Source organism: Bradyrhizobium sp. B120, from assembly GCF_049075665.1.
Taxonomy (GTDB): Bacteria; Pseudomonadota; Alphaproteobacteria; order Rhizobiales; family Xanthobacteraceae; genus Bradyrhizobium.
In genome coordinates, this window is the sequence record NZ_CP185242.1 from 2,555,064 (window position 1) to 2,785,749 (window position 230,686).

General features: G+C 65.1%; 191 protein-coding genes (1 of these 191 running past the window's edge). 104 read left to right on the plus strand and 87 right to left on the minus strand.

The window, feature by feature from the left end:
* The first annotated feature begins 93 nt into the window (after positions 1 to 93).
* The 3 genes from ACOIX3_RS11760 (at position 94) to ACOIX3_RS11770 (ending at position 3,849) form a co-directional block, all read left to right on the plus strand.
* A complete protein-coding gene (locus ACOIX3_RS11760) occupies positions 94 to 1,056 on the plus strand; it encodes a cupin domain-containing protein (RefSeq protein ID WP_420969962.1) in 963 nt (320 codons plus the stop codon).
* Between the two features lie 327 nt (positions 1,057 to 1,383).
* Positions 1,384 to 2,616, plus strand: a complete 1,233-nt coding sequence (locus ACOIX3_RS11765) for a peptidase M15 (protein WP_420969963.1) — start codon at positions 1,384 to 1,386, stop codon at positions 2,614 to 2,616.
* Positions 2,617 to 2,655: 39 nt separating this feature from the next.
* Positions 2,656 to 3,849, plus strand: coding sequence for an aspartate kinase (locus ACOIX3_RS11770; RefSeq protein ID WP_420969965.1), 1,194 nt, complete (start codon positions 2,656 to 2,658; stop codon positions 3,847 to 3,849).
* Positions 3,850 to 4,130: 281 nt separating this feature from the next.
* Here the strand turns inward: ACOIX3_RS11770 and ACOIX3_RS11775 are convergent, their stop codons facing one another.
* From ACOIX3_RS11775 to ACOIX3_RS11795, 5 genes are all read right to left on the minus strand, one after another.
* Entirely contained in the window at positions 4,131 to 4,985 is an 855-nt protein-coding gene (locus tag ACOIX3_RS11775; RefSeq protein WP_420969966.1) for a helix-turn-helix domain-containing protein, read from the minus strand.
* Positions 4,986 to 5,491: 506 nt separating this feature from the next.
* Positions 5,492 to 6,316 carry a carbohydrate ABC transporter permease gene (locus tag ACOIX3_RS11780; RefSeq protein WP_420969968.1) on the minus strand — a complete coding sequence of 275 codons (825 nt, stop codon included), beginning with the start codon at positions 6,314 to 6,316 and terminating at the stop codon, positions 5,492 to 5,494.
* Positions 6,313 to 7,254 (minus strand): carbohydrate ABC transporter permease, encoded by a 942-nt coding sequence (locus ACOIX3_RS11785; protein WP_420969970.1) that lies wholly within the window; start codon positions 7,252 to 7,254, stop codon positions 6,313 to 6,315. Before ACOIX3_RS11785 ends, ACOIX3_RS11780 begins: the two co-directional genes overlap by 4 nt.
* Positions 7,251 to 8,573 (minus strand): ABC transporter substrate-binding protein, encoded by a 1,323-nt coding sequence (locus tag ACOIX3_RS11790; RefSeq protein ID WP_420969972.1) that lies wholly within the window; start codon positions 8,571 to 8,573, stop codon positions 7,251 to 7,253. The genes ACOIX3_RS11785 and ACOIX3_RS11790 overlap by 4 nt, the downstream gene beginning before the upstream one ends.
* A gap of 117 nt (positions 8,574 to 8,690) precedes the next feature.
* Entirely contained in the window at positions 8,691 to 9,545 is an 855-nt protein-coding gene (locus ACOIX3_RS11795; RefSeq protein ID WP_420969974.1) for a VOC family protein, read from the minus strand.
* Between the two features lie 82 nt (positions 9,546 to 9,627).
* On the opposite strand from ACOIX3_RS11795, the gene ACOIX3_RS11800 reads away from it, so the two are divergent.
* The 3 genes from ACOIX3_RS11800 to ACOIX3_RS11810 all read left to right on the plus strand — a co-directional run bounded on the left by ACOIX3_RS11800 (position 9,628) and on the right by ACOIX3_RS11810 (position 13,767).
* Entirely contained in the window at positions 9,628 to 10,995 is a 1,368-nt protein-coding gene (locus ACOIX3_RS11800) for an NAD(P)/FAD-dependent oxidoreductase (RefSeq protein ID WP_420971716.1), read from the plus strand.
* Positions 10,996 to 11,220: 225 nt separating this feature from the next.
* Entirely contained in the window at positions 11,221 to 12,408 is a 1,188-nt protein-coding gene (locus ACOIX3_RS11805) for a 6-phosphofructokinase (RefSeq protein WP_420969976.1), read from the plus strand.
* 213 nt (positions 12,409 to 12,621) lie between these two features.
* Complete coding sequence (locus tag ACOIX3_RS11810; RefSeq protein WP_420969978.1) at positions 12,622 to 13,767, plus strand: fructose-1,6-bisphosphatase; 1,146 nt, start codon at positions 12,622 to 12,624, stop codon at positions 13,765 to 13,767.
* A 16-nt stretch (positions 13,768 to 13,783) separates the two neighbouring features.
* Here ACOIX3_RS11810 and ACOIX3_RS11815 read toward each other — a convergent pair whose 3' ends face one another.
* The 4 genes from ACOIX3_RS11815 to ACOIX3_RS11830 all read right to left on the minus strand — a co-directional run bounded on the left by ACOIX3_RS11815 (position 13,784) and on the right by ACOIX3_RS11830 (position 19,056).
* Positions 13,784 to 15,409: an ABC transporter ATP-binding protein gene (locus ACOIX3_RS11815; protein WP_420969980.1), complete on the minus strand. Its 1,626-nt coding sequence runs from the start codon at positions 15,407 to 15,409 to the stop codon at positions 13,784 to 13,786.
* The gene (locus tag ACOIX3_RS11820; protein ID WP_420969982.1) at positions 15,406 to 16,236 is read right to left on the minus strand and encodes an ABC transporter permease; all 831 of its coding nucleotides are present in this window, start codon (positions 16,234 to 16,236) and stop codon (positions 15,406 to 15,408) included. Before ACOIX3_RS11820 ends, ACOIX3_RS11815 begins: the two co-directional genes overlap by 4 nt.
* Before the next feature lie 2 nt (positions 16,237 to 16,238).
* The gene (locus ACOIX3_RS11825; RefSeq protein ID WP_375784384.1) at positions 16,239 to 17,216 is read right to left on the minus strand and encodes an ABC transporter permease; all 978 of its coding nucleotides are present in this window, start codon (positions 17,214 to 17,216) and stop codon (positions 16,239 to 16,241) included.
* 226 nt (positions 17,217 to 17,442) lie between these two features.
* Positions 17,443 to 19,056, minus strand: a complete 1,614-nt coding sequence (locus ACOIX3_RS11830; RefSeq protein WP_420969984.1) for an ABC transporter substrate-binding protein — start codon at positions 19,054 to 19,056, stop codon at positions 17,443 to 17,445.
* A 444-nt stretch (positions 19,057 to 19,500) separates the two neighbouring features.
* On the opposite strand from ACOIX3_RS11830, the gene ACOIX3_RS11835 reads away from it, so the two are divergent.
* On the plus strand, positions 19,501 to 19,800 hold the full coding sequence (locus ACOIX3_RS11835) for an HU family DNA-binding protein (RefSeq protein ID WP_021077434.1): 300 nt from the start codon (positions 19,501 to 19,503) through the stop codon (positions 19,798 to 19,800).
* A gap of 167 nt (positions 19,801 to 19,967) precedes the next feature.
* On the opposite strand, the gene ACOIX3_RS11840 is transcribed toward ACOIX3_RS11835, so the two are convergent.
* The 3 genes from ACOIX3_RS11840 to ACOIX3_RS11850 all read right to left on the minus strand — a co-directional run bounded on the left by ACOIX3_RS11840 (position 19,968) and on the right by ACOIX3_RS11850 (position 22,201).
* Positions 19,968 to 20,747 (minus strand): SDR family oxidoreductase, encoded by a 780-nt coding sequence (locus ACOIX3_RS11840; protein ID WP_420969987.1) that lies wholly within the window; start codon positions 20,745 to 20,747, stop codon positions 19,968 to 19,970.
* Positions 20,748 to 21,049: 302 nt separating this feature from the next.
* Positions 21,050 to 22,036: an ABC transporter substrate-binding protein gene (locus ACOIX3_RS11845; RefSeq protein ID WP_420969989.1), complete on the minus strand. Its 987-nt coding sequence runs from the start codon at positions 22,034 to 22,036 to the stop codon at positions 21,050 to 21,052.
* An 18-nt stretch (positions 22,037 to 22,054) separates the two neighbouring features.
* Positions 22,055 to 22,201, minus strand: a complete 147-nt coding sequence (locus ACOIX3_RS11850) for a hypothetical protein (RefSeq protein ID WP_420969991.1) — start codon at positions 22,199 to 22,201, stop codon at positions 22,055 to 22,057.
* Positions 22,202 to 22,506: 305 nt separating this feature from the next.
* Here ACOIX3_RS11850 and ACOIX3_RS11855 point away from each other — a divergent pair, with 305 nt between their 5' ends.
* The 8 genes from ACOIX3_RS11855 to ACOIX3_RS11890 all read left to right on the plus strand — a co-directional run bounded on the left by ACOIX3_RS11855 (position 22,507) and on the right by ACOIX3_RS11890 (position 31,319).
* Entirely contained in the window at positions 22,507 to 23,604 is a 1,098-nt protein-coding gene (locus ACOIX3_RS11855) for an ABC transporter substrate-binding protein (protein WP_420969993.1), read from the plus strand.
* A complete protein-coding gene (locus ACOIX3_RS11860; protein WP_420969995.1) occupies positions 23,582 to 24,598 on the plus strand; it encodes an ABC transporter permease in 1,017 nt (338 codons plus the stop codon). The genes ACOIX3_RS11855 and ACOIX3_RS11860 overlap by 23 nt, the downstream gene beginning before the upstream one ends.
* On the plus strand, positions 24,592 to 25,389 hold the full coding sequence (locus ACOIX3_RS11865) for an ABC transporter ATP-binding protein (RefSeq protein ID WP_420969996.1): 798 nt from the start codon (positions 24,592 to 24,594) through the stop codon (positions 25,387 to 25,389). The genes ACOIX3_RS11860 and ACOIX3_RS11865 overlap by 7 nt, the downstream gene beginning before the upstream one ends.
* Positions 25,383 to 26,555, plus strand: a complete 1,173-nt coding sequence (locus ACOIX3_RS11870) for an acyl-CoA dehydrogenase family protein (RefSeq protein WP_420969998.1) — start codon at positions 25,383 to 25,385, stop codon at positions 26,553 to 26,555. Before ACOIX3_RS11865 ends, ACOIX3_RS11870 begins: the two co-directional genes overlap by 7 nt.
* Positions 26,556 to 26,587: 32 nt before the next feature.
* On the plus strand, positions 26,588 to 27,682 hold the full coding sequence (locus tag ACOIX3_RS11875) for an LLM class flavin-dependent oxidoreductase (RefSeq protein ID WP_420970000.1): 1,095 nt from the start codon (positions 26,588 to 26,590) through the stop codon (positions 27,680 to 27,682).
* A complete protein-coding gene (locus ACOIX3_RS11880) occupies positions 27,679 to 28,620 on the plus strand; it encodes an ABC transporter substrate-binding protein (RefSeq protein ID WP_420970002.1) in 942 nt (313 codons plus the stop codon). Before ACOIX3_RS11875 ends, ACOIX3_RS11880 begins: the two co-directional genes overlap by 4 nt.
* 390 nt (positions 28,621 to 29,010) lie before the next feature.
* Positions 29,011 to 29,856 (plus strand): CmcJ/NvfI family oxidoreductase, encoded by an 846-nt coding sequence (locus ACOIX3_RS11885; protein WP_420970004.1) that lies wholly within the window; start codon positions 29,011 to 29,013, stop codon positions 29,854 to 29,856.
* 209 nt (positions 29,857 to 30,065) lie between these two features.
* The gene (locus tag ACOIX3_RS11890) at positions 30,066 to 31,319 is read left to right on the plus strand and encodes an MFS transporter (RefSeq protein WP_420970006.1); all 1,254 of its coding nucleotides are present in this window, start codon (positions 30,066 to 30,068) and stop codon (positions 31,317 to 31,319) included.
* Here ACOIX3_RS11890 and ACOIX3_RS11895 read toward each other — a convergent pair.
* Genes ACOIX3_RS11895 through ACOIX3_RS11915 form a run of 5 tightly spaced genes read right to left on the minus strand, consistent with a single transcriptional unit; the run spans position 31,316 to position 34,827 of the window.
* Positions 31,316 to 32,080, minus strand: coding sequence for an anti-sigma factor family protein (locus ACOIX3_RS11895; RefSeq protein WP_420970007.1), 765 nt, complete (start codon positions 32,078 to 32,080; stop codon positions 31,316 to 31,318). The genes ACOIX3_RS11890 and ACOIX3_RS11895 overlap by 4 nt on opposite strands.
* A complete protein-coding gene (locus tag ACOIX3_RS11900) occupies positions 32,077 to 32,604 on the minus strand; it encodes an RNA polymerase sigma factor (protein WP_420970009.1) in 528 nt (175 codons plus the stop codon). The genes ACOIX3_RS11895 and ACOIX3_RS11900 overlap by 4 nt, the downstream gene beginning before the upstream one ends.
* The gene (locus ACOIX3_RS11905) at positions 32,601 to 34,058 is read right to left on the minus strand and encodes a YncE family protein (protein WP_420970011.1); all 1,458 of its coding nucleotides are present in this window, start codon (positions 34,056 to 34,058) and stop codon (positions 32,601 to 32,603) included. Before ACOIX3_RS11905 ends, ACOIX3_RS11900 begins: the two co-directional genes overlap by 4 nt.
* Complete coding sequence (locus tag ACOIX3_RS11910; RefSeq protein ID WP_420971717.1) at positions 34,058 to 34,510, minus strand: DUF305 domain-containing protein; 453 nt, start codon at positions 34,508 to 34,510, stop codon at positions 34,058 to 34,060. The genes ACOIX3_RS11905 and ACOIX3_RS11910 overlap by 1 nt, the downstream gene beginning before the upstream one ends.
* Before the next feature lie 47 nt (positions 34,511 to 34,557).
* Complete coding sequence (locus ACOIX3_RS11915; protein ID WP_420970013.1) at positions 34,558 to 34,827, minus strand: hypothetical protein; 270 nt, start codon at positions 34,825 to 34,827, stop codon at positions 34,558 to 34,560.
* Between ACOIX3_RS11915 and ACOIX3_RS11920 the strand changes: the two genes are divergently transcribed.
* The 3 genes from ACOIX3_RS11920 to ACOIX3_RS11930 all read left to right on the plus strand — a co-directional run bounded on the left by ACOIX3_RS11920 (position 34,817) and on the right by ACOIX3_RS11930 (position 39,856).
* Entirely contained in the window at positions 34,817 to 36,469 is a 1,653-nt protein-coding gene (locus ACOIX3_RS11920; RefSeq protein ID WP_420970015.1) for a hydantoinase B/oxoprolinase family protein, read from the plus strand. The genes ACOIX3_RS11915 and ACOIX3_RS11920 overlap by 11 nt on opposite strands.
* 7 nt (positions 36,470 to 36,476) lie before the next feature.
* The gene (locus ACOIX3_RS11925; RefSeq protein ID WP_420970016.1) at positions 36,477 to 38,516 is read left to right on the plus strand and encodes a hydantoinase/oxoprolinase family protein; all 2,040 of its coding nucleotides are present in this window, start codon (positions 36,477 to 36,479) and stop codon (positions 38,514 to 38,516) included.
* A gap of 107 nt (positions 38,517 to 38,623) precedes the next feature.
* Positions 38,624 to 39,856 carry an ABC transporter substrate-binding protein gene (locus tag ACOIX3_RS11930; protein ID WP_420970017.1) on the plus strand — a complete coding sequence of 411 codons (1,233 nt, stop codon included), beginning with the start codon at positions 38,624 to 38,626 and terminating at the stop codon, positions 39,854 to 39,856.
* Between the two features lie 176 nt (positions 39,857 to 40,032).
* Here the strand turns inward: ACOIX3_RS11930 and ACOIX3_RS11935 are convergent, their stop codons facing one another.
* The gene (locus ACOIX3_RS11935) at positions 40,033 to 41,247 is read right to left on the minus strand and encodes a mandelate racemase/muconate lactonizing enzyme family protein (protein WP_420970018.1); all 1,215 of its coding nucleotides are present in this window, start codon (positions 41,245 to 41,247) and stop codon (positions 40,033 to 40,035) included.
* Between the two features lie 244 nt (positions 41,248 to 41,491).
* Between ACOIX3_RS11935 and ACOIX3_RS11940 the strand changes: the two genes are divergently transcribed.
* From ACOIX3_RS11940 to ACOIX3_RS11970, 7 genes are all read left to right on the plus strand, one after another.
* Positions 41,492 to 43,924 carry a CaiB/BaiF CoA transferase family protein gene (locus tag ACOIX3_RS11940; RefSeq protein ID WP_420970019.1) on the plus strand — a complete coding sequence of 811 codons (2,433 nt, stop codon included), beginning with the start codon at positions 41,492 to 41,494 and terminating at the stop codon, positions 43,922 to 43,924.
* Positions 43,924 to 45,000, plus strand: a complete 1,077-nt coding sequence (locus ACOIX3_RS11945) for an ABC transporter ATP-binding protein (RefSeq protein ID WP_420970021.1) — start codon at positions 43,924 to 43,926, stop codon at positions 44,998 to 45,000. Before ACOIX3_RS11940 ends, ACOIX3_RS11945 begins: the two co-directional genes overlap by 1 nt.
* Positions 44,997 to 46,019, plus strand: coding sequence for an ABC transporter ATP-binding protein (locus tag ACOIX3_RS11950; RefSeq protein WP_420970022.1), 1,023 nt, complete (start codon positions 44,997 to 44,999; stop codon positions 46,017 to 46,019). Before ACOIX3_RS11945 ends, ACOIX3_RS11950 begins: the two co-directional genes overlap by 4 nt.
* The gene (locus ACOIX3_RS11955; RefSeq protein ID WP_420970023.1) at positions 46,016 to 47,563 is read left to right on the plus strand and encodes an ABC transporter substrate-binding protein; all 1,548 of its coding nucleotides are present in this window, start codon (positions 46,016 to 46,018) and stop codon (positions 47,561 to 47,563) included. Before ACOIX3_RS11950 ends, ACOIX3_RS11955 begins: the two co-directional genes overlap by 4 nt.
* A gap of 3 nt (positions 47,564 to 47,566) precedes the next feature.
* Entirely contained in the window at positions 47,567 to 48,523 is a 957-nt protein-coding gene (locus tag ACOIX3_RS11960) for an ABC transporter permease (protein WP_420970024.1), read from the plus strand.
* The gene (locus tag ACOIX3_RS11965) at positions 48,520 to 49,404 is read left to right on the plus strand and encodes an ABC transporter permease (protein WP_420970025.1); all 885 of its coding nucleotides are present in this window, start codon (positions 48,520 to 48,522) and stop codon (positions 49,402 to 49,404) included. The genes ACOIX3_RS11960 and ACOIX3_RS11965 overlap by 4 nt, the downstream gene beginning before the upstream one ends.
* A gap of 211 nt (positions 49,405 to 49,615) precedes the next feature.
* Positions 49,616 to 52,924, plus strand: coding sequence for a carboxyl transferase domain-containing protein (locus ACOIX3_RS11970; RefSeq protein WP_420970027.1), 3,309 nt, complete (start codon positions 49,616 to 49,618; stop codon positions 52,922 to 52,924).
* A gap of 201 nt (positions 52,925 to 53,125) precedes the next feature.
* Here the strand turns inward: ACOIX3_RS11970 and ACOIX3_RS11975 are convergent, their stop codons facing one another.
* The gene (locus ACOIX3_RS11975) at positions 53,126 to 54,760 is read right to left on the minus strand and encodes a flavin-containing monooxygenase (protein WP_420970028.1); all 1,635 of its coding nucleotides are present in this window, start codon (positions 54,758 to 54,760) and stop codon (positions 53,126 to 53,128) included.
* 234 nt (positions 54,761 to 54,994) lie between these two features.
* Here ACOIX3_RS11975 and ACOIX3_RS11980 point away from each other — a divergent pair, with 234 nt between their 5' ends.
* The 4 genes from ACOIX3_RS11980 to ACOIX3_RS11995 all read left to right on the plus strand — a co-directional run bounded on the left by ACOIX3_RS11980 (position 54,995) and on the right by ACOIX3_RS11995 (position 59,496).
* Positions 54,995 to 56,218 carry a cytochrome P450 gene (locus ACOIX3_RS11980; protein WP_420970029.1) on the plus strand — a complete coding sequence of 408 codons (1,224 nt, stop codon included), beginning with the start codon at positions 54,995 to 54,997 and terminating at the stop codon, positions 56,216 to 56,218.
* Positions 56,219 to 56,335: 117 nt separating this feature from the next.
* Positions 56,336 to 57,937, plus strand: a complete 1,602-nt coding sequence (locus ACOIX3_RS11985; RefSeq protein WP_420970030.1) for a GMC family oxidoreductase — start codon at positions 56,336 to 56,338, stop codon at positions 57,935 to 57,937.
* Positions 57,938 to 57,944: 7 nt separating this feature from the next.
* Positions 57,945 to 58,394 carry a hypothetical protein gene (locus ACOIX3_RS11990; protein WP_420970031.1) on the plus strand — a complete coding sequence of 150 codons (450 nt, stop codon included), beginning with the start codon at positions 57,945 to 57,947 and terminating at the stop codon, positions 58,392 to 58,394.
* Between the two features lie 79 nt (positions 58,395 to 58,473).
* The gene (locus tag ACOIX3_RS11995) at positions 58,474 to 59,496 is read left to right on the plus strand and encodes a S1C family serine protease (protein ID WP_420970032.1); all 1,023 of its coding nucleotides are present in this window, start codon (positions 58,474 to 58,476) and stop codon (positions 59,494 to 59,496) included.
* A 421-nt stretch (positions 59,497 to 59,917) separates the two neighbouring features.
* Here ACOIX3_RS11995 and ACOIX3_RS12000 read toward each other — a convergent pair whose 3' ends face one another.
* Entirely contained in the window at positions 59,918 to 60,715 is a 798-nt protein-coding gene (locus ACOIX3_RS12000) for a helix-turn-helix transcriptional regulator (RefSeq protein ID WP_342723360.1), read from the minus strand.
* Positions 60,716 to 61,231: 516 nt separating this feature from the next.
* Here ACOIX3_RS12000 and ACOIX3_RS12005 point away from each other — a divergent pair.
* On the plus strand, positions 61,232 to 61,534 hold the full coding sequence (locus ACOIX3_RS12005) for a hypothetical protein (RefSeq protein WP_342723359.1): 303 nt from the start codon (positions 61,232 to 61,234) through the stop codon (positions 61,532 to 61,534).
* 808 nt (positions 61,535 to 62,342) lie between these two features.
* Here the strand turns inward: ACOIX3_RS12005 and ACOIX3_RS12010 are convergent.
* From ACOIX3_RS12010 to ACOIX3_RS12030, 5 genes are all read right to left on the minus strand, one after another.
* A complete protein-coding gene (locus ACOIX3_RS12010) occupies positions 62,343 to 63,122 on the minus strand; it encodes an alpha/beta fold hydrolase (RefSeq protein ID WP_420970033.1) in 780 nt (259 codons plus the stop codon).
* Positions 63,123 to 63,125: 3 nt separating this feature from the next.
* The gene (locus ACOIX3_RS12015) at positions 63,126 to 64,421 is read right to left on the minus strand and encodes an O-acetylhomoserine aminocarboxypropyltransferase (RefSeq protein ID WP_420970034.1); all 1,296 of its coding nucleotides are present in this window, start codon (positions 64,419 to 64,421) and stop codon (positions 63,126 to 63,128) included.
* A 47-nt stretch (positions 64,422 to 64,468) separates the two neighbouring features.
* Positions 64,469 to 65,773 (minus strand): nicotinate phosphoribosyltransferase, encoded by a 1,305-nt coding sequence (gene pncB / locus ACOIX3_RS12020; protein ID WP_092124890.1) that lies wholly within the window; start codon positions 65,771 to 65,773, stop codon positions 64,469 to 64,471.
* Between the two features lie 61 nt (positions 65,774 to 65,834).
* Positions 65,835 to 69,368, minus strand: a complete 3,534-nt coding sequence (locus tag ACOIX3_RS12025; protein ID WP_420970035.1) for a molybdopterin cofactor-binding domain-containing protein — start codon at positions 69,366 to 69,368, stop codon at positions 65,835 to 65,837.
* On the minus strand, positions 69,368 to 69,835 hold the full coding sequence (locus tag ACOIX3_RS12030; RefSeq protein WP_420970036.1) for a (2Fe-2S)-binding protein: 468 nt from the start codon (positions 69,833 to 69,835) through the stop codon (positions 69,368 to 69,370). Before ACOIX3_RS12030 ends, ACOIX3_RS12025 begins: the two co-directional genes overlap by 1 nt.
* A gap of 277 nt (positions 69,836 to 70,112) precedes the next feature.
* Here ACOIX3_RS12030 and ACOIX3_RS12035 point away from each other — a divergent pair, with 277 nt between their 5' ends.
* The 8 genes from ACOIX3_RS12035 (at position 70,113) to ACOIX3_RS12070 (ending at position 78,355) form a co-directional block, all read left to right on the plus strand.
* Entirely contained in the window at positions 70,113 to 71,561 is a 1,449-nt protein-coding gene (locus ACOIX3_RS12035) for a 6-hydroxynicotinate reductase (RefSeq protein WP_420970037.1), read from the plus strand.
* A complete protein-coding gene (locus ACOIX3_RS12040) occupies positions 71,558 to 72,466 on the plus strand; it encodes a UPF0280 family protein (protein ID WP_420970038.1) in 909 nt (302 codons plus the stop codon). Before ACOIX3_RS12035 ends, ACOIX3_RS12040 begins: the two co-directional genes overlap by 4 nt.
* Before the next feature lie 16 nt (positions 72,467 to 72,482).
* Positions 72,483 to 73,067 carry an amino acid synthesis family protein gene (locus ACOIX3_RS12045; protein ID WP_029078203.1) on the plus strand — a complete coding sequence of 195 codons (585 nt, stop codon included), beginning with the start codon at positions 72,483 to 72,485 and terminating at the stop codon, positions 73,065 to 73,067.
* A gap of 28 nt (positions 73,068 to 73,095) precedes the next feature.
* Entirely contained in the window at positions 73,096 to 74,310 is a 1,215-nt protein-coding gene (locus ACOIX3_RS12050) for an ABC transporter substrate-binding protein (protein WP_420970039.1), read from the plus strand.
* Positions 74,311 to 74,504: 194 nt separating this feature from the next.
* A complete protein-coding gene (locus tag ACOIX3_RS12055; protein ID WP_420970040.1) occupies positions 74,505 to 76,394 on the plus strand; it encodes an ABC transporter permease in 1,890 nt (629 codons plus the stop codon).
* Positions 76,391 to 77,182, plus strand: a complete 792-nt coding sequence (locus ACOIX3_RS12060; RefSeq protein WP_092124897.1) for an ABC transporter ATP-binding protein — start codon at positions 76,391 to 76,393, stop codon at positions 77,180 to 77,182. Before ACOIX3_RS12055 ends, ACOIX3_RS12060 begins: the two co-directional genes overlap by 4 nt.
* Complete coding sequence (locus tag ACOIX3_RS12065) at positions 77,179 to 77,883, plus strand: ABC transporter ATP-binding protein (RefSeq protein ID WP_420970041.1); 705 nt, start codon at positions 77,179 to 77,181, stop codon at positions 77,881 to 77,883. The genes ACOIX3_RS12060 and ACOIX3_RS12065 overlap by 4 nt, the downstream gene beginning before the upstream one ends.
* 16 nt (positions 77,884 to 77,899) lie before the next feature.
* Positions 77,900 to 78,355, plus strand: a complete 456-nt coding sequence (locus tag ACOIX3_RS12070) for a MarR family winged helix-turn-helix transcriptional regulator (protein ID WP_092124899.1) — start codon at positions 77,900 to 77,902, stop codon at positions 78,353 to 78,355.
* Between the two features lie 241 nt (positions 78,356 to 78,596).
* On the opposite strand, the gene ACOIX3_RS12075 is transcribed toward ACOIX3_RS12070, so the two are convergent.
* The 3 genes from ACOIX3_RS12075 to ACOIX3_RS12085 all read right to left on the minus strand — a co-directional run bounded on the left by ACOIX3_RS12075 (position 78,597) and on the right by ACOIX3_RS12085 (position 82,373).
* Complete coding sequence (locus ACOIX3_RS12075; RefSeq protein WP_420970042.1) at positions 78,597 to 79,265, minus strand: hypothetical protein; 669 nt, start codon at positions 79,263 to 79,265, stop codon at positions 78,597 to 78,599.
* A gap of 2 nt (positions 79,266 to 79,267) precedes the next feature.
* Positions 79,268 to 80,668 (minus strand): selenium-binding protein SBP56-related protein, encoded by a 1,401-nt coding sequence (locus ACOIX3_RS12080; RefSeq protein ID WP_420970043.1) that lies wholly within the window; start codon positions 80,666 to 80,668, stop codon positions 79,268 to 79,270.
* Between the two features lie 508 nt (positions 80,669 to 81,176).
* Positions 81,177 to 82,373, minus strand: coding sequence for an amidohydrolase family protein (locus ACOIX3_RS12085; protein WP_420970044.1), 1,197 nt, complete (start codon positions 82,371 to 82,373; stop codon positions 81,177 to 81,179).
* A 169-nt stretch (positions 82,374 to 82,542) separates the two neighbouring features.
* Here ACOIX3_RS12085 and ACOIX3_RS12090 point away from each other — a divergent pair, with 169 nt between their 5' ends.
* A complete protein-coding gene (locus tag ACOIX3_RS12090; protein WP_298364648.1) occupies positions 82,543 to 83,316 on the plus strand; it encodes a ferredoxin--NADP reductase in 774 nt (257 codons plus the stop codon).
* Between the two features lie 124 nt (positions 83,317 to 83,440).
* Here ACOIX3_RS12090 and soxA read toward each other — a convergent pair whose 3' ends face one another.
* From soxA to ACOIX3_RS12130, 8 genes are all read right to left on the minus strand, one after another.
* On the minus strand, positions 83,441 to 84,214 hold the full coding sequence (soxA, locus tag ACOIX3_RS12095) for a sulfur oxidation c-type cytochrome SoxA (protein ID WP_420970045.1): 774 nt from the start codon (positions 84,212 to 84,214) through the stop codon (positions 83,441 to 83,443).
* A complete protein-coding gene (gene soxZ, locus ACOIX3_RS12100) occupies positions 84,211 to 84,531 on the minus strand; it encodes a thiosulfate oxidation carrier complex protein SoxZ (protein ID WP_420970046.1) in 321 nt (106 codons plus the stop codon). Before soxZ ends, soxA begins: the two co-directional genes overlap by 4 nt.
* Complete coding sequence (locus ACOIX3_RS12105; RefSeq protein ID WP_420970047.1) at positions 84,531 to 84,995, minus strand: SoxY-related AACIE arm protein; 465 nt, start codon at positions 84,993 to 84,995, stop codon at positions 84,531 to 84,533. Before ACOIX3_RS12105 ends, soxZ begins: the two co-directional genes overlap by 1 nt.
* Positions 84,996 to 85,003: 8 nt before the next feature.
* Positions 85,004 to 85,453 carry a sulfur oxidation c-type cytochrome SoxX gene (gene soxX / locus ACOIX3_RS12110; RefSeq protein WP_420970048.1) on the minus strand — a complete coding sequence of 150 codons (450 nt, stop codon included), beginning with the start codon at positions 85,451 to 85,453 and terminating at the stop codon, positions 85,004 to 85,006.
* Positions 85,446 to 86,717, minus strand: a complete 1,272-nt coding sequence (locus ACOIX3_RS12115) for an FCSD flavin-binding domain-containing protein (RefSeq protein ID WP_420970049.1) — start codon at positions 86,715 to 86,717, stop codon at positions 85,446 to 85,448. The genes soxX and ACOIX3_RS12115 overlap by 8 nt, the downstream gene beginning before the upstream one ends.
* Positions 86,718 to 86,769: 52 nt before the next feature.
* Positions 86,770 to 88,968: a molybdopterin cofactor-binding domain-containing protein gene (locus tag ACOIX3_RS12120; protein WP_420970050.1), complete on the minus strand. Its 2,199-nt coding sequence runs from the start codon at positions 88,966 to 88,968 to the stop codon at positions 86,770 to 86,772.
* Positions 88,969 to 88,978: 10 nt separating this feature from the next.
* Positions 88,979 to 89,428, minus strand: a complete 450-nt coding sequence (locus tag ACOIX3_RS12125; RefSeq protein ID WP_420970051.1) for a (2Fe-2S)-binding protein — start codon at positions 89,426 to 89,428, stop codon at positions 88,979 to 88,981.
* Between the two features lie 153 nt (positions 89,429 to 89,581).
* Complete coding sequence (locus ACOIX3_RS12130; protein WP_420970052.1) at positions 89,582 to 90,982, minus strand: MFS transporter; 1,401 nt, start codon at positions 90,980 to 90,982, stop codon at positions 89,582 to 89,584.
* A 652-nt stretch (positions 90,983 to 91,634) separates the two neighbouring features.
* On the opposite strand from ACOIX3_RS12130, the gene ACOIX3_RS12135 reads away from it, so the two are divergent.
* The 3 genes from ACOIX3_RS12135 to ACOIX3_RS12145 are packed head-to-tail and all read left to right on the plus strand — an operon-like array spanning position 91,635 to position 95,587.
* Positions 91,635 to 93,410, plus strand: a complete 1,776-nt coding sequence (locus tag ACOIX3_RS12135) for an ABC transporter permease (protein ID WP_420970053.1) — start codon at positions 91,635 to 91,637, stop codon at positions 93,408 to 93,410.
* Positions 93,411 to 93,430: 20 nt separating this feature from the next.
* The gene (locus ACOIX3_RS12140; protein WP_420970054.1) at positions 93,431 to 94,468 is read left to right on the plus strand and encodes an ABC transporter substrate-binding protein; all 1,038 of its coding nucleotides are present in this window, start codon (positions 93,431 to 93,433) and stop codon (positions 94,466 to 94,468) included.
* A 15-nt stretch (positions 94,469 to 94,483) separates the two neighbouring features.
* Complete coding sequence (locus tag ACOIX3_RS12145) at positions 94,484 to 95,587, plus strand: ABC transporter ATP-binding protein (protein WP_420970055.1); 1,104 nt, start codon at positions 94,484 to 94,486, stop codon at positions 95,585 to 95,587.
* 6 nt (positions 95,588 to 95,593) lie between these two features.
* On the opposite strand, the gene ACOIX3_RS12150 is transcribed toward ACOIX3_RS12145, so the two are convergent.
* Together ACOIX3_RS12150 and ACOIX3_RS12155 are read right to left on the minus strand one after the other, a co-directional pair.
* Positions 95,594 to 96,574 carry a Bug family tripartite tricarboxylate transporter substrate binding protein gene (locus ACOIX3_RS12150; RefSeq protein ID WP_420970056.1) on the minus strand — a complete coding sequence of 327 codons (981 nt, stop codon included), beginning with the start codon at positions 96,572 to 96,574 and terminating at the stop codon, positions 95,594 to 95,596.
* Positions 96,575 to 96,670: 96 nt separating this feature from the next.
* On the minus strand, positions 96,671 to 97,450 hold the full coding sequence (locus ACOIX3_RS12155; protein ID WP_420970057.1) for an IclR family transcriptional regulator: 780 nt from the start codon (positions 97,448 to 97,450) through the stop codon (positions 96,671 to 96,673).
* A gap of 112 nt (positions 97,451 to 97,562) precedes the next feature.
* On the opposite strand from ACOIX3_RS12155, the gene ACOIX3_RS12160 reads away from it, so the two are divergent.
* Genes ACOIX3_RS12160 through ACOIX3_RS12170 form a run of 3 tightly spaced genes read left to right on the plus strand, consistent with a single transcriptional unit; the run spans position 97,563 to position 102,671 of the window.
* A complete protein-coding gene (locus tag ACOIX3_RS12160; protein ID WP_420970058.1) occupies positions 97,563 to 98,807 on the plus strand; it encodes an acyl-CoA dehydrogenase family protein in 1,245 nt (414 codons plus the stop codon).
* A 49-nt stretch (positions 98,808 to 98,856) separates the two neighbouring features.
* A complete protein-coding gene (locus ACOIX3_RS12165; RefSeq protein WP_420970059.1) occupies positions 98,857 to 100,677 on the plus strand; it encodes a flavin-containing monooxygenase in 1,821 nt (606 codons plus the stop codon).
* A 50-nt stretch (positions 100,678 to 100,727) separates the two neighbouring features.
* Complete coding sequence (locus ACOIX3_RS12170; protein ID WP_420970060.1) at positions 100,728 to 102,671, plus strand: alkyl/aryl-sulfatase; 1,944 nt, start codon at positions 100,728 to 100,730, stop codon at positions 102,669 to 102,671.
* 141 nt (positions 102,672 to 102,812) lie between these two features.
* Here ACOIX3_RS12170 and ACOIX3_RS12175 read toward each other — a convergent pair whose 3' ends face one another.
* The 6 genes from ACOIX3_RS12175 to ACOIX3_RS12200 form a co-directional block, all read right to left on the minus strand.
* Positions 102,813 to 103,517: an ABC transporter ATP-binding protein gene (locus ACOIX3_RS12175; protein ID WP_420970062.1), complete on the minus strand. Its 705-nt coding sequence runs from the start codon at positions 103,515 to 103,517 to the stop codon at positions 102,813 to 102,815.
* Positions 103,510 to 104,259 carry an ABC transporter ATP-binding protein gene (locus ACOIX3_RS12180; RefSeq protein WP_420970064.1) on the minus strand — a complete coding sequence of 250 codons (750 nt, stop codon included), beginning with the start codon at positions 104,257 to 104,259 and terminating at the stop codon, positions 103,510 to 103,512. The genes ACOIX3_RS12175 and ACOIX3_RS12180 overlap by 8 nt, the downstream gene beginning before the upstream one ends.
* Positions 104,260 to 104,269: 10 nt before the next feature.
* On the minus strand, positions 104,270 to 105,256 hold the full coding sequence (locus tag ACOIX3_RS12185) for a branched-chain amino acid ABC transporter permease (RefSeq protein WP_420970065.1): 987 nt from the start codon (positions 105,254 to 105,256) through the stop codon (positions 104,270 to 104,272).
* Entirely contained in the window at positions 105,256 to 106,125 is an 870-nt protein-coding gene (locus tag ACOIX3_RS12190; protein ID WP_097670375.1) for a branched-chain amino acid ABC transporter permease, read from the minus strand. Before ACOIX3_RS12190 ends, ACOIX3_RS12185 begins: the two co-directional genes overlap by 1 nt.
* Before the next feature lie 16 nt (positions 106,126 to 106,141).
* Positions 106,142 to 107,395: an ABC transporter substrate-binding protein gene (locus ACOIX3_RS12195; protein WP_420970066.1), complete on the minus strand. Its 1,254-nt coding sequence runs from the start codon at positions 107,393 to 107,395 to the stop codon at positions 106,142 to 106,144.
* Between the two features lie 303 nt (positions 107,396 to 107,698).
* Positions 107,699 to 108,766, minus strand: a complete 1,068-nt coding sequence (locus ACOIX3_RS12200) for a glycosyltransferase family 4 protein (protein WP_207836110.1) — start codon at positions 108,764 to 108,766, stop codon at positions 107,699 to 107,701.
* 311 nt (positions 108,767 to 109,077) lie between these two features.
* Between ACOIX3_RS12200 and ACOIX3_RS12205 the strand changes: the two genes are divergently transcribed.
* From ACOIX3_RS12205 to ACOIX3_RS12225, 5 genes are all read left to right on the plus strand, one after another.
* Positions 109,078 to 110,841, plus strand: a complete 1,764-nt coding sequence (locus tag ACOIX3_RS12205) for an ABC transporter ATP-binding protein (RefSeq protein WP_420970067.1) — start codon at positions 109,078 to 109,080, stop codon at positions 110,839 to 110,841.
* 108 nt (positions 110,842 to 110,949) lie between these two features.
* Positions 110,950 to 113,151 (plus strand): glycogen debranching N-terminal domain-containing protein, encoded by a 2,202-nt coding sequence (locus tag ACOIX3_RS12210; RefSeq protein ID WP_420970068.1) that lies wholly within the window; start codon positions 110,950 to 110,952, stop codon positions 113,149 to 113,151.
* Positions 113,152 to 113,195: 44 nt separating this feature from the next.
* Entirely contained in the window at positions 113,196 to 113,726 is a 531-nt protein-coding gene (locus ACOIX3_RS12215) for a PRC-barrel domain-containing protein (RefSeq protein WP_420971718.1), read from the plus strand.
* A gap of 88 nt (positions 113,727 to 113,814) precedes the next feature.
* Positions 113,815 to 115,053, plus strand: coding sequence for an MFS transporter (locus tag ACOIX3_RS12220; RefSeq protein ID WP_420970069.1), 1,239 nt, complete (start codon positions 113,815 to 113,817; stop codon positions 115,051 to 115,053).
* Positions 115,054 to 115,298: 245 nt separating this feature from the next.
* Complete coding sequence (locus ACOIX3_RS12225; RefSeq protein WP_420971719.1) at positions 115,299 to 116,843, plus strand: L,D-transpeptidase; 1,545 nt, start codon at positions 115,299 to 115,301, stop codon at positions 116,841 to 116,843.
* A gap of 80 nt (positions 116,844 to 116,923) precedes the next feature.
* Here the strand turns inward: ACOIX3_RS12225 and ACOIX3_RS12230 are convergent, their stop codons facing one another.
* Both ACOIX3_RS12230 and glgA read right to left on the minus strand, forming a co-directional pair.
* The gene (locus ACOIX3_RS12230; RefSeq protein WP_420970070.1) at positions 116,924 to 117,982 is read right to left on the minus strand and encodes a class I SAM-dependent methyltransferase; all 1,059 of its coding nucleotides are present in this window, start codon (positions 117,980 to 117,982) and stop codon (positions 116,924 to 116,926) included.
* A 192-nt stretch (positions 117,983 to 118,174) separates the two neighbouring features.
* Positions 118,175 to 119,602, minus strand: coding sequence for a glycogen synthase GlgA (gene glgA, locus ACOIX3_RS12235; protein WP_420970072.1), 1,428 nt, complete (start codon positions 119,600 to 119,602; stop codon positions 118,175 to 118,177).
* 176 nt (positions 119,603 to 119,778) lie between these two features.
* Between glgA and ACOIX3_RS12240 the strand changes: the two genes are divergently transcribed.
* The 8 genes from ACOIX3_RS12240 to ACOIX3_RS12275 all read left to right on the plus strand — a co-directional run bounded on the left by ACOIX3_RS12240 (position 119,779) and on the right by ACOIX3_RS12275 (position 128,932).
* Positions 119,779 to 120,990, plus strand: a complete 1,212-nt coding sequence (locus ACOIX3_RS12240) for a CaiB/BaiF CoA transferase family protein (protein ID WP_420970073.1) — start codon at positions 119,779 to 119,781, stop codon at positions 120,988 to 120,990.
* Between the two features lie 214 nt (positions 120,991 to 121,204).
* The gene (locus ACOIX3_RS12245; protein ID WP_420970074.1) at positions 121,205 to 122,746 is read left to right on the plus strand and encodes an ABC transporter substrate-binding protein; all 1,542 of its coding nucleotides are present in this window, start codon (positions 121,205 to 121,207) and stop codon (positions 122,744 to 122,746) included.
* A gap of 6 nt (positions 122,747 to 122,752) precedes the next feature.
* Positions 122,753 to 123,703 carry an ABC transporter permease gene (locus tag ACOIX3_RS12250; RefSeq protein ID WP_420970075.1) on the plus strand — a complete coding sequence of 317 codons (951 nt, stop codon included), beginning with the start codon at positions 122,753 to 122,755 and terminating at the stop codon, positions 123,701 to 123,703.
* The gene (locus ACOIX3_RS12255; protein ID WP_420970076.1) at positions 123,690 to 124,559 is read left to right on the plus strand and encodes an ABC transporter permease; all 870 of its coding nucleotides are present in this window, start codon (positions 123,690 to 123,692) and stop codon (positions 124,557 to 124,559) included. The genes ACOIX3_RS12250 and ACOIX3_RS12255 overlap by 14 nt, the downstream gene beginning before the upstream one ends.
* The gene (locus ACOIX3_RS12260; RefSeq protein WP_420970077.1) at positions 124,556 to 125,542 is read left to right on the plus strand and encodes an ABC transporter ATP-binding protein; all 987 of its coding nucleotides are present in this window, start codon (positions 124,556 to 124,558) and stop codon (positions 125,540 to 125,542) included. Before ACOIX3_RS12255 ends, ACOIX3_RS12260 begins: the two co-directional genes overlap by 4 nt.
* Complete coding sequence (locus tag ACOIX3_RS12265; RefSeq protein WP_420970078.1) at positions 125,539 to 126,507, plus strand: ABC transporter ATP-binding protein; 969 nt, start codon at positions 125,539 to 125,541, stop codon at positions 126,505 to 126,507. Before ACOIX3_RS12260 ends, ACOIX3_RS12265 begins: the two co-directional genes overlap by 4 nt.
* Positions 126,508 to 126,649: 142 nt before the next feature.
* Entirely contained in the window at positions 126,650 to 127,720 is a 1,071-nt protein-coding gene (locus tag ACOIX3_RS12270; RefSeq protein WP_092124932.1) for an alcohol dehydrogenase, read from the plus strand.
* Positions 127,721 to 127,849: 129 nt separating this feature from the next.
* On the plus strand, positions 127,850 to 128,932 hold the full coding sequence (locus ACOIX3_RS12275) for an isocitrate/isopropylmalate dehydrogenase family protein (RefSeq protein ID WP_420970079.1): 1,083 nt from the start codon (positions 127,850 to 127,852) through the stop codon (positions 128,930 to 128,932).
* A gap of 47 nt (positions 128,933 to 128,979) precedes the next feature.
* On the opposite strand, the gene ACOIX3_RS12280 is transcribed toward ACOIX3_RS12275, so the two are convergent.
* From ACOIX3_RS12280 to ACOIX3_RS12300, 5 genes are all read right to left on the minus strand, one after another.
* Positions 128,980 to 129,954, minus strand: a complete 975-nt coding sequence (locus ACOIX3_RS12280) for a class I SAM-dependent methyltransferase (RefSeq protein WP_420970080.1) — start codon at positions 129,952 to 129,954, stop codon at positions 128,980 to 128,982.
* 100 nt (positions 129,955 to 130,054) lie between these two features.
* Positions 130,055 to 131,287, minus strand: coding sequence for a hypothetical protein (locus tag ACOIX3_RS12285; protein WP_420970081.1), 1,233 nt, complete (start codon positions 131,285 to 131,287; stop codon positions 130,055 to 130,057).
* Entirely contained in the window at positions 131,284 to 131,565 is a 282-nt protein-coding gene (locus ACOIX3_RS12290) for an acyl carrier protein (protein WP_342723310.1), read from the minus strand. The genes ACOIX3_RS12285 and ACOIX3_RS12290 overlap by 4 nt, the downstream gene beginning before the upstream one ends.
* On the minus strand, positions 131,562 to 133,169 hold the full coding sequence (locus ACOIX3_RS12295; RefSeq protein ID WP_420970082.1) for an amino acid adenylation domain-containing protein: 1,608 nt from the start codon (positions 133,167 to 133,169) through the stop codon (positions 131,562 to 131,564). The genes ACOIX3_RS12290 and ACOIX3_RS12295 overlap by 4 nt, the downstream gene beginning before the upstream one ends.
* 16 nt (positions 133,170 to 133,185) lie before the next feature.
* On the minus strand, positions 133,186 to 134,253 hold the full coding sequence (locus tag ACOIX3_RS12300) for an LLM class flavin-dependent oxidoreductase (RefSeq protein WP_420970084.1): 1,068 nt from the start codon (positions 134,251 to 134,253) through the stop codon (positions 133,186 to 133,188).
* Positions 134,254 to 134,506: 253 nt separating this feature from the next.
* On the opposite strand from ACOIX3_RS12300, the gene ACOIX3_RS12305 reads away from it, so the two are divergent.
* On the plus strand, positions 134,507 to 136,273 hold the full coding sequence (locus ACOIX3_RS12305; protein ID WP_420970086.1) for a carbamoyltransferase: 1,767 nt from the start codon (positions 134,507 to 134,509) through the stop codon (positions 136,271 to 136,273).
* 49 nt (positions 136,274 to 136,322) lie between these two features.
* Here ACOIX3_RS12305 and ACOIX3_RS12310 read toward each other — a convergent pair whose 3' ends face one another.
* From ACOIX3_RS12310 to ACOIX3_RS12320, 3 genes are all read right to left on the minus strand, one after another.
* Complete coding sequence (locus tag ACOIX3_RS12310; RefSeq protein ID WP_342710363.1) at positions 136,323 to 136,649, minus strand: hypothetical protein; 327 nt, start codon at positions 136,647 to 136,649, stop codon at positions 136,323 to 136,325.
* Positions 136,650 to 136,871: 222 nt separating this feature from the next.
* The gene (locus ACOIX3_RS12315; RefSeq protein ID WP_420970087.1) at positions 136,872 to 138,203 is read right to left on the minus strand and encodes a L,D-transpeptidase family protein; all 1,332 of its coding nucleotides are present in this window, start codon (positions 138,201 to 138,203) and stop codon (positions 136,872 to 136,874) included.
* Positions 138,204 to 138,658: 455 nt separating this feature from the next.
* Positions 138,659 to 139,054 (minus strand): helix-turn-helix domain-containing protein, encoded by a 396-nt coding sequence (locus tag ACOIX3_RS12320; RefSeq protein WP_016844123.1) that lies wholly within the window; start codon positions 139,052 to 139,054, stop codon positions 138,659 to 138,661.
* Between the two features lie 626 nt (positions 139,055 to 139,680).
* Here ACOIX3_RS12320 and ACOIX3_RS12325 point away from each other — a divergent pair.
* The gene (locus ACOIX3_RS12325; RefSeq protein ID WP_050629647.1) at positions 139,681 to 139,935 is read left to right on the plus strand and encodes a hypothetical protein; all 255 of its coding nucleotides are present in this window, start codon (positions 139,681 to 139,683) and stop codon (positions 139,933 to 139,935) included.
* 50 nt (positions 139,936 to 139,985) lie between these two features.
* Here ACOIX3_RS12325 and ACOIX3_RS12330 read toward each other — a convergent pair whose 3' ends face one another.
* The 3 genes from ACOIX3_RS12330 to ACOIX3_RS12340 all read right to left on the minus strand — a co-directional run bounded on the left by ACOIX3_RS12330 (position 139,986) and on the right by ACOIX3_RS12340 (position 144,318).
* A complete protein-coding gene (locus ACOIX3_RS12330; RefSeq protein ID WP_176532765.1) occupies positions 139,986 to 141,305 on the minus strand; it encodes a dicarboxylate/amino acid:cation symporter in 1,320 nt (439 codons plus the stop codon).
* Positions 141,306 to 141,406: 101 nt separating this feature from the next.
* Positions 141,407 to 142,918 carry a sensor histidine kinase gene (locus ACOIX3_RS12335; protein ID WP_420970089.1) on the minus strand — a complete coding sequence of 504 codons (1,512 nt, stop codon included), beginning with the start codon at positions 142,916 to 142,918 and terminating at the stop codon, positions 141,407 to 141,409.
* A gap of 125 nt (positions 142,919 to 143,043) precedes the next feature.
* Positions 143,044 to 144,318, minus strand: coding sequence for a serine hydrolase domain-containing protein (locus tag ACOIX3_RS12340; RefSeq protein ID WP_420970090.1), 1,275 nt, complete (start codon positions 144,316 to 144,318; stop codon positions 143,044 to 143,046).
* A 148-nt stretch (positions 144,319 to 144,466) separates the two neighbouring features.
* On the opposite strand from ACOIX3_RS12340, the gene ACOIX3_RS12345 reads away from it, so the two are divergent.
* From ACOIX3_RS12345 to ACOIX3_RS12370, 6 genes are all read left to right on the plus strand, one after another.
* The gene (locus ACOIX3_RS12345; RefSeq protein WP_420970091.1) at positions 144,467 to 145,381 is read left to right on the plus strand and encodes an intradiol ring-cleavage dioxygenase; all 915 of its coding nucleotides are present in this window, start codon (positions 144,467 to 144,469) and stop codon (positions 145,379 to 145,381) included.
* A 342-nt stretch (positions 145,382 to 145,723) separates the two neighbouring features.
* A complete protein-coding gene (locus tag ACOIX3_RS12350; RefSeq protein WP_420970092.1) occupies positions 145,724 to 147,040 on the plus strand; it encodes a CmpA/NrtA family ABC transporter substrate-binding protein in 1,317 nt (438 codons plus the stop codon).
* A gap of 61 nt (positions 147,041 to 147,101) precedes the next feature.
* Positions 147,102 to 148,004 (plus strand): nitrate ABC transporter permease, encoded by a 903-nt coding sequence (gene ntrB / locus ACOIX3_RS12355; protein ID WP_420970093.1) that lies wholly within the window; start codon positions 147,102 to 147,104, stop codon positions 148,002 to 148,004.
* Positions 148,005 to 148,016: 12 nt separating this feature from the next.
* Positions 148,017 to 148,811 carry an ABC transporter ATP-binding protein gene (locus tag ACOIX3_RS12360; protein WP_420970094.1) on the plus strand — a complete coding sequence of 265 codons (795 nt, stop codon included), beginning with the start codon at positions 148,017 to 148,019 and terminating at the stop codon, positions 148,809 to 148,811.
* Positions 148,812 to 148,890: 79 nt separating this feature from the next.
* Positions 148,891 to 149,316: a globin family protein gene (locus ACOIX3_RS12365; RefSeq protein WP_420970096.1), complete on the plus strand. Its 426-nt coding sequence runs from the start codon at positions 148,891 to 148,893 to the stop codon at positions 149,314 to 149,316.
* Between the two features lie 188 nt (positions 149,317 to 149,504).
* Positions 149,505 to 150,407 (plus strand): SMP-30/gluconolactonase/LRE family protein, encoded by a 903-nt coding sequence (locus ACOIX3_RS12370; protein WP_420970097.1) that lies wholly within the window; start codon positions 149,505 to 149,507, stop codon positions 150,405 to 150,407.
* On the opposite strand, the gene ACOIX3_RS12375 is transcribed toward ACOIX3_RS12370, so the two are convergent.
* Together ACOIX3_RS12375 and ACOIX3_RS12380 are read right to left on the minus strand one after the other, a co-directional pair.
* Positions 150,408 to 151,145, minus strand: a complete 738-nt coding sequence (locus ACOIX3_RS12375; protein ID WP_420970098.1) for a glutamine amidotransferase — start codon at positions 151,143 to 151,145, stop codon at positions 150,408 to 150,410. It abuts the gene before it with no gap.
* An 85-nt stretch (positions 151,146 to 151,230) separates the two neighbouring features.
* On the minus strand, positions 151,231 to 152,316 hold the full coding sequence (locus tag ACOIX3_RS12380; protein ID WP_420970099.1) for a substrate-binding domain-containing protein: 1,086 nt from the start codon (positions 152,314 to 152,316) through the stop codon (positions 151,231 to 151,233).
* A gap of 117 nt (positions 152,317 to 152,433) precedes the next feature.
* Here ACOIX3_RS12380 and ACOIX3_RS12385 point away from each other — a divergent pair, with 117 nt between their 5' ends.
* The 8 genes from ACOIX3_RS12385 (at position 152,434) to ACOIX3_RS12420 (ending at position 164,292) form a co-directional block, all read left to right on the plus strand.
* Positions 152,434 to 153,915 carry an aldehyde dehydrogenase family protein gene (locus ACOIX3_RS12385; protein ID WP_420970100.1) on the plus strand — a complete coding sequence of 494 codons (1,482 nt, stop codon included), beginning with the start codon at positions 152,434 to 152,436 and terminating at the stop codon, positions 153,913 to 153,915.
* 223 nt (positions 153,916 to 154,138) lie between these two features.
* Positions 154,139 to 154,978: an aldo/keto reductase gene (locus ACOIX3_RS12390; RefSeq protein ID WP_420970101.1), complete on the plus strand. Its 840-nt coding sequence runs from the start codon at positions 154,139 to 154,141 to the stop codon at positions 154,976 to 154,978.
* Positions 154,979 to 155,173: 195 nt separating this feature from the next.
* Positions 155,174 to 156,163, plus strand: coding sequence for a DMT family transporter (locus ACOIX3_RS12395; RefSeq protein ID WP_420970102.1), 990 nt, complete (start codon positions 155,174 to 155,176; stop codon positions 156,161 to 156,163).
* Between the two features lie 238 nt (positions 156,164 to 156,401).
* Entirely contained in the window at positions 156,402 to 160,199 is a 3,798-nt protein-coding gene (locus tag ACOIX3_RS12400) for an autotransporter domain-containing protein (protein WP_420970103.1), read from the plus strand.
* Positions 160,200 to 160,318: 119 nt separating this feature from the next.
* The gene (locus tag ACOIX3_RS12405; protein WP_420970104.1) at positions 160,319 to 161,401 is read left to right on the plus strand and encodes a zinc-binding dehydrogenase; all 1,083 of its coding nucleotides are present in this window, start codon (positions 160,319 to 160,321) and stop codon (positions 161,399 to 161,401) included.
* 78 nt (positions 161,402 to 161,479) lie between these two features.
* Positions 161,480 to 162,238: an SDR family NAD(P)-dependent oxidoreductase gene (locus ACOIX3_RS12410; protein WP_420970105.1), complete on the plus strand. Its 759-nt coding sequence runs from the start codon at positions 161,480 to 161,482 to the stop codon at positions 162,236 to 162,238.
* A 4-nt stretch (positions 162,239 to 162,242) separates the two neighbouring features.
* Complete coding sequence (locus tag ACOIX3_RS12415; protein ID WP_420970106.1) at positions 162,243 to 163,502, plus strand: NAD(P)/FAD-dependent oxidoreductase; 1,260 nt, start codon at positions 162,243 to 162,245, stop codon at positions 163,500 to 163,502.
* A gap of 121 nt (positions 163,503 to 163,623) precedes the next feature.
* On the plus strand, positions 163,624 to 164,292 hold the full coding sequence (locus ACOIX3_RS12420) for an amino acid ABC transporter permease (protein WP_097670409.1): 669 nt from the start codon (positions 163,624 to 163,626) through the stop codon (positions 164,290 to 164,292).
* 128 nt (positions 164,293 to 164,420) lie between these two features.
* Here ACOIX3_RS12420 and ACOIX3_RS12425 read toward each other — a convergent pair whose 3' ends face one another.
* Positions 164,421 to 165,299 (minus strand): transporter substrate-binding domain-containing protein, encoded by an 879-nt coding sequence (locus ACOIX3_RS12425; protein ID WP_420970107.1) that lies wholly within the window; start codon positions 165,297 to 165,299, stop codon positions 164,421 to 164,423.
* A 275-nt stretch (positions 165,300 to 165,574) separates the two neighbouring features.
* A complete protein-coding gene (gene ppk2 / locus ACOIX3_RS12430; protein WP_420970108.1) occupies positions 165,575 to 166,522 on the minus strand; it encodes a polyphosphate kinase 2 in 948 nt (315 codons plus the stop codon).
* Positions 166,523 to 166,669: 147 nt separating this feature from the next.
* On the opposite strand from ppk2, the gene ACOIX3_RS12435 reads away from it, so the two are divergent.
* Positions 166,670 to 167,842: a fumarylacetoacetate hydrolase family protein gene (locus ACOIX3_RS12435; protein ID WP_420970109.1), complete on the plus strand. Its 1,173-nt coding sequence runs from the start codon at positions 166,670 to 166,672 to the stop codon at positions 167,840 to 167,842.
* Positions 167,843 to 168,086: 244 nt separating this feature from the next.
* Here the strand turns inward: ACOIX3_RS12435 and ACOIX3_RS12440 are convergent, their stop codons facing one another.
* The 4 genes from ACOIX3_RS12440 to ACOIX3_RS12455 all read right to left on the minus strand — a co-directional run bounded on the left by ACOIX3_RS12440 (position 168,087) and on the right by ACOIX3_RS12455 (position 171,201).
* Positions 168,087 to 168,374: a hypothetical protein gene (locus ACOIX3_RS12440; RefSeq protein WP_420970110.1), complete on the minus strand. Its 288-nt coding sequence runs from the start codon at positions 168,372 to 168,374 to the stop codon at positions 168,087 to 168,089.
* A gap of 212 nt (positions 168,375 to 168,586) precedes the next feature.
* Positions 168,587 to 169,756 carry a Spy/CpxP family protein refolding chaperone gene (locus tag ACOIX3_RS12445; protein ID WP_420970112.1) on the minus strand — a complete coding sequence of 390 codons (1,170 nt, stop codon included), beginning with the start codon at positions 169,754 to 169,756 and terminating at the stop codon, positions 168,587 to 168,589.
* 65 nt (positions 169,757 to 169,821) lie between these two features.
* Positions 169,822 to 170,121: a hypothetical protein gene (locus ACOIX3_RS12450; protein ID WP_420970113.1), complete on the minus strand. Its 300-nt coding sequence runs from the start codon at positions 170,119 to 170,121 to the stop codon at positions 169,822 to 169,824.
* A 618-nt stretch (positions 170,122 to 170,739) separates the two neighbouring features.
* Entirely contained in the window at positions 170,740 to 171,201 is a 462-nt protein-coding gene (locus tag ACOIX3_RS12455; RefSeq protein WP_024579268.1) for an Lrp/AsnC family transcriptional regulator, read from the minus strand.
* A 143-nt stretch (positions 171,202 to 171,344) separates the two neighbouring features.
* On the opposite strand from ACOIX3_RS12455, the gene ACOIX3_RS12460 reads away from it, so the two are divergent.
* Positions 171,345 to 173,711, plus strand: a complete 2,367-nt coding sequence (locus ACOIX3_RS12460; protein WP_420970115.1) for a transketolase — start codon at positions 171,345 to 171,347, stop codon at positions 173,709 to 173,711.
* 345 nt (positions 173,712 to 174,056) lie between these two features.
* Entirely contained in the window at positions 174,057 to 175,490 is a 1,434-nt protein-coding gene (locus ACOIX3_RS12465; protein ID WP_420970116.1) for an aldehyde dehydrogenase family protein, read from the plus strand.
* A 211-nt stretch (positions 175,491 to 175,701) separates the two neighbouring features.
* Here ACOIX3_RS12465 and ACOIX3_RS12470 read toward each other — a convergent pair whose 3' ends face one another.
* Positions 175,702 to 176,664 carry an SMP-30/gluconolactonase/LRE family protein gene (locus ACOIX3_RS12470; RefSeq protein ID WP_420970117.1) on the minus strand — a complete coding sequence of 321 codons (963 nt, stop codon included), beginning with the start codon at positions 176,662 to 176,664 and terminating at the stop codon, positions 175,702 to 175,704.
* Between the two features lie 113 nt (positions 176,665 to 176,777).
* On the opposite strand from ACOIX3_RS12470, the gene ACOIX3_RS12475 reads away from it, so the two are divergent.
* Entirely contained in the window at positions 176,778 to 177,599 is an 822-nt protein-coding gene (locus ACOIX3_RS12475; RefSeq protein WP_420970118.1) for an NAD-dependent epimerase/dehydratase family protein, read from the plus strand.
* Here ACOIX3_RS12475 and ACOIX3_RS12480 read toward each other — a convergent pair whose 3' ends face one another.
* Positions 177,600 to 178,169: an invasion associated locus B family protein gene (locus tag ACOIX3_RS12480; protein WP_420970119.1), complete on the minus strand. Its 570-nt coding sequence runs from the start codon at positions 178,167 to 178,169 to the stop codon at positions 177,600 to 177,602.
* A 34-nt stretch (positions 178,170 to 178,203) separates the two neighbouring features.
* Positions 178,204 to 178,896 carry a GntR family transcriptional regulator gene (locus ACOIX3_RS12485; RefSeq protein WP_420970120.1) on the minus strand — a complete coding sequence of 231 codons (693 nt, stop codon included), beginning with the start codon at positions 178,894 to 178,896 and terminating at the stop codon, positions 178,204 to 178,206.
* 172 nt (positions 178,897 to 179,068) lie between these two features.
* Between ACOIX3_RS12485 and ACOIX3_RS12490 the strand changes: the two genes are divergently transcribed.
* The 4 genes from ACOIX3_RS12490 (at position 179,069) to ACOIX3_RS12505 (ending at position 183,876) form a co-directional block, all read left to right on the plus strand.
* Positions 179,069 to 180,772, plus strand: coding sequence for an IlvD/Edd family dehydratase (locus ACOIX3_RS12490; protein ID WP_420970121.1), 1,704 nt, complete (start codon positions 179,069 to 179,071; stop codon positions 180,770 to 180,772).
* Positions 180,773 to 180,925: 153 nt separating this feature from the next.
* Complete coding sequence (locus tag ACOIX3_RS12495) at positions 180,926 to 181,927, plus strand: TRAP transporter substrate-binding protein (protein WP_420970122.1); 1,002 nt, start codon at positions 180,926 to 180,928, stop codon at positions 181,925 to 181,927.
* A 27-nt stretch (positions 181,928 to 181,954) separates the two neighbouring features.
* Positions 181,955 to 182,539, plus strand: coding sequence for a TRAP transporter small permease (locus ACOIX3_RS12500; protein WP_420970124.1), 585 nt, complete (start codon positions 181,955 to 181,957; stop codon positions 182,537 to 182,539).
* A complete protein-coding gene (locus tag ACOIX3_RS12505; RefSeq protein WP_420970125.1) occupies positions 182,536 to 183,876 on the plus strand; it encodes a TRAP transporter large permease in 1,341 nt (446 codons plus the stop codon). Before ACOIX3_RS12500 ends, ACOIX3_RS12505 begins: the two co-directional genes overlap by 4 nt.
* Before the next feature lie 179 nt (positions 183,877 to 184,055).
* On the opposite strand, the gene ACOIX3_RS12510 is transcribed toward ACOIX3_RS12505, so the two are convergent.
* Positions 184,056 to 184,847 (minus strand): enoyl-CoA hydratase/isomerase family protein, encoded by a 792-nt coding sequence (locus tag ACOIX3_RS12510; protein WP_420970126.1) that lies wholly within the window; start codon positions 184,845 to 184,847, stop codon positions 184,056 to 184,058.
* Between the two features lie 260 nt (positions 184,848 to 185,107).
* Here ACOIX3_RS12510 and ACOIX3_RS12515 point away from each other — a divergent pair, with 260 nt between their 5' ends.
* Positions 185,108 to 186,325 carry an NAD(P)/FAD-dependent oxidoreductase gene (locus tag ACOIX3_RS12515; RefSeq protein WP_420970127.1) on the plus strand — a complete coding sequence of 406 codons (1,218 nt, stop codon included), beginning with the start codon at positions 185,108 to 185,110 and terminating at the stop codon, positions 186,323 to 186,325.
* Between the two features lie 104 nt (positions 186,326 to 186,429).
* On the opposite strand, the gene ACOIX3_RS12520 is transcribed toward ACOIX3_RS12515, so the two are convergent.
* Positions 186,430 to 187,365 (minus strand): ribokinase, encoded by a 936-nt coding sequence (locus tag ACOIX3_RS12520; protein ID WP_420970128.1) that lies wholly within the window; start codon positions 187,363 to 187,365, stop codon positions 186,430 to 186,432.
* 21 nt (positions 187,366 to 187,386) lie between these two features.
* On the minus strand, positions 187,387 to 188,280 hold the full coding sequence (locus ACOIX3_RS12525; RefSeq protein WP_420970129.1) for a sugar kinase: 894 nt from the start codon (positions 188,278 to 188,280) through the stop codon (positions 187,387 to 187,389).
* A 222-nt stretch (positions 188,281 to 188,502) separates the two neighbouring features.
* On the opposite strand from ACOIX3_RS12525, the gene ACOIX3_RS12530 reads away from it, so the two are divergent.
* The 10 genes from ACOIX3_RS12530 to ACOIX3_RS12575 all read left to right on the plus strand — a co-directional run bounded on the left by ACOIX3_RS12530 (position 188,503) and on the right by ACOIX3_RS12575 (position 199,425).
* The gene (locus ACOIX3_RS12530) at positions 188,503 to 189,363 is read left to right on the plus strand and encodes a VOC family protein (protein ID WP_420970130.1); all 861 of its coding nucleotides are present in this window, start codon (positions 188,503 to 188,505) and stop codon (positions 189,361 to 189,363) included.
* A gap of 334 nt (positions 189,364 to 189,697) precedes the next feature.
* Positions 189,698 to 190,354, plus strand: coding sequence for a TetR/AcrR family transcriptional regulator (locus tag ACOIX3_RS12535; protein ID WP_298369603.1), 657 nt, complete (start codon positions 189,698 to 189,700; stop codon positions 190,352 to 190,354).
* 235 nt (positions 190,355 to 190,589) lie between these two features.
* Positions 190,590 to 191,399 carry an ABC transporter permease gene (locus ACOIX3_RS12540; RefSeq protein WP_342723264.1) on the plus strand — a complete coding sequence of 270 codons (810 nt, stop codon included), beginning with the start codon at positions 190,590 to 190,592 and terminating at the stop codon, positions 191,397 to 191,399.
* 137 nt (positions 191,400 to 191,536) lie between these two features.
* Positions 191,537 to 192,532 carry an ABC transporter substrate-binding protein gene (locus ACOIX3_RS12545; RefSeq protein WP_420970132.1) on the plus strand — a complete coding sequence of 332 codons (996 nt, stop codon included), beginning with the start codon at positions 191,537 to 191,539 and terminating at the stop codon, positions 192,530 to 192,532.
* Positions 192,533 to 192,677: 145 nt separating this feature from the next.
* A complete protein-coding gene (locus tag ACOIX3_RS12550) occupies positions 192,678 to 193,526 on the plus strand; it encodes an ABC transporter ATP-binding protein (protein ID WP_420970133.1) in 849 nt (282 codons plus the stop codon).
* Positions 193,527 to 193,540: 14 nt separating this feature from the next.
* Positions 193,541 to 194,947, plus strand: a complete 1,407-nt coding sequence (locus ACOIX3_RS12555; protein ID WP_420970135.1) for a hypothetical protein — start codon at positions 193,541 to 193,543, stop codon at positions 194,945 to 194,947.
* Positions 194,944 to 196,095: a Gfo/Idh/MocA family protein gene (locus tag ACOIX3_RS12560; protein ID WP_420970136.1), complete on the plus strand. Its 1,152-nt coding sequence runs from the start codon at positions 194,944 to 194,946 to the stop codon at positions 196,093 to 196,095. Before ACOIX3_RS12555 ends, ACOIX3_RS12560 begins: the two co-directional genes overlap by 4 nt.
* Before the next feature lie 14 nt (positions 196,096 to 196,109).
* Positions 196,110 to 197,303, plus strand: a complete 1,194-nt coding sequence (locus ACOIX3_RS12565) for a dihydrodipicolinate synthase family protein (protein WP_420970137.1) — start codon at positions 196,110 to 196,112, stop codon at positions 197,301 to 197,303.
* The gene (locus ACOIX3_RS12570; RefSeq protein WP_420970138.1) at positions 197,303 to 198,166 is read left to right on the plus strand and encodes a sugar phosphate isomerase/epimerase family protein; all 864 of its coding nucleotides are present in this window, start codon (positions 197,303 to 197,305) and stop codon (positions 198,164 to 198,166) included. The genes ACOIX3_RS12565 and ACOIX3_RS12570 overlap by 1 nt, the downstream gene beginning before the upstream one ends.
* 113 nt (positions 198,167 to 198,279) lie before the next feature.
* Complete coding sequence (locus ACOIX3_RS12575) at positions 198,280 to 199,425, plus strand: alpha-hydroxy acid oxidase (protein ID WP_420970139.1); 1,146 nt, start codon at positions 198,280 to 198,282, stop codon at positions 199,423 to 199,425.
* A gap of 86 nt (positions 199,426 to 199,511) precedes the next feature.
* Here ACOIX3_RS12575 and ACOIX3_RS12580 read toward each other — a convergent pair whose 3' ends face one another.
* The 4 genes from ACOIX3_RS12580 to ACOIX3_RS12595 form a co-directional block, all read right to left on the minus strand.
* Positions 199,512 to 200,189, minus strand: coding sequence for a potassium channel family protein (locus tag ACOIX3_RS12580; protein ID WP_249131235.1), 678 nt, complete (start codon positions 200,187 to 200,189; stop codon positions 199,512 to 199,514).
* A 141-nt stretch (positions 200,190 to 200,330) separates the two neighbouring features.
* Positions 200,331 to 201,698, minus strand: coding sequence for a Spy/CpxP family protein refolding chaperone (locus tag ACOIX3_RS12585; RefSeq protein WP_420970140.1), 1,368 nt, complete (start codon positions 201,696 to 201,698; stop codon positions 200,331 to 200,333).
* 590 nt (positions 201,699 to 202,288) lie between these two features.
* Entirely contained in the window at positions 202,289 to 203,503 is a 1,215-nt protein-coding gene (gene rocD / locus ACOIX3_RS12590) for an ornithine--oxo-acid transaminase (protein WP_420971720.1), read from the minus strand.
* A gap of 118 nt (positions 203,504 to 203,621) precedes the next feature.
* The gene (locus ACOIX3_RS12595; RefSeq protein WP_420970141.1) at positions 203,622 to 204,857 is read right to left on the minus strand and encodes a cytochrome P450; all 1,236 of its coding nucleotides are present in this window, start codon (positions 204,855 to 204,857) and stop codon (positions 203,622 to 203,624) included.
* Between the two features lie 205 nt (positions 204,858 to 205,062).
* Between ACOIX3_RS12595 and ACOIX3_RS12600 the strand changes: the two genes are divergently transcribed.
* The 6 genes from ACOIX3_RS12600 to ACOIX3_RS12625 all read left to right on the plus strand — a co-directional run bounded on the left by ACOIX3_RS12600 (position 205,063) and on the right by ACOIX3_RS12625 (position 212,263).
* Entirely contained in the window at positions 205,063 to 205,596 is a 534-nt protein-coding gene (locus ACOIX3_RS12600; protein ID WP_420970143.1) for a phosphonopyruvate decarboxylase, read from the plus strand.
* Positions 205,593 to 206,183, plus strand: a complete 591-nt coding sequence (locus tag ACOIX3_RS12605; RefSeq protein ID WP_420970144.1) for a thiamine pyrophosphate-dependent enzyme — start codon at positions 205,593 to 205,595, stop codon at positions 206,181 to 206,183. The genes ACOIX3_RS12600 and ACOIX3_RS12605 overlap by 4 nt, the downstream gene beginning before the upstream one ends.
* 64 nt (positions 206,184 to 206,247) lie before the next feature.
* Entirely contained in the window at positions 206,248 to 206,949 is a 702-nt protein-coding gene (locus tag ACOIX3_RS12610) for a TetR/AcrR family transcriptional regulator (RefSeq protein WP_092124985.1), read from the plus strand.
* Position 206,950: 1 nt separating this feature from the next.
* On the plus strand, positions 206,951 to 208,144 hold the full coding sequence (locus ACOIX3_RS12615) for an efflux RND transporter periplasmic adaptor subunit (RefSeq protein ID WP_420970145.1): 1,194 nt from the start codon (positions 206,951 to 206,953) through the stop codon (positions 208,142 to 208,144).
* Positions 208,145 to 208,226: 82 nt separating this feature from the next.
* The gene (locus ACOIX3_RS12620; RefSeq protein ID WP_420970146.1) at positions 208,227 to 211,328 is read left to right on the plus strand and encodes a multidrug efflux RND transporter permease subunit; all 3,102 of its coding nucleotides are present in this window, start codon (positions 208,227 to 208,229) and stop codon (positions 211,326 to 211,328) included.
* A gap of 191 nt (positions 211,329 to 211,519) precedes the next feature.
* Positions 211,520 to 212,263 (plus strand): hypothetical protein, encoded by a 744-nt coding sequence (locus tag ACOIX3_RS12625; protein WP_420970147.1) that lies wholly within the window; start codon positions 211,520 to 211,522, stop codon positions 212,261 to 212,263.
* A gap of 249 nt (positions 212,264 to 212,512) precedes the next feature.
* Here ACOIX3_RS12625 and ACOIX3_RS12630 read toward each other — a convergent pair whose 3' ends face one another.
* The 12 genes from ACOIX3_RS12630 to ACOIX3_RS12685 all read right to left on the minus strand — a co-directional run bounded on the left by ACOIX3_RS12630 (position 212,513) and on the right by ACOIX3_RS12685 (position 226,429).
* Positions 212,513 to 213,403 (minus strand): ABC transporter permease, encoded by an 891-nt coding sequence (locus tag ACOIX3_RS12630; RefSeq protein ID WP_420970149.1) that lies wholly within the window; start codon positions 213,401 to 213,403, stop codon positions 212,513 to 212,515.
* 4 nt (positions 213,404 to 213,407) lie between these two features.
* On the minus strand, positions 213,408 to 214,349 hold the full coding sequence (locus ACOIX3_RS12635) for an ABC transporter permease (protein WP_420970150.1): 942 nt from the start codon (positions 214,347 to 214,349) through the stop codon (positions 213,408 to 213,410).
* A gap of 31 nt (positions 214,350 to 214,380) precedes the next feature.
* Positions 214,381 to 215,892 carry an ABC transporter substrate-binding protein gene (locus tag ACOIX3_RS12640; protein WP_420970151.1) on the minus strand — a complete coding sequence of 504 codons (1,512 nt, stop codon included), beginning with the start codon at positions 215,890 to 215,892 and terminating at the stop codon, positions 214,381 to 214,383.
* Positions 215,893 to 215,925: 33 nt separating this feature from the next.
* Complete coding sequence (locus ACOIX3_RS12645; RefSeq protein WP_420970152.1) at positions 215,926 to 217,008, minus strand: ABC transporter ATP-binding protein; 1,083 nt, start codon at positions 217,006 to 217,008, stop codon at positions 215,926 to 215,928.
* A gap of 175 nt (positions 217,009 to 217,183) precedes the next feature.
* On the minus strand, positions 217,184 to 218,173 hold the full coding sequence (locus ACOIX3_RS12650; RefSeq protein WP_092124993.1) for an ABC transporter ATP-binding protein: 990 nt from the start codon (positions 218,171 to 218,173) through the stop codon (positions 217,184 to 217,186).
* Complete coding sequence (locus ACOIX3_RS12655; RefSeq protein WP_420970153.1) at positions 218,170 to 218,880, minus strand: DUF1028 domain-containing protein; 711 nt, start codon at positions 218,878 to 218,880, stop codon at positions 218,170 to 218,172. The genes ACOIX3_RS12650 and ACOIX3_RS12655 overlap by 4 nt, the downstream gene beginning before the upstream one ends.
* Before the next feature lie 9 nt (positions 218,881 to 218,889).
* Positions 218,890 to 220,695: a gamma-glutamyltransferase family protein gene (locus tag ACOIX3_RS12660; RefSeq protein WP_420970154.1), complete on the minus strand. Its 1,806-nt coding sequence runs from the start codon at positions 220,693 to 220,695 to the stop codon at positions 218,890 to 218,892.
* Positions 220,696 to 220,795: 100 nt separating this feature from the next.
* Complete coding sequence (locus ACOIX3_RS12665) at positions 220,796 to 221,791, minus strand: ABC transporter ATP-binding protein (protein WP_420970155.1); 996 nt, start codon at positions 221,789 to 221,791, stop codon at positions 220,796 to 220,798.
* Positions 221,788 to 222,771, minus strand: coding sequence for an ABC transporter ATP-binding protein (locus ACOIX3_RS12670; protein WP_420970157.1), 984 nt, complete (start codon positions 222,769 to 222,771; stop codon positions 221,788 to 221,790). The genes ACOIX3_RS12665 and ACOIX3_RS12670 overlap by 4 nt, the downstream gene beginning before the upstream one ends.
* Entirely contained in the window at positions 222,768 to 223,733 is a 966-nt protein-coding gene (locus tag ACOIX3_RS12675; protein WP_420970158.1) for an ABC transporter permease, read from the minus strand. The genes ACOIX3_RS12670 and ACOIX3_RS12675 overlap by 4 nt, the downstream gene beginning before the upstream one ends.
* 11 nt (positions 223,734 to 223,744) lie before the next feature.
* A complete protein-coding gene (locus ACOIX3_RS12680) occupies positions 223,745 to 224,725 on the minus strand; it encodes an ABC transporter permease (protein WP_420970159.1) in 981 nt (326 codons plus the stop codon).
* Between the two features lie 105 nt (positions 224,726 to 224,830).
* On the minus strand, positions 224,831 to 226,429 hold the full coding sequence (locus ACOIX3_RS12685; RefSeq protein ID WP_420970160.1) for an ABC transporter substrate-binding protein: 1,599 nt from the start codon (positions 226,427 to 226,429) through the stop codon (positions 224,831 to 224,833).
* A gap of 398 nt (positions 226,430 to 226,827) precedes the next feature.
* Between ACOIX3_RS12685 and ACOIX3_RS12690 the strand changes: the two genes are divergently transcribed.
* The 5 genes from ACOIX3_RS12690 to ACOIX3_RS12710 form a co-directional block, all read left to right on the plus strand.
* Positions 226,828 to 227,082, plus strand: coding sequence for a DUF6489 family protein (locus tag ACOIX3_RS12690; protein WP_038383850.1), 255 nt, complete (start codon positions 226,828 to 226,830; stop codon positions 227,080 to 227,082).
* Positions 227,083 to 227,147: 65 nt separating this feature from the next.
* Complete coding sequence (locus ACOIX3_RS12695) at positions 227,148 to 227,882, plus strand: esterase/lipase family protein (RefSeq protein ID WP_420971721.1); 735 nt, start codon at positions 227,148 to 227,150, stop codon at positions 227,880 to 227,882.
* A gap of 59 nt (positions 227,883 to 227,941) precedes the next feature.
* A complete protein-coding gene (locus tag ACOIX3_RS12700) occupies positions 227,942 to 229,492 on the plus strand; it encodes a WS/DGAT/MGAT family O-acyltransferase (RefSeq protein ID WP_092125003.1) in 1,551 nt (516 codons plus the stop codon).
* A gap of 11 nt (positions 229,493 to 229,503) precedes the next feature.
* Complete coding sequence (locus ACOIX3_RS12705) at positions 229,504 to 230,499, plus strand: alpha/beta fold hydrolase (protein WP_420970161.1); 996 nt, start codon at positions 229,504 to 229,506, stop codon at positions 230,497 to 230,499.
* Positions 230,500 to 230,666: 167 nt separating this feature from the next.
* Positions 230,667 to 230,686, plus strand: the 5' portion of a protein-coding gene (locus tag ACOIX3_RS12710) for a bifunctional cytochrome P450/NADPH--P450 reductase (protein WP_420970162.1). 3,214 nt of this gene lie beyond the right edge of the window; 20 of the gene's 3,234 nt are visible here — the first part of the coding sequence; the start codon lies at positions 230,667 to 230,669; its stop codon lies beyond the right edge, outside the window.

Sequence of the window (230,686 nt, forward strand, 5' to 3'; positions counted from 1 at the left end):
CCGCGACGTGACCTATTCCGCCGGTCTTTCGGACGATAGGGATCAATCGTCCGTATGTTGTGTCGGATCGTCCGCCGGTCTAATCTCGGCGGCATGGATATACTGGCCCAAGTGCTCGATCGCGTTCGTCTCGGCGGGACGCTGCTGTTTCACTTCGAGCTCGGCCATCCCTGGAATCTGGAGTTGCCGGCGCGCCCCTACGCCCTGTTTCACTATCTCAGCCGCGGCTCGGCGACCCTTGCGCTCGGACAGGGACAGGAAATCCAGATGACGGAGGGCGATTTTGTTGTGATCACCCGCGGCGAGCCGCATGTGTTCTATTCGGATCGCCGGGCCAAGCCTTTGCAGATCATCGATATCGATCGATCGTCGCCGCGTCTTGGCGTCGTTCGTCACGGCGGTCGTGCAAAGCCGCTCTCGACCATGATCTGCGGCAATTTCACCGTCTCACGGCCGCTGTTCGGTAGCGTGCTGGAGCTACTGCCACCCGTGCTCCTGCTGAAGCCAACGGCGGACAGTGAGTGGCTTGAGGCGATCCTGCGTCGCATGGTCAGCGAGTCCGCGCTCGAGCGTCCTGGCCAACGCGTCGCGCTCTCACGACTAACGGAAGTGCTCTTTGTTGAGGTATTGCGAAACTGGATCAAGTCCCTCGGTCCCGGAGAAGGCGGGTGGCTCGGGGCGATATCCGATCCGCACATCGGACCCGCACTCAAGCTGATCCACGAAAACCCGGAGCGGCCTTGGGCCCTGAGCGACCTCGGCCAGCGTGTGGGGCTCGGCCGCTCGGCTTTTTCGGCCCGTTTCACCAGGCTCGTCGGCCAATCCATGCATCGTTATGTCATCGAACGCCGGATGGCAGAGGCGGCGTTCCTGCTCGAAACCAGCGACGAGCCGATCGCACGAATTGCGAGCCGGGTCGGTTACGAGACCGCGGCGGCGTTTTCGAAGCTGTTCCACCGGCATCACGGCCTATCGCCTGGCCGGTACCGAGCAACTCGACGATCTGACGGCGGAGGAAGGCAAGGGGATGTTCAGGAAGCAGAAGTTGCCGAATGACCTTGGCCCAGATGTCCGCTCATAGCCCGGCTCGGACTTTCCGCGATGTGCGCTTTTGGGCAGCTGCTTGAGGATGAGCGGACATCATCCGCGCCCTTCTCGGCTTTCCATTTTATGGGTACGCGCCTGGGCTGCGGCGGCGGATAAGGCGCGTTCCCTTCGTGCCAGATTGCCAACGACGCGCGTTGCGGTCGAGCAACACTTTCTGGAAAAGCGTCGGCCCAGCGGCTTCCGCCCATTGCGCGTTTACATTTGATCCGAATGATTGACGCCGTCACGTGCTTGGCTGTGCAACAGGGCTCGGATCGAGCCTTTGGAGGCTTCGGGATGATGAACCCGCGGCGAATTGCGACGGTGACGCCGGAGTTGTGCGGGACGGTCGTTCTCGTAGTTTCGCTCATTGCCTGGCTTGCCGGCTCTGCCGACATCGGGAACACCGGAGCAGTGCCCGTCGAGGGACTCGCACCATCTCTCGCCGCCAATGCCGAACCGGCTGATACGCGACAGGCAGCTGCAGTCGCCAACGTGAACGCTGACGTGGCGATGGCTGCCGAACCCGTGACGCGGCCGGCCTCCGACGCGACGGTCACGCCGCAGGCAGGCGTCATGGGCAGCGCTGTCGCTGACGCCGATGCGGCGATGGCGGTTGAATCGATGCCGGCGCCGCCGGCCCCTGACGCGACAGCGACCTTGAGCGAACCGAAATCAATCGTCGTGGCTGCGTTGCCGGATTCGTCGCAGATGCTGCCGGTCGAAACATCGCCGGAGCAAACGGCGATAGCGAGCACGCCTCCAGTGTCGAGCGACACCAAGGAGGCCGCGAGACCCCTGGATATTTTCGAAGAGTGCCTCGTCGTTGATGTGTGCATCGACCGGTACCTGTGGGCCCTCTACGAGCGGACGCCCAAGGAAGACACCATCAGCGTACAAGAGCAGCGGAAAGTGACGGTCAAAAGGAAGCGCAAGACGGTGACCGTCACCAGGACGTTCACCAGGCGCGTCGATAACGATTTCACGTGGAAGGATCCGAAGGCGGCGGAAAGAATGGCCATGCCCTTGATCGACTACGTGATTGGAGGGGTGGATCGGAGCTTCAAGCTCAAGCTGTTTCACGCGCTTTACGCGGCCGAGCAGGCCGGGTTGTCGCCCGGGATAACCAGCGCGTTCCGCGATGACTACCGTCAATCGATCGCGAGCGGCCTGAAGGCGGCGTCCGACAAGTCGTACCACGGAGGGAGCTTCCGCGGCGGCTATGGCCACGGGCTTGCCGCTGATGTCGTGAGCGTCAAAGGCGCGACGCGGGCGGAGCGTTGGGTCTCCACCGAGGCCCTTTGGAAATGGATCGATGCGCGTGGACCGGATTTTGGAATCGGGCGACCGTATCTCGATCGAGATCCGCCGCATGTCGCGCCGATAGACGGCAAGGAATACGCCGCTCACCGCGGCGTGACGAAAGCTCAGCACGCGGAAGCGGATATCAAGAAGCGCAACCGGGGCGCTGTGCGGGTCGTGGCGAAACGATCAAAAACCGCAAAGGCGTCGAAGGGGAGAACGATCTGATCGGGTTCGGCTGCGCCTTTCAACACGACGCAGGCAAGAATGCCTAGCAATCCTATCATTGTGCAAAAATACGGCGGCGCCTGTCTCGAAACACCGGCAAAAATTCGCGCAGTCGCGAGCAGCGTCGCCGACTTGCATGGCCGTGGCCATCGTGTCGTGGCGATCGTTTCAGCGATGGGCAAGACCACCGACGAACTCGTCAGGATGGCCTATCAGATCAGCCCGCATCCCAATCGCCGCGAACTCGATATGTTATTGACCACCGGCGAGCGCATCAGCATGTCCTTGATGAGCATGGCGCTGTCTGATCTCGGCGTGCCGGCGATCAGCTTTACCGGCAGTCAGGCCGGCGTGATGACCGATGGATCCCATTCCTCCGCACGCATTCTGGATGTGCGACCGACTCGCGTGCGTGAAGAGCTCGATCGCGGACGTGTCGTGGTTCTGGCGGGCTTTCAGGGCGTGAATCCGCTCACCAAGGAAATCACGACGCTTGGCCGGGGTGGCAGCGATACCACCGCGGTCGCCATGGCTGCGGCACTCCAAGCGGAGTGCTGCGAGATTATCAAGGAGGTCGACGGAGTTTGCTCGGCTGATCCGCGCATCGTCGCAAATGCAAAAACCTTGCGTCAGCTGGATTTCGCATCCCTATCCGAAATGTGCTTCTGGGGCGCCAAGGTGCTGCATTTTCGCAGCGTGGAGCTGGCCCACAGCCGAAACGTGCCCCTGGTCTTGAGAAAGTGGGGCGGCGCTCGACACAGCACGCAAGTGATGAAGGAGGTCGCGGACATGGAGAACGGAAGAGTCCTGGCCGTCAACTCGATGGCTCGCATTGAGCATGTGGAGATCGATTCGGCGGACCTCAATCAAGGCTTTGAGAAGTTCGCGCAGCATCTCGAGCAAAACGGCTTGCCTTGGCCGCAACTCCTCGCCTCGGCTTTCGCCGCCGAAAAAACCCGCATCATGATGACTTCCGATTCGGAGACGCTCGACGCGTTGCTGCGTACGCTGGAGAGGAGCAAGGACCTGCGCAAACAGCGCGAGACTCTCAGTTCGGTGAGCCTCACTTGCTTCGGCGGTATTTCTTCGGACCTGCCATACAAGGCGGTTCAGATTCTGCAACGTCACGGGATCATCGCCGACAAGTATATCTTGTCATCGCATTCGGTAAGTTTCTTTGTTCCGACAGAGAGCCGCGAGGCTGCGGTCAGGGCCTTGCATTCGCTGATCTAGTTGAAACTTGGAAAAGGGCGATGTCGTCTATTGGCCCGACCCGGGCCTTCGGCCGCCGCAGGCAGGTTGTTTTCGATATTCTGGCGGCGCCCCTGCGACGGCCCCATGACTTCATATTGCCCTAGCCACCCTTCACCGCGCCCGCCGTGAGCCCGGCAACGATCTGCCGCTGCGCCAGCACGATGCCGCCGATCGCCGCGGTGCTGAGGGCGCTCGCTGGCTAGTTTGCGCTCTGTGATCCCCAAGTTCGCATAAGAGTGGGCCACATGTGCCTGGCGCGCTCAACGCCGCATCGAGGCGCGGATGTCGGCGGGCGTCGCGCCGTAGCGGCGGCGGAACGTGCGGTTGAAATAGGACAGATCGCCGAATCCGGCTTCGAACGCGATGCTGCTGATGTTGCGATCGCCCCAGCGCGGATCGGTCAGCAGCCGATGGCTCTGCGTCAGGCGGGCATTGAGGACGAATTCGGTGAAGGTCGTTCCCTCGTCGGCGAACAGGCGCTGAAGACTGCGCGGCGAGAGATTCTGGCGCGACGCGACGGTGATCAGCGTGAGGTCGGGATCAGAGAAATGCGCATGGACGTCGGCTTTGGCGGCGGCAAGCCGCGCGGCGCGCAAGCCCCGGTCCTTGGCCACAGCCGCCCCGTCGCGGGTGGCGCCGATCACCAACGCCGCGAGGTCGTAGATATGGGTGACGACGACTTGCCGTAGTTCGGGCGTCGACATCGGCTCCATGCGGATCAGCTTTTGGAGATAGAAGGTCAGCAGTTTTACGGCTTCGGTATCGCGCGGCACCGGGCGCATCAGCGCATCTTCGGGATACGACACGAGCGGCGTTAGCGCGTTGCGCCGCAGCCGCAGGCTGAGGAATCGCGTCAGCGACGGAGAGATGCTCACCCACGGCTCCGTGGTCGACATCAGGATGGCATCGCCGGCAGCGCCGATGACTTCGCGACCCCGGTGCGATAGGACGGGCGTGCCGCTCAGCGAGATGCGGAGCATGAGGTGGTCGGTGCCGTCGAGCAGGTCGTGCGTCACGGCAGTGCGTAGATTGCCGAGGGTCCAGGATCCAAAGCACAGCTCGGGCAGGGCCTGCGCCGTCGCCTCGGCATGGAACGGCCCGTCATGCAACGGCATCGTGTCGAACTGAAAGACGCGGCGTCCGATCGCTTCGCGCCATATCGCGAGCCGGTTCTGCGCCGGCCATTCGGCGGTCGAGAATCGGAGCGTCGTGGGTTCTGGGGACTCTGACATCATGGGCTCGCAGGCGTTGTGTCCTGATCCGTGTTGCCGCATTGTGGCACGAGTGTCCCGCTCCCGACGAACGTCAAATCCGCCACACTGGGTTCAAAAGGTCGGGGCTGGCGTCTCCGTCCCAGTCCGTGACGCGCCTAGCCAAGCAGGCTCAATCGGCCATCGCTGTACGGGGAGTCGACGAGGGAGTTTGTTCGGCGTGCGCGCGGGTTCCGTGACGCGCGTCACGCTCTCATTTGCGTAATTTCGGAATACTAGAAATATATCCCTGAGTTGCCCGACGTGTCAAGTTGCCTGGTCGAACGCCCGCCGCCGCCGGCTACTTTGCATGGGGTTGTTTTCGATATTTTGGCAGCGCCTCTGCGAGGGCTCCATGACGTCATATTGCTCTAGCCGCCTTTCACCGCGCCCGCCGTCAGCCCGGCGACGATCTGCCGCTGCGCCAGCACGGTGAGCAGCAGCACCGGCGCCGTCACGATCAATGCGGCGGCGGCGAGCGGGCCCCAGCTCAGCTGGTCGAACGAGATCATGTTATAGACCGCGACCGGCAGCGTGCGCGTCTCGCGCCCGGCCAGCACGATGCCGAACACGAAGTTGTTCCAGGAGAAGATCACCGCGAGGATGAAGGCGACCGCAAGTCCGGGCCTCGCGATCGGCAGCGCGACATGGCGGAACACCTGCCAGCGGGTGGCGCCGTCGATCAGCGCGGCTTCCTCCAGCTCCAGCGGCGTGGTCTCGAAGTAGCCGATCATGATCCAGATCACGATCGGCACCGTGACCACGAGGTGGATGATGATCTGCGGTACCAGCGTGCCGAGCAGGCCGAGCCACTGAAACAGCAGGAACAGCGGGATCAGGTACGACAGGCCCGGCGTGATGCGCGCGATCAGGATCACGATCGCCGATTTATGCGCGGCCATCCGCGCAATGCCGTAGCCGGCGGGCACGCCGACCAGCATCGCAAGCCCCGTGGCGCAGCCGGTGACGACAAGGCTGTTGCTGAAATAGGTCAGGAAGCGGTTGGAGGCGAATACGTCGGCATAGTTCTTCCAGGCAAAATGCTCCGGGATGAACACCGGCGGATAGGAGGCGTTGTCGATCTCGAACTTCAGCGACAGCGAGGCCATCCAGAGGAAGAACAGGATCGCCGGCGAGACGATGACGGACACCGACAGCCACAGCCCGATCCGGCCGAGGACGTAGCGCGGGTTCATGCTTCGCCTCCGAGTGCCGACGTCCACAGCAGGCGCTTGCGCAAGTAGAGCAACAGCGCCGCCAGCGCCACGATCAGGAGGAAGAACACCACCGCGATCGCCGAACCGTAGCCGAGGTCGTAATAGACGAAGGCGACGCTGTAGAGATAGACGTTGATGGTTTCCGACGCCGAGCCCGGCCCGCCTTGCGTGATCGCGAAGATGATGTCGAAACTCTTCACCGCGTCGATCATGCGGATCATGCCGGCGATGAACAGGAACGGCATGATCAGGGGTAGCGTGATGAAGCGGAACACCTGCCAGAAATTGGCGCCGTCGATCTGCGCGCTCTCATAGGGCTCGGTCGGGATCGCGGCGAGGCCGCCGAGCACGATCAGCATCACCAGCGGCGTCCATTGCCAGGTCTCGACCAGCACCAGCGACGGGATCACCGTCGTCGGGTTGAACACCCAGAGCTGCGGCGGCAGGCCGACCAGCGACAGCAGATAGTTCAGCACGCCAAGCTGCGGGTGGAACATCATGGTCCACACCAGCGCGATCGCCACCGGCGTCGCCATCATCGGCATGATGAAGATGCCGCGCAGAAAGCCGCGCGCGGCGAATTTCTGGTGGAACACCACCGCCGCCAGCGTACCGAACACCAGCGGCAGCACCACCGACAGCGCGGTGTAGGACAGCGTGTGCCCGACCGCCTCGACGAAGCGCGGATCGGTCGGCAGCCGCAAATAATTGGCGAGCCCGACGAAGACGGTCGGCGAGCCGACCTTCCATTCCTGCATGCTCATCCAGATCGTGAACACCCAGGGAAAGATGATCACCGCCAGCACCACGACGAGCGCCGGGATCACGAACGGCCAGTAGGATGGCGGCCGCCATTCACGCGCCCGCGCGGCGTTGTTCTCGGCCGCCGCCGGCGAAGCTTGTGTCACCACGCTCACGCTTTTTCACTACGCTCCAGGATGGGGCGGAATTGCTCGTGCGCCTTCTTCAGCTCGGTGGCGGGATCGGCGCCCGACAGCGTCGCGGTCAGCGCCGCACCGACGATGTCGCGGAATTCGGCGACCGGGATGATGACCGGCAGGCCGAGCTTCGAGATCTTGGCGGAGTCGACCACCGACTGCAGCCATTCCTTGGTCTTGACGCCCTTGGCGACCTCGGGGTCGTCGACGATGGAGTTGCGGAACGGCACGCCGCCGCCGGCCTGCAGCAGGCGGGCGCCCTGTCCCCGCGAGACCACCCATTGGCAGAGCAGGTAGGCGGCTTCCTTGTTCTTGCTCGCCGCGGGAATGCCGATGCCGTCGCCATAGGTCGACGAGAATTTGCCCTTGGGCCCGGCGGGCACCAGCGTGTAGCCGACCTTGCCGACCACGCGCGAGGCGGCGGGGTCTTCCAGCGGCGGCGCCCAGCCGTCGGCGTCGATCCACATCGCGGCGCGGCCTTGCGTGAACGAGGCCATCGATTCCATCCAGTTGAAGCCGGCGACGCCGGGAGGCGCGCATTTCGTCAGCAGCCGCTGATAGAGCTTGGTGGCTTCGACGGCCTCGGGGCCGTCGGTCAGGATGTTGCCCTTGGCATCGAGGAATTCGCCGCCATAGTTCAGATAGAAGTTGGTCCACATCGCCATGTTGGCGTTGCGCAGGCCGCGGCCGACGAAGCCGTAGATGCCTTCCTTCGGATCGGTCAGCTTCTCGGCGGCGACCGCCATCTCCTCCAGCGTCTTCGGGACCTCGACGCCCTTCTTCTGGAACAACTCCTTGTTGTAGTAGAGGATGAAATAGTCGACCGACCACGGCAGCGACAGCATCTGGCCCTTGTCGTTGCGCGCATATTGCAGACCGGCGGCCGAAAAATCGCTCTCGACGAGGTCGGGCGGCGTCAGGCTCGGGTCCTTGAGAAAGCCCGACATGTCGGCGAGCCAGCCGGCCTTCTCGAATTGCCGCTTCTGTACGTGATAGCTGAGATGCACGACGTCGAAGCTCGGCTTGCCCGAGGACAGCTCGATCACGCATTTCTGGCGCTGCTGCTGCTCGGGAATCTGCTCCGATTCGACTTTGATGCCGGAGAGCTCGGTGAATTCCTTGATGTACTTCTGCAGATTGTCGCCGCGCGGCCCCTTGGCGAGGATCACCTCGAGCGTGGTGCCGGAGTATTTCTTCCAGTTGACCTCGGCGCGGGCCGGAAATCCGGTCAATCCAACCGCGCCGGCGGCAGCGGTGCCGGCCAGCATCTGCCGGCGCGAGATCAGGTGATGCGACATGTTTCTCTCCCAGGGACGGCTCTTGTTTGGGAGGGATACTAGCGTCTCAACTTTCCGTGCCTAGCCCCCACATGCGCGACGCCGCCTCATAACGCTGCGCCGCGCATGGTATGGCAGTTATGCCTTGACGAAGGCGAGCAGGGTGCCGTTCGCAGCGGCCGGCGGGACGGTGATGCCGCTGCCGCTCTTGACGCCGGTCGCGCCGAGCGCCTTGTCGGTTGCGACGAGGTCGGCCGCGATCACGAGACCGGCGCCGCCGCGATCGGACAGGCCATCCAGCGATACGCCGGGATAGCGCTTGCCGAGCTGATCCCTGGTCAGGAACACGAAGTCGGCGCGGTCGCCGCCGGAGGGCACCGCAACCGCACCGTCGGGATCGTGTCTCGCGGCGATATCGATCATCTTGGAGAGATGCGCGGCATCGGCTGCGGGATCGGGCGAGACGATCATCGCCTGCTTGAGGCGTTTTGCCCCATTGGCGTGCGTCATCAATTCGGGGATCCACACCGTCTCGCGGGTCTTGTGCTGGCAGGCGAAGATGCGAACGCCGCCGGGCGCTTCAGCGGTCGGCCACTGGAAGGTGCGGAATTTCGCGGCTGAGACGGTGCCGTTCGGCAACGTCACCGGGCGTTCGAAATCGGTCGGCCCGACCGGCGGATAGCCGCGCGCGCGGATCTCCTCGGCACCGGCGGTGGAATCGACGGCGGTGAACGCGATGCGTTCGATACCTTCGCCGCGCTTCTCGAGGAAGGCGCGCGCCGGAGCATTGTGTTCCGTCGGCGTCAGCACGCCGAGCAATTCCATGTAGTCGGGGTCGAACATGATGGTGTAGTTGCCCGATCCCATATGCGCGCTGTGGGTGCCGCGCGGCGACACGGTGAAGCCGAGCCGCTTGTAATTCTCGGCCGCCTTGTCGAGGTCTTTCACCATGACCACGGCGTGATCGATTCCGATGACGTTCTTGAGTGCCACTTCTTGTCTTCCCGGCTGGAATGAGAGAGTAGAGTAAAGTAAAGCTAACCAGAACGCGAGGCCCCCGCAAGAAAGGATCATGATGAGCAGCAATGCCGTGCGCTGGCCCGATTCGCTCTGGGCAGCAGCGACGCCACCGGGCCCCGATTGCCCCGAATTGACGGGCGTGCAGCAGGCCGACGTCGTCATCATCGGCGGCGGCTTCACGGGTCTGTCGACCGCGCTGCATCTGCGCGAGGCCAATGTCGACGTCGCGATCGTCGAGGCCGCCGAGCCGGGCTGGGGCGCCTCGGGCCGCAACAACGGCCAGGTGATCCCGACGCTGTCGCGCCCCGATCCCGAGGACATCATCAAGAGGCACGGCGCGGCCGGCGAGCGCTTCGTCGCGATGCTGCGCGACAGCGCTGCCATGCTGTTCGACGTCGTCAAGCGCTACAATATCGAGGCCGAGCAGGAGCAGGCCGGCTGGGTGCAGCCGGTGCATTCGCCGGGCCGGATCAAGATCGCGGAGCGGCGGGTGCAGCAATGGTCGAAATTCGGCGCGCCGGTCGAATTGCTGTCGCGCGACCAGACCAGGGACATGCTCGGCTCGGATGCCTGGTACGGCGGCTTCTGGAACAGGACCGGCGGTCACGTCAATCCGCTGGCGCTGGCGCGGGGCCTCGCGCGCACCGTGCTCGGCCCCGGCGCGCGGATCTACGCCCGTTCGCCGGCGCTGAGCTTCGAGCGCCGCGGCGATCGCTGGGTGGTGAAGACCGAGAAGGGCGAAATCTCCGGCCGCGCGCTGGTGGTCGCGACCAATGCCTATAGCGGCGAGTTCGCGAAATCGCTGGTGCCTGAGATCGCGACCGAGGTGATGCCGGTGCTGTCGTGGCAGATGGCGACGCAGCCGCTGTCGGACAATGTGCGCAAGACCATCATTCCCGGCCGGCAGGCGATGTCGGACACCCATGGCGAACTGTATTTCGCGCGCTATGACGCCCGCAACCGCCTCGTCACCGGTGGCGCCGTGCTCGGCCCGGGCGACAAGACCGGGCGGCTCAAGGCGCGGGTGACCGAGCGGTTGCAACGACTATGGCCGCAGATCGGCGATGTCTCACTCGACTATGTCTGGAACGGCTATGTCGGGATGACCGCGGATTTCCTGCCGCGCATGCATCGCCTCGGACCGAACGCCTATGGCTGGACCGGCTGCAACGGCCGCGCCGTCGCGCTGACGATTCCGCTCGGCCGCGAGCTGGCAAAGGCGGTGCAGGGCGTGCCGGAAAGCGAGCTGGCGCTGCCGTTCACCGAGCCGGTGCAGTACATGGCGCACGGATTGCTGCGCAAGCTCGCGCCCTGGATGCTGGTGCTCTACAGGCGGCGCGATGCGCAGGAGCTGGTCAAGGGCGATCGCTTCGAGTTGCTGCGCTGGGCGGAGCATTTGCTCGCGTCGCGCCGCTCACGGTGAACGCGGCGCAACCTCGCGCCGCGCACGCGAGATATAGAGTGTGGAGGGGCCAGCCGCCCGAGATGAGGACTGGTCAGGCAACGTCGTGCTCCGAAGAGTGGGAGCCCAAACTGGTCCGGTGGAGCGCCGCGGTCACGAGGATGCCGCCGTTGGCGGATAGTGTTGTCGAGGAAACCCCGACGGGACGCAGGCGTTATTGCCACATAGCAATCCTGGGAGGTGGGCATGGCGAGGAAGCGCATTGGTATTCTCACGGGCGGCGGCGACGTCCCCGGCCTCAACGCGGTGATCAAGAGCGTGACTTATCGCGGCAGCGAGGACGACATCGAGGTTGTCGGTCTCCGCCGCGGCTGGGAGGCCCTCACACACCTGAACCTCGACGACCCGGCCAGCAAGTCCCATTACATCATCCCGCTGAACCGCGAAAACACGCGCGTCATCGATCGGCGCGGCGGCACCGTGCTGCACTCGAGCCGCACCAATCCCTCCAAAATGAAGAAGTTGCCTGATCATCTCGCCGGCCACGACTTTCCGGTTTCCCAGAGCACCAAGGGGGGCATCGCAACCACGACGTGGGACCTCACCAGCGAGGTGCTGGCGAACCTCGCAGGGCTCGGTATCGAACATCTGATCGCCATCGGCGGTGACGATACTCTCAGCTACGCGGACAAGCTCAACGGGCGAGGCGTCAAGATCATTGCCATCCCGAAGACGATGGACAACGACGTTCGCAACACCGAATACTGCATCGGCTTCTCGACCGCGATCACCCGTGCCAGCGATGCCATCCAGCGCCAGCGCACCACCGTCGGCTCGCACGAGCGAATTGGCATTTTCCGCGTCTTTGGTCGCGATGCCGGCTTTACGGCACTCTATACCGCATACGCAACCTCGATCCGATGCGCCATACCAGAGCACAAGGTCAATCTCGACAAGCTGATCCAGCTTCTCCTCGATGATAAGCACGGCAACCCAAGCAACTACGCGCTGATCGTGCTCAGCGAGGGCGCCGAGTGGGAGGGCTACAAGGTGCAGGAATTCGGCGAGCCTGACGCCTACGGTCACCGCAGGAAGGCGAGCGTGGCCGAAGCGTTCGCGGACGAGGTCAAGCGGCGCACCGGCGAGGAGACCATCGTCTCTGACCTCACCTACGACCTGCGGTCAGGCGATCCGGACTTCATCGACAAGCTTGTGGCGTTGACGTTCGGCAACTTGGCCTACGATGCAATCCTGGAAGGCAAAACCGGGCTAATGTCGGCGCTGGTCGAGGGCCGCTACGACCTCGTGCCGATCCCCGACGCCAAGCTCGGGCCGCGCAAGTTGGACGTCGCAAGCGCGTACAACAAGGAGCGCTACCGTCCTCTCTATTCCAACAAGCGGGGCTTGCCGATCTTTCTCAACCGCGCCTTCTAGCGCGGGAGGTGGTAACCCCATCGAGCTTGGCTGGCCATTCCGAATGTGTCGTTGGCGCGTATCGACACGAGCCGGTAGCGGGGCCATAATTCCGCGTGGATCCTACACAGGGAACCCGTCGTATCACACTCTTTTCGAGAATGAGCGCGCCGTCGCCCCTGGCGCAGCGAGCGCCGAGGCGAAGGCGCTGAGCTGTGGGTCGGAGGGATGCTTATGAAACTCACCATTTCGGTCATCAAGGCTGACATTGGCTCCGTTGGGGGCCATACGAAGCCATCTGCGCGCATGATGGCGGCTGTCGAAGGGGAGGTCGCGAAAGCGATCGACAACGGACTCCTGATCGACGGTTTCGTCCGCCATACGGGCGACGATATTGCGATCATCATGACGCACACGCGGGGCGAAGGGAGCTCCGAGGTCCACCAATTCGCCTGGAAGACGTTTCTGGCGGCCACCGCGGTTGCGAAGACCTCCGGGCTCTACGGCGCCGGCCAGGATCTTCTCGTCGACGCCCCCTCCGGAAACGTTCGCGGCGCGGGTCCGGCCGTCGCCGAGCTCAGTTTTGACCACAGCCTCTCGGGCGCGAGACCCGCGGAGTCCTTCATGGTGTTCGCCGCCGACAAATGCGGTCCCGGCGCCTACAATCTGCCGCTCTATCTGGCCTTTGCCGATCCCATGTATTGCGCCGGGCTGATGCTGCCCCCGATGATCAAGGGCTTCCGTTTCCATATCATCGATATGGACAACACGGCCGGCGACAGCGTGATCGAACTCGATGCGCCCGCGGACGGCTACCACATTGCGGCGCTGCTTCGCGACAACGAGCGCTTCGGCATTGATCGCATCGTCTCGAAAACCTATGGCGAGGTCGCCGTCGCCGTTTCGGCGCAGCGCCTTCACTCCATCGCAGGCAAGTACACCGGCAAGGATGATCCGGTCGCGATCGTCAGGAACCAGGGCATTTTCGCGGCGCCCGAAGAAATCATCTCGCCCTTCGTCAAGGCGCACTTCGTGGGCGGCGATGCGCGCGGCTCGCATGTGATGCCGCTCATGCCGGTGCCGCTCAACACCCCGGTGACGGGGATGTACTGCCTGCCGATCGTTTCCTGCGTCGGCTTCTCGATCGACCGGGACGGGAAGTTTTCGGAGTCCTATACCGATTTCTTTGACAACCTTGCGTGGGACGAGGTCCGCCAGCGCGCCCAGCGCAAGGCGATCGAGATGCGCAGCCAGGGGTGGTCCGGCGCTGCGATGCTACCCTATTCCGAGCTGGAATATGGCGGCTTCCGCGACACGGTATCCGGATTGCTGAAGCGCTTCCGGCTGCGCGAGGAATCCAAGCCACAAGCGGCGGAGTAGAGCCGCGCGTGCCCGGCTACACGGTTGCGGTGTCGTGCTCGCGCGCGAATGCGCCGCCGGGGATCGCTGCGAGCAGCGCCTGCGTATAGGGATGCTGCGGCCTGCCAAACACGTCGGCGGTCAGCCCTTGCTCGACCACGGCGCCATCCTTCATCACGGCGACGAGGTCGCAGATCTGCGCGGCGACCCGCAGATCGTGGGTGATGAAGATGATAGAGAGGCCGAGCTGCTGGCGCAGTCCGGCGAGCAGCTTCAAGACCTGCGCCTGCACCGAGACGTCGAGCGCCGAGACCGGTTCGTCCGCCACCAGCACGTCCGGCTTCAGCGCCAGCGCCCGCGCGAGGCCAATGCGCTGGCGTTGGCCGCCGGAGAATTCATGCGGAAAGCGATCGCCAGCGGACGGATCGAGCCCGACCAGTTCGAACAGTTTTCGCGCTTCCGCGATCGCGGTTGTGCGGTCGGTGCCGTGCACGATCGGTCCCTGCGCCACCAGCTCGGCCGCCTTGCGGCGCGGGTTGAGCGAGGCGAACGGATCCTGGAACACCATCTGGATATGGCGGGTCTCGCGCCTGATCTCCTCGCGGCCGAGCTTCGCCCAGTCCTTGCCGTCGAGCACGATCGATCCGCTGTTGGGATCAATCAGCCGGACGATGCAGCGCGCGAGCGTCGATTTGCCCGAACCGGATTCCCCGACGATGCCGAGCGTCGCGCCGCGCGGCAGGCGCAGCGAGACGTTCTTGACCGCCTCCGTCACCCGCGCGCCGCGGCCGAGGAAGCCGCCGGTGCGGTAGGTCTTGGAGACGCCGTCGATAGTGAGAATGTCCTTGCCGGAGAGGATGCGCGGCGGCGGCGCCTTCAGCGGCGGGACCGCCGCAATCAGCTGTCTGGTATAGGCATGCTGCGGATCGTTCAGCACCTTGTCGGCCGTGCCTTGCTCGACGATCGCGCCGTGCTGCATCACCACGACGCGGTCGGCGATCTCGGCGACGACGCCGAAATCATGGGTGATGAACAGCACCGCCGTCTTCTTGCGCTGCTGCAGATCGCGGATCAGTTTCAGGATCTGCGCCTGCGTCGTGACGTCGAGCGCGGTAGTCGGCTCGTCGGCGATCAGAAGCTTCGGGTCGAGCGCGAGCGCCATCGCGATCATGGCGCGCTGGCGCTGGCCGCCGGACAGCTCGTGCGGATAGGCCTTTGCGGCCGCCTTGGGATCGGGGATGCGCACGTCTTCAAGCAGCGCGAGCACGCGCGCCTGGATCTCGGCCTTCGGCAGGCCGGTGTGGATCGCAAACATCTCGCCGATCTGGTCGCCGATGGTGCGCAGCGGATTGAGCGCCGTCATCGGCTCCTGGAAGATCATCGCGATCCCGGCGCCGCGCACCTCGCGCATTTCGGCCGGATCGGCCGCGCAGAGGTCGCGGCCGTCGAACATCATCCGGCCCCGTTCGATGGCGACCTCGTTCGGCAGCAGCCGCATGATGGCGTTCGCCATCATCGATTTGCCAGAGCCGGACTCGCCGACCACGCAGAGGATCTCGTTGGAGGCGACCGACAGGGAGACGTCGGATAGCGCGTGCGGCCGGTCGGCGCCCTTGGGCAGGCGCACGGTCAACCCGTCGAGCGAAAGAACCATGTCGCTCATCGGCTCTTCAGCCTCGGATTGAGCGCATCGTTGAGGCCCTGACCGACCAGCGAGACCGCGAGCACGGTGACGAGGATCGCAATGCCGGGGATCGCCGAGACGTACCACTGCACCCGGAGCACGTCGCGGCCGAGCCCGATCAGATTGCCCCAGGAGGCGACGTTGGGGTCGGATAGCCTTAGGAACGCCAGCGCGCTTTCCAAGAGGATCGCGACCGCCATCACCACACTGGCATAGACGATCACGGGCGGCAGCGCGTTGGGCAGAATCTCGCCGAGGATCAGCTGGAGGTCCTTCATGCCGAGTGTCTTGCCAGCCTGCACGAATTCGCGGTTGCGTAGCGACAGGAACTCGGCGCGGGTCAGCCGCGCCGGCGCCGGCCACGACACCACGCCGACCGCGATGGTCACCGTGGTCAAGGTCGAGCCGAACACCGCGACCAGCACCAGCAGCAGCACGAAGTTCGGCAGGGTCTGGAATGCCTCGGTGATCCGCATCAGCACATTGTCGACCCAGCCGCCATAATAGCCGGCGAAGGCGCCGACCAGGATGCCGATCAGGATCGCAATCACGGTGGCGACGCCGCCGATCAGGAGCGAGATCCGCGCGCCGTAGAAGATCTGGGCGGCGATGTCGCGGCCGGAATTGTCGGTGCCGAGCAGGAAGCGCGGATTGGTGAACGGCCAGACCAACGGCCGGCCCGCCAGCGCGAGCGGGTCGCGCGGATAGAGGAAGCCCGCGCTGACAGCCATCGCGATCACGAGCAGCAGCAGGATCAGGCCGATCACTGCGGCCGGGCTGCGGAAGTAGCGTTTCACGGTGTCCATCGTCAGCCCTCCGCCGCGATGCGCGGATCGAGCCGCGCGTAGAGCAGGTCGACGACGAAATTCACGACAATCACAAGGAGCGCGGAGACGAAGACGATGCCGAGCAGGGTGTTGAGGTCGCGCTGCACCACGGATTCATAGGCGAGGCGGCCGAGGCCGGGCAGCGAAAACACGCTCTCGACCACGACCGAGCCGCCGAGCATGGTGCCGGCCTGCAATCCGATCAGCGTCACCATCGGCAGCAGCGCGTTGCGCAGCACGTGGCGGGTGATGACGTGGGTCTCGTCAAGGCCCTTGGCGCGGGCGGTGCGGACGAAATCGAGGTTCAAGACCTCCAGCATCGAAGCGCGCATGATGCGCAGATAGATCGCAAGGAAGATCAGCCCGAGCGTCAGCGTCGGCAGCACCAAATGCGCGGCGATATCGAGCACGCCCCGGATGCCGGTCTGCACTGTTCCGATGTCCTGAAAACCGCCGGATGGCAGCCATTGCAGATAGACCGAGAATACCACGATCGCCATCAGCCCGAACCAGAACGAGGGCGTGGCGTAGAAGATCAGGCCGAGCGTCGAGATCAAGGTGTCCGGCCAGCGGTTGACGCCGCGCGCGGCGATCACGCCGAACACCAGGCCGAAGAAGAACGCGAACGACAGCGACGCGGTCATCAGCAGGATGGTCGGCGGCAGCCGTTCCAGGATCACGGTCGCCACCGGCTTGCCGTAGATCGAGGAGAAGCCGAGATCGAGCCGCACCAAGTGCCACAGATAATTGCCGAGTTGCGCCGGAACCGAGAGGTCGAGCCCGTAGAACTTGCGCAGCTGTTGCGCGGTCGCGGCATCGCCGCCGCCCATCTGCGCCATCAGCGCATCGACGGTGTCGCCCGGCGCGAGCTGCAACAGCAGGAACACGCCGATCAGGATCAGGAACAGGGTCGGGATTGAGGCGGCCAGCCGCCGCCCCGCAAGGCTCAGGATACGCATCGGTTATCTATAGCGTGTTCAGACGAAGTGGACACCGGTTCGCATCGGATTGGCGCTGGCCACTCCGTTACCTCGCCCCGCTTGCGGGGAGAGGTCGGATCGCATCAAAGATGCGATCCGGGTGAGGGGGTACAGGTCCATCGATAGATCAATATCGCGGAGAAAGCCCCTCACCCCAGCCCTCTCCCCGCAAGAGCGGGGCGAGGGAGAAGCAAGGCGCGCCGCCTCAAGCCGAAAGCCACAGATCGTGCCAGCTCGCCGAGCCCCAGCGCGGCGTGTTGGAGTGGTTGCGCGCCTTGGCCGTGATCACGGTGACGAAGATCTGCTCGATCGGCATCCAGACCGGCAGCTCGGTGTTCACCTCCTTGACGAAGTCGGCATAGAGCGCCTTGCGCTTGGCCGGATCGACCTCGGTCGCGGCATCGTCGATGGTCTTGTCGACGATCTTGTCCTCCCAGCCCCACTGGTTGGTCCACGGCGCGCCCTTGGGCTGGCCGGAGCGGTACCACACCGTGGTCGAGACCGCGGGGTCGTTGCGATACTGATGCCAGCCGGTGGCGAGATCGAAGGCATGGTCGTCATAGACCTGCTTGAGGAAGCCGCCGCCGTCGTTGCGCACGATGTCGACCTGGATGCCGACTTCGCCCAGCGACTGCTGGATGAAGGTCGACCACAGCGAGATGTCCTCGCCCCACGGCGCCGGCAAGAGCTTCAGCGAGAAGCGGTTGCCGCCGGTGGCCTTGAAGCCGGCCTCGTCGAGCAGCGCGATCGCCTTGGCCTTGTCATATGGATATTGCGGCGTGTTCGGCCCGGGATAGAAGTCGGTCGAGGTCGACGGGATCGGGCCGGTGCCGAGCTTGGCGAAATCGCCCAAAAAATTGTCGATGAAGAACGGCACGTTGATCGCATGCGCGATGGCGCGGCGGACGCGGATGTCGGACAATTCCTTGCGGCGGAAGTTGAACTCGATGGTGTTGGTGCGGGCGTTGCCCTCATTGCCCTTGGTCTGGACGATGAAGCGCTTGTCCTTGCCGAGCCGCGCCATGTCCGAGATCGTCAGCCCCGAGAACGGGCTGTAGTGCAATTCGCCGGCCTCCATCTGCGCGGCCGCGGCGGCGCGGTCGGTGATCACCTTCCAGACGATACGGTCGAGATAGGGCGCGTTCGGCCGCCAGTAGTCCGGATTGCGGTCGGCGATGATGTATTGCCCGCGCTCGTATTTGACGAATTTGAACGGGCCGGTGCCGACCGGCGCCAGGTTGGTCGGGTTCTGCCTGATGTCGCCGCTCTCATAGAGATGCTTGGCGGAGACGTAGCCGAGGTCGGGCAGGGCCCGAAGCAAGAGGTTCAGCGGCATCGGCCGCTCGTAGCGGAAGATCGCGGTCTGCGGATCGGGCGTATCGACCGCCGTGAGGAACAGCTGCAGCGTCGATCCGTAGTTGAGGATCTTCTTCCACATGTTCATCGCGGTGAAGGCGACGTCCTCCGAGGTGAACGGCTTGCCGTCGTGCCAGGTGACGCCCTTGCGCAGCTTGAAGGTGACGGTCTTGCCGTCCGGCGTCGCTTCCCAGCTCTCGGCGAGCACGCCGACCGGCTGTCCCTGGGCGTCGAGGTCGACCAGGTTCTCCTGGATCTTGCCGCCGATGATGTAGACGCCGGTCGAGGCCTGGATGCTGGGGTTGAGCTGGCGCTGCTCGGCGCCGTAATGGACGTTGAACACGCCGCCCTTGCGCGGGGTTTCCTGCGCGAATGCCCGCATCGGATTGATGACGTTGGCCGCAATCGCGGCCGAGGTCAGAAGGGCCGTGCGGCGGTTGATCTCAAGGCGGGACAAATCCATACGCGGGGTCTCCAGAACATACAAAAAGGCTTGCATCGGGCGGCCAGCCGATCGGCCGTGGCGCCCCTTTGCGATGTTACGATGGAATGGGAACCCGAGTCGAACCCGAGTCATTTTCTAATGCCTCGGCCTTTTGGAGGATCGTTCCCGAAACCTGAAGTGGCGCGCCGCAGCGCATCGCAACCCGAATTCCGCGCCACACTGTCGCACGCCGGCGGCGCGAGACGCGTCGGGTGATTCTCTCGAAGGGGTGTTTCGGGAGCCCCGAAGCGGCGCAAACGCTGTAATTTTAGGGGTCGGAAGCGACTTGACTGGAAAAAACACTGGAAAAAACCCTGATTCGGGGGCTGTCCACAGCGATATTGCTGTGGTGAGTGCAGAAAACACTGTTTTTCTCGGCGTTTTCCGCCATATCGTGCCCACTCCAGAATCAATGGAGCAACCATGGCTACCCAACTGTCGAAGTCGCAAGTGATCGAGAAGATCGCGACCACCACCGAACTTTCCAAGCGCGACGTCAAGAACGTTTTGGACTCGCTCGTCGATGTCGGCCACAAGGAGCTGAAGAAGGCCGGGGTGTTCCTCGTCCCCGGCTTCGCGAAGTTCGTTGTGGTCAAGAAGCCGGCGACCAAGGCGCGCAAGGGCACCAACCCCTTCACCGGCGAAGAGATGATGTTCAAGGCCAAGCCGGCCCGGAAGATCGTCCGCGCACGGCCGGTCAAGGCCGCCAAGGACGCGGTTTAAGAATGAAAGGCCTCCGGTGACGGAGGCCTTTTGCTTTTGAGCCGTCGCTTCCTGCCGTTGGTTGCCCGCTTGAGCGTTTTCGAGCGCAGTGGACACCGGTTCGCGTGAAGAAAACGCGCCAAAGCAAAGTCTCGAGCTCCGGACCGGGTTGAACCGGGACCGGGGCTCTAGACCACCGGCGACCGGCCACCATCGACATTGATGGCGGTGCCGGTGATGTAGGAGCCTTGCTCCGAGGCCAGGAAGCAGGCGAGGTTGGCGAACTCCTCCGCCGTGCCGATGCGGCCGAGCGGCGTGCCCTTGGCAAGGCCCTTGGCGAATTCCCCGAAATCCGTGTTCGGCGCCTGGGCGGCGTGCCGCTTGACCCATTGATCGCTCATGATCAGCCCGACCAGCAGCGCATTCACCAGGATGTTGTGCTCGCCGCCTTCATTGGCCATCACCTTGGTCAGCGCCATGCCGGCGGCACGCGACACCGAGGTCGGCGCGGAATTGCCGGCCGGCGCCTTCGCAAAGGTGTTGAGCACGTTGATGATCCGGCCCCATTTGCGCTGCTTCATGCCCGGCCACACGAGGCGGCTGGAGCGGATCGCGGCGAACAGTTTCAGGTCGAGGTCCTCCTGCCAGGCCTCGTCGCTGATGTTCTCGAAGGCCAGCGTGCGCGCGGTGCCCGCGTTGTTGACCAGCACGTCGATCTTGCCGAGATCCGCGACGATCTGGTCGTGTGCCTTGGCGATGTCGGCGGCCTTCGCGACATCGCAGACGTAGTCGCGCACCACAAGGCCGTCCCTGGCGAGCGCCTCGCGCGCCGCCGCGAGGTCGGCCGCGCCGCGGGCGAGGATCGCGACCTTGGCGCCGGATTCTGCAAACCGCCGCGCCACCGCGATCCCGATGCCCTTGCTGCCGCCGGTGACCACCGCGACGCGGTCCTTCATTGATAGGTTCATTGTTGTTCTCCCTGGGGCTGGCCCTGAGAGAACGCTATCAAACCGACAGCGCGACCAACAAGGTCATGCAGAGCAGGTGTGCTGTGACGATTATCGCGAGATGGAGCGGGCCGGACATCGGATACCTCCATTGTGGGGGCGACACGCATCCCGTGAGGTGAGCACGTCGCTTGTCTCCCCCCCTGAAAGGGGGAGGGCGGGGTGGGGTTGCTCTCCACGGACGCCGGCGTCTGTGGAGGTAGGATCCCCACCCGGTTTGCTGCGCAAACCGACCTCCCCTTTTCAAGGGGAGGTGAGGATCGCTAGTTCAAGCTCGCGCTTGCCGTGAAACTGCGGTCGACGGCCTTGCCGACATCCAGCGTCCTGCCGAGGATGCCGTAGCGCGTGGCGCGGTCGGAGGCGGCCTGCACTTCCTTCACCACGGCCTCGTCGATCGCGATCGGGCTGGTCTTCTGCGCGGTGTAGGCGGCGAGCAGCACGTCTTCCGGCAGTTTTGTGAGTTCGGCCGTGCTCTTCGCGTATTCGGCAAGATGGTCGAGCGACCACAACCGCGCCTTGTTCAACCGCTGCACCAAATCCTGCACCGCCGCGCGCTTGGTCGCGATCGCGTTGTCGGAGGCGACGATGAAGGTGATGGTCGGCGTCAAGCCCTCGCCATCGGCGACGACGCGCGCATTGTCCTTCAGGGTTGCAAAGGAGACGTAGGGCTCCCAAACCGCCCAACCGTCGATTGAACCGGCAACAAGCGCGATCTTGGCGTCGACCGGGCCGAGCGGGGCGAAGGTTGCGTCTTCGATCCGGTTGCCGGCTTTTTCCAGCGTCGCGTCGATCAGGAATTGGCCCCAGCCGCCCCGCGTGCCGGCGAGGCGCTTGCCCTTCAGATCGGCCGCCGTCTTGATCGGCGAATCCCCGCGCACCAGGATCGCCTGAGTCTTCGGATCGGCGCGCGTGCCGCCGATCGCCTTGATCGGCGCGCCGGACGCATAGACCGTGAGGAAGGCAAGCTCGCCGGTGTAGCCGACGTCGAGCGCGCCGGCATTGATCGCCTCCAGGATCGGGGCTGCGGCCGGGAATTCCGACCATTCGATCTTGTAGGGCAGATCCTTGGCAAAGCCGGAGATCTCGAGCAGCGAGCGGTTGCCGCCCTTCTGGTCGCCGACCCGCAGCACGATCGCATCGGCCGCGAAAGCCGCGGCCGATGTCGACAGCGTGATCACGGCTGTGATCAGCGCGGCCGCGGTGCGACGTGTGAAACTATAGGGAGAACCCGGGCGGGTCAGTTTGCGCATATGCATTTTCTTTCTGATTCATTCGCTGCTCGTCGGGAAGCGCGGCAGCGTTTGACCAAGTCTATGAGCAAGCAGCTCGCCGTCAACGAAACGGAAAACTGAAATCAGCCCGTGCGCAGCAAGGATGATCTCGCCGAGCCCTTGTGCGTAGAAGACATCGCGCAAGCGGCGATGTTTCGCTCAAATTTGGTGCAATCGATGCCGTTCTGTTGCACGTCTGCGCCGCGACAGCAGCGAAAATCCTTCCATCGTCGCGCGCTGCGATCGTGGAGAGTTCAGCTGCCGCGCCGACTACATTCGAAATTCCATTTCATTGACGGTGAACTTGTCGCGCCGCATCATTTGCGCGTTGCTTTGAGGGCAATAGCGCCGGAGAAATCCGCCTCTTCTAAACCATGAGCTTCGAACGACGGGGCGCGCGGACGGAGACGTTTGCGCGCGGGGCGGAGCCTTGCCGAAATGCAGGAGTGATGATGTCGACAGATAACAAGAAGACGGTGATGGATCGCCGCACCTTGCTGCGCGCGGGGGCCGCCGCAGCGTTTGCCGCGCCGATCGGCGCCTATAGCGCGCAGGCCTTCGCGCCGCGCCCGGTCGCATCGGCGATCGACTTCTCCGAATTCCCGATCTGCAAGGCTGCCTCCGATGCGCCGCCGCTGGCAGGCGCGCCGCGCAAGCTGAAATTGTCCTGGAACGCCGGCGCGGTCTGCCTCGCGCCGCTGCCGGTCGCGATCGACCATGGCTTCTTCCAGAAGCAGAATCTCGACGTCGAGCTCGTCAACTATTCCGGCTCGACCGACCAGCTGCTGGAGGCGATCGCCACCGGCAAGAGCGACGCCGGGCTCGGCATGGCGCTGCGCTGGCTGAAGCCGCTGGAGCAGGGGTTCGACGTCAAGATCGCCGCCGGCACCCATGGCGGCTGCATGCGCGTCCTGACCCGCACCAATTCCGGCGTCGGCAAACTCGCCGATCTCAAGGGCAAGATCGTCGCGGTCGGCGATCTCGCAGGTCCCGACAAGAATTTCTTCTCGATCCAGCTCTCCAAGCTCGGCATCGACCCGGTGAGGGACGTCGACTGGCGCGCCTATCCCGGCAATCTGTTGAACGTCGCGGTCGAGAAGGGCGAGGTGCAGGCCTTCCTGTCGTCGGATCCGCTGGCCTATCTCTGGCTGAAGGACACGCAGTACAAGGAGGTCGCCTCCAATCTCGACGGCGAATACCGCGACAAGAGCTGCTGCATCGTCGGCCTGCGCGGCAGCCTGGTGCGGGAAGAGCCGCATGTGGCTCGCGCCATTACCCAAGCGCTGCTCGATGCCGCGATGTTCACCTCGCAGAATCCGGACAAGGCGGCAAAATCGTTCCAACCCTATGCGCCGAAGGCGGCGAGCCTCGCCGATCTCGAGGCGATGGCGCGCTACCACACCCACCACCATCACCCGACCGGTGAGGTGCTCAAGCGCGAGCTGAAGGGCTACGCCGACGACCTGAAATCGGTGCAGGTGTTCAAGCAGAGCACCGACACGGCCAAATTCGCGGAGCGGATCTATGTCGACGTATTCAGTGTCTGACACGACGGCCGCGGCCGCGCCGCGCGCCGCGGTTACGTTCTCGAACCTCTCGGGCAGCTATGGTGTTGGCCTCGCGGCAACCCTTGCCTGGCTCGCGTTCGGGCTGTCATGCCTCTATTGGCCCGATGTCGGCGATTGGTCGCGGACGGAATCGCTCGGCATCGGTGCAATCGTCATCGCCGCCTTCATCCTGTTCGGTACGTTCAGCGCCGATTATCTCGGTAGCGCCGGGCAGGCGTTGCGCAAGCGCGCGCCATGGCTGGTGGCCTTCGGCGCGTTCGTGACGCTGTGGGAGGTCGCCACCGCGAAGTTCGCCTGGCTGCCGCTGCCGTTCTTTCCGCCGCCGCAGTCGATCCTGGAGGTCTATACCGACGATCTGCCAAAACTGCTCGACAGCGTGTTCGCCTCGATCAAGCTGCAGCTCGGCGGCTACATCATCGGCGCGACGGTCGGCTTCATCACCGGCGTCTCGATCGGCTGGTCGCAGAAGATCGGCTACTGGGTGCATCCGGTGCTGCGCTTCATCGGCCCGCTGCCCGCCACGGCCTGGCTGCCGATCGCGTTCTTCACCTTCCCGTCGAGCTGGAGCGCCTCGACCTTCCTGATCGCGCTTGCCACCGGATTTCCGGTGACGGTGCTGACCTGGTCGGGCGTGGCGAGCGTCAGCAGCGCTTATTACGACGTCGCGCGCACGCTCGGCGCCAAGCCGTCGTTCCTGGTACTCAAGGTCGCGATCCCCGCCGCGCTGCCGCACGTGTTCGTCGGCCTGTTCATGGGGCTCGGCTCGTCCTTTGCGGTGCTCGTGGTTGCCGAGATGATCGGCGTCAAGGCCGGGCTCGGCTGGTATTTGCAATGGGCGCAGGGCTGGGCGGCCTATGCCAACATGTATGCGGCGCTGATCGTGATGTCGCTGCTCTGCTCCGGCGCGATCACGCTGCTGTTCAAGACCCGTGACCGCCTGCTGGTCTGGCAGAAGGGTGTCGTAAAATGGTAGTGCAGTCCACAGCCGAGGCAATCACCTATCCCGCCGTCGGCGCCGAGCTCGATATCGAAGGCGTCAGCCACGCCTTCGATATCGACGGCGCGGTGCTACCGGTGCTCGACAGTGTCAGCCTTTCGATCGCGCCCGGCGAATTCGTCGCGCTGCTCGGCCCGTCCGGCTGCGGCAAGTCGACCTTGCTGCGGCTGGTGGCTGGGCTGGAGAAGCCGCGCAGCGGTTCGCTGCGCGAGGATGAAGTCCGCATCGGTGGCCCGCATCCGTCGCGTGTCGTCGTGTTCCAGGATCCGACGCTGTTTCCGTGGCGCTCGGTCTGGGACAATGTCGCGCTCGGGCTGGAAGCGCAGGGCATCCTGAAGGCGCAGCGGCACCGGGTCGATGCCGTGATCGAGCTGGTCGGCTTGTCCTCGTTCCGCAACGCCTATCCGCACCAGCTCTCCGGCGGCATGGCGCAGCGCGTGGCGCTGGCGCGCGCGCTGGTCAACGATCCGAAGATCCTGGTGCTCGACGAGCCGCTCGGCAAGCTCGATTCGCTGACGCGGATCGCGATGCAGGCCGAGCTCGTGGCGCTGTGGCAGCGCAAGGGTTTCACCACGCTGCTCGTCACCCACGACGTTGAGGAAGCGCTGGTGCTGGCCAACCGCGTCATCGTGCTCTCCGATCGTCCCGCGCGGATCAAGGCCGATATCGCGGTCGGGCGGCCATACCCGCGGCATCGCGGCGATCCCTATCTGGCCGAGCTGCGCAAGCAGATCCTCGGGCTGCTCGGACTGGAGGCGACATGGTGACGACCGCGGCGAGGGAGCTGCCGTCGGCGAACCAGCCGGAGCACATCGCGCGCGCATTGCGGCTCGCCGAGGTGTTTGCCGCGCGCGCGCCCGCGCACGATCGCGATGCCAGCTTTCCGTTCGAGAATTTCGCTGACCTGTCGCGCGAAGGGCTGCTGGCGCTGACCGTGCCCGTGGCGCTCGGCGGGGGCGGGGCGGGCGCGCGCGATGCCACGCGCGTGCTCGGCATCATCGGCAAGGCCGATCCGTCGACCGCGCTGGTGCTGTCGATGCATTACATCCAGCACCTGGTGATGGCGCGCAGCACGCGCTGGCCGGCACGTCTGTCGCGCAAGCTCGCAAAAGAAACGGTCGAGGGCGTGGCGCTGATCAACGCATTGCGCGTCGAGCCCGAACTCGGCTCGCCCGCGCGCGGCGGTCTGCCGGCGACCACGGCGCGCCGCACCGCAACCGGCTGGCGGATGACCGGCCGCAAGATCTATTCGACCGGTGCGCCGATCCTGAAATGGTATTCGGTGTGGGCGAAGACCGACGAGCAGGACGCCCGTGTCGGTTTGTTTCTGGTTCCGGCCGGGTTGCCGGGAACGCGGATCGAGGAAACCTGGGATCATCTCGGCCTGCGCGCCAGCGGCAGCCACACCGTGATCTTCGACGACGTCGTGTTTCCGCTGGACTCTGAGATCGACGTTCGCCGGCCCGACGACTGGAAGGTTCCTGACGTCACCCAGGCGACCGTGCACGCAATCTTCGTCGCCGCGATCTATGACGGCATCGCCCGCGCGGCCCGCGACTGGCTGGTCAAATTCCTGAAGGAGCGGGTGCCCGCCAATCTCGGCGCGCCGCTGGCGACGCTGCCGCGCATGCAGGAGGTCGTCGGCGGCATCGAGGCCCGGCTTGCCGTCAATGCCCGCCTGATCGACAGCTTTGCCGCCGATTTCGATAACGGCTTCCCGCTGTCCGCGATCGAGTCTAACATCATCAAGCTGACCGTGACCAATAACGCCGCAGCAGTGGTGGAGGATGCCTTGTCGCTGACCAGCAATCACGGCCTGTCGCGAACCAATCCGCTGGAGCGGCATTACCGCGACGTGCTGTGCGGCCGCGTCCATACCCCGCAAGACGATGCCACCCGTGTCTCCGCCGGACGCTCCGCGCTGGGCGTCTGAAACAACAGCCAACAACAACGGAGTTGTCAGTCATGCCGGTCGAGTTCATCGGCTTCATCACCAACAACAATGCCTCCGAGACCATCGTCCGCTCCGGCCCGGTGCTCGATCCGCCCTATATCGAGACCGTCGCCAAGGCCCATGAGCTCGCCGGCTTCGATCGCGCGCTGCTGGCATTCCACTCGACGACGCCGGACGCGCTGCAGGTCGCGCAGCATGTCCTGACCATCACCAAGCAGCTCAAGGTGATGATCGCGCAGCGCCCGGGCTTCACCGCGCCGACGCTGCTGGCGCGGCAGCTTGCGACGCTGGATCAGTTCTATGGCGGCCGCGTCTCGCTCCATGTCATCACCGGCGGCAACGCCATCGAGCTGCGCCAGGACGGCAACACGCTCGACGACAAGGACGAGCGCTACGCCCGCACCAGCGAATTCCTCGACGTGGTGCGGCTGGAATGGACCAGCGACAAGCCGTTCAACTACAGCGGCAAGTATTACAACGTCGAGAACGGCTTCTCGCAGGTGAAGCCGTTGCAGAAGGGCGGCATCTACACCTTCGTCGGCGGCGGCTCGGATGCCGCGGTCGAGGTCGCGGGCAAGCACGCCGATACCTTCGCGCTGTGGGGTGAATCCTATGCGCAGGTGCGCGACGTCACCGCGCGGGTGCGCGCGGCCGCGGCCAAGCACGGCCGGCCGACGCCGCGCTTCAGCCTGTCGGTACGGCCGATCCTGGCCGACACCGAGGAGAAGGCCTGGGCGAAGGCGGAGCACATCCTGGCGCGCGCCACCGCGCTGCAGGACCAGACCGGCTACCGCCGGCCCAACCACGCGACCGACGGCGCCAAGCGGCTGTTGGCGCTGGCCGATCAGGGCATGCGCATCGACAAGCGGCTGTGGACCGAGATCGCAAAGCTCACCGGCGCCAACAGCAACACCACCGCGCTGGTCGGCACACCCGAGCAGGTCGCCGAGGTGTTCGCCGATTACTACGATCTCGGCGTCAGCCATTTCCTGATCCGCGGCTTCGATCCGCTGGTCGATGCCATCGACTATGGCCGCGAGCTGATCCCGCTGACCCGCAAGCTGATCGAAGCGCGCGACCAGCAGCGGGGGATTGCCGCCGAATGATCCGCCTCATTGTTGCGGCGGCGCTCGCGCTCGCCGCCATCGACGCGGCCTTCGCGCAGACCACGCTGCGCGTCGGCGACCAGAAGGGCAATTCGCAGGCCGTGATGGAAGCGGCCGGCGTGCTCAAGGACGTTCGCTACAAGATCGAATGGAAGGAGTTCGCCGCGGCGGCGCCGCTGCTGGAGGCGCTTGGGGCGGGCGCGATCGACACCGGCCTGGTCGGTGACGCGCCGTTCACGTTCGCGGCGGCGGCCAAAATCCCGGTCAAGGCGATTGCGGCCGTGCGGCAGTCGCGCGACGGGCTCGCGGTCGTGGTGCCGGAGAATTCCCCGATCAAGAGTTTTGACGATCTGCGCGGCAAGAAGATCGCAACCGGCCGCGGCTCGATCGGCCATCAGCTGATCCTGGCCGCGCTGGAATCCAAGGGCTGGCAGGCGAGCGACGTGCAGATCGTCTTCCTCGCGCCGTCGGATGCCAAGGTCGCCTACACGCAGGGTTCGGTCGACGCCTGGTCGACCTGGGAGCCCTATGTCAGCCAGGAAGAGGTGCTGTTCAAGTCGCGCCGCGTCATCACCGCCGACGGCATCACGCCCGGCCTCGGCTTCCAGGTCGCGACACCGGACGCGATCAAGGACAAGCGCGCCGAGCTCGAGGATTTCGTGCGTCGCCTCGCGGCCGCGCGCGCATGGTCGCAGAACAATGTCGAAGGCTATGCTGCGACCTGGGGCAGGCTGATGAACATCCCGCCTGCGGTGCCGCTGAACTGGCTGACGCGGGCCAAGATCCGGATCGCGCCGATCGACGACAGCGTGGTGGCCGACGAGCAGAAGACCATCGATCTCTACGACCGCTGGGGCCTGATCCGGCAGAAGATCAACGCCGCCGACATCGTCGACCGGTCGTTTGGCGGAGCCGTCGAGAAGGGCGCGGGGCTGTAGTCAATTTGCAAGCGACGCCAAACATTCAGCGTCGTCCTGGCGAAAGCCAGGACCCATTACCCCGGATGCTAGTCGTTGTACGACGCTGGGGCCACGATCCCGCTCACCGTCAAATTCGGTGGTAATGGGTCCTGGCTTTCGCCAGGACGACGGGCGTGGAGGGCTTACGCAACTTCTGAAGAGGCGACCGCTGCAAGCATCGCACGATTGCACCGCTAACGAACCCGTGATCTCGAAAACATCCATTCGTCCGCAGGCTACCGCGCGGCAAGGATTTTCCCCGTTCCGCGCATTCCAGAACCGCAACGTTGCTATTTTCGCCGCGGCCTTGCCGACCCTCCCGTCGCTGCCAAGATCAAAGACACGAACAATCGAGTCCGGGAGATCACCGTGGGCCTTCAAGAAACTCGCATCGAGTCGCTGCCGTTTGTGACCGCTGAACTGAATTATCTCGCGCCGACGCCGGGCAAGCCCCGGACTTACGCTTTCGATCCGCCGCCCGGCGAACCCAAATCCACCGCACTGCCCGAAGCTCACAATGTCCCGATCTTTGACGGGCGCCTGATCGCCGACAGCTTCTCGCTCGACCGCGAGGGCTTTGCGCTGGTCAAGCATCCGACCGTCGTGAAGGACTATTACGACGACAACGAAGTCCGCAATGTTTACTACCCGGCCGTCGAAGCCTTCCTCAAGGCGACGCTGAAGGCGGATCGCGTTTTCATCTTCGACCACACCGTGCGCAAGCGCGTCGAAGGTGCGGCTGACATCCGCGGCGGCGGCCCGCGCCAGCCCGCGACCCGCGTCCATGTCGACCAGACCGCCATCTCCGGCCACAACAGGGTGTTCGAGCATTTGCCCGGCGAGGCCGAGCAACTCGTCAAGGGCCGCGTCCAGGTGATCAATCTGTGGCGCCCGATCCGCGGCCCCTTGCGCGATTCGCCGCTTGCGATGGCCGACGGCACCACGATTGCCCCTGAGGATCTGATCGCTTCCGACCTGATCTACCCGAACCGCAGCGGCGAGACCTATTCGGTGAAGTACAATCCGAACCATCGCTGGTTCTACATTCCCGAGATGACGCCGGACGAGGCGATCCTGCTGAAATGCTACGACTCGGCGACCGACGGCCGCACGCGGTTTGGACCGCATACCGCCTTCGTCGATCCGACCACGCCTGCGGATGCCGCGCCGCGCGAGAGCATCGAGCTGCGCACGCTGGTGTTTCACAAGCAGTAGCAGTCACGACGACTCTTCCACGAATTCGTCATGCCCGGGCTTGTCCCGGGCATCCACGACTTTGGGGCTCCTCGAAGAAGACGTAGATCGCCGGGACAAGCCCGGCGATGACGAGATTTGGCCCGCGACAGGGCTCTGCCCGCAAACTTGGCACCGTCAGTCCAATAATGTTACGCCCGTCCCCCAACTGCTCGGGGAAAGGGCTACTCATGGACGGCGTGGTGACGAAGGAAGCAGCGGGGATCGGGTTCCGCGCCCTGGTCCTTGCCCTTCTGGCGCTGGCGTGTGGCCACATGCTGTCGACGCTGCTGCGCACGATCCCCGCGATCAGCCTCGACCTGATGGCGCGAGATTTCGGCACCTCGCCGCAGGCGCTGGCGAGCCTCACCTCGATCTATCATTTTTCCTTTGCTGCTTCGCAAATCCCGGTTGGCGCCGCGATGGACCGATTCGGCGTGCGGCCGGTGTCGCTGAGCCTGCTCGGAGGTACCGTGGTCGGTACGGTGGTCTCGGCGCTCGCCACCGGGCCCGCGAGCTTCGTGCTCGGACAACTGATGCTCGGTATCGCCACCTCGGGCATGCTGATGTGCCCGATGACGCTGGCCGCGAAGCAGATGTCGGCGGCGAAGTTCGGCCTTTGGTCCGGCCTGATTCTCTCGATCGGCAATATCGGCATGCTGCTGTCGGCAAGCCCGCTCGCCTTCGTGGTCGATCAGTTCGGCTGGCGCGCCGGCTTCTGGATCTCGGCCGGTTTCGGCATTGTCGTGCTGATCGCGGTGTTCGCGCTGGTGCCGCGGCAGCCGGCGGCGCATGCCGATGATTCCTCGCCCTTGCAGCAGATGGCCGAGGTGCTGCGGCTCGGCCTGTCGCGCGGCCTGCGTGGATTGATCGCGCTGTCGCTGGTGTCGCTCGGCGCGTCGCTGACGTTACGCGGCTTGTGGGGTGGGCCGTGGCTGATGGACGTGAAGGGGCTCAGCCGCATCGAGGCCGGCAATGTGCTCGGCCTGTTCACGCTGGCGATGATCATCGGCCCGGCCTGTATCGGCGCCATCGATCGCAAGTTCGGGCATCGCCGCACCATGGTGGCGTCGACCCATGCCGTCGCCGCGCTGCTGCTGGTGCTGATGGCCGCCGGCGCGCCGCATTTCCCGGTCTCGAACCTACTCGGCGCCGCCGTGATGCCGGTGCAGTATGATCTGGTGCTGCTGATCCTGATCGGGTTTGTGACCTCGGCGCAGCCGCTGATCTACGGCATGACGCGGCAGCTGGTCGACGCCCAGAACACCGGCAAGGCGCTGTCGTCGGTCAATCTCGCGTTTTTCCTCGGCGCAGCGCTGCTGCAATTCAGCACCGCCGGCGTTGCGGCGCTGTTCGGCCTGCCCGCGGTGCTGCTCTTCATCGCCGGCGCCCTGGTGATCGGGGTCGTGCTGTTCCTGATTTACACCAAAGCTTCCGGTAACTAGATCGCCTGCGCCTGCTTGCGGATCTCGTTGGCAAGCGGCCGCAGGGAATCGACCCCGCGCGGCCCGACGAGGCTATAGCCCGTGCCGCCGTCCGCCCAGGAGAAACCCGCGACGTCGCCGCCCGAATGCGCGGCCATCGGCGCGTTCTGATCCGACGTCATCGGACGGGTGAGGACCACAAGCCGCTCGCCGTGATCATCGTCGTACATGAACATGGCCGCGGGACCGTGCGGCGTCGGCACCACCCGTCCGCCCATCAAGCGATATCCCGACTTGCTCAGATCCGGCAGCTTGACCGGCTGACGCAGCCGGTTCGAGACCCATTGCACCAGTTCGGCGCTGTCGCGCAGCTCGACCGGTCGGGTGTGGTCCGAGGCGTAAACCTTGTAGGAATCGCTTGCCTCTTCGGCCAGCGCCGCAATCCCGCCGGCAGGTGCCAGCGTCGCGCTACGGACTGCCCATCCGCCGAGGCCGCCGATCGAGAGCATCAGCATCGCTGCGATCGCCCAGCGGAACGACGAGGGGCGGCGGCGCGGGCGCTCGATCATCCGGGCGAGGTTGAGCTGCGGCGGCAGCGGTTCCTCGGCAATCGGCAGCAATGCCGATCGCAGCAGGTTACGCTCATCGGAGTAGTCGGCGATGCGTTTGGCCACGTCCGGATGCTTTTCCAGATAGGCAATGATTTCCACCTCGCGCTCCGGCTCCAGCGCGCGATCCACATAGGCATGCAGATCGTCTTCGGTAATGGGTCTATTGCTCATGTCTTGTTCCGCAATTGCACGACATTGTTGTTCAGATCGCCGGCAGTCCCCTCCAGTTCCTGATGGAGCCGCTCACGGGCGCGCGCCAGGCGCGACATCACCGTGCCAATGGGCACGCCGAGCACCTTCGCGGCGTCGGCATAGGACAGGTCCTCGACGCCGACGAGCAGCAGGACCGCACGCTGGTCATGCGGAAGCCTTGCGAGCTTCGCCATGACGTCGCGATACGTCACCTTGTGCTCCTGCTCTGCGTCCTGACCGAATGCATCCTCGTTGGTTTCGTCGATCGCGACGTGGACGCCGCGCGTCGTTGTGCGGCGAAACTGGTTGATGGCGAGGTTGTGCAGGATGGCGAACAGCCACGGGCGCGGATTGTCCGACCGCCGCTGCTCCCAATGAATGACGGCGCGTTCGAGGCAGTCCTGCACCAAATCGTCGGCCGCTGCGTGGTCGCGGACCAGGGACCGCGCATACCGCCGCAAGGCGGGTATCAGCGGTTCGACGAGGCGCAGCATGTCGTTCATGGCGTTTGCACCTGGATGACCGCGCCGAGTTTGGCCGGCTCGCCTGACGTGATGACGAGATAGCGTCGTTCGGCCTTGGCCGCGCTCTGCACGATCTGCCGGATCGGCCCGGTGGTGTTGACGATGGCGGAGCCGGCGGGATTGGTCATGAAGGCTGCCAAAGGCTCCACGGAGCCTGTCCCGTCGGCACGTTCGGCCAATCCTAGCACATAGTGCTGCTTGGGTTCGAGCCCGGTGACCGATGCCTGCAGCACCTGGATCAGCCCCTGATCGAACAGCGAGACGCTGGTCGGCGGCTTGTCACCCTTGGCCTGCTTCTTCGGCGCGAGCGCGAGGTGGGCGACTTGGCCGGCGGCGCCAAGCGCCTGCAGGTTCTGGCGATCGTCAGGATTCGGCGCAGCGTTCGGCACGTAGGCTATGGCTTGGGGCGCCTGGCCGATCGGGATATTGGCAATCACCTTGTTGGTGGTGGTGTCGATCGCGGCCAGCGCATCGGCATTCTCGAGACCGACATAGATCCGCGTGCCGTCGCCGGACGGCCAGACGCCATGCGGGAGATTGCCGACGGGAATGGTCGCGATTTGGGAGAAGTCGTCGGTGCGAAACACCTTGACCTGGTTGGTGCCGCCGATGGTCACATAGGCGAAGGTCCCCTTGGCTGTCTTCGCGAAATTGACGTGGTTGGTGATCGGGCCGGTGTCGATGGTCTTGATCGGGTTGAACGGCGGCTTGGCGTTGAAGACCTGCGTCCTGCCGACATCCTTCAGCGTGAACCACACCTGCTCGCCGTCCGGCGTGGCCGCGATGTTCGGGCAGAACGGGCTTTCCTGCTTCACTTTCGCGACGATCTGGTGGTCGGCCACTGAGACCACGTCGGTCTCCGGATTGAACGACGAGCAGATGTAGCCGTACTTGCCGTCGGGCGAGAATATCTGCATGCCGGGTCCCGCCGGCACCTCGATCCGCATCGTTTCCTTGAAGCTCTGCGCGTCGATCACGGAGATGTAGTTCTCGCCGCGCACGGTGACCCACACTTCCTTGCCGTCGGGTGTGAAGAACGCCTCGTGCGGCGAGCGTCCGACATAGGTGACGTGCTTGACTGCGTTCGTTGCCGTGTCGATGAAGGTCACCGAATTCGAGCCGATCGAGACGATGGCGAGGGTGCGGTGGTCGGGCGAATAGCCCATGCCGTGGACCAGCACCTGCCCCTTGTAGAGCGGGCTGAAATTACCGGGCTGCGGGTCGCCGAGCCGGATCACGCCGAGCAGCTTGTTGTCGACGGGATCGGTGACCGACACCGTGTTCGAGAACTGCTCGGCGGCGTAGACGCGGTCGTGATGGCTGATCGGAATGTCGGGCGCGGACACAGCGCCCGGCGCCTGTCCCGCAAACGCCGACGTCGACAGCGCGATCATGCTGGTCGCCAACAGGCCCTTCATGAATTGGCTCGTCATCACTTGGTCTCCTGCTTCATCATGTCGTGGTGCATGTTCATGTGATCGTGGGTGGTCGCCGCCGGGGCGGGCCTCGCGCCGGGTTGTTGTGTCGGGGCGGGTGTCGTGTCCGTGACCTGTTCGCCGAGCGCGAGCTTCATGGCGTCGATCTCCTGGCGTTGCTCGACGATGATCTCCTGTGCGATCCGGCGCAGGCGCTCGTTCTTGCCGTAGCGGAGCTCGATCACGGCCATGTCGATCGCGCCCTGATGATGCGGCGTCATCATCGCGACGAAGTCGCGGTCGATATCGCCGCTCGGCTTGGCGGCCATGTCATTCATCATCTTGGTCATCGCGGCATCGTTTTCCGCGAGGAAGGCGCTCTCTTCGGCCGACTGCGCGGTCTGGGCCGGCTGATGGGCTTCTTGGGCGAGCACCACCGGGGAAACTGCGACGGTGAACAGAACACGCATGCCGAACACCGCGGCACCGAAGCCGGGTCTGGGGAATCGCAGGATCATCATGTTTCACCCTGAAGGTTGTCGCGGAGGGCCTCCGCGATCCAGTGGCTTGCATGGGTGGGACGCAGCAGTGTGAGTTCTATTCCGTCGCCAGATAGCTTCTTGTCGATCACGACTTGCTGATCGGCCGAATGGTCCGTTCCGGCCGAACCGGCCGATTTGCGATCGGCAAGCCACTGGCTATAAGAGGGAATTCCGGTTCCGCTCGGCCGGTTCCTCGATCCTCGCTGCGCAATCCCACGCGCCAACAAGGCCAAGATGTCCGCCAAGATCGATCCAATCACCCGCTCCGTGGTCCAGCACCGCCTGTCGTCGATCGTGAAGGAGATGGGCGAAGCCATGCTTCGCACCTCCTATTCGCAGATCCTCAATTCCAGCCGCGATTTCTCGCTGGCGATCTGCGACACCAGCGGGCGGCTCATCGCGCAGGCCGATCACATCCCGGTGCATGTCGGCGCCTTGCCCTGGGCGACGCTCGCGGTCGAGGAACGCTTCAAGGATGTCGCGCCCGGCGACGTCATCCTGCTCAACGATCCCTATCAGGGCGGCAGCCATCTGCCCGATCTCACCGCCTTCGTGCCGGTGTTCGACGGCGGCAAGCGATTGCTCTGGACCATCGTGCGCGCCCATCAGAGCGACATCGGCGGCGCCACGCATGGCGCCTACAATCCGGCCGCGACCGAGATCTATCAGGAAGGCCTTCGCATTCCGCCGATCAAGCTCTACGAGGCCGGCAAGCCGCGCGAGGATCTGCTCGACCTGCTGGCTTTGAACATCCGCAACCCCAGGGAATTCCGCGGCGACCTCGCGGCGATGCTGGGTGCCGCGCATCTCGGCGAGCGCCGCGTTGCAAAACTGTTCAGCGAGTTCGGCGCCGAGACCGTCGAAGCCGCGATCGAGGCGATCCTCGATGCCACTGAACAGCAGACCCGCGCCGTGGTGTCGACATGGAAGGACGGCGTGTTCTATGGCGAAGCCCTGCTCGACGATGACGGCCACGGCCGCAGCGACATCAAGATCGCGGCCAAGGTGACCAAGAAGGGCAGTGACATCGAGGTCGATCTCACCGGCTCCGATCCGCAGTCGACGAGTTTCGTCAACTCGTCGCACGCAAACATGCAGGCCGCGGTGGCGATGGCCTTTGCCTATCTGATCGACGCCGATATCCCAAAGAACACCGGCGCGCTGCGGCCGCTGAAAGTGGTGGCGAAGCAGGGCACCATCGTGTGGGCCGATCCCGGCCGTCCCGTGACGCTGTGCACCAGCCATCCTTCGAATGAGATCGTTGAAGCGATCATCAAGGCGATGTCGGCGTCCTGTCCGGATCGCGTGATGGGCGGCTGGGGCCGTAGATTCCGCATCGCGATCCAGGGCGAGGATCCGCGCAACGGACGCAATTTCATCTGGCACATGTTCCAGGCGCGGCCGGGCGGCGGCGCGTCGCCGGGCGGCGACGGCTATTCCTCGATCGGCGAGTGGCACTCGGTCGGCGGGCTCAAATTCGGCAGCATCGAGGTCGCCGAGGTGCGCTTTCCGCTGCATTTCCGCCAGCACGAGTTTAGGCCGGATTCCGGCGGCGACGGCCAGCATCGCGGCGGGCTCGGCGTCGCGCTCGACATGGTGCTGGAGACGGCAAAGCCCGCCAAGGGCAACACCGCCGGCGACGGCGCGCGCCACGGCCCCTGCGGCATGCTCGGTGGCAAGGACGGCGAGCCGCATCACTATCGCCTCTTGTCGGAAGGCCGCGCGCCGCGCGTGCTGAAGACCAAGGAGGTCGGCATCGAGTTGCGCCCGGGCGATTGCCTGGAGATCCGCTCCTCCGGTGGCGGCGGCTGGGGTCCATCGGAGAAGCGATCGGCGGAGGCGCGGGCGCGCGATGTCGCGCAAGGTCTAGTTTCGAAGGCGGTATAGGGCAGCGATGTACACGATTGGGGTTGACGTCGGCGGCACCTACACCGACCTGGTTGCGACGGATCAAACCGGGCGCACCGTTTTCGCGAAATCACCGTCCACGCCGGCCGATCAGTCGATCGGCGTCATGGCGGGACTTGAAGAGCTTGCCCGCCGCCTCGGCGTCACCCGCGCGGCGATGCTTGCGGCGACCGATCGTCTGGTGCACGGCACGACGGTTGCGACCAATGCGTTGTTGGAACGCAAGGGCGCCAAGGTCGCGCTGCTGACCACCGAGGGCCATCGCGACGTCGTCGAAATGCGCGAGGGGCTGAAGCCGGATCGCTACGATCTGCGTACGCCGCCGCCGGAGCCATTGGTGCCGCGCGAGCGACGGTTTGGCGTGCGCGAGCGGCTGAAGGCCGACGGCAGCGCCGCGATTGCGCTCGATGCCGCCGCGCTCGGCGACGTCATCGCCGAGGTGAAACGATCCGGCGCAAACTCAATCGCGGTCTGTTTCCTGCACGCCTATCTCAATCCGGCGCATGAACTCGCCGCGGTCGAGCGGCTGGCGAAGGAATTGCCCGATGTCAGCGTGTCGCGCTCGAGCGACGTGTTGCCGCAGATCAAGGAATATGAGCGCGTCTCGACCACCATCGTGAACGCCTATGTCGCGCCGACCGTGCGGCGCTATCTCACCAATCTGGAGCGCAGCCTGCATGAGGCCGGCTTCAAGGGCTCGCTGTTCGTCGTGCTGTCGCATGGCGGGATGGCGCCGGTGGAGGAGGCCTCGCGGCTCGCCGCGGGTACGGTGCTGTCGGGCCCGGCCGGCGGCATCTCCGGCAGCCGCCGCTGCGCCGAGATGCTCGGGATTCCCGATCTCGTGCCGTTCGACATGGGCGGCACCTCGACCGACATCTCGCTGATTGCTGACGGCGAGGCCTCGCTGTCCGCCGACGGCATGCTGGCCGGCCAGCGCATCGCGCTGCGCAGCCTCGACATTGCCAGCATCGCGGCCGGCGGTGGCTCGATCGCCGGTGTCGACGGCGGCCGCACGCTGCGGGTCGGGCCGGAGAGCGCGGGCTCGGTGCCGGGCCCGGCGTGCTACGGCAATGGCGGCCTGGCTGCCACCGTCACCGACGCCAATGTCGTGCTCGGCTATCTCGATGCGAGCGCCTTCATGGGCGGCGCGCGGCCGCTCGATCGCGCGGCGTCGGAAGCCGCGGTCGACCGGATCGCCGAGGCGCTCGAGCTGTCGCGGATCGAGGCTGCCGCCGGCATCTACAAGATGATCAATCTGAAGATGGCCGACGGCATCCGCCTGATGACGCTGCGCCGCGGCGTCGATCCCCGCAAATTCGCGCTGCTCAGTTTTGGCGGCGCCGCCGGCATGCACGCCGCCGAAGTCGCGCGCGAGCTCGAGATCAAGCGCATCATCGTGCCGACGGTCGCTTCCGTGCTGTCGGCCTGGGGCATGCTGACCAGCGATCTGCGCTACGAGGTCAGCCGCACCCATTACGGCACCGGACGGATCTCAGCCGATGAGGTGAGGGCGCTGTTCACCGGACTGGAGGAGCAGGCGGCCGGCCGTTTGCGCGACTGGTTCAAGGGCGACATCGCGATCGAGCGCTCGGCCGAGATGCGCTATGGCGAGCAGGTGTTCGAGATCGACGTGCCGCTCGGCGACCTCGACCTCGGCGCCGCGGATCTCGTGGCGCAGATCGAGGAGCGCTTCCATCGCCGCCACGAGGAACTCTACACCTATGCCTCGCGCGGGCAGGAGGTGGTGTTCGTCAACGCCCGTGTCGCCGCGGTCGGCAGGGTGGCGCGCGGTGGCGGCGATGTCGGCGAGGCCACCTCAGTCGCACCCTGCGCACCGCGCGGCAAGCGGCAGGCCTGGCTCGGTGGCTGGCGCGAGGTGCCGGTCTATGCGCTCGACGATCTCAAGCCCGGGCACTCACTCGCTGGTCCCGCGATCATTGAGGCCGAAACCACCACGGTTCTGGTCGACAGCGGCGATCGTGTCGCGGTCAACCCGCTGGGCTGGCTCGACATAACATTGCGCTGAGGTCCGCCTCCGCCATCAACATTTCATTTTCCCGGCATTGGCTTGGGCGATAAGGTCGCGTCCTTGGGAGGGAGCGCCGGCTGCTGCCGGCGTTTGTGGCGATGTTGATGCAAACAAAACGACAACCCGTACTTTCGATGTCCCTTGTCCTCGCCGCTGTTCTCGCGGCGTCGCCGTTGCGCGCCCAGCAGACGCCGGAGGCAGGCGGCAGCGAGATCCGCGTCGGCAACGTCATGCCCTACACCGGGCCGCTCGCGGCGTTCGCGACCATCGGGCGGGCGGAAGCGGCCTATTTCGACATGATCAACGAGCATGGCGGCATCAACGGTCGCAAGGTCAAGTTCGTCTCCGTCGATGACAGCTCCAATCCGAAGGCCGCGATGGAACAGACCCGCGATCTCGTTGAGAAGCAGGACGTGCTGTTGATGTTCGGCTCGTTCGGCACGCCGAGCAATCTCGCTGTGCGAAAGTATCTCAACGAGAAGAACATCCCGCAGCTGTTCGTCGCCTCCGGCGACGAGGAGTGGGCGCATCCGAAAACCTTTCCCTGGACCATGGGCTGGCAGCCGACCTTCCGTGCCGAGGGGCGGATCTACGCCAACTACATCCAGGCCGCCTATCCCTCGCGCAAGATCGCGGTGCTGTGGCAGAACGACCAGTTCGGCCGCGATCTCTTCCGGGGTTTGCAGGAAGGGCTCGGCGACACCGCCGGCATGATCGTCGCCGATCTCGCCTTCGACGCGTCGGAGACCGCGATCCAAAACCAGATCGGAATCCTGAAAGGCTCCGGCGCCGACATCCTGGTGTTCGACGGCGCGCCGGCGATCGCGGCGCGCGCGATCCGCGTGGCCGCCGACCTCGACTGGCACCCGGTGTTCATCCTCGACAATGCGTCGGCCTCGATCGCCAGCGCATTGCGGCCGGCGGGCCTGCAGAATTCGCTCGGCGTGATCTCGACCTCGTTCCTGAAAGACGCCGGCGACGCCTCCTGGAAGAACGATCCGCAGATCAAGGCGTGGGACGCCTTCATGGACAAGTACTATCCCGACGGCGACAAGGACGATATCTACGCCGTGTTCGGCTATGCCGCCGCCGACACGCTGATGCAGGTGCTGCGCCAATGCGGCGACGACCTGTCGCGCGAGAACATCATGCGGCAGGCCGCCTCGCTGAAGGACTACCAGAGCCCGATCGCGCTGCCCGGCATCGTGATCAACACCGGGCCGAAGGATTTCCGCCCGATCAAGCAAATGCGGCTGGTGCAGTTCGACGGCAACGCCTGGCAACCGATCGGCGACGTGATCGAGAGCGCGTTCACGCCGGTGCGGGAGGATAATTGAGATCGCGATCGTTGGAATTACGCGTCGTCCCGGCCTAGTGCGCAATTGCGCACGGGGGCCGGGACCCATTACCCCAACTGGAATTTGTTTTGCTCCGCTGGGGCGATAATCCCTCTCACACCACGCAGCTGTGGTTATGGGTCCCGGCTTTCGCCGGGACGACGGTGTGGAGGGACCTACTTCTTCAGCCCGTAGTTCAACAGCCCGCCCTTATTCTTCGCCGGATGCGCGCGCAGGCCTTCCTCGTTCGGCTCGGTGCCCCAGCCCGGACGATCGGGGATCACGAGATGGCCGTCGACGAACTCAGGCACGTGGGTGAACAGCTCGTGGTCCCAGGCCAGCCGATCGATGTCGGTCTCCATGATGCGCAGGTTCGGCACCGCCGCGCAGAAATGCGCGTTCATCATGGTGCAGAGATGGCCGTAGAAATTATGCGGCGCGACGTTGACCTCGAAATGCTCGGCGGCCGCGGCGATCTTCATCGACTGCCAGACGCCGTTCCACGGTGTGTCGATGATCGCGACGTCCATCGCCTGCTCGGTGAAATAGGGCAGGAACTCGCGCAGGCCCAAAAGCGTCTCGCAGGACGAGATCGGGTGCGGGCTCTGGCGGCGGATATAGCCGAGCGCCTGCGGGTTGAAGGTGTCGATCTCGACCCAGAACATGTCCATCTTCTCGATGGCACGCAGGATCTTCAGATACCCCTCGGTCTTGGCGTTGAAGTTGAGGTCGAGCAGGAGATCGACATCCGGCCCCGCGCCGTCGCGGATCGCCTCCAGATGCATGCAGAGATTGCGCAGCACATTGCGATCGACATTGATCTCGGGCTGGAACGGCGAGCCGAAGCCGGGGCGCCAGCCCTGCGGCTTGCCATCCGTGTAGACGAAGATGTTGGTCTTCATCGCCGAGAACTTCTTCTCGCGCACCTCGGCCCCGATCGCCTTGACGCCGTCGAGATCGGTGATGGCCGGCTTGTACCAATCCGGATGATTGATGCGCCAGGTCGCGCAATGCGACCAATAGACCCGCACGCGGTCGCGGATCTTGCCGCCGAGCAGGTCGTAGCAGGGCACGCCGAGCGCCTTGGCCTTGACGTCGAGCAGCGCGTTCTCGATGGCACCTAACGCCAGCGCCACCACGCCGCCGGCGGCGGGGCGCGTCGCGGCGAACAGATCGACATAGATCCGCTCGTGCTCGAACGCGTTCTTGCCGACCACCCGCGCCGACAGTCGCTCGATCGCGGCGGTCACGCCGGGCGCACCAAAGCCCTCGTCATATTCGCTCCAGCCGACCAGCCCGTCTGACGTCGTCACCTTGACGAAATGATAATTCCGCCAGCCGGCATCACAGGCGAGCGTCTCGACGCTTTTGATGGTGGTGGATTTGCTCATGGTTTCCTGCCCGGCGTTTGTTGGTGTTGAAGAGAGCACAATAGCGGATCGAGCAATGCGTCAACCGCACGGCGGCAGACCGTCAGCGCACGCTTGTTGCAAAGTGCTGCGGCAATCCAGCGAATTCCGTCAAGCGGAAGAAAATTCCACTTGCATCACAATGTCGGCGCGGCTTCAAGTTCACGCAACAAGAAACTGAATCAGCCGATGTCGTCGGCTGGTCATTTTGTCGCGAGGAAGCGTGATGGGCGCGTTGTCGCATCTGCGGATAGTCGAGATCGGAAGTGCGGCAGCGACGAGCTATTGCGCGCGCCTGTTCGCTGATTTCGGCGCCGATGTGCAGAAGATCGAGCCGCCGGCGGGCGATCCGCTTCGCCGCACTGCGCCGCTGACGCCGCAGGGCCACAGCGCGTGGTTTGCGCTTCTGAACTTCAACAAATCGAGCGTCGTGCTCGACCAGAGCGACGCGAGCGCCACCTCGCGCCTGTATGAGTTGATTGCCGGCTGCGATATCCTGCTCGACGGGCGCGGCATCGATGCGGCGAATTGTCCCGGCATCGATCTCGATGCGATCAAGCGGGACAATCCGGGCCTGATCCATCTCGATCTCGCCTGGTTCGGCGACCGCGGTCCCTATGCCAATTTTGTCGCGACCGATTCCACGATCCGCGCGCTCACCGGGCTCGTGAAGCTGGTCGGACCCGAGCAGGGCCCGCCGATGCACGCGCCGGACTTCCAGACCGGGATTCTCGGCGGGCTATGGGGCTTCATCGCAGCCGCCTCGTCGGCGCTCGGCCGCATGCAGGACGGACGCGGACGCGAAAGCCATCTCAGCCTGTTCGAGGCCTCAATCGCCGTCACCGAATACATCATGTTCGAGGCGTTCCAGCGCGGCGACATCATGCGGCGGATCGGCGTCAACCGGTTCTGGCCGACCTTTCCGGTCGGCATCTACGAAACCAAGCAAGGCTGGCTCGGCGTCACCACGGTAACCCCGGCGCAATGGCGCGCGTTCTGCGAGATGCTCGGGCTCACCGATCTGCGCGACGATCCGACATTGGTGATGGGCGTCGACCGGCTGCAACGCGTCGCCGAGATCGAAGGCAAGATCCTGCCGAAGCTGAAGCAGCGCACCGCGCAGGAATGGTTCGCCGAGGGTCTCAAGCGCAAGATCCCGATCGTGCCGGTGCCTGAGATCTCGGATCTCATCGCCGATGAAGAGAAGCGTGCGCGCGGCGCCATCGTCCCGATCACGGTGGGCGACGAGGCCGGCTTCTCCGCCGGCACCATGCAACGATTGACGGGAACGCCGCCGCTCCGCGGTGGCCGGGTGCCTGATATTGGTGAGCAGCAGGCGAGACGCGAGGCCGCGCCGCGTGCGGTAGTGCCGAAGCCTTCTCCGACCAATCGCCTGCCGCTCGAAGGTATCCGCGTCGTCGACTTCTCGATGGGCTGGGCCGGGCCGATCTGCACCCGCACGCTCGCCGATCTCGGCGCTGACGTGATCAAGATCGAGGCGACCCAGTATCCGGACTGGTGGCGCGGCGTCGACCGCCGCCCGGCCTATGTGCTGGAGCAGATGTACGAGAAGTCGGTGCGCTACTGCATCATGAACCGCAACAAGCGCGGCATCACGCTCGATCTGACCCGGCCGAAGGGGCTTGCACTGGCCAAGCGCCTGCTCGCCGATGCCGACCTCGTGGTCGACAATTATTCGGTCGAGGTGCTGCCCAAGCTCGGCCTCGGCTACGAGGTGCTGAGCAAGATCAATCCGAAGCTGGTGATGATGTCGATGTCGGCATTCGGCGCCGGCAGCGTGCACCGCGATTGCCGCGCCTACGGCTCGACCCTGGAGCAGGGCTCCGGCCTGCCCAGTGTGGTCGGCGATGCCGGTGGCCCGCCGGTCATGAGCCACACCGCGTTCGGCGATGCCGTCGGCGGCCTCAACGGCGCGGCCGCAGTGTTGACCGCGCTGATCCACGCAAAACTGACGGGGCAGGGCCAGTTCATCGATCTCGCGCAGATCGAATGCATGATGCCGTTCGCCGCGCCCTGGATCGTGGCGCATTCGATCGACGGTAAGCAGCCTGCGAAATACGGCAACCGCCATCCGGACTTCGTGCCGCATGGCTGCTTTCGCTGCGATGGCGAGGACAACTGGATCGTGGTCGCGGTGTCCGACGACGCGATGTGGCCGAAACTTGCGCGGCTGCTCGGTCGCGAGGACTGGGCAACGGACGCAAAGCTCAAGACCGCCGCGGGCCGCCGCGCCGTCGAGGCCGAGATCGAGGCTGCAATCGAGGCCTGGACCTCTGCACACGATGCCGATGCGGCGATGGCTGCGCTGCAGGCAGTCGGTGTCGCCTCCGGCGTCGCGCGCCTGCCGATCGATCTCCTGCAAGACCCGCAGCTCGACGCCCGCGGCTTCATCCAGCAGGTCGATCGCGCCTTCATCGGCAAGCACCCGCAGCCGTCGATGCCGTTCCGCGAGGGCGATGCGCCGTTTGCGATCCGCTCGGTGCCGCCGACGCTCGGCGAGCACAATCGCGAGATCTTGTCCGGCATGCTTGGCCTCTCCGACGCCGAGCTGGAAGAGCTCACCCGCGAGGGCATCATCGGCACCGAGATGCTGATGGAGGAGCAGCTGGTGAAAGAGAAGAAGCGGGCGGTGGGGTGATGGGAGCAGGGCCGCCGGCACAGCGCAGGACGGAGGTTGCGCACGACGGCGCGCGGCCGCTGCTGTCGGTGCGCGGGCTCGGTATCCGCTTCAAGACCGCGCAAGGCATCTGGCAGGCGACGCGGCGGATCGACTTCGACATCGCGCCCGGCGAGCGCGTCGGCATCGTCGGCGAGAGCGGCTGCGGCAAAACCATCACGGGTCTGTCGATCCTGCGGCTGTTGCCGGGCAATTTTGCCGGCCTCGACGGCAAGATCCTGTTCGACGGCACCGATCTCGCCTCCTGCAGCGCGCGGCAGATTCGCGCGATCCGAGGCAAGCGGATCGCGATGATCTTCCAGGAGCCGATGAGCGCGCTCGATCCGGTCTTCACCGTCGGCCACCAGATTGCCGAGACGCTGCGCGTCCATACCGATGTCAGCTATGAGGAAGCCCGCGCGAAAACGCTGGAGATGCTGCGCCGCGTCGGCATCGCCTCGCCGGAGCGGCGGATCGACGATTATCCGCACCAGCTCTCCGGCGGCATGCGCCAGCGCGTGATGATCGCGGCGAGCCTGATCTGCGGGCCGCAGCTGCTGATTGCCGACGAGCCGACCACGGCACTCGACGTCACCGTGCAGGCGCAGATCCTCGAGCTGCTGCGCGACATCAGCGAGACCTCGAAGACCGCGCTGATGCTGATCACCCATGATCTCGGCGTCGTCGCCGAGACCTGCACGCGGATGATCACGATGTATGCCGGTGAGGTGATCGAGGACGCCACCGTCGACGAAGCGTTGGTGCGGCCGCTGCATCCCTATACGTCCGGCCTCTTGCGCTCGCTGCCGCATTTGAGCCCGCGGCACGGCCGACTGCCGTCGATCCCGGGGCGGGTGCCGTCGATCGCGGAGATGCCGGCCGGCTGCCGCTTCCGCGCCCGTTGCGCGCATGCGGCCAAAGGCTGCGAGGCCGAGCAGAAGCTGCAGGATGCCGGCTGTGGCCGCAAGGTGCGCTGCTGGCGCTTTGCCGAGCTCAATCTGCCGGGCGCGCTGCATCCGCCCGACGCGCCGGCTGCCGCGAAGGTCGCGACGCAATGACCGGAGCATCCACTGAACAGCGCGGCGAACCCATCATCTCGGTGCGCGATCTCCAGGTCCGCTTCCAGACCTCGGACCGCCGCGCCACTGTGAAGGCGGTCGATGGCGTCAATTTCGACGTCCGCCGCGGCGAGACCTTCGGCATCATCGGCGAGTCCGGCTCGGGCAAGACCACGATCGGCCGCGCGCTGGTGTTTCTGCTGAAGCCCAGCGCCGGTGCCATCCTGCATGACGGCATCGACCCAACGGCGCTGCCGCGCCAAAAATTCCAGAGCCATCGCCGCGACTATCAGATCATCTTCCAGGATCCGAACGCGGCGCTGAACCCGCGCATGACGATCCTGGCCTCGGTGCTGGAGCCGCTCGAGCTTGCCCGTGTCGGCAGCCGCACCGAGCGCGAGCGGCAGGCCCGGGAGGCACTGGAGCGCGTCGGCCTGCCGCGGGAGTTCGGCGAGCGCTATCCACACCAGCTGTCCGGCGGCCAGAAGCAGCGCGTCGTGATCGCCCGCGCGCTGACGCTGAAGCCGAAGCTGATCGTCTGCGACGAGGTGGTGGCCGCGCTCGACATGTCGATCCGCGGCGACGTGCTCAACCTGTTTGCCGATCTGCAGCGCGATCTCGGGCTGACCTATGTCTTCATCACCCATGATCTTGCCGTGGTCTCGCATATCAGCGAGCGCGTCGCGGTGATGTATCTCGGCCAGTTCGTCGAGCTCGGGCCGACCGAGGAGGTTGCCGAGCGGCCGCTGCATCCCTACACGATCGCGCTGCTCTCGGCCGAGCCGCGGCCGCTGCCGTCGGCGATGCGCGAGGCGCAGCGGATCGTGCTGCAGGGTGAGGTGCCGAGCCCGATCGATCCGCCGTCCGGCTGCCGCTTCCGCACCCGCTGCCCGCACGCGCAGCCGCTCTGCACCGACCGCGTGCCCGAGTGGCGCGAGCTGAAACCCGATCACTGGGTGGCCTGCCATTTCGCCGACCGCCCGAATTATTTGCCCAACATACCGGAGACGACGCCATGACGATGACGACACGACGTGAAGCCATGGCGCTGATCTCGGGTGCGCTGGCGAGCACCACGCTCGGCGGCAGTGCGTTTGCACAAGGCGCGCCGAAGAAGGGCGGCACCTTGCGGATCTCAGCGCCGGCCAATCCGTCGAGCCTCGACCCGGCAACCGGCGGCGCCGGTTCCGATCACGCGTTCCTGTTCACGATGTACGACACGCTGGTCGAGTGGGATTTCGAGACGCTGAAGCCGAAGCCGGGGCTCGCCGAAAGCTGGAAGTTCACCGATCCGAATACGCTGGTGCTCAATATCCGTGCCGGCGTCACCTTCCACGACGGCACCCCGCTCGATGCCGAAGCCGTCAAGTTCAACCTCGATCGCAACCGGAGCGATGCGAAGTCGAACATCAAGGCGGATCTGCTCTCGGTCGACGCGGTCGAGGTCTCCGGCCCGCAGCAGGTGACCTTGAAGCTGAAGACGCCGGACACGGCGCTGCCCGGCATTCTCTCCGATCGCGCCGGCATGATGGTGTCGCCGACGGCGCTGAAGGCGGCCGAGGGCGGCGTTGTGACGCGCAAGCCGGTCGGCGCCGGCGCCTATGCTTTCGTCAGCTGGGCCGACGGCGAGAAGATCGTGGTCAAGCGCAACGAGAAGTACTGGAAGCCGGACCGGCCCTGTCCCGACGGCATCGAGTTCTCGATCATTCCCGAGCTCACCACCGGCGCCCGCTCGGTCACCGCCGGGCAGAACGATCTGATCTATCAATTGCCGCCGCGGCAGAAGGCGATCATCGAGCGCGCCTCGAGTGTCAAGGTGGTGAACGGCCCGACGCTCTATGTGTTCCAGATCTTCCTGAATTGGGCCAAGCCGCCGTTCGACAACGTCAAGGTCCGCCAGGCGCTGAACTTTGCGATCGACCGCGAGTCCTTCGCCAAGGCCGCGCTCGCGGGCCTTGCCGAGCCGGCCTACATGAACCTGCCGAAGTCGCACTGGGCCTATGATGCCGAGGTGGCCAAGCTCTATCCCTACGATCCCGACAAGGCCCGCAAGCTGCTCGCCGAGGCGGGCTTCAAGGAGGGCACCCCGATCGAGATCGGCGGTTACACCGACCAGGATTCGGTGCAGCGTGAGGAGATCCTGATCGAGCAATTGCGCAAGGCGGGCATCAACGTGCGTTTTGTCAACGGCACGGTCGCGGAAGCCTCTGCTGCCTTCTTCGGTCCAGAGAAGAAGGGCGCCGGATTGCTCTCGGCCTGGACCGGACGCCCCGACCCGAGCCTGACCTATTCGCTGATGTTCACCAAGGACGCCTATTACAATGGCGGCCGCGCGCCCGTGCCGCCCGAGCTCGAGGCCGCGATCAAGGACTCGCGCGCGTCTGAAGATATCGAGGTCAGGCGCAAGGCGTTCGCCACCGTGCAGCGGCTGGTGATGGAGAACGCCCTCGTCGTGCCGCTGGCGTTCCAGTTCGAGCTGGTCGCCATGAACAAGAAGGTGCAGGGCTATCGGCCCAATCTCCTCGGCAAGCCGAAATACGACGACGTCTGGCTCGAAGGCTGAACCATGGCACGACGGTCACCAGTCAAGGTCATCGGCAGCCGCCTGGTGCAGGCGCTGCCCGTGATCCTGCTCGCGACCTTCATGGTGTTTGCGCTGCTCAAGCTGGTGCCCGGCGACATCGCCGTGACCCTGGCGGGCGACAACGCGACCGACGCGCGGATCACCGAGATCAGAAAGATCTACGGCCTCGACCGGCCGTTCCTGGTGCAATATGGCGCCTGGCTCGGCCATGTCGCGCAGGGCGATCTCTCGCAATCGCTTTTGACCGGCGAGAAGGTCGCGGTCTCGATCGGCCGCGCCTTCCCGAATACGCTTTTGATCGTCGTGATCGCGCTGGTGCTGGCGCTGGTCACCGGCATTCCGATGGGCGTGATGGCCGCGATCAAGCCGAACGGCTGGGTCGACAAGCTGATCAGCATGATCGCCTCGCTCGGCGTCGCGGTGCCCGGCTTCTGGCTCGCGATGATTTTGGTGGCAGAGTTCTCGCTGAAGCTGAACTGGCTGCCGGCGACCGGCGCAAAATCCTTCAGCGTCTCGCCGATCGATGCGATCCGGCACGCGCTGCTGCCGGCCATCGCGATCGCGGCCTATGGCATGGCCGAGGTCGCGCGCCAGCTGCGCGGCGCGTTGCTGGAGGTGCTGTCGTCGCAATATGTCCGCACGCTGCATGCCAAGGGGCTGTCGATGTCCCGCATCCTCTGGCAGCACGGCCTGAAGAATGTCGGCGTCAATCTGCTCACCATCATCAGCCTGCTGGTCAACCGCATGCTGGCGGCGACTGTCGTGATCGAGGCGGTGTTCGCCATTCCCGGCCTCGGCAGCCTGATCGTGCGTGGTGCGATCCAGCGCGATTTCCCGATCGTGCAGGGTGTGGTCTTCACCATGGTGGTCGTCGTCATCGCAGTGAATTTGATCACCGATCTGCTGTGTGCCGCGGTCGATCCGAGGATCGAGCAATGACCGACACGGCGCTCGCTCCGCTCAAGATGCCCGCAAAGCCGACCCGGCTTCGCCGTTTCCTGCGCTGGCTGGCCGGCGATCTGCGCGCTGCGCTGTCGATCCTGGTGCTGGCGGTGCTGGTTGTCGTGGCAATCGGCGCGCCCTGGATCGCGCCCTACGCGCCGACCGCGCAGGACGTCAACAACATGCTCGCGCCGCCGGGTCCGCTGCATCTGCTCGGCACCGACGACCTCGGCCGCGACATCTTCTCCCGCCTGATCTACGGTGCACCGGCCACCGTCTATGCCAGCCTGCTCGCGGTCGGCGTCGCGGTTCTGATCGGGCTGCCGGTCGGCCTCGTCGCCGGCTATTTCGGCGGCTGGATCGACGACATCATCAGCCGCATCATCGACACCTTCCTGTCGTTCCCCGCCATCGTGCTGGCGATCGCGGTCACCGGCGCGCTGGGCATCGGGCTCACCAACGGCATGATCGCGATCGGCATCACGATGTTTCCGGCGCTGGCGCGCATCGTCCGCGCCCGCACGCTGATCGTGCGGCAGGAGCTCTATGTCGATGCGTCGAGGGGCTTTGGCGCGCCGACCTGGCATGTGCTGTGGCGCCACGTGCTGCCGAACACGCTGCAGCCGGTCATCGTGCAGGTGACGCTGCTGCTCGCCGCGGCGCTCCTGGCCGAGGCCAGCCTGTCGTTCCTCGGCCTCGGCATCCAGCCGCCGGACCCGAGCTGGGGCGCCATGCTGGCGCGCGCCTATCAGTATATGGAGATCGCCCCGGAGCAGATGTATGCGCCGGGCCTTGCCATTCTCGTCGTCTCCCTGGCGTTCAATGCGCTGGGAGAATCCTTGCGTGTTGTGCTCGATCCGACCATGAAGGATCGCTAGGCGTGCAGATGTTTACGGGTTGCTGCGCTCCCTTCACCTCGCCCCGCTTGCGGGGAGAGGTCGAAATTTGCGCGCAGCGCGAATTTCGGGTGAGGGGGACTCTCCGCCAGCTCGCTTGCGGAGACTCCCCCTCACCCGAAGCCTACGCTTCGCTTCGGCTTCGACCTCTCCCCGCAAGCGGGGCGAGGTAAGCAAACTCACGGAACCGCCCATGTCGTTCAAGAAATTGCTGATTGCCAACCGCGGTGAGATCGCGATCCGCATTGCCCGCGCCGCCGCCGAGAGCGGCATCGCGACGGTCGCGATCTATCCCGCCGACGATGCCGCCTCGCTGCATGTACGATCCGCCGACGCGAGCCATGAGATCCCCGGCCGCGGAGCGCGGGCGTATCTGGACATCGAGGCCGTGATCGCGGCGGCCAAGGCCACGGGCTGTGACGCGTTGCATCCGGGCTATGGCTTCCTCAGCGAGAACACGCAGCTGGCGCGGCGCTGCGCCGAGGAGAAGATCACCTTCGTCGGCCCGTCGCCGGAGGCACTCGACCTGTTCGGCGACAAGGCCAAGGCAAAGGCGCTGGCGAAAAAGTGCGGCGTGCCAATCATTGCCGGTACCTCGGGCGCAACGCCGTTGGACGAGGCAAAAGCCTTCTTCACCTCGCTCGGCGCCAATGCCGCCGTGATGATCAAGGCGATCGCTGGCGGCGGCGGGCGCGGCATGCGGGTGGTCGAGGACCTAGCGAAGCTGGATGAGGCCTATGCGCGCTGCCAGTCGGAGGCCAAGGCGGCGTTCGGCAATGACGCTGTTTATGTCGAGCGGTTGATCCGCAAGGCGCGCCACATCGAGGTGCAGATCATCGGCGATCGCCATGGCGCGATCAGCCATCTCTGGGAGCGCGAATGCACCATCCAGCGCCGCAATCAGAAACTGATCGAGGTGGCGCCGAGCCCGTCGCTGAGCGACGGCTTGCGTGCGCGCATCATCGAGGCGGCAAAGCAGCTCGCCTCCGCCGCGCGCTACGACAATCTCGGCACTTTCGAATTCCTGGTGGATGACGAGGCAGAGGAAAGCAAGGGCGAGGGCGCCTTCGCCTTCATCGAGGCCAATCCGCGGCTGCAGGTCGAGCACACCGTCACCGAGGCGGTGCTTGGCATCGACCTCGTGCGGTCGCAGCTTGCGGTCGCCGCCGGTGCCACGCTGGCTTCGCTCGGGCTGGCGCAATCGGCGGTGCCGCTGCCGCGCGGCTATGCGATGCAGCTCCGCGTCAACATGGAGGTGATGGACGAGAAGGGTGTGACGAAGCCGACCGGGGGCACGCTCAGCGTGTTCGACCTGCCGTCGGGCCCCGGCGTTCGCGTCGATACGTTCGGCTATTCCGGCTACCGGACCAGCGCCGCGTTCGACTCGCTGCTCGCAAAGGTCATCGTGCACTCGCCGAGCCCGAAATGGACCGACGTGGTGCACAAGGCGTCGCGTACCTTGCGCGAATTCCGCATCGGCGGGGTCGCCACCAACATCCCGTTCCTCGGCGCGATCCTGGCGCATCAGAGCTTTGGGCGGAACAAGATCAGCACCAACTTCATCGATACCCACGTGGCAGCGCTGGTCGGCGCCGCGAAGGAGCATGCAGCGCCGCTGCTCGAGGTGAGCGAGGCGGCCGCCACCAAAGCTGTCGCCATCGAGGCGGCGCCCGAGGGATCGCTGCCGGTGCCGGCACCATTGCAGGGTACGATCGTCGCGATCGAGGTCGCGGAAGGCGATCTGGTCCGTCCCGGTCAGCAGATCGCGGTGCTGGAATCAATGAAGATGGAGCATCTCGTCACCGCGCCGTATGGCGGCCGGGTGACGAAGATCGCGGGTGGTCCCGGCGTCACGCTGATGCATGGCGAGCCGATCCTGTTCCTCGAGCCCGCCGAGGTCGACGGCCATCATGCGGCGGAAGAGGCTGCGATCGATCTCGATCACATCCGTCCCGATTTGGGCGAACTGATCGCGCGCAAGGCGATCACGCTGGACGAGAACCGCCCGGCCTCGGTGGAGCGCCGCCGCAAGACCAACCAGCGCACCGCGCGCGAGAACATCGCCCAACTGGTCGATGAGGGCTCGTTCGTCGAATACGGCTCGCTCGCGATCGCGGCACAGCGCCGCCGCCGCAAGGTCGAAGACCTCATCAAGAACACGCCGGCCGACGGCCTGATCGCGGGCGTCGCCACCGTCAACGCGAAAGACTTCGGTCCCGAAGGCGCGCGCTGCATGGTGATCTCCTACGACTACACCGTGCTCGCCGGCACGCAAGGGCACATGAACCACAAGAAGATCGACCGCATGCTCGGCCTCGCCGAGCAGTGGCGCATGCCGCTGGTGTTCTATGCCGAGGGCGGCGGCGGCCGTCCCGGCGATACCGACCGGCTCGGCATGACCGGCCTCGACGGCCCGTCCTTCGTGCAGTTCGCAAAACTCTCCGGCCTCGTGCCTGTGGTCGGCGTGGTCTCGGGCTATTGCTTCGCCGGCAACGCCGCGATGCTCGGCGTCTGCGACGTCATCATCGCGACGAAAAACGCCTCGATCGGCATGGGCGGTCCGGCGATGATCGAGGGTGGCGGGCTCGGCGTCTATCATCCCGCCGAGGTCGGCCCTGTTACGTTCCAGGCGCCGAACGGCGTGATCGACATCCTGGTCGAGGACGAGGAAGAGGCGACCGCGGTCGCGCAGAAGTATCTGTCCTATTTCCAGGGCGCGGTGGCGGACTGGAAGGCGCCGGACCAGCGGCTGCTGCGCCGTGCGATCCCGGAAAATCGTCTGCGGGTGTATGACATCCGCAGCGTGATCGACCTGATGGCCGACGAGGGCTCGGTGCTGGAGATCCGGCGCGATTTCGGCGTCGGCATGATCACGGCCTTCATCCGCATCGAGGGCAAGCCGTTCGGCCTGATCGCCAACAATCCGAAGCATCTCGGCGGCGCGATCGATGCCGCAGCCGGCGACAAGGCCGCGCGCTTCATGCAGCTGTGCGATGCCTTCGACATCCCGATCGTCTCGCTGTGCGACACGCCGGGCTTCATGGTCGGGCCCGAGGCCGAGAAGACCGCGATCGTGCGCCATGTCGCGCGGATGTTCGTCACCGGCGCCAGCATCACGGTGCCGCTGTTCGGCGTCGTGCTGCGCAAGGGCTATGGCTTAGGAGCTCAATCGATGATCGGCGGCGGCTTCCACGCCTCGTTCTTCACGGTGGCATGGCCGACCGGCGAGTTCGGCGGCATGGGCCTGGAGGGCTATGTCCGCCTCGGCTTCCGCAAGGAGATGGAGGCGATCGAAGACCCGGTCGAGCGCGAGAAGTATTTCCAGACCAAGGTCGCCGAGCTCTACGCCAACGGCAAGGCAGTCTCGATCGCCTCGGTGCTCGAGATCGACGAGGTGATCGACCCCGCCGACACCAGGCACTGGATCATGGCCGGCCTCCGCTCGGTGCCGAAGCCCGAGCCGCGCACGCACCGCAAGCGCCCGTGCATTGATGCGTGGTGAGGCTGCGTAGGGTGGGTTAGCGAAGCGTGCATCAAACTCTGTGTCGTCCCGGCGAAAGCCGGGACCCATAACCACCGATGCTCATTGTTGTACCGTGCTGGGGCCACAGCCTCCTTCAACAACCCAACCCTGTGGTTATGGGTCCCGGCTTTCGCCGGGACGACGGCGGTGGGTGTGGCTCGCGTTTCGCCTCAATACGCGTCACCCCAGCCGCAACTCCGCATACCCTTGCGCCGCCACCTCATCGCACCGCGCGCGATACGCCGGCGCGCTGCCGCTGTAGCGGGCGACGATGCGGGTCTGCTTGCCCTCGACGTTGCGGTTGATGCCGGTCATCCAGGAATCGACCTCGTTGGACAAAAGCCCGACACCGAGCGCCTTGACGTGATCGGTCCAGCCGGCGGTGCCCTCGGGCGTGGCGTCGAGAAAGGTCAGGCCTTTCTCTTGTGCGAAGCGGAGCAGGCCGGTGACCCAGTCGACGCTGTATTCGATGCTGCGCGGGATGTTGCCGAGCGCGGTGTGCGGGCCCATCAGCATCATCATGTTGGGGAAGCCGTCGACCATCAATCCGAGATAGGTTTCCGGGCCGTGCGTCCATTTCTCCTTCAGCCGCGCGCCATGCGCGCCACGGAAATCGATCTTGTCAAAACTGCCGGTGATGGCGTCGAAGCCGGTGGCGTAGATGATGATGTCGAAGGCGTAGTCCTTGTCGCTGGTGCGGATACCCTCACGCGTGATCTTTTCGATCGGCGTCGCCTTCAAGTCGACGAGCTCCACATTGTCGCGGTTGTAGACCTCGTAATAGAAGGTCTCGAGCGGCAGCCGCCGCGTGCCGAAGCCGTGGTTCGTCGGGATCAGCTTCTCGGCCACCGCCTGGTTCTTCACGCGCTCACGGATCTTGCGCGCGACGAAGTCGCTGATCGTCGCATTCGCCTTGCGGTCGATCAGGATGTCCCTGAAGTTGCCCTGCCAGATGCCGAAGCCGCGTTCGCCATAGAGTTTTTCGTAAAACGCCTCGCGCTCGGCGTCGCTCACCTCGAACGCGCCGCGCGGATCTGGCGTATGCACGAAGCAGGCGAAGGTCTCCTTGCAGCGCGCAAAGATCTCGGGATAGCCGGCCTTGATCTTGTCCTGGGTCTCCGCGTCGATCTTGCCGTTGTGCAGCGGTGCCGCCCAGTTGGCGGTGCGCTGGAACACGGTGAGGTGGCCGACTTCGCCGGCGATGGTCTGGATGGTCTGGATGCCGGTCGCGCCGGTGCCGATCACGGCGACGCGCTTGCCGGCGAAATCCACTTTCTGTTTCGGCCAGCGCGCGGTGTGAAAGGATTGCCCCTTGAAGTCGTCGCGGCCTTCGACGCGCGGCAGGGTCGGCGTCGACAAGGGACCGATCGCGGTGATCAGGAAGCGGCAGCTGTGGCGCGCGCCGCTTTGCAGCGTGACCTGCCAGCTTCGCGCGTCGTCCTGGTAGATCGCAGATGTGACGTGGCTTTCGAACTGGATGTCGCGACGCAGATCGAACTTGTCGGCGACGTAGTTACAGTAGCGCAAGGTCTCGGGCTGGCCGGCGAAATGCTCCGACCATTCCCATTCCTGCAGCAGCTCCTTCGAGAACGAGTAGCCGTAGGAATAGCTTTCGGAATCGAAGCGCGCGCCGGGATACCGGTTCCAGTACCAGGTGCCGCCGACGCCGGTGCCGGCCTCGAACACGCGCGCCGAGAGGCCGAGCTCGCGCAGCCGGTAGAGCTGGTACATGCCGGACAGGCCGGCACCGATGATGATGACGTCGTAGTCCAGCGCAGCCGACTGCGGGCTGTTGTCCTGGCGCAATGCGGCCACCTGTCGTCGCTCCCTGATGGGTTGATTGCCCGCAAGGCTAACCGGTCTCGTGGCTGCCGACAAACATCGAGCAGCGGGGCAGCCATCGGGATTTGCCGGGTGCGCCGGCCTCTCCGCATTCCGTGCGGCGGACGGTTCGTTCCGCGGCTTTACTCCGCCGCGGGATTTCCTCTATCGTCGGCCCGACAAGACGATCGCCCGCCAAGCGGCGACGGAACCAATGGGAGTGAAGCGATGGGAGAGGCGCTGCGCAGGCCGACGTCAACAGACGTCAGCAACCCCCGGCTTTATCAGGACGACACCTGGCGGCCGCTGTTCGCACAGCTCCGCCGCGACGATCCCGTGCATTATTGCGAGGCCTCGGCCTACGGTCCGTACTGGTCGGTGACACGCTACGACGACATCTTTGCGGTCGAGCTGGACCACCAGAACTATTCCTCGGCCTCCGAGCTCGGCGGTATCCAGGTCGCTGACCAACCGAAGGGGCAGGAGCGGCCGAGCTTCATCCGCATGGACCCGCCCGGCCACACCGCGCAGCGCCGCACGGTCGCGCCGATCGTGGCGCCGTCGAACCTCGCCAATTTCGATGCGCTCATCCGTAAACGCACCTCGGCCGTGCTCGACGCGCTGCCGCGCAACGAGACCTTCGACTGGGCGGAGCGGGTCTCGGTCGACCTCACCAACATGATGTTGGCGACGCTGTTCGATTTTCCCGCGGAAGACCGCGCCAAGCTGACCTGGTGGTCGGATGTCGCAATCGCCAACATCGAGTCCCCCGACGCGGTGGTGCATTCGGAGGCTGAACGCACCGCCGAGCTGATCAAGATGGGAGAATATTTCCGCAAGCTTTGGGACGCGCGGGTCGACGCGCCGCCGACCTTCGATTTGATCTCGATGCTGGCGCATTCGGAGGCGACGCGGAATCTGGAGCCGCGCGAGTTCATCGGCACGATTGGGCTTTTGATCGTCGGCGGCAACGACACCACGCGCAACTCGATGTCGGCAGGCCTGATGGCGCTGTGCGAGAACCCCGGGCAGTTCGAGCTGGTCCGCGGGAGGCCGGAGCTGATCCCGAACCTGGTGTCCGAAACCATCCGCTACCACACGCCGGTGCTGCACATGCGCCGCACCGCGCGCAACGATGTCGAGCTTGCGGGCCGCCGGATCAAAAAGGGCGACAAGGTCGTGATGTGGTACATCTCCGGCAACCGCGACGAGGACAAGATCGAGCGCGCCGATGAATTCATCATCGACCGCGCCAAGCCGCGCCAGCATCTCGCCTTCGGCGCCGGCATCCACCGCTGCGTCGGCGACCGCCTCGCCGAGCAGCAATTGCGCATCCTCTGGGAGGAGGTGTTGGCGCGCGATCTGCGTTTTGAGCTGATGGGCCCGCCGCAAAGGCTCTATTCCAATTTCATCCGCGGTATACGAAGCTTGCCGGTGAGAATCGTGAATTGAGCCAGCCCACGCCGTCATTGCGAGGAGCGAAGCGACGAAGCAATCCACCTCGCAACGCGGGAAGGATGGATTGCTTCGCTTCGCTCGCAATGACGGGAGAATCGCCAGGAAACAAGAATGAAGAACGATCCCGTTGACGTCCTGATCATCGGCGCCGGCGCCTCCGGCGCTGCGATAGCCTGGAGCCTCGCCGACACCAAGATGCATATCCTCTGCCTCGACCAGGGCGGCTGGATGAACCCTGCCGAATATCCGAGCACCGGCCGCGACTGGGAGGCGAAATTCTACGGCGAGTGGGCGACCAGCCCGAATGTCCGCAAGCGGCCCGAGGACTACCCGATCAATGACGACAATTCGCCGATCAAGGTCGTCAATTTCAACGCCGTCGGCGGCTCGACCGTGATGTACACCGCGCACTGGCCGCGGCTGCATCCGTCCGACTTCAAGGTCAAGACGCTCGACGGCGTCGCCGACGACTGGCCGATCGATTACGACGCGCTGACGCCGTTCTTCGAGGAGAACGATCGCATGATGGGCGTCTCGGGCCTGTCGGGCGATCCGCTGTCGCCGCTCAGCCATCCGCCGATGCCGCAGCAGCCGCTCGGGCTGTCAGGCCCGCTGATCGGCAAGGCCATGAACGAGCTCGGCTGGCACTGGTGGCCGTCGGACACCACGGTCGCGACGATGGATTACGAGGGCAGGGCGCGCTGCATCAATCTCGGCCATTGCACGCCGGCCTGCGCGCAGGGCGCCAAGGCCTCGACCGATATCACCTACTGGCCGCACGCGATCCGCGCCGGGGTCGAGCTCAAGACGCATTGCCGGGTGCGCGAGATCCTGACCAACGAGCACGGCATGGCCTCCGGCGTCGTCTATTACGACAAGGATGGCGCCGAGCAATTCCAGCCGGCCGAGGTCGTCATCATCGCCTGCAACGGCGTCGGCACGCCGCGGCTTCTGCTCAATTCGGTGTCGGGGAAATTCCCGAACGGCCTCGCCAATTCATCCGGCCTGGTCGGCAAGAACCTGATGTTTCACCCCTACGCGCAGGTCTACGGCTACGTGAAGGAGCCGACCGACAGCAACCGCGCGCCGCCGACCTGCCTGTGGAGCAAGGAGTTCTACGACACCGACCTGTCGCGCGGCTTCGTCCGCGGCTACGGCATCCAGTTCGGCCGCGGCGCCGGCCCGGTGTTCGAGGCGGTCGCGAGCGAGCAGAAGGGCATCCTGCCCTGGGGTGGGGATCATCACCGCGTGTTCCGCAAGCTCAACGGTCATCGTCTCGCGGTGTCGGCGATCTGCGAGGATCTGCCGGAGGAGCATAACCGCGTCACGCTCGATCCGGTCCTGAAGGACAGCCACGGCATCCCGGCGCCGAAGATCGACTACACGATCAGCCCGAACAGCCGGAAGATGATGGATCACGGCCTGGCGCGGGGGAGGGAGATTCTCGAGGCCGCCGGCGCCACCGACATCTGCATCAACGATCCGATCCCCTGGGGCGGTTGGCATCTGCTCGGCACCGCGCGGATGGGGACCGATCCCGCGCGCTCGGTGGTCAACGAATGGGGCCGCTCGCACGACGTGAAGAACCTGTTCATCGTCGACGGCAGCATCTTCGTCACCTCGGGTGGCGTGAACCCGACCTCCACCATCCAGGCCCTTGCGCTCTACATCGCCGACCAGATGAAGCAGCGCCTCGCCAATTTGTTCGACTGAGACCGACATGTCCGATGCAAAACAACTGACCGCAGCCCAGCGCGCCGATCTGCGCACTGTCGCCGCGATGATCGTGCCCGAAAGCGCCGAGTACAAGGTGCCGGGGGCGGATGATGCCGCGATCCAGGCCGACATGCTCGCAACGCTGGGCCGCGATACGGCGCTGGTTGCGCAGGCGCTGGATCATCTGGCGCAGCTTGCCGGCAAGCCGCTCGCCGAGCTCGACGATGCCAGGCGCGATGCGGTAGCGCAGGAGTTTCGTAGCCGTGGCGGCGCTGCCGCGGCGACGCTCGTTCGCGTCGTGCTGCAATGCTACTACCGCGACGACCGCGTGCTGCGCTCGCTCGGGCTCGAGCCGCGCGCGCCGTTCCCGAAGGGCCACGTGCTTCCGGACGGCGACTGGTCGCTGCTCGATCCGGTCAAGGCGCGCGGCGGCACGTTGCGGCGGGCACCCTAGTCGATCGGGCAGGTGCGGGCGTAACCACTTGCGGCGGCGGGAGCCGGTCACCATTTGAGGAGACCAAAGGACTCTCGCCATGCTGGATTTTACCTCAGTTGCCGCCGCTGACACGCCGTCATCGCGGGCGGCTGATGCTGCTCAAACAGATGACCGGGCGTTGCTGGACGCCTATTCCAATGCCGTGATCGACGTCACCGACCGCGTCGGTCCCGCCGTGGTCCGGGTCGAAACCGGACCCAAGGTGCGCAATGCGCGCGAGCGCGGCGGGCTCGGCTCGGGCATCGTGATCTCGCCCGACGGGTTCGTGCTGACCAACAGCCATGTGGTCGGATCGTCGAGGGAGATCCGCCTGCGCGACACCGAGGGATTTGACACCGATGCCCATGTGCTCGGCGTCGATCCCGACACCGATCTGGCGCTGCTGCGGGCCGACGGCGCGCGCGATCTGGCCTATGCTTCGCTCGGCAACTCCAAGACCTTGCGGCGCGGCCAGCTCGTGGTCGCGATCGGCAATCCGCTCGGCTTTGAATCGACGGTGACCGCCGGCGTGGTATCGGCGCTCGGCCGCTCGATCCGCTCGGTCAGCGGGCGCACCATCGAGGACGTGATCCAGACCGATGCCGCGCTCAATCCCGGCAATTCCGGTGGGCCGCTGGTGTCGTCGAAAGGCGAGGTGATCGGCATCAACACCGCGATCATCAACGGCGCGCAGGGCATCTGCTTTGCGGTCGCCAGCAACACCGCGCAGTTCGTGCTGTCGGAGATCATCCGCCACGGCTATGTCCGCCGCGCCTATATCGGCGTCGCCGGGCAAACCGCGCCGGTGCCGCGGCGGCATGCGGTGCTCGCCGGCGTCGAGAACAAGATGGGTGCGCTCCTGATGCAGATCGAGCCGGACAGTCCGGCCGCGCGCGCCAGCCTGTTGCCCGGCGACGTCGTGATCAGGCTCGACGGCATCGAGATCCACGGTGTCGACGACCTGATCCGCGCGCTCGATCACAGCCGGATCGACCGGACCCTGTCGATGGACGTGCTCCGCCTCGGTCGCCTGCGCGCGATCGAGATCCACCCGATCGAGCGGAAGCCTGCGAAGCAGTGATCCTGGGCCCATCCGCGCGCGAGATGCACCCTCTCCCCTCATGTCCGCCGTAGCCTTGGCGAAGGCGGATGTGGGAGAGGGTCGCTTCGCGCGGCGAAGCGGGGTGAGGGGTCTGCCTCCGCGATCTCATCTGTGGAGAGAACCCCTCATCCGGCGCTTCGCGCCACAAGGGGAGAAGGGCTGCGGCAATGCTACTCCGTCCGACGCGTGCCGCAGGCAGCCGCGTGGAAATTCTTTCCGACCGCCTGGGTGGTGGTGCTCTTGCAAAAATGTCGGGTCTTGGAGGCGAAGCGGAAATCTTGCGCTCATCGTGAGCTTCGCCGGTTGTGACCCTTAGCTGACGTTCGGGAGGCTGGGTATACAGCGATGGATGCCATCCTAAAACTCAAAGGCGTCATCGCCGGACTGCGGCTTCAGTTCGTTATCGCAGCTTGCCAAGCCAGAGCGCAGAGAGCGACGGGCGGTTGCGCACGCCGAACTTGGCGTAGATCGATTTGACGTGGAAATGCGTGGTGTTCGGACTTTGGTCGAGCTTCTGCGCGATCCGGCTTTCGGTGTCCCCGTCGAGCAGGGCGAGCAACACGCGGCGTTCAGCGGGTGTGAGGGGCGCGTTGGCGATGAGCAGCCCGTGGCTGAGCAATTGTTCTCGGTGAAACCATCTCAAGGCGCGCATGACGAAGCCCAGACGCTGGCCGTCCTGCGCCGTAAAGCGGGGCGCCTGCGCATCGCGAAACACGAACAGACGAATCCTCACGTCGTCATTGAGCGCAATGCGCACGGAGATGCTGTCGGCGAAGCCGACGTCCAGATAGTGCCGCCGATAGTGCTTGCCCTCGAACCATTCCGGCGGCAGCGCTTCGAACAGCAGGCGGACGCGGAACGGCTCATCGCCCGACATAGAAAGGATCTGAGACAGGTCGACGTCGTCGGACCAGAGCGTATCGTACTGCTTCTGCACCGACGCCGCCACCGCCGGTATCGGGTCCAGCACCCTGACGAGGCGCGGACGCCAGCCGAGCAAGGGATCCGCCCGCTTCGGCGAAGGCAATCGCACGACGGCACCCCATAGCACATTGCGTGCCGACAACATAGTACGCAGCGCGGACAGCAGGTGTATCAGCGCGGCGTCACCGTCGACGACAGAGAACTCGGCCAGCTGATCCCAGAGTGCATAGACTTCTTGATTTTGCGGATCGGTGGGGTCGGTCGAGAGATGCATGTCATTCCCAACCTGTGCAGGAAGCCGAGCCGGCGCGGGCAAACATAAAGCACAGCGAACCACCTTTCTAGGTAGTTCTCAGAAGCCTCGCGTGGCGCCATATTCGGCACGGGTGCTGGGAAGACAGATCCTCTCCCGTAACGTCGTCGGGAGAACAACGATGCGCACAACAACGGGCGCGCGCCGGCTTGAGAAGCCCGGGGGCGACCAGACGGAGAGGCGACGGCGTCCCGTCTCTTTCATCGTCCTAGCATGCACATTTCTGATTGCCTTCGCAGCTTTCGCGCAGCAGCGACCGGCCAAGGTATCGATCCGCCCGACCGGTCCGATGCCGGGCGTCAGCGCTCCCTGACTGATCCCTTTGCATTCCGGCTTCACAACGGCCATCAGCCAAGAGATCGCATTGACCAAACAGGACGATCAAGTTCTCGACTGGGGTGAAGCTGCCCACGACAAGGTCAAGAGGTCATCACGCGATCTCTTTCGTCTTTTGCCGCTCGATGGAGGAAGTCAGCGATGACGCACACGGCATTTTCTGAGGCGGCGAATGCGCCCCAGGCGAAGTCCCAAATGGGCATCTCCGACACTATTCTCCCCACAAGGGATTTTCATCTGCGCGGCTTGGCGCCCCTCGCGCTGTTCGTCACCTGGTACCAACGCGCCCGCTTCAGGGCGGAGCTTCTTGCCGACCTCAGGCACAAAGCCGAATACCTCAAAGACATCGGAATTTGCCGGCACGAGGCGACGTCCGAAGCCGCCCGATTCTTCTGGGAGCCGGTCTTGCTCAGGCGCAGCCTTTCGAACCCGCCGCTCCCGTAACCGAACCGGGCGAACGCCGCCGCAGCGGCCCAACAAGGACGAAAGCTTTGGGCCACCATAGAGCGGACGCCGCCCGGTTGGACCCCCAATGGCGGCATTTGACCCACAGCGGTCCGTAGCCACTACGCAGCATCACGATGCGCGATCTTGTCCCGGCGTTATGCTCCACCGCCGCGTCCGTCAGGGAACGGTCACTATTTCTCCCGGAACGCGACCTGTTTGGTGTGATCGCTGTTCACCACCAGTACGGCCACCGCCACCCCTCATAGAGGTCCCAAGACGACACCAGGGGCGGCCCGTATGGATCGACCCGGTCGTCTTCAGGGCGATAGCGATATCGTGGAACAAGATAATAATCCCACGGAGTCGGCGTTATCACGGGTGTCGAGATCACGACCCTCGTTCGTTCATGAACGACTTGTGCCTTCCGCGTCCGGGCCTCAGCACCTGACGTCCCGAGGTTACACAGCACCAGGGCCGTTCCGAGAGAGCACGCGACGGTCATTGTCTTCATCTTCATGCATCGGCCTCCTGAGCTGAGAGTGCAAAAGGACTCAACGCAAGGCAAGCTAATTCGCTCTTGGCGACGGACAGCCTACGCTGTCGGACTGGGCGTTCGCGGTATTTTCGGAATAACAGAAGATATCGCTGAGTTGCCCGACGTGTCAAGTTGCTTGTCCGATTGCCGCCGCCGCCCTGCTACTTTGCATGGGGTTGTTTTCGATTTTTTGACGGCGCTCATCCGGCACGGACTTGCGTCAGCGCGAGCTTCTCCCACAGGGGAAAGGAAGAGGAACCCGCGGCTCCGCTACTGCAGCGCCGCCAGTAGCTCGTCGGGCTGCTCGACCATCATCATGTGGCCGGCGCCTGGCAGCACGACAGTGCGGGCATTCGGCGTCGCTGCGGCGAGCGCCTTGCCGGCCTTGGCGGGGGTCATCATGTCGCGCTCGCCGAGGACGAAGGTCGCGGGCACCTTGACCGCAGCCGCGGCGGTGAGCGCGTTCCGGTAGGCGTTGCAGGCGTTGAGGTCGTTGTACAGCACGCCCGGCTTGGCCTCCTGCAGCACCCGCTGCGCGCCCTGGTGCATCCACAGGCCGGGCGCGAGGCTGCCGCCGAGCTCGGCCTTGAAGCCGAGGCCCCAGATCGAGACCATGTCGATCGCGGCGACATCATTGGCCTCGGCGGCTTTCAGGAGATCGGGGCCGACCGTCATGGTCGCGGCGGTGCCGATCAGCGCGAGGCCGGAGACCTTGTCGGGATGCCGCGCCGAAGTCTCGATTGCGATCAGCGAGCCCATCGAATGGCCGATCAGCCGCGCCTTCGTTGCGCCGGCGGCGGTGATCAGCGCGGCGATCCAGTCGGCCATCTCGGCAATGGTCGCGATCGGTTTGCCGGCGGAGCGGCCGTGGCCGGGCAGATCCGGCGACAGCACGGAATAGCCGTGATGGGCGAACCAGCGGCTGTGCAGCGCCCAGGTCGAAGAGTCGAAGCCGGCGCCGTGGATCATCACGACGGCCGGCAGCGACGTATCGAACGGCTTGCCGCCGGTCGCGATGAAGGTGTCTGACCCGTTGACGGAAAGTTGCATGCCCTAAGTCCTTTGCGAGGCGCGCAGCGCCTGGCCGAGATCGTCGATGATGTCCTGCGCGGTCTCGATGCCGACCGACAGCCGCACCAGCTCCTCGCCGATGCCGGCGGCCTTGAGCTGCTCGGCATCCATCTGCTGATGCGTGGTGCTGGCGGGATGGATCACCAGCGTCTTGGCGTCGCCGACATTGGCGAGATGGCTGATCAGCTTCAAGGACTCGATGAACTTCTTGCCGGCGGCGCGGCCGCCCTTGATGCCGAAGCTGACGATCGAGCCGGCGCCGCGCGGCAACAGCTTCTTCGCCAGCGCGTAGTCCGGATGCGTCTCCAGCGACGGATGCAGCACCCAGTCGACTGCCTTGTTCGCGGTGAGGAAGTCCAGCACCGCATGGGTGTTGCTGACATGGCGGTCCATGCGGACGCCGAGCGTCTCGATGCCCTGCAGCAGCTGGAACGCGTTGGTCGGCGACAGGCAGGCGCCGAAATCGCGCAGGCCCTCGGTGCGGGCGCGCATGATGAAAGCCGCCTTGCCGAACTGCTCGTCGAAGACGATGCCGTGATAGCCGGCATAGGGCTCGGTGAGCTGCGGGAATTTGCCGGAGGCGCGCCAGTCGAACCGGCCGCCGTCGACGATGACGCCGCCGATCGCGATGCCGTGGCCGCCCATCCACTTGGTCGCCGAATTCATCGTGATGTCGGCGCCGAGCTCGATCGGCTGGCTCAGATAAGGCGTCGCGAAGGTGTTGTCGATCAGCAGCGGAATCTTCGCATCATGGGCGATCTGCGCGACCGCGGGGATATCGAGCACCTCGAGGCCGGGATTGCCGATGGTCTCGCCGATCACCAGCCGCGTATTCGGCTTGATCGCGGCGCGGAATTCATCGAGCGCGCGCGGCTTCACGAAGGTCGTGGTGATGCCGAAACGCGGCAGCGTGTGCGCCAAAATGTTGATGGTGCCGCCATAGAGCGAGGCGGAGGCGACGATGTGGTCGCCGGCATTGAGCAGGGTCGCGATCGCCAGATGCATTGCGGCCATGCCGCTGGCAGTACAGATCGCGCCGACGCCGCATTCCAGCGCGGCAATGCGCTCTTCCAGCACTGATGTGGTCGGATTTGAGATGCGCGTATAGATGTGGCCTGCGCGTTCAAGGTTGAACAGCGCCGCGGCATGGTCGGCGTCCTGGAACACGTAGGACGTGGTCTGATAGATCGGCACGGCGCGCGCGCCGGTCGTCGGATCGGGGCGCTGGCCGGCGTGCAGGCTCAAGGTTTCGAAGGCAGGCGGCTTGGGTGCGGGCATGCGAAAACTCGTCAGGTCAGTCGATCGGAGTGATCGGTATGTTGATTTTAGACGTGAACTGCGGTGCGAACGCGGCCGACATTGCCGAACACGCGCAGATAGCGCTCGACCTCTGTGGGGATGCCGGTCGCCTTCTCCGGATTGTCGGAGAGTTTGACGGCCGGGCGTCCGTCGACCGACGTCACCTTGCAGACGATCGAGATCGGATCGAGCTCGGCGGTGCCATCGGGCGCGCAGCCGACGAAATCGTTGGTGAGGTTGGTGCCCCAGCCGAAGCTGACGCGCACGCGCCCCTTGAAGTGATGGAACGTCTCCTCGATCGAGCCGACATCCATCGCGTCGGAGAACACCAGCAGCTTCTCCTTGGGGTCGCGGCCCTTCTGCTTCCACCACTTGATGATCTCTTCGCCGGCGGTGATCGGCGGCGCGCTGTCGGGACGAAAACCGGTCCAGTCGGCGACCCAGTCCGGCGCATCGCGCAGGAACGGCTTGGTGCCGAACGCATCGGGCAGCGCGATCAGCAGGTTGCCGCCATAAGCGTGGCGCCATTGGTCGAGGATGCGGTAGGGCGCCCAGCGCAGCTCCTGGTCGTCGTTGGCGAGTGCTGCGGCCACCATCGGCAGCTCGTGGGCGTTGGTGCCGATCGCCTCGAGGTCGTTGTCCATTGCGAGCAGCACGTTCGACGTTCCGGTGAAGGACGGGCCGAGGCCTTCCTTCACCGCCTCGACGCACCAGCGCTGCCACAGGAAGCCGTGACGGCGGCGCGTGCCGAAATCGGACAGCCGCAATCCGTCCAGCTTGCGCAGCCGCTCGACCTTGGCCCACAGCTTGGCCTTGGCGCGGGCGTAGAGCACGTCGAGGGCGAAGCGGCCGTAGGTCTTGGTCGCCGCGCGCGAGCGCAGCTCGTTGAGGATCGCGAGCGCCGGGATCTCCCACATCGTGGTGTGGGTCCACGGCCCGTGGAAATGCAGCTCATACTGGCCGTCGACCTTGTGCAGCTCGTATTCGGGCAGGCGGAAGGTCGAGAGCCAGTTGATGAAGTCGGGCGAGAACATCTGGGTCTTGCCGTAGAACGTGTTGCCGGCGAGCCAGATCAGTTCCTTCTTGGTGAAGCGGATGGTGCGGGCGTGGTCGAGCTGGGCGCGCAGCTCGCCCTCGTCGATGACCTCGGCAAGCCGGATATGGGTCGAGCGGTTGATCACCGAAAAGGTCGTCTGCGTGTCCGGGTAGCATTCCCGGATCATCTGCATCATCAACAGCTTGTAGAAATCGGTGTCCAGCAGGCTGCGCACGATCGGATCGAGCCGCCAGCCGTGATTATAGGTCCGGGTTGCAATATCTGTGACCGCCATGCCGGAACTGTAGCCTGCCGAACGGCGCCCGCCCAGAGGGTTTCGGGCGGAACATGGCAGGTCAGCGGGCTATATCCCGCCGGATACGGCCGACGGCCCTGGCAACATCGCTCCAGGCCGGCTTGCCCGGGGCGAATTGCTGCCGCAGGAAGGAGGCGAGCTCGGCGATCTGGCCGTCGTTCATGCTGTCCTTGAAGGCCGGCATGTAGCCCAGATCGGTCACGGCCGGCTTGGCGATGCCGTGCAGGATGACCTGGATCAGATTGTCGGGGGCGTCGCTGTGCAAATTGCTGTTCAGCGCCAACGACGGGCGGCTGCCGAACAGCGGCGGGCCGCCGACCTCATGGCAGACCGCGCAGGCGCCCTGATAGATCCGCGCGCCCGCCGAGGCGGCGGTGGTGACGGCTGTGGCGGCTTCGAGCTTGGCAACCAGCGCATCGTGCGTGGGCCGATCGGCGGTCTCGTTGAACGAGGCGAGGTAGACCGCCATCGCGCGGATGTCCTGCTCGGGCACCGCGGCGAGCTCCTGCACGACCGGCGCCATTGGTCCGGCGGCGACGCCATGCAGGCGTGACTCGCCGGTGCGCAAATAGGCGTAGAGTTCGTCCTCGCTCCAGGGGATCGGCGCCTTCGACAGCGACGTCAGCGCCGGCGCCTCCCAGCCCTCGGCGAAGCCGCCGGCGAGATAGGCGCCTTGCCGCTCAGCGCCGAGCGCATTGCGCGGCGAGTGGCAGGCGCTGCAATGGCCGAGTCCCTCGATCAGATAGGCTCCGCGATTCCACACCTCTGATTTCGATGGATCGGGCTGGAACGTGTTCGGCTGGTGGAACAGCGCATTCCACCCCGCAAGCAGCGACCGCACGTTGAACGGAAAAGCCAGCGCGTTTTTCGGGGTCTCGGCGCGCACCGGCGGCTGCGCCATCAGATAGGCGTAGAGCGCCTGCAGGTCGGCATCACTGGTCCTGGCAAAATGCGTGTACGGAAACGCCGGATAGAGATGGCGCCCGTCGCGATGAATGCCCTCGCGCATCGCGCGCTCGAAGGCGGGATAGGACCAGGCGCCGATGCCGGTGTCGACGTCGGGCGTGATGTTGGTCGTGTAGATCGTGCCGAACGGCGTTTCCAGCGGCCGGCCGCCGACGTTCGCGATGCCGTGCTTCGACGTGTGGCAGACGGCGCAGGCGCCGAGCGCCGCGAGCTCCTTGCCGCGCGCGATCGTTGCAGTGGAATAGACCGAGGCATCCGGCCGGGCGATCGGCGCAATCGCGCGCCAGGGCAGTACGGCGGCGCCGATGCCGATCGCCGCGGCGCAGAGCGCGGCAATGCCGGCGAGCACCCCGCCGCGTTTCGCAAACGGATTTTGCCATCTGTTGAGGTCGGCCGGCGGCGCGGGTGGCGCAAGTGGCACTGGCGCCACGGGCTGCTCGCCGTGCAGTCCCTTCAAAATGCGTTCCGGCGTGAACGGCGGCTCGCGAAAGCGGACGCCGGTCGCATCATAGATCGCATTGGCGATCGCGGCGGCGCTCGGCACCGAAGCGGACTCGCCGACGCCGAGCGGCGGCTGGTCCTGCCGCGGCAGCATCAGCACATCGATCTCGGGTAGATCGGGGAATTTGATGATGGGGTAGGCGCCCCATTCCCGCGCCGTCACCACACCGCGCTCGAACGACACTTCCTCCATCAGCGCGCGGCTGGTCGACTGGATGACGTTGCCTTCGATCTGGTGCCGCACGCCCTCCGGATTGATCATCAATCCCGAATCCTGGCCCGCCACGACGCGCGTCACGCTGACATCGCCGGTCGCCTTGTTCACCGCAACGTCGGCGATCCAGGCCGACCATGCCGCGCCGTAGCCGGGAAACTTGCTGTGCACGTAGAGCGCATAGGCAAAGCCGCGGCCGCGGACGATATCGCCTTCGGCTTCGGGCTCTTGGCGCACCGGGCGCGGCGTCCAGCCGGCGCGCTCGGCAACCGCGTTGACGAGATCGATCGCGCGCTTATCCCTGAGATAGCGCAGCCGGTATTCGATCGGATCGACCTCGGCCTCGGCGGCAAGCTCGTCGATGTAGGATTCATGCGCGAACGTATTGGGCAGCGCCGAGACGCCGCGAAGCCACGAGGCGCGCACGATCGGCGGCATGTCGTTGGCGACCACGCGCATGTTCTCGTAGTCGTAGGGCGGGATCGCGGTGCGGTCGCCCATCTCGAACACGGTGGCTTCAGGCGCGATCCGTCCGGTGAGCAGCAGCGCCAGGGTCGGCGCGCCGTTCGAGGGATAGCGCGTAACAAAGTCGTATCCGGCGACGCTGCCGTCGGCATTGAGCCCGCCGTTGACGTCCATCAGCTGCGCGGTGCCCTTCGGCTCCCACGCATGTTCCTGCTCGCGGGTGAGCTGGACGCGCACCGGGCGGCCGACCGCGCGCGACAGCAGCAGCGCATCGGCCGAGACGTCGTCGGCGCAGTTGCGGCCGTAGCAGCCGGCGGCCTCCATCCTGAAGATGTCGATCTCGGATTCCGGCCGCTGGATCAAGAGCGCCAGATCGCCGCGCAGGATGTGCGGGTTCTGCGTGCCGGACCAGACCCGGATCGCGCCTTCGCTGCAATCGGCGACCGCGCAAGACGGACCGATCGAGCCGTGCATCTGGTAGGGCCAGACGTAGGTCCGCTGCATCGGCTTGGTCGCCGCCTTGATCGCGGCGTCGACGTCGCCTCTGTCGATCAGCTGGCGCGGCGTCGAGGGATTGGCGCGCAGCGCCTGCTCGATGTCGGAGAGGTCGGTCAGAACAGGTCCCGGCTTCCAGCTCACCTTGAGCTGCGCGGCGGCCTTGATCGCGTTCTCCTCGCGTTCGGCGACGACGCCGACGAAGTCGCCGATTCGCACCACCGCGACGAGGCCGGGAATGTTCCGCACCGAAGCTTCATCGACCGCGATCAGGCTGGTGCCGACGAACGGTCCGGCGTCGACGCCGGCATAGGGCGGACGGACGACGCGGCCATGCAGCATGCCGGGCACGCGCACATCGTGGACGTAGACCAGCTCGCCGGTGGCCTTCGCCGGCAGATCGACGCGCGGCACCGACCTGCCGACGACGGAATAGGCGCTCACGGCCTTGAGCGGAACGTCGTCGGCGAACTCGAGCCGGATGGTCTCATCCGCTATCAACTCGCCATAGCTGATGCTGCGGTTGTCGTGGCCACGGACCAGGCCGTCCTCGATCGTGAGGTCGCCAGCAGGCAGTTCGAGCCGCTCCGCCGCACGCGCGAGCAAAAAGTGCCGCGCCTGCGCGGCGGCCTTGCGCAGGGGAATGGCGGTGATCTGGATGGTCTCGCTTGCGATCGTCGCGCCCTGGTTCGGCACCACGGCGGTGTCGCCGAGGATCACGACGACGCGGGCAAACGAGACGTCGAGCTCTTCGGCGACGATCTGTCCGAGCGCGGTGCGGATGCCGGTGCCGAGATCGACATGGCCGTTATAGGCGTTGACCGAGCCGTCAGCCGTGATGGTGATGAAGGTCTCGAACGCGCCTTCCGCGCCGAGCACTGCGGGGCGAACGACGGACAGCGAGCCGCGCTTGCGTTGCTCCGAACCGGCCATCAATCGCGCGCCTCGAGCGCGTGGCCGGCAGCGCGCATCGCCGCGCGGATGATTTCGATATGCGCGCCGCAGCGGCAAAGATTGTAGCGCAGCGCTTCCAGCACCTCATGCTCGGACGGATGGGGATTGCGCGTCAGCAAGGCCTTGGTGGTGATGATCATGCCGTTGAGGCAATAGCCGCACTGCGCGGCCTGTTCGCGAATGAAGGCATCCTGCACCGGATCCGGATGCTCGCGGCTGCCGAGCCCTTCCAGCGTGACGATGTCGCGCCCGGCGCAGCCTTCGATCGGAATCACGCAGGCGCGCGCAGCGACGCCGTCGATCAGCACCGCGCAGGCGCCGCACTCGCCGAGCCCGCAGCCGTATTTCGGTCCGTTCAATGCGAGATCGTTGCGCAGCACGTAAAGCAATGCGGTGTCGGGAGCGGCGTCGACATCATGATTCCTGCCGTTCACGGTCAGGCGCATCGCTCCGGTTCTCCCCTATGTTTTGCGCTGCAATGTCAGCGTCAAATCCGCCGATGAGGATAACGTTTGTATACAAACGTGCAAGCGGCGGCATGCCGCGCTGCAGCGAGTGCACGCTTTATGAACAGGGTGCGCAAGCGAATGGCAGCGTTTGATCGCAAAGCCCGCTTGACAGGTCCCGGGCTCGCGCGCAGGATCATTCGTATACGAATGATATAGGCGTGGAGGCGGAAGCGCAGTATGATCGACCGCCACCACAAGTCCAGGCTTGGTCACGATGGCTGACACAATGACCGTCGCCGCCGGCGACAAGATCCGCTGCGATGCCTGTCCGGTGATGTGCTACATCAAGCCGGGCGCGGCCGGCGCGTGCGACCGTTATGCCAATCACGACGGCACGCTGGTGCGCGTCGATCCGCATGTCGTGCTGGAGCGCACGGTCTCGCATGGCGGCAAGCTGGTGCCGTTCCAGGCGAGCGGCGACTGGGACGGCAAGATCGTCCGTCATCCCGAACTGTTCGTCACCGCGATCGGCGCCGGAACCACCTATCCGGACTACAAGCCGGCGCCCTTCATCGTGTCGTCGGAGGTCGATGGCGTCGACATGGTTACCGTGGTGACCGAGGGCATTTTCTCCTATTGCGGCGTCAAGCTGAAGATCGACACCGACCGCTATCTCGGGCCGGAGACCGCGATCGTCCGCGCCGACGGCGAGGCGGTCGGCCATGTCACGACCAGCGAATATGGCTCGCAGATGCTCTCGCTGGGCGGTGTGCATCATCTGACCGGCGGCTCCAAGAAGGAGGGCCGCGTCACCTGCGATACGCTGATGGATCTCTCCAACTGCAAGGCGGTGGAGCTGACCATCGATGGCGGCGCGACCGTGGTGGTGCAGGCGGGCAAGCCGCCGATCGTCAATGGCATGGCGGAAGAGCGGATGCGGGTCGGCTGCGGCTCGGCGACCATCGGCATGTTCGCCAAGCAGTGGCACGGCAAGGTCGACGAGGTCGTGGTGGTCGACGACCACATCACCGGGGTGCTCAGCGAGCACCAGGCCGGCAAGCTGCTCGACATCGCCGACACCGGCATCAAGATGAAGGGGCGCCGTTCGACGCCCGGCCGCTACTTCCAGGTCGCCGATCCCGGCACCGGATGGGGCGGCACCAACATCTCCGATCCGCTGTCGATCCTCGGTCCCTTCAATGCCAAGGAAGCGCGGCCGGGGCTCACCATGCTGATGGTCTCGACCACCGGCGAGCATGCGTCCTATTACGTGCTCGACGAGGCGCTCAAGCCGATCGAGACCGAGATGCCGGCGGACCTGAAATTCTCGGTCGAGCGCATCCAGGAAAATTGCGAGCCGGCGCTCTGCACGGTGCTGTTCATGGGCGGCGCCGGCGGCTCGCTGCGCGCCGGCGTCACCGACAATCCGGTGCGGCTGACCCGCTCGGTGAAGGACGCGCTGACGCGGGTGACCAGCGGCGGCGCGCCGGTCTATGTCTGGCCGGGCGGCGGCATCACCTTCATGGTCGATGTCACGCAGATGCCGGCCGGCGCCTTCGGCTATGTGCCGACACCGGCGCTGGTGGCGCCGATCGAATTCACGATGAAGCTGTCGGATTATGCGGCGCTCGGCGGCCATATGGATTTTGTCCGGCCGCTATCGTCGCTGCGCGACAGCGCCGAAGTCCGGCCAATGCCTCATCTTCCCGGGCGACGCGCATGACGAGGCTCCCGCAAATCGCGCTTCTTCCTGACGGCAAGCGGCTGCATTTGCAGGACGGCCCGATTGATCTGGTTATCGAGGCCAAGGGCAGCAGCGCGGACGTCAGCGCCGCCTATCGAGCGGCGGCGGAACGCTTCACCGGTTTGCTCGACGAACTCTGCGCGGAACTTGCCGCGCTGCGCGGCGCGGCCGATCCGCAGCGCTGCGCACTGAAGGGCGTCGTCGCCCGCCGTATGCATGCGGCGGTCGCACCGTTTGCCGCCGGCGGCTTCATCACGCCGATGGCGGCGGTCGCGGGTTCGGTCGCCGAGGAAATCCTCGGCGCGATGCTGCAGAAGGCGCCGCTCGACCGCGCATATGTCAACAATGGCGGCGATATCGCGTTGCATCTCGGCGATGGCGAGCAATTCACCGTCGGCCTGATGGACCGACCGGACCGTCATGGCGTGATGCGCACCATGACCGTCGATGCCGATATGCCAGTCCGCGGCATCGCGACCAGCGGCCGCCACGGCCGCAGCTTCTCGCTTGGCATCGCCGACGCCGTCACCGTGCTGGCGCGGACGGCGTCGCAGGCCGATGCCGCCGCGACCGTGATCGCCAATGCGGTCGATCTGCCGGGCCATCCTGCGATCCTGCGCGTTCCGGCAAGCGAGCTGCAGCCCGACAGCGACCTCGGCGCGCGGCTGGTGACGCGCGACGTCGGACCGCTGGCGGAACACGAGATCGAGCAGGCGCTGGAGGCAGGGGCGGCGCGGGCGCGTGACCTACTGACGTCGGGATTGATCGAGGGCACGGCATTGCGTCTACTGGGCGAAACACGGCTTGTTGGTGCAACTGGCAACGGGACGCCGGCGTCGCACGCGTTTCAGGCAAAAACGACAGAATACCTGCTGCAGGCATGACCGGGAGCGAGCCAAGATGAGCGCCGTCATTCGCAAGATCGTCACCGTGGTCGAGGAGACCCATCTGGAGATGGGCAAGACCATCGCACCGCCGACCCGCCGCGCCGCGGCGATCGCGGTGATCGAAAATCCCTTCGCCGGCCGCTATGTCGAGGATCTGTCGCCGTTGATCGCGATCGGCGAGGAACTTGGCGAATTGCTCTCGAAGCGGGCCGTCGCCGCGCTCGGCATCGACGGCGCCAAGGCGCACAGCTACGGCAAGGCCGCCGCGGTCGGCGAAAATGGCGAGCTCGAGCACGCGGCGGCGATCCTGCATCCGAAGATGGGCGCGCCGGTGCGCAAGGTGCTTTCCAAGGGCGCGGCGCTGATCCCGTCGTCGAAGAAGCGCTCGGGTCCCGGCACCACGCTGGATATTCCGCTCGGGCACAAGGACGCCGCCTTCGTGCGCAGCCATTTCGACGGCATGGAGGTGCAGATCAACGACGCGCCGCGGGCCAACGAGATCATGGTCGCGGTCGCGGTGACCGACAGCGGGCGGCCGCTGCCGCGCGTCGGCGGGCTGACGGTTGATGAGGTCAAGGGCGAAGACGGATTGCGATAATCTCTTTAGAGAAAAACTGGAGGACGGGATGCGTGGTTATTTCGTAGGGGCGGGATTGGCGATCGCGGTCGCGACCATGGCAACGGGCGCCATGACAACGCGGGCCATGGCGCAGAGCGAAGTCAAGATCGGCGAGATCAACTCTTACTCGTTGCTGCCGGCGTTCACCGAGCCCTATCGCAAGGGCTGGCAGCTCGCGGTGGAGGAGATCAATGCGGCTGGCGGCATCAACGGCAAGAAGCTCGTCGTCATTTCCAAGGATGACGGCGGCAAGCCGGCCGATGCGCAGACCGCGGCCAACGAGCTGGTGTCGAACGAAAACGTCGCGATGCTCACCGGCACGTTCCTTTCTAACATCGGTCTCGCGGTCAGCGACTTCGCCAACCAGAAGAAGGTGTTTTTCCTGGCAGCAGAGCCTTTGACGGATGCCATCACCTGGTCGAAGGGCAACCGCTACACGTTCCGCCTTCGCCCCTCCAACTACATGCAGGCGGCGATGCTGGTGGAGGAAGCGGCGAAGCTTCCTGCAAAACGCTGGGCGACAATCGCGCCGAACTATGAATACGGCCAGTCGGCGGTCGCGGTGTTCAAGAAGCTGATGTCGGAGAAGCGGCCCGATATCCAGTGGGTCGACGAGCAGTGGCCGCCGCAGGGCAAGATCGACGCGGGCCCGGTGGTGCAGGCGACTGCCGCCGCGAACCCCGAGGCGATCCTCAACGTCACCTTCGGTGCCGACCTCGTCAAGCTCGTGCGCGAGGGCAACACCCGCGGCCTGTTCAAGGGCCGTACGGTGGTCAGCTTCCTGACCGGCGAGCCGGAATATCTCGATCCGCTGAAGGACGAGACGCCGGAGGGTTGGATCGTCACCGGTTATCCCTGGTATTCGATCAAGACGCCGGAGCACGATGCGTTCCTGAAGGCCTACCAGGCCAAGTACAACGACTATCCGCGGCTCGGCTCGATCGTCGGCTACCAGACCATCAAGGCAGCGGCGGCGATCCTTGCGAAGGCAGGCTCGTCAGACCCGGAGAAGCTGATCGCGGCGGCGGAGGGCATCTCGATGCCGTCGCCGTTCGGCGAGATCACCTTCCGCAAGATCGATCACCAGTCGACGCTTGGCGCCTTCACCGGCAAGACCGCGCTGAAGGATGGCAAGGGCATCATGGTCGATACCGCCTATCGCAAGGGCTCGGACTATCTGCCCAGCGATGCCGAAATCGAGAAGCTCCGGCCGAAGGATTGAGGCTTCTTCTCCCTCGCCCCGCTCTTGCGGGGAAAGGGTCGGGGTGAGGGGCTCTTTCCGCGAACTGTGTTCGTGGAGGCAGCCCCTCACCCGGATCGCTCCGCGATCCGACCTCTCCCCGCAAGAGCGGGGCGAGGTGAACAAGACCGACGCGGCGACCTCGATCGACGCGCTTACTCCAACGCGGACCGCCCATGGCCTTCTATGTCGTCCAGTTCCTGACCGGTCTCGCCAGCGCGGCGTCGCTGTTCCTGGTCGCTTCGGGTCTGTCGATCATCTTCGGCGTGACGCGGATCGTGAATTTCGCGCATGGCGCGTTCTACATGCTCGGCGCCTATGTCGCGTTCACGCTGACCGAGCGCTTCTCGGGCGCGTTCGGCTTTTGGGGCGGCATTGTCGTTGCGGCGCTGGTCGTTGCTGTGATCGGGGTGCTGGTCGAGATGGTGCTGCTGCGCCGGATTTACCATTCGCCCGAGCTGTTTCAGTTGCTCGCCACCTTCGGCCTCACGCTGATGGTCGAGGACCTCGTGGTGCTGATCTGGGGGCCGGACGATCTGGTCGGCCGCCGCGCGCCGGGCTTCAAGGGCGCGATCGATTTCTTCGGCCAGAACATTCCGAGCTACGACCTGTTCCTGATCGTGCTCGGACCGGTCGTGCTCGGTGTGCTCTGGCTCTTGTTCCAGCGCACCCGCTGGGGTGTGCTGGTGCGGGCGGCGACGCAGGACCGCGACATGGTCGCAGCGCTCGGCGTCAATCAGAAATGGCTGTTCACCAGCGTGTTCGCGCTCGGTGTCTTCCTCGCTGCGCTCGGCGGCGCGCTGCAGATCCCGCGCGATGCGGTCAACCACGCGATGGATCTGCGCGTCATCGTCGAGGTCTTCGTCGTGGTCGTGATCGGCGGCCTCGGCAGCATCATCGGCGCCTTCGTCGCGGCGGTGCTGGTGTCTGAGCTCAACGCGTTCGGCATCCTGATCTTCCCGAAGATCTCCATCATCCTGGTGTTCCTGGTGATGGCGGTGGTACTGATCGTCCGTCCGTGGGGGCTGTTCGGCAAGCCGGAAGCTCCGGCGCGGCGCACACCGGGCCTCACGGTCAATCCGTGGCGGCCGTTGACGATGAACGAGCGGCTTACCGCGATCGCGGCGCTTGTGCTCGCCGCTGCGCTGCCGTTCGTCGCTGGCAATTACGTGCTCACCGTCGGCTCGGAGATCGCGATCTTCGTGATCTTCGCGGTCAGCCTGCACTTCCTGATGTCGGTCGGCGGGCTCGCCTCGTTCGGCCATGCCGCCTATTTCGGCCTCGGTGCCTATGGCGTGGCACTGCTTGCCAAGATGGCGGGCTTGCCGATGATTGCCTGCCTGCTGCTCGGCCCACTGCTCGGGCTGCTCGGCGCCGCGGTGTTCGGCTTCTTCGCGGTGCAGCTCTCGGGCGTCTATTTCGCGATGCTGACGCTGGCCTTTGCCCAGATCGTCTGGTCGATCGCGTTCCAGTGGGTGTCGGTGACCGGCGGCGACAACGGCATTCTCGGGGTCTGGCCGGAGAAATGGGCGGCGAGCCCGTCGCATTTCTACTGGCTGTCGCTCGGCATCGCCGCGCTCGCGGTCGCGATCCTGCGCATCATCGTGTTCTCGCCGTTCGGCTTTGCGCTGCGCGCCACACGCGACTCGCCGCTGCGCAGTGAAGCCGTCGGCATCAACGGCAAACGCATCCAGTGGACCGCCTTCGTGATCGCGGGCACGGTCGCCGGCCTTGCCGGCGCGCTGTTCGCCTACCTCAAGGGCAGCGTCTTCCCTGACAACATGGGCATCTCGCTGTCGGTCGACGCACTGGTCATGGTGCTGCTCGGCGGCGTCGAGACGGTGTCGGGCGCGGTGGTCGGCGCGATCGTCTACAAGGCGCTCAACATCTGGCTGGTCAGCCAGACCGATCTCTCAAAACTCGTGCTCGGCGGCTTCGTCGTCCTGATCGTGGTCGCCTTCCCGAAGGGCATCGTCGGCACGCTGGAAGCGCTCATGCATCGCCGGCGCAAATCGTCGTCGGCGGCGTCGCCTTTGCTCACCTCCCGCATCGAGACTGCCGAATGAGCATGGTTCCCACATTGCTGTCGGTCGAAGGGCTGACCAAATCCTATGGCGGCGTGCACGCCGTGCGCGGCGTCTCGTTCGAATTGCGCGCCGGCGAGATCCTGGCGTTGATCGGGCCGAACGGCGCGGGCAAGAGCACCTGCTTCGACATGCTCAACGGCCAGAACATTCCCGATAGCGGCCGCATCCGCGTGCTGGGCGCGGAAACTACCGGCAAGAAACCGCGCGTGATCTGGCGGATGGGCGTCGGCCGCACCTTCCAGATCGCGGCGACATTCCCGACCATGACGGTGCGCGAGAACGTGCAGGTCGCGCTGGTGTCGCATGGCGGGCAGTTGTTCAACCTGTGGGCCTCGACCGCGCGGCAGGCACGCGACGAGGCCGGGCGGCTGCTCGACCTGGTCGGCATGGGCGCCTATGCGGAGCGGCCCTGCGGCGAGCTCGCCTATGGCGACGTCAAGCGGCTGGAGCTTGCGATCGCGCTCGCCAACCAGCCGAAGCTGCTGCTGATGGACGAGCCGACCGCCGGCATGGCGCCGCGCGAGCGCGTCGAGCTGATGCGCCTGACCGCACGGATCGCGCGCGAGCAGTCGATCGGCGTTCTCTTCACCGAGCACGACATGGACGTGGTGTTCGAGCATGCCGACCGCATCCTGGTGCTCAACCGCGGCAGCCTGATCGCCGAAGGCTCGCCCGAGGAAGTGCGCGGCAATGCCCAGGTGCGGGCGATCTATCTCGGCGAAGGCCTTCTCTATGACGCCCGGCACCGCGAGGGAGCATCGGCATGAAGCTCACGGTGAAGGACCTCAACAGCTTCTACGGTCCGGCGCATATCCTGTTCGACATCGCGCTCGAGGTCGGCGAGGGCGAGGTGGTCGCATTGCTCGGCCGCAACGGCGCCGGGAAATCGACTACGTTCCGCTCCATCGTCGGCCTGGTCGAGAACCGCTCCGGCCGCGTGATGTTCGAGGGCCGGGACGTCTCTGAACTGCCGACGCATGCGATCGTGCGCGGCGGGCTCGGTTATGTGCCGGAGGAGCGGCGCATCTTCACGGATTTGACGGTCGAGGAGAATCTCGAGGTCGGCCGCCAGCCCAAGCGGGCCAATGCACCGCAATGGGACCGCGAGAAACTGTTCAAGCTGTTCCCCAATCTCGGCGAGATGCGCGGCCGGCCCGGCGGGCGCATGAGCGGCGGCGAGCAGCAGATGCTGACGATCGCGCGCACGCTGATGGGCAATCCGTCGCTGGTGCTGCTCGACGAGCCCTCGGAAGGCCTGTCGCCGAAGATCGTCGAGCAGATGGTCGATGCGATCCTGGCGATGAAGAAAGAGGGCGTCAGCATCGTCGTATCAGAGCAGAATCTGCATTTCGCCAGGCTGATCTCGGATCGCGCCTACATCATCGAGCGCGGCCGGATCTGTTTTGGCGGCACCATGGCGGAACTCGATGCGCGTCCGGATGTCCGCGACGCGCATCTGTCGCTGTAACGGGTGGGGTAAAACGATGGCGAGGAGTGCTGCACAGAAGCGAAGCGTCAAGGCGGCCAAGCCCGGATACGTGCTGGACGAGCAGATCGGCTTCATCCTGCGCCAGGTGTCGCAGCGCCACGCCGTGATCTTCGCCCGCGAGATCGGCATCAACCTGACGCCGACGCAATGGGCGGCGCTGTCGAAGCTGTCGGAGGTCGGGCCATGCTCGCAGAACCAGCTCGGGCGGCTGACCTCGATGGACGTTGCGACCATCAAGGGCGTGATCGATCGCCTGACCGCGCGCGGCCTGACCGAGACCTCGCCCGATCCCGACGACGGCCGCCGGCTCATGGTGAGCCTGACGCGTGCCGGCCAGCAGATGGCCGACAAGGCCGCGCCGAATGCGCTGGTGATCTCCCGGGAGACGTTGGCCCCGCTCGACGCCAAGGAGCGCGAGACCCTGATGGCGCTGCTCGGCAGGCTGCGGTGATCTTACCCTCCCCTGGAGGGGGAGGGTCGGATCACATCGAGCATAGCGAGATGAGAGCCGGGGTGGGGTGGTCTCTCCACACGGGCAGAATCTGTATGGAGAGACCGTCACCCCACCTCGGTTCGCATTCCGCATTGCTCCATGCGAACCGATCCTCCCCCTCCAGGGGAGGATGAAGAAAGGTGCCGCTCACCTCGCCACGATCTCCGGTAACTCGCCGGCAGCCGACGTCGCGTCTGAACTATGTCGCAAGACCAAGCGCCAGCGCGACGGCGCCGACTAGCACGAGGCTAACGGCCCAAACGGTGTCCAGATTGAACCAGCTCCGGGCCACGAATTTGAGGCCGAGGTAGCGGTAGACCAGCCACGCCAGAGATCCGCCGGCGGCGATCATCGCGCCGGCATGGACGATGGAGACCAGCACGGCCATCGTGAGGCTGGTGTCGATCAGGGAGTTGGCGGCGGCGTGGCCTTGGTCCGGCTCAGCCTCGCGGCATAGTCCGAGATAGATCGGCACCAGCATCAGCGCAGCGCCGTGGGCGATCGCCACCGCGAACGACCACAAAGCGAGTTGCGTCGGTGGTATCCGCGCCAAGGCCCGCGGATGGCGCCGGTCGATCAGCCGATAGATGCCGAAGGCGATCACAAGCAGGCTGGCGCCGATCCGGATCGTGCGCTGCCATTCGACGAGGGTGATCAGCAGCGCGAAGGGCAGGATCACGAGCAGCATCGCCAGCAGGTGACCGATTGCGAGCGGGCCAAGCGCGGCCAGCAGCGCGCGCGAACTCCTCTGCATCAATCCGGCCGAAACCGCGAGCGGCCAGCCCATGCCCGGGTTGATCCCGTGGTAGAGGCCGCTCGCGATGACAGCCAGCCACAGCCAGGCCGGTGTCCAGTCGGCTGCACTCACATTCAGGCCGACGGATAGCAGAACGAATCCGTCGAGCAGTCGCCGCCGTCGAGTCGGATCTGGTGCGCGCGGTATCCGTCGGGGAGGCTGACCCAGTAGTCCTTTGCCAGTTCAAGCCCGCCGCCCGGGCTTGCATTCGCCATCACCTCGGCGCCGGGAATGCCTTGCGGATAGAACTGGTCGTCCCAGGTCGAGTACAGCGAATTGGTCCAGTAGACCCGCTTGCCGTCGCGGCTGATCTCGACCATCTGCGGACCGCCGGCAAATGCCTGTCCGTTGGGATGCGGAGTGCGGCTGACGATGCCGCCGACGCGGACCGATCCGGCGAGCTTCGGCTTGCGCGGATCGCCGACATCGTATTGGCGCATCTCGCCGGTGGCCCAGCAGGAGACGTAAAGGAATTTGTCGTCCATCGACAGGTCGATGTCGGTCACCAGCGGCGGCACGGCGCCGAAACCCTGCAGCAGCGGCGGCAGTTGATCCTTCGGTGCGGGCTCGGGCGGTATCGTCGCCGTCTTCTCGATGTGAAACTTGCCGCCCTCGCGCCACCAGGTCCAGATCGAACCTTCGAGGTTCGTGGTATCGACCACGACGCCGACGAAGCCGTATTCACGAACCGGATCGTGCGCGGGCCGCACCTCCAGCGCCATCTGATGGTTGGCGCCGAGATCGATGGTCTGCACATTGCGTCGCGCGCGCAGATCCCAGAAGTGGATGCGATGGCCGTATTTGTTCGAGAGCAGGTCCTCCGGCACGATGCCGTTCTCGAATTGCGGCGGCAGCGCCCATTCGCTGCTCACCATGTAGTCGCGCGGCAGGTTCCACCAGAAGTCATAGTGCTTGGTCTGGGGACCGCGATCGATCTCCCAGCGTCCGAGCACATCGAAGGTCTCGCAGTCCATGATGAAGACGCCGGGCGGTCCATCGGTGCCGTCCTTGCCGCCGCCGCCGAGCGTCGAGACGTAAATGCCGTCCGGGCCGCAGTGGATGGTATGCGGCCGCGAATAGCCGGTCTTCCTGAACACCTCCTCGGGCTCGATGATCTTGTGGATCTTGGCCTGCGTCGGATCCGGCTTGGTGTCGATGATGTAGATCCGCGACGACCGCATGCCGGGAACGATCAGATAGCGGCGCTCGATGAAGGCATGTCCCGCAAGCGGGGATAATGCGGAGGAACACGCGTTCCAGCCGAAATGGTGAAACTCGTCGCCCTTGTTGGGCATCGTCACGGTGTGGACGATCTTGCTGTAGGTCGGCGAGCCCGGCTTGACGTCGATCACGGCAAGGGCGTCGGGCTTGGAAAAATCCGGGCTGAGCAGCACGGTGTAGGCGAAGTTCTCGGCCGGAGCTTCCATCGCAAGCTTCGGCGACGCGTGAAACGTGGGATCTGGCCTCATCGTCATCGTGCTGCCTCCTGTTTGCTGGTGTGGACCAACACGGCACGGCGGCATGCGGCGGGAACTATTCCGGATCGTCGCGTGGCTCTTGCGAGCGCCGCCGGCTAGGTTCGCGTGGCGGCACGATACACCTCAATGATGACGGGTGGAAACAAGGTTCGGTTACGGAGGCGGCGCGGCAAAGGCGCGCGGTGCCGTGCCTGTGATCCAACAGCTTCTTCAAGAGGTTGAACCAACAACCGTACGACTCACAAGCGGCACCAAACATTCAGTGTCGTCCCGGCGAAAGCCGGGACCCATAACCACCGAGGGCCATTGTTACGCAGCGCTGGAGCCGCAGCCTTTCTCAACAACTTAGCCCTGTGGTTATGGGTCCCGGCTTTCGCCGGGACGACACCGGATATGTTGCTCCGCTGTTCAACCCGTCACCCCTTCAAGACGCGCGCGAGATGCGCGCACCTCCAGCGATAACGGCAAAGCCGTTACGCGGGGATGACGGGTCGTCTATCGTAACCTACTTCGCCACGATCTCCGGCACCTTGCCTGCGGGCGGCGTGTTGCGGCTGCGCTGGGTGCGGACGATGCCGTCGATGATGGTCATGCCGATGCCCGGGAGATCGCCGAGCTGAACGCTCTCCAGGATGTTCTTGCCCGGCGAATGCTGCGCCTTGTCCATCAGCACGAAATCGGCGGAACGGCCGATCTCGATCAGGCCGCAATCGAGCTCGCGCATCCGCGCGGTGTTGCCGGTGGCAAGGCAGAACGCCAGCTCGGCCGGCAGCTCGCCGAGCGAGGACAATAGCGAGACCATCCGCAGGATGCCGAGCGGCTGCACGCCGGAGCCGGCCGGCGCGTCGGTGCCGAGGATCACGCGATGCAAATCGCCCATCTCGCGCGCGATGCGCAGCGTGAACAGCGCCGAGCGCTCATTGCCGTTGTGCACCAGCTCGAGCCCGCGCTTGCAGCCCTCGCAGATGCAGCGGATCTGGTCGTCGGGCAGGGCAGTGTGGCCGCCATTGATGTGGCCGACGACGTCGGTGTCGGCCTCCAGCACCACGTCCTTGTCGATCAGGCCGGAGCCGGGGATCGAGGGACCGCCGGTGTGGATCGTGCTCTGGATGCCGTATTTGCGCGCCCAGCCGACCATCTTGCGCGCCGTCGGACCATCCTTGACGCCGCCGAGCCCGACTTCGCCGAGCAGCTTGACGCCGGCCGCGGCCATTTCCTTGAAATCGTCCTCGACCATCTCGCACTCGATCACGGGCGCGCCGGCATGCACCTTCACGCCGCCCGGCCGCAGCGTCCAGAATGCTCGCTGCGCGAAGATCGCCATCGCCTTCAACCCGACCACGTCGCGCGGCCGGCCGGGCATATGCACTTCGCCGGCGGAGATCATGGTGGTGACGCCGCCATGCAGGTAGCTGTCGATCCAGCTGGTCTGGTTCTGCCGCGGCGTCCAGTCGCCGGCGACCGGGTGGACGTGGCTGTCGATCAGGCCGGGCGCGACCGTCGTGCCCATGGCGTCGACGATCGTGGTGGCGCCTTCGGTGTCGACGTCCTTGAAGCGGCCGATCGCGGTGATCCTGCCGTTCTCGGCGACGATGGTATCGGCGTCCAGGATCGGCTTCTCCAGCGCTCCCGACAGCAATAGCCCGATATTGCGGATCACCAGCTTGCTGGGGCCGGTGGCCTGGGGCGCGTCGTGAGCCATGGGTGTTTTCCTTTTTTCTTTCCGAAATTACCCGGGAATTTGAGCCCGGCTTGACTTTTCGATCAAGCCGGATTATTCGTTTGTATACGAATGATCGTATACAAACGATCCGGCCGGTCAACGGGGTTCAAGTCCCTTTCCGCCGCAGCACAAATCAGGGATTGGTGCGATGAGCAATTTCAACCAGGAAAGCGTCCTCAGCGTTCATCACTGGACCGACACGCTGTTCTCCTTCAAAACCACACGCAATCCGTCGTTCCGCTTCCGCAACGGCGAGTTCACCATGATCGGGCTCAAGGTCGGCGAGAAGCCGCTGCTGCGGGCCTACAGCGTCGCCAGCGCCAATTACGAGGACACGCTCGAGTTCTTCTCGATCAAGGTTCCGGACGGCCCGCTGACTTCACGTCTTCAGCATCTCAAGGAAGGTGACGAGATCATCGTCAGCCGCAAGGCGACCGGCACGCTGGTCATCGACAACCTCGAGGATGGCCGCAACCTCTATCTGATCGGCACCGGCACGGGGCTTGCGCCGTTCCTCAGCGTGATCAAGGATCCCGAGACCTATGACCGCTTCGAGAAGGTCGTGCTGCTGCACGGCTGCCGCCGCGTCAAGGAGCTCGCCTATGGCGAGATGATCACCGAGAAGCTGCCGCAGGACGAACTGATCGGCGATCTCGTGCGCGATCAGCTGATTTACTACCCGACCGTGACGCGCGATCCGTTCCGCAATCGCGGCCGCATCACCGACCTCATCACCTCGGGCAAGCTGTTCGCCGATATCGGCCTGCCGGCGCTCGATGCCGCGCATGACCGCGTCATGATCTGCGGCTCGCCGGCGCTGGTCGCCGACACCCGCACGCTGCTGGGCGGCCGCGGCTTCGTCGAGGGCAATCACGGCGAGCCCGCCCAGTTCGTGGTGGAGAAGGCGTTCGCCGAACGCTAGGGTTTGCCTTGGTCCTCCGCCATTGCGAGGAGCGAGAGCGACGAAGCAATCCATCTTCCGGTACAGCCAGAAGCAATGGATTGCTTCGCTTCGCTCGCAATGACGCGGATGGCGTCGTGTGCAATCACGGCCTGACCGCCGGCGTCTCGACCGGCATGCCGCGCGCCCGCGCCATCAGATAGAGCTCGAGCTCGACCAGCTCGGGCGAACCGTAATCATAGGCCTGCGCGCGGATGCCGGTGATGCAGGCGCGCAGCCGCCGCTGCAATGATCCGAGCGACTGCCATTCCAGCCGGTACAGCGGATAGCCGGTCGGTTGTCCCTGCGTGATCGCGCTGCCCGCGAGCTTTCTGTCCCAGTTGTCGTCGTGGCAGTTGGTGCAGCCGAGATTGAGCTGGCCCTGCCGCTGCATGAACAGCGCGTGGCCCTTCTGGACGAAGGGCGCCAGCTCCGGATCGTCGCCGGCTGCGATCGGCATGCCGCGCGACTGCTGCGCGACATAGGCAGTCAGCGCCAGCAGCTCGCGGCTTTCGTAGGCGAAGGGCGAGGCATGCTGGTGGTTGGTGCGGCAGAGGTTGATCCGCGCTTCGAGGTCGACCGGCCTTCCCAGCGTCTTCTCGAAGGCAGGGTAGTGCGCCGCGACGCCCTTCATGCTGACGCGCGCATCGTTGTGGCAATCGGCGCAAGCCTTGTTTGCGGTGCCGGCCTTGCGCTGCCACAGCGCTTCGCCGTCGAGCACGAACAGCATGCCGGGGTTGGCCGTGTCCTCGTCCTGCATCGCCTTGGTGTCCGGGCTCATGAAGCTGTAGCCCGAACGGCGCTCGGATAGCGGAATCTCGGTGGCGAGCGCCGCGCCCGCCATCGCCGTCAGCAGCGCGATGCAGGCGGCAATCCTCATTCGACCGTGATCGAAGCCTGCGCGGTCTCCGAAAACCCCTTGTCGCCGATCCACTCGAACTCGAACTTGCCGCTCTCGGTCACCGTGGTGAAGAAGGTGATGAACGGATTGGCCGCGATCGCGGGAAACAAATCGGCACGAAACACTTCGGTGCCGTTGAAGCGGCAAGTGAAGCTCGTGATAATGTCGCGCGGCACCACGTCGCCCGACGCGGTGTGGCGATAGCCGGTCTCCATGATGTGCGACATCAGCGTCTTGATCTCGATGACGCTGCCGCGCTTGGCCTTGGCCGGCACGTTGATCAGGGCCGACGGCATCAGATCGCCTCCTCGGTGCAGGCGGCGAGCGTCACCACGACATCGGCGGTTGCCAACCAGAACGTGTCGTCGGACAGCCGTGCGATGGCCGTGACCTTCTGGCTGTCGGCGAGCCGGATGCGGGTCGATATTTGCGCGCGTCCGGCGCGTGGCCCGAGATAGAAATTGCCGATGTTCGGTTGCGGATTCTTCTCGTTGAAGACGTGGATGCTCTTCACATACTCGTCCGCCGTCATCGGGCTGCTGACGCTCACCGTCATCGGCACCGTGTTGCCGTTCTCGACCAGCGGCGGGATGTCGAGCTTGACCTTGCCGGTCCGCACATTGGCTTCGCCGACGACATTGCGTATCGCGGCCGACAGCATCGCCGGCGTTGCGTCGGCAGGGCGGACGATCACCAACACTGCGGCGCCTCCGGCGAGGCCCAGGAATGTCCGGCGAGAGGTGTGGTCGGAATCCGCCATCGTTTGTCCTAGTTCCGCAATGTCACAAGATAGGCCACGATATCCTCGATCTGCTCCGCCGACAGGATCGGCTTGCCGCGCCATGAGGCGCCGACCCGCGTGAGCCCGTCGACGCGATAGTAGGACGGCATGATCGTCGCCGCATTGAGGTGCGCCGCATCGACCAGCCGGAGCCGCAACTGCCCCTCCGACCAGCGGCTGCCGCTGCCAGCGAGGTGCGGTGCGAGATCGCCCTGGAAGGCCTGCTCGGGAAATGGGCCGCTGTGGCAGAGGATGCAAGTGGAGGAACGCTCGACGATCAGTACACGGCCGCGGGTTGCGTCACCCTTGGCTCCGGTTAACGAAGCGGGAATCCCATCGCCGACCACGGTGTAGGGGCGCAACTCTTCGGCGCCGACGGGCGCGCAGGCTGCGAATAATGCCGCGGCGAGCAACGTTTTAGGGGCGAGCCTAGCCAAAGGCGTCTCCCGTGATGGTCTTAAACCAGTCGAGCGCCTGATCGGCCTCGCGCTGGCGCACCTCGCGCGGCGCGTCGACCGGGCTCGTGGTCACCTCGGCCTCGGCGTACTGGTCTTCCTTGGGCTGATAGATGCCCTTCAGCGAGAAGGCGTAGCCAGGAGCAACCGTGTTGTAGCAGGCGCCATCGAGCCGCGGCGTGTCCGGCGCCTTGCCCGCAAGTGAATTGACGATCGCCGCCGCACAGGCCCGGCCTTGCGCCGCTGCGGCGGAGGCGGATTTCGGAATGCCGCCTGCGATCGCGGCATCGCCGATGACGTGGATATTGGGCACAAGCTTGGAGGCAAAGCTGACCGGATCGATCGGGCACCAGCCGGTGTGGTCGGCGGCGCCGGCGATCTCCGCGATGCGGCCGGCTCGCTGCGGCGGGATCACATTGGCGACCGCAGCGGTGTAATTGCCGAAGTCGGTGACGATCTCGTTGGTTACCGGATCGACCGACGTCACGCGCCCGCCTTGCGACAGCGCGATCCGCTCGATCATCCCGGGATAGAGCTCCGCCCACGCCTTCTCGAACAGTTTTTGCTGCGAGTAATTGTCCTTGGCGTCGAGCACCAGGATCTTCGACTTGGGCTTCTTGGCCTTGAGGTAATGCGCGATCAGGTTGGCGCGCTCGTAAGGCGCCGGCGGACAGCGCAGCGGCGCGGCGGGCACCGCGATTACGACCAGGCCGCCGTCGTCCATGGCCTCGAGCTGCCTGCGCAGCAGCAGGGTCTGCGCGCCGGCCTTCCAGGCATGCGGCATCTTCTCGGCGGCTGCCTCGTCATAGCCGGGCAGGGCATCGAAGTGCATGTCGATACCGGGGGCGAGCACAAGCCGGTCATAGGAGAGCATTTTGCCATCGGAGAGCGTGACGGTGCGCGCCTGCGCATCGACCTTGATGGCCGCCTGCGCGGCGACCGTGATGCCGTCGGCGGCAACCTTGTCGTAGGTGAACTGCTGCGACGAGAGTTCGCGCAGGCCCGCGATCACCTCGTTGCTGAACGGGCAGGCGGTGAAGATCTTGTTCGGCTCGATCAGCGTGACCTGGAGTTTTGGATCGAGCCGTCGCAGCGCCCGCGCGCAAGCCGCGCCGCCGAAGCCGCCGCCGATCACCGCGATGCGCGGCGCGCCTTGCGCCAGCGCCGGACACGCCAAGGCCGCCGCTGTGACGACAGCGGCGCCACGGATCACATCCCTGCGCGTCGGACGACGCGTGACGGCCATGCACGAAAATCCGAATGAGGAAGCGGCGGCGGGGCCGCCGCTTCTGGTTTGATCAGGCGAAGGAGATGTTCTGGTTGCGCAGCGGGAAAGAGCGGATGCGCTTTCCCGTCGCCGCGAAATAGGCGTTGAGCACCGCCGGCGCCGCAACGCCGATGGTCGGCTCGCCGACGCCGCCCCAGAACCCGCCGCTCGGCACCATCACCGACTCCACCTTGGGCATTTCGTTGATGCGCATCGAGTTGTAGGTGTCGAAATTGGTCTGCTCGATGCGACCGTCCTTCACGGTGCAGCCGCCGTAGAACAGCGCGCTGAGGCCGTAGACGAAGGAGCCCGCGATCTGCCGCTCGACCTGCGCCGGATTGACGACATAGCCGGGATCGGTGGAGGCGACGATGCGATGCACCTTGATCTTGCTGCCGTCGGTCACCGAGATCTCGGCGGCGCCGGCAACGTAGCTGCCATAGCCCATCACCTGCGCGATACCGCGATAGACGCCCTGCGGTGCCGGCGTGCCCCAGCCGATCTTCTCGGCCACGGCGTTGAGCACGGCGAGGTGCTTGGGGTTCTTGCCCATCAGCTTGCGGCGAAATTCGAGCGGGTCCTGGCCGGCAGCCAGCGCCAACTCGTCCATGAAGCATTCCATGTAGATCGCGTTGTGATTGACGTTGACGCCGCGCCAGAAGCCGGGCGGGACGTGCGGGTTGCGCATCGCATGCTCGACCAGCAAATTCGGCACCGAATAACCGATCGCGGCCTCGCCGGATTGCGCGACGCCCTGGAACGCGGCGGGGTCCATGCCGTTCTGCAGCGCTTCCGGGCGCACCGAGAACAGGATCGATTGCCCCGACAGCCGGTAGTGCAGCGCGACCAGGTTGTTGTCGGCATCGAACGCGCCGGTCAGCTTGCACTGCGTGATCGGGTGATACTTGCCGTGCTGCATGTCCTCTTCGCGCGACCACAGCAGCTTGATCGGCGTGCCCGGCATCTGCTTGGCGATCGCCACCGCCTGGCGGACATAGTCGGTCATGCCGCGCCGGCCGAAGCCGCCGCCGAGCATCAGCTTGTGCACGTCGACCTTCTCCGCCGGCAGGCCGGAGGCCTCGAGCGCCGCCGCGAACGCCGCCTCGCCGTTCTGCGTACCGCACCACACCTCGCATTTGTCCGGCGTGTAGAGCACGGTGGCGTTCATCGGCTCCATCGTGGCATGGTTCTGGTAGGGGTAGCTGTAGACCGCCTCCACCTTCTTGGCCGCGCTTGCGATCGCTGCCTTTGCATCGCCGTTCTGGTTGCCGACATAGGCCGGCTGTGCGTTGTCGAGACCTTCGGCGAGCCATTTCGCAATCGTCTCGCTGGAGACCTTCGCGTTGTCGCCTTCGTCCCAGACGATCGGCAGCTTGTCGAGCGCGGACTTGGCGTGCCACCAGGTGTCGGCAACGACGGCGACGGCGCTGTCACCGACCGGCACCACCTTCTTGACGCCCTTCATGTTGGCGATCTTGGCTTCGTCGAAGCTCTTCAGCTTGCCGCCGAACACCGGGCAGTCCTTGATCGCGGCGTTCAGCATGCCCGGCAGCTTGACGTCGATGCCATAAGTCATCTTGCCGGTGGTCTTGTCGACGGTATCGAGCCGCTTCAGGCCCTTGCCGGCGATGGTCCAGTCCTTCGGATCCTTGAGCTTGACGTCGGCCGGCGGCTCCAGCTTGGCGGCGGCTTCCGCGACCTTGCCGTAGGTCGTGGTCTTGCCGGAGGGCGTGTGGGTGATGACGCTGTTCGCGGCCTTGCATTCCGAGGCCGGCACCTTCCACTCATTCGCCGCGGCCTGGATCAGCATCACGCGCGCAGTGGCGCCGCCCTTGCGGACATAGTCTTGCGAGGTGCGGATGCCGCGGCTGCCGCCGGTCGAGAAATCGCCCCAGGCGCGCTTGCGGGCGACGCTCTGGCCGGGCGTCGGGAATTCGGTGGTGACCTTCGACCAATCGCATTCCAGTTCTTCGGCGACGAGCTGGGCGAGGCCGGTGAGCGTGCCCTGACCCATCTCGGAGCGGGCGATGCGGATCACCACGGCGTCGTCGGGCCGGATCACGACCCAGGCGTTGACTTCAGGTGCGCCATCGGCTGCACGCACCACGGCGGGGCCGCCGAACGGCAGATCGAGGCCGAGCGCGAGTCCGGCGCCGGCGGTTGCCGTGCCGATCACGAAGGCGCGGCGATTGAGTGTTGGCATGATGTGTTGGTTGACTTGCAGATTCATGGCTGCCTCCTCACGCGTTCGCGGCAGCATGGATCGCCTCGCGCACCTGCTGGAAGGTGCCGCAGCGGCAGATATTGGTGATGGCGTCGTTGATGTCGTCGTCGCTGGGCTTCGGATTCTCTTTCAGCAGCGCCGCGACGGCCATGATCATGCCGCTCTGGCAATAGCCGCATTGCGGCACGTCGCTCGCGATCCAGGCGAGCTGCACCTTGTGCATTACGCCGCCAGCCGCGAGGCCCTCGATGGTGGTGATGTCCTTGCCGGCCATCTCGCTCACCGTCACGCCGCAGGAGCGTATCGCGACACCGTCGACATGCACCGTGCAGGCGCCGCATTGTGCAATGCCGCAGCCGTATTTGGTCCCCGTCAGTCCGACGTTCTCGCGAATCGCCCACAGCAGTGGCGTGTCGTCCTCGACGTCCACATTGATTGTCTTGCCGTTGATTTTGAGGTTTGCCATCGCTTTCCCCTGAATGGTCCAATCCTCCGATCGGACTTCAGCGCGATGTTGGCCTTGAAACTGGAACCGTTCAAATCAAGAAAACGCGTTTGCAGCGCGGAAGAAAGTTGACCGCGTGGTGTTTGGTCGCGCCCCGCGCGCGCAACATGCCTGTCATGTCTTTTGCGGCGAAGCGACGGCTAACCGCAGGAAGCTCATGACGCTGCCGAGCGCAGCAAATCCTGCACCCAGCGCCAGCGCGACGGTGGCGCCTTCGCGATCGGCCAGTGCGAAGCAGAGCGCGGCCAGCGCAGCGCCGGTGGTCTGCCCGGTCAGCCGTGCGGTCGCGACGATGCTGCTGGCGCTGCCGCTGCGATGCGACGGCGCGCTCGACATGATCGCCTTCATGTTGGGGGTCTGGAAGAAGCCGAAGCCGATGCCGCAGATCATGGTGCGCCAGACGATGTTGGCGACGCCGGGCTCGGTCGGCAGGGTCGCGAGCAGCACCATGCCAACGCCCAGCAGCAGCATGCCGATGCCGCCGAGGATGCCGGCCGGATAGCGATCCGACAGCCGGCCGCCGATCGGCGCCATGAAGGCGACCACCAGCGGCCAGGGCGTCATGAAGAAGCCGGTCTCGACCTGCGAGCGGTGCAATATGTCCTCGAAGTAGAACGGCAGCGACACGAAGGCGAGGCCCTGCACAGCAAATGAGCAAACGGCGGTCGCGGCCGACAGCGCGAAGATCGGACGGCGAAACAGGTCGATCGGCAGCATCGGCGCCGGATGATCGGCATGCCGCCGGGTCAGGATCCAGCCGAACAGGAGGGCGCCGGCAAACTCCGAGATGACGAGCGCAGGCGCGGTCTTGTGGGCGGCGCTGCCGATGCTGATGATGAAGAGCCCGAGGCAGGCGCACGCCAGCGCCGCACCGGCAAAGTCGAAGGCGTGGGTGGCGCGCGGCGTCTTCGGCAGCGTCTTCATGCCGATCAGCAACGCGACGATGCCGAAGGGAATGTTGACGGCGAACAGCCAGGGCCACGAGCCCAGCGCGAGGATGCCGGAGGCGACGGTCGGCCCCAGCGTCATGGCGCTCGCGACCACGAGCGCATTGTGGCCGAAGCCGCGGCCGAGCATCCGGCTCGGATAGACGAAGCGGACCAGCGCGGTGTTGACGCTCATCAGACCGCTGGCGCCAAGCCCCTGCAAGGTGCGCGCGACCAAAAGGCTCGGCAGCGACCACGCCAGCGCACAGCCAATTGACGCCAATGTGAACAGCAGGAGGCCGCCGATGTAGATCCGCTGGTGGCCGACGATCTCGCCGAGCGCGCCGAGCGGCAGCAGCGTTGCGACCAGGGCGATCTGGTAGACGTTGACGACCCAGACCACCTCGGCAGGGCTGACATGCAGATCGTTGGCGATCGCGGGCAGCGCGATGTTGGCGATCGCGGTATCGAGCGAGGCCATCGCCAGCGCCGTGAAGATCGCGGCCACCGCCCAGCGTCGCTTTTCCCAGGGCAGTCCATCGGTGGTCGGCGCCGCAGCCGCACCTGATATCGGGGTCTTCTCGAGCATGCCTGAAAATGTCTCCGGGACCGCCATGTACTACGGCGGCATCCCGTTCCCCAGCCGCGCCATTGCATGATGCATATGCGAAGCGGCCTTGCCGGACGCGCAGGCAGGCTGTGGCCCAGGGGCAGGGCCGCAGCGAAGGGCAAAGCTCGGGCAACCCATGTCGCGAGAATGCCGAAATATGACTCGGCGGCCGCGCAACAAATTCAGTGTCGTCCCGGCGTAGGCCGGGACCCATAACCACAAATGGCAATTGTTGCGCGACGCTGGGGCCGCAGCCTCCTCAACAACACAGCCCTGTGGTTATGGGTCCCTGCTTTCGCAGGGACGACGGTTGTGGATGTGGGCCGTGCCAAGCAACCGGCGTCGTCCTGGCGAAAGCCAGGACCCATTACCCCAAATGAGAATTGTTGCGTGATGCCGGGGCCGCAGCTCACTCTCACAACACAACCCAGTGGTTGTGGGTCCCTGCTTTCGCAGGGACGACACCGAGATTGTGGCGCGTGAGCGCGATCAATCGAATTCGTGTGCCGCGCTGTGTCACATTAGCGCGCCGGAGCGACTTTCGGATAGCTTGCGTCACAGTCGCGATCGACTACGCTTGGCATATAAGCAGGCGCGACGTCAGATCGGGCCGCAAGAGGGGACGCGCGCATTGCACGGACAGACCGACTGGCGCAGCGAAGCCATGCGAAGCGCCAGGGAGGGAACCCGGCGCCGCGCATTCACCGGCCTCTGGGTCGCGGCGCTGCTGGCGATCCTCGGCTTCCTGGTCATCTATCCCGTCTTGATGCTGCTGCTCGGCGCGCTCACCGACACCAACCCGGTGGTCGACGGCATCCGCCTCAGCCTGAGCCATCTGTCGATCGCCAATTTCCTCGCCGTGCTTGCCAATCCGAATGTCGGCGAGGCGCTGCTCAACACGCTGATCGCCTGCGGCGGCGGCACGGTGATCGCGGTTGCGATCGGGCTGTTCTTCTCCTGGATCGTGGTACGCACCAACACGCCGTTCAAGGGCTTCATCGCCGCGGCCAGCATCCTGCCGCTGTTCGCGCCGCCGCTGGTGGCCGGCGTGGCCTGGGCGATTCTCGGCTCGCCGAAGACCGGGTTGATCAACACGATGTTCAAGTGGATGGGCTCCGACCTGCGCATCGATCTCTATTCGATGTGGGGCCTGGTGTTCGTGTTCGGCATCTACTACGCGCCCTATGTCTACATGTTCACGTCGTCGGCGCTGCGCAACATGGACCCGAGCCTGGAAGAGGCGGCGGAAATCTCCGGCGCCAGCGCGTTCGCCACCCTGTTCACGGTGACGTTTCCGCTGATCATGCCGGCGATCGTCTCGGGCATGCTGCTGTCGTTCATCGTGATGCTCGGCATCTACGGCATCCCGGCCGTGCTCGGCGCGCCGACCAATCTGAGCGTGCTCACGACCTACATCTTCAAGCTCACCAACTGGTCGCCGCCGCTCTACAACACCGCGGCCGCCGTCGCGATCATCCTGATGATGGTGACGGGGCTCTTGGTCTATCTGCAGCAGAAATTGCTGAGCGGGCGCAGCTATACGACCGTGGCGGGCAAGGCGTTCCGGCCGCGCAGCCTCGATCTCGGGCCGTGGCGCTGGGTCACCTTCGCGCTCGGGATCGTCTATCTCGTCATTGTCGTGGTGCTGCCGTCGCTGGCGCTGATCGTCGCGGCCTTCCGCAAGTTCATGTTCATCCGCGACGCCGCGAGCCTGTTCGACATGCGGCAGTATTCGCTGACGCATTTCGAGAGCATCTTCGACAATCCGTTGACCATGAAGTCGATCTACAACGCGATCGAGGTCGGAATCATCACCGCTGTCGTCGGCGGCGCGCTCGCCTTTGCGATCGGCTACACCATCCATCGCACCCGCGTCGCGGGGCGCGGCGCCATCGACCTGATCTCGACGCTGCCGGTCGCAATCCCCGGGCTCGTGGTCGGCGTCGCCTATCTCTGGGCCTGGATCGGCGTTCCCGGCGGGCTCTACGGCACGATCTGGATTCTCGCGCTCGCCTTCATCGCGCGCTTCATGCCCGACACCGTGAAGGCGCTGTCGACCTCGTTCCTGCAGATCCACCGCGAGCTCGAGGAGGCCGCTTGGGTCTGCGGCCGGGGCATGCTCGGCACCATCAGGACGATCGTGCTGCCGCTGGCGCGGCCGGGCGTGCTGGCGTCGATGACGCTGCTGTTCGTGCTGGCGATCCGCGAGCTCGGCTCGTCGCTGTTCCTCTACACCAGCAACACCATGGTGATGTCGGTGTTGCTGCTCGACTATTACGAGGGCGGCAACATCGGCAAGACCGCGGCCTTCAGCCTGGTGCAGACCGTGCTGCTCGGCGTCCTGATCGGCGGCGCCAACTGGCTGTCGCGTGGGGCGGCGCAGGGCAACGTGGCGCGGACCGGATAACGATAAGGGGAGGATTGGCGATGGATAGACGAACCTTCACCACACTAGCCTTGACACTGGCCTTGGCGAGCGTCGCAACGCTTGCGCTGGCGCCGGCCGTGCGGGCGCAGGAGTTCGGCTCGGCGGAATTGATCGCGGCCGCGAAGGCCGAAGGCAAGCTCGTGTTCTACACGGCGAATTTTGCCGAGATCGAGCAGCAGGTGATCAAGGCGTTCAACAAGCGCTTTCCCGAGATCACGGTCGAGATGGTCCGCGCGCCCGGCGGGCAGCTCATCACCCGCGTGAAGACCGAAGCCGCGGCCGGCAAGCTGATCGCCGACGTCGTCGACCACTCCGATCGCGCGCTGATGCAGCCGCTGGAGGATCTGTTCCAGGACTATGCGCCGCCGAACGCGGCCGATTACAGCAAGGACGCGCTGATCTCGCCGAAGCTGTGGCCGCGCGCCACCATCGCCTGGTCGATCGGCTACAACACTGAGCTGGTGAAGGATCCGCCGAAATCGTGGATGGACCTGACCAAGCCGCAATATGACAAGCTGATCGGGCAGGTGTTCGCGCAGTCCGGCGGCACCACCTGGACCCGGATCATGTTCGAGCGCCAGGTGCTCGGTGAGGACTACTGGGCCAAGCAGGCCGCAACCCATCCCGTGCTCTATCCCTCCGGCGCGCCGACCGCCGATGCTCTGGTGCGCGGCGAGATCGCGATCGCGCCGCTGCTCTACAACGTGATCTATCAAAAGAAGAAAGACGGCGCGCCGATCGAGATCTTCTTTCCGCCCGAAGGCGCGCCGGTCAATCCCTATGCGAGCGGCATTCCGAAGACGGCGGCGCATCCCAATGCGGCCAAGTTGTTCCTGAACTGGTGCCTGTCGAAGGAAGGACAGACCTTCATGATCAAGGAGCTCGGTAATCTCACCTCCTTGAAGGAGCCGCCGGCCTTTCCGGAGGGGTTCGATCCCAAGGTGGTCAAGCTCTGGTATCCGAAGTTCGACGACTACGTGAAGCTGCACGCAGCGTGGGTGGCGGACTGGGACAAGACGTTCGGATACCGGCAATAGGCGGCGAGGCTAGCGATGACGGCGACGCTCGAAGTCACCGATCTCAGGAAGCAGTTTGCGATCGGCCGCCCGGCGATCGACGGCGTCAGCTTTGGCGTGCCGGCCGGCGAGATCGTGGTGCTGCTCGGGCCGTCCGGCTGCGGCAAGACCACGACGCTGCGCTGCGTCGCCGGGCTCGAGCATCCGACCGATGGCGAGATCAGCATTTCCGGGCGGGTGGTCTCGTCGCCGGCGCGCGGCATTTTGGTGCCGCCGCGCTTGCGCAACCTCGGCATGGTGTTCCAGTCCTATGCGGTGTGGCCGCATATGACGGTGCGGCAGAACGTGATCTATCCGCTGAAGCACCGGACGGTCGGGCGCGCTGACGCCGCCCGCATGGTCGACGACGCGCTGGCGCTGGTCGGGCTGTCCGACTATGCCGACCGGCCGGTGGTGGCGCTCTCAGGCGGGCAGATGCAGCGCGTCGCGCTGGCGCGCAGCATGGTGTACCGGCCGCAACTCCTGCTGCTCGACGAGCCGCTGTCGAATCTCGATGCCAAACTGCGATTGCGGCTGCGCGACGATCTTCGCGTCATCCTCAAGCAGACCGGGATGACCGCGCTCTATGTCACCCATGATCAGGCCGAGGCGGTCGTGCTCGGTGACCGGATCGGCGTGATGCGCGACGGCAAGCTGTTGCAGATGGACACCCCTGACGTGATCTACAACCGTCCGGCCGATCTGTTCGTCGCCAATTTCACCGGCGCGACCAACGAGCTCGCCGGCACGCTGGTCGCGTGCAACGGTGGCTATGGCGTGGTCGATTTCGGCGACGGCCGGCAAGGCGAGGTCGCGCTGTTCCAGCCGCTGAAGCCCGACGAGAAGGTGCGGGTGGCGCTGCGGCCCGAGAACATCGCGATCGGCCGGCCCGATGGCGCCAACACGTTTGCGGCGAAGGTGCTCGACCGGCGCTACCAGGGCACGCAGACCGCCTACGGTCTCGAGCTGTTCGGCAAACGGCTGGAGGCGATCGAGCTCGGCACCGCCGCGCGCCATCAGGTCGGCGTCGAGGCACAGGTCGCGCTGCCGCGCGAATGCCTGTGGGCCTACCGTGACAACGGGCCGGCATCCCCTGACTGAGGGATGCTATTGCAGCGCCATGCCCGAGGTCTTGATCACCGTCGTCAGCTTCTGCTGATCGGCCTTCATCAGCGCGGCGAGCTCATCGAGCGACATCGGCTTGCCCGGAATATTGGCGAGCGACAGCTGGCGCTGCACGTCAGGGTTCTGCAACGCCTTGTTGATCGCCGCATTGATCTTCGCAAGCAGCGGCGCCGGCGTCGCGGCCGGCACGTAGATGCCGTACCAGGGAACGTAGGCGGCCTCGGCAAAGCCGGCTTCCGCGATGGTCGGGACGTCGGGCAGGTCGGGGACGCGTTTGTCGGTGAACACCGCGAGCGGCTTAACGCTGCCGGCCTTGATGTGCGGCAGCGCAAGCTCGAGCGAGACGATCTCGAAATGCATCAGGTTGGTCATCAGGTCGATCAGGGCCTGCGGCTGGCCCTTGTAGCCGACATTGGTCAGCTTGATGCCGGCGGCCTGAAACAGTTTCTGGGCGCTGAGGTCGATCGACGATCCGGTGCCGGGATTGCCGAAGTTGAACTGTCCGGGCTGCTTGCGGGCCAGCTCGACGAATTCGCCGATGCTGTTCACCGGCATCGACGGATGCACCAGCGCCACGCTTTGATTCCAGACCGCGAGGCCGACGCACCTGAAATCCCTTGCCGCGTTCCAGCCAGTGTCCTTGTAGAGATCCGGGTTGACCAGAAGCGCGGGGCCGGTGACGACCCAAGTGTAGCCGTCCGGCTCGCTGCGCGCGACGGCTGATGTGCCGATATTGCTGTTGCCGCCGGGCCGTGCCTCCACCACGACGGTCTGCTTCCAGTCGCGGCCGACCTGCTCGGTTACGGCGCGCGCGACGATGTCGACGATGCCGCCGGCAGGATAGGGCACGATGATGTGGATCGGACGGCTCGGATAATTGTCCTGCGCGTTGGCGCCGGCGCCAATCAGCAGGACGGATGCGATGGTCGCGAGCAGTCGAACGGCGGTTGCGATGCCGCGCATGTCTCCCTCCCCATATCTGCCGCATCGTCTGCGCGATGCGTACTTTTAATGCATGACCTCTTCGGAAAACCGCTTCACACTTTTCCGGATCATGTCCTAGTCGTTGGCCACCAGCGAGCGGATGCTGCGGGCGAGCCCGAGCATGCGCGGCCCGCATTCGCGCTCGATCTGCTCGGCGCTGAAGCGGAACGAGGGGATGCCGCAATTGACCGACAGGCATTCGCCGGCGGGCGTGCGATACAGCGGGGCGGCGACGCCAAAAATCTCGCGACGCCATTCGCCGAGCGAGACCGCGAAGCCGCGTTCGTTGCAGAGCTCGATGTCCGGCAGCGTGCGCCGTTCGACGTAGTCGAGCTCCTCAGGGCGCTCGGCCTTCACACGCGCGACATAGGCATCGCGTTCGTCCTTCGTGAACAGCGACAGCAGGGCGCGTCCGACCGCCGTCGGCGCCAGCGAGGAGACAAAGCCGACGTCAGGCACGTGCGGCACCGCGTCCGTCGTGCGCAGCGTTTCGACATAGATGAAGTCGAGCCCGAACGGCATCGCGATCGACACCGTGCCGCCGGTATAGGCGGCGAAGTCGCGCATCAGCGGACGCGCGAGCTGGCGGACCTTCAGCGACGACAGCACCGGATAGGCGGCGGCAAGCACGCCGAGCCCGAGCACGAAGCGGCCCTTGGCGTCGCGCCTGAGATAGCCGAGCTGCTCCAGCGTGTAGCTCAGGCGCGAGACGGTCGGCCGCGACAGGCCGGTGTGCTCGGCAAGCTCCGCATTCGAGAGCGGGCCGGCGTGGTTGCGGAAGGCGGCCAGCAGATCGAGCCCGTGCGCCAGGGTGGTCGCAAAGGAGGGATCCGCTGGGGATTCGAGGGTGGACAATGCCGCCATACGAAATAATGGTCTGAAATTGATCAGATTGTCAATATATCGAAATGAATTTGCAAATCGTTTCGATATCGGTTTATCTGCTGGCCAAAAGACGGGAGGCGGCATGGATTTCGATCTGTCCGAACGGTCGGAGCGCTGGCGGCAAGATCTGTTGGCCTTCTTCGAGAAGGCGGTGCTGCCGCGCCACCGCGCCTGGCTCGATCATGTCCGCGCGCACAGCGGCACGCCGCCCTTCATGGCCGAGCTGCAGCAGCAGGCGCGCGCGGCGGGCCTGTGGAATCTCGGTCTGCCCGAACTGGCGGACGACGAACCCGGCACGCGCCTCTCCAATCTCGACTACGCGCCGCTGGCGGAAATCATGGGGCGGCTGTTCTGGGCGCCGGAGGTGTTCAACTGCCAGGCGCCCGATGTGCCGAACATGATCGCGTTGCAGGCCTGCGCGACGCCTGAGCAGAAGACGCGCTGGCTCGCGCCGCTGCTCAACGCCGAGACGCGCTCCGCCTTCGGCATGACCGAGCCCGATGTCGCCTCGTCCGACGCCACCAACATCGCAACGCGGATGGTGCGCGACGGCGACCACTACATCATCAACGGCCGCAAATGGTTCATCACCGGCGCCGCGCATCCGCGCTGCAGCTTCCTGATCGTGATGGGTGTCACCGATGCCGGCGCCGAGCGCACCAGCCGGCATTCCTGCATCATCGTGCCGATGGATGCGCCCGGCGTGCGGCTGGTGCGGCGGCTGCGCTGGATGGGTTGCGAAGATCATACAGCGCCGATCGGCGAGCTTGAGTTCGACAATGTGCGCGTGCCGGTGGAGAATCTGCTCGGTGCGGAGGGCGAGGGTTTCAAGGTCGCGCAGATCCGGCTCGGCCCGGCGCGCATCCACCATTGCATGCGCTCGATCGGGCTCTGCGAGCTCCTGATCGAGCTGATGATGGCGCGTGCCGCGGAGCGCAGTGCATTCGGGCGCACCGTGATCCAGTACGACACCGTCCAGCGCTGGATCGCTGAAGCCCGCGTCGAACTGGAGCAGGCGCGGCTGCTCGCGTATCGCTGCGCCTGGCGGCTCGATCAGGCCGGCCATCACGGCGCCTGGCGCGACGTCTCGCTGATCAAGGTCGCGGTGCCCGCAATGCTGCAAAAGATCGCCGACCGCGCGATGCAGGTGTTCGGCGCGATGGGCGGCTCCGACGATACGCCGATCCATCAGGCGCTGGCGTGGGGACGGCTGCTCCGGATCGGCGACGGCCCCGACGAGGTGCATCTGCGGCAGATCTTCCGGATGGAGCCGATGCCGGAATGGTCGATCGCCAATTCGCCCTATCTTGCTGCACATCCCGCCTGAGCGGCGCTACAGTATCCACCGAATTATCCCTAGACGAGGCGCCCTTCCGATGACGATGACCGAGCAAGCCCGAGACGCAAAGCCCGCCGCGATCGACAAGGAGCGGCTGCGCCTGAAGTATCAGGAGGAACGCACCAAGCGGCTGCGTCCTGACGGCAACGACCAGTATCTCCAGATCAAGGACCAGCTCGCGCATTATCTCGAGGATCCCTACACGCCGGTGACGGAGCGCGCGCCGAAGACCGACCACGTCACCTTCGCCTTCATCGGCGGCGGCTTTGCCGGGCTCGCCACCGCGGCGCGGCTGACCGAGGCCGGCGTCAAGGATGTCCGCATTGTCGAGAAGGGCGGCGATTTCGGCGGCACCTGGTACTGGAACCGGTATCCCGGCGCGCAGTGCGACACTGCGTCGATGGTCTACATGCCGCTGCTCGAAGAGACCGGCCACATGCCGTCGGAGAAATACGCGCATGCGCCCGAGATCCTGGCGCACTGCCAGCGGATCGGCCGGCAGTTCAATCTCTACGACAACGCGCTGTTTCACACCGAGGTGACGAGCCTCGATTGGGACGCGGCACAATCGCGCTGGATCATCCGCACCACCAGGGGCGACGCCTTCACCGCGCAATATGTCGGCATCGGCACCGGCCCGCTGCATGTGCCGAAGCTGCCCGGCATTCCCGGCATCGAGCGCTTCAAGGGCCACTCGTTCCACACCAGTCGGTGGGATTACGACTACACCGGTGGCGATCCCCGCGGCGCGCCGATGGAGAAGCTTGCCGACAAGCGCGTCGGCATCATCGGCACCGGTGCTACGTCGGTGCAGTGCATTCCGCACCTCGCGCGCGCCTGCAAGGAGCTGTACGTGTTCCAGCGCACGCCGTCGTCGGTCGACGTCCGCGGCAATGGCCCGATCGATCCGGACTGGTTCGCCGATATCGCAACGCCGGGCTGGCAACAGCGCTGGCTGGAGAATTTCACCGCCAACCAGGCCGGTGGATCGGCCGAGGAAGACCTGGTGCAGGACGGCTGGACCGATTTGTCGAAGCGGATCCGCGCCAAGGTGATGCTGCTGCCGCGCGAGCAGCGGACCGTGGAAAACATGCGGGCGGTGTTCGAGGATTCCGATTTCGAAAAGATGGAGGAGATCCGCAACCGGGTCGACAGCATCGTCGGCGACCCCGAGACGGCCAGGAATCTCAAGGCCTGGTACGGCCAGCTCTGCAAGCGGCCATGTTTCCACGACGCCTATCTTCAGGCCTTCAACACGCCGGGCACGCATCTGGTCGATACCGACGGCAAGGGTGTCGAAGAGATTACCGAGAACGGGATTGTCGTCGCCGGCAAGGAATACAAGCTCGACTGCATCATCTACGCATCGGGCTTCGAGGTGGGGACCGAATATCGCAGGCGTGCGGGCTTCGATCTGACCGGCCGTGACGGCATCAAGCTGTCGGCGCATTGGGCCAAGGGTATGCGCACCAAGCACGGTATCCACGTGCACGGCTTCCCCAACGTGTTCTTCGTGCAGCCGACGCAGGGCGCCAACCTCATTTCCAACGTACCGCACAACCTGACGGAAGCGGCGCGGACCATCGCCCTGATGGTCGGACATGCGCAGGACAACGGCTTCAAGGAGATCGAAGTCAGCAAGGAAGCCGAGAACCGCTGGGTCGAGCTGCTGCTGACCGCGGTCGGCCGGATGATCGGTGGGCCGGATTGCACGCCCGGCTATTACAACAATGAGGGACGCGAGCCCGGGCCTGCCGCCAAGCTCAGTGTCGGCTATCCGGCGGGCGCGTTGGCCTACTTCAAATACATCGATGGCTGGCGCCGCAGCGGCCAGTTCGAAGGCGTGCAATTCCGCTGAGTGATGCGCGACCGGGACTGATCTTCGCCAAACGAGGGAGTGCTTGAGTAATGACCCAGACAACCGCAGGTGAGACGTCGCATGAACTTCCGAAGGCGGCATCCGCGCCGGTCATCGCGCAGCACGAAACCACGCTGAAAGCGCTGCCGTTCGCCGACACCAGGGATTTCGACGACGCCGCGCGCGGCTTTCTCGGCACCATCGAGAACGCGCGCGTCACCTCGGCCCAAGGCAGGGTGGTGTGGAGCCTCGAGCCTTACGGCTTCCTGTCCGAGGAGAAGGCGCCTGCGACCGTCGATCCGAGCCTGTGGCGGCAATCGCGGCTCAACATGCATCACGGCCTGTTCGAGGTAGTGCCGGGCGTCTACCAGGTGCGCGGGCTCGACATCGCCAACATGACGCTGATCGAGGGCGACAAGGGCGTCATCGTGGTCGACACCCTGACCTCGATCGAGGGCGCACGCGCCGCGATGGAGCTGTACTTCCAGCATCGCGGCAAGCGGCCGGTCGCCGCCGTGATCTTCACCCATACCCACACCGACCATTGGGGCGGCGCGCGCGGCGTGGTGGACGACGCCATGCTGGCGGCGGGTGTTCCGATCATCGCGCCGAATTTCTTCATGGAGCACGCGGTCTCCGAGAACATCATCGCGGGGCCGGCGATGCTGCGCCGTGCGCAATACCAGTTCGGGCCGTTCCTCGCCAAGGGCGTGCGCGGCCAGGTCGATTGCGGTCTCGGCAAGACCATGGCCGCGGGCGGCGTGGCGCTGCTGCGGCCGACCGACCTGATCATCGCGACCGGCGATACACGCATCATCGACGGCGTCGAGTTCGAATTCCAGATGGCGCCGAACAGCGAAGCGCCCGCGGAGATGCATTTCTTCATTCCGCGCTACAAGCTGTTGAACCTCGCCGAGAACTGCACGCACAATTTCCACAACCTGCTGCCGTTCCGCGGCGCCGATGTGCGCGATGCGCTGGCGTGGTCGAAGTATCTCGGCGAGGCGTTGCAGATGTGGGGCGGCAAGGCGGAGGCGATGTGCGGCCAGCACCATTGGCCGGTGTGGGGGCGCGAGCGGATCGACACCATGATCCGCCAGCAGCGCGACCTCTATAAATACGCGCATGACCAGACCATTAGGCTGATGAACCACGGCCTCAACGCGGCCGAGATTGCCGAGACGATCCGGCTGCCGCAGAGCTTAGAGGGCGCCTGGCACGGCCGCGGCTATTACGGCCACATCAGGCACAATGTGAAGGCGATCTACCAGAAGTATCTCGGCTGGTACGACGCCAATCCGGTCAATCTCGATTCCCTGCCGCCGGTCGAGGCCGGCAAGAAGTATGTTGAGTATATGGGCGGTGCCGACGCGATCCTGAAGCGCGCCGCCGCCGACTTCGCCAAGGGCGAATTCCGCTTCGTCGCCCAGGCCGTCAGCCATCTCGTCTTCGCCGAGCCCGACAACCAGGCGGCCCGCGCATTGCTGGCCGACACGTTCGAGCAGCTCGGTTACGCTGCCGAGAGCTCGACCTGGCGCAACGCCTATCTGTTCGGGGCCCAGGAGCTGCGGCAGGGCATGCCGAAGACGCCGCCGCGCTCGCCGATGCCGCGCGAGACGCTGGCTGCACTCCGCACCGAGCAGCTCTGGGACGTGCTCGGCGTCCGCCTCAATGGCCCCAAGGCCGAGGGCAAGCGTATCGTGCTGAACTGGAGTTTTACCGATACGGGCGAGAGTTTCGTGCTCAATCTCGAGAATTCGGCGCTGACCTACGTCAAGGGTACGCAGGCCGCCGACGCGCACGCCAGCTTCACGCTGGCGCGCAGCGTGCTCGATGAGGTGATCGCCAAGCTGACCACGTTCCCCGACGCCGTCGGCGCCGGCAAGGTGAAGGTATCAGGCGAGCCGCTGCGGCTCGGCGAATTGATGATGCTGATGGACGAATTCCCGCGGATGTTCGAGATCGTCGAGCCGAAGCGGACGGCGGTGAGCTAGAGCCACATACTCAAAACGTCGACCGTCACCCTGAGGAGCCGCGTAGCGGCGTCTCGAAGGGTTGACGGCCATCGGTCGGGCCGTGCATCCTTCGAGACGCGCTTCGCGCTCCTCAGGATGGCGGTTCGATAGTTGGGCCTCTTAAATCCCGAGATACGCCGCCTGCACCTGTTTGTTGCCCGCGAGCTCGGCGCTGGTGCCCTGCATGATCACGTTGCCACTTTCCAGCACATAGGCGCGCTGCACCAGTGACAGCGCGCGGCTGACATTCTGCTCGACCAGCAGGATCGCGGTGCCCATCTTGTGGATCTCGCCGATCTTCTCGAACGTCACGTCCGTCATCACGGGGGCCAGGCCCAGCGAAGGTTCGTCCAGCATCAGCAGGCGGGGCTTCAGCATCAGCCCGCGGCCGACCGCGACCATCTGCTGCTCGCCGCCGCTCATGGTGCCGGCGAGCTGCTTCCTGCGGTCGGCGAGCCGCGGGAAGATGCTGTAGACGAGCTCCATCGTGCGTGCGCGATCCGCCTTGGCTTTCGGCGTATAGGCGCCGATCTCGAGATTTTCCTGGACTGTCATTTCCGGAAACACTTGGCGGCCTTCCGGGACATGCGCGATGCCGAGCTCGGGGATACGGTAGGGCGGCAGCGTCGCGAGGTCGACGCCGTCGAACGTGACCTTGCCGGCGAACAGTTTGACGAGGCCGGAGACGGCGCGGAGCGTCGTGCTCTTGCCGGCGCCGTTGGCGCCGAGCAGGCCGACGGCTTCGCCCTCGCCGATGGAGATGCTGACGTCGGTGATGGCGGGGACCGAGCCGTAGCTGGCGCTGACGCGGGAGAGCTCAAGCATGGGGGTCTCCCTGCGCCGGCGGATGCACGTAGGAGCCGAGATAGGCGCGGATCACTTCCGGATTCTCCACGATCTCCTTTGGCGTACCCTCGGCGATCTTCTGCCCGTGGTCGAGCACCACGATGTGACGGGCCACCGCCATGATCGCGCGCATCACATGCTCGACGATCACGATGGTCAGGCCGCGCGCTGAGAGTTTCTTCACCAGCGCCACCGCCTGGTCGATCTCGGCCGGGTTAAGCCCGGCCATCACCTCGTCGAGCAGCAGGATTCGTGGCTGGGTCGCCAGCGCGCGGGCCATCTCCAGCCGGCGCTGGTCGATGGTGGTGAGGTCCTTGGCCGGCGTCTGCTCCCTGGCGCCGAGGCCGACGAACTCGATCGCCTCAAGCGCCTTGCTGCGGGCGGCGGCGACATGGCGGTCGCGCAGGAAGGCGCCGGTCATCACATTGGCGAGCACCGTCATCGCCCCGAACGGCTTTGCCACCTGGAAGGTGCGCGCCATGCCGAGCGCGCAGACGTCGTGTGGACGCAAGCCAACGACCTCGCGGCCGAAGGCGAGCACCGATCCGGAGTCTGGGCGATGAAATCCCGTGATCAAATGAAAGCTCGTGGTCTTGCCGGCGCCGTTGGGCCCGATCAGCGCGACCGTCTCGTTCTCCTGCACCGCGAAGCTGACGTCCTGCACCGCGCGCAGGCCGCCGAACCGCTTGCTGAGACCCTTGACGACCAGTGCTTCTGCCATCGCAACGACCTCAGGCGCGCGCCGGCTTGCGCCGGATGATGCGGTGATAGACGTCGATCGCAAACCCGATCAGCCCGGTTGGGCGCCACAGGATCACCGCCATCAGGATCAGGCTGTAGACCGTGAGCTGGATGCCGCCGACCGAGCTGCCGAGCCAGCTTTGCAGCAGCGCGGAAGTTGTCTCCAGCAGCACGGTGCCGATCACGGGTCCCCACAACGTGCCGATGCCGCCGACGATCGAGACCAGCGCCGCCTCGATCGAGACGCTGAAGCTGAACGCGGTCGCGGGATCGATGAAGTAGATGTACTGGGTGTAGAAGGTGCCGGCGAGCGCGGTCAGGAACGCGCTGATCATGTAGATGTCGCGCTTGACCTTCGGCGCGTTGACGCCGATCGCTTCAGCCGCGTCCTCATCCTCGCCGATCGCGACGAGGTAGTAGCCAATCCAGGATTTCTCGATTTGGTGGGTGATCCACAGGCCAACGACGAGCAGGCCGAGCACGACGTAGTAGTACGACGACTTCTCCTCGAACTGCATCATCAGCGGCGCGCTGCCGAGATTCGGGATCGTGGTGCCTTCGGCACCCCAGGCGAAATCGCGGAATTTGAGGAAGATCAGCATCAGCACCTGCGCGGTCGCGATGGTGGCGATGGTGAAATAGGGGCCGCGCAGGCGAAAGCACAGCCAGCCGATCGGCAGGCTCGCCAGCATCGCGACCACGCCGCCCGCGATCATCCCGATCCAGGGCGAGATGCCGTAGTTCACCTGCATAATGGTCGATGTGTAGGCGCCGAGTCCGAAATAGGCGGCGTGCCCGAGCGACAGCTGCTTGGCATAACCGCCCATCAGGTTCCAGGCGACGCCGATGAAGGAGAACAGCAGGATGCGGATGAAGATGTCGATCGCGAACGACGAGGTGACGAACTGGGGCAAAGCGAGCATGACGACGGCCCCGATCGCGAGCCACAGCCATTTCATGTTGCCGGAGGTCTGCATCAGCGGCCCCTTTTGGCGCCGAGCCCGCTCGGCCTGAAGGCAAGCGTCAGCAGCAGCAGTGCGAACACCACGATCAGGCCTGAATCCGCGCCGACGAACTGGATGCCGAGCGATTCCGCCACGCCCATCATCAGGCTCGCGACCAGCGCGCCCATCACATTGCCGAGCGTGCCCATCACGACCGCGACGAACGCCATCAGCACGAACACCTGGCCGACGAACGGATAGGCGGAATAGAACGGCATCAGCAGCGAGCCGGCGGCGCCGGCGAGCGCCAGCGCGGTGCCGAACGCGACCGCGAACACGCGGTTGGGATTGATCCCCATCAGCATCGCGACGTCGCGGTTCTGCGACGCCGCGCGCATGGCGCGGCCGAGATCGGTGGTGTGCAGGAACACCCAGAGCAGCCCGCTGAGCGCCATCGCGACCGCAAAGGCGATCAGTTTCGCCACCGGAATGTACAGCCCGCCGATGTGCCACGCTTCATCCGAATAGGAGGTGTGGACGGTGCGGTAGTTGGCGCTGAACAGCATCAGCGAGAGATTGAGCAGCAATAGCGACAGCGCAAAGGTCAGGAAGATCTGCGGCATGTCGTTCGGCCCGAGCACCCTGCGGATCAGGAAGTGCTGGATCAGGACGCCGGCGAGGAACAGCACCGGCATCGAGACAACAAGCGAGACCAGCGGATCGATGCCGAACTGGGTGGCGAGGAAGAACGAGATATACATCCCGATCATCACGAACTCGCCCTGGGCGAAGTTGACGATCTTGACCACGCCGAAGATCAGCGTGACGCCGATGCTGACCAGCGCGTAGATGCCGCCGATGAGCAGGCCGTTGATGACAGCCTGGGCCAGTGTCTCCCACATGCGATGCGACCGCGGTTCAGGTCTTCATCAGCGGGGCGCGGGCGTCTTCCTTGGGGAAGATGCTGGCGAGATCGGCGTTCTGCCACTGCACGCCGACCGGACGGCCATAGACGTTCTTGCCGTCGGGGCCGAACTTCACTTTGCCGCCGGGCGCCATCGCCGCGTAACCCGAGGAGACGTCGAGCGTCGAGAGCGCCTCGCGTACCTTCTTCGGATCGGCGGAGGCAGCGCGCTCCAACGCGTCGGCCAGCATGAAGGTCTGCGCGACCAGGCCGCCGGCATATTCGAAGGCGAACTCGCCAGTGCGCTTCTTGAACTCGGCGTTGACCTTCTGCGCATCGTCGTTGACGTCGTGGTTCCAGTGCGCGACGCCCTGCAGACCTTCGGCGGCCTTGCCGACATTCTTGTAGAAATCCGGCATCACGAAGCCGCCCGAGCCGCCATTGATCGCGATGTTGATCCCGACCTGCTTCACGGTGCGGACGATCAGGATGAGGTCGTTGAGATAGGACAGCGAGAACAGCGTGTTGGCACCGGAGGCCTTGACCTTGTTGATCAGCGGGCTCGCATCGGTGAAGCCGGCCGAGTAGGGCTCGAACATCACGATCTCGACGCCTTCGCCGGGCGCCAGTTCCTTCAGCCCGTTCGAGGTCGAGGTGCCGAATGCGGTGTTCTCGAAGATGACGGCGACCTTGGCCTGCTCGCTGACCAGCTTGGCCATCTGCAGCTGCGCCTTGGCGAATTGCGAGGCCCGCGCGAACGGCGTGAAGGTGTAGGTGCGTCCCTTGTTGAGCTGGTCGGAGCTCGATCCGGTGATGATCGGAACGTGAGCGCGCTCGCAGACCTCGCTCGCGATCAAGGTCAGCGCGCTGGCGTAGCAGCCATGGATCGCCGACAGCTTGTTGCCGGATATCAGACGGTCAGTCTCGGTGCGCGTCACCGTGGTGTCGCTCTGCACGTCGGAGACGATGAGGTTGAGCTTGGCGCCGCCGAGCGACTTGATGCCACCGGCCTCGTTAACCATGTCGACCGCAAGCTTGGCTGCGGCAACGCAGCCGACGCCGATCTGCGCCATGCTGCCGGTGCTCGGATAGAGCGCGCCGATATTGATCGGGTCGGCGGCCCAGCCGCGCAGCGGGACGGCGCCGAATGCGCCGGCTGCGAGCACGCCGCCGGTTTTGACCAGGAACTTGCGGCGGTTCAGCTTGGTCCGTGAGGCCTTGGTCGGCGCGGTATTATTAATGGCCGACGGCTTGCGGTCCCCTGTCATGGCGTTCCCCCTGTGCGACGGCGGCACGGTTGCTCCGTCCGCGCGCTTATTATTTTTTGCTCAAGCGGGGCGCATAAGAGCACGTAATTCGGCAATCGCAAAGGCGATATCGGCCGGGGTCACGGGGGAAACGCGTTGCGACTGGTGCGTCGCAGCAATCGCGCGACGCGGGCGTGTGAGCCGCTTCGCTGCGTGGGAGTTGCCGCCAGATGCGGCGGTATTATTGACAATCGAATGACCCGACGGACCGGCACAGGGGGTGCCGGCCGGCCCTCCGGATCATTCGATCGGCCGCTGCAACGGCTATTCCGCGCTCGCCACCAGCTTGAAGCGCGGCTTGGCTTCCATCAGGCTGCGATAGGCGGCGAGATAGTCGAGCGCCATGCGGCGCGCGGTGAAGCGGGTCTCGAACTGCTTGCGGATCGCATCGCGGTTGAGCGTCGAGAGCCGGCCGACCGAGGAGATCGCGCTGATCTCATCCTCGACGATGAAGCCGGTCAGCCCATCCTCGATGATCTCGGGCACCGAGCCGCGGTTATAGGCGATGACGGGTGTGCCGCAGGCCATCGCTTCGATCATGACGAGGCCGAACGGCTCCGGCCAGTCGATCGGAACCAGCAGCCCGATCGCGCCGCTGAGAAAATCCGGCTTCTCGCGATCGCTGATCTCGCCGATGAACTCGATCAGCGGATTGTTGGTGATCAGCGGCTTGATCAACTCGTCGTAATATTCCTGGTCGGCGCGATCGACCTTGGCTGCGATCTTCAGCGGAATGCCGCAGCGGGTCGCGATCTTGATCGCGCGATCGACGCCTTTCTCCGGCGCGATTCGCCCGAGCACGGCGAGATAGGATTGTTTGGCCGGTTGCGGCGTCAGCAAATTTTCCGGCAGGCCGTGATGGATGGTGCGCACCCAGTGCGCCTGCGGCACCGGCCGCCGCTGGGCGTTGGAGATCGAGATCACCGGGATCTTGGAAAAGGTGTTGAAGACGGGCTGGTGCTCCGGCAAGTCGAGCCGTCCGTGCAGCGTGGTCACGAACGGCGTCGGCTGCCGCGAGAACGCCGACCACGGATAGTAGTCGAGATGGAAATGCAGGAAGTCGAACTCGTCGTCGTCGGCCTTCTGCCGGACGCGCTCCAGCATCACCATGTGCAGCGCATTGGGATCGCGGACGGAACCGTCGAGCCGCAGTGCCTTCGGCCAGGTCGCATCGAGCTTCGCGGAGGTCTGTGAGTCGCCGCTGGCGAACAACGTCACGTCATGTCCAAGTGTTACAAGTTCTTCGGTCAGCCAGTGCACGACCCGTTCGGTGCCGCCGTAGAGCTTGGGGGGAACAGCCTCCGTCAGCGGGGCAACCTGCGCGATGCGCATTTCTCCGTCTCCATGTTTGTAATGTGGATGAGCCCTCAGCCCTCTGATGGCAGCGACATGCCAAAGACGGGAACGTTCTCGCACGTGCGAGGTTCCTTAGGTGTGGGAGATCTGCCGCTTCTTTCTTCCATCACACTGTGGTCTTGCTGATGCCATCTCGCTCCAACACGTTTTCGCGGACGCCAACGTTGCAAAATTGTCGCGCAGTGATGGCTGCATCGAGCAATCCCACCGCCGCCCTTCACGTCATCGTGCACGAGAGCTTCGACTAAAATTTTCTCGTTCACCTTCAACAGCTTTTGCAGGACGTCATGGACCATCTGTCAGGATACGCGCATCGCCCGTTCCCCTTTGTGCTGCGCTATCTGCGCCGGCGGCTTCCGTCGCATGTTGTGATTTTGTCGGCCGTCGTCGCGGCGGTTGCCTGCTCGGTAGGCACGCAATACGGCGTGAAGAATCTGGTCGACGCATTGTCGGCAGGGCCGTCGGCCGCGAATGGCGTATGGCTGGCATTCGCTCTGCTCATGTCGCTGATCGCAGCCGACAACTTCCTGTGGCGGATCGCGAGCTGGACCGCGAGCTACACCTTCGTCAGCGTCAGCGGCGACCTTCGCCGCGACATGTTCCGTCATCTCACCGGCCACGCGCCGAGCTATTTCACGGATCGGCTGCCGGGCATGCTGACCAGCCGGATCACGGCGACCTCGAACGCGGTCTACACCGTCGAGAACATGTTCGTATGGAACGTGTTGCCGCCTTGCATCGCGACCTTCGCGGCGATCACCCTGGTTGGAACCGTCAGCGTGACAATGTCAGCAGTGTTGATCCTGATCGCGGGAACCATGGTGGTGGCCATGTTCCGCATGGCGGCCGCCGGCAGGCCGCTGCATGACGATTTCGCCAACAGGGCGGCGGCCGTGGACGGCGAAATGGTCGATGTCATCAACAACCTGCCGCTGGTGCGCGCGTTCTGTGGCCTCGGCTATGAGCACGACCGCTTCGACGCGACCGTCAATCGGGAACTCGTGGCGCGCGGCCGTTCCCTCCGCTATCTCGAAAAGCTTCGCCTCGTTCACGCTGCCGTGACTGTCATTCTGACGATCGCGATGCTGGCCTGGGCTCTCAATCTCTGGCAGCAGGGCGCAGCGACCACCGGCGACGTCGTGCTGGTCTGCACGCTCGGCATCTCGATCCTCAGCGCCACCCGCGATCTCGCCGTTGCGCTGGTCGACGTCACCCAGCATGTCGCCCGCCTGACCGAGGCGCTGGCGACGCTGTTGCAGCCGCACGAGCTGAAGGATCATCCGGAAGCCGAGGTGCTGGTGAAGAGCGGCGCGGCGATCGCCTTCAACAATGTCTCGTTCCGCTATCCCGGCGGCTTGCAGGTGTTCGAGCGTTTCAGCCTGCGCATCCAGCCCGGCCAGCGGGTCGGTCTGGTCGGGCAGTCCGGCGGCGGCAAGTCAACACTGTTTACCCTTCTGCAGCGCTTCTACGACGTCGAGCAGGGCGCCATCACGGTCGACGGCCAGGACATCTCGCGCGTCACCCAGCAGAGCCTGCGCGCGGCGATCTCGGTGGTGCCCCAGGACATTTCGCTGTTCCACCGCTCGATCCTGGAGAACATCCGCTACGGCCGGCCGGATGCCACCGACGACGAGGTGCGGCGGGCGGCGATCGCGGCGCGCTGCGACTTCATCGAGACCTTGCCCGAGGGCATGAACACCATCGTCGGCGATCGCGGCGTCAAGGTCTCGGGCGGCCAGCGCCAGCGGATCGCGATCGCGCGCGCTTTCCTGAAGGACGCACCGATCCTGTTGCTCGACGAGGCCACCGCAGCGCTCGATGCGGATTCCGAGGAGGCGATCCGCGAGGCGTTGTCGCGCCTGATGCGCGGGCGTACGGTGGTGGCGATCGCGCACCGCCTCGCGACGCTGCGCAGCTTCGACCGCGTGCTCGTGCTGCAGGGCGGCCGGATCGTCGAGGACGGTCCGCCCGATATCCTCGTGAAGGGAAGGGGTCCCTACCGCGACCTGGTCGCGCGCGAGATGGGCCGCCTCTCGACCAGCGCGGCCTGACCCCGCGTCATCAAGCGCGTTCTTGCGTTCCGGTGCGTTCGTTCGAGCCGAGATCCGAGCCAACAGTCAGGCCGAGAGCCGGGCCAAACAAAGTCGCCAGAGGTTCAGATGGCAGCTGACGTCGTTACGCAGATCATCACTGCTCGCATCACTGAGCACGTCGCCGAATCGCCGTTCTACATTCCGATGACCGGGCCCGCGGCGCGGCCGCGGCGCTCGCTCAAGCATGACGACACCTTCATCGTGCTCGACAGCCATGGCGATATCGGCGCTTCGGCGGGCGGGCCCGATGGCCTGTTCAACGCCGACACGCGCTATCTCGCGCGGCTGGAAATGGTGCTGGAGGACGTGCAGCCGCTGCTGCTCGGCTCCAACATGCGCGACGACAATTCGGCACTGACGGTCGATCTCACCAATTCCGACGTCTATCGCGACGGCCGCCTGACCTTGCAGAAGGATACGCTGCACATCGTGCGCTCGATCTTCCTGTGGCGCGGCACCGCCTATCAGCGGATCGGCCTGCAGAACCACGGCGATCTTGCCGCAAGCTTCGATCTCACGCTGCTGTTCGATAATGATTTCGCCGATTTGTTCGAGGTACGCGGCGAGCGGCGGCCGCGGCGTGGCATCGGCTCGAGCAAGCTGCTCGGCCCGACCGACGTCGTGCTGGAATATTGTGGCCTCGACGAGCAGACGCGGATCACCGCGCTGCATTTCGATCCACGGCCGACGCGGCTGTCGGTCAACGCCGCGACCTATCATTTCGACCTCGAGCCGGGGCAGGCGACCTCGCTGTTCGTTGCGGTGTCCTGCAACAAGCCGATCATGCAGAAGCCGGTGCCGTTCTTCCGCGGGCTCTTGGCGCATCGCCGCGAGATGCGGACTTCGTCGGCCGGCGCGGCCAGCATCGAGACCTCGAACAACATCTTCAACGAGGTGCTGTGCCAGGCGATGGCCGACCTCAACATGCTGATGACGGAGACGCCGCAGGGCCGTTATCCCTACGCCGGCATTCCCTGGTATTCGACGACATTCGGCCGCGACGGGCTGATCACCGCGCTGCAAATGCTGTGGGTCGATCCGCGGATCGCCAAGGGCGTGTTGAAGCGGCTCGCGCTGTTCCAGGCCAAGGCGGTCGATCCCTTGTCCGATGCCGCGCCGGGCAAGATCCTGCACGAGATGCGCGGCGGCGAGATGGCGGCGCTTCGCGAGGTGCCGTTCGCGCATTACTACGGCAGCGTCGATTCGACCCCGTTGTTCGTGCTGCTTGCCGGGCTCTATCTGGAGCGCACCGGCGACGTGGAGACGTTGCGCGAGTTATGGCCGGCGGTCGAGGCCGGCTTGCAATGGATCGACGGCCCGGGCGATCCCGATCGCGACGGTTTCATCGAGTACCAGCGCGCCACCGATGAAGGCCTTCGCAATCAAGGCTGGAAGGATTCCTTCGACGCCATCTTCCACGCCGACGGAACTCTGGCCGAGGGCAATATCGCGCTGGCGGAAGTGCAGGGCTATGTGTTCGCCGGCAAGCAGCTTGCCGCGCAAGCGGCGCGGCGGCTCGGCTTCGCCGAAAAGGCTTTGAGGCTCGATGCGGAGGCCGAGCGGCTGCGCGAGCGGTTCGAGGCGGCGTTCTGGTGCGAGGAGCTCGGCACCTATGCGCTCGCGCTCGACGGTGCCAAGCAGCCGTGCAAGGTGCGCACGTCGAATGCCGGACAGATATTGTTTTCCGGCATGGTGCGCGAAGACCGCGCGCGGCGGGTCGCCGCAGATTTGATGAGCCAGAAATTCTTCTCGGGCTGGGGCATCCGCACCGTCGCCGCGGGCGAAGCGCGCTACAACCCGATGTCCTATCACGATGGCTCGATCTGGCCGCATGACAATGCGCTGATCGCACTCGGATTTGCCCGCTACGGCCTGAAGCATTCGGTCGCGCATCTGTTCAAGGGCCTGTTCGACGCCGCGAGCTATATGGAGCTGCGGCGGCTGCCGGAGCTGTTCTGCGGCTTCCGCCGCGAGCGCCGGCGCGGCCCGGTGCTCTATCCGGTGGCCTGTGCGCCGCAGGCCTGGGCGAGCGCGACGCCGTTCACGCTGCTGGAGGCCGCACTCGGGCTGGAGTTCGACACCGCGCGCGGCGAGATCCGCTTGCGCGATCCGCGGCTGCCGGAATTCCTCAACGACGTGGTGCTGCGCGACCTCAGGCTCGGCGCGTCCAGCGTCGATTTGCGGCTGCGCCGTCACGGCGGCGAGGTGTCACTCGAAGTGTTGCGCACGCGCGGCCAGATCCAGGTGTCGATCGTGCTGACGCATTGAGCGCCGTCGCACGCTGCGCGCGGCGAAATCGTGGGGAGAGTAAGATGCGTTCGAGGATCATGGTGATGCTGGCTGGAGCGGCGCTGCTGGCATGCGCGGGCGTCCGCGCTGCCGACGACGAAGGCAAGACGCCCGCGGCCCAGGCGCCCTCAGCAACTCCTGCGCCGCCAGCAGCCGCTGCACCGAAGGAGCAGGCCAAGGAACCGTCTAAGGAACAGTCGCCGCCGCCTTCGGTGACCGTGATCGGCGCGCGCGATGCGCACGGCATTCTCGGGCGTGACGTGCGCAGTTCCGCCAATGAGGACATGGGCCGCATCGTCGATGTCATCGTCGACCGCGACGGCAAGGTTCGCGCCGCGGTGATCGATTTCGGCGGCTTCCTCGGCGTCGGGAGCCGGAAGATCGTGGTCGACTGGAACGCACTGCGTTTCGCCGGCGTTTCCAGCAAGAGCGACAGCATCACGCTGGACCTCAATAAGCAGCAGGTGAGCGCTGCGCCTGAATACAAGGAAGATACGCCGCTGATCGTGCTTGGCGCGGCCGGCAATCTTCATCCATGGGATTACGAACATTAGGGGGCTCGAGCTGGTCGCGCGTCCGAACTCTTCCGTCGAGACGGTTGGCGACAGTCGTGGCGAGCGATCAGCCGGCGGCACCAAAATTGTGCCGATCGTCTCCGATCAACCCGGTCCCGAGGAACCGCGCTTGCCGTCGCGCGAAAGCCAGCGCGGGCTCGATTGGTTCATCTTCTTCCTGGCCGACGTGCAGACCGGCTTCGGCCCGTTCATCGCGGTCTACCTGACGACGCAGAAATGGACACAGGTCGAGATCGGCTTCGTGCTCTCGATCGGCGGCATCATCGGCCTGCTGGGCCAGGTGCCCGGCGGCGCGATCGTCGATGCGGCGCGCTCGGAGCGGGTCGTCGCCGGCTGGGCGGTCGCCGCCATCGGCGCCGCCGCGCTGGCCTACGCGCTCTGGCCGATCTTTCCGGTGGTGACGCTCGCCGCAACGTTGCACGCGCTCGCAAGCTGCGTGCTGGGTCCGGCGATCGCCGCGATCAGCCTCGGCCTGGTCGGGCCGCTGGCGATCGGCGAGCGGCTCGGCCGCAATGCGCGCTTCGCTTCGCTCGGCAGCGGCTCGGCCGCGGCGCTGATGGGGGCCTGCGGCTATTTCCTGTCGAGCCGATCGGTGTTCCTCGTGACCTTCATCCTTGCGATCCCGACGTTGCTGTCGCTGGCGCGGATCCGCGAGCGCGAGATCGATATCGCGCAGGCCCACGGCGAGGTGAAGCGCGAAGTTCCCGACAAACGAGCGACCAGTATCGTCGGTCTGGTGCGACAGCGGTCGCTCTTGATCTTTGCCGGCGCGATGATGCTGTTCCAACTGGCCAATGCCGCGATGCTGCCGCTGATGGCGGGCGTCGTGACGACACGGTCGAGCCAATGGGCGCCGGTTCTGATCGCCGCCTGCATCATCGTGCCGCAGGCGATCGTCGCGCTGTGCTCGCCGTCGGTCGGCCGCAAGGCCCAGGCCTGGGGCCGGCGGCCGCTGCTACTGCTTGCATTTGCCTCGCTCGCGATCCGCGGCCTGTTGTTCGCAACGGTGCGGGATCCCTATCTGCTGGTCATGGTGCAAGTCTTCGACGGCATCACCGCGGCCATCTTCAGCGTCATGGTGCCGCTGATCGTCGCCGACGTGGCGTTCGGCAGCGGCCATTTCAACCTGGCGCAGGGCATTGTCGGAACCGCGGTCGGTATCGGCGCGTCGCTCAGCACGGTGCTGGCCGGCTATGTCAGCGACAAGCTCGGCAGCAGCACCGCCTTCATGGGCCTGGCCGGCGTCGCCGCGCTGGGGCTGTTCATGATCTGGCTGGTGATGCCGGAGACGCGGCGGACGGCATGACGCAGGCAGGTTTGGCGCCCCGGCGCCCTTCCTCATGCATGCGCCGTCATATATGAGTGATTTGCTGGCGGAACGAGCCGATAGTCCCGTGGATTAATCAATCCAAAATCGTGATCTGGTAGGGATCGACGCAGCGCGGGCAGGCATTTCGACCGAGGAATGGCATGGAAAATCGAACGACGACGGCGCAAATCACCCGAGCGATGCGGCGTTGGGGGCCTCCCGCCTTTGTGACCTTCGCGGCGATGGTCACACTTGCGTCATTGACCGGCGGCGTCGCGGCAAAGCAGCAGCGCTCTGCGGCAACGGTCGAGACGACCGCGCCACGCGCCGCGGGCGAGCCGATCATGGCGATCGTGTCGATCAAGGCCCAGAAGGTGACCTTCTACGACGCCGACGGCTGGATCTACCGCGCGCCGGTGTCGAGCGGCGTCAAGGGACGCGAGACGCCGGCCGGCGTCTTTGCGCTGGTCGAGAAGGACAAGGACCATCACTCGACCATGTACGACGATGCCTGGATGCCGAACATGCAGCGCATCACCTGGAACGGCATCGCACTGCATGGTGGCCCGCTGCCCGGCTACGCGGCCTCGCACGGCTGCGTGCGGATGCCCTATGATTTTGCCGAGAAGCTGTTCGACAGGACGCGAATCGGGATGCGGGTGATCATCGCGCCGAACGACCCGGCGCCTGAGGATTTCACCCATCCGGCGCTGTTCGTGCCGAACGCCCAGGCCATCGCGGCTGCTCCGGCGCGTGCCGAGACGTTGTCCCGCGAAGCCGCGGATGCCGCCAAGGTTGCCGACGAGGCAAAGAAGGCCTCCGTGGCCGCGACCAAGGAAGCTGCACTGTTCACGCCGGCGTCATTGCGCAAGCTGGAAAAGGCCAAGACCCGCGCCGACGCCGAGCTCGCATTCGCCGACAAGACGCTCGCCAATGCCAAGACCGATCAGGCCAAGGCGCGCGCCGAAGATTTGAAGCAGAAGGCCGCCGCCAAGGTCGCGGAAGCGACGACGCAGTTCGAGGCGGCCCAGGGCGACGCCAAGCCGAAGCTCGACGCCGCGGCAGCGGCGAAGGACGCCGCCAAGGCGGCCGAGACCAAGAAGGCCGACACCCAGAAGGCGGCGACCGAGGCGAAGCTCGCGCTCGAGCCGGTCTCCGTCTACATCAGCCGCGCGACGCAGAAGCTTTACGTCCGGCGCAACACCCATAAGCCATGGGCTGACGGCGGCGAGGTGTTCGATTCAAGCATTGAGGTTCCCGTCACCATTCGCGATCCGGACCAGCCGATCGGCACGCATATCTTCACGGCGATGGCGCGTAACGATACCGGCCTGCGCTGGACCGAGGTGACGATCGACGACGGTGACAACGCCAAGAACGCGCTCGACCGCGTCACCATCCCGCAGGATGTGCTGGATCGGATTGCGCCGACCGCCGTGCCGCGCTCATCGATCATCATTTCGGACGAGCCGCTGAGCGCCGAGACCAACTACCGCACCGAGTTCGTTGCCGTGCTGAGCAACCAGCCCCAGGGCGGTTTCATCACACGCAAGCCGACCCGGCCGATGGAAACCGACGACATGGTTGCGAGCGGGGACGGGGACGGTTTCGGCTTCTTCTCTCAACGCAGCTGGAATCCCCAGTCCGGCACCCAGTACGGCTATCCCCAATACGGCAATCCTCAGGCGCCGACCCAATACGGCTCCCCGTATTATGGCAATCCTCAATCCGCCAATCCGCGCCGGCGCGGCGGCCAGTACTACTGGCAATCGCAACAGGACTGGTAGCAGGGCGCTGCCGCGGGATCAGATAGCACTCTGAGCGTTGGACGGCGGCGTGACACCGCCGTCCGATCGCGTGAGCGCGGTTACGGGCGAGCTTCCAGGATCAGATTGAACGGCGTTTCCGCCGCGCGGCGGAAGCGTGAGAAGCCACCTTGGCGCGCCACCTCGCGCAGCCGGGTCTCGCCGGCCTGCGCGCCGAGGGCAAGCCCGACCTCCTGGTCCAGCGACGCCGGGGTGCAGATCATCGTCGACGCCGCGTAGTAGACGCGCCCGATCGGATTGAGGTTGTCCTCCAGCCGATCGTTGGCGAACGGCTCGATCAACAGGCAGGTGCCGTCGTCGGCGAGGGTGGAGCGGGTGTGCTTGAGCGCGCCGACCGGGTCGCCCATGTCGTGCAGGCAATCGAAGAAGCACACCAGGTCATACTTGTTGGCGGGGAAGTCCTTGGCCGAGTGCGTCTGGAAATGGACGCGGTCCGACAATCCTGCCTCCTTCGCAGCCATCCGCGCCGCCTGGATCGAGCCGTCATGATAGTCGAAGCCGTAGAAGGTTGATTTCGGGAACGCCTCCGCCATCAACCGCGTCGAGACGCCGTGGCCGCAGCCGACGTCAGCGACAACAGCACCTTTCTTCAGCTTGTCGACGACGCCCTCGAGCGCCGGTAGCCATTCCTGCACCAGATAGTGCTTGTAGCTGGTCCGGAAGAACCGGGCAGTGCCGCAGAACAGGCATTCGCTGCGCTTGTTCCAGCCGACGCCCTTGCCGGTCCTGAACGCGTCGGTGATTTTCGGCTCGTCGAGAAAGGTCGCGCCGACAAGGCTTCCCACCGCGCCGAGGAAGACCGGGCTCTCCTCGTCGGCGAGCGCAAGCGCCTGCTCGGGCAGCATCGAGAATTTTCCGGTCGCGCTGTCGTACTCGACGTAACCGGAAGCGGCCTGCGCGGAGAGCCACTCCTGAACGTAACGTCCGGCTGTTCCTGTCGCCTTCGCCAGCGCCGCCGCATTCATCGGTCCTTGCTGCGCGAGAGCCTTGTAGAGCCCGAGCTTGTCGCCCAGCAGCATCAGCGAGGCGTTCATCGCCGCGCCGACATCGCCAATCATCTTTCCCATGAATGAATTAAGACGCTCCTCGTTGACGTCCATGATGTTTCTCCATCGCAATTGGGTTTTGCAAAAAGTTCATCATTGCCAATTTCAGGTGTGCGCGATCGACCAGGCAGAAGGCCATGGGCGCGGACATGATCGCACGAAATGGGTTCGGCGGCGCCGGCTGAATGTCACAAAGCGGCTGGGATGCCAGCACGACCGACTTCACAAGCCTGCGAGGCGTCCGCCTTAGGCTGCTGCCCGCGGCATGATGAGCCTCCTGTACAGCGCGCCGTAGCAGGCGGCCGACAGGTCCCAGCTGTAGGACTTGGCCATCGCGCTGGCGCGCATGGCGTTGAGGCGATCCTTGGCGCGGTAGGCGTCGAAGGCGCGCCTGACGCCGCCGAGGAAGGATTCCGCTGATGGCTGCGCGAACAGGAAGCCGGTCTCGCCGTCGGCGATGGTCTCCGCGAGCCCGCCGGTCTGGTGGCCGATCGGCAGCGAGCCGAAGCGCTGCGCATACATCTGGCTGAGGCCGCAGGGCTCGAAGCGCGACGGCATCAGGGTGAAATCGCTGCCGGCGAAGATCCGGCGCGCCTGCGCGTCGTTGAAGCCGATGATGACGCCGATCGCGTCGGGCCGGCGCCGATGCGCGGCCACCAGCGCGTCCTCGATCGCCGGCTCGCCGCTGCCGGTGACGACGATCTGACCGCCGTCCCTGATGATCTCGTCGGCGGCCGACAGCACGAGGTCGACGCCCTTCTGATGCACGAGCCGCGCAACCAGGCCGAAGATCGGCCCGCGCGAGACCGCAAGACCGAACTGCCGGCGGACATAGTCGGCGTTGGCCTGCTTGCCCTTCCAGTCGCCGGCACCGAACGGCTGCGCGAGCTGTGCGCAGTGGCGCGGGTCCCAGCTCTCGTCGATGCCGTTGAGGATGCCGGTCAGCTGGTCGGCGTCGGAGCGCACGCGCAGCAGGCCCTCCAGCCCGCAGCCGAGCTCGGCGGTGGTGATCTCCCTCGCATAGGTCGCGCTGACCGTGGTCAGATGCGAGGCGTAGACGAGGCCGCCCTTGAGGAAGGACAGCTTGTCGTAGAACTCCAGCCCGTCGATGTGGAATGAGCTTTCCGGTGCGCCTATCCGCCGCAGCGAGTCCCGCGGAAACAGGCCCTGATAGGCGAGATTGTGGATGGTCAGGATCGATGGAATCTGCGCCTCGCGCCATGCGAGGTAGGCGGGTGTGAGCGCGGCCTGCCAGTCGTTGGCGTGAACGAGGTCCGCTGCCCAATTCTTGTCCAGCGTTCCGGCTGCAAGTTCGGCAGCGGCGGAGGCAAAGCGGCCGAAGCGGATGTCGTTGTCGGGCCAGTCGCGGCCGGACTCGTCGCCATAGGGATTGCCCGGCCGGTCGTAGAGCTGCGGACACAACAGCACGTAGACCGGCAGCCCGTCTTTGGTCGATGCGCGCCCGAGCGTGCAGGCCGGCATCTCGGCGAGGGCCTCGCATTGTCCAACGATTTCAATACGGGTGAACTGTTCGACGACATCCCGGTAGCCGGGAAGCATGATCCTGACGTCGCTCCAGGCGCGGAGCGCCCGGGGAAGTGCAGCGGAAACGGCGCCGAGCCCGCCCACGCGGACGAAATCGTCCATCTCCGTCGTGACGAATAAGACCTTCAACAAGCGCCCTCGTTCCAGCCCGTGACAAGGCTATGCAAGATCGGGTCCAATCTGCCTTTGAGTAAAATGCAAGACGGCCCGCGGTCCCGGTCTGGACGAGACGCTTTCCTGTCAGGGCGGCTCACTTTAGGGTCGCGCGACGCCGAACAACGGAAACGACGAAGCTGGAGGAAGCCTTGGCAACGACAATAGCCGCCGACGATGAGGGGAATTTGACACGGAGCTTTGACGGCCTTCGCGTGCTCGATTTTTCGACCACGATCGCCGGACCTCATTGCACGCGGATGCTCGCCGACATGGGCGCGGAGGTGATCAAGATCGAGCCCGCCGAAGGCGAGACGATGCGGACGCGGCCGCCGTTGCGCAACCATTGCTCGACGGCGTTCGGCCAGCTCAATATCGGCAAGAACAGCCTCGTGCTCGACCTGAAGTCGCCGGCCGGCGTCGAAGCCGTGCGCCGGCTGATCGCGACCGCTGACGTGCTGGTGGAGAATTTCCGCCCCGGCGTGATGCGCCGGCTCAAGCTCGACTATGCCTCGATCCGCGACATCAATCCGAAGCTGATCTTTTGCTCGATCTCCGGCTACGGCCAGACCGGCCCGTCGGCGGAATTGCCGGCCTATGCGCCGGTGATCCATGCCGCCTCGGGCTACGAGATGGCGCATCTCGCCTACCAGCCGGGCCGCAGCCGGCCGGACTATTGCGGCATCTATCACGCCGACGTGTTGACCGGGGTCTATGCCTTCGGCGCGATCTCGGCGGCGCTCTATCAGCGCGGTGCCAGCGGCAAGGGCCAGCATATCGACGTTTCGATGCTGGAATCGATGCTGAGCCTGACCCTGAACGAGTTACAGTGGTCGCAATTCGAGGTGAGGCAAACCCAGCGGCCGATGTTCGGCCCGATTGAAACCACCGACGGCTACGTGATGGTGGCGATCGCCAGCGAGAAGACGTTCCAGAACCTGATGCAGGTGATCGGCCGGCCCGAATGGGTGTCCGATCCGCGCTTCGCCAAATATTCCGATCGGCGGGAGAATTGGGCGGGCCTGATGGAGGGCGTCGAGGCGTGGTCGCGGGCGGTCAGCACGCAGGCCTGTCTTGCCGCGCTCAATGAGTATGGCGTGCCGTCGTCGGCCTATCGCACCGTGCGCGAGGCGCTCGCCGATCCGCAAATCGCCCATCGTGGCGCATTGGCCGAGGTCGAGGACGGCGGCGGCAGCTTCAAGGTGCTCAATCTGCCGTTCCGGATGTCCGGCGCTGCGGTCGGCGCGCGCAAGCGGATGTCGACGCTCGGCGAGCACACACTGTCCTATCTGAAGGAGATCGGCCTCTCCGAGGATCAGATCGCAGGCTTCGCAGCGCAACCGGCGAAAACCGTGAGCAGCTAAAGCATGATCCGGAAAAGTGGGTACCGGTTTTCCGAAAGATCATGCTCAACAAGTAGAAGAAATCACGATGCGAGCTTACGAGGTCGCATCGTGATCGCCCTGCGGCTTTTCATCCGTTTTACGGTCTTGTCGCGCGCGGCGATTCCGGACAAGCTGCGTCCCAACGTATGACGATCCGGAACACCGGACGTCGCCCACTTGGGAGGGACCATCGATGAAGCTGGCCGGGCGCGCGCACGCAGTTGCGCGCATATTTCTTGTGGCGGGATTAGGTGCAGCGGCGTTCGCTGCACCGGCCCATGCGCAGAAGCAGGGCGGTACGCTCACCGTCGGCCAGGAGCTGGACATCGCGGGCTTCGACCCGCTCAAGGTCGGCGTTTACGATACGTCGGCCAACACCGCGGCAGCCGCGATCTTCGACACGCTGATGACGCTCGACGACAAGGGCGAGCCGAAGCCGAAGCTCGCGCTGTCGTGGGACCATTCCGAGGACTTCAAGACCTGGACCATCAAGCTGCGGCCTGGCGTCAAATTCCACGACGGCACCCCGTTCAATGCACAGGCGGTGAAGGAGAATTTCGACCGCCAGAAGGATCCGGCCAACAAGTGCCGTTGCGCCTTCTACATCACCAGCATCAAGAGCGTGGATGTCATCGATGACCTCACGGTGCGCTACAATTTCAGCGACCCGTCGGTGAACTTTCCGGCGACCCAGTCGATCCAGAGCTCCAACAACGTGATGCAGTCGCCGACTGCATGGAAGACCAAGGGCGACGACTACAATCGCAATCCGGTCGGCACCGGTCCCTACATCCTGAAATCCTGGAACGCCGGCGATCGCATGGTGCTGGAGAAGAATCCGGACTACTGGGACAAGGGCAAGCCCTATCTCGACCGCATCATCCTGAAGCCGCTGCCGGACGCGCAGTCTCGCTTCGCCTCGCTGCAATCGGGCGAGGCCGACATCGTCTGGGACGACGAGGCCGACGCCGACAACATTATCAAGGCGCGCAAGGACACCAGTCTGACCGTGCATACTTATGAAGGCTCGGGGGCTGCAGTCGCTGCCTTCAACACCAAGGTCCCGCCGTTCGACGATGTGCGCGTGCGTCAGGCGCTGGTGATGGCGCTCGACCGCAACAAGATGTCGCAAGCGATTACCAATGGCCTGGCGCGGCCGGCCAGCAATCCCTATGGCGACGGGTCCTGGGTGAAGTGCAAGGATGACGGCGCGCTGCCCTACGATGTCGAAAAGGCCAAGGCGCTGCTCAAGGACTACGGCAAGCCGGTCGAGTTCAAGATGCTGGTCACGGCGACGCCGCGCGGCCGCACCGGCGGTCAGGTTCTGCAGCAATTCTGGAAGCGCATCGGCGCCAACATGGAGATCGAGCAGGTCGATCAGGCGACCATTCCGCCGCGCGCCTTCATGCGCCAGTTCCAGCTGACCCCGTGGCGCATCGTCGATCTCGCCGATCCCGATCCGCAGATGTATGCCAATTTCCACACCGGCAGCCCGGTCGCGCTGGCGAACTACTCCAATCCGGAGCTCGACCGGCTGCTTGAGCATGCGCGAACCACCGCCGACGTCGCCCAGCGTACCGAGGACTATTGCGCGATCAGCCGCCTGATCAACAAGGAGGCGATCTGGTTCTGGACCTTCCAGAACACCTACTACGCGATCTCGAGCGTGAAGGTGAAGGGCGTGCCGAAAATGTTCAACGGGGTGCTCGACGTCTCCTACGCCTGGAAGGAATAGCGTTTCATGCTGTTCTTCGTCGCGCGCCGGCTCCTGTACCTGGTACCGGTGCTGATCGCGGTTTCGGTTCTCACCTTCGTGATCGCCTCGCTGTTGCCGGGCGATCTGGCGTACGTGATCCTCGGCGACCAGGCGACGCCTGAGAATGTCGCGGCCCTGCGTCACGACTTGGGGCTCGATCAGCCGATCTGGCTGCGCTATCTCAGCTGGCTGTGGCACATCCTGCAGGGTGATTTCGGACGATCGTTCCGCACCGGGCAGACCGTGTGGCAGGCGGTCAGCGAGCGCGTCCCGGTCTCGTTCGAGCTGATGATTCTCGCCGAGCTGATCGGGCTTGCGGTCGGCGTGCCGCTGGCGATCGCATGCGCCGCCAAGGCGGGCTCCGCGTTCGACCGCTTCATGACCGGCTCGGCGTTCGGCATGCTGTCGGTGCCGACCTTCCTGTCCGCGATCCTCCTGATCTATTTGTTTGCGGTCGAGCTGCGCATGTTGCCGGCGACGGGCTACGTGCCGTTCACCGAGGACCCGGTCGCCAATCTGCGCTTCATGGTGCTGCCGGCGCTGACGCTCGGGCTTGCGGAATGGCCGGGCATCATGCGCGTGCTGCGCTCCGACATGATCGCAGCGTTGCAGGAGGATTATATCGCGCTCGCCAAGGCGAAGGGCCTGAAGCCGTCGCGCATCCTGTTCGTGCATGCGCTGAAGCCGTCGTCGCTGACGCTCGTCACGATCACCGGCATCAATATCGGCCGCCTGATCGGCGGGGCCGTGATCGTCGAATCGATCTTCGCATTGCCGGGGATCGGCCGTCTCCTGGTCGGCGCGATCTATACCCGCGACCTCATCATTCTGCAGGGCGTGGTGCTGCTGGTCGCTGCGGGCTTCGTGATCATGAACTTCATTGTCGACCTGCTCTACGCCGTGCTCGACCCGAGGATCCGCCATGGCCACGCTTGAGCTCAGCCTCGACGAGGCCGAAGCGACGCCGGTGCGGCGCAGGCGCCGGCTCGGCATGCTGTTCTGGTGCGCGATCGGCTGGATGGTGCTGGTGTTCGCGGTCGCGATCTTCGCCGACCTGCTGCCGCTGCCGAGCCCGACCGACATGGACATGCTGGAGCGGCGGGCGCCGATGTCGGCTGAGCATTGGCTCGGCACCGACGGCCTCGGCCGGGACGAGCTGTCGCGGCTGATCTATGGCGCACGCATCTCGCTGATCGTCGGCCTTTGCGCACCCATGATCGGCGTCACCATCGGCGGCGCGCTCGGCATGCTCGCCGGCTATTTCCGCGGCCGTTTCGAATCCTTCGTGGTCGGCAGCATGGATGTGCTGCTGGCATTCCCGCCGCTGATCCTGGCGCTTGCGGTCACCGCCTATCTCGGCCAGTCGATCTTCAACCTGACCTGCATCCTCGGCGTGCTCGGCATTCCGGCCTTCATGCGGGTGGCGCGGGCGGCGACCTTGACGCTGGCACGGCGTGAATTCGTCATCGCGGCGCAGGCGCTCGGCGCCACCCATGCACGCATCCTGCTGCGTGAGCTCTTGCCCAACGTGCTGTTGCCGCTGATCGCCTTCTTCCTGCTCGGCGTCGCCGTCACCATCGTGGTCGAGGGCTCGCTCTCCTTCCTCGGCCTCGGCGTGCCGCCGCCGATCTCGAGCTGGGGCAGCATGATCGGGGAGGGGCGTGAGAGCCTCGAGGTGGCGCCGCAGCTCGCCTTCATTCCGGCGATCGCGATGTTCCTGACGGTGCTCTCCTTCAACCTGATCGGCGACACGATGCGTGCGCTGACCGACCCGAGGCAGGGTGCGCTATGAGCGGTGTGCTGCTTTCGGTCGAGGACGCGGTGGTCGACCTGCCGACGCCGCGCGGCAATCTGCGGGCGGTCGATCATGTCGATCTCGCCGTCGGCGCCGGCAAGACGCTCGGCATTGTCGGCGAATCCGGCTGCGGCAAGACCATGCTGTCGCGGGCCGTCCTGCAACTGCTGCCCAAGAAGGCCAAGCTGTCCGGCTGCGTGATGTTCGACGGACAGGATCTCACGACGCTGTCGGCGGAGAAATTGCGCAAGCTGCGCGGCCGCTCGCTCGCGGTGGTGTTCCAGGATCCCATGACCTCGCTCAATCCGGTGCTGACCATCGGCACCCAGTTGATCGAGACCATCCAGGAACATCTCGAGCTCGATCTGGCCCGGGCGAGGCAGCGCAGCATCGAGCTGCTGACCGCGGTCGGCATTCCCGCGCCCGAGCAACGCCTGACGCAATATCCGCATCAGCTCTCCGGCGGCATGCGCCAGCGCGTCGCGATCGCGGTGGCGTTGTCCTGCGAACCAAAACTCCTGATCGCCGACGAGCCGACCACCGCGCTCGACGTCACGATCCAAGCGCAGATCCTCGATCTCTTGGCACGCGAACAGCAGCGCCGTCATATGGCGATGATCATCATCACGCATGACCTCGGCGTGGTCGCCGGCCGTACCGACGAGGTCGCGGTGATGTATGCGGGGCGCGTCGTCGAGCGTGCGCCGACGCCTGCGCTGTTCAAGCAGATGCGGATGCCCTACACCGAGGCGCTGCTCGCCGCATTGCCGAAGCTCGACGTGCCGCCGCATACGCCCTTGCCGGCGATTTCGGGGCGGCCGCCGGATCCGACCCGGCCGCTGAAGGGCTGCTCGTTCTCGCCGCGCTGCCGCTATTCCGCCGGGCGCTGCAGCACGGAGAAGCCGCGGCTCAGTCCGGCAGAGACATTAGAGCATCTCTATGCCTGCTTCCATCCGATCGCGGCGGGAGGCCGCGCATGATGTTGCAGGCCGCCTCCAATCCGCTGATGAAAGTGGAAAACCTCGTCGTCGAATATTCGGTGGGGGGCAAGACCATCCATGCCGTTTCCGATGTCAGCCTCGAGATCGCGCGTGGCGAGACGCTGGGGCTGGTCGGCGAATCCGGCTGCGGCAAGTCCACGCTCGGCCGCGCCGTGCTGCAATTGCGTCAGGCCGTCTCCGGCAAGGTGCTGTTCGACGGCCACGATCTCACCATCCTGAAGGGCGAGGCGCTGCGCAAGATGCGCCGGCGCGTGCAGCTGATCTTCCAGGACCCGATTGCCTCGCTCAATCCGCGGCGGCGGATCGGCGATATCGTCGCCGAGCCGCTGGTGATCGCCGGCGTTAGGGATCCCGAGGAGCGCAAGCGGCGCGTCAGCGAGGTGCTGTCGGCGGTCGGGCTCGATCCCGCGCTGGTGAGCGGACGGCTGCCGCACGAATTCTCCGGCGGACAATGCCAGCGCATCTGCATCGCCCGCTCGCTGGTGCTCAATCCGGAATTCGTGATCTGCGACGAGCCGGTGTCCGCGCTCGACGTCTCGATCCGTGCGCAGATCCTCAATCTGCTGGAGGAGATGAAGGCACGTTACGGACTGACCCTGCTGTTCATCGCCCACGACCTCGCCGTGGTGAAGGCGGTCTCGGATCGCGTCGCGGTGATGTATCTTGGGCGGCTCTGCGAGGTCGGTCCGTCGGAGCAGCTGTTTGCACAGCCGGCGCATCCTTATACCGCGCTGCTCATCGAAGCGATCCCGGTGCCCGATCCGGATGTCCGGCCGACCACGAGCGTGCCGGTCGGCGAGCCGCCGTCGCCGATTGCGCCGCCGTCGGGCTGTCGCTTCCGCACCCGTTGTCCGCGGGCCGATGCGCGCTGTGCCGGCGAGGTGCCGGAACTGCGCGTGGTTGCGCCCGGCCAGTTCGCGGCTTGCCATCATCCACTGATCTGAATAGTCACGCCTCTGAACAGTGGCGCGTTGGCATTCGAGCGAGCTGCATGGCGGCTTGCTCGAAAATGGGGTCTTGAGCGTTTGTCCCGGGCGGGCAGGCGTGGCAAGGTCCGCCTCAAGAACAAGCTTCGGGAGAACAGCGATGAAGAGTTTCCAGGTCGTCGATTTCAATGCCCCCTTGAAAGAGGTCGATCAGCCGACGCCGCAGCCGTCGGGCACGCAGGTGCTGATCAAGGTGAAGGCCGCCGGCGTCTGCCACAGCGACCTGCACATCTGGGAGGGCGGTTATGATCTCGGCCATGGCCGCAAGCCGCTGTCACTGAAGGACCGCGGCGTCTCGCTGCCGCGCACGATGGGCCATGAGACGGTCGGCGAGATCGTCGCGTTCGGGCCGGATGTGAAGGACGCCGACAAGGGCGGCCTCAAGGTCGGTGATGTCACGCTGGCCTATCCGTGGCTCGGCTGCGGCAAATGCCCGACCTGCCTCGGCGGCGACGAGAACATGTGCGCGATCAAGCCGAATGCGCTCGGCGTCTATTGCGACGGCGGCTATGCCGATCACATGACCGTGCCGCATCCGAAATATCTGCTCAACCTCGAAGGGCTCGATCCGGTCACGGCGGCGCCTTACGCCTGCTCTGGAGTCACGACCTACAGCGCGCTGAAGAAGGTCGAGAAGGATCTCGACACCCCGATCGTGATCTTCGGCGCCGGCGGTCTCGGCCTGATGGCGCTCTCGCTGTTGAAGGCGATGGGCGGCAAGGGCGCGATCGTGGTCGACATCGACGCCAGGAAGCGCGAGGCGGCCGAGGCCGCCGGTGCACTCGCCACCGTCGACGGCAAGGCGCCCGACGCGCTGGAGCAGCTCATCAAGAAGGCCGGTCAGCCGATCCGCGCCGCGATCGACCTGGTCGGCAACGCCCAGACCTCGCAGCTCGGCTTCGACTGCCTGACCAAGGGCGGCAAGCTCGTGATCGTCGGCCTGTTCGGCGGTGGCGCGACCTGGGCGCTGCCGCTGATCCCGATCAAGGCGGTCACCATCCAGGGCAGCTATGTCGGCAATCTGCGCGAGACGCAGGAGCTGCTCGACCTGGTGCGGACCAAGAAGATCCCGGCGATCCCGGTCACGCCGATGCCGCTGGCGAAGGCGAACGAGGCGCTGACCAATCTGCAGAAGGGCCAGCTCGTCGGCCGCGCGGTGTTGACGCCGTAACTGCCATCCTCGTCATTGCGAGCGAAGCGAAGCAATCCATCTCTCCGCTTGCCGAGATATGGATTGCTTCGTCGCTTCGCTCCTCGCAATGACGGTCGGTCCTCTCCCGGATGTCTTGAGGAAGTCCCCATGTCCGCCAACGACGCACTCCACATCGCAGTTCTCGGTGGCGATGGCATCGGTCCCGAGGTAGTGGCGCCGGCGCTCGAAGTGCTGCGCAAGATCGAGGCGTCGGCCGGCCTCAAATTCCGCTTCACTGAGGCGCCGGCCGGCGCTGGGCATTACAAGGAGACCGGCAAGTCGATGCCGGAGAGCACGGTCCGGCTGTGCGAGGAGGCCGACGCGATCCTGCTCGGCGCCTGCGGCCTGCCGTCGGTGCGCTACCCTGACAACACCGAGATCGCGCCGCAGATCGAGTTGCGGATGATCTTCGATCTCTATGCCGGCGTGCGGCCTGCGCGGTTGATCCCGGGCGTGCCGAGCACGATCGTCGGTGCCGATCAGAAGGGCATCGACCTCGTCGTGATCAGGGAATCGACCGAGGGCCTGTTCGCCTCGATGGGCAAGGGCGTCGTCACCGACAGCGAGGCGCGCGAGACCATGGTGATCACGCGCCGGACTTCCGAGCGGCTGTTCGAGTTCTCGTTCCGGCTTGCCGAACGCCGCAAGGCGCGCGGCCGCGTCGGCGGCGGGCTGACCTGCGTCGACAAGGCGAACGTGTTCAAGGCGTTCGCGTTCTTCCGCAGCATCTTCGACGAGACCGCGCGGCGCCATCCCGACGTCAGGGCTGACCATCTCTACATCGACGCGACGACGGCTGCGCTGGTGAAGCGCCCCTGGGACTTCGACGTCATGGTGACCGAGAACATGTTCGGCGACATCCTGTCCGATCTCACCGCCGGCCTGATCGGCGGCATGGGCATGGCGCCGTCGGCCGATATCGGCGATCGCTACGCGGTATTTCAGCCGTGTCATGGCACGGCGCCGGACATCATGGGACAGGGCAAGGCGAACCCGACCGCGATGATCCTGTCGGCTGCGATGATGCTGGACTGGCTCGCCGACAGGCACTCTCTCGAGAGCGCTGCTGAAGCTGCCGAAAGCATCGAGCGCGCCGTCGACAAGGTCTATGCCGGCGGTATCAAGCCGTTCGAATTCGGCGGCAGCAACGGTACCGCCGATGTCGCGAAGGCCGTGCTGGCGGCGCTCTAGGCGAGGCGATCGGAGTGCGCAACCGCTACGAAACGTCGTGAAAGCGGTTACTGCCAGGCGTTCGAAGTCAGCCGCTCTGGCCGGCTGATCTCCCCGAGAAATCCTCCATTGTGCGCCAGCATCGTGTACCCTGCTGGAGCATACAAATTCTCAAGCACGAGCAGTTGCTGGCGCTTGGGCAGTTTGGCGTATACCTCTTCGAGCGCCGACGAATTGAGTTTGCTTCGCGGATCGGTGCGTGCGACCGGCATTGCAAAGCGGGCATCAAGCCTGGATTCCACCAACAGCCCGTTTCGCTCCATGGTGAAGCCGTAAGGTACGCATGCCGTAAAACTGTTCGAAACGATTTTCTCGATGGTTTCGAGCGTGTACAGGACCTCATAGTGGTTGACATACGCGTCGACGATCATGGGATCGACGTCCGTTGGGTCTTGAATCGCCCATCCATACGGGAAGTTCGTGAATCCGAGGCGTTTCGCGGACTCGATCTTGTGCTCCAATTGGTCTTGGCCGTGAAGGTGACTGAGCAGCCTCTTCCTGCGCATCCTCTCTCCAGAACCGTATTCTCCGTACACGTAGAAAAGCAGCACGCCACGGCTGGTGAGAAGGCGGGACAGCCGATCGATCGCTGCGGCAGGCCGTTGCAGATGATGTAGCACGCCCATGCACATGATCACATCAAACGGTTCTCCTTCTAGATCTGCGGTCATGATATCTCCGAGCCGGAATGAAACCCGCGCACCGGGGAATGCTTGCTTTGCGCGTTCCGCGCACGCGATCGAATTTTCTGAATAGTCGATCCCGACATAATCATTGTCCGGAAAAGCCGCGGCGAGCTCCAGCAATCGCAAGCCGGTGCCGGTGCCCGCATCAAGAATTCGCTTTCCCTGGAGGTGGTACCCGCAATCCAAACGAAGCAGCTTCACGAGATTGACAAGTTCTCGGTACCCGCCATTGCTCGACGTGTTGGTGGGGTAAGGAAATGCCTCGTATTGGCTCTTGAGCAAATCGACGTACTTCAAGGTCAATCTCCCTTCCGCTGATGCCGACCACGTTCGTCATGTCCGGATGATCTCTATTTCGGCGGCTGATGTGCTCGGCGGGAACTGCCATGACGGGCGGCTACGGCAAGAGCGTCGTATCGCCGTCCATCGGACCGGCGTACCAGCCGTTCCCGTCGGCGAGGAACCGGCCGAGAGATTCGTCCGCCGTCCGGTAGACCAGCGGATCGGTCGGGTAGGTCCTGACATAGGGCCTCCAACGCATCAGGATCCGCCGCACATGCGCGGGCAGTCCCACCACCTCGAAGAAGTCGTCGCCGGCGGCGACGGCATTCGCGTAAGCCGCCCCGAGCAACGCCTCGGTCGTCTCCGCGTCGTCCTGTTCCGCCAGGATGTCGGCCAGCATCGCGCGGCGCAGCCCGGTCTTGCGGTCGGTCGAATGCTCCACGATGGCGTAGCCGGCCAGGCGCGCGGCCCGGCGGCAGCACAGCACGGTGGCCCGCGACGAACCGCCGGGGATGGTGAAGTGCCAACGTAGTGAAGCGGCACCGCGGTCCGCCATCAGCCGCGGCGCCTCGGCGAGCTTGCGCCGCCACAGGTCCTCGAACTCGTCGCCGATGTTGTTGACGTCGATTTCTGCGACGTCGAATCCGCAGCGCTGTGCCCCGGGAAATCGTCCGGGCCCGCGGCGCAGCCCCATGTCAGCCCGCAGCGCCGTCGCGCCGAGCGCGCTCGCGATCGCGGCCGTTCCGCCCGAAAGGTGGAACTTCGACGCCAGCGTCTGCGCGAACCGAGGCGGGTCCAGCACCCAGAACAGCACCTTGGCGTAGTCGGGCTGCGCCAGCGTCCGACCGTGCAGGGCCTTGGCCAGCATGACCGCGGATTCGATCGCGAACGTCACGATGGCGAGATCGATGCCGGGCTGCCGGAAGAACGCGGACAGAAGCCCGATGCCGCGCGCGCGGTAGGCCGGATCGATGGCCAGCCCCGTGCCGACCGCGCCAACCAGCGTGCGGTCGCCGAGCCGGTAGAGCAGCGGCAGGCTGCCCTGGTATCCGACGATGCCTGCCTCGGTCTCAAGCACCCAGCCCATGCCGTGCTGCGACCCGGTCGCCGCCAGCACTGGATTCTGCCGCCACAGCCGATGCCAATTCTCCGGGTTGTCCTTCGGCAGGCCGGAGCGCTCCTTCAGATCCGCGACGGCCTCGAAGTCCGAGAACCGCACCTCCCGCTGCTTCGCCGGAGACGGCGGCCTGGCAAGCGTGTCCGGATCGACGCGGGCGGCGACCGGCTCCGGCCGCGCTCTTAGCAACGGAAGCAGCACGTCGGCAGCGAAGGTCTTGGCGTATGTCATGACGGATGCGGCCTCAACTGCTCCGACACGAACTGGCACAGCGGCCCGATCAGCGTCATCTGTTCGGGATCGAGGTTCTCGAAATCGATCTCCCTGTCGAAGTGCTCGCCCGCTGCCATCATCATCTCGACGAAGGCCAGCGAATCGAGCGCCCCAGACAGCAGCAGGTCGTAGTCGTCGGGAAGATCGCGCAGCGGACGCTGTCCGCGGTCCTGGAGCTTCTGGTTGAGGAAGGCTCCGAAGAAGGCGCGGACGTCGTCCGTGGTCGGACCGCTCATTGGCTGTCTCCCAAAACCGCCGGCATGGCCTTGCGGTCGTATTTTCCGTTGGCGTTGCGTGGCAGCCGGCTACGGACGTGCCATCGTCTCGGGACCATATAGTCCGGCAGCCGGGCGGCGACCGCCGCGCGAAGCCGGTCGAGATCAACCGGCCCGCCCTCGATGAGCACTTCGATGCCGCCATAGCCGCTCGACGTGATGGGCCAACCGATCGCCACGACGCCGTCGGCGCCGGAGGCCTCGCGCACCACGGCCTCGACCTCGCCGAGCTCCACCCTGTGGCCGAGGATCTTCACCTGCGAGTCCATGCGGCCGAGATGGGTCAGGGGACCATCGCCAGCGGGCCGGCGCACGCGGTCGCCGGTGCGGTAGAACACGTCCTTCCGTCCGGGCGGGACGACGAAAGCTGCGGCGGTCTTCTCGGGATCTTTCCAGTAGCCGAGCGACATCTGCGGACCGCTCATCAGCAGTTCGCCGTCCGCGCCCGGCTCGACCTCGTTCAGGTGTTCGTCGACGACCAGCACGTTCATTCCCGGGAATGGCGCGCCGATCGGCACGATGCCCATCTCCACTTCGGCCGGCGTCCGCTTCGGATCCCAGCGGTAGCCGGTGCACGCGATGGTCAATTCGGTCGGTCCGTAGACGTTCTCGACGACGCTGTTCGGCGCGGCCATCGCCCAGGCCTCGACGCTAGTGACGGGCAGGGGCTCGCCGCAGAACAGGCTCAACCTGAGCGAGGGAAACCCTCCCGGCTTCAGCAGGCCGGACTGCTTCATCAGCGCGACCATCGAGGGCACCGAGAACCAGACCGTCAATCCCTGCTCGCGGATGAACCGGCCCGGATTGATCAGCGTCTTCTGCGAGGGGCAGCACACGCAGGCGCCGCGTTCCCACGCCACGAACATGTCGGATGCCGACAGGTCGAACGTCATGTCGAAGGTCTGCGAGACGACGTCCAGCTCCGTGATGGCGAAGCGCCCCGCGACATGATCGACATAGGCTGCGACGTTGCGGTGGGTGACCATCACTCCCTTCGGCACGCCGGTGCTGCCTGAGGTGAACAGCAGATAGGCGATCGCGTCCTCGTGCGCGTCCGGCTCGCGCCAGTCGGCGTAGACTTCGAGATCGGCAGCTCCGATGACGATGTGCAAGGGCCATCGTTCGCGATAGGGGCGCGTGTCCTCGAGATCGGGCGCGATCACGAGCAGCGGTTGGTCCACGTCCGCCATGAGCGCGTCCATTTGCGGCAAGGATTCTGCGTCGACGATGATCGATCGGCACTCCGAGCGGACGAGCATCGACCTGGTGCGCTCGACCGGGAAGGTGCGGTTCAGAGGCACGTAGCCGTTTCCGGCCAGAAGCGATCCGAGCACGCCGGCGAACGCCGTCGCGCTGCGATGCGCGAATACGGCGGTCAGCGGCGTCGACGACCCTTCGCGATGCGCCTGGATGCAGGCTGCGACGCGAACGGCGACCTCGCGCAGCTCTCGATACGATAGCGACGTGCCCTGCGCGACGACGGCCGGACGGTCGGGAAACAGTTTCGCCGAGCGCAGGAAGCCCGTCCACAATCCCCGCCGTGATCCGTCCGCGCGCAACTCCATCGAACGATTGCCTAGCCTAGCCTGCGAGGCCCTGACGGGCCGGATCGCGAAGTGCTGATGACTTCAGACGCCGGGCCTTCGTCAGCGCCTGTCCGAAGACCTCGCCCGTATGGACCAGTTCCTCGCGGGTGGGTGGAATGTCCAGGATGAACGTCCCGTAGCCGGCTGCGGCGTAGCGCGCGAGTTCGTCGGAGACGACCTCGTAGTCGCCAACCAAATAGGGACAGAAGGTCTTGTAGTTTTCGAACGGCACCAGCCAATAGGGCGTGTCCTGGGTGGCGGTCTCGGCCGCGAGATCGGACATCTGCTTGTGCCACGCCGAATCCGAGACCTTCATGGCCAGCTTGTGCGCCAGCTGCCCCTTCTTGTCGGTCGGGAAGCGTTGGTGCGCGACCCGCCAGGCCTCCTCGGCGCTCGCGCGGGCGATGATGCCGACGCGCACGCCCGAGCCGACGCAGTCGGCGTCGGCCTGGCCGTACTCTGCGGCCGGCTTGGGATACTTCACCGGCGTCGCGCCCAACAGCTTGGCGGCCGCGAGCCCGGCTTCCGAGGAGCCTGACACGAATATGCCGGGCAGCAACTCCCGCGGCAGCGCTGGCGTCATCCTCAGATTGCGGACGGCATGGAATTCGCCTTCGAGCGTCACCGGCTCGGCGTTCTCCAGCAGCAGCTTGATGATGCCGGTGTATTCGACGAGCCTCGCGTACCGCTTGTCGTGCGCCGTCGCATCGCCGAGCGCCGCAAGCTCGGTCGTGTAGCCGCCCGCGACCATGTTCAGATAGAGCCGGCGTCCGTACATATGCGCGAACGAGCTCACCATCTTGGCGACGCTGTACGGGTGCATGTAGACCGGCTGCACCGCCACCAGCGGACAGAGCTCCCTGGTGCTCTGCAGGATGACCTGCGAGACGAGCCACGGATCGACCAGGGAATTCTCCGTGTAGACCAGGATCCCCTTGCATCCCGCCTCTTCACTCCAGCGGGCGACAGCCTGCACCCGTTCGACATAATCCGCCGCCGGAACTGCGCTGGATTGCGGGCAGGTGCTGAAGACTTCGAACCGAACATCGGACAGCGCATCCATCGTCCACCTCCATGCGAAAGGCGCACGAACGCCGTGATTTGGCGGAAAACCCCGTCACGGTAGCATAGGCGTTCGGGAGGTCCCCGACGCAAAGGTGGTACTCCGTCAAGCGAGGGGAACGGATGCCTGATCGACTATTCCGGGGCGTCGCACGGCACTTTTGCGGACCTTGATTTCCCCGGTTTCTCTGCAACGATGCCGCGGAACCTGCTCGAATTTCCCTTGAGCGTGATCCGTCCAGGGGTTGTTGAATATGGCAAAAGTCATCGGCATCAGTGGATTCGAGAGCTCGATCCCCTTCAAGAGGGAGCACTGGCCGGGCCTGGAGGAACGCGAATATCGGATCTCACAGGGCCACGATTCCGCTGCGGTGCTGGTGGTCGACGGCAGGATTGTCGCCGGCGCCGCCGAAGAGCGCTTCAACCGCAAGAAACACACCGGTGATTTCCCGATCGGCGCTGTCGGCTACTGCCTGGAGACCGCCGGCCTGAAGCCATCCGACATCGACGTGATCTCTCACGGCTTCGACTATGCGCCCTACAAGGCCGCGTTCACGCTGGATCCGACCTCCGCCCGGCAATACAGGGAGGTGTTCTCGCGCGAAAAACTGCTCTCGCAAGTGGATGCTCACCTGCCTGGATTTCCGGCCGGCAAGGTCCACCACGTCAACCATCATCTGTCCCACGCCGCCAGCGCCTACTACACCTCCGGTTGGGACGAATGCCTGGTGGTGGTGCTCGACGGCATGGGCGAGGTCCACGCCGTCACCGTCTATCACGCGCACGACAACGCGATCGACAAGCTCGCGGAAATCACCGCCCAGGATTCGATCGGCATCCTCTATTCCACGCTGACTTTGCATCTCGGCTTCGATTTCAACTCCGACGAATACAAGATCATGGGTCTCGCTCCCTACGGCGATCCCGCGCGCCATCGTGGCTTTTTCGAGCGGACCGTGGAGCTGCGCGACGACGGCTTGATCAGGATTCCGCTGCTCCGCCTCAATACCGAGCGCCATGATCGCGAAACCTACGGCGCGACGCGACGTCATCTCGGCGAGCATCTGATCCCGGCTCGCGCGCCCGACGGCGACGTCACCGACAACCATCGCGACGTCGCCGCAGCGCTGCAGGAATGCCTCGACAATGTCATGCTCCACATCTGCGGCTATTTCGGCCGCAGCACCGGCCTGCGCAGGCTCGCGATGGCGGGCGGCGTCGCGCTCAACTGCACCGCCAACGGCCGCCTGCTGCAGTCCGGCCTGTTCGACGAGATCTACGTTCAGCCGGCCGCCGGCGACGATGGCTCCGCGCTCGGCGCCGCGCTCTGGTCGGCATCGCGTGACAGTGGGGTGCAGAACGTCCGGATGCCGGTGCCCTTCCTCGGGCCCGCACACGCGCAGACTGAGATCGACAGGGCGCTGGCCGACACCGCCGGCCGCATCGAGATCACGCGCTTTCCGGATCTCGACGAGACCTGCGCGGCAGCGGCGAGGCTGATCGCCGCCGGACGCGTGCTCGGCTGGTACCGTGGACGCATGGAGTTCGGCCCGCGCGCGCTCGGACACCGCAGCATCCTGGCCGATCCCGGTCATCCTGAGATGCGCGATCGCATCAACGCGATGGTCAAGATGCGCGAGGCCTTCCGCCCGTTCGCGCCGGCGGTCAGCCTCGAGCAGGTGCAGGACTGGTTCGAGGTGCCGAAGGGGCTCGAGCTTCCCTACATGATCATGACCGCCGACGTGCGCCCCGAGCACCGCGCCGCGCTGCCGGCGATCACGCATGTCAACGGCTCGGCCCGGGTGCAGACGGTCGGCGTCAGGGACAATCCGGAATTCCACGCGTTGCTGCGAGCGGTTGGCCGGGCGACCGGCCGCGAAATGGTGCTGAACACGAGCTTCAACGTGAAGGGGCAGCCGATCGTCAACACGCCGCGCGAAGCCATCGACACCTTCCTCGGCACCGGCATCGAGTATCTCTTCCTCGAGAACGTGCTGGTCCGCCGCGCGGGACAGATGTAGCCGGCACTGGCGCGAAAAGGTGAGGGGGCCGAAGCCCCCTCGCTGACGATTAGCGCCGGTGTCCGCCGTGATGTCCGCCGCCGTGATGGCCGCCACCATGGTGGCCGCCGTGGTGACGGTGCCCGTGATGATGATGGCGGGGGTAGAAGTGCGGACGATGATGCCATCCGTGATGGCGCGGTCCGTAGCCATAGCCCGGTTGCCAGTAGCAGCGGCCCCAGCGGTCACAGACCTGGCGCACCTTGTCGACATTGGACGTTTCGCCTGCGATGTGGCTGGCCTGCGGAAGCCCGTTCGGCATCGCCGATGCCGCGCCGGACATCAACGCTGCGCTTCCGAGCGCGGCCAGTCCAATAATTGCAAGCTTGATATTCATTGAGATCTCCTTGGTTGAGGCCTGAAAACGTCCATGCGGCCGCTTCGTTGCTGCGACAAAAAAGCCAGGCAGGTGCACTCGGTTCTGGCTATGCCGGTTCAACGCAAGAAATGCGGGAGTTGTGAGGTCGCGCCATGCGCGGGCGACAATTGGCCGCGCGACAGAATGGCGAGGCGCAAACAATACGTGATGACCTTTGATGGCGCTTCGCGGAAATGTGCTCTATTGCGCGGTCGGCGGATGTTCGGCGGCCTTGTTGAAGAAGGCAGCCTCCTCGGCGGTGGCTTCGAGGAGTTGCTGGTCCTGGTCGTAGACGTCGTTGCGGAACTGGACGGTCCGGTCCTTCGTCATCCACGCCGTGAGGTAGATCCAGGCCACCGGCACCTTCTTCAGCATGCGGACGTCCTGGCGCTGTCCGGTGGCGATCGCGGCATCGATGGCAGCGCGGGTCCACTGCGGTTGGTCTTTCAGCAGCCATGCCGCGAGATCGCGGACATTGTCGACGCGCGAGCAGCCATGCGAATCGAAGCGATAGTCGTCGTTGAACAGGCTGTGCTGATTGGTGTCGTGCATGTAGACCGAATAGGAATTCGGCATGTCGATCTTGACCGCGCCGAGCGCATTCCATGCGCCGCTCTGCTGACGCACCGTGATGTTCGGCGCGTGATCGCCCGACCAGTCGACCGAACGCGGATCGATCGGGTTGTCGTGGGCGTCGAGCACGTCCATGTGCATGCGTGACAGGTAGGCCGGTTCCTTGCGCATATGCGCCGCGATCTCCGTCTTCGTGATCGATGACGGCACCGTCCAGGTCGGATTGAGAATGACGTCGGTGATCTCGGACGTCAGCGTCGGCGAGGGTTTCTCGGTCTTGCCGACGATCACGCGGTAGCGCCGCACGACCTTGTCGTCCTCGACGGCCTCGGCGAAGGTGGCGGGAATGTTGACGACGACATAGCGCTGCCCGAACTGGAAATCCATCTGGTCAAGCCGCTCCAGCGAGGCCTCGAGCTGCTGGATCCGCTTCTGCACGGGAACGTTGAGTGCAGCCAGCGTCCGCGGCGTCACCGAGCCGGTCGCCGCGAGCCCGTGGCGTGTCTGGAAGCGCTTCACCGCGTCGGCCACGACTTCATCATAGGAGCCGGTGGCCTTGTCGGTGGCAAGGTCGCCGGTGATGATCAGACGGTTGCGCAGCAGATCGTCATGGGCGCCCTGGGCGCCCAACGCAAATTTCGCGTCCGTGGGGATCGTGGGCCAACCGCCGCGGGCGGCAAGATCGGAATAGCTCTTCACCACGTCGCGAATGCGCTGTGCGCTGCCCTGGTCGTAGGTCGGCTCGTGCGACAGCGAGAGCGCGGCAGCCGATCGCGTTTCCGCGACCGAGGTCGACGCGGCCGGCTTGGCCTGGCCTGGCTGGGTGGCCGCCGGTGCCGCAGCCGGCAAGGCATGATGAGGCGGGACTGCCGCAGTCGGGCCGGGCGCGCCGGTGGTTTGGGCGAATGCCGGTAGAGCCGCAAGCATCGTGGCTACGACGACGAGTGTCACTCTCTGCATATCTCGATTCTCCGAACTGCGTCGCTTGCGCGAAAAATCGGAAGGCACGGCCCCGGCAGCATGAATGGGGGGCGGCGCGTTCGTTCGAAGGTGATGATCTATCCCGAGACCGTTGCGTCTTGATTAAGTTTTGGTTGCGATCGGAACATTACCGTGACCGTCGTGCCGGCCCAGGGCGGTCGCCATCGAAGCCGGTCGCCATCGTCGGCATCGCGGCCGCTCGACCTTGTGGCGTACATCAACGCGGAGATCGCTCGCTCGTTGTGCCGAAGCCGAGGGCACGGACCTAGCGGCGCCGAACGGCAAAAGAAAAAGCGCTGCCATCGCCGATGGCAGCGCTTCGATATCTTCCCGGTCCGACCGGCGCGTGGCGATCCCAATGACCGATCGCGGCCGATCCGCTCGCCCTGGTCGATCGCGTTCGCGGTGTCGCGATCGTACCTGTGCTGTGCCGTTCAGTCTTCGTTGGCGGCGATCGATTCCATCAGCGACACCAGTTGGCGCTGCACGGTCTGATCCTTGATCTTGCTGTAGGCGCGCAGCAACCGGAGGCTGAACGCGCTGTCGAGGAACAGCAGGCTCTCGACTTCGCGGGCCTTGTTGTCGCCGTCGTAGAAGAAGGTCACCGGCACGTCCAGCGCGGTCGCGATCTGCTGAAGGCGGGCAGCGCCGACGCGGTTCACGCCCTTCTCGTACTTCTGAACCTGCTGGAAGCTGACGCCCAGCTTGTCGCCGAGTTCTGCCTGCGAGATCTTCTGCTCGACACGGCGCAGACGAATCCGCTTGCCCAACTCAATGTCCGGCTTGCCGGCGCTGCGCTGCTTCATCTTCTTTGCTGCTGATCTGTTCATTCTTGTGACCCGTCCTTCAAATCGAGAATCCCTGGCCCGGTCGGGTCAGGGACACGTTCATGATGTACCGCGTTAAGCTCGAGTGGATCGTCAGTTCGTCCGAACGACGAAATCCAAGAAGATCGCGGGATGGTATCCAAACGCACATGCGCATTGGAAGCACCCAAGTACCGAATCGGTCGACTACCTGTAGTCGACCGCACCAAGGTGTCTGTCGACACCCCGCCCTCTACATTTGGCAAAATATTGACCAAACCACAACTAGCGCGAGTTTGATCGACACAGATTTTGCGCGCATGCTTACTGGGCGGCAATGCACTGCGCCCGTAGTTCTACGGGCAGCCAATATTGTACGAGCGTCCTAGTATGGATGCAACCCCAGCTAGTGCATCCTGAGGTCGCGGCGACGGTCCGCGGTTGCTTGACGGAAGCGCCGCCAATGCGAAAAGTTTGACGTAAGTCCAAGTCAGGCTTTCGGAATGTTGCTGGACAATTGCCTAAAAGTTCTGAATCATCGGGAACAATTGTGCGCCTACGGAAAGCCGGCGAACTCTGGCAGGAGAGGCCAAATGAAGCGGAAGAGGGGTACACCTCGACTCTACCTCGCGGCTTCGGGAGTGGAAGATATGCCGGTCGCAAATACGGAAGAACGGTTGCTGGCGCTGCTGGCAACCTTGGAAGAATGTCAGGCATTTCTGACTGACCGGGCGAACACGGAGACGGCGCGGCTGCTGTCCCTTGCCATCCTCGAGCTTCGGATGGAGCTGCACAAGGTGACGGATTCCGAGTTGAAGGCGCTGTGCGACATGATCGCGTCGGACGAGCCGGTTCAGGAACCGGCGACCAGGCAGTTGCCGCCGTATCTGCGGCTCATCAAGTAAGTCTGCGCCCCGCGCCATGCGCGGGACGCTGCCGGTCCTTGCCGCGTGGCTCAGCCCGCGGTGACGTCGACCGCATCGGTGCCTTCGAGCACGCGCCGGGCCTTGTCCCGGTCCAGGTCACCTTCCCATGCCGCGACCACGACGGTGGCGACGCAGTTGCCGATCAGATTGCCGACCGCGCGCGCCATGCCGATGAACCAGTCAACCGAGAGCACCAGCACGAGGCCGATCGCCGGGATGCTTGGCACCGCGTTGAGCGTCGCGGCCAGGATGACGATCGCCGAGCCCGGCACGCCGTGTGCGCCCTTCGACGTGATCAGCGACACGCCGAGCACCAGCAGCAGGTCGCCGAACGACAGCGGCGTGTTGGTTGCCTGCGCGATGAAGACGACCGCCAGCGTCAGATAGATCGAGAACGCATCGAGGTTGAACGAATAGCCGGTCGGAATTACGAGGCCGACCACCGAATCCTTGACGCCGAAATGCTCCAGCTTGCGCATCACCTGCGGCAACACCGCGTCGGACGATGCGGTGGCGACCACGATCATCAGCTCCTCGCGCAGGTAGCCGAGGAACTTGAGAATGTTGATGCCGGCCAGCGCCATTACCCCGCCGAGCACGCCGAGCACGAAGATCGCGACCGAGACGTAGAACAGCGCCACCAGCGACAGCAGCTGCTTCAGCGAGCCGACGCCGTATTTGCCGACCGTGTAGGCGACGGCGCCGAGCACGCCGATCGGCGCGAAGCGCACGATCAGTCCCATGGCGCGGAACAGCACGGTCGAGACCGCGTCGATGAACGAGGTGATTTTCTCGCCCTTCTCGCCGCCGACCAGCGCCAGGCTGACGCCGAAGATGATGGCGAAGAACAGGACCTGCAGCACGTCGTTGCGCGACAGCGCGTCGAACGAGGTGGTCGGGATGATGTTGAGCAGGAAGCTGCCGATGCCTTCGCCCTTCAGCTTCTGCGCATTGCTGGCATAGTTGCCGAGCGCCTTGGCGTCCAGCGTCGAGGTATCGATGTTCATGCCGTGACCGGGCCCGAACAGATAGGCCAGGATCAAGCCGACCACGAGCGCGACCGTCGTCATCGCCTCGAAATACACCAGCGCCTTGACGCCGACGCGTCCGACCTTCTTGAGGTCGCCGGCGCCCGCGATGCCGTGCACCACCACGCAGAACACGATCGGCGCCACGATCATCGAGATCAGCTTCAGGAAGGCATCGCTGAAGATCTTCAGCCCGATCGCGAAATCGGGTGCGGCCATGCCGATGATGATGCCGAGCAACAGAGCAACGAGCACCTGCACAAACAGCGATGTGTAGAGCGGCTTGCGTGCAACTGTGGCTTCCGCTGCAATGGTCGACATGAACTCCCCCTGTTTTTGGCCGGCGTTCTTGCCGGCCGATCCCACCCCATCTTAGCAACTTGCGTGCCAAGATGTCGCAGGATTGGGAGCCATTTACCCGCTCATTCGCCGGTTTCGAGGGTGCTGGTCACCGTGTAGACGACGCCGTGGGGAAGGAAATCCACCGTGGCCTCGCCGCCGAGCTGGTCGCGGGCGCTGCGCTCGATCAGCCGGGAGCCGAAGCCGCGCTGCACCGGCGCCGTGACTTCTGGGCCGCCGGCCTCCGTCCAGATCATCCGCAGCTTCGGCCCGGGACTCTCGTCAAGGATCTCCCAGTCCAGCGTCACCGTGCCGGTGTCATTGGACAACGCGCCGTATTTGGCGGCGTTGGTCGCCATCTCGTGCAGGAGCATCGACAGCACCAGAGCAAGCCGGGGCGACAGCGGCACGCGCGGCCCGAACATCTTGACCCGCTCGGCGGTGCTGTTCAGCAGATAGGGCCGCAGCACGCGGCTGACCACGTCCTGCAGGTCGGAGCCTTGCCATTTGTCGGTCGAGAGCAAATTGTGCGCCTCTGCGAGCGCGCCGAGCCGTCCCTCGAACTTGTCGCGCTCGGCGCGGCTCGCGCTGCGGAAGGTCTGCGTGGCGATCGATTGCAGGATCGCCAGCGTGTTCTTGACGCGGTGGTTGAGCTCCTCGATCAGCAGGTCGTGCAGCATCTCGCCGCGCGCGATCGTGGTCGCCATCCGCACCGCAAAGCCGAGGCCGACCAGGAGCAGGACGCCGCCGATCACGCTGGTGATCGCGAGCGAGCGCCACAGCGGTGCTACCAGCGAATTCTCGGCGATCCCAGCGGCGACGGTCCAGCCGGTGAGGCGCGATCGGGTGAAGCCCGTGATCAGCGCCACGCCTTCGAGCGAGACGGTCGGCAGTGTCGCCTCGCTGCGGCGGAACATCTCGGCAAACAACGTCGGCGAAGCGCGCTGCCCGATGGTCGCCTGCGGATTTGGCACGCGGGCGAGGTTGACGCCGTCGCCGTCGAAGATCGAGATGGTCCAGTCCTGGTTCAGGCGCTGCCGCTCGATCATGGCCTGGAAGACCTCGATCGGCGGGCTGAACGAGATGTCGTAGAGCACTTCGCCGTCGCGGATCACCGGCACCTCGACGGTGATGATCAGTTGCTGCTTCACCTCGCCGAAGAACAGGTTGGAGTATTGCGGCTGCCGCGTCGCAAACACCTTCTCGACGATCTCGAGATTGTTGCGCGGTGGCAGGCTCGCGGTGTCCGGCGTCAGCGAGGAGAACGCCTGGCGTCCGCTGCGGTCGGCCACCAGCACGACGCCGTCCTTGCCGTATTGGTCGAGGAAGCCGGCTGCGACGCGGCGGAAATTGTCGAAGTCGCTGTTGCGCAGCGAGTTGGTCAGCGCCAGCACCTGCAGCCCGCCGGTCATGCGCTGCATTTCCGCGTCGAGCAGCAGGCGGATGCTGCGCGCCGTCTCCAGCACGCGCTGCGTGGCCGCCTGACGATCCCGCTGGTAATTGTGGAAGACGATCCCGGCCGCGAAGACGATCAGCGGCAACATCGTCCCTGCGACCAGAAGCGCGAGACGCACTGGCAATGTCAGTTTCGGCACGAAGTCCCCGGATCGGTGCCCATTTCGCTGTGAGCGTAGGGGAGGCGGAAAGATCCGCCAAAGGAAATGACTAATTATCTGAAAAATTCCGCGGCGCACACCATGCGCCGCGGAATGGCGTTGGGTCAGAGATTGCTCTCGGTGATCGCGGCGTAGACCATGGTGCGCAGCTCGCGCCGCAGCGGATAGGCGCTCGACGGCAGCACCTGGGTCATGAAGATCGTGATCAGCTCCTCGGCCGGATCGATGAAGAACGATGTCGTGGCGGCACCGCCCCAGTTGAATTCACCCGGGCTGCCGGCGATCAGGGTCTGCGCCGGGTGCATGGTGACGGCGAAGCCGAGGCCGAAGCCGATGCCGTTATAGGCGGCTTCGGCGAACATCGAGCGCGACATCGCCGGCAGGTCGACGCCGCCGGGCAGATGGTTGCTGGCCATCAGCTTCAGCGTCTTCGGGCCGAGTAGCCGGACGCCGCCGAGCTCGCCGCCGTTGAGCAGGGCGCGGCAGAAGGTCAGATAATCGGCCGCGGTCGAGCACAGCCCGCCACCGCCGGAGACCAGCGAGGGCGGCGACAGGAACGAGCTGGTGGCCGGATCGTCCTGCAGCGTCAGCGTGCCCTTGCGCTCGGCGGCGAGCGGGTTGAAGCCGCCCTGCGGGTCGGCGGAATAGCAGGCGGCAAAGCGGTGCGCCTTGTCGGCCGGCACGAAGAAATCGGTGTCGTTCATGCCGAGCGGCTTGAAGATCCGCTCCTTCAGAAACTGCTCGAACGGCATCCCTGAAATCTTGCCGACGAGATAGCCGAGCACGTCGGTGGAGACCGAGTAATTCCAGGCCTCACCCGGCGAGAACTCGAGCGGGATCTTCGCCAGGTCCTCGATCATGCCGTCGAGCGTGCCGGCCTTGATGACCTCGCCGATCTTCTTCTCGCGATAGGCCGCATCGACATTGGAGCGCTGCTGGAAGCCGTAGGTGAGACCCGAGGTGTGGCGCAGCAGGTCGACGATCAGCATCGGCCGCGTCGGCGGGCGGGTCAGGAAAGCGGGCGCGGTGCCGGCGACGAACACGCCGAGGTTCTTCCAGTCCGGAATGTATTTGGCGACCGGCTCGTCGATCGCGACCTTGCCTTCCTCGACCAGCATCATGAAGGCGACCGAGGTGATCGGCTTGGTCATCGAATAGATGCGGAAGATGGTGTCGTCCTTGACCGGCACCTTGCGCTCGAGATCGGCAAAGCCCTGGACGGTGGAATGCACGATCTTGCCGCGGCGGTAGATCAGGAGCTGGGTGCCGGGAAAGCGGCCCGAGTCGATATAGCGGTTCTTCAGATGCGCTTCGAGGCGGTTGAGGGCGGTGGTCGACATTCCCGCGGATTCGGGCGAGGCAGGCGTGGGAGCTAACATCGGGCATTTTCTCCGGCTGGCGAGGCAGCCTTGATAGCCGAAAAGTGTCCGCTGCAGCAATCGGCCACCGCTTACCGGCACCGGGCCGGTAGTGTACGGTCGGGCGCGCAATCGCGCCCTCAAGGGACACGTCAAGGGAAACGCCGAGATGACCCAGTTCAACGAAACCGAGCTCACCACAGCCGTCATCCGCAGCTTCGACCAGACGCCCGATCCGCGGGCCAAGTTCCTGCTGCAGGAACTGGTGAAGTCGCTGCACGATTATGTGCGCAAGACCGATCTCACCTTCGAGGAGTGGGACCACGCCATCGGCTTCCTGACCCGCACCGGGCAGAAGTGCACCGACATCCGCCAGGAATTCATCCTGCTGTCCGACGTGCTCGGCGTGTCGATGCTGGTCGATGCGGTCAACCACCGGGATCGCGACGGCGCGACCGAGACCACCGTGCTCGGCCCGTTCTATGTCGGCGAGCACAAGGTGACGCCGCACGGCACCGACATCTCGGCAAGCCTGCCCGGCGAGCGCATGTTCGTGCAAAGCCGCGTCACCGATCTCGACGGCAAGCCGCTGGCCAATGTGCCGGTCGATATCTGGCACGCGGACGACGACGGGTTCTATGACTCGCAGAAGCCGAGCTATGCCACCGAAGGCCCGTCCTCGCGGGCGCGCTTCGTCACCGATGCCGACGGCCGCTTCTTCTTCCGCACCATCGTGCCGTGCAGCTATCCGATCCCGACCGACGGTCCGGTCGGGCAGATGATCACGCAGACCAACCGGCATCCGATGCGACCGGCGCATGTGCACTTTCTGGTCAACGCCAAGGGCTATGAGCCGCTGATCACGCATGTGTTCGTCGAAGGCGACAAGTACATCGACTCCGACGTCGTGTTCGGCGTGAAGGACGAACTGATCGCCAAGGTCGAGCGGCGCACCGATCCTGTGATGCCCGACGGCCAGCGCTCGGATGCCCCGTGGAGCCTGATGACCTACGAATTCCATATGAAGCCCGGCGGCGGAATGGCGCCCGCGCCGCTCGGCACCAAGGTCGCCGAAGACGCCTGACACTGTCGTCCGAGTACTCTGCTCAATTCATGTGCGGCGCACAAGAATTGAGCGAATCGCATTTTTTGACGGCGCGCGGTGATCCCCGCGCGCTGCGACAAGCTGCGCAAAACATTGCAATAAAATCGATTTTTGCACTGCGGTAGCTTGGCACAAGGCTTGAATAGTCAAGCCCGACGCCATTGAAGCCGTCCCTCGAGGCCACCCCATCGGATTTCTGACGCCGCCAGACCGGGGCATCCCCGGTGCATGCCCTTTCGCGCCCTGCGCGCGTCGCCACCCGATGAACGGTGCCCGACGCAAAGACGCAACACCGTAACGCAACGACGCAAAGGACGACCGATGACCAAGCCCAGCAACAAGCCCGCAGGCCGCGCGATCAGCCGTCGCCGGCTCCTGAAGGCCACCAGCGGCGCCGCCGCGCTGCTGGCCGCAGCCAGGCTCAATTTTCCCGCTGGCGCATTCGCGCAAGGCGCGGGTCCGGAAGTGAAGGGCGCCAAGCTCGGCTTCATCGCGCTCACCGACGCCTCGCCGCTGTTCGTCGCCAAGGAGAAGGGCATCTTCGCCAAATACGGCATGCCCGATGTCGAGGTGCAGAAGCAGGCCTCGTGGGGCACCACACGCGACAATCTCGTGCTCGGCTCGGAGGGCAACGGCATCGACGGCGCGCATATCCTGACCCCGATGCCGTATCTGATCTCGGCCGGCAAGGTGACGCAGAACAATCAGCCGACGCCGATGTACATCATGGCGCGGCTCAATCTGAACGGTCAGTGCATCTCGGTCGCCAAGGAATATGCCGATCTCAAGGTCGGCGTCGACACCACGCCTTTCAAGGCGGCGCTCGAGAAGAAGAAGGCCTCGGGCAAGGCGGTGAAGGCCGCGATGACTTTCCCGGGCGGCACGCATGATCTGTGGATCCGTTACTGGCTCGCCGCCGGCGGCATCGATCCCGACAAGGACATCGAGACCATCGTGGTGCCGCCCGCGCAGATGGTGGCCAACATGAAGGTCGGCACGATGGATTGCTTCTGCGTCTGCGAGCCATGGAATCTGCAGCTCATCCATCAGGAGATCGGCTACACCGCGATCACCACCGGCGAGCTCTGGGACAAGCATCCGGAGAAATCGTTCGGCCTGCGCGCCGCCTGGGTCGACAAGAACCCGAAGGCCGCGAAGGCGCTGCTGATGGCGGTGATGGAAGCCCAGCAGTGGTGCGAGAAGGCTGAGAACCGCGAGGAGACCGCGGCGATCTGCGCCAAGCGGCAGTGGATCAACTGCCCGGTCGAGGACATCACCGACCGCATGAAGGGCAAGTTCGACTACGGCACCGGCCGGGTGGTCGAGAACTCGCCGCAGCAGATGCGATTCTGGAAGGACAACGCGTCCTACCCCTATCAGAGCCACGATCTCTGGTTCCTGACCGAGGACATCCGCTGGGGCAAGTACGAGGCGGGTTTCGACACCAAGGCGCTCATTGCCAAGGTCAACCGCGAGGATCTCTGGAAGGAAGCGGCCAAGGAGCTCGGCGTGCCGGCATCGGAGATTCCGGCCTCGACCTCGCGCGGCAAGGAAACCTTCTTCGACGGCAAGGTGTTCGATCCTGCCGATCCCTCCGCTTACCTGAAGTCGCTGTCCATCAAGCGTGTCGACGTCTGAGTTGAGCCCATAGGGCTGCACGTCGAGCGGCCCGTTCTTCGACCACGGAGATTTTCATTCAATGTCGATGCCTGCCATGAAGACCGATATGTCGGCGGTGGCGATCCCGCAGGCCACAGCCGCAGCGCCGGTCGTGACCATGACGCCGAAGCGCACGCCGCGCGCGGAGACCTACGCAAAGATGGCGAAGGAGACCGCGGCGCGCGTGGTGCCGCCGCTGATCGTGGTCGCGTTGCTGCTGGTGGTGTGGGAGCTGATCTGCCGGCGCGCCGGCTCCAGCCTGCCGCCGCCTTCAAAAGTGTTCAAGGACACCAGGGAGCTGATCCTCGATCCGTTCTTCGACAATGGCGGCATCGACAAGGGTCTGTTCTGGCATCTCTCCGCCAGCCTGCAGCGCGTCGCCTACGGCTATTCGCTGGCGGCGATCGCGGGCATCGCGCTCGGCACGCTGGTCGGCCAGTCGGTCTGGGCGATGCGCGGGCTCGATCCGCTGTTCCAGGTGCTGCGCACCATCCCGCCGCTCGCCTGGCTGCCGCTGTCGCTCGCGGCATTCCGCGACGGCCAGCCCTCGGCGATCTTCGTCATCTTCATCACCTCGGTGTGGCCGATCATCATCAACACCGCGGTCGGCATCCGCAACATCCCGCAGGACTACCGCAACGTCGCCGCCGTGGTGCAGCTCAATCCGCTGGAGTTCTTCACCAAGATCATGATCCCGGCGGCCGCGCCCTACATATTCACCGGCCTGCGCATCGGCATCGGCCTGTCCTGGCTCGCGATCGTCGCCGCGGAAATGCTGATCGGCGGCGTCGGCATCGGCTTCTTCATCTGGGATGCGTGGAATTCCTCGCACATCAGCGAGATCATCCTGGCGCTGTTCTATGTCGGCATCATCGGCTTCGTGCTCGACCGGCTCATTGCGGGCCTCGGCAAAGTCGTGACCCGCGGCACGGCTGCGAACTGAGGAGGACAAGGCATGCAGGCCTATCTGAAGCTCGACCACATCGACAAGACGTTCACTCGCGGCAGCGCCACCACCGAGGTTCTGAAAGACATCAGCCTGACGATCGAGAAGGGCGAATACGTCTCCATCATCGGCCACTCCGGCTGCGGCAAGTCGACCCTGCTCAATATCGTCGCCGGCCTCACCGGCGCCACCAATGGCGGCGTGCTCTTGGAGAACCGCGAGGTCAACGCGCCGGGGCCGGATCGCGCCGTCGTATTCCAGAACCACAGCCTGCTGCCGTGGCTGACTGTCTACGAGAACGTCAAGCTCGGCGTCGACAAGGTGTTTGCCAGGACCAAGAGCAGGGCCGAGCGGGACGCCTGGGTGATGCACAATCTGAGTCTCGTGCAGATGGCGCATGCCAAGGACAAGCGGCCGAGCGAGATCTCGGGCGGCATGAAGCAGCGCGTCGGCATCGCGCGTGCGCTCGCGATGGAGCCGAAGGTGCTGCTGCTCGACGAGCCGTTCGGCGCGCTCGACGCGCTGACCCGGGCGCATCTGCAGGATTCCGTGATGGCGCTGCACCAGAAACTCGGCAACACCATCCTGATGATCACCCACGACGTCGACGAGGCCGTGCTGCTGTCGGACCGCATCGTCATGATGACCAACGGCCCGAGCGCGCGGATCGGCGAGGTGCTCGAGGTGCCGCTGGCGCGTCCGCGCAAGCGGCTCGAGCTCGCGACCAACCCCGGCTACCTGAAGTGCCGGCAGCGCGTGCTCGAATTCCTCTATGAGCGCCACAGCTTCGTCGAGGCGGCATGAGCAGCGCCTCGCTCACGTGAGAGCCTTTTCTGTCTCGCCGCAATGGCGCGGCGAGGAAGCAGCGTGCACGGAGGCACACATGACGGAAGACCAGGTCAAGCTCGTCCAGGAGACCTTCGCCAAGGTTGCGCCGATCTCGGAGCAGGCGGCGATCATCTTCTATGACCGCCTGTTCGAGGTCGCGCCCGGTGTGAAGGCGATGTTTCCCTCTGATATGACCGAGCAGCGCAAGAAGCTGATGGGAACGCTTGCCGTCGTTGTCAACGGACTGAGCAACCTGCCGTCAGTGCTTCCGGCCGCGAGTGCGCTCGCCAAGCGCCATGTCGGCTATGGCGCAAGGCCCGAGCATTATCCGGTGGTCGGCGGCGCATTGCTCTGGACCTTGGAGAAGGGCCTCGGCGAAGCCTGGACGCCTGACGTCGCCGCCGCATGGACCGCGGCCTACGGCACGCTGTCCGGCTACATGATTTCGGAAGCCTATGGCAGTGCGCAGGCGGCGGAGTAGGGGGGTCGTCGGCGCTTGCCGCGGAACATCGGTTTCGCTGCGAGCGGAAGCTCTGTCCACGTCATTGCGAGCGTAGCGAAGCAATCCATACCTCCGCTTGCCGAGAGATGGATTGCTTCGCTTCACTCGCAATGACGAAAGGATCGATCTATGGTCCCACCCGTTCCGCCAACGGGTGAACCAAAAAAATGATGTTCCTGGAAACGCCGCCGAAACTTATCCCGACCGAGGTCTTCTCCGCCGTGCCGGCTGAATTCCGCCGCAAGGTGCCGAGCGAATGGGCCGACGCCAACCGGCCGGGCGCGGTGACCGACTGCTTCATCGAGGGACCGTCGTTCGATGCCGATGGCAATCTCTACATCGTGGACATTCCGTTCGGCCGCATCTTCAGGATTGCTCCGGACAAGTCATGGACGCAGGTCGCCGAATATGACGGCTGGCCGAACGGGCTGAAGATCGATCCGATGGGCCGCATCCTGATCGCCGACTACCGGCACGGGCTGATGGAGCTCGATGCCAAATCGGGCGAGGTCACGCCGCTGCTGCGCTCGCGCAATTCGGAATCGTTCCGCGGCTGCAACGACCTGCACATCGCCACGAACGGCGACATCTATTTCACCGACCAGGGCCAGACCGGGCTGCAAGATCCGACCGGCCGGGTCTATCGCTTGAAAGCCAGCGGGCAGCTCGACTGCCTGATCGACACCGGCATCAGCCCAAACGGCTTGGTGCTCGATCCGCACGAGGCGGTGCTGTTCGTCGCCATGACACGCGACAATGCGGTGTGGCGCGCGCCGTTCATGAAGGACGGCAGCGTGTCCAAGGTCGGCCGTTTCTGCTCGCTGTTCGGCCCGAGCGGACCCGACGGCATGACGATGGACGGGGCGGGGCGGCTGTTCGTCGCGCACGCCTCGCTCGGCCACGTCTTCGTGTTCGCGCCGAACGGCGAGTGCATCGCGCGGATCAAGTCCTGCGCCGGACCAAGCTGCACCAATGTCGCGATCGGCGGCGCCAATCGCGACCGGCTCTACATCACGGAATCGGTGACGGGCTCGGTGCTGGTCGCCGATATCAGCGGGCTCGACGGATAGTCACGCGCCTGCGCTGGAGCGAAGCACGCTGTCGCCTGGTGCGATGGACAACAGCCAGTCGCCGAACACCTGCTCGGCTTGCGCGGCGACCGGCCTCGCCAGCGCCCGCGTCGTCGCGCGCAGTTCTGATATCGAGACTTTCGCCGCCGACAGTTCGACGGCGTGGCCGACATACCATTCCTCGAGCTGCCGCGGATCGGCCTCGAGGTGGAATTGCAGCGCGAGTGCGTTGCGGCCGTAAGCGAAGGCCTGGTTCTCGTAATTGGCATTCGAGGCCAGCCGCACGGCATCCTTGGGCAGCTCGAAGGTGTCGCCGTGCCAGTGCAGCACTTTTGTCTGCAGATTGCGCAGGCAGGATGCCTTGCCGTCCGGCGTCAGCTCGACCGGGCCCCAGCCGATTTCCTTGACCTTGCCCGGGAACACGCGGCCGCCGAGCGCCTGCGCCATCAATTGCGCGCCGAGGCAGATGCCGAGCGTCGGGAGTCCGCGGCGGAGCCGGTGTTCCAAGAGCGCAAGCTCGGTCGAGAGGAACGGATAGGTGTCGGTCTCGTAGACCCCGATCGGGCCGCCCAGCACGATCAAGAGGTCCGCGTCGCTGACCGCGCGATCGGAGAGGTCGTCGACCGGCGCATCGCAGAACGACACGCTCCAGCCCGCACGCTCCATGATCGGGGCCAGCAGCCCGAGGTCCTCGAACGCCACATGGCGGATGGCAATGGCGGAGCGGGGTGGTCGCATCGGCAACGTCCAGTGTTTTCGCTATATAATCGTGAATATAGCGCGGCGGATCGCGACGAGTCCAGCCGCCACGGCGCGCGGCAGATCAGCGGTCCGAATGCATCTTCTCGAGAAAATCCTTCACGCCGCTGACGGCGCCGGTATTCGAGGCGACATAGCCGGGGAGCGCGCCCACGGCCTTGTGAAACTCGCTGCTCTTCATGATGTCGAGCACGCGCTGCATCGGCTCGGTCTCGATGAACGCGCGCTTGCAGACGAAGAAATAGTCCTCCGTGAGAAGGCGGATGAAATCGAGGCCGAACTGCCGTGCGGCGGCCTCGACGCCGAAACTCGCATCCGCCATGCCGCTTGCGACATAGGCGGCGACCGCGGCATGGGTGAACTCCATGTGCTGGGCGCCATTGATCCGGCTTTGCGGGATCTTGTGCAGCGTCAACAATTGATCGAACAGCAGCCGCGTGCCCGAATCATGGTCGCGGTTGACGAAGCGGGCCTTGCGCTCGACCAGGTCCTTCAGCGACGTGATCTTCAGCGGGTTGCCGCGCTTGACCATCAGGCCCATCTCGCGCGTGACGAAGTTGATCACGCGGTCCTCACGCGGGTCGAGCCATTCCCGGCAGGCCTTGATGCCCCGCGCGCGCAGTTCGCCGTGCGGCAGATGCACGCCGGAGAGATCGCAGGCCCCCTGCGCCAGCGAGACCAGCGAGTTCTGGTTGCTGACGTAACGGAGATCGACGCCCACGCCGCCTTCGCGATCGAGGAACTCGCGCAGCTTGGACACCGCAAAGCCGTGGCTGGCATGAACCCGGATCACCTGCGGCCGCTGCGCGAGGAACGGCTTGATCTCGGTCACCAGTTCCTGCGCGAGGTTCTCGAGCTGTAATCCGAGCCGCGCCTGCATGCGCTCGCCGGCCCACACCAGCTTCTCGCCGAACGGCGTCAGCTTCGAGCCCTTGCCGCGCTGGGTCTCCACCAGCGGCACGCCGAAGAACTCGGACCATTGCTCGATCAGATTCCAGACATGGCGATAGGATAGCTGCGCATCGCGGGCGGCGCTGGTGATCTTTCCGGTCTTCCTGATCTCGTTGAGGATGCCGAGCATCACGACCGCGGTCTGCGGCGAGTTTTCTTTCCGGAAGCGCCAGACGGTCTCGATCTCGATCTGCAGCATCGTGGTCACAACCTATGAAGTTGACTTCATATCTTGGTATACCAATAGGCACAAGATATCATATTTACTGAGGATCAAAGCCTCCTACGTTGAGTCACAACATCAGGAGGAAATATGATGTCGGTTGCATATGACTATGAACGCGACGCGCGCGCCCCGACCGTTCGGGACGAATTGCTGCTGATCGACGGCGCCCGCGTCCGTTCGCTGTCAGGAAAAACCTTCAAATCGCTCAATCCCGCCACCGAGCAGGTGGTCGCGACCGTCGCCGAAGGCAATGAGGCTGACGTCGACCGCGCGGTCACCGCCGCCCGCCGCGCCTTCGAAGGCCCGTGGCGCACCATGCGCGCCGCCGAGCGCGGTCATATCCTGCTGAAATGGGCCGAGCTGCTCAAGCAGCACGCCGACGAAATCGCAGCCCTCGAAAGCCTCGATGCCGGCAAGCCGATCGCGGCGGTGCTGCGCCAGGATTTTCCCGCCGCCATCGATACGCTGACCTATTACGCCGGCTGGGCCGACAAGATCAGCGGCGACGTCGTCTCGACGCGCGACGACGCGCTGACCTACACCGTGCGTGAGCCGGTCGGCGTGGTCGCCGCGATCGTGCCGTGGAATTTCCCGCTGATGATCGGCATGTGGAAGCTCGCACCCGCACTGGCCTGCGGCTGCACGGTCGTGATGAAGCCGGCCGAGCTGACCTCGCTGTCGGCGCTGCGGATCGGCGAACTCGCGCTCGAGGCCGGGCTGCCGAAGGGCGTGCTCAACATCGTGACTGGGCCCGGCCGCGTCGTCGGCGACGCGCTGGTCAATCACCCCGATGTCGACAAGGTGACGTTCACCGGCTCGCCCGGCGTCGGCCGCGGCATCATGAAGGGCGCCGCCGGCAACTTCAAACGGGTCTCGCTCGAGCTCGGCGGCAAGTCGGCCAATGTGATCTTCGACGACGCCAATCTCGAGGCCGCCGCCAAGGCTGCCGCCGCCGGCATCTTCTTCAATGCCGGACAGGTCTGCTCGGCCGGCTCGCGCGTGCTGGTGCAGGAGAACGCCTATGACGAGGTGGTCGAGCGGCTGGTCGCCCGCGCAGAAAGCCTGCGTATCGGCGATCCCGCGGATCGCGCGACCGTGCTCGGACCTGTCATCTCCGAGAAGCAGATGCGCTCGATCCTCGACTATGTCGCAATCGGCAAGAATGAAGGCGCGCAGCTCGCCACCGGCGGCGCACGTGTCGGCGACCGCGGCTATTTCATCAGCCCCGCGGTGTTCGCCAATGTCGCGCACGAGATGCGGATCTCGCAAGAGGAGATCTTCGGTCCCGTCGTCAGCGTGATCAAGTTCAAGGACGAGGCCGATGCGCTGCGCATCGCCAACGGCACCGCCTACAGCCTCGCCGCCGGTGTCTGGAGCGCGGATATGGGCCGCGTGCAGCGCTTCGCCAAGAAGGCCCGCGCCGGCACGGTGTGGATCAACACCTATGGCTACACCGATGTGCGGTTGCCGTGGGGCGGCGAGCGCGACTCCGGCCTCGGCCGCGAGCACGGCACCGCCGCGCTCGACAACTTCACGGAGCCGAAGGCGGTGTGGATGAATCTCAACGTGTGAATTGTTGGCACGAGTGAGCACCACAAAACAGATGTCGTCCCGGGCTTGACCCGGGACCCATAACCACAAGTTTTTGAATTGCAGAACGCTGTGGCCACAGCGTTCTCGACAACAGCATTCAGTGGCTATGGGTCCCTGCTTTCGCAGGGACGACGGTGGGGAGACATCGTTGCCTTATTCGACTATCCTTCGCGTGTGGCTTTAGCGCGAACAAGGGCAACCCGTGCAGACAAGAAAATTCGGCAACAACGGCCCGCAGGTCTCGGTGATCGGGCAGGGCACCTGGTATCTCGATCGCGGTGACCGCAAGGCGGCGATTGCTGCGCTGAAGCGCGGGATCGACGCCGGCATGACGCATATCGACACGGCGGAGATGTATGGCGACGCCGAGCTCGTGATCGCGGACGCGATCACCGGCCACCGCGACGAGCTGTTCCTGGTCTCGAAGGTCTTGCCGAGCAACGCCTCGCGGCGCGGCACCATCACCGCCTGCGAGCGCTCGCTGAAGCGGCTGAAGACCGATCGCCTCGATTGCTATCTGCTGCACTGGCGCGGGACCTATCCGCTTGCCGAGACGGTCGCGGCGTTCGACGAATTGATCGCGGCCGGCAAGATCCGCTCCTGGGGCGTCAGCAATTTCGACGCAGACGATCTCGATGAACTGCTCGATGTCGCGGGCGAGGGCAAGATCGCCTGCAACCAGGTGCTCTACCATCTGCGCGAGCGCGCCATCGAGCACGCGGTGATCCCGTGGTGCGAGCGGCATGGCGTGGCCGTGGTCGCCTACTCGCCGTTCGGCCACAATGACTTTCCCGCACTATCGGGCAAATCCGGAGCGGTGCTGCAATCGATCGCGCAGGCGCACCAGGCGACGCCACGCCAGGTCGCGCTGAGCTTTCTCACGCGGCTGCCGTCGGTGCTCGCGATCCCGAAGGCGTCGAACGCGGACCACGCCGCGGAGAATGCCGCGGCGGGAGCGCTCAAGCTCAGCGGCGACGAAATCGCCGCGCTCGACGCGGCGTTCCCGCGCGGACCGAAGCCGCGCTCGCTGCCGATGCTCTAATTCGCGGGATTCACAAGAGGCTCCGCTCCACACAGTTCTTAACAAACTGTTGCAGTTGCGGCCGCGCACCGGGCTGCGGCGGGCGGTCGCGCGCGCTGGTGCATATCGGAGTCCCGTTTTCGGGCATTGTTCTTGCGGCGGAATTGGCGTTTTGTACGAACAGCAGATTCCCCTTATTTCGCCTTCGAGATTGCCGTGACACCGCCCCCCGCCGTAGCCGCCAGGCTGGACAGCGTTCCTCTTTCATTGCCCGCGAAGACGTCTGTTGCACGCAAGGCGCCGGCCCGCACCGACAGTCCGTTCAAGGGCATTGCGCTGATCCTGCTGTCGACGGTGTTTTTGGGCACCTCCGACGTCACCGCGAAATATCTGTCGTCCTCGCTGCCTTCGATCGAGATCGCCTGGATCCGCTTCCTGGTGTTCGCGCTGATCATGATGCCGGCGATGCTGCCGGGCGCGCCGCTGTTCGCACTGCGCAGCAGCCGTCCCGGCCTGCATGTGCTGCGCGGCGCTGCGCTGCTCGGCTCCTCGCTGATCTTCATCACGGGGCTGGGCTTCCTGCCGATCGCCGAGGCTTCGGCCACCAGTTTCGTCTCGCCGCTGTTCGTCACCGCGCTGTCGATCGCGTTTCTTGGCGAGAAGGTCGGCATGCGGCGCTGGATCGCAACCGCGGTTGGCCTCGCCGGTGTGTTCATCATCCTGCGGCCTGGCACCAGTGCCTTCCATCCCGCGGCGGTCTTCCCGATCGTCTCGGCGCTGGCGTGGGCCGCCACGCTGATCCTGACGCGCATGATGAGCGGCAGCGAACGTCCGATCACGGTGATGACCTATTCGTCCATTGTCGGCGTCGCCATTGTCAGCGCGCTGGTGCCGTTCGTCTGGGTCACGCCGAGCTGGCACGACATCATGTTCGGCATCCTGATCGGCGTTGCATCCACCGTCGGACAGTGGATCGTGGTGCTGGCGTTCCGCTACGGCGATGCCTCGGTTCTGGCGCCGTTCTCCTATACGCAGCTGCTGTGGGTCAGCATCCTCGGCTTCCTGATCTTCGGCGAAGTGCCTGACCGTTGGACCATCCTCGGCGCCGGCTTCATCGTCGCCTCCGGCCTCTACACCGCGCATCGCGAACGCATCCGCCGCTCGCAGTTGCTCGACGTGGTCAGCGAGCCGTCGCCGAACGCCTGACCGCGGTACGCAAATCGTGCGCTGGTTGCGAATCCAGCCTCCGCTAGCGTTGCGGGTGTACAACAGTCCGGCCGAAACTTCGATCTCCGGAAGGCCGAATCGAACGATTCGGAAACAAACGACAATCTCGCAATTGGCCGCATGCTAACCTGATCCCAACAGCGCCGGAGAGCGCTTGGGGGCGGTGCACGTGCATTTTGGTTTGTTCTTTTTCTCGTTTGGTCGGTCGTCTCGCGGCGTGACGGCCTTGGCGGCCTGTGTCTCGGTGGCCGTGAGCCTGTTCGCCGTCAACTCGGCGCAGGCCCAGAGCTTCACGTGGGGTGGCAGCGGCAGCACGACCAGCACAGCCGACTACCAACTCCCGACCAACTGGTCGACGACGTCGCCCGGTGCGCCGCCGATCCTCCCGACCCAATCCGCCATTTTCGATTCGACGGGATCGGCGACGGTCACCATCGCTGGCGGTCCGATGCTGCCGGACTCCTGGACCTTCACCGCCAATTCGCAGTCGTACACGATCGGCGGCAATCCGGTTAACTTCGCTCTGACGGGGCCGAGCGGTGGCCTGATCAACCGGGCCAACAACGGCCAGACCATCACCATCAGCGCCAACATCAACGGCTCTGCGCCGGGGGTGATGGTGCAGCAGCTCGGCAACAGCACATTGGTGCTTGCGGGCACCAACGGCTACACCGGCGGCACGCTGATCTCGGCCGGTACGGTGCAGGTGACCAACGCCAATTCGGTCGGCACCGGTACCATCACGCTCAACGGCGGCACCTTCCAGATGCAGTCGCCGACGGTCTCGAGCGTTGCCTTCTCCAACAACATCGCGGTCAACGCGGCCGGCGGCACGGTCGATGCGAACGGCGCCCAGGTCAATCTTCAGGGCGTGATCGCCGATGGTGCAGGCGCAGGCGTTCTGCGCCTGATGGACTCGTCCGCGTCCGGCGTCTCCAATGTCCAGCTCTCCGGCGCCAACACCTACACGGGCGGCACGCTGGTGGTCGACACGACCGTTCTCGTCACCAACAACAAGTCGGTCGGGTCAGGCACGGTCACGCTGGACAACGCGGCATTCCAAGCCGATGGCCTCAGTCACCTGACCTTCAGCAATAATTTCAGGATCAACACGTCTGCCACCGGCAGTGCGATCGACGCCAACGGCGTGACGCTCACGATCGCCGGCAACATCGCTGACGGCAACGGTCCCGGCAAGCTGACGGTGCTGGACGCTTCAGGCGGCCTCGGTCGCGTGATGTTGCTCGGCACCAACACCTATACCGGCGGCACCACGATCTGCGATTGTGCGACGTTGCAACTCGGCGACGCCGGCCACACCGCCTCGATCGTCGGCCAGGTCAACGTCGACGGCAAGTTCGACATCGTCAATGCCGACACGTTGGGCATCACGAAAATCGTCAACGACGGCTTCAACGGGGTCGCCACCACGACGTTCCACAATTCCACGACGGCGTCGACGGCGATCATCGTCAACGAGAATTTCGGCATCACGCAGTTTCGTGACAGCAGCACCGCCGGCAATGCCTCCGTGAGCAACAGCAACGGCGCGCTCACGATCTTCCGGGACGCCAGCTCGGCCGGCAATGCCACGTTCAACAACAGCAATGGCGGCAACGTGGTGTTCGGCGACGCGCTCGGTCCTCCCGGCGGCTCGGACACCAGCACCGCCGGCAAGGCCGTGTTCAACAACCATGACGGCGGCGGCGTCGTGTTCCTCGGCCACACCAATGCGGGTCAGGCTACCATCATCAACGGCTCCAACGGAGGCTCGACGCAGTTCTTCGAGTTCTCGTCGGCCGCGTCGGCGACGATTATCACAAGCGCGACCGGCTTCACCGGCTTCTTCCAGAACAGCACCGCGGCGAACGCAACGATCGACAACAGCGGCAACACCTATTTCGGCACGTCGGGCTTCAGCACGACCGAGGCACCGACCGCAGGCAACGCGACGATCACCAACCGTTCCGGCGGCTTCCTGATGTTCGGTGCATATGCCACCGCCGGAAACGCCACCATCACCACCGAGAGCGGTGCGAACGTCAAGTTCTTCGACAACGCGACCGGCGGCACGGCGCAATTCATCACCAACGGCACCGGCTTTGTGGATTTCGGCGGCAGCCTTGGGCCGGGCGGCGACGGCCGCATCACGGCAGGCTCGATCGCGGGCTCAGGTATCTACTATATCGGTGCCGGCAACACGCTCACGGTCGGCGGCAACAACCTCTCGACTAATGTCAGCGGCGTGATCGCCGATTTCGATCCCTGCGGTTGCGGCCCCACCGGGCCCGGCAATCTGGAAAAGACCGGTAGCGGCACGCTGACTCTCTCGGGCGTCAACACCTATACCGGCACCACTGTTGTCAATGGCGGCATCTTGCAGGTCGACGGCTCGATCGTATCGTCGAGCTCGGTGACGGTGAATTCGGGCGGCGCGCTTTCCGGTATCGGCACCGTCGGCAACACGACGATCGCAAGCGGCGGTATCCTGCTGCCCGGCAACGCGACGCCCGGCAGCTTCCTGAACGTCGCAGGCAATCTCGCATTCCAGTCCGGTGCGCTCTATCTCGTCGGGCTCAATGCGAGCGCCTCGACATCAGCCAAGGTGACCGGTGCGGCGACGCTTGCCGGGTCGGTCGGTGTCAGCGTCGCTGCCGGCAGCACGGTGATGAAGCAATACACCATTCTGTCGGCGGACGGCGGCCGCAACGGCGCGTTCGCCGGCGTCGATTCAACCGGGTTGCCGTCGGGGCTGATCGCGACGCTCGGCTACGACGCCAGGAATACCTACCTCAACTTCGCGCTCGACTATGCCGCGAAGTCGAAGCTCAATATCAACCAGGGCAATGTCGCCACCACGCTGCAGAACTTCTTCAATGCCAATGGCGGCATCAGCGCGGCGTTCGCGGGATTGTCGCCGAACGGCCTGACGCAGGCCTCCGGCGAGGGCGCGACCGGATCGCAGCAGGCGACGTTCAACGCGATGAACCAGTTCCTCGGTCTACTGACTGATCCCTTTGTCGCCGGACGCGATGGCGGCTTTGGTGGTGGCGCGGGCGCCATACCATTTGCCGAGGAGAGCGCGTCGCTGGCCTATGCGGCGCGCAAGACCGAGCCGCGCGATGCGCTGGCCGCGATCTACACCAAGGCGCCGGCGCCGCCGCCCGATTTCGCGCAGCGCTGGAGCATCTGGGCGGCAGGTTACGGCGGCTCGCAGACCACCAGCGGCAACGCGGTGCTGGGCGCGAACAACACGAGCAGCAGCCTCTATGGCACCGCGGTCGGCGCCGATTACCGCTTCTCGCCGAACACCATTGCGGGCTTTGCGCTCGCCGGCGGCGCCACCAGTTTCAGCGTCAACGGTCTCGGCTGGGGCCGCTCGGACCTGTTCCAGGCCGGCGCGTTCGTCCGTCACACCGTCGGTGCGGCGTACCTGAGCGCAGCGCTCGCCTATGGCTGGCAGGATATCACCACCGACCGCATCGTCACCGCCGCAGGCGTCGATCATCTGCGTGCAAACTTCAATGCCAATGCGTGGTCGGGCCGGCTCGAGGGCGGCTATCGCACTGCCACGCCGTGGATCGGGCTGACGCCTTATGCGGCGGCCCAGTTCACCAGCTTCGAGTTGCCGAACTATGCGGAGAGCGTGGTTTCCGGCGGCGGCGCCCTCGCGCTCAATTATGCGGCAAAGAGCGTCACCGACGTCAGGAGCGAGCTAGGCCTGCGTTCCGACAAGTCGTTCGCGGTCGATGGCGGCATCGTGACGCTGCGCGGCCGCGTCGCCTGGGCGCATGACTTCAATCCGAACCGCAGCGCGGCGGCCGTGTTCCAGACGCTGCCGGGTGCGGCCTTCGTGGTCAACGGTGCAGCGCAAGCCAGCGAGTCCGCGCTGACGACGGCCTCGGCGGAGATCAAGTGGCGCAACGGCTGGTCGGCGGCTGCGACCTTCGAGGGTGAATTCTCCAACGTCAGCCAGTCCTACGCCGGCAAGGGCGTTATGCGCTATACGTGGTGACCCTCCGTGCTATAGCCTCCCGCAGCGAAAGCCTGTCCCGGACTTGATCCGCGACAGTGTATTTCGCGGGACGAAATACGCATCAAAATGAGTGGGACGAAACCCACGCGGGAGGAAACATGCGCGCAGCGATCTTCAGAAACGGCGAGATTGTCGTCGACCAGATGCCGGAACCGAAACCGGGCGCCGGCCAGGTGCTGGTCAAATCGCTCGCCTGCGGCATCTGCGGTTCCGATCTGCACGCACGCAAGCATGCTCACCGGATGGTGGAGCTGAGCAAGTTCCTGCCTGGCCGCACGCCGATGGATCTGTCGCGCGACGTCGTGTTCGGCCACGAGTTCTGCTGCGAGATCCTCGATTACGGCCGGGGCACCACGCGCAAGCTGAAGCCCGGCACGCGCGTCTGCTCGCTGCCGGCGCTGCTGACGCCGGAGGGCCCGAAGGGCATCGGCTATTCCAACGACTATCTCGGCGCCTATGCCGAGCAGATGCTGCTCAGCGAGCCGCTGCTGCTCGAGGTGCCGAACGGGCTCGCGGCCGAGCACGCCGCGCTCACCGAGCCGCTTGCGGTCGGCGTCCATGCGGTGGCGATGGCCAACATCAAAGGCGGCGAGGTGCCGCTGGTGATCGGTTGCGGGCCGGTCGGCCTTGCCGTGATCGCGGCGCTGAAGATCAAGGGGCTCGGCCCGATCGTTGCCGCCGACTACTCGCCGGCGCGACGGCTGCTCGCCGAGACGATGGGCGCCGATGTCGTGGTCGATCCCGCCAAGACGCAACCTTATGCGAGCTGGGCCGAGCACGCCCAGATGACCGAAGCGGAGAAAGCGGCTCGGCCGCCGCTGCAGGCGCTGCTGCCGGCACTGAAGCCGGCGCTGATCTTCGAATGCGTCGGTGTGCCCGGCGTGCTGCAGCAGGTGTTCGAAGGCGCCCCGCGCAGCGCCCGCGTCGTCGTGGTCGGCGTCTGCATGGAGACCGACAAGTCCGAGCCGATGCTCGGCATTATCAAGGAGCTCAACGTCCAGTACGTGCTCGGCTACACGCCGGAGGAATTTGCCTATTCGCTGCGTCTGATCGCGGAAGGCCAGGTCGATGCCGCCTCGCTGGTCACTGGTCGCGTCGGCATCGACGGCGTTGCGCAGGCGTTTGCCGATCTCGCCAATCCTGAGGCGCACACCAAGATCCTGGTCGAGCCGTGGCGTTGAGCTGACGGCGGCGGTTTGCATTTCGTGACGCCGAACCTATAGTTCGCCGTCTCTTATCGCACTGACAGCACGCACCTCATGCGCGTATCAATCATCACGGGAGGCGGCTCCGGCATCGGGGCTGCGGTTGCACGCCGGCTCGCCGGCCCCGATCAGGGGCTGATGCTGCATGGCCAGGGCGCCGAGGCCAGCGGGCTCGCGCGGCTGAATTCGGTGGCGGAGGAATGCCGCAGCAAGGGGACGAAGGTCGCGGTCTCTACCGGCGATCTCGCTATGGCCGGCGCGGGCGCGTCGCTGGTCGAGGCCGCGCGCGCCGCATTCGGGCCGATCGACAGCATCGTTCATGCCGCGGGCTTTGCCGACCGCCGCGAGTTCGCCAGCCTACCGCGCGCAGCGCTGGAGCGCGCCTTCGCCGTGATGGCAGCGGCATTTCATGAAATCGCGGCGGCCGCGCTGCCCGACCTCGCGCGCAGCGCACGGAGTCGCGTCGTCGCAGTCTCCAGTTTCGGGCCGCATCGTTTCGTGCCCGGCGCGACCTATCCGGGATCGGCGGCCGCCAAGGCTGCGCTCGAGGTGTTGGTGAAGTCGCTCGCAATCGAGCTCGCCGCATCAGGCGCCACCTCCAACGCCGTGATGCCCGGCTACACGCGCAAGGATCCCGGCCTGTTCGGCGCGCTGGATTCCTCGACCTGGGAGCGGGTGGCGAAGGCCAATCCGATGCAGCGGCTGGCCGAGCCCGACGAGGTCGCCGCGGTCGTCGCCTTCCTGCTATCGCCGGAAGCGGGCCACATCACCGGCGCCACGCTGCCGGTCGATGGCGGCCTGACCTTGATGTGACGGCATGAGCGAGGGTGCGACAGCGCAGCAGGCTGACGTCGTCGTGCTCGGCGCCGGCATGGTCGGGGTCTCGGCCGGCCTCGCCGCACGGCAGCGCGGGCTCTCCGTCGTCATCGTCGACCGCCGCGAGCCGGGCAGCGAGACCTCCTACGGCAATGCCGGCATCATCTCGTCGGGCTCGATCCTGCCGCTCAACACGCCACAGCTTTTGAAGAACCTGCCGAAATATCTGACCAACACGCATCCGGCGCTGCGCTGGAATCTTCCGTGGGTGCTCGCCAACGCCGGCTGGGTGATCCGCTTCCTCGCCGCCGCGACACCGTCGCAGACCAGGCCGCGCGCCGCGGCGCTGCACGGCCTGATCGGGACGTCGTTGACACTGCATCGCGACTGGATCGTGCAGGCGGGCGCCGGCCATCGCATCCGTGAAACCGGCTGGCTCAAGGCCTGGCGCGGCGACGGGCTCGCGACCGCCAAGGCCGAGCAGGCGGCGCTCGCCGAATTCGGCATCAGAAGCGAGGTGCTCGATCGCCAGGCGATCTCCGCACTCGAGCCCAACATCATCCCTGCCTACAGCGTTGGCCTGCTGCACAGCCAGACGGCATCGGTCGATTCACCCGGCGCGGTGGTGAAGGCCTATGCACAGATGCTCGCTGCCAGCGGCGGCACGGTGCGGCGATCCGAGATCCGGCGGATCGCGCAACAAGACGACGGCTGGCGCGTGCAGCTGGCCGACGGCGAGATCGCCGCGCGCCATGTCGTGGTCGCGCTCGGCCCATGGTCGGCCGAGCTGTTGCGGCCGCTCGGCTATCGCGTGCCGCTCGCGTTCGAGCGCGGCTATCACCAGCATTTCGTGCCGAACCCGGCACGCAAATTACTGCGGCCGATCCATGATGCGGAGGGTGCATTTCTGATGACGCCGATGGAGCAGGGCGTTCGCGTCACCAGCGGCGTCGAGCTCACCGCGCGCGACGCGCCGTCGAACTATGCGCAGCTCGAGGCGGTGGTGCCGATGGCGCGCAGCGTGGTCGAATTCGGCGATGCAGTCGGCGAGCGCTGGCGCGGCGCGCGGCCGACGCTGCCCGACAGCCTGCCGATGATCGGCGAAGCGCCGAGGCATCGCGGCCTCTGGCTCGCCTTCGGCAACCAGCATATCGGCTTCACCACCGGTCCCGGAACGGGCGCCGCGGTCGCGGCGATGATCGCAGGCTCTGCGCCGCCGTTCGACGTGAAGGCCTTCTCGCCGGGCCGGTATATCGCGTGACTCGCGCGAGGCCGCCTGCGATGCTGGGAACGCAAGGCGGCACGCAAAGCGTTTTTGAGCGAAGTGGGCACCGGTTCGCGTGAAGAAAACGCGTCAAAACTAGAGGCAACCGAGGGGCAGGATGAACTACGTCTGGGATTTCGGGATCCTCGCCAAGTACAGCCATCTGTTCTGGCTCGGGCTCGGCTGGACCATGGCCTACACGATCGGCACCATCATCCTCGGCACCTTGATCGGCCTGATCGTCGGCATGCTGCGGCTGCGGCGGATTCCCGTGATCGACTGGCTGCTGATCGCCTATATCGAGCTGTTCCGCTGCACGCCGCTGCTGGTGCAGATCATCTGGTTCTACTACGCGTTTCCGGTCGTGATCGGCGTCAACATCCCGGCGCATGTCGCAGCCGTCAGCGTGCTGTCGCTCTATGGCGGCGCGTTCTACGCCGAGATCGTGCGCGGCTCGATCGAGAGCGTGCCGGTCGGGCAGTGGGACGCCGCGAAGGCGCTCGGCTTCCGCGGCTGGCGCCTGATGCGGCTCGTGATCCTGCCGCAGGCGCTGAAGCCGATGATGGCGCCCTATGTCAACCAGTCGGTGACGCAGCTGAAGAACACCTCGCTGGTCTCGATCATCGCGGTGCCCGATCTCGTCTACAACGCCACCCTGATCAACGCCGACACCTATCGGCCGCTCGAGGTCTACACCATCGTCGCGCTGATCTATTTTGCGATCCTGTTTCCCTCGACGCTGGTGGCGCGCCGGCTGGAGCGCGGGCTGACCTACGACAAGGTGTGAGGTCTTGCACAGTCGTCATGGCCGGGCTTGACCCGGCCATCCACGTCTTTCTTGTTTGTGGAAACGAAGACGTGGATGCCCGGGTCAAGCCCGGGCATGACGAGTTGATGGAGGCGGAGCTTCGCCCCTCAGATATTCAGCTCCACCGGCACGTCCTCGGCCTTCACGCCGGCGAGGCTGAGGCCCTTGACGAACCATTCGCGCATCTGGCCGATGCCGCGGTTGTAGTCGACCCACACCGATAGGAAATCGCGCCAGCGCTTGTCCTGCTCGCGCCGCACCGCCATGCCGCTCGCGATCGTCACCGAGGGCGAGGTCAGGATCTTGTAGGTGCCGAGGTTCGGGTTTTTGGCGATCGCGGTCAGCCCGAGCACCAACGCGTTGACCACGCAATCGACGCGGCCCGACGACATTTCCAGCATCACCTCGTCGCGCGACTTCAGCGACTTGATGGTGGCGTTCGGCGCAAAGCGCCGGGCCACCGCCTCGTTGGCCGAGCCGACGTCGACCGCGATCTTGACCTCGGGCTTGTTGATGTCGGCCCAGGTCTTGGCCTCCAGCCCCTTCTTCAGCATCGCGCCGAACGGATGCGGGAAGACCAGGTTGGTGAAATCCACCACCAGCGCCCGCTGCGGCGTCGGGTTGAGCGCAAAGCCGAGGTCGATCTTGTTGGCCTGCAGATCGAGGATTGAATTGCCATAGGTCGACTCGACATATTCGAGCTTGACGTCGAGCAGCTTGGCAAGGTCGTTCGCCATCTCGATCGAGAAGCCGGACCAGGTGCCGGTGGCGAGATCCTTGTTGAAATAGGGCAGCTCGCCCGGCAGCACCGCGATCCGCAGCACCTTGTTGGCCCTGATCCGGTCGAGCGTGTTGTCGGCCTGGGTCTGCGCCGCGGCCGGGGTTGCCATGGCGGCCGCGAGCGCCGCGCCGCCGCCGATCCCGAGCGCATAGCGCAGCGCGTCGCGGCGATCTTCGGAAATTGCGATGTCGTCGGATTGAGTCAAGCGGGCCTCCCTGCACCAGATCGGGGAAGCCTAGCGTCGGTATCCGGTGCCAGCAAGTGCGCGCGCCTGCACCATTGGTAGGCGAGGGGTGGGGGAGATGCCTAGCTTTTCACCTCGCCCCGCTCTTTGCGGGGAGAGGTCGGATCGCATCGCAAGATGCGATCCGGGTGAGGGGCAGGGCACGCTGCTCAACAAGCTGCGAAGTGCTCGCCGGATGGCAGCCCCTCACCCTAACCCTCTCCCCGTAAGAACGGGGAGAGGGGAAACGACGAGCATCAATACGTTCCCGGCACGTACATCTCCGGCGGGATCGGGCCGCGGTGATAGTCGGGGTTGCGCACCCGCGGCGGCAGCACCACCGGTTGGTGCGTGACCTGCTGATAGGGGATCTGGGTCAACAGGTGCGAGATGCAGTTGAGCCGGGCGCGCTTCTTGTCGACGGCATCGACGATCCACCACGGCGAGTCCTGCAGGTGCGTGCGCTCCAGCATCGTTTCCTTGGCCTTGGTGTAGAGCTCCCAGCGGGTCCGCGCCTCGACATCCATCGGGCTCAGCTTCCACTGCTTCAACGGATCGTGGATCCGCATCGAGAAGCGGAACGCCTGTTCCTCGTCGGTGATCGAGAACCAGTATTTCAGCAGGATGATGCCGGAGCGGATCAGCATGCGCTCGAATTCCGGCACCGATCTGAAGAACTCCTCATACTGCTCGTCGTTGCAGAATCCCATCACCTTCTCGACGCCGGCGCGGTTGTACCAGCTGCGGTCGAACAGCACGATCTCGCCGCCGGCCGGCAAATGCGAGACGTAGCGCTGGAAATACCATTGCGTGCGTTCGCGCTCGTTCGGCGCCGGCAGCGCCGCGACACGGCAGATGCGCGGGTTGAGCCGCTGGGTGATGCGCTTGATGACGCCGCCCTTGCCGGCGGAATCGCGGCCCTCGAACAGCACCACGACCTTCTTCTTCTCGTGCTGCACCCAGTCCTGCAGCTTGACCAGCTCGCCCTGCAACCGCAGCAATTCGCGGAAGTAGACCTTGCGATCGATCGACGGGCTTCCGGCGGCCCCGTCGTGCTCGAACTCGTCGAGCCTCACGTCGTCGAGCTCGAGCTCGAGTTCCTCGTCGAGGCTGTCGGCCATCTCCTGGTGGATGCGGGCGCGCAAGGCTTCGTCGCGCAAGGCTTCATCACGGGCGGCTTCGTCGGTGAGGTCGGAGGCGGTCATGAAGGTCCGTCTTTCGGTGTGCTAGATCGATCGGCGGGAGCATTGACGGGCGATGTTACCCCTCTATGACATTGGCATGACCGCTGTTTCACGCTAGCGCGCGGACTGTGCTAACAAGCGATGACAAGATCAAAAAAGGAGACGCCGATGATTTCGCTCACGCCACAAGACGTCCTGCCCGAGGACGGCACCGCCGGCACGCTGGTCGGACGGGTCTGGCTGCCGCAGGCGGGCGGACCCGCCGTGGTCGCGGTGCGAGGCGACGGCGTGTTCGACGTCACCGCGCGCTTCCCCACCGTGAGCGCGCTGTGCGACGAAGCCGATCCTGCGGCCGCGTTGCGTGCCACGCACGGCGAGCGGATCGGCGATTTCGAGGCGATCCTCGCCAACACGCCGCCCGATGGCCGCGACGCGACAAGACCGCATCTGCTCGCGCCGATCGACCTGCAAGTGCTGAAAGCCGCCGGCGTCACTTTTGCGATCTCGATGCTGGAGCGCGTCATCGAGGAGCGGGCGCGCGGCAATCCGTCGTCGGCGGAGGCGATCCGCAAGGAGGTGGTACGCCTGGTCGGTGATGATCTTTCCAAGCTGAAGCCGGGCTCCGAGCAGGCGATGCGGTTGAAGCAGGTGCTGATCGACCAGAACGCCTGGAGCCAGTATCTGGAGGTCGGCATCGGCCCTGATGCCGAAGTGTTCACCAAGGCGCCGACGCTGTCGTCGGTCGGCACCGGGATGGATGCCGGGCTGCATCCGAAATCCACCTGGAATAATCCGGAGCCGGAGGTCGTGCTTGTCGTCTCCGGCGCCGGCAAGATCGTCGGCGCCGCGCTCGGCAACGACGTCAACCTGCGCGATTTCGAGGGCCGCTCGGCGCTCTTGCTGTCGAAGGCCAAGGATAACAACGCCTCCTGCGCGATCGGCCCGCTGCTCCGGCTGTTCGACGGGACCTTCTCGCTCGACGACGTCAGGAAGATGGATGTCGGCCTCACCGTGAAGGGCGCCGACGGCTTCGTGCTCGAGGGCCATTCCTCGATCTCCAAGATCAGCCGCGACCCGACTGATCTGGTCGCCCAGACCATCGGGCCCGTGCATCAATATCCCGACGGCTTTGCGCTGTTCCTCGGCACGATGTTCGCGCCGGTCAAGGACCGCGACGCCAAGGGCGAAGGTTTTACTCACAAGCGCGACGACATCGTCACCATCGACGCACCCCAGCTCGGCAAGCTCGTCAACCGCATGCGGGGCAGCGACGAATGCGAGCCCTGGACCTTCGGCGTTGGCGCGCTGATGAAGAACCTCGCGCAGCGCAAGGTGCTGTGAGGGATCTGCATCCATCGTGAGGTGAGCACGCTGGTCAGGCTCCCTCCCCCCTTGCGGGGGAGGGTGGGGAGAGGGGTAAGCCCCGGGCGAGATGATGAGTGTGTCGTTTCGTAATGTCGACCGCGTGTCGTTGCCAAACGCATTTTGAAAGAGCACGTCGTGTGGCACCCCTCTCCCAGCCCTCCCCCGCAAGGGGGGAGGGAACCCTTCCGCCGGTGCTCGCCTCACATCATCGCTGCAGCGCTCACAGATGACTCGCGGTCACGCTGCCGAGCGGACCGAAATCGGCAACGTACGTATCTGCAACAAGATGGCGCGGACCGAGCCGCCACTGATTGCTGCGCATTGTGTGACGACGTGCTATCGTCTGCTTCAGCTGCCCTGTGTTGTCGAACATGTTCAGAAACCTGCGCGGCAGATCAATCGCGGGCTGCAACTTGAGGGCGCGCGGATGCATGAAATTCGGAGCGACCGCTTGTCGCGCCCTTGTGTGATCCAGTTCATCTTCGTTCGCGCTGTTCCGCTTCAGCATACTGGCTCGACGCGAACAGAAGGAGTCGCGGACATGAGCGAGCAGCCATCGAATGGAATGCCCGATTGGCTCACGACCGACATGCTGGTGATCGCCGTTGCGCTGGCCATCATCGTGGTTGGCGTGTGGATCGCGCCGTAGCCTCCGGCCGGTTGCCCCGCCGAGGTACCGCGGGATGCGTCACCGCCATATGCGCGAGGCGATGGCGAGCCTTAAAAGCCGATCATCCGGAAGATCATGCCGCCGACATTCGGACCATGATGGTGATGGCGGCGATGACGGCTTCGCGGCGGTTCGTCACCGCCTGCGGCGGCCATCGCGCTCCTGCCGCCGTCCCGCTCGGGGCCAACAGCGTCGAACGCGGCCTTCTGCTCGTCGCTGAGCGCGCTGTAGAAGCTGTCCAGCGCCGGACGCACGGTGCCGATCGCCTGCAGCATGGAATCCAGTCTGGCTTGGACCGCAGCAAGGCGTGCCGGCGGCGTGCGCGCATCGGTGGGCGGACAGGACGATTTCAATGTGTCCTCGGCCTTTGTTGCGGCGTCCCGCAAGGCGTCGAGGCTCGCCCGCTGTGCATCGGTTGGCTTGACGCTGCGTTCGATGATGTCGCCAGGCCATGCGATGGCGGCGGGCTGCGCCGCATTGCAGTTGCCGTTGTCCGCCGTCGCCTCATGCTGGCCGCGGTGCTGATCTGCCACCAGCGCGGTCACCTTCGCTTTCTGATCGTCGCTGAGCAGCCCATAGAACTTCTCCAGCGCCGGCTGAAGAATCCCGACTGCGTCGCGCATGGCCTGAAGGCGCTGCTGCATCGCGGCGAGGCGGCTCGGCGCCGTCAGCGGCACGTCCTTGGGGCATGAATTGAGAATGGTCGCGGACGCCTTTTGCGATGCGCTGGCGAGGTCGTCGAGCGCGGTGCTCTGCTCCGCATTGGGCTGGATGGCGCTGCGGAATTGCTCGATCGGGAAGCCCGCGATATCGCTTCTGTCGCTGCCGCACATGTCGGCAAGGGTTGTGGTCTGACCGGTGGCGCGTGATCGACCCGTGGCCGGCGGCCGGGGACCGGCGTAGCCGGGCAGGTAATAGGCATAGCCGCTCAAGGCATCGTAGTCATAGGGAGCGAACAGGCCGGCATACAGATCGCCATAGCCGTAATCCCAGAAGTACGGGTCGTAGCCCCCGCCCCACCAGGCGTAGTCATAAAGATCGTAATAGGCATAGGGCCAGAAGATCGGGCCGACCCAGCCATAGCCGCCATTCGGATGGCGCCACCACCCAGCGCCACCCATGGCGGCTCCGGCGGCCGCCGTCGTGATCGCGGCGCGCGTCATCGGATTGCGCAAGCCGCCAGGCTGGCGCAGGGCGGTGCTGATCTGGCGTGAGGCCAACGCGTGCCCCACGGCGCTCGCATTGTGCCGCATCGCAGCGGGTGAGGCGGCACGTTGGCCGGCAGCTACGTTCGGCGCGGTGCGCGCAGCGTGAGCGGCTGGACGGAATTGGGAATGACGCGCAGCGGAGCCGCCGCTGAGCCTCGTGCCTCCTCTTGCAGCGGGATGAATGGTGTGAAAGCCGCCGCCACGAGCGCCGCTGGCGTGAAATCCGCCGCCGTGGAAACCACCACCGTGGAAGCCGCCACCGTGGAAGCCGCCTCCGCCACCCCCATGAAACCCACCCCCGCCACCATGAAAGCCGCCACCGCCGTGACCTCCACCGCCATGTCCGCCGCCGCCATGACCTCCGCCGCCGCGAGCATCGGCGCTGCCTGCGAACAGCGCGGTCGATGCCGCGACTGCGAGGATCGCGGCGAACGTCAACACGGTGCATCTGTTGCGGGCAGCCCTCAGCATCTGTTCTCACCCCTTCGGATACTCAGTGATACCTGACATCAACATCGAAGGCCGCCGCCGGGTTCCCGCGACGATCCGGTCGCGGCGATCTAATTTGCCGGATGGAACCTGGGGCGAGGGCAACATCCGGCTTGGTTCACCGCGGCCGAGGTGCCAATCACTGAGTTGCCCGGCGTGCGGGTGCGCAACTGCGTCCCCATCCACATCTGTCATCGCCCGGCTTGAACACTTGACCGGGCGATCCAGTACGCCGCGGCCTCTCGGCTCATGCACCGCTGTCTCTGGAATACTGGATCACCCGCATGCGCGGGTGATGACACCGAACGAGCTGTTTGACAGGTTGGATCGAGAACCATCCTCATCGTCGTCCTGGCGAAAGCCAGGACCCATTACCCCAAATGAGAATTGTTGCACGATGCTGGTGCCGCGATCCCATCCATCACCAAATGCGGTGGTTATCGGTCCTGACTTTCGCCAGGACGACATCGTGGTGTTGGCACAGGTGGAGTTATCAACCAGCGCCCTCACACCGGCAGCGCGGTCGAATACTTCACCTGGCTCAGCGCAAAGCTCGACTCGATCGAGGCGATGCCGTCGAGCCGGGTCAACTTGTTCTTCAGGAACGCTTCATAGGAGGAGAGGTCGGCGGCGACGACGCGCAAGAGATAGTCGCGGTTGCCGGTCATCAAATAGCACTCGAGCACCTCGTCCCATTTCGAGATCGCGCGCGCGAAGCGGTTGAGGTCTTCCTCCTTCTGGCGCGCCAGCTTGATCGAGATGAAGACAGAGACATGCAGCCCGAGCGATTTCTGGTCGACGGTTGCGATGTAGCGAGAGATCACGCCGCGCTCCTCGAGCAGCTTGACCCGGCGGTGGCAGGGCGACACCGACAGCCCGACCTTGTCGGCGAGCTCCTGCATGGTCATGCGGCTGTCGGTCTGGAGCAGACTCAGGATCTTGCGGTCGATGGCGTCGAGGGCAGGCATTGGGATGAACTCGCAGATGAGGGCCGGATCGTGGGAATTTATCCCAATTTTTCCTGTGCTGTCGCGTGGAATTGAGATTTTCGGCGGCCCCCGCAGCAGTAACATCCGGCATATTCGCCCGGAGCATTGCCAGGAACATTGACATGGGAATCGCGCCTGAACGCCTCGACATGCTCGCAGCCCTCGCCCGCAAGGTGCTGTGGCTGTCGTCGTGGACCATCCATCACGCCAACCATGTGCGGCCCTCCACTGACGGGCTGAAAGTCGGCGGCCATCAGGCCTCGTCGGCCTCGCTCGCCAACATCATGTCAGCGCTGTATTTCTCGGTGCTGCGGCCGCAGGACCGCGTCGCGGTGAAGCCGCATGCGAGCCCGGTGTTCCACGCGATCCAGTATCTGTTCGGCCACCAGACCCGCGACAAGCTGGAGAATTTCCGCGGCTACAAGGGCGCGCAGTCCTATCCGTCGCGCACCAAGGACGTCGACGACGTCGACTTCTCCACCGGCTCGGTCGGTCTCGGCGTGGCGCAGACGCTGTTCGCCTCGCTGGTGCAGGACTACGTCAAGGCGCACGGCTGGCTGAAGGACCGGCCCGAAGGGCGCATGATCGCGCTGGTCGGCGACGCCGAGATGGACGAAGGCAACATCTTCGAGGCGCTGCTGGAGGGCTGGAAGCACGGCCTGCGCAACACCTGGTGGGTGGTCGACTACAACAGGCAGTCGCTCGACGCCGTGGTGCGCGAGGGGCTGTGGGCCAAGTTCGAGACCATGTTCCGCAATTTTGGCTGGGACGTGGTGATCGTGAAGTACGGCAAGCTGATGCTGGAGGCGTTTGCCGAGCCCGGCGGCGAGGCGCTGCGGCGCTGGATCGACAATTGCCCGAACCAGATGTACGCGGCGCTCTGCTTCCAGGGCGGCGCGGCGTTCCGCAAGCATCTGCGCGACGATATCGGCGACCAGGGCGACGTGTCGGCGCTGATTGATCGCCGCAGCGACGACGAACTGCTGGCACTGATGTCGAACCTCGGCGGCCACGACATGGCGAGCATGATCGAGGCCTTCGAGGCGATCGACCATGATCGTCCGGTCTGCTTCATCGCCTACACCATCAAGGGCGTCGGCCTGCCGATGCAGGGCCACAAGGACAACCACGCCGGTCTGATGACGGTGGCGCAGATGGAGAAGTGGCGCGCCGCGCAGAACATCCGCATCGGCCACGAGTGGGACAAGTTCGAGGGCCTGTCGCAAGAGCCCGCCAAGCTCGAGGCATTCCTGGCCGAAGCGCCGTTCAACCGCGAAGGACGCCGCCGGCTCTCGGCGCCGGAAATCGACGTGCCGGAGCGGCTGGCCTTCAAGGCCTCGGCGCAGATGTCGACGCAGCAGGGTTTTGGCCTGGTGCTGCATGAGCTCGCGCGCGGCGACAGCGAGCTTGCGTCGCGCATCGTCACCGTTTCGCCCGACGTCACGGTGTCGACCAATCTCGGCGCCTGGGTCAACCGCCGCGGCCTGTTCGCAAAGGCGGAAAACCACGACCTGTTCCGGCAGGAGAAGATCCCGTCAGCCTACACCTGGGAATACTCGCCGAAGGGCCAGCACCTCGAGCTCGGCATTGCCGAGATGAACCTGTTCATCATGCTCTCGGCGCTCGGCCTGTCGCAGCAGATCAACGGCGCGCGGCTGCTGCCGGTCGGCACGCTGTACGATCCGTTCATCGAGCGCGGCCTCGATGCTTTGAACTACGCCTGCTACCAGGACGCCCGCTTCATGGTGGCGGCGACGCCGTCCGGCATCTCGCTGGCGCCGGAAGGCGGCGCGCATCAATCGATCAAGACGCCGCTGATCGGGATCGGGCAGGACGGGCTTGCCTCGTTCGATCCGGCCTTCGTCGATGAACTTGCCGTGATCATGGGTTGGGGCTTCGGCCATATGCAGCGCGAGGGCGCCGAGGGTGGTTCGGTTTACTTGCGACTCTCGACCCGGACGCTGGAGCAACCGCAGCGGATCATGACACCGGACCTGCAGCGCGACATCACCGATGGCGCCTACTGGATGCGCAAGCCGGGCCCGAACTGCGACATCGTTGTTGCGTATACCGGCACCGTCGCGCCGGAGGCGATCGAGGCGGTCGGCCTGATCGGCGAGAGCCACCGCGATGTTGGTCTCCTGGCGGTAACCTCGGCCGACCGGCTCTATGCGGGTTGGTCCGCCGCGCGGAATTTGCGTCGCGACCGCCGTGGCATGCAGCATTTGAGCCATATCGAGCGCATGCTGGCGCCGCTCGGCCGCGACTGCGGTATCGTGACCGTGATCGACGGCCATCCGGCCTCGCTCGGCTGGCTCGGCAGCGTGCGCGGCCACCGCCTCGAGGCGCTCGGTGTCGAGCATTTCGGCCAGACCGGGACGATCGGAGACCTTTACCGGCACTATGGCATCGACGCCAATGCCATCATCGACGCGGCGGAAAGCGTGTCGGTCGGCGCCCCGGTGCGGCATCGCAAGATGGCGGTGTGACAATTGCTTTCACCCTCCCCTGGAGGGGGAGGGTCGTTGCGCATGAAGCGCAGCGCAATGCGCAACGGGGTGGGGTGATCTCTCCACGCGGGGAATGCTGGATGAGGAGAGACCGTCACCCCACCCCGCTTCGCCTCTCGCTTCGCGCGATGCGAAGCGACCCTCCCCCTCCAGGGGAGGGTGACGCATGCCTTGCCACCGGTGCGGCAGCAACATTATATGCCGTGGGCGTGCACGAGCCGCGCCCCGCATATGGCGGGTTCAATTCGCCCTGCTTTCGTGCAAGGATGCCTGCCGAACGCTTTCCGTTCCCCTTATCCATACGCCCCCTACAAGAGGTTTCCGATGGTCAATCGCATGCAATTCTACATCGATGGCGCCTGGGTCGATCCGGTCGTCAAAGGCAAGTCCACCCCCGTCGTCAATCCGGCGACCGAAGAAGCGATGTATGAGATTGCGCTCGGCTCCAAGGCCGATGTCGACAAGGCAGTCGCCGCAGCCAAGCGCGCGTTCGAGACCTATTCCCGGACCAGCCGCGAGGAGCGCATCGCGCTGCTCACCAAGGTCGTCGAGGTCTACAAGGGCCGCATGAAGGAGATCGGCGCGGCCGTCTCCGACGAGATGGGCGCCCCGCTGCCGATGGCCGAGAAGCTGCAAGCCGGCGCCGGCCTTGGCCATCTCATGAATACCCTCGAAGTGCTCAAGAAGTACGAGTTCGAGGAGACCATGGGCACTGCCGTCATCGTGCGCGAGCCGGTCGGCGTCGTCGGCATGATCACACCCTGGAACTGGCCGCTCAACCAGATCGCCTGCAAGGTCGCGCCCGCGCTCGCCGCCGGCTGCACCATGATCCTGAAGCCGTCGGAGTTCACCCCGACCTCGGCGCTGATCTTCGCGGAAATCCTCCATGAAGCCGGCGTGCCGAAGGGCGTGTTCAACCTCCTCAACGGCCTCGGCCCGGAGGTGGGTGCGGCGATGAGCGAGCATCCGGACATCGACATGATCTCGTTCACCGGCTCGACCCGCGCCGGCGTCGACGTCGCCAAGCGTGCCGCGCCGACCGTGAAGCGCGTCAGCCAGGAACTGGGCGGCAAGTCGCCGAACGTGATCCTCGAGGGTGCCGACCTCGCCAAGGCGGTGACCGGCGGCGTGATGCACATGTTCAACAACTCGGGTCAGTCCTGCAACGCACCGTCGCGCATGATCGTGCCGCTCTCCAAGATGAAGGAAGTGGCCGCGATCGCGAAGGGCGTCGCCGACAAGACCAAGGCCGGCGATCCGCGTGCCGATGGCACCACGATCGGCCCCGTGGTCAACCGCGGCCAGTGGGACAAGATCCAGGCACTGATCCAGAAGGGCATCGACGAGGGCGCAACACTCGTCGCCGGTGGCCCGGGCCTGCCCGAGGGCGTCAACAAGGGCTTCTATGTCCGTCCGACCATCTTCGCCGACGTCACCAACGATATGACGATCGCCCGCGAGGAAATCTTCGGGCCGGTGCTGACCATCCTCGGCGCCAAGGACGAAGCCGAGGCGGTGAAGATCGCCAACGACACGCCCTATGGTCTCGCCGGTTACGTCTCGGCCGACAGCGTGGAAACCGCGCGCCGCGTCGGCCGCCAGATCCGCGCCGGCAACGTCAACCTGCAGGGCGTGCCGAACGAGCGCTCCGCGCCGTTCGGTGGCTACAAGCAGTCCGGCAACGGCCGCGAGTGGGGCCGTTACGGTCTGGAAGAGTATCTCGAGGCCAAGGCAGTCGCCGGCTACAACGCCGCGTAAGCCGAGCCAAGAGAGACAACATTTTGGCGCCGGGGCGGATCACCGCTCCGGCGTCAGACGTTTTGGAGGTGTAACTTTTGATCGTCGTCCCGGCGAAGGCCGGGACCCATTACCACTGGACTTCGTTTTGCGAAGATTGCGGCCCGAGCTTGCTCAACCAAATGCATCGGTGGTTATGGGTCCCGGCTTTCGCCGGGACGACTAAAGAAAACTAACCCCCGAGCGCGCCCTGGGTGTTGACGTAGAGCGCATAGATCGACTGGCTCGCCGCCATGACCAGGCGGTTGCGCTTCACGCCGCCGAAGCAGAGATTGGCGCAGCGCTCCGGCAGCGCGATGCGGCCGATCATGACGCCGTCGGGCGCGAACACCACGACGCCGTCGAGCTCGGGATCGCCCATGCCCCAGCCGCACCACAGATTGCCGTCGATGTCGCAGCGCATGCCGTCGGGCGTGCCGGGACCGGCATCGATGAACACGCGCTTGTTCGAGATTGTCCTGCCGTCGGCGGAGACGTCATAGGCCAGGATCTTGCGGTTCGGCTCGCCGCGGGATTCCACGACGTAGAGGATCTTCTCGTCCGGCGAGAAGCACAGCCCGTTCGGGCCGAGCACGCCCTCGGCGACGATGCTGGCCTTGCCGGTCTCGGGATCGAGCCGGTAGACGTTGGGCTCGATCTCCGGATCGGCCTTGTAGCCCTCGTAATTGCCGAGCAGGCCGAAGATCGGATCGGTGAACCAGATCGCGCCGTCGGATTTCACCACGACGTCGTTCGGCGAGTTGAGCCGCTTGCCGCCGAAGGAATCGATCAGCACCGTGATCGATCCGTCATACTCGGTACGCACCACGCGGCGGCCGCCATGCTCGCAGGTGATCAGCCGGCCCTGGCGGTCGCGGGTGTTGCCGTTGGCGAAGTTCGACGGCTTGCGGAAGATGCTGACCGCGCCGGTCTCTTCCTCCCATTTGAGGATGCGCTGGTTCGGGATATCGCTGCACAACAGATAGCGGCCGTCGCCGAACCACACCGGGCCTTCGGCCCAGCGCAGGCCAGTGGCGATGCGCTCAACGGCGGAGAGTTTTAGCCAGTATTTCTCGAAGCGCGGGTCGAGCGCGTGGATCGCGGGATCGGGATAACAGGTCGCGGGACGCCAGCCGGCGGAATGAACATCGGACATTTGCTGTTCTCGTTGTTGTGTTTCGATGGTGTTTCCTTGAGCGCATGGTTTGCTATCATTGTCGGCCTGCGACCGCAATTCGGCTGCAGCAAACAGGAAAGACGAGGGACGGCATGCCACGCATATTGATGACCGGCGCATCGGGTGGAATCGGCACCAACCTGCGCAAGCTGCTGCCGCCGATCTATCCGGATCTCCTGCTGAGCGACATCAAGCCGCCCTCCGATCTCGGCAGCAACGAACAATTCAAGGCGGCCGATCTCGCCGACCTCGCAGAGGTCGAGGCGATCTGCGAGGGCGTCGACGGCATCCTGCATTTCGGCGGCTATTCGGTCGAGGGTTCCTGGGATGCGATCCTGCAGGCCAACATCATCGGCGGCTACAATCTGTTCGAGGCGGCGCGCAAGCAGGGCGTCAAGCGCGTGATCTTCGCCTCATCCAATCACGCAGTCGGCTTCTACCCGCGCCATCACCGCATCGGCACCGACGTCACCGCGCGGCCGGACAGTCGTTACGGGGTGAGCAAGGTGTTCGGCGAGGGCGTCGGCGCGCTCTATGCCGACAAGCACGGCATCAAGGTGACCTGCATCCGGATCGGCAATTTCGGCGAGGCGCCGCTCGATCACCGCAGGCTCTCGATCTGGCTCAAGCCCGAGGATCTGGTTCAGCTCTGCCGCATCGGGCTCGAACATCCCGATATCCATTTCGAGCTGCTGTACGGCGCGTCCTACAACGAGCGCTCGTGGTGGGACAATCACCGTGCCTACGATCTCGGCTATCGTCCGACGGGTCGCGGCGAAGACTTCCGAGAGCATGCGATGGCCGAGCAGGCCAAGCTGCCGCCGGATCCCGTTGGTGATTATTACCAGGGCGGCACGTTCTGCAGCATGGAGTTCGACGGCGACAAAACGAGGGTGATCGACTGGAAGAAGTGATCAGTCGTCGCACTGCGGCAGCTGCTTCACGGCCTCGGTGTGCTGGCGCTGCGGCTCATTCGAGCCTTGCCCGGATGCCTTGGGTGCGCTGCCGGGCCCGTCATAGGCCTGGGAGAAGTGGGCGAGCGGGAAGGTGAGGCTGAATTTCTGTCCGGTCAGGTTCTTCGCTTCCACCACGATCGCTTGCGCGTGCTTCAGCCGTTCGATCAGCTCGCCATTGGCCTCCAGCGTACCGCCGCAGCCGAGCGTGTAGCAGTGCGTCCTGGCGACCTGCACCGGCTCGTCCTGATCGATGCGCAGGCTGATCGTGCCTTCCAGCATGGTCCGTGTTCCGACATTGGCGGTGAGCAGCGCGTGCGTGCTGGTCTGTGGCGAGACGCTGATGGAGCCGCCCGACGGTGCGCACTGGCCGCGCGCGGCGGCGGCGACGAAGCAGCTCGCCTCGGTCATGCAGGTCTTGGTCCAGGGCTCATAGGTGAGTTCGGTTGCGCGCGGGTCGGCCGCGTCGGCAATTCCGCCCAGTGCGAGCTGCACGGCGATCGATCCCATCAACAAAGCCACATAGCGCATCGCCGTCTCCTGCACGAGGAGGCCGCGTATCGCGCTATTGCGGCTTTTTGTCGTTGGAGATGCGGACCAGATAATCCGCCTTGCTGTACTGCATGTGATCGACGCAGAGCTGCGCCAGCGCCCAGCTGTCGCGGCCTTTCAAGAGCTCGATCATCAATTCGTGCTGGCGGCGCGACAACGCGAGGCCCTCGCTGTCGGCAAGGTTCTTGGCGCGCATCGGCAGCGTCAGGTTCATGTAGTCCTGCAGCGAGCGGACGAGGTAGGGATTGCCGCAGGCGGAGAACAGCGCGAGGTGGAACGCATCGTTGGTTTCGTGGATGCCGCGCATGTCCTGCGCGTCGGCCTTGAGGCAGTAATGCCGTTGCAGCTCGCTCAATTGCTCGATCAGGCTGTCAGGCGCGGGCAGGGCGATCATCAGCGCGGCCTGGCGCGTCAGCATCTCGCGCACCTCGTAGATCTGCCGCACCTCTTCGGCGGAATAGAACCGCACCGTGGCGCCGACATTCTTCTCGCGCAGCACGATGCCCTGACGTTCGAGCTGGAACAGCGCCTGGCGGACGAAATGCCGGCTCGCGCCGTAGCGCTGCATCAGGGTATCCTCGACCAGCCGCAAGCCCGGCGCGAAGCGGCCGAAGATGATGTCCTCCTCCAGCCGGCGGATCACTTCCGCCTGCTCCTCCTCCCGCGAGGGGGCTTGGAGTTCGGGCAAGGTGGGCTCGGCTGTCATGCGCGCTCGGCTTCGGGGCGATGCCCAGAGGTCTGCATGACGCCATGGCTATTGTCAATAATGAGAGCGATTTTGCCGCAGACCAGCTACGCTTCGCCGCCAGATTATCTCGTATTGACAATAATTCCTGCCGCTCCTTAAGTGCGGCCGAACAACCACGGAAGAGAAGAAAATGGCCGACGGACTTCGCAAGGGACTGACCAGCTATGGCGACGCCGGCTTCTCGCTGTTCCTGCGCAAGGCTTTCATCAAGGCGATGGGCTATTCGGACGATGCGCTCAACCGCCCGATCGTCGGCATCACCAACACCTACAGCGACTACAATCCCTGCCACGGCAACGTCCCGCAGATCATCGAAGCGGTGAAGCGCGGCGTGATGCTGTCGGGCGCGATGCCGTTCGTGTTCCCGACCATCTCGATCGCCGAGAGTTTTGCGCATCCGACCTCGATGTATCTGCGCAATCTGATGGCGATGGATACCGAGGAGATGATCCGCGCCCAGCCGATGGACGCGGTGATCGTGATCGGCGGCTGCGACAAGACCCTGCCGGCGCAGCTCATGGCGGCCATCAGCGCCGATCTGCCCACGGTGGTGATCCCGGTCGGGCCGATGGTGGTCGGCCATCACAAGGGCGAGGTGCTCGGCGCCTGCACCGATTGCCGCCGGCTGTGGGGCAAGTATCGCGCCGGCGAGATCGACGATGTCGAGATCGAGGCCGTGAACGGCCGTCTTGCGCCGTCGGTCGGCACCTGCATGGTGATGGGCACGGCCTCCACCATGGCCTGCATCACCGAAGCGCTCGGCCTGTCGCTGCCGATGAGCGCGACGATCCCGGCGCCGCATGCCGAACGCTTCCGCTCCGCGGAGGCCAGCGGACGCGTCGCCGCCGAAATGGCGAAGACCAAGGGACCGAAGCCGAGCGAGATCCTGACGCCGTCGTCGTTCCGCAACGCCCAGGTCGTCCTGCAGGCGATCGGCGGCTCGACCAACGGGCTTATTCACCTCACGGCGATCGCCAACCGCTCGCCGCACAAGATCGACCTCGAGGCGTTCGACAAGCTCGGCCGCGAGGTGCCCGTGCTGGTCGACCTCAAGCCGTCGGGCGAACACTACATGGAGCATTTCCATCATGCCGGCGGCGTGCCGAAGCTGATGGCGCAGCTCGGCGATCTCATCGACCTCGATGCCAGGACCATCACCGGCCAGACCCTGCGTGAGGTCGTCGCCAATGCCGAGGACGTGCCGGGACAGGATGCGATCCGCCCCAAGACGAACCCCATCAAGTCCGAAGGCGCGATGGCGATCCTGCACGGCAATCTCGCGCCGCGCGGTGCCGTCATCAAGCAGTCGGCGGCGAGCCCAAAGCTCTTGCAGCACACCGGCCGCGCCGTGGTGTTCGAGTCGGTCGAGGACATGACGCTGCGGGTCGACGATCCCGCGCTCGATGTGACCGCCGACGACGTGCTGGTGCTGCGCAACGCCGGTCCGAAGGGCGCGCCGGGCATGCCGGAGGCGGGCTACCTGCCGATCCCGAAGAAGCTCGCGCGCACCGGCGTCAAGGACATGGTCCGCATCTCCGATGCGCGGATGAGCGGCACGGCGTTCGGCACCATCGTGCTGCACATCACGCCGGAGTCCGCCGTCGGCGGTCCGCTCGGCCTGGTGCGGAACGGCGATATGATCCGGCTCGATGTTGCCAAGCGCAGCATCGATCTGCTGGTCGATGAGGCCGAACTGCAGAAGCGTCGCGCCGCGCTCGCTCCCGCCGCCACGCCGGATTGGGCCAAGCGCGGTTACGCGCATCTCTTCAATGAGACGATCCTGCAGGCCGACGAGGGCTGCGATTTCGACTTCATGCGCGCCAAGGGGAAGTAGCGAGCCTCGTTCGGCGAGATTGCCGAATTGTCGATAATTTTGGCGATGCAGTGCGCGATGGCGCCTGCAGTCGTCTCATTCCTTCTGTTTTATTGACAATCCCGCGAGACTGGTGGGATGATCGCGTCAATCAAAAACAGGGGGAACGTCGCGATGGGCTATTCAGCTGGGATCGTCGGGATCGCCATGGCCGCGGCAGCGTTACTGCTGCCGGCGCGCGCCGGCGCGCAGGAGGTCAAGCACTTCCGCTTCGCTTACGACCAGCCGCGCAACACCGGCTATTCGGTCGCCGGCGATCTGTTCGCCGAGAAGCTCAAGGAATTGAGCAAGGGGACGATGATCGTCGACCAGTATCCCGGCGCGCAGCTCGGCCAGGAGCCGCAGCTGCTGCAGCTCGTGAAATCGGGCGATATCGAGTTCGCGATCGTCTCCTCCGCCAACACGGCGACGATCTCGCCGCAGGCCGGCGTGATGTCGCTGCACTTCCTGTTCCGCAACGACGCCCATGTGATCAAGGCGCTGGCGGACCCGCAGGTGTTCGACGCCATCAGGACGATGATCGACGAGACCGCGCAGGGCCTGCATGTGATCGGCACCGGTTCGCAGGGCGTCCGCCACATCTACAGCAAGAAGGAAATCCACAACGTCGGCGACCTCAAGGGCGTGAAGGTCCGGGTGCAGGCGACCGCGACCGAGGACACCATGTTCCCGGCCTATGGCGCGCAGACGGTGCATATGCCGTTCGGCAGCGTCTACACCTCGCTGCAGACCGGCGTGGTCGACGCCGCCGAGAACAGCATCAACGTCTATCTCGTCAACAAGCACTACGAGGTCGCGCCCGTGCTGTCGATCACCGAGCACGAGGCCAACAATGCGTTGCTGTTCGTCTCCGACAAGCTGTGGCAGAGCCTGTCCGCCGAGCAGAAGCAATGGGTGCAGGCCGCCGCCAACGAGGTCAGCGCGAAGGAGCCGCAGAAGGCCTTCGAGCTAGAGCGGAATGCGCTGACCAAGCTGAAGTCGTTCGGCGTCAAGGTGGTCGATGACGTGGACAAGAAGAGTTTTACGGCGATCGCCGATCCCTATCTCGACAAGCTCGCCAAGGAGCTCGGCCCGCACGCGGAGAAGATCAAGAACCTGATCCGCGCGGTCAATTAAAGCCCGGGTCGACGGGGAGCGCGAGCCATGGCCATCGCCGACAGACTGGTGCTGCAACGGCAGCGGCACCTGAAATGGCGGGCGCTGGATCGGCTCGAGCTGTCCCTGATGATGCTGTGCGGCCTGCTGTGCTTCGGCTTCTCGCTCTCGGTGACCGCCGACATCGTCACCCGCACCATCGGTCATCCCTGGCTGTGGCTGCAGGAGGTGACCTCGACGCTGTTCATCTACGCGATCTTCATTGGTGCCGCGGTCGCGACCAGGCGCAACGATCACCTCTATCTCACCGCGCTCTCTGAGGCGATGCATGGCCGGTCGCGGCTGGTCGTCGAGATCGTCATCCGCCTCGTCGTGCTGGGCGTTGCGTTTTGCCTGGTCTGGTACGGTTATCAAAACTACCTTCGTGGCTTCGGCAGTTTCCGGCTGCCGTCCGGAACGCCGATCGCGTCGCTCTATGCGGTGATTCCACTGTCCGGCATCCTGATCGGCCTGTTCACGATCGAGCAACTCGTCAACGGCATCCGCAACGGCTTTGAACATCCGGAGCCGCCGGACGAGGATCTTGCGATTCCTGCGATCAACACCAGTGCGACCACGGGAGTGCAGCCGTGAGCGCACCGGTCGTGCTTGTGCTGATGTCGTCCTGCTTCCTGTTCTTCGGTTATCTCGGCGTGCCGGTGCCGTTCTCGCTGATGGCGGGCGTATTCATCGGCGCGGCGTTGTCGGATGTGTCGCTGGCCGCGATCATCCAGAAGATCTTTGACGGCGTTGATTCCGAGGCGCTGCTGGCGATCCCGTTCTTCCTCTTGGTCGGCGAGCTCATGAGCTCGGCGAATGTCGTGGTCCGCATTGCCAATCTGTCGGTCTCGCTGGTCGGGCATATCAGGGGCGGGCTGTCGCAGGTCGTCGTCGTGTTCAGCATGTTCTTCTCGGAAATGTCGGGCTCGACCACCGCCGATGTCGCCGTCATGAGCCGGGCGCTCGGCGGGCCGATGCGGCGGGAAGGCTATGAGCCGGCCTTCATCGCCGCGATCATCGCCTCGGCCTCGACGATCGCAGCGCTGGTGCCGCCGAGCATCACCGCTGTGGTCTATGGCGCGGTCGGCAACGTCTCGATCGCCGGCCTGTTCATGGCGGGCGTGGTGCCCGGCCTGATGATCGGCTTCGGGCTGATGATCTATTGCTATTTCTTCGGTCCGTCAGGCCTGCGCAAGCCGCGGGCGCCGCTGCGCCAGATCGCCTTCGCCGCCGGCGACGCTGCGCTGCCGCTGATGATCCCGGTGATCCTGCTGGGCGGCATCCTGACCGGTTGGTTCACACCGACCGAGGCCGGCGTGGTCGCGGTCGCCTACATCATCCTCGTCGTGATCCCGGCGCTGAACCGCGGGCACCTGAAAAAGATCCCGTACGACTTCTGCCTGGCCGGCCTGATCTTCTCGCTGCCGCTGATCACCATCGGCGCGGCGAACGCATTCGGCTGGATGCTGGCCTATCTGCGCGGCGCCATCTACATCGCCGACTGGATCACCTCGATCGCCGGCAACGATCCCCATCTCATCATGCTGCTGATGGTGCTGCTGTTCACCGTGGTCGGCGACTTCATCGAACCGGTGCCGACCATCATCATCTTCATGCCGCTGGTGAACGCGCTGACCCAGGCCGGTGACATCAATGGCGTGCATATGGGCGTGGTGCTGATCGCGACACTGGCTTTCGGCCTGATCACGCCGCCCTATGGGCTCGTGCTGCTGATGGCCTCGAAATTCGTCGGCATCAGCTTCGGAAAAGCGCTGCGGGCGGCGCTGCCGATCTACGTCGTGTTCCTGGTCACGATCTGCTTCACGATCTATTTCCCGAAGATCGTGCTGTGGCTGCCCAAGCAGGTGATCCCGGAATCGGTCGGCTGCTTCAAGGCACCCGGCGGCAGCGGATACATCTGCCCGAATTAGCCCTACCGCGGTAGGCCCCTTATGGGAGGAGTACGCACTGCTCCATCCGCGTCATTGCGAGCGAAGCGAAGCAATCCATCGCTCCGCAAGTGGAGAAATGGATTGCTTCGTCGCTGTCGCTCCTCGCAATGACCGCAACGTGAGGTGGCGCGGCTGTGACGCAGTCGTACCTGCTGTTGCTACTTCGACTTGCTGGTGAACTTCTTCACCGCGACGCGGAAATCCTCGGTATGCATCGACGTGATGATCTTGTGTTCCTCGGCGTCGAGCTGCTGCTTGGTCGGCGTGGTGGTAGCCTGATAGACCAGCGACTTGGTCCCCGCGATCGCGGCGGGCGGATTTTTCGCCAGGCGCTCGGCGAGCTGCCGGGTGGCCGCCTTTAATTCGGTCGCGGGGACGGTCTTGACCACCAGCCCCCATTCATAGGCCTGCTGCGCGGTGAAGCCATCCTCGGCGAGGAAAATCTGCAACGCGCGACGGGTCCCGACCGTGCCGACGATGCCGACCGTGCTGCCGCCGTCGGGCGATACGCCGATCTTGGCATAGGCGGGCGTGAAGCGGGCATCCTCCGCGGCGATGCACAGGTCGGTCACGAAGGCGAGGCCCATGCCGGCGCCGGCTGCCGATCCGTGCACGCTGGACAGCACGATCTTCGGCATCCGCCGCACCGTCTCGATGAAGGCATGGTAGTGATGCAGCATCTCGCTGACCACGGGCGTGACGTTGTTGGCTTCGGCGGCGGCGCCGATGGTTTGCAGATCGCCGCCGGCGCAGAAGGCGCGGCCTTCGCCCTCGATGACCAGCACGCGGACGTCCTTGTTGGCCTCGACCTCGGCGCCGAGCTGCTCGAGCTTTTTGGCGATCGTCATGTCGATCGCGTTGAACGCGGCCGGCCGGTTCAGCGTGATGGTCGCGATGGCGCCGTCGATGCGGAGCAGGGCAGGGTCGTTGGCGGAGGCGGGTGCTGGCATTTTTAAGACCTTGGGCTTGTTATTTCCGGACATTTAAGGCCTTGCCGGGAGCCGTGGCAATCCGGCCCGGCGTCCGGAGGCGGCTTTCGGGTGCCCAGATTTGCCGGAGACCCCCTTGCATCAGCGCCAGCCATGGGGCCAAATGGCGCGCGCCTTCGGTACGCAGACACGAGCGCTGTGGTGACGGGGCACGCAAGCTAACATCGACAAAGAGGAAACGGCATGGGTCACTCCTGCTCGCGCGTATTTGGGTTGTTCCGATGACGGGCTCGGTCGTCATCGTCGGCGCCGGACATGCCGGCTTCCAGCTCGCGGCGTCGCTGCGCCAGGCCGGCTTCGCCGAGCGCGTCGCCCTGCTAAATGACGAAGGCCATTTGCCGTATCAGCGGCCGCCTTTGTCGAAGGCCTATCTGAAGGGGACCGGCGGGCCCGAAACCTTGATGTTCCGGCCCGACAAGTTCTACCAGGACAACAAGATCGAGCTGATCACCGACCGCGCCCATGCGGTCGACCGCCATGCGCGCAAGGTGGCGCTCGCCTCCGGCGCATCGCTCGACTACGGCCATCTGGTGTTCGCGACCGGCGCGCGGAACCGGCTGCTCGATATTCCCAACGCAAAGCTCGACGCCGTCCGCTACCTGCGCATCCTCGACGAGAGCCAGGCGCTGCGCGATTTGCTCGCACCCGGCATGCGCGTCGTCGTGATCGGCGCGGGCTTCATCGGGCTCGAATTCGCGGCCACCGCGCGGGCCAAGGGCCTCGAGGTCGACGTGGTCGAGCTCGCCTCTCGCGTGATGGCGCGCGCGGTGACTGCGGAGATCTCCGAGTTCTCGCAGGCGCGGCACGGCTCGGCCGGCATCCGGATCCACCTCGGGGTGCAGGTCACGGCGATCGAGGCCGATGGTGCCAAGGTCACCGGCGTCAGCCTGAGCAACGGCACGCATATCCCGGCCGATCTTGTCGTGGTCGGCGTCGGCGTGCTGCCGAATGTCGAGCTCGCCGCGGAGGCCGGCCTGCCGGTCGCATCCGGCATCATCGTCGACGAGCATCTTCTAACCGCCGATCCGAATGTCTCCGCGATCGGCGATTGCGCGCTCTATACCAGCAAGCGCTTCGGCGGATCGCTGCGGCTGGAGTCGGTGCAGAACGCGACCGACCATGCACGCTGCGTGGCGGCGCGGCTGACCGGCAAGACCGAGGTCTACGACGGCCTGCCGTGGTTCTGGAGCGACCAGGGCCCCGACAAGCTGCAGATGGCGGGTCTGACCACCGGCTACGACCGCGTCGTGGTGCGCGGCGACCGCGCGCAGGGGGCGTTCTCGGCGTTCTGCTATCGCGGCGACAGGCTGCTCGGCATCGAGTCGGTCAATCGCGCCGGCGATCACATGTTCGGCCGCCGGCTGCTCGGCGCCGGCGGCTCGATCACACCGGAACAGGCGGCGGATGCGAGCTTTGATTTGAAGAGCGCGCTGGCGTGATGAACCAACTCGTCGTCCCGGCGAAGGCCGGGACCCATACTCCGCAGCGGGTGTAGTGAACGGGACTCGTCGTTCCGGCGCCGCATAACATTAGAGATTTGTGGTTATGGGTCCCGGCCTTCGCCGGGACGACGTGTGGAGAGAGCGTCCTTCACCTCATCCGCCGTCGGCATCGACGGCGCAGCCCCCATCCGTTGCACGCAAATCGAGGCGGCAACGTTGGCGTAGGCCAGCGCGTCACCGAGCGGCTTGCCGATGGCGAGCTGCGAGGCGAGGGCGCCGACGAAGCAATCGCCGGCGCCTGTGGTATCGACGGCCTTGACCTCGCGTCCGGGCATGAGCAGCGGTTGGTCCTCGACCAGCGCCAGCACGCCGCGTTTGCCGAGCGTGACGCAGACGGTCTTGCCGCGCCCCAGGGTCCGTGCGGCCTCGGCGAAGCGAGCCGGGTCGTCGCCATCGCGCAGCTCTGCCCCGGTGAGCAGGCCAAGCTCGGTCTCGTTGAGGATCAGGACATCGACGAGATCGAGCAGCGCCTTGTCGGCCGGTTTGGCCGGTGCCGGGTTGAGGATCGTGGTGGCACCGGCGGCGCGGGCGCGGCTGAAGAATGCGGCGATCGTCGGCAGCGGGATCTCGAACTGGCTGACCGCGACGTCACCTTTCGCAAGCACGGGGGCTGCGACATCATCGGCATCGACCAGCCCGTTGGCGCCCGGCACGACGACGATCGTGTTGTCGGCATTGGCAAGCGTGATGATCGCCGTGCCCGAATGCGCGCTGCCGGTGTCCTTGACGAAGGAGAGATCGACGCCTTGCGCGGCAAGGAAAGCTCTCAGCTCCTTGCCGAACGCATCGGCGCCGAGCCGGCCGACCAGCGTGGTCGGCACGCCCTGCTTGGCCGACGCCACCGCCTGGTTGGCGCCCTTGCCGCCGGGAAAATACAGCACGGCCTCGCCGGCGACCGTCTCGCCGATCCGCGGATGGCGCTCGGCGGTCGCCACCACGTCCATATTGATGCTGCCGGCGACGAAGACGCGCCCCATGCCTTACCCCACTCCGTCCTGTCAGACCGCGGCGCCGAACTCCTGCTTGACCGCGGCGATGTCGGCGAGCGTCGGCAGGCCGGCCTCGTTGCCGAGCTTCTGGATCTTGTAGGTCGACGCTGCGCGCGCGAACTCGAAATGGTCATGCCAGGCTTTGCCGGGATTGGCGAGATAGGAATAGATGTAGGCGCCGTGGAAGACGTCGCCGGCGCCGTTGGTGTCGATCACGCGCTTGCGCGGAATCGGCAGTGCCGGCAGCGTTTGCACCGTGCCCGCCTCGTCGTACCAGAGCAGGCCGCGCTCACCCATGGTGATGCCGCCGACCCGGCAGCCGCGGCTCTTGAGATAATCGAGCATCTGCTCCGGCGTCTTGTCCATTTGCTCGCACAGCCGTTCGGCGACGATCGCGACGTCGATGAATGCAAGCAGCTCGTGGGTGTTGGTGCGCAGGCCGCCGCCGTCGAGCGAGGTCAGGATGCCGTCCTCGCGGCAGAGCTTCGCATAGTGGATCGCGGCGTCCGGCTGGTGGCCGTCGATATGCAGCGCGCGGCAGCCCTTGATGTTGAGCAGCGGAAAGGGATGGATGTGCTGGTCGTCGCGGCAGCGGACGATGGCGCGCTTGCCGTCGTTGGGCATGATGAAGGACAGCGAGGAGGAGTTCACCTTGCGCGGATGGAACGAGATGCCGTACCTGTCGGCCATGTCCCAGAACATCCGTCCCAGCCAGTCGTTGGCCATGGTGGCGATCAGGTCCGGCTCGACGCCGAGCTTGGCGCAGCAGAACGCCGCGGTCACCGCGTTGCCGCCGAACGACACGGCATAGGCGTCCGCGACGTGCTTCTCGTCGCCGACCGGCATGTGATCCGTGATGAAGGTGACGTCGATATAGGTCTGTCCAATGAAGAGAGCCTGCATTCGCTTCCCGTGATCGCTTGGTGTGGTCCCGGCCGACGATCAGACTAGCACCGGTGATCGGCCGATATCGCTGAAATTATTCGCAACCCTGCTTGGTTTACAGGTAGAGATGATGGATGTGCCGGGCTGTTCTGGTATGCGGCATAACGGCCGGTGGCAGGCCGTGGTTCCGGGATTCGTAAGGAGAAGCACAATGACGGCAGATTCGGGGAGGCCAAAGCCATGATTACCGGTCTCGATCATGTCGTCGTCCTCACCGGCGACATTGCTGCCGCCAGCGCCGCCTATGAGACGCTGTTCGCGCGGGCGCCGGCCTGGCGCAACAGCGGCGACGGCGCCGACCGCGTGCTGTTCACGCTCGACAACACGACGCTGGAATTGATGGCGCCGCGCGGCGATGACGATGCCGCCCAGCGCGTCCGCAGCGCGCTCGTCACGCAAGGCGAGGGGCTTGCGAGCCTCTGCTTCCGGACCAGCGATATCGCCAGGACACACCGCAGGCTCGACCGGCTGACCCTGAAGCCCGAGCCCGTCGCCGAGGTCGAGAGCCGCGACGAGACCAGCGGCGCCACGCTGTCGTGGAAGCGGACGCGCGCAGCAACCGATGCGACGCGGGGTGTGCGCATGTTCTTCCTGGAGCGAGAGCAGGAGCGGCCGCTGTCGGTGCGCACCACGCCGGCCTCGATCACCGCGATGGATCATGTGGTGGTCTCGACCGCCGACCCGGAACGCGCTGCGGCGCTCTACGGCGCGCGGCTCAGGCTCGACATGGCGCTCGACCGGTCGCATCCCGAATGGGGCCGGTTGATGTTTTTCCGCTGCGGTGACCTCGTGGTCGAGGTCACGCACCGGCCGGGCAAGGAAAACAACAAGGCGGAGACGGACGTGCCGGACCGGCTGCGCGGCATCTGCTGGCGCGTCGCCGACATCGATGCCACCCGTGCGCGGCTGATTGCCGCTGGCGTCGACGCCTCGGAGATACGCACCGGCCGCAAGCCCGGCACGCGCGTGATGACGGTGCGCAACGGCACGTGCGGCGTGCCGACGCTTCTGGTGCAACCCTCACAGGGAAAGCCAGACTAGGCCGCGTTTCATGCGCGCGTCGTCACGACAGCGTGCACCGCGGGCATTTCCTTCGTCATTCCGGGGCGTGCGCAGCACGAGCCCGGAATCCATCGAGCCACATGTTCTGCGGATGAATGGATTCCGGGCTCGCGGCAAGGGGCGCCCCTCAGGTGCGCATTGCGCACCGGCAGTGACGAAGTGGGCAGCTGCGAGAAATATTCCCGCATGGCCGTCACGACAACATTCGTTCTCAAACGCCGCGCGTCATGCTACATTCATTAATCCAGCATCACAGGCGAACGATTTGGCCAAAGCAAAGCGGATACAGAGATGGCAGCGTGACCCCCAGGGGATGCGGCTGCGGATTCTCGAGGCGGCCAAGCAGGAATTCGCCGCCCATGGCCTCGCCGGCGCGCGGGTCGACCGCATCGCGGCCAATGCCGACGCCAACAAGCGCATGCTGTATTACCACGTCGGCAATAAGGAGGATCTCTATCTCGAGGTGCTGGAAGGCGCCTACGAGAAGATCCGCGCCGAGGAGCGCACGCTCGATCTCGAGCATCTCGACCCGCCCGAGGCGATCGGGCGTCTGATCGATTTCACGTGGAACTATTTCTTGCGCAACCCCGAGTTCCTGGCGCTGCTGAACACGGAAAACCTCGCCAAGGCAAAGCACCTGAAGCGCTCGACCAAGGTCAAGTCGATGCACTCGCCCTTTGTCGAGATGATCCGCACCGTGGTGACGCGCGGGGTCGAGAGCGGCGACTTCCGCGACGCGGTCGATCCGGTGCAGCTCTATATCTCGATCGCCGGGCTGGCGTTCTTCTATCTCTCCAACAGCGCCACGCTGAGCGTGATCTTCGGCCGCGACCTGCTCAAGAAGGACGCCCGCGACGAGCGGCTCGAGCACATGACCGCGCTGGTGCTGGCGGCGCTGACCGGCAAGTCCACCGCCGCGTTTGGCAGCGCGATGCCGCCGCTGCGCGCAGCGGAACACCGGGTGGTGTGAGGGCGCGGTAATCCTCCGTAGCCCGGATGAGCGAAGCGGCATCCGGGACGGACCATCCGCGCGGACGGATTTTCCCCGGATATCGCTGCGCTCATCCGGGCTACGGACCATCAAAAATCTCGCCTGACGAAAGTCGTGTGCTTCGGCGCGATTATGCCGCGTGCGAGGGGCTGGACAGTATTTATCCAACGGGTTAATTTCTGCACGGACAACAGAAACTGCAAGGGAGCGTGACGTGGCGGAGGCAAAGAGCCCTTCGGGCGTGTCGAAGGTGCTGAATGCGGCGTGGGTGCGTCCGTTCCTGTTCCTGGTGGTCATCGTGGTGGCCTGGGACCTCGCGATCCGCCTGTTCCACATCCCGGCCTATCAGATCCCGTCGCCCGGCGACGTCGTCGCGGTGCTGTGGAGCGACTGGCCGGAGCTGCTGCGGCAGTCCTGGCCGACCACCTATGCGACGATCTGCGGTTTCCTGCTCTCGGCACTGTTCGGCATTCCCACAGCGATGCTGATCGCGGGCTCGAGGACGGTCGAGAGCTACGTCTATCCGCTCTTGGTGTTCTCCCAATCGGTGCCGAAGATCGCGATCGCGCCGCTGTTCGTGGTGTGGTTCGGCTTCGGCATCATCCCCAAGGTGATCTCCGCGTTCCTGCTCGGCTTCTTCCCCGTGGTGGTCTCGGCGGTGCAGGGCTTCAAGTCGGTCGATCCCGACATGGTCGATCTCGCGCGCGCGATGCAGGGCAGCCGCTTCAAGGTGTTCTGCGCGGTCAACCTGCCGCATGCGATGCCCGCGATCTTCTCCGGCCTCAAGGTGTCGGTGACGCTCGCCGTGGTCGGCGCGGTGGTCGGCGAGTTCGTCGGCTCCAATTCCGGCATCGGCTACGTGATGCAGCGCTCGATCGGCACCTTCGACCTGCCGACGATGTTCGCAGCGCTAGTGATCCTGGCGCTGCTCGGCGTCATCCTGTTCTGGATCGTCGACCGCATCGAGCGGCTGGTGATCCCCTGGCACGTCAGCCAGCGCGACGACATCATCTTCGCGTCCTAGGATTTGTGCATAGAAACAACAGCAAGCGTCATTGCGAGGAGCGATAGCGACGAAGCAATCCACTTCTCCACTTGCTGCACGATGGATTGCTTCGCTGCGCTCGCAATGACGAAAAAGAACAACAGGAGGATTATCTGATGCGATTGCTCACTGCCGTGATTGCCGCACTGGTTTGGACCGCGCTTGCGGTGGCGCCGGCGTCCGCGGCCGACAAGGTCGTGCTGATGCTGAACTGGTACGTCTATGGCGAGCACGCGCCGTTCTATTACGGCAAGGCCAAGGGCATCTATGCCGCTGAGGGCATCGACCTCGAGATCCAGGAAGGCCGCGGCTCGGCCGCGACCACGCAGGCGGTGGCCGCCAAGACCGCCGATTTCGGCTATGTCGACGTGCCGACGATGATGCGTGCCGCGGTGAAGGGGGCGCCGGTCATCGCCACCGGCGTGCTGCTGCAGACCAGCCCGATGTCGGCGATGGGCTTCGTCGAAAAGAACATCAGGAAGCCGGAGGACATCAAGGGCAAGACGGTCGCGATCACGCCGGCGGATTCGATGACGCAGATCTGGCCGCTGTTCCTGAAGAAGACCGGCCTGAAGGAAAGCGACTTCCAGACCGTCGCCGGCGACGGCCAGACCAAGCTCAACGCCGTGATCAACGGCCAGGCCGATCTGCTGCTCGGCTACGTTATGGACCAGTCGATGAAAATCAAGGACGCCACGGCTAAGGACGTCTATCCGATCAAGTTCGCCGACTACGGCATCAACATGGTGTCGTCGGGTATCATCGCGAACTCCGACTATGTGAAGGCCAATGCCGACCTGGTCCGCCGCTTCATGTCGGCGACCACCAAGGCGGTGGAAGCCGCGGAGAAGGAGCCGAAGGTGGCCGCGCAGTCGATCCTCGACGCCAACCCGAAGGGCGGCAAGATCGACACGCTGACCCAGGGTTTTGAGCTGACGATCCCGCTCTATCGCACACCCGAAACCAAGACCAAGCGGCCGTTCCAGGTCACCGATCAGAACATGACCGAGTCGGTCAATCTGATGGTCGAATATGGCGGCCTCGACGCCAAGGCCAAAGCCAATCCGAAGGCGTTCTACACCAACGACTATCTGCCGAAGGGTGACTCGTGAACCACCGATTGTCGTCCCTGCGAAAGCAGGGACCCATAACCACCGGAGTTGATTGGTGCGGAAGGTCTCGACCCGCGTGCCCGAACGAGAGGATACGGAGTATGGGTCCCTGCTTTCGCAGGGACGACGCGTGGAGAGACCTGCGATGAACCCCGCGACCAAGCCAGTCCATATCAGCCAGCCCGCCGCACACCTGCGCCTGGTGTCAGACCGCGCGGCCGGCGCCGCGCCGGGCATCAAGCTGTCGGGCGTATCGAAGACCTACCGGTCGCGTGACGGCGACGTGCCGTCGCTGCGGCCGCTCGATTTCACCATCAATGACGGCGAGTTCTTTGTCGTGGTCGGGCCCTCCGGCTGCGGCAAGTCCACGCTGCTCAAGATGATCTCGGGCCTGTTGCCACCGACGACGGGCGAGGTGCTGGTCGACGGTGAGCCGGTGACCAAGCCGCACGGCAATGTCGGCATCGTGTTCCAGAACGCGCTGCTGCTGCCGTGGCGCAACATCCTCTCCAACGTGATGCTGCCGATCGACATGAAGCGGCTGCCGCGGGAGAAATATCTCGCCCACGCCAAGGCGCTGCTGAAGCTGGTCGGGCTCGAGGGTTTCGAGAAGAAGCTGCCCTGGCAGCTGTCCGGCGGCATGCAGCAGCGCGCCTCGATCTGCCGCGCGCTGGTGCATGATCCCAAGATCATGCTGATGGACGAGCCGTTCGGCGCGCTCGACGCCATGACGCGCGAGCGGATGAATGTCGAGCTGATGCGGATCCAGCGCGAGACTGGCAAGACGGTTCTGTTGATTACGCACTCGATCCCGGAAGCCGTATTCCTTGCCGACCGTGTTCTGGTGATGACCGAGCGGCCCGGCGCGATCGCCGCGATCTACGACGTGCCGATGCCACGGCCGCGCTCACTCGAGACCATGTCCGATCCCGTCTTCACCGAGCTGGTGCAGCGGATCCGGAAGCATTTCTTCACGCAGGGATCGCTGGACTAACACCCGAGCCTTCAATGCCGCTTCGCCTCAAAGTCAAAGATATCGCCTTCTTCGAACGGCCGCTGGTGTTCGCCCGGCCGTTCCGTTTCGGCGCGGTGACGATCACCGCGTCGACACAGCTGTTCGTGCGGGTCGAGATCGAGGTGGAGGGCAAGGGCCGCGCGACCGGCGCCAGCGCCGAAATGCTGGCGCCGAAATGGTTCGACAAGCGGCCGCATCTGACGGAGGCGCAGTCGCTCGACGGCCTACGCCGCTCGCTTGCGATTGCGCGCGAGCTCTATCTGGCGAGCCGGGGTTTCGAGACTGCGTTCGGCCTGCACGCCTTGTGTATCGGTCCGCAGGTCGCGGCCTGCGCTGCGGAGGATATTCCACCGCTCGCCGCCGGCTTTGGCCCGGCCGAGGTCGACAAGGCGATCCTCGATGGATTGCTGCGTGTCGCAGGCGCGAATTTCTTTGATGGCATGACCGGCAATATCGCCGAAATCGACGCGCGACTGACGCCGGATGTCGACAACGCGGCCATCGCGCGGTTCCTGTCGACACGCAGGCGGCTCGATCGTGTCGCCGTCCGGCATACGGTCGGGATGGACGACACGGTTGAAGGCGAGGGCGGCGTCGCCGACGCAGGCGAGAATGCCGGTGCGCGTTATTTCAAGCTCAAGCTGAACGGCGATCCCGCCCATGACGCCGCGCGGCTGGCGCGGATCGGTTGCGAGCTCACCAGGCTACCTTACGCCACCAAGGTCACGCTCGATGCCAATGAGCAATATGCCGACCTGGCCGCGCTGAACGCGCTGGTCGACCGGCTCGACCACGACGCGGCGCTTGAGCCGATCGCGGCAAACCTGCTCTATATCGAGCAGCCGATGCCGCGCGACATCACGAAAGCCTCGCCGCTCGGGGCGCTGGCCGCGCGCAGCTTCATCATCGACGAGGCCGACGATTGCTACGATGCATTCCCGGAGGCGCGGGCGCTCGGCTATCGCGGCATCTCCTCGAAATCGTGCAAGGGCATCTACAAGTCGATCATCAATGCCACGCGTGCGGCGGCGTGGAGCGCGGATGGCGACCGGTATTTCATCAGCGGCGAGGACCTGACCTGCCAGGCCGGGCTCGGCGTGCAGCAGGACCTTGCGCTCGGGGCGCTGATCGGCGTCACCCATGCCGAGCGCAACGGGCACCATTACGTCGACGGCTTTGCCGACACCCCGGCCGATGAGGCCGATGCCTTTCTCACCGCACATCCCGATCTCTACACGCGCGCCGGCGGCAAGGTCCGCCTTGCGATCCATGACGGCGATCTGCTGACGGGATCGATCGCCGCCGCACCGGGCTTTGCCAGTTTCGTCCATCCGGACTGGTCCACCATGCAGCCGCTGAAGCGGCCAACACCACTCGTTTCGCAGGAGCAGACAGTATGACGACCAAACGCCTCGGCCTGATCATGAACGGCATTACGGGCCGGATGGGTCTCAACCAGCATCTGATCCGCTCGATCGTTGCGATCCGCGAGCAGGGCGGCGTGCAGCTCGCGAACGGCGACCGCATCATGCCCGATCCGATCCTGGTCGGCCGTGACGCTGAGAAGGTCGCTAGCCTGGCCAAGCGCTACGGCATCGAGCGCCACACCACCGATCTCGATCGCGCGTTGGCGGACAAGATTGACGCGGTGTTCTTTGATGCCGCGACGACGCAGGCGCGGCCCTCGCTGCTGACCAAGGCGATCAACGCCGGCAAGCATGTCTATTGCGAGAAGCCGATAGCGACCAATCTCGAGGAGGCCGTTGCGGTCGTGAAGCTCGCCAATGCCAAGGGCCTCAAGCACGGCACGGTGCAGGACAAGCTGTTCCTGCCGGGCCTGAAGAAGCTCGCCTTCCTGCGCGATTCCGGCTTCTTCGGCCGCATGCTCTCGGTGCGCGGCGAGTTCGGCTATTGGGTGTTCGAGGGCGGTTGGCAGGAGGCGCAGCGGCCGTCGTGGAACTACCGCGCCGAGGATGGCGGCGGCATCATTCTGGATATGGTCTGCCACTGGCGCTACGTGCTCGACAATCTGTTCGGTGAGGTCGAGAGCGTGGTCTGCATCGGGACGACAGATATCCCCGAACGCTATGACGAGAAGGGCGGGAAGTACCAGGCGACGGCCGACGATTCCGCTTACGCCACCTTCAAGCTGAAGGGCGGCGTGATCGCGCATATCAACATGAGCTGGGTGACGCGGGTCTACCGTGACGACCTTGTCACCTTCCAGGTCGACGGCACCCATGGCTCGGCGGTGGCGGGCCTGACCGACTGCGTGATCCAGGCGCGCCAGGCGACGCCGCGGCCGGTGTGGAATCCGGACGAGAAGCGCATGCACGATTTCTACGCCGACTGGCAGAAGCTGCCCGAGAATGTCGTCTACGACAACGGCTTCAAGGAGCAGTGGGAGATGTTCATCCGCCATGTCTGCGAGGACGCGCCCTACAAATACACCCTGCTCGAGGGCGCCAAGGGCGTGCAGCTCGCCGAATGCGCGCTGAAGAGCTGGAAGGAGCGGCGCTGGATCGACGTCGCCCCGATCGTGGTCTGAGAAAGGGCTTTGTCATGAACAAGCCGGTCCTGCCGATATCGTCGCTGTCGCTGAAGCTGCCGACCGCCGATGGCGGCCTCGAGACCTATTGCCTGGCGGCGTCACGAACCTTTCCGGCAAAGCTCGAGGGCACTTTGAACCGCGTCGCGTTCTCTGCAGCCCATGTGGTGGCGGATCCGCGCGCCGACGTCGATCCCTGGCTGACGGCTGCGATCGACTGGGACAAAACGATCGCGTTCCGCGAGCACGTCTGGGACCTCGGCCTTGGCGTGGCCGAGGCGATGGACACCGCGCAGCGCGGTATGGGCCTCGATTGGCCGACCTCGCTCGAACTGATCCAGCGCTCGGTGAGAGCGGCGAAGGCCAAAGGCAATGCGCTGGTGTTCGCCGGCGCCGGCACCGATCATCTTGCGGTGGAGGATGCCAGGTCGATTGACGACGTGATATCAGCCTATGAGGAGCAGATCGCTGCGGTGGAGAAAGCCGGTGGACGCATCATCCTGATGGCCTCGCGCGCGCTGGCAAAGCTCGGCAGGACTGCGGAGGATTACGCGAAGGTCTATGACCGCGTGCTGTCACAGGTTCGCCAACCGGTGATCATCCATTGGCTCGGCGACATGTTCGATCCGGCGCTGTCAGGCTACTGGGCCACGGCCGATCTCGACAAGGCGATGGATACGGCGGTTGCGATCATCAACGCCAATGCGGCCAAGGTCGATGGCGTCAAGGTCTCACTGCTCGACAAGCAGCGCGAGATCGACATGCGGCGGCGGCTCGATCCGCGCGTCAAGATGTACACCGGCGACGACTTCAACTATGCGGAGCTGATCGCCGGCGACGACCAGGGATTCTCCCACGCGCTGCTCGGCATCTTCGACGCGATTGCCCCCGCCGCGTCCTATGCGCTGTCACGCCTGGCTGCGGGCGACGAGGCCGGCTTCCACGACGTGCTGGGACCAACGGTGCCGCTGTCGCGCCACATCTTCAAGGCGCCGACGCGCTTCTACAAGACCGGCATCGTGTTCATGGCCTATCTCAACGGCCATCAGGATCACTTCACGATGGTCGGCGGGCAGGAGAGCGCGCGCTCGACCCTGCATCTCGCCGAGCTGTTCCGGCTCGCCGACCAAGCGGGGCTGCTCGCCAATCCAGAGCTCGCGACGCGCCGAATGGCGGCGATCATGGCCACGCGGGGCGTTGACAGCTGATGCGCGACTTTTCCGACGACCACCGCTGGCTGTCGCTGAACACGGCGACGGTCCGCAAGCAAGGCGATCTCATCGCCATCATCGAGGCCTGCGCGCGCCACGGCATCCGCGCCATCGATCCCTGGCGCGACCAGGTCGCCAGCGTCGGCCTCGATCGCGCCGTGCGCGCGGTGAAGGACGCCGGGCTCGATCTCTCAGGCTATTGCCGCGGTGGCATGTTCTCGGCAGATAGCGCGCATCGCAGCGAGGCGCGCGACGACAACCGACGGGCGGTCGACGAGGCGGCCGCGCTCGGCGCGTCCTGCATCGTGCTCGTGGCCGGCGGCCTGCCGCAATATTCGCGGCCGGGCAGCGCGGCGTCCAAGGATATCGCGACGGCCCGATCGCAGGTGCATGACGGCATCGCCGAGATGCTGGAGTACGCAAAACAGGCCAAACTGCCGCTCGCGATCGAGCCGCTGCATCCGGCCTATGCCGCCGACCGCGCCTGCGTCAACACCACGAAGCACGCCCTCGACATCTGCGATGCGCTCGATCCCGGCCGCACCGGCGCGATCGGCGTCGCGCTTGACGTCTATCACATCTGGTGGGATCCCGAACTCAAGAGCCAGATTGCGCGCGCCGGCAAGGACCGGCTGCTCGCGTTCCACGTCTGCGACTGGCTGGTGCCGACCAGGGACATCCTCAACGATCGCGGCATGATGGGCGATGGCGTCATCGACATCAAATCGGTGCGCGCGATGGTCGAAGCGCAGGGCTTTGCCGGTTACTCGGAGATCGAGATCTTCTCGAATGACTGGTGGAGCTGTCCGCTGGACGAGGTGCTGCGGACTTGCATCGAACGGCATCGGGCGGTGGTCTGACCCAACGACCGGGTCGGTGGACAAGGCGAAGCGTGCCCGGTATTCCGAATGCTGTGGGTGTGAACGGCACTTGGGGCCGTTGAACTCCGCGGTCCGGACCTTCGGAGCACGACATGCGTTTGAGCGATTGCCACAATTTCCATGACTTCCGCGAACTGGCACGGCGCCGGCTTCCGGGGCCGATCTTCGATTATATCGACGGCGGGGCGGACGATGAGGCGACGCTTCGGCAGAACACCGCGAGCTTCGAGCGTTGCGATCTGGTCCCGAATATCTTGCGTGGCGTCGAGAACGTGGATCTCTCGGTCACCGTGATGGGGCAGAAGCTGGCGACGCCGTTCTATTGCTCGCCGACCGCGCTGCAGCGTCTGTTTCATCATCAGGGCGAACGGGCCGTCGCCGCCGCGGCGGCGAAATACGGCACGATGTTCGGCGTGTCCTCGCTCGGGACCGTAAGCCTTGAGGAATTGCGCAAGGCCTACGCGACGCCGCAGGTCTATCAGTTCTATTTCCACCGTGACCGAGGCCTGAACACGGCGATGATGCAGCGCGCCAAGCAGGCCGGCGTCAACGTGATGACGCTGACTGTCGACAGCATCACCGGCGGCAACCGCGAGCGCGACCTGCGCACCGGGTTCTCGATTCCTTTCCGGCTCACGCTGGGCGGCATGCTGCAATTCGCCATCAAGCCTGCGTGGGCCATCAACTACGTCACCCATGAAAGCTTCAAGCTGCCGCAGCTCGACGAGCATGTCGACATGAGCGGCGGTGCGATGTCGATCGGGCGCTATTTCACGGAGATGCTCGATCCCGCCATGACATGGGACGACGTCGCGCAGATGGTCCGGCAATGGAACGGCCAGTTTTGTTTGAAGGGTGTCATGTCGGTCGATGATGCCAAACGCGCGGTCGAGATCGGCTGTACCGGCATCATCCTGTCCAATCACGGCGGCCGGCAGCTCGACGGCTCGCGGGCGGCGTTCGATCAGCTGGCCGAGATCGTCGATGCGGTGGGCGACCGGATCGATGTGATGATGGACGGCGGCATCAAGCGGGGCAGCCATGTGGTGAAAGCGCTGTCGCTGGGCGCCAAGGCCGTTGGCCTCGGGCGCTTCTATCTCTATCCGCTGGCATCGGCCGGCCAGGCCGGAGTCGAGCGGGCGCTTGGTCTGCTGCAGGCGGAGCTGGTGCGGGACATGCGGCTGATGGGGTGTTCCTCGATCAGCCAGCTCTCCCGCGCAAACTTGCGGTTCAGATAGCCGCCCGGCCGGCCACATCGGCTCGCGGGCCGGGTAAAGGGATGCAGTGCACCAAATTTGGTCGATCCTGTCATCGCCGCTGCGATTTAGGAATCCTGATCGCTGTGCGTGATCTCCAGCGTCACGAGCCGCGCCAGCAGCGTTGCGGGATAGAGCTGGCCGAAGATCGCCTCGAGATTGCATAGGCTGCGTGCGATCGGATGCAGCGGAGCGACGTCGCCATAGCCCGTGGTCGTCAGCGTCATGAAGCTGAAATAGATCAGCTCGTTCGCCAGCGCGGGGCTATCCTCCATCTTCATCCCGGAAAAGGCCTTCGGCAGCAGCGTGCCGATGAAGGTGTAGAGCGCCGAGAAGATCACCGCAACGGAGAGGTAGAGCAAGACGGCGCCGACCACGCGGTGATAGGTCACGCGGCCCGGCGCAAATGTCGCACGAGCCACCGTCACGGCCAGGGTAATGCCGACGATCAGCCACGAGCCCGCGAACAGATTGAGGTCGAGGATCGAGGGCGAGCGCAGCCGCAAGATGCCGCCCGTGACGATCATGGCGAGTGCGACCAGCATCGCGGTGACCGCAATTGCGCTGCCCGACATCAGGAATACGCCGCCGACCAGGAAGAGCGCGAGAAACAGCTCGAAAATCTGGAATTCGAACAGGCCGAGCGCCTGCAGGGGCGCCACGACGAACATCATCACAAGGATCAGGATGGTGAGCACGGTCAGCAAGGAATCGCCCCAGCGTTCGCGTAGCTCGCCAGTCCTCATCCAACCGCGCTTCATTCCCGCCCCGTCATTCGGCATCGCATCAGCATGCTGGTGCCAGACATTGCTGCGCGGCGGCCGCAAAGGCAAGATGGGGGACCGACATCCGGCGCGCCCGGCGATCCAGATCGCCGGGCGGCCGTCTCAGGGGCTCGCGACCTGCTGCAGCGTGTTGAAGCGGGCTCTCTGCTCGCTGCTCAGCATGGCATAGAACTTGTCCAGTGCAGGCTCGATCAAATTCGCGGCCTTCTGCATGGCCTCGAGCCGGTGCTGCATCGCCTCCAGCCGGCCGACTGGCGTCAGCGGCACGTCGTTCGGGCAGGCTGCCTGCAGGTCCGCTATCGCTTTTCTGGTCGCATCGCTCAGGCGGTCGAGCGCTTCCTTCTGCTTGCCCGCCGGATGAAGCGAGGCCTCGATCCTGTTGATCGGCAGCTGGGCCAGGTCGGATTTCGAATCGCCGCAATTCCCGGATTGCGCGGTCGATTGCTGTTGCGGCGAACGCTCGCCGACATGTGGACCGAGCGCATTGAAGCGGGCCTGTTGCTCGTCGCTGAGCGAGCTGTAGAAATTCTCCAGGGCCGGCCGCACGATCTTGATCGCCTCGAGCGTCGCGCTGATGCGGTTCAGCATCGACCGCAAGCGGCCGGTTGGCGTCATGGCATAGCTGTCCGCGCAGGAATCCTTGAAGATATCGGCTGCCTTCGCCGCTGATGTCTTCAACTCGTCGAGTAGCGCGCGCTGCTGCTGGTTCGGCCGTATCGCCCGCGTGATGTCGGCAAGCGGCCAGGCTGTGACGCCCTTGTCCGGCTCTCCGCATAACTGCTTGATTGCCTGCGGACCCGTATCGGCGCGTTGACGGGACCGATCGCGGCCTGCGGTGGCCGGATAGTCGCCGGGGTTGATGCTGGCATAGGCGGAGTAGGGACTGTTGGTGTCCCAGAACACGGTGTCCACGAAGTCGTCATAGGCGTAGGCCCAATAGCCGGGCTCGTAGGCATAGGACCAGAACGTGTAGTCAAAGATGTCCGAATAGGCGTAAGGCAGGAACACCGGGCCAAGCCACGCCACGAACGCCGCGCGGTGGCCGCGTCGCCAGGCATTCCGGGGCGCCCAGCCGCCTTGGCGCATCGCAAGCGCCGCCTGGCTTTGCGCACCTGCCTGGTCGCGGAAGCGTGCGGCGAATCGCTCGCGCTGGGCCGCCTGCGTCGCGGCCGTGGTCGCGGCGGCTGCCCCAACCGTTGTTGCGGCGGCCCCAACCGTTGTTGCCGGCGCCAATCGCTGCTGACGGGCAAGGTCGGCTTGCTGTGAGCGCCGCTCGCGCTGCAACAGGCGGCCCTGCGCCTGCAGCGCGCGGTCATGGACGCGTTGCGCGCGCGCGCCTTCGACCTTTTGCGACTGCAATTGCTGCACGCGTTGCTGCAGGCGATCGATCCGGGTCTGCCGCTCCGCCGTCTGGCGCGAGAGCGCGTCACGCTGCCGCTGCTGCGCCGCCTGCTGGCGTTGCTGGATCAATTGCTGATGCTGCTGCGCGCGCTGTCGAACTCGCTCTGTCGGTGACGGTCGCTCGCTCACGCGCGACGGTGAGCTCGGGCGTGATGGCGCGGCAATATGCGGAACCTGACGCTGCGGTGGGGCCCCACGACGGAATTCGGGTCGATGCGTTGCGATCCGCGGCGCAGCGATATGGGGGGCTTGGCGCACAGATGGGGCGGCGAAATGCGGTGCCGGGCGCGGCGCCATTGCCGGTCGCTGTGGAGCATGGAACGCGGGTGCTGCCGGCCGTGCCATCGCGGGTGGCCGAGCCATTGCGGGCGGTCTGGCCATTGCGGGCGGGGCGGCGTGGACCATCGGCGCGGGACGCGCCATTGCTGGTGGCGCGGCCGGACGTGCGCCGCCGGGCGCTCCACCCTTATGTGGCTGGGCGGCAGCGCCGCTCGCCGCCAGCATCGAGGCACCAACCAAAAGCACAGCAAAACAAATACCGCGGGGAGGCATGTGCATGGCTCTCTGTCCATCCCTGCCCACAGGGCTTCAACGCGCGGACGTCGAAATTGTTCTTGTTGGCCACGGCCGGCGCTGCGGTCTTCCGACGCAGGGAACCGTCAGGAGACATCCTGCGTGAGCACAGACGCGATCCGCTCCGACGCCCAGTCGACCTGATCGGCCGTGATCACCAGCGGCGGGGCGATGCGAATGGTGTGCTCATGGGTGTCCTTGGCGAGGATGCCACGCGCCTGCAGCGCTGAGCAGTAGCGGCGGGCACCGCCGGCTTCCGGGTGTAATTCGATCGCCAGCATCAGCCCGCGCCCGCGCACCTCGCGGATCACGTTGGCGCGGATGTCCTGCAATCCGGCGAGAAAGCGCGCGCCCTGTTGCGCCGCGTTCTCGATCATCCCTTCCTCGATGAGCACGCGCAGCGCTGCGCGTGCCACCGCACATGCAAGCGGGTTGCCGCCGAAGGTCGAGCCGTGCTGGCCCGGCCGCAGCGTGCCGAGCACGGCGTTGTTGGAGAGCACCGCCGACACCGGATAGAAGCCGCCCGACAGCGCCTTGCCGAGCAGCGTCACGTCGGCCTCGATGCCCTCGTGCTGCTCGGCGAGCAGCTTGCCGGTGCGGCCGAGCCCGGTCTGGATCTCGTCGAGCACGAGCATCACGTTGCGCGTCGTGCACAGCTCGCGCACGCGGGCGAAATAGCCGGGCGGCGGAATGATGACGCCGGCCTCGCCCTGGACCGGCTCGACCAGGAAAGCCGCGGTGTTCGCCGTGATCGCCTGCTCTAGCGCCGCGGCATCGCCGAACGGGATGATTTTGAAGCCCGGCGCGAACGGACCGAAATGGTCGCGGGATCCCGGGTCGGTCGAGAAGCCGACGATGCCGAGCGTGCGTCCGTGAAAGTTATTTTCGCAGACGATGATCTCGGCCTGCCCGTCCGGCACGCCCTTGACCTCATAGGCCCATTTGCGCACCGACTTGATCGCGCTCTCCACCGCCTCGGCGCCGCTGTTCATCGGCAGCACCTTGTGCGAGCCGGTCAGCTCCGCGAGCTCGCGATAGAAGGGGGCGAGCTGGTCGTTGTGGAAGGCACGCGAGGTCAGCGTCAGCCGATGCGCCTGCTCGATCATTGCTGCCAGGATCTTCGGATGACAGTGGCCCTGGCTCACAGCCGAATAGGCGGAGAGACAGTCGAGGTACCGGTTGCCATCGGTGTCCCAGACCCAGACGCCTTCGCCGCGGGACAGCACCACCCCGATCGGCTCGTAATTGTGGGTGCCGAACTGCGCTTCGGTTGCGAGGAAATCAGTGACCGATGCATTCATCATGCGTCACTCCCGCTGCAGTGCACGAGAGATTACATCAATCCGCGCCTGCAGTTGATTTGGGTATCAGTTCCTCCACAGGGAAGTGGACTTGCCAACCAAATTCGCAGGGGACAATTCACGCGCCACCCCGGCATAGCACGCTGAGGAAGCCGCGGAAGCGCACCCGGCCGCCGCGCACCGGCTCGCCGTCGAGCACATAGTTCGGGAAGCGCTTAAGGAAGCGCGAGATCGCGATGGCGCCTTCGAGGCGCGCCAGCGCCATGCCGGCGCATTGATGCGCGCCGGTGCCGAAGGCGATGTGGCGGTTCGGCGTGCGTGCGACGTCGAAGCCTTCCGGGTTGGGGAATTGCGCGGGGTCGCGGTTGGCGGCGCCGATGCACAGCGTGACCAGCGTGCCGGGAGGCATCTTGATGCCGCCGAGCTCGGTCTCCTCCACGATCATCCGGTTGCCGAGCTGGTTCGAGCTCTCGTAGCGCAGCATCTCCTCGACCGCGGTCTTGATCAGCTCGGGCTGCGCGATCAGGCGCTGCTTCTGCTCGGGATATTGGGTGAGTGTCACCAGCCCGTTGCCGATCAGGTTGGTCGTGGTCTCGTGGCCGGCATTGAGCAGGAAGATGCAATTGTGCAGCAATTCCTTCGCGGTCAGCCGTTCGCCATTGTCCTCGCCATTACCTTCTCCTCGGATCAACCGCGTCAGCACATCGCGCTCGGGATTGCCCGGCTTGGCGCGGCGCCGTTCGACCAATGTTTCGAGGTAGGCGAGGAAGTCCTCCACCGCGTCGTTGCCGCGGTCGAATGCGTCCCTGGCGATCACCGGCTCCAGCGCACCCAAAATCGCCAGCGACCAGTCGCGCAGCGGCTCGCGCTCGTCGTGCGGCACGTCGAGCAGATTGCCGATCACCTCGACCGGGATTGCGGAGGCGAAGTCGCCGATCAGCTCGAAGCGGTCTTTCGTGGCGATCCGGTCGAGCAGGCTGTCGACCAGCGCGATCAGGTCCGGCTCCATGCCGGCGATCGCTCGCGGCGACAATGCGCCCATGATCAGGCGCCGCACGCGGGTGTGGGCCGGCGGGTCGTTGAAGACGAGGCTGGTCGTATGGTGCTCGTAGAGCAGCGAGTTGCCGTATTTCGGCAAGAACTCCTTCTTCTTGTCGGAGGAGAAGGTCTTGGTGTTCTTGTAGGCGGCGATGAGGTCGTCGTAGCGGGTGAGAAAATAACAGCCGTTCGGCAGCCGCTTGACCGGCGCGTGCTCGCGCAGCGCGCGATAAGTCGGGTAGGGGTCCGCATAGAAGTCAGCCGTCAGCTTTTCCAGGTCGAAGCCGTCAGCCAGCTCTCGCGCGTGCCCGTTCATGGCGGATATCCAACCCACATTAGTTTCATTTGCAACTATCGTAAGCCGCAGGCGGCGGCCGCGCAACAGAATTTGCGTACCGGGAATGGCGCGGCGCACGCCGCGCGATGCGAGTAAATCGCAGAGCCATATGCGGTTTTGCGCTTTGATGAAGCGCGCGCGCCCCTCTACAGTCGCGGCCAAGCAATCAAGACCGGAAACGCCGATGCATGCCCGAGCCGACACCGCGGCCTCCTGGCCCGAGGAGATCTTTTCGATCTTGCAGCGCTTCGAGGTGTGTCAGGTGCCCTACGTGCCGGACGCCGGGCATTCAGAGCTGATCGAGCGCGTGCTCGGATCATCCTCGATGCGCGGCATTGCGCTGACCACCGAGGAGGAGGGCGTGGCGCTGCTCGCAGGCGCGTGGGCCGGCGGCCAGCGCGGCGTGCTGCTGATGCAGTCGAGCGGGGTCGGCAATTGCATCAACATGCTGTCGCTGGTGCAGATCTTCCGCCTGCCGTTCCTCACGCTGGTGACGATGCGCGGCGAATGGGGCGAGTTCAATCCCTGGCAGGTGCCGATGGGCTCGAACACGCAAGGGATTCTCGAATTGGCGGGGATCAAGGTGCTGCGCGCCTCGTGTCCGGACGAGGTGCGTGAAGTCGTCGAAGCCGGCGCGGCGCAAGCCTACAACGCCTGCACGCCAACCGCCGTGCTGCTGTCGCAGCGCCTGATCGGGGCAAAGGTTTTCACCAAATGAGCAAAGCCAATCTCCTCGACCGCCGCGCCGTGGTTGCCGAACTGCTCAGGGATCGCAAGGGCGCCTTCGCGGTCGGCGGCCTCGGCGCCTCGACCTATGACATCGCCGCCGCCGGCGACCACGACCGCAACTTCTATCTCTGGGGCGGCATGGGCGGCGCGGTGATGATCGGGCTCGGCCTCGCGCTGGCCCAGCCGACGCTGCCGGTCGTCGTAATCACCGGTGACGGCGAGATGCTAATGGGGATCGGCAGCCTCGCGACCGTCGCGCTGCAGCAGCCGAAAAATCTCTCGATCGTCGTGCTCGACAACGAGGCCTATGGCGAGACCGGCGGCCAAGCCAGCCATACCGGCGGCCCCGCCGACCTCGTGGGTGTTGCCAAAGCCTGCGGAATCGGGGATAGCCGGGCGATCAGCACGATGGCTGAGGTCGAGGCTTTTGCTTCGTCTTTGCAAGATGTTACGGCGGGGCCGCGGTTCGCCAGTGCGAAGATCGACGGGGCCAATCTGGAACGCGTGCTGTCGAGCCGCGACGGCACCTACATCGTCAACCGCATCAGAGGGTCGATCGGACACACTCCGATATAAAGTGACTTTCGCGGTGCAATAGAACCTTGACTTTTGGTAAAGTGAGTGATTACTCACGACCCAAATGTCTACCTTACGCATGACAAGTGACTTGCGGCGTCAGTTGATCCTGAGCGCCGCAAAGCGGTGTTTCGCCCGCAACGGCTTTGCCGGCACCACGACAAAGAGCGTGGCGGCCGCGGCTGCCATTTCGGAAGGGCTGCTGTTCAAGCACTTCCCGTCGAAGGCGGCGCTCTACGCCGAAATCCTTGCCGAAGAGTGCGAGGCGGATCCCGATCTCGCGCATCTGCTCGGCCAGGAGCCGTCCACCGCGACGCTGATCGAACTGGTGCAGGGCATGGTCGGCCACTTCATGCAACTGCGCGACGCGCCGGACCAGGAAGAGGCGCAGCGGATGCGGCTGATGGTGACGAGCCATCTCGACGACGGCGAGTTTGCGCGCCTGCTCTACGACAAGGTCGGCAAGCTGATCGGTCCGACTTTCGCCGCCTCGCTCGAGAGCGCGATCGCCGCCGGCGAGGCGACGCGGATCGGCGACGAGCCGCTCAACCTGTTCTGGTTTGCGCACCATACCGTGCTTATGGGCGCGCTGACGCAGCTCCCTGCGACACCTTGTCTCCCCTATGGGGATGCCGCCGCGGCCGAACGGCAGCTTTGCCAGTTCATTCTTCGCGGCATCGGACTTACCGAAGCCGCAATTTCAACTCATTTGGGCCGCCAGCCGTCGCCGAGCGCAGGACCGTCGGTAACTGCAGAAAGTGCATGACATGAATATCCAGACCGAAAGCCACATCTCGGGGCAACCGCTCAAGGAAAAGCAAGCCAAGCGCCCCGTCCGCCTGGTGCGTTGGTTCATCATCGTAGGCCTGTTGCTGGCCCTGCTGGTCGGCGCGCTGGTCGGCTTCAACGCCTTCCGCAGCCACATGATCGCGCAGTTCTTCGCCAACAATAAGCCGCCGCCGTCGAACGTCTCGATCGCCGAGGCGAAGACCGAGGTGATTCCGAATCTGCTGACCGCCGTCGGCGATCTCGTCGCCGTGCACCAGGTCAATGTCACGACCGACGTGCCGGGCCGCATCACCGAGATCCAGTTCACCGCCGGCAGCCATGTGAAGGCGGGCACGCCGCTGGTGCAGTTGTTCGACGCACCGGAGCAGGGCGACCTCGCGAGCTTCAAGGCGCAGGCGACCGTGGGTGAGCAGCAGCTCGACCGCGCCAAGCAGCTTGCATCGCGCCAGTTCGGGCCGCAGTCGACCGTCGATACGGCGCAGGCGACCTACGACCAGGCCAAGGCGGGCATCGCCAAGACCGAAGCGCTGATCTCGCAGAAGCTGGTGCGCGCGCCGTTCGAAGGCGATCTCGGCGTTCGCCAGGTCGAAGTCGGCCAGTATCTGACGGCCGGCACGCAGATCGTGTCGCTGACCGATCTGTCGGTGCTGTACGCCAACCTGACCGTGACCGAGAAGCAGAGCTCGCAGATCAAGGTCGGCCAGGCCGTGCGGGTCGCGGTCGACGCCTATCCGGGCCGCACCTTCGAGGGCAAGATCACCACCATCGAGCCGCAGATCGCGACCGAGACCCGCAACATCCGGGTGCAGGCGACGATCCAGAATCCGGAAAGCATCCTCAAGCCCGGCATGTTCGCGACCACCACGATCGTGCTGCCCGAGAAGCCGCCGGTCGTGACCATTCCCGAAACCGCCGTCGACTACACGCTGTACGGCGACTCGGTGTTCCTGATCACCGAGAAGAAGGGTGAGGACGACAAGACCAGCCTGACCGCGGACCGCACCTTCGTGAAGACGGGCAACCGTGTCGAAGGCCGCGTCCAAATCCTCAAGGGCCTGAAGGCCGGGGACAGGGTCGTGGCCGTCGGCCAGATCAAGCTGCAATCGGGCATGGCTGTTGCGATCTCGAACGATCCGCAGCCGCCGGTTCCGGCCGAGCCGCCGCGCTACTAATTCCGATCATAAAACCCGGAGGGCCGATTGGCCCTCCGCCACATGTTGCCGCAACCGGCAGACAACACGAATCGAGTTGGCGATGGCCTTCACTGATATTTTCATCAAGCGCCCGGTGCTGTCGGTCGTCGTCAGCCTGCTGATCCTCTTGATCGGCTTGCGCGCGGCGATGGTGCTGCCGATCCGGCAATATCCGAACCTGTCGAATACCGTCGTGACGATCACGACGTCATATCCCGGCGCGTCGCCCGAGCTGATCAACGGCTTCATCACGACGCCGATCGAGCAGGCCGTCGCTTCGGCCGAAGGCGTCGACTACATGACGTCGAACTCGGTGCTCGGCACCTCGACGATCCAGGTCTACGTCAAGCTCAATCACGATCCGAACCAGGCGTTGACCGAAGTGCTCGCCAAGGTCAATTCGGTCAAATATCTGATCCCGAAGGAAGCCTTCGATCCGGTCGTGAGCAAGGCGACCGGCGACACCATCGCCGTGATGTATCTCGGCTTCTCCAGCGAGGAGCTGACCGGATCGGCGATCTCGGACTATCTGACCCGCGTCGTGCAGCCGGTGCTCTCGACGGTCGACGGCGTCGCGTCGGCCGACATTCTGGGCGGTCAGACCTTTGCGATGCGTGTCTGGCTCGATCCGAACCGGATGGCCGGACGCGGCGTGTCGCCCAACGACGTCGCCGCTGCGATCGCCGCCAACAACTTCCAGGCGGCCGCCGGCCAGACCAAGGGCTTCTTCATCGTCTCGAACGTCTCGGCCAATACCGACCTTCAGAACATCGATCAGTTCAAGCGGATGATCGTGAAGGCGAAGGACGGCGGCTTCGTGCGCATCGAGGACATCGCGACGGTGGAGCTCGCGGCGCAGTCGACCGACGCCAGCGTCGCCTTCAACGGCGAGCATGCGATCTTCATCGGCATCAAGGCGACGCCGCAAGGCAATCCGCTGACCCTGGTGAAGGGCGTGCGCGCGCTGTTCCCTGACCTCGAGCGCAACCTGCCGCCGTCGATGAAGATGAAGGTGGCCTACGACTCCACCAAGTTCATCCAATCGTCGATCGACGAGGTCGAGAAGACGCTGACCGAAGCGGTCCTGATCGTCGTCGTCGTCATCTTCCTGTTCCTGGCGTCGCTGCGGTCGGTGATCATCCCCGTCGTCACCATTCCGCTGTCGCTGATCGGCGTCTGCATCCTGATGCTGGCCGCAGGCTTCAGCTTCAACCTCTTGACGCTGCTGGCGATGGTGCTGGCGATCGGCCTCGTGGTCGACGACGCCATCGTGGTGGTGGAGAACATCCATCGACATCTCGAGGAGGGCCTGCCACCAGTTCAGGCATCGCTGAAAGGTGCGCGCGAGATCGTGGGACCGGTCGTCTCGATGACGATCACGCTCGCGGCGGTGTACGCGCCGATCGGCTTCCTCGGTGGCGTGACCGGCACGCTGTTCCGCGAATTCGCCTTCACGCTGGCGGGCTCGGTGATCGTGTCGGGCGTGATCGCGCTGACGCTGTCGCCGATGATGTGCTCGGTGTTCCTGAAGAGCGCGGAAGAGGGACGTTTCGCCAGGCTGGTCAATCGCGTGTTCGGCGCGTTGACGCGTGCCTATGGCCGCCAGCTCGACCGTTCGCTCGACTACCGCCCGATCACGGCGCTGTTCGCCGTGACCATCCTCGGTCTGGTCGGCTTCCTCTATATGCACATCCAGAAGGAGCTGGCGCCGCAGGAAGACCAGGGCATCGTGTTCGCGGTGACCAAGGCGCCGAAATACGCCAACATCGACTACATCGATTTCTACGGCGACAAGATGGACAAGGAGTTCCAGAAGTTCCCCGAGACCGACCTGCGGTTCATCCTGAACGGCATCACCGGTCCGCAGGGCGGCTTCGCCGGCATGCTGCTCAAGCCGTGGGATGAGCGCAAGCGCTCGGCCCAGGCGCTGCAGCCGCTGGTGCAGGCCGAGCTGTCGAAGATCGAGGGCGTCAGCGCGTTCGCGTTCAGCCTGCCGCCGTTGCCCGGCGGACCCGGCGGTCTGCCGGTGCAGATGGTGATCTCATCGACGGCCGGATTCCAGCAGGTGTTCGACCAGATGAGCAAGCTGAAGGATGCCGCGCGCAAGAGCGGCCTGTTCATCGTCACCGACAGTGACCTCGACTTCAACCAGCCGGTGGTCCGGGTGAAGGTCGATCGCTCCAAGGCGAGCGACCTCGGCATCACCATGCAGTCGATCGGTGGTGCGCTGGCGACGCTGCTGGGCGGCAACTATGTCAACCGCTTCAACCTGGAAGGACGCTCCTATCAGGTGATCCCGCAGGTGCCGCGCGTCAGCCGGCTCGCGCCGGAATCGTTCGACAACTTCTACGTCCCGACCGCGACCGGGCAGCTGGTGCGGTTGTCGACCGTGGTTGCGGTCGAGACCGGCGTCGATCCGAACGCGCTGACCCACTACAACCAGCTCAACTCGTCAACCTTCCAGGCGGTGCCGATGCCCGGCGTCTCGATGGGGCAGGCGGTCGAGTTCCTGCAGGGTGAAGCCAAGAAGCTGCCGTCCGGCTTCAGCTACGACTTCCTGGCCGACTCCCGGCAGTACGTCCACGAAGGCAACCAGCTGCTGGTCACCTTCGCGTTCGCCATCATCATCATCTTCCTGGTGCTGGCGGCGCAGTTCGAGAGCCTGCGCGATCCGTTCGTGATCATGATCAGCGTGCCGATGGCGATCGTCGGCGCCTTGATCCCGCTGTTCTTCGGCGTCGCCACCATGAACATCTACACCCAGGTGGGCCTGCTGACGCTGGTCGGACTGATCACCAAGCACGGCATCCTGATGGTGGAGTTCGCCAACGAGCTGCAGCTCAAGGAGGGACTGGACCGCCGCTCGGCGATCGAGATGTCGGCCCGGATTCGTCTGCGTCCGATCCTGATGACGACGGCGGCCATGGTCACCGGCCTGCTGCCGCTGCTCACCGCCTCGGGTGCCGGCGCTGCCAGCCGCTTCTCGATCGGGCTCGTGGTCGTCGCCGGCATGACGATCGGCACGCTGTTCACCCTGTTCGTGCTGCCGGCCGTCTACATGACGATTGCGACCGACCACCAGGCCGCGGCCCGGTCCGAGCGCGCCAAGCAGATCGCCGACTACGAACTCGACGGCCGCGAGGGCGCACTGAAACCGACCTGAGCCCTCCAAGCTCATGCTCGCAGCAAAGGCGGCACTGGCGAAAGCCACTGCCGCCTTTTCTTTGTCCCGCGAACGCCTTGCCGATGGGCGTGCCGAAGACTGCTGGCTTCACGCGTTTTCTTCACGCGAACCGGAAGACCACTTCGCTCGAAACCGCTATGCTCGCCTCACAAGATCTGGAGGAAACAGGCATGGCGAGCGAATTTGCGGCGGGCAATTACCGGTTCATTCCGGCCGTGTTCCAATATTCAAGCGGTGCGCAGGCGAACGCCGGCTATGAGATCGAGCGGGTGCGCTTCGATCGCCTGTTGCCACTGGCGGAAGGGTTTACGCGCATTGCGGCCTACATCAAGGACGCCGGCCGGCCGCTGACCTCGTTCTGCGCCTGCGAACTGCGTTCGCCGGCCGCCTTTACCGAGGACGGCTTCCGCGCCTTCAACCAGCACTACGTCAAGACGCTCGCCGAATGGGGCCTGTTCGACGGCACCATCAATCCGGTGGCGCGCAGCAATGTCTGTCCCGAGATCGATCCGCCGGCCGAGCCGTCGTTTTACGCGTTCTCGTTCACGCGGCCGAGTACGAGCACGTCGCCGTCCTTCGTGATCGCGGGCGGCGCCGAGGCCCGCAGCGGCACTGCCAGCTACCCCGACCGCATCGTCTGCTACCGCGATCTCAGCCCCGGCGCGTGGCGGGAGAAGGTCCGCTTCACCGCCGGTGAGATGGAGCGCCGTCTTGCTGAGTTCAGCTTCGGCTGGCAGGAGACGACCGCGGTGCAGGCTTACACCGTGCACGACATCCATCCCGTGATCGTCGACGAGCTGGTCCGCCGCGGCGCCACGCGCTCCGGCCTGACCTGGCACTTCTGCCGCCCGCCGGTCGTCGATCTCGAATACGAGATGGATTGCCGGCGCGTGCTGCGCGAGGTGGTGATTTAGCTCTTGCCGTCATTGCGAGGAGCGAAGCGACGAAGCAATCCATAGCTCCGCATGCTCGGCGACGATGGATTGCTTCGCTTCGCTCGCAATGACGCGAACATGGAGGGACGCGACTATCCCCGTCATCCTGAGGTGCGAGCGAAGCGAGCCTCGAAGGATGCATGGCCACCAGGCGGGCCGTTCATCCTTCGAGACGCGCTGCGCGCTCCTCAGGATGACGGGGAGAGAGAGCCGGCCGCTTCCGTTACATCACCGCGCCTTCGGATCCAGCGCGTCACGCAGGCCGTCGCCGACCAGGTTGAACGACAGCACGACCAGAAAGATCGCAAGTCCCGGCCAGATCGCCATCCATGGCGCGGTGGTCAGGAAGCGCTGCGCGGCGTTGAGCATGCTGCCCCAGGACGGCGCCGGCGGCTGCTGGCCGAGGCCGAGGAAGGACAGCGCGGCCTCGGCAATGATCGCGGCGGCGATCGACAGCGTGGCCTGCACCAGCAGTGCCGGCAGGATGTTGGGCAGGATGTGGACCAGCGCGATGCGCCAGCGCGGGTTGCCCATGGCGCGCGCCGCCTCGACATAGTCCTCGACCTTGACGTTCATCACCTGGCCGCGGGTCAGGCGGATGAAGATCGGGGTCGCCGAGACGCCGATCGCGATCATCGCATTGCCGAGGCTCGGCCCGAGGAACGCGGCAAGCGCGATCGCCAGGATCAGGAACGGGCAGGCCAGCATCGCATCGGTGATGCGGCTGATCAGCGCGTCGATGAAGCCGCCGCGGTAGCCGGCGAGCAGCCCGAGCGGCACGCCGATCGCAAGCGCGATGCTGACCGAGATGACGCCGGCAAGCAGCGAGGCGCGGGCGCCGAACACGACGCGCGCGAGCACGTCGCGGCCGAGTTCATCGGTGCCGAACCAGTGCTGCATCGACGGCGCCTTGCGGACCAGCGACCAGCTGGTCGCGATCGGATCATAGGGCACGATCAGCGGCGCGAAGACGGCGAGCAGGATGAAGAGCGCGATCACGGTAAGCCCGAGCACGGCGCCCTTGCGCCGGACCAGCCGCCGGCCGGCGCGCCGTGCCGGGCTCTCCAGCGTCTCGGCGGCGGCAAGCGAAGCTGATGTGCTGAGTACGGCGTCGGTCATCCAGTCAGTTCCTCAGCCGCGGATTGACGAGGATGTAGGCGATGTCGGCGATCAGGTTGAGCGTGATATAGATCGTCGCCGTTGTCAGCACCACGCCCTGCACGACCGCATAGTCGCGGTTGAACACGGCATCGACGATCAGCTTGCCGAAGCCCGGGATCGAGAATATCTGCTCGGTGAGCACCGCACCCGACAGCAGCGTGCCGAGCTCGAGCGCGCCGAGCGTGATGATCGGCGTCAGCGCGTTGCGCATCGCATGCTTGAGGATCACCGTGCGCTCGGACAGGCCCTTGGCGCGCGCGGTGCGGACATAGTCGCTCTCGAGCACCTGCAGCATGGCGCTTCGTGTATGCCGCATCAGGACCGCGGCGATCGCATTGCCGAGCACGAAGGCCGGCATGACGGATGCGGCGAGGCTCGCGCGCCAGTTTTCGCTGAGCGGCACGTAGCCGGAGGCCGGCAGCCAGCCGAGTTCGACGGAGAACAGGAAGATCAGCATGATGCCGAGCCAGAAATTCGGCGTCGAGATACCCCACAGCGCGAACAGATTGGCGCCGTAATCCCAGGCGGTGCCTTTCTTCACCGCCGAGATGATGCCGGCGGGAATGCCGATCAGGAAGGCGACCACGATCGCCATGCCGGCGATTTGCATCGTAACCGGCAGCTTCTGCGCGATCAGGCTCGACACCGGCATCTTGTTGCGCAGGGACTCGCCGAAGTCGCCCATCACCACGCCCTTGACCCAATAGGCATATTGCACCGGGATCGATCGATCCAGGTGGTATTGCTGGCGGATCTGTTCGATGACGGCCGGATCGCGCTCCTCGCCGGCCATCACGAGTGCCGGATCACCGGGCAGCAGGTGTTGCAGCGAGAAGATCAGGAGCGAGACGAAGAACAGCGTCGGGACCAGCTGAACCAGCCGCTTGGCGAGGAAGTTCAGCATCGTCGGCCCCGCGTGCCCTGCGCTGTGTCGATCATTTCAATTTCAGCCCGACCACGCGCACCAATCCATCCGGCATCTGCCGGTAACCCTCGACCTTGGTGGTGTGCGCGATCAGGAGTGTGCGGTGATAGATGTAGATGATAGGCTCGTCGTTGAGCACGATCTTGGTCATCTTCTCGTAGATCGCCTTGCGCTGGGTTGGATCGTTGATCAGCCGCGCATCTTCCATCAGCTTGTCGGCTTCCGCGTTGGAATAGCCGCCGTCGTTCTGCGGCGCCTTGGTGTGCAGGAAGACATAGGAATTGCCGTCAGGATCGATCCGGCCGCTCCAGTTGATCTGAAACACCTGAAACTCGCCGGCTTGGGCCTGCTTGAAAGTCGTCGCAAATTCGACCACGCGGATCTTGATGTCGAAGCCCGCTTCGGCCGCCATAGACTGCACGACCTGGGCCACGGCTTCGTTCTCGGCCCCTTTGGGGACCATGTAGTCGATGGCGACGGGCAGTGTGACGCCGGCCTCCTTCAGCAGCGCCTTGGCCTTGGCAACGTCGCGTCCACGAACCGGAAACGCCTTCTGATAGTAGGGATGTACCGGGCTGACCCATTGATTGCCCGGCGTGAACTCGCCGTTGAAGACGACCTGGTTGAGCGCCTCGCGGTCAATCGACAGGTCGAGCGCCTGGCGCACCTTTTCCGACTGGCTGAGCGGCCCCTTGCTCTTGTCGTTGCCGATGTTGATGGTGAGGCCGAGATAGCCGAGTTCGGGTGCGGTCGACAGCACGAGCCGCTTGTCGGCGCGGACGTCCTTGATGTCGGTGGCGAGCACGCGCTCGATCAGATCGAGCCCGCCGGACTTCAGATTGGCGAGCCGCACCGTGGCATCGACGATGGGAAGGAACACGATGCGATCGATGAAGATGTTATCCTTGTTCCAGTAATCGGCAAATTTCTCGAACACCATGCGGTCCTGCTGCACGCGTTCGACGAACTTGTAGGGACCGGCGCAGACCGGATGCAGCCCGAATTTGTCGCCCGCTTCCTTCACCGCCTTCGGCGAGACCATCATGCCGGCGCGGTCGGTCAACTGGGCGATCAGCGGCGAGTAGGGCGTCTTGAGCACCAGTTTGATAGTCAGGGGATCGACGACGTCGACATGGTCGAGTGCGGCCAGTTCGGGTTTGCGAAACGAGGTCGGCAGCGTGAGATGGCGCTCCAGCGAGAATTTGGCGGCTTCGGCGTCGAACGGCTCACCGTCGTGGAACTTGACGCCCGGCCGGAGCTTGATCGTCATCTCCTTGCCGTCGGCCGAGTTCTCGTAGGACAGCGCGAGCTGCGGGACGATGTTCAGCTTCTCGTCAATGTCGAACAGCTTGTCGCAGAAGGCCGAAAAGACGATGCGGCCGACATAGGTGCGTCCGATCGAAGGATCGAGGATATCGGGATCCTCGGCGAGCCCGATGCGAAGCGTGGTCTCGGCACGCGCGCTCGTTCCGCACCAGGTCACGAGGGCCGCCATCAGGACCGCCAAGCGCCAAAATCTCATCGCCAACCCCTTAATCCCCTGCGCATTTGTTCCTTACGAAATAACCCCGGGCCGCCCCGAGGCTTCCGCCGCATTGAACGCCGCCACCAGCTTTTCCAGTGTCGGTGAGAACCCGCCATCGGACGGCACGATCGCCTCCGCGCCGGGCAGCTCGCCCGTTCGGTGACAGGCCGTTGCATATCCGGTGCCATCTTCGCGCAATCGCGGCACTTCGCTGCGGCAGCGCGCGATCACATAGGGGCAGCGGGTATGGAAGCGGCAGCCGGACGGCGGATTGAGCGCGCTCGGCAGCTCGCCCTCCAGCACGATGCGGCTGCGCCTGGCGCGCGGCTTCGGCACCGGGATCGCCGACAACAGCGCGCGGCTATAGGGATGGCGCGGGGCGGCGAACAGCGCCTGCGCCTCCGCCGTCTCGACGATGGTGCCGAGATTCATCACGGCGACACGGTCGGCGATGTGTTTGACGACGGCGAGATCGTGCGAGACGAAGATGTACGCAAGCTTCAGGCGATCCTGCAGGTCGCGCAGCAAATTCAGGATCTGCGAGCGGATCGAGACGTCGAGCGCCGACACCGGCTCGTCGCAGATGATCAGCTTCGGCTCGACTGCGAGCGCGCGAGCAATCGCGATGCGCTGACGTTGGCCGCCGGAGAATTCATGGGGATAGCGGCGCGCAAAGCGCGGCTCGAGCCCGACCAGGCGCAACAGCTCCTCGACCCGCTCGCGGCGGCCCGCCGCCGGGACCAGATTGTGCAGCGCCAGCGGCTCGGTCAGGATCTGGCTCACCGTCATGCGCGGATTGAGCGAAGCGTAGGGGTCCTGGAAGATCAGCTGCGCGTCGCGGCGGAACGCGCGCAATTGATCGGCGTTGAGCGCGCCGAGGTCACGGCCTTCGAAGGTGACGCGGCCAGCGTCCGGCTCGATCAGCCGCAGCACCAAGCGGCTGACGGTTGATTTGCCGCAGCCGGATTCGCCGACCAGGGCCAGCGTCTTGCCGGCCTCGACCGTGAAGCTGACGCCGTCGACCGCCTTCACGTAAGCGGTCGGCCGTCCGAACACCGAGCGTTCGGCGACGAAATGCTTCACCAGCCCTTCGACTTCGAGCAGTGCAGTCATTGGCGTGGCATCCGGCTGTCGTGTCCCGGGCGCAGTGCAACGCGAAGTTTTGCACTGCTGAACCGGGACCCATGTCGGCCATCGGATGCAGCGGGCCCCGGTTCAGCGGTGCACCACTGCGCTGCGCTTGTGCTGCACCGCGCCCGGGGCACGAGAAGTGTGAGTGTGGCGACGGTCATGATACCAGCCGCTCCAGCGGCGCGCGGATGCAGCGCGAGGCGTGGGTCGCGCTCAGCAGCGCGAGCGGTGGCGGCGACCGGGTGCAGGCATCCTCGACGAACGGGCAGCGCGCGGCGAAGCGGCATCCCGCCGGCGGATTTGCCATGTTCGGCACCATGCCCTCGATCGTGGCGAGATGGCTGGTGCGGCGGTCGAGCCGCGGGATCGAGCCGAGCAGGCCGACCGTGTAGGGATGCTGCGGATTGGCAAACAGCTCGTCGACCGGCGCGCGCTCGACGATCTCGCCCGCATACATCACCGCGACCTCGTCGCAGACCTCGGCGACGACGCCGAGATCGTGGGTGATCAGGATGATCGCAGCGCCGCTGGCGGCCTTCAGCTCGCGCATCAGATCGAGGATCTGGGCCTGCAGCGTGACGTCAAGCGCGGTGGTCGGCTCGTCGGCGATCAGCAGCTGCGGATCGCAGGCCAGCGCCATCGCGATCATCACGCGCTGGCGCATGCCGCCGGAGAGCTTGTGCGGATATTCGTCGATGCGCTTCTCGGGTGAGGGAATATGGACGCGGCGCAGCAGCTCGATGGTGCGTTCGCGCGCCGCGCGCCGCGAGCCGCCACGGTGGCGCAATATCGTCTCGGCGATCTGGTCGCCGATCGTGAAGCTCGGGTTGAGCGAAGTCATCGGCTCCTGGAAGATCATCGCGAGGCGATTGCCGCGCAGGTCGCGCAGCGTCGCATCCGGCACGTCGAGCAGGTCGAAGCCGTCGAAGCGGATCGCGCCGGAGACCGCGGCAGATTGTTTCGGCAACAGGCCCATGATCGCGAGCGAGGTGACGCTCTTGCCGCAACCGGACTCGCCGACCAGGCCGAGCGTGGCGCCATTGGCGACGGAAAGATCGACGCTGTCGACGGCATGCGTCACGCGGCCGTCGTCGCCGTGGAAGGTGACGCGCAGGCCCTCGATCTCGATCAGCGGGCCGGCGGTCATGCGCGGCTCTTGGATGCCGCTGCGATGCCGGCCTCGATCCTGGCGCGGTCGCTGATTCCGGCCGGGTTGTCGCGGGTCGGCATGAAGGTGCGGAACGGCACCCAGTGTTCGCGGCTGACCGCTTCCAGCCGTTCCAACTCGCGCAGGGGATCGGCGTGGTCGTCGACCCGCAGGTCGAGCAACGGCCATTGCTCGGTGCCGTGGATCAGAAGGGCCGCCGATTGCTTGCCGCGCTTGTCGCCGCCGGCCGCCTCGCCGGCGAACATCGCCTTGATGAGCCGCTCCGCGAACGGGAGCTTCTCGTTCGCGGCATAGACGCGCGCGGTCTCGTCGAGCACGGCGGGCCCGGCCAGCATGTTGCCGGCGATCGAGAAGCCGTCGCCGGCGATATGGCCGAACCAGTCGATGCAATCCTTGCCGGAATGCGCGGCGATCCGGCCCTTGGCGTCCATGACGTGCACCTGCCGGCTCTCACGGCCGCCGTCGGGCGCGAGCAGCGCCGCGATCGCCTCATGCGGGCTCCTGCCGTCGCGCAGCAGCGCGAGGCCGTCGATGCCGTAGTAGGGATTGACCAGCGCCTGCGTCGCGATGGCGCCGATCCCGGGTGCAATGTGCGGCACCAGCGCGCCGACCGCGAAGAACCGCGTCGCGACGGCGATGCCGAGCTGGCCGGTGGCGCTGTCGCGGGCGATGATCGACCAGGTCATCCGAAACCTCTAGCGGCCCGCGGCGTAACCCTGCATGCCGCGCGGGTTGGCGGCGGCGCGGCGGCGGGGGCCGACCTTCGAGGCCGCGGTGAGGCGGCCTTCCGACCAATCGGGTCCAATCTCGACCACATGGCCGCGACGTTTCAACTCGTCGGTGGTCGATTTCGGCACGCGATTTTCCAGCACCAGCACACCGGGGCGCGAGGTGCGCGGCCAGAACGAGATCGGGAAATGCTCGGAGTGCCAGGCCGGCGCGTCGATCGCCTCCTGCAAATTGAGCTTGGCGTGGACATGGCGCAGGAAGAACTGCGTGATCCACTGATCCTGCTGGTCGCCGCCCGGGGAGCCCCAGGAGAGATACGGCTCGCCGTCGCGCAGCGCCATGGTCGGCGACAGCGTGGTGCGCGGCCGCTTGCCCGGCGCCAGCGAGGCCGGGTGGTTTTCTTCCAGCCAGAACATCTGGGCGCGGCTGCCGAGGCAGAAGCCGATCTCGGGAATCACAGGCGAGGATTGCAGCCAGCCGCCGGACGGCGTCGCCGAGATCATGTTGCCGGCCTTGTCGATGATGTCGAAATGCACGGTATCGCCGCGCACCTCGCCGAACCGGCCGACCGTCGGCTCGCCCGCGCCCATGGCGCCGACCGCCTCGCGATGCCCTTCGGCGTGCCGCAGCTTCACGACGCCGCCGAAACCTGTGACCGAGCCGGGGCGGAAGTCGAGCGACGCCTTGTCTTTCGAGATCAGCTTGCGCCGTTCGTTGTTGTAGGCATCGGACAGCAGCGTTTCGATCGGGATGTCGGCGAACTTCGGATCGCCGTAGAACGTCTCGCGATCGGCATAGGCGAGCTTGGCGGCTTCGATCTGCAAGTGGATGAAGTCGGGGCCTGCGGGGTCGAGCCCGTCGAGCTCGAAACCCTTCAGCAGCGCGAGCTGCTGCAGCATCACCGGACCCTGGCTCCAGACGCCGCATTTCTGCACGCTGTAGCGGCCGTAATCGTAGGTCAGCGGCGCTTCAATGGTCGGCTGCCAGCGCGCCATGTCGTCGGCCGACAGCACGCCGCGATGCGGCGAGCCGGAGACGTCCATCACCTCCTGGGTGCGGCAGAATCTGTCGATCGCCTCGGCGACGAAGCCTTTCGACCAGGCCTGCCGCGCGCGCTCGATCTGTGCGACGCGGTCGCTACCGGCGCTCTCCGCCTCGGCCAGGATGCGTGCATAGGTCTCGGCGAGCTTCTTGTTGGTAAAGAGGGTGCCGGGCTTCGGCACTTCGCCGTTGGGCAGATAGACGTCGGCCGACGTGGACCAGTATTTCCGGAACAGCTGCTCGACGGTCTTGATGGTAGCCGACGCGCGCTCGACCAGCGGATGGCCGTCGCGGGCATAGGCGATCGCGGGCTCCAGCACGTCGCGCAGCTTCATCGTGCCGTAGTCGCGCAGCAGCAGCATCCAGGTTTCGAACGTGCCGGGCACGCAGGCGGCGAGCAGGCCGGTGCCAGGCACCATTTCGAGGCCCTCGCTGCGATAATGCGCAATCGTCGCTTTCGCCGGCGCCGGTCCCTGGCCGCAGATCACTTCGGTCTTGCCGCGCTTGACGTCGTGCACGATGAGCGGGACGTCGCCGCCGGGGCCGTTCAGATGCGGCTCGACCACCTGCAACGTGAACGCCGCGGCAACGCCGGCGTCGAAGGCGTTGCCGCCTTTCTCCAACGCCGCCATGCCGACGGCGGTCGCGATCCAGTGGGTCGAGGTGACGACGCCGAAGGTGCCTTCGATCTCGGGCCTTGTGGTGAACGGATCGGGATTGACGTTGCTCATGGGGCTGCGCTTCCGGCTAGGTCTTGTGGCGCGCGCACTTGATCACAGGCCGGCTGGTATGCCAACCGCTTGGTGGACATGGCCGCTCCCATCCGCGTGATCATGCCGGAACGGCGGCGGCAGGGCTGTTGACGGCGTGGCAGGCGACGCCGTCGATCAGTTCCGGCGCCTTCTCGCGGCAGAGATCGAAGGCGAGGGGACAGCGCGGATTGAACGCGCAGCCCCGCGGCGGATCGATCGGGTTCGGAATCTCGCCCTTGACCGGGATGCGCTGGCGGCCGGACATCGCAAGGTCCGGAACCGCGCCGAGCAGCATCTTGGTGTAGGGCATCCGCGGGTTCTCGAACAATTTCCGGCCCTCGGCGATCTCGACGATGCGGCCGAGATACATCACGCCGATTCTCGTCGCCATGTGGCGGACGACCGCGAGATTGTGGCTGATGAAGAGATAGGTCAGGCCGAACTTGTCCTGCAGGTCGCGCATCAGATTGAGGATCTGCGCTTGCACCGAGACGTCGAGCGCCGAGGTCGGCTCGTCGCAGACGATGAACTCGGCTTCCGACGCCAGTGCGCGGGCGATCGCGATGCGCTGGCGCTGGCCGCCGGAAAATTCGTGCGGGAATTTTTGGCCGTCGTCGGGGTGCAGGCCGACCAGCGAGAGCAGGTCGCCGACCCGGGCCTTGATGTCGCGTTCGCCCTCGATCAGGTCGAAGGCGCGGATCGGCTCGGCGACGACGGCGGCGACCCGGTAGCGCGGATTGAGGCTGGCATAGGGGTCCTGAAAGACCATCTGGATGCGCCTGCGCAGCCGGCGGCGCGCCTGCGCCTGCCGCGGATCGGTCATCGAGACGCCGTCGATGACGACTTCGCCCGAGCTCGGCGGCAACAGGCCGACGACCATGCGCGCAACCGTGGTCTTGCCGGAGCCGGATTCGCCGACCAGCGCAAACGTCTCGCCGCGCTTGATGTCGAAGCTGACGCCGTCGACGGCCTTGAGGAATTCGAGATGGCCGCCTTCGATCACGCGGTTGAGCCACGGCTTGGAGACGTCGAAGACGCGGCGCAGGTTCTTGACCTCGATCAATGTCCCGCTCATGCCGCCGTCTCCTTCGCCGGCTCGAACAGATGGCAGGCGACCGATTGGGTGCCCTGCCGGATCGGCTCGGGGCGTTCGACGCGGCAGCGATCGAAGACAAACGCACAGCGCGGATTGAACGGGCAGCCCGCCGGGATCGCCGACAGCCGCGGCATCGAGCCCGGGATCTGCACCAGGCGCTTGTCCTCTCCGGCGAGCGTCGGGATCGCTCCCATCAAGCCCCTGGCGTAAGGATGCAGCGGGTTGCGCACCACCTCCTGCACCGGGCCGATCTCGGCGATGCGGCCGGAATACATCACCGCGACGCGGTCGCAGGTCTCGGCGATCACGCCCATGTCGTGGGTCACCAGCATCACAGCGGTGCCGTGGTCGCGGCCGAGCCGCTTGATCAGCGCGATGATCTGCGCCTGCACCGAGACGTCGAGCGCGGTGGTCGGCTCGTCGGCGATGATCAGCTCGGGCTCGGCGCAGATCGCAAGCGCGATCACGACGCGCTGGCGCATGCCGCCGGAGAACTCGTGCGGGTAGCCGTCGATGCGCTTTTCCGGCGCGGGGATGCCGACCTCTGCCAGCAGATCGATGGCGCGCCGGCGCGCGGCGCTTTCGCTCAGATTGGTGTGGGTGCGAATCGTCTCGATGATCTGGTCGCCGATCCGGTAGAGCGGATTGAGGCTGGTCAGCGGATCCTGGAAGATCATGCCGATCCGCTTGCCCCTGATGCGCCGGATCTCCTCCGGCGGAAGATGATCGATCCGGGTGCCCGACAGCTCGATCTGGCCGCCGCAGATGCGGCCGGGCGGATCGATCAGCCCGATCACCGCAAGGCCGGTGACCGATTTGCCGGCGCCGGACTCGCCGACCACGCCGAGCACCTCGCCCTTGGCGATGTCGAACGACACGCCGTTGATGGCGCGCAAGGTCGCGCGGCGGGTGACGAATTCCACCTCGAGATTGCGCACCGAGAGGACAGGCTGGGTCATCGGAGCCTTGGGTTCAACGCGTCGCGCAGCCAGTCGCCGAGCAGATTGATGGAGAGGATGAGGCCGGCAAGGGCAATGCCCGGGAAGGCGACGATCCACCATTCGCCGGCAAACAGATAGTTGTTGCCGATCCGGATCAGGGTGCCGAGCGAGGGCATGGTGTCGGGCATGCCGGCGCCGAGGAACGACAGTGTCGCCTCGGTGATGATCGCAAGCGCGAGGTTGATGGTGGCGATGACCAGGATCGGGCCCATCGTGTTCGGCAGCACGTGCCGCAGCATGATCTTCGGTGCCGGCAGGCCGATCAGCTGCGCTGCTGCCACATAATCCTTGTTCTTCTCGACCATGACCGAGCCGCGCACGGTGCGGGCATATTGCACCCAGAAACTGAGGCCGATCGCGATGATCAGCACGCCGAACGTGCTCATCTCGTCGAGCCGGTTGCCGAGCAGCGATTTGGCGACACCGTTGACCAGGAGCGCGATCAGGATCGCCGGGAAGGTGAGCTGGACGTCGGCGATCCGCATGATCACGCTGTCGACCACGCCGCCGAAGTAACCGGCGACCAGCCCGAGGGCGATCCCGAGTGCGCCGGCGAACACGACGCCGGCGAGGCCGACCGCAAGCGAGATGCGCAGGCCGTAGAGGATCGCCGAGAGCACGTCGCGGCCCTGCTCGTCGGTGCCGAGCAGGAACGGGCTCTGGCCGTCGGCGGTCCATAGCGGCGCGATCCGCGAGTTGATCAGCTGCAGTTGCGCCGGATCGAACGGGTTTTGCACCGCAAGCCATGACGCGAAGATCGCCAGCAGGAAGAACAACAGCGTGATCACGGCGGCGACCATCGTCAGCCTGGAGCGGCGGAACGAATAGAGGATGTCGCTGTCGAGCGCGCGCCTGAACCAGCCGGCAGCAGGTGCCTGCGGGTGAGCTTCGGAGCGATGGGGGACGACGGCGTCGGACATCGGTCAGACCCTCACGTCGCGCGGCCGACGGTCGAGCGCAAGCGCGGATCGACCACGGTGTAGAGGATATCGACCACGAGATTGATGGTGACGAAGATCAGCGAGACCATCAACAGATACGCGGCCATGATCGGGATATCGACGTTTTGCACGGCCTGCACGAACAGAAGCCCCATGCCCGGCCATTGGAACACGGTTTCGGTGATGATCGAGAAAGCAATAACCGAGCCAAACTGCAGGCCGGCCACCGTGATCACCGGAACCAGGGTGTTCTTCAGCGCATGGCCGAAATGGATCGCGCGCGTGGTCAGCCCGCGGGCGCGGGCAAAGCGGATATAGTCGGTCCGCAGCACTTCCAGCATTTCGGCGCGCACCAGCCGCATGATCAGGGTCATCTGGAACAATCCGAGCGTGATCGCCGGCATGATCAGCGCCTTCAGCCCGGAGACGGTGAGCAGCCCGGTGGTCCACCAGCCGAGCTTCACCACCTCGCCGCGGCCGAAGGAGGGCAGCCAGCCCAAGGTCACGGCGAACAGATAGATCAGGAGGATGCCGATCAGGAAGGTCGGCAGCGAAATGCCGATCAGCGATACCGCCTGGAATAATTTGGCGAGCACGGTGTCGCGGCGCAGCGCCGAGTAGACCCCCATCAGGATGCCGGCGACCATCGCGAACAGCGTGGCGCAGATCGCAAGCTCCAGCGTCGCCGGCAGCCGTTCCGCCAGCAGCGAGGAGACCGGCAGGCGGAACTGGTAGGACACGCCGAACTTGAACTGCAGCGCATTGATGAAATAGCGGCCGAACTGCACCAGCACCGAATCATCCAGGCCGAGCGCGCGCCGGATTTCAGCGCGCTGCGCGGCCGAGGTGTCGATCGAGACGATCTGGCTCACCGGATCGCCGGCGAAGCGGAACATCGCGAACGCAATGACGCCGACGGCGAGCATCACGCCGATCGCCTGCAGCACGCGGCGAAGAGTGAAAGCGAGCATCTCTACCTTTCACTGCTTTTGACATCCGGCGCGCGCGGCTTTGCGCGGCCGGAAACCGAGAGGTCCCGGAAGCCTGCGCTTCCGGGACCCAATTCGCTGCAACCGCTATTCACCTTGCTTGGTCGCCCAGTAGAGCAGCACCTGGTTGTCCGCGCGCTGGGTCAATTTGACCTTTTTCGACACGCCCCACACCAGCGGTTGCTGATGCAGCGGAATGTAGCCGTAATCCTTGATGACGATCTCGTAGGCCTGCTTGATCAACTGGTCGCGCTTGGCCGTGTCGCTCTCGATCAGGACCTTGTCGGTGAGCGCGTCGACTTCCTTGTTGCAATAGCCGCCGAGATTGGCCTCGCCCCGGGTCGAATCTTTCGGATCGTCACGGCAGCCGAGGATGTCGTGCAGCACGTTGTGCGAGTCCGACGTCGCGGGCGTCCAGCCCAGCATGAAGAACGAGGTCTGGTAGCCGCCGGGCTTCAGCACCTTGCCGAAATACTGCGCTTTCGGTTGCGCCAGCAGGTTCACCTTGACGCCGATGCGGGCCAGCATGCCGACCACCGCCTGGCAGATCGCAGCGTCGTTGACGTAGCGGTCGTTCGGGCAATCCATCGTGACTTCGAAGCCGTTCGGATAGCCGGCCTCGGCCAGCAGCTTCTTGGCGCCATCGGGATCGAGCTTCGGCCGGGTGAACTCCTTCGACAGCGGATAGAGTTCGGGCGCGATCATCAGGGTCGAGGGCGTCGACATGCCGCGCATGACGCGGGTCTTGATCAGGTCGACGTCGATCGTCTTGTAGAAGGCTTCGCGGACCTTGATGTCCTTGAACGGATTCTTGCCCTTGACGTTGGAGTACAGCAGCTCATCGCGCGCCATGTCCATGCCGATGAAGATGGTGCGGATCTCCGGCGCGGTCATGACGGTGGCGACGCCGCTGGAATTGACGCGCTGGATGTCCTGCAGCGGAACCGGTTCGATGACATCGACTTCGCCCGAGAGCAGCGCGGCAACGCGGGTGGCGTCGGAGCCGATCGGGGTGAAGATGATCTCCTGGAGATTATGCTCGGGCTTGCGCCAATAGCCGGGAAACGCCTTGAACACGGTCTTCACGCCGGGCTGGTGGCTCTCGATCGTGAAGGGGCCGGTGCCGTTCTCGTGCAGCGCCGCGTAGCTCGGCGTGGTCGCGGAGGCCGGCGTCGGTGCGACGGCGTTGTTCTCCTCGCACCACTTCTTGTCCATGATGTACCAGCTATCCCACTGCGAGGTCAGGATGGGATTGGGCGAGTCCAGCGTCACGTCGACCGTGTAGTCGTCGACCTTGGTGAACTTGGCGTCGGCCGGGACGTTGCTGAGGAAATTGGAGCCCTTGGCGCGGACGCGGTCGGCGGAGAACAGCACGTCGTCGGCGGTGAAAGGATCGCCGTTGTGGAATTTCACGCCCTTGCGCAGATGGAAGCGCCATTTGGTCGGGCTCAGCGTCTCCCAGCTTTCCGCCAGCGCTGGGATGATCTTGAGGTCCTTGTCGCGCGCGGTGAGGCCCTCGTAGACGTGGGCGTGGTGCGCGATCGTCGTGGTTTCCTTCAGCGTGTAAGGATCCAGCGACTTCAGCTCGCCCTGATTGGCATATTTCAGCGTCTGGGCCGATGCCGGCAAGGCAAGGGCAACCAGCGCGACGGCAGTCGCCGCAAACAAACTCCAACGTACCGACATGTGATCCCGCGTCCCCGTTTTTGTCCGCCGGCTGCTTTGTCCGGCTGGTATTATTGATGCATGTTGCCAGAGTTTACCGGCCGCGCAAGCGCGATTTCCCAAAGGGTTAATCGCCTCGCGCGGGTGCAGCGCAATGAATGCGACAGGAGAGTAGGCGGTTGGTGCGGGCGCCTGACATTCGACTTTCGGCGTGCTGCTTGCCGATTGCCGGAATGATCGCCGGCGCGCCGGCAGATGCCGGTCCCGCCAAACGGTTTGGAGCCGTCGTTCCAAACGGTTTGGTTGACCATAACGGATGATTGAGGCCGACTATCCATCGGGGCAGGTACGGCTCGCTTGCGTGACCGACCCCGTCCCGGCGATACTGAGGCGGGCCAGGCGCATTTGAGGAGGCGGATATGAAGGTCAACGTCGAGATAGATTGTACGCCCCTTGAAGCGCGGCAGTTCTTCGGCCTGCCGGACGTGGCACCGATGCAGAACGCGGTGATGGACAGGCTGCAGCAGCAGATGCTGTCGAACATCGAGAAGGTTTCGCCGGAAGCGTTGCTGCAAAGCTGGTTCACCTTCGATCCCAAGCTCGCCGAGCGCTTCCAGGACATGTTCGTGACGATGGCCGGCCTCGGCGGCATGGGCAAAAAGGACAAGAAATAGTGGCGGCCGCGAAAGGGAGCGTTGATGCGACCGAACGCCGGTTGCGTCCACCCAGCCTGTTCCTGATGCTGGCGGAAGCGCGCGGCGTGCTCGAGCTGAATTCGAGCCTGCTGCTGTCGCCGCTGCTGATGCAGGCGCCGAAGGGCGACGGTCATCCGGTGCTGGCGCTGCCCGGCTTCCTCGCCAGCGACCTTTCGATGGCGCCGATGCGGCGCTATCTGAAGGAGCTCGGCTATGACGCCTATGCCTGGAACATGGGCCGCAATTTCGGCGGCATCTCCAGCAGGCGGAGTGCGCTGCGCGACCTGCTGAAACGGGTCCATGAGGCGTCGGGGCGCAAGGTCTCGATCATCGGCTGGAGCCTCGGCGGCGTTTATGCGCGCGACCTGGCGTCGCAGATGCCGGAGCTGGTGCGCTCCATCATCACGCTGGGCAGCCCGTTCGCCGACGATATCCGCGCCACCAATGCGACCCGGCTGTACGAACTGCTGTCCGGCGAGGCGGTGGACGATATTCCCGAAATTCGCGCGGCGATCGCCGGCGACATGCCGGTGCCGGCAACCTCGATCTACTCCCGCACCGACGGCATCGTGAACTGGCAGACCTCGCGGGTGCGGCCGTCGGCGACCGCCGAGAACATCGAGGTGCATTTCGCCAGCCATATCGGCCTCGGCGTCAACCCCGCGGCGCTGTGGGCGATCGCGGACCGGCTGGCACAGCCGGAAGGGGAGTTCCGGCATTTTAACCGCTCGGGCCCCTTTGCCATTGCCTATCGGCCGGCAGAACAGGCACTATCCTAACCAGACGACGAGAAGCGCCGCCAAAGGCGCCCGCGTGAGTTGGCTCTCGGGAGGAAATCATGAGCGACGCCAAAAAGCTGTCCTCGCTGGACGCATCGTTTCTGTATCTGGAAACGCCGGAAATGCCGATGCATGTCGGCAGCATGGCGATCTTCCGGCTGCCCGACGGCTACAAGGGCGACTTCTTCGAGGAGTTCAAGGCGATGATCGCCTCGCGGCTGCACGTCGCGCCGATCCTCAAGGCGCGCCTGCAGAAGGCACCGCTCGACATCGATCACCCGTCCTGGGTCGAGGACGACCAGTTCGACATCGACCGCCACATCTTCCGCGCCAGCCTGCCTGCGCCGCGCGACCGCGCGACGCTGGAGCGCATCGTCGGCTGGATGCACGCCAAGCTGTTGAACCGCGCCCGCCCGCTCTGGGAGTTCTACGTCTTCGAGGGCATGAAGGACAACGAGATCGGGCTCTATTCCAAGATGCACCACGCCTGCATCGACGGCGGCGCCGGCGCGGCGCTGACCAGCATGATCTACGACCTGACGCCGGTGCCGCGGCAGATCGAGCCGCCGAGCGCGAAAAAAGTCGCGCCGGAGCCGCGCGACATCGCGGCCAATTTGATCGACGCCTATCAGCAGCTCTGGACCCAGCCGTTCGAGGCGGCCGCCACCGCGCAAAAGAGCCTGGAACTGCCGCGCTCGGGCAAGAGCGACCTCGGCTCGATCCTGTTTGACAATGCCATGTTCCAGATCGAGAGCGCGGTGAAGTTCGCGGGCTCCATGCCGACCGTGCTCAAGAGCCTGTCCGACGTGGTCGCCAAGATCGCCGATCCGAGGTCGCGCGAGAGCCTGCAAGCGATGTCCTCGCCGCCGACCATCCTCAACAAGGCGATCTCGTCGGAGCGCAGCTTTGCCGGCACCTCGATCTCCCTGTCGCGCGCCAAGGCGCTGGCGAAGGCATCGGGCGGCAAGCTCAACGACGTCGTGCTGGCGCTCGCCTCGGGCGTGGTGCGGCGCTATCTGATCAGCCAGGGCGCGCTGCCGAACAAGTCGCTGACCGCAGGCGTGCCGATCTCGCTGCGCGAGGAAGGCAACGCCGAATCGAACAACCAGGTGTTCGGCATGATCTGTTCGATCGCGACCGACGTCGAGGATCCGAAGAAGCGGCTCGAAACCATCATCGCGCAATCCACCAAGTCCAAGGAGATGTCGCATCCGCTGCGCGCCCTGGTGCCGCAGGTTTCCAACATTTCGCTCTTGGGCGCCCCGATCGTGGTGCAGATCATGGCGCTGCTGTACAGCCGCTCCGACCTGTCGAACGTGCTGCCGCCGGCCACCAACATCACAGTGTCGAACGTGCCGGGGCCGCGGCAGACGCTGTACGCGGCTGGCGCAGAGCTGCTGCACATCTTCCCGGTCTCGATCTCGACCCACGGGATCGCGCTCAACATCACCGTGCAGAGCTACCGCGATCAGCTCGATTTCGGCTTCATCGTCGGTGCCAACATCATTCCCCATGTGCAGGTGATGTGCGACATGCTGCCGCTCGAATTCGATGCACTCGAGGCGGCATTCGCGCCTCCGCCTGCCGACATCAAGGGCGCGGCCGAATAGGATTTCCCTCCATGATCGACATGCCACCGCTGCAGTTCGCCGAGACCAACGGCATCCGCATGGGGTTCTACGAAGCCGGCCCCAGCACTGACACGCCGCCGGTCGTGCTGTGCCACGGCTGGCCTGAATTGGCGTTCTCCTGGCGCCACCAGATCAAGGCGCTGGGCGAGGCCGGCATCCGGGTGATCGCCCCGGATCAGCGCGGCTATGGCGCGACCGACCGGCCGGAACCGGTCGAAGCCTACGACATGGAGCACCTGACCGGCGATCTCGTCGGCCTGCTCGACCATCTCAAGATCGACAAGGCGATCTTCGTCGGTCACGACTGGGGCGGCTTTGTCGTCTGGCAGATGCCGCTCAGGCATCATCAGCGGGTTGCCGGCGTCGTCGGCGTCAACACGCCGCATCTGAACCGCGCGCCGATGGATCCGATCGCGCTGTTCCGCCAGCGCTTCGGCGACCAGATGTACATCGTCCAGTTCCAGGATCCGGCGCGCGAGCCCGACCGCATCTTCGGCAGCCGCGTGGAGCAGACCTTCGATGCCTTCATGCGCAAGCCGGCGGCCCGCCCCGCGGGCACGCCGGAGGAACAGCCGATCGCCGGCGTCGGCGCCTCGGCGCGGCTCAACCTGGCGTTCCCGCAGATGATCGCGAACTACGACGCCAAGCACGATCCGCGGACGCCGATCCTGTCGGCCGAGGAGAAGAAGGTGTTCGTCGACACCTTCACCAAGACCGGCTTCACCGGCGGCATTAACTGGTATCGCAACTTCACCCGCAACTGGGAACGTTCGGCGGGGCTGGACCACAATGTGCGGGTGCCGTCGCTGATGATCATGGCCGAGAACGACGCGGTGCTGCCGCCCTCGGCCGCCGACGGCATGGAGAAGCTGGTGCCGGACCTCGAAAAATATCTGGTCCACGACAGCGGCCATTGGACACAGCAGGAAAAGCCGGACGAGGTCAGCGCCAAGCTGATCGAGTGGCGTAGAAAGCGGTTTGGGTGACGATAAGAGTTCGTCATTCCGGGGCGCGCGCAGCGCGAGCCCGGAATCCATAACCACGATCGGGAGTATGGATTCCGGGCCTGCGCCTCGCGGCGCATCCTCAGGTGCGCAATTGCGCACCGGGGAATGACTGATGAGTTTGAGGCTACACGGGGGGCACTTCCGAGATGGCATCCGGCAACAGACT

Excerpts from the sequence above, each read along its gene's own strand:
- ACOIX3_RS11760 (WP_420969962.1), top strand. The coding sequence starts at position 94 with ATGGATATACTGGCCCAAGTGCTCGATCGCGTTCGTCTCGGCGGGACG.
- ACOIX3_RS11765 (WP_420969963.1), top strand. The coding sequence starts at position 1,384 with ATGATGAACCCGCGGCGAATTGCGACGGTGACGCCGGAGTTGTGCGGG.
- ACOIX3_RS11770 (WP_420969965.1), top strand. The coding sequence starts at position 2,656 with ATGCCTAGCAATCCTATCATTGTGCAAAAATACGGCGGCGCCTGTCTC.
- ACOIX3_RS11775 (WP_420969966.1), bottom strand. The coding sequence starts at position 4,985 with ATGCCGTTGCATGACGGGCCGTTCCATGCCGAGGCGACGGCGCAGGCC.
- ACOIX3_RS11780 (WP_420969968.1), bottom strand. The coding sequence starts at position 6,316 with ATGAACCCGCGCTACGTCCTCGGCCGGATCGGGCTGTGGCTGTCGGTG.
- ACOIX3_RS11790 (WP_420969972.1), bottom strand. The coding sequence starts at position 8,573 with ATGTCGCATCACCTGATCTCGCGCCGGCAGATGCTGGCCGGCACCGCT.
- ACOIX3_RS11800 (WP_420971716.1), top strand. The coding sequence starts at position 9,628 with ATGAGCAGCAATGCCGTGCGCTGGCCCGATTCGCTCTGGGCAGCAGCG.
- ACOIX3_RS11805 (WP_420969976.1), top strand. The coding sequence starts at position 11,221 with ATGGCGAGGAAGCGCATTGGTATTCTCACGGGCGGCGGCGACGTCCCC.
- ACOIX3_RS11810 (WP_420969978.1), top strand. The coding sequence starts at position 12,622 with ATGAAACTCACCATTTCGGTCATCAAGGCTGACATTGGCTCCGTTGGG.
- ACOIX3_RS11815 (WP_420969980.1), bottom strand. The coding sequence starts at position 15,409 with ATGAGCGACATGGTTCTTTCGCTCGACGGGTTGACCGTGCGCCTGCCC.
- ACOIX3_RS11820 (WP_420969982.1), bottom strand. The coding sequence starts at position 16,236 with ATGGACACCGTGAAACGCTACTTCCGCAGCCCGGCCGCAGTGATCGGC.
- ACOIX3_RS11825 (WP_375784384.1), bottom strand. The coding sequence starts at position 17,216 with ATGCGTATCCTGAGCCTTGCGGGGCGGCGGCTGGCCGCCTCAATCCCG.
- ACOIX3_RS11830 (WP_420969984.1), bottom strand. The coding sequence starts at position 19,056 with ATGGATTTGTCCCGCCTTGAGATCAACCGCCGCACGGCCCTTCTGACC.
- ACOIX3_RS11835 (WP_021077434.1), top strand. The coding sequence starts at position 19,501 with ATGGCTACCCAACTGTCGAAGTCGCAAGTGATCGAGAAGATCGCGACC.
- ACOIX3_RS11840 (WP_420969987.1), bottom strand. The coding sequence starts at position 20,747 with ATGAACCTATCAATGAAGGACCGCGTCGCGGTGGTCACCGGCGGCAGC.
- ACOIX3_RS11845 (WP_420969989.1), bottom strand. The coding sequence starts at position 22,036 with ATGCGCAAACTGACCCGCCCGGGTTCTCCCTATAGTTTCACACGTCGC.
- ACOIX3_RS11855 (WP_420969993.1), top strand. The coding sequence starts at position 22,507 with ATGATGTCGACAGATAACAAGAAGACGGTGATGGATCGCCGCACCTTG.
- ACOIX3_RS11860 (WP_420969995.1), top strand. The coding sequence starts at position 23,582 with ATGTCGACGTATTCAGTGTCTGACACGACGGCCGCGGCCGCGCCGCGC.
- ACOIX3_RS11865 (WP_420969996.1), top strand. The coding sequence starts at position 24,592 with ATGGTAGTGCAGTCCACAGCCGAGGCAATCACCTATCCCGCCGTCGGC.
- ACOIX3_RS11870 (WP_420969998.1), top strand. The coding sequence starts at position 25,383 with ATGGTGACGACCGCGGCGAGGGAGCTGCCGTCGGCGAACCAGCCGGAG.
- ACOIX3_RS11875 (WP_420970000.1), top strand. The coding sequence starts at position 26,588 with ATGCCGGTCGAGTTCATCGGCTTCATCACCAACAACAATGCCTCCGAG.
- ACOIX3_RS11880 (WP_420970002.1), top strand. The coding sequence starts at position 27,679 with ATGATCCGCCTCATTGTTGCGGCGGCGCTCGCGCTCGCCGCCATCGAC.
- ACOIX3_RS11890 (WP_420970006.1), top strand. The coding sequence starts at position 30,066 with ATGGACGGCGTGGTGACGAAGGAAGCAGCGGGGATCGGGTTCCGCGCC.
- ACOIX3_RS11895 (WP_420970007.1), bottom strand. The coding sequence starts at position 32,080 with ATGAGCAATAGACCCATTACCGAAGACGATCTGCATGCCTATGTGGAT.
- ACOIX3_RS11900 (WP_420970009.1), bottom strand. The coding sequence starts at position 32,604 with ATGAACGACATGCTGCGCCTCGTCGAACCGCTGATACCCGCCTTGCGG.
- ACOIX3_RS11905 (WP_420970011.1), bottom strand. The coding sequence starts at position 34,058 with ATGACGAGCCAATTCATGAAGGGCCTGTTGGCGACCAGCATGATCGCG.
- ACOIX3_RS11910 (WP_420971717.1), bottom strand. The coding sequence starts at position 34,510 with ATGCGTGTTCTGTTCACCGTCGCAGTTTCCCCGGTGGTGCTCGCCCAA.
- ACOIX3_RS11920 (WP_420970015.1), top strand. The coding sequence starts at position 34,817 with ATGTCCGCCAAGATCGATCCAATCACCCGCTCCGTGGTCCAGCACCGC.
- ACOIX3_RS11925 (WP_420970016.1), top strand. The coding sequence starts at position 36,477 with ATGTACACGATTGGGGTTGACGTCGGCGGCACCTACACCGACCTGGTT.
- ACOIX3_RS11930 (WP_420970017.1), top strand. The coding sequence starts at position 38,624 with ATGCAAACAAAACGACAACCCGTACTTTCGATGTCCCTTGTCCTCGCC.
- ACOIX3_RS11935 (WP_420970018.1), bottom strand. The coding sequence starts at position 41,247 with ATGAGCAAATCCACCACCATCAAAAGCGTCGAGACGCTCGCCTGTGAT.
- ACOIX3_RS11940 (WP_420970019.1), top strand. The coding sequence starts at position 41,492 with ATGGGCGCGTTGTCGCATCTGCGGATAGTCGAGATCGGAAGTGCGGCA.
- ACOIX3_RS11945 (WP_420970021.1), top strand. The coding sequence starts at position 43,924 with ATGGGAGCAGGGCCGCCGGCACAGCGCAGGACGGAGGTTGCGCACGAC.
- ACOIX3_RS11950 (WP_420970022.1), top strand. The coding sequence starts at position 44,997 with ATGACCGGAGCATCCACTGAACAGCGCGGCGAACCCATCATCTCGGTG.
- ACOIX3_RS11955 (WP_420970023.1), top strand. The coding sequence starts at position 46,016 with ATGACGATGACGACACGACGTGAAGCCATGGCGCTGATCTCGGGTGCG.
- ACOIX3_RS11960 (WP_420970024.1), top strand. The coding sequence starts at position 47,567 with ATGGCACGACGGTCACCAGTCAAGGTCATCGGCAGCCGCCTGGTGCAG.
- ACOIX3_RS11965 (WP_420970025.1), top strand. The coding sequence starts at position 48,520 with ATGACCGACACGGCGCTCGCTCCGCTCAAGATGCCCGCAAAGCCGACC.
- ACOIX3_RS11970 (WP_420970027.1), top strand. The coding sequence starts at position 49,616 with ATGTCGTTCAAGAAATTGCTGATTGCCAACCGCGGTGAGATCGCGATC.
- ACOIX3_RS11980 (WP_420970029.1), top strand. The coding sequence starts at position 54,995 with ATGGGAGAGGCGCTGCGCAGGCCGACGTCAACAGACGTCAGCAACCCC.
- ACOIX3_RS11985 (WP_420970030.1), top strand. The coding sequence starts at position 56,336 with ATGAAGAACGATCCCGTTGACGTCCTGATCATCGGCGCCGGCGCCTCC.
- ACOIX3_RS11990 (WP_420970031.1), top strand. The coding sequence starts at position 57,945 with ATGTCCGATGCAAAACAACTGACCGCAGCCCAGCGCGCCGATCTGCGC.
- ACOIX3_RS11995 (WP_420970032.1), top strand. The coding sequence starts at position 58,474 with ATGCTGGATTTTACCTCAGTTGCCGCCGCTGACACGCCGTCATCGCGG.
- ACOIX3_RS12000 (WP_342723360.1), bottom strand. The coding sequence starts at position 60,715 with ATGCATCTCTCGACCGACCCCACCGATCCGCAAAATCAAGAAGTCTAT.
- ACOIX3_RS12005 (WP_342723359.1), top strand. The coding sequence starts at position 61,232 with ATGACGCACACGGCATTTTCTGAGGCGGCGAATGCGCCCCAGGCGAAG.
- ACOIX3_RS12010 (WP_420970033.1), bottom strand. The coding sequence starts at position 63,122 with ATGCAACTTTCCGTCAACGGGTCAGACACCTTCATCGCGACCGGCGGC.
- ACOIX3_RS12015 (WP_420970034.1), bottom strand. The coding sequence starts at position 64,421 with ATGCCCGCACCCAAGCCGCCTGCCTTCGAAACCTTGAGCCTGCACGCC.
- pncB (WP_092124890.1), bottom strand. The coding sequence starts at position 65,773 with ATGGCGGTCACAGATATTGCAACCCGGACCTATAATCACGGCTGGCGG.
- ACOIX3_RS12025 (WP_420970035.1), bottom strand. The coding sequence starts at position 69,368 with ATGGCCGGTTCGGAGCAACGCAAGCGCGGCTCGCTGTCCGTCGTTCGC.
- ACOIX3_RS12030 (WP_420970036.1), bottom strand. The coding sequence starts at position 69,835 with ATGCGCCTGACCGTGAACGGCAGGAATCATGATGTCGACGCCGCTCCC.
- ACOIX3_RS12035 (WP_420970037.1), top strand. The coding sequence starts at position 70,113 with ATGGCTGACACAATGACCGTCGCCGCCGGCGACAAGATCCGCTGCGAT.
- ACOIX3_RS12040 (WP_420970038.1), top strand. The coding sequence starts at position 71,558 with ATGACGAGGCTCCCGCAAATCGCGCTTCTTCCTGACGGCAAGCGGCTG.
- ACOIX3_RS12045 (WP_029078203.1), top strand. The coding sequence starts at position 72,483 with ATGAGCGCCGTCATTCGCAAGATCGTCACCGTGGTCGAGGAGACCCAT.
- ACOIX3_RS12050 (WP_420970039.1), top strand. The coding sequence starts at position 73,096 with ATGCGTGGTTATTTCGTAGGGGCGGGATTGGCGATCGCGGTCGCGACC.
- ACOIX3_RS12055 (WP_420970040.1), top strand. The coding sequence starts at position 74,505 with ATGGCCTTCTATGTCGTCCAGTTCCTGACCGGTCTCGCCAGCGCGGCG.
- ACOIX3_RS12060 (WP_092124897.1), top strand. The coding sequence starts at position 76,391 with ATGAGCATGGTTCCCACATTGCTGTCGGTCGAAGGGCTGACCAAATCC.
- ACOIX3_RS12065 (WP_420970041.1), top strand. The coding sequence starts at position 77,179 with ATGAAGCTCACGGTGAAGGACCTCAACAGCTTCTACGGTCCGGCGCAT.
- ACOIX3_RS12070 (WP_092124899.1), top strand. The coding sequence starts at position 77,900 with ATGGCGAGGAGTGCTGCACAGAAGCGAAGCGTCAAGGCGGCCAAGCCC.
- ACOIX3_RS12080 (WP_420970043.1), bottom strand. The coding sequence starts at position 80,668 with ATGACGATGAGGCCAGATCCCACGTTTCACGCGTCGCCGAAGCTTGCG.
- ACOIX3_RS12085 (WP_420970044.1), bottom strand. The coding sequence starts at position 82,373 with ATGGCTCACGACGCGCCCCAGGCCACCGGCCCCAGCAAGCTGGTGATC.
- ACOIX3_RS12090 (WP_298364648.1), top strand. The coding sequence starts at position 82,543 with ATGAGCAATTTCAACCAGGAAAGCGTCCTCAGCGTTCATCACTGGACC.
- soxA (WP_420970045.1), bottom strand. The coding sequence starts at position 84,214 with ATGAGGATTGCCGCCTGCATCGCGCTGCTGACGGCGATGGCGGGCGCG.
- soxZ (WP_420970046.1), bottom strand. The coding sequence starts at position 84,531 with ATGCCGTCGGCCCTGATCAACGTGCCGGCCAAGGCCAAGCGCGGCAGC.
- ACOIX3_RS12105 (WP_420970047.1), bottom strand. The coding sequence starts at position 84,995 with ATGGCGGATTCCGACCACACCTCTCGCCGGACATTCCTGGGCCTCGCC.
- ACOIX3_RS12115 (WP_420970049.1), bottom strand. The coding sequence starts at position 86,717 with ATGGCCGTCACGCGTCGTCCGACGCGCAGGGATGTGATCCGTGGCGCC.
- ACOIX3_RS12120 (WP_420970050.1), bottom strand. The coding sequence starts at position 88,968 with ATGAATCTGCAAGTCAACCAACACATCATGCCAACACTCAATCGCCGC.
- ACOIX3_RS12125 (WP_420970051.1), bottom strand. The coding sequence starts at position 89,428 with ATGGCAAACCTCAAAATCAACGGCAAGACAATCAATGTGGACGTCGAG.
- ACOIX3_RS12130 (WP_420970052.1), bottom strand. The coding sequence starts at position 90,982 with ATGCTCGAGAAGACCCCGATATCAGGTGCGGCTGCGGCGCCGACCACC.
- ACOIX3_RS12140 (WP_420970054.1), top strand. The coding sequence starts at position 93,431 with ATGGATAGACGAACCTTCACCACACTAGCCTTGACACTGGCCTTGGCG.
- ACOIX3_RS12145 (WP_420970055.1), top strand. The coding sequence starts at position 94,484 with ATGACGGCGACGCTCGAAGTCACCGATCTCAGGAAGCAGTTTGCGATC.
- ACOIX3_RS12150 (WP_420970056.1), bottom strand. The coding sequence starts at position 96,574 with ATGCGCGGCATCGCAACCGCCGTTCGACTGCTCGCGACCATCGCATCC.
- ACOIX3_RS12160 (WP_420970058.1), top strand. The coding sequence starts at position 97,563 with ATGGATTTCGATCTGTCCGAACGGTCGGAGCGCTGGCGGCAAGATCTG.
- ACOIX3_RS12165 (WP_420970059.1), top strand. The coding sequence starts at position 98,857 with ATGACGATGACCGAGCAAGCCCGAGACGCAAAGCCCGCCGCGATCGAC.
- ACOIX3_RS12170 (WP_420970060.1), top strand. The coding sequence starts at position 100,728 with ATGACCCAGACAACCGCAGGTGAGACGTCGCATGAACTTCCGAAGGCG.
- ACOIX3_RS12175 (WP_420970062.1), bottom strand. The coding sequence starts at position 103,517 with ATGCTTGAGCTCTCCCGCGTCAGCGCCAGCTACGGCTCGGTCCCCGCC.
- ACOIX3_RS12180 (WP_420970064.1), bottom strand. The coding sequence starts at position 104,259 with ATGGCAGAAGCACTGGTCGTCAAGGGTCTCAGCAAGCGGTTCGGCGGC.
- ACOIX3_RS12185 (WP_420970065.1), bottom strand. The coding sequence starts at position 105,256 with ATGCAGACCTCCGGCAACATGAAATGGCTGTGGCTCGCGATCGGGGCC.
- ACOIX3_RS12190 (WP_097670375.1), bottom strand. The coding sequence starts at position 106,125 with ATGTGGGAGACACTGGCCCAGGCTGTCATCAACGGCCTGCTCATCGGC.
- ACOIX3_RS12195 (WP_420970066.1), bottom strand. The coding sequence starts at position 107,395 with ATGACAGGGGACCGCAAGCCGTCGGCCATTAATAATACCGCGCCGACC.
- ACOIX3_RS12200 (WP_207836110.1), bottom strand. The coding sequence starts at position 108,766 with ATGCGCATCGCGCAGGTTGCCCCGCTGACGGAGGCTGTTCCCCCCAAG.
- ACOIX3_RS12205 (WP_420970067.1), top strand. The coding sequence starts at position 109,078 with ATGGACCATCTGTCAGGATACGCGCATCGCCCGTTCCCCTTTGTGCTG.
- ACOIX3_RS12210 (WP_420970068.1), top strand. The coding sequence starts at position 110,950 with ATGGCAGCTGACGTCGTTACGCAGATCATCACTGCTCGCATCACTGAG.
- ACOIX3_RS12215 (WP_420971718.1), top strand. The coding sequence starts at position 113,196 with ATGCGTTCGAGGATCATGGTGATGCTGGCTGGAGCGGCGCTGCTGGCA.
- ACOIX3_RS12225 (WP_420971719.1), top strand. The coding sequence starts at position 115,299 with ATGGTCACACTTGCGTCATTGACCGGCGGCGTCGCGGCAAAGCAGCAG.
- ACOIX3_RS12230 (WP_420970070.1), bottom strand. The coding sequence starts at position 117,982 with ATGGACGTCAACGAGGAGCGTCTTAATTCATTCATGGGAAAGATGATT.
- ACOIX3_RS12245 (WP_420970074.1), top strand. The coding sequence starts at position 121,205 with ATGAAGCTGGCCGGGCGCGCGCACGCAGTTGCGCGCATATTTCTTGTG.
- ACOIX3_RS12250 (WP_420970075.1), top strand. The coding sequence starts at position 122,753 with ATGCTGTTCTTCGTCGCGCGCCGGCTCCTGTACCTGGTACCGGTGCTG.
- ACOIX3_RS12255 (WP_420970076.1), top strand. The coding sequence starts at position 123,690 with ATGGCCACGCTTGAGCTCAGCCTCGACGAGGCCGAAGCGACGCCGGTG.
- ACOIX3_RS12260 (WP_420970077.1), top strand. The coding sequence starts at position 124,556 with ATGAGCGGTGTGCTGCTTTCGGTCGAGGACGCGGTGGTCGACCTGCCG.
- ACOIX3_RS12265 (WP_420970078.1), top strand. The coding sequence starts at position 125,539 with ATGATGTTGCAGGCCGCCTCCAATCCGCTGATGAAAGTGGAAAACCTC.
- ACOIX3_RS12270 (WP_092124932.1), top strand. The coding sequence starts at position 126,650 with ATGAAGAGTTTCCAGGTCGTCGATTTCAATGCCCCCTTGAAAGAGGTC.
- ACOIX3_RS12275 (WP_420970079.1), top strand. The coding sequence starts at position 127,850 with ATGTCCGCCAACGACGCACTCCACATCGCAGTTCTCGGTGGCGATGGC.
- ACOIX3_RS12285 (WP_420970081.1), bottom strand. The coding sequence starts at position 131,287 with ATGACATACGCCAAGACCTTCGCTGCCGACGTGCTGCTTCCGTTGCTA.
- ACOIX3_RS12290 (WP_342723310.1), bottom strand. The coding sequence starts at position 131,565 with ATGAGCGGTCCGACCACGGACGACGTCCGCGCCTTCTTCGGAGCCTTC.
- ACOIX3_RS12295 (WP_420970082.1), bottom strand. The coding sequence starts at position 133,169 with ATGGAGTTGCGCGCGGACGGATCACGGCGGGGATTGTGGACGGGCTTC.
- ACOIX3_RS12300 (WP_420970084.1), bottom strand. The coding sequence starts at position 134,253 with ATGGATGCGCTGTCCGATGTTCGGTTCGAAGTCTTCAGCACCTGCCCG.
- ACOIX3_RS12305 (WP_420970086.1), top strand. The coding sequence starts at position 134,507 with ATGGCAAAAGTCATCGGCATCAGTGGATTCGAGAGCTCGATCCCCTTC.
- ACOIX3_RS12310 (WP_342710363.1), bottom strand. The coding sequence starts at position 136,649 with ATGAATATCAAGCTTGCAATTATTGGACTGGCCGCGCTCGGAAGCGCA.
- ACOIX3_RS12315 (WP_420970087.1), bottom strand. The coding sequence starts at position 138,203 with ATGCAGAGAGTGACACTCGTCGTCGTAGCCACGATGCTTGCGGCTCTA.
- ACOIX3_RS12320 (WP_016844123.1), bottom strand. The coding sequence starts at position 139,054 with ATGAACAGATCAGCAGCAAAGAAGATGAAGCAGCGCAGCGCCGGCAAG.
- ACOIX3_RS12325 (WP_050629647.1), top strand. The coding sequence starts at position 139,681 with ATGCCGGTCGCAAATACGGAAGAACGGTTGCTGGCGCTGCTGGCAACC.
- ACOIX3_RS12330 (WP_176532765.1), bottom strand. The coding sequence starts at position 141,305 with ATGTCGACCATTGCAGCGGAAGCCACAGTTGCACGCAAGCCGCTCTAC.
- ACOIX3_RS12340 (WP_420970090.1), bottom strand. The coding sequence starts at position 144,318 with ATGTTAGCTCCCACGCCTGCCTCGCCCGAATCCGCGGGAATGTCGACC.
- ACOIX3_RS12345 (WP_420970091.1), top strand. The coding sequence starts at position 144,467 with ATGACCCAGTTCAACGAAACCGAGCTCACCACAGCCGTCATCCGCAGC.
- ACOIX3_RS12350 (WP_420970092.1), top strand. The coding sequence starts at position 145,724 with ATGACCAAGCCCAGCAACAAGCCCGCAGGCCGCGCGATCAGCCGTCGC.
- ntrB (WP_420970093.1), top strand. The coding sequence starts at position 147,102 with ATGTCGATGCCTGCCATGAAGACCGATATGTCGGCGGTGGCGATCCCG.
- ACOIX3_RS12360 (WP_420970094.1), top strand. The coding sequence starts at position 148,017 with ATGCAGGCCTATCTGAAGCTCGACCACATCGACAAGACGTTCACTCGC.
- ACOIX3_RS12365 (WP_420970096.1), top strand. The coding sequence starts at position 148,891 with ATGACGGAAGACCAGGTCAAGCTCGTCCAGGAGACCTTCGCCAAGGTT.
- ACOIX3_RS12370 (WP_420970097.1), top strand. The coding sequence starts at position 149,505 with ATGATGTTCCTGGAAACGCCGCCGAAACTTATCCCGACCGAGGTCTTC.
- ACOIX3_RS12375 (WP_420970098.1), bottom strand. The coding sequence starts at position 151,145 with ATGCGACCACCCCGCTCCGCCATTGCCATCCGCCATGTGGCGTTCGAG.
- ACOIX3_RS12380 (WP_420970099.1), bottom strand. The coding sequence starts at position 152,316 with ATGCTGCAGATCGAGATCGAGACCGTCTGGCGCTTCCGGAAAGAAAAC.
- ACOIX3_RS12385 (WP_420970100.1), top strand. The coding sequence starts at position 152,434 with ATGTCGGTTGCATATGACTATGAACGCGACGCGCGCGCCCCGACCGTT.
- ACOIX3_RS12405 (WP_420970104.1), top strand. The coding sequence starts at position 160,319 with ATGCGCGCAGCGATCTTCAGAAACGGCGAGATTGTCGTCGACCAGATG.
- ACOIX3_RS12410 (WP_420970105.1), top strand. The coding sequence starts at position 161,480 with ATGCGCGTATCAATCATCACGGGAGGCGGCTCCGGCATCGGGGCTGCG.
- ACOIX3_RS12415 (WP_420970106.1), top strand. The coding sequence starts at position 162,243 with ATGAGCGAGGGTGCGACAGCGCAGCAGGCTGACGTCGTCGTGCTCGGC.
- ACOIX3_RS12420 (WP_097670409.1), top strand. The coding sequence starts at position 163,624 with ATGAACTACGTCTGGGATTTCGGGATCCTCGCCAAGTACAGCCATCTG.
- ppk2 (WP_420970108.1), bottom strand. The coding sequence starts at position 166,522 with ATGACCGCCTCCGACCTCACCGACGAAGCCGCCCGTGATGAAGCCTTG.
- ACOIX3_RS12435 (WP_420970109.1), top strand. The coding sequence starts at position 166,670 with ATGATTTCGCTCACGCCACAAGACGTCCTGCCCGAGGACGGCACCGCC.
- ACOIX3_RS12440 (WP_420970110.1), bottom strand. The coding sequence starts at position 168,374 with ATGCTGAAGCGGAACAGCGCGAACGAAGATGAACTGGATCACACAAGG.
- ACOIX3_RS12450 (WP_420970113.1), bottom strand. The coding sequence starts at position 170,121 with ATGCTCGCGGCGGCGGAGGTCATGGCGGCGGCGGACATGGCGGTGGAG.
- ACOIX3_RS12455 (WP_024579268.1), bottom strand. The coding sequence starts at position 171,201 with ATGCCTGCCCTCGACGCCATCGACCGCAAGATCCTGAGTCTGCTCCAG.
- ACOIX3_RS12460 (WP_420970115.1), top strand. The coding sequence starts at position 171,345 with ATGGGAATCGCGCCTGAACGCCTCGACATGCTCGCAGCCCTCGCCCGC.
- ACOIX3_RS12465 (WP_420970116.1), top strand. The coding sequence starts at position 174,057 with ATGGTCAATCGCATGCAATTCTACATCGATGGCGCCTGGGTCGATCCG.
- ACOIX3_RS12470 (WP_420970117.1), bottom strand. The coding sequence starts at position 176,664 with ATGTCCGATGTTCATTCCGCCGGCTGGCGTCCCGCGACCTGTTATCCC.
- ACOIX3_RS12475 (WP_420970118.1), top strand. The coding sequence starts at position 176,778 with ATGCCACGCATATTGATGACCGGCGCATCGGGTGGAATCGGCACCAAC.
- ACOIX3_RS12480 (WP_420970119.1), bottom strand. The coding sequence starts at position 178,169 with ATGCGCTATGTGGCTTTGTTGATGGGATCGATCGCCGTGCAGCTCGCA.
- ACOIX3_RS12485 (WP_420970120.1), bottom strand. The coding sequence starts at position 178,896 with ATGACAGCCGAGCCCACCTTGCCCGAACTCCAAGCCCCCTCGCGGGAG.
- ACOIX3_RS12490 (WP_420970121.1), top strand. The coding sequence starts at position 179,069 with ATGGCCGACGGACTTCGCAAGGGACTGACCAGCTATGGCGACGCCGGC.
- ACOIX3_RS12495 (WP_420970122.1), top strand. The coding sequence starts at position 180,926 with ATGGGCTATTCAGCTGGGATCGTCGGGATCGCCATGGCCGCGGCAGCG.
- ACOIX3_RS12500 (WP_420970124.1), top strand. The coding sequence starts at position 181,955 with ATGGCCATCGCCGACAGACTGGTGCTGCAACGGCAGCGGCACCTGAAA.
- ACOIX3_RS12510 (WP_420970126.1), bottom strand. The coding sequence starts at position 184,847 with ATGCCAGCACCCGCCTCCGCCAACGACCCTGCCCTGCTCCGCATCGAC.
- ACOIX3_RS12515 (WP_420970127.1), top strand. The coding sequence starts at position 185,108 with ATGACGGGCTCGGTCGTCATCGTCGGCGCCGGACATGCCGGCTTCCAG.
- ACOIX3_RS12520 (WP_420970128.1), bottom strand. The coding sequence starts at position 187,365 with ATGGGGCGCGTCTTCGTCGCCGGCAGCATCAATATGGACGTGGTGGCG.
- ACOIX3_RS12525 (WP_420970129.1), bottom strand. The coding sequence starts at position 188,280 with ATGCAGGCTCTCTTCATTGGACAGACCTATATCGACGTCACCTTCATC.
- ACOIX3_RS12530 (WP_420970130.1), top strand. The coding sequence starts at position 188,503 with ATGATTACCGGTCTCGATCATGTCGTCGTCCTCACCGGCGACATTGCT.
- ACOIX3_RS12535 (WP_298369603.1), top strand. The coding sequence starts at position 189,698 with ATGCGGCTGCGGATTCTCGAGGCGGCCAAGCAGGAATTCGCCGCCCAT.
- ACOIX3_RS12545 (WP_420970132.1), top strand. The coding sequence starts at position 191,537 with ATGCGATTGCTCACTGCCGTGATTGCCGCACTGGTTTGGACCGCGCTT.
- ACOIX3_RS12550 (WP_420970133.1), top strand. The coding sequence starts at position 192,678 with ATGAACCCCGCGACCAAGCCAGTCCATATCAGCCAGCCCGCCGCACAC.
- ACOIX3_RS12555 (WP_420970135.1), top strand. The coding sequence starts at position 193,541 with ATGCCGCTTCGCCTCAAAGTCAAAGATATCGCCTTCTTCGAACGGCCG.
- ACOIX3_RS12560 (WP_420970136.1), top strand. The coding sequence starts at position 194,944 with ATGACGACCAAACGCCTCGGCCTGATCATGAACGGCATTACGGGCCGG.
- ACOIX3_RS12565 (WP_420970137.1), top strand. The coding sequence starts at position 196,110 with ATGAACAAGCCGGTCCTGCCGATATCGTCGCTGTCGCTGAAGCTGCCG.
- ACOIX3_RS12570 (WP_420970138.1), top strand. The coding sequence starts at position 197,303 with ATGCGCGACTTTTCCGACGACCACCGCTGGCTGTCGCTGAACACGGCG.
- ACOIX3_RS12575 (WP_420970139.1), top strand. The coding sequence starts at position 198,280 with ATGCGTTTGAGCGATTGCCACAATTTCCATGACTTCCGCGAACTGGCA.
- ACOIX3_RS12580 (WP_249131235.1), bottom strand. The coding sequence starts at position 200,189 with ATGAGGACTGGCGAGCTACGCGAACGCTGGGGCGATTCCTTGCTGACC.
- rocD (WP_420971720.1), bottom strand. The coding sequence starts at position 203,503 with ATGAATGCATCGGTCACTGATTTCCTCGCAACCGAAGCGCAGTTCGGC.
- ACOIX3_RS12595 (WP_420970141.1), bottom strand. The coding sequence starts at position 204,857 with ATGAACGGGCACGCGCGAGAGCTGGCTGACGGCTTCGACCTGGAAAAG.
- ACOIX3_RS12600 (WP_420970143.1), top strand. The coding sequence starts at position 205,063 with ATGCATGCCCGAGCCGACACCGCGGCCTCCTGGCCCGAGGAGATCTTT.
- ACOIX3_RS12605 (WP_420970144.1), top strand. The coding sequence starts at position 205,593 with ATGAGCAAAGCCAATCTCCTCGACCGCCGCGCCGTGGTTGCCGAACTG.
- ACOIX3_RS12610 (WP_092124985.1), top strand. The coding sequence starts at position 206,248 with ATGTCTACCTTACGCATGACAAGTGACTTGCGGCGTCAGTTGATCCTG.
- ACOIX3_RS12615 (WP_420970145.1), top strand. The coding sequence starts at position 206,951 with ATGAATATCCAGACCGAAAGCCACATCTCGGGGCAACCGCTCAAGGAA.
- ACOIX3_RS12620 (WP_420970146.1), top strand. The coding sequence starts at position 208,227 with ATGGCCTTCACTGATATTTTCATCAAGCGCCCGGTGCTGTCGGTCGTC.
- ACOIX3_RS12625 (WP_420970147.1), top strand. The coding sequence starts at position 211,520 with ATGGCGAGCGAATTTGCGGCGGGCAATTACCGGTTCATTCCGGCCGTG.
- ACOIX3_RS12630 (WP_420970149.1), bottom strand. The coding sequence starts at position 213,403 with ATGACCGACGCCGTACTCAGCACATCAGCTTCGCTTGCCGCCGCCGAG.
- ACOIX3_RS12635 (WP_420970150.1), bottom strand. The coding sequence starts at position 214,349 with ATGCTGAACTTCCTCGCCAAGCGGCTGGTTCAGCTGGTCCCGACGCTG.
- ACOIX3_RS12640 (WP_420970151.1), bottom strand. The coding sequence starts at position 215,892 with ATGAGATTTTGGCGCTTGGCGGTCCTGATGGCGGCCCTCGTGACCTGG.
- ACOIX3_RS12645 (WP_420970152.1), bottom strand. The coding sequence starts at position 217,008 with ATGACTGCACTGCTCGAAGTCGAAGGGCTGGTGAAGCATTTCGTCGCC.
- ACOIX3_RS12650 (WP_092124993.1), bottom strand. The coding sequence starts at position 218,173 with ATGACCGCCGGCCCGCTGATCGAGATCGAGGGCCTGCGCGTCACCTTC.
- ACOIX3_RS12655 (WP_420970153.1), bottom strand. The coding sequence starts at position 218,880 with ATGACCTGGTCGATCATCGCCCGCGACAGCGCCACCGGCCAGCTCGGC.
- ACOIX3_RS12660 (WP_420970154.1), bottom strand. The coding sequence starts at position 220,695 with ATGAGCAACGTCAATCCCGATCCGTTCACCACAAGGCCCGAGATCGAA.
- ACOIX3_RS12665 (WP_420970155.1), bottom strand. The coding sequence starts at position 221,791 with ATGAGCGGGACATTGATCGAGGTCAAGAACCTGCGCCGCGTCTTCGAC.
- ACOIX3_RS12670 (WP_420970157.1), bottom strand. The coding sequence starts at position 222,771 with ATGACCCAGCCTGTCCTCTCGGTGCGCAATCTCGAGGTGGAATTCGTC.
- ACOIX3_RS12675 (WP_420970158.1), bottom strand. The coding sequence starts at position 223,733 with ATGTCCGACGCCGTCGTCCCCCATCGCTCCGAAGCTCACCCGCAGGCA.
- ACOIX3_RS12680 (WP_420970159.1), bottom strand. The coding sequence starts at position 224,725 with ATGCTCGCTTTCACTCTTCGCCGCGTGCTGCAGGCGATCGGCGTGATG.
- ACOIX3_RS12685 (WP_420970160.1), bottom strand. The coding sequence starts at position 226,429 with ATGTCGGTACGTTGGAGTTTGTTTGCGGCGACTGCCGTCGCGCTGGTT.
- ACOIX3_RS12690 (WP_038383850.1), top strand. The coding sequence starts at position 226,828 with ATGAAGGTCAACGTCGAGATAGATTGTACGCCCCTTGAAGCGCGGCAG.
- ACOIX3_RS12695 (WP_420971721.1), top strand. The coding sequence starts at position 227,148 with ATGCTGGCGGAAGCGCGCGGCGTGCTCGAGCTGAATTCGAGCCTGCTG.
- ACOIX3_RS12700 (WP_092125003.1), top strand. The coding sequence starts at position 227,942 with ATGAGCGACGCCAAAAAGCTGTCCTCGCTGGACGCATCGTTTCTGTAT.
- ACOIX3_RS12705 (WP_420970161.1), top strand. The coding sequence starts at position 229,504 with ATGATCGACATGCCACCGCTGCAGTTCGCCGAGACCAACGGCATCCGC.